The sequence below is a fragment of the Pseudomonas sp. LBUM1658 genome, assembly GCF_059716055.1.
The window spans coordinates 5955015-6185700 of record NZ_CP166798.1 but is presented as its reverse complement, the minus strand read 5'-3'; the positions used below and the strand labels follow the sequence as shown (position 1 = coordinate 6185700).

The following is a 230686-nucleotide window of genomic DNA, read 5'->3' as shown; positions in this document are numbered from 1 at the left end:
CGCTTGAAACTTGCCGCTTAAAGCTGAGCGAAGCTCAACATATCGGCATTGACCTTTTCCTTATGGGTATCCGTCAACCCATGGGGCGCACCAGGGTAGACGATCAGCTTGGCGTGTTTGATCAGCCTGGCGCTTTCCAGTCCGGCAGCCTGGATCGGCACGATCTGGTCATCGTCGCCGTGGATGATCAGGGTCGGGATGTCGAATTTCTTCAGATCTTCGCGAAAATCGGTTTCCGAAAAGGCCTTGATGCTGTCCAGGGTGTTCTTGTGTCCGCCCATCATGCCTTGCATCCAGAACGAGTCGATCAAGCCCTGGGAGACTTTGGCACCGGGGCGGTTGAAGCCGAAGAACGGGCCGCTGGCGATGTCTTTGTAGAGTTGCGATCGATCGGCGATGGAGCCGGCGCGGATGCCGTCGAAAACTTCGATGGGCAAGCCTTTGGGGTTGCTGTCGGTTTTCAGCATCAGCGGTGGCACGGCGCTAATCAATCCGGCCTTGGCCAGGCGTCCGGTACCGTGGCGACCGATGTAGCGGGCGACTTCGCCGCCGCCGGTGGAGAAGCCGAAGAGGATCACGTCCTTGAGGTCCAGGTGTTCGATCAGCTCGGCCAGATCATCGGCGTAATGATCCATGTCGTTGCCGTCCCACGGTTGGCTGGAGCGCCCGTGGCCGCGCCGGTCGTGGGCGATGGCCCGATAGCCGTTGTCCGCGAAGTGCAGCATTTGCGATTCCCAGCTGTCGGCGCTCAGCGGCCAGCCGTGGCTGAACACTACCGGTTGTCCGCTGCCCCAATCCTTGTAATAAAGAGTATTGCCTTCGCGAGTCGTAAGCGTTGCCATGTCAGTAGTCTCCAATGAATTTGCGTCAGTGGCTGGCAGTCAGGAAATCGTTGGTGGACACCACGCTGGCATAGGCAAAGCCCAAGGCCGACATGAAGGCGGCATGCACGTGAGCGGCCGGAACAACAACACCGTTGAACTCAAGATCGCGGGTGGCACAGGCGTCGTGGATCACCGTGACCTGATAGCCAAGGTCGGCCGCAGCGCGCGTGATGGCGTCGACGCACATGTGGCTCATGTTGCCGACAATCACCAGCTGCTCGATGCCCTGCTGGTCGAGAATTGACTGTAGTTCGGTTTCGCGGAACGAGTTGACGAAGTGTTTGAGCACTAGCGGTTCGTCGGCGCAGTTGATGACTTTAGGGTGCAGGTGCGCGCCCTCAGAACCAGGAGTGAAGAATGGGGCTGCGTCGGAGATGAATTCGTGACGAATGTGCACCACCGAGTCACCCGCCTCGCGAAATGCCTGAATCAGTCGTGCGGCGTTGCCGGCAGCGGCTTCGACGCCGACCAATGGCCACTTGCCTTGGGGGAAGTAGTCATTCTGGATATCGACTACGATGAGTGCTTGCTTGGCCATGTCCGGTTCCTCGAAGAGTGTCTGGGGTGGGCAGCAAGTATTGGGCCTGACAGGGCGTCCGAGGATTGGGCGCACCGACAATAGAGAGGGGAAAACTGACAATGGGCGTGGAACGCGCAGTCGCCGAACTCGGTGTGCTGATTTATCCCGGGGCGCAGATGGCGGCGGTGCATGGTTTGACCGACCTGTTCGGGGTGGCCAATCGCATCGCCGATGAGCATCGGGCGTCGCAGTTGCCGATACTGCGGGTTAGCCATTGGCGCGCCGAGGGCGATGAGGTGCCCGGGCGGGTGTTTGACAGCCATCCCGGTCCTGATAAAGCGCTGGTTGCGGTACTGATTCCGCCGTCGATCGGCGGATTTTCCGACGACCAGGCGCCGCGGGCGCTGATGCGCTGGATTCGCCAGCAACACGCCGTTGGCGCGACCCTTGGCGGAGTGTGCGTGGGCTCTATCCTGTTGGCGCAAAGCGGTCTACTCGATGGTCGCAGCGCGACCACTCACTGGACCTCGGTGAAAAAATTTGCAGAGCGTTATCCAGCGGTCAAGCTCAATGCCGACAAACCGGTAGTCGACGACGGCGACCTGATTACCACCGCCGGGCTCATGGCTTGGTCCGAGCTGGGTTTACGGCTGGTCGATCGGTTGCTCGGGCCGAGTATCGCCACCAGTACCGCGCGCTTTCTGGTGGTCGAGCACAGCGATAGCGCGAGTCAGTGCGGCAGCAATTTTTCACCGATTCTTGGTCATGGCGATGCCGCTATTCTGAAGGTTCAGCACTGGCTGCAGGCCAGCGGTGCGGTCGACGTGTCCCTGAGCAGCATGGCGCAGCGGGCCGGGCTGGAGGAGCGTACCTTCCTGCGCCGCTTTCGGACGGCGACTGGCCTGAAACCCACCGAGTACTGTCAGCATCTGCGGGTCGGCAAGGCCCGGGAAATGCTCGAATTCACCAACGACACCATCGACCATATTGCCTGGACCGTCGGCTATCAGGACCCGAGTGCTTTTCGCGCGATGTTCAAGAAGATCACCGGGCTTGCCCCGAGTGATTACCGGAGCCGTTTCGGTGTCAGTGCTCCGGCGATGGCCGCACGGGGATAAAGCCGCGGTCGTGCAAAATGCGTTGCCCCTGATCGCGGTCGTGCAAAATACGAGAGGCCAAATGCCAGTAGCTGTCGGCAGACCACTAATCAGCGGAGCCTGTTCCGGGATGGTCTGTTGGCCTGATCCCTGCACCTATCCCGGGACACCCATTACGCACAAGGCCAAGGGGGACACATGACCCCGGCACAACGGAAGAAACTGGTGGTTGCCCACTCGGTCCGCCCCCAGGCGCCGTTCCATGAAGTCGAAACCAACCGTGCACTGGCTCGATGGTTGGCGCACATCCTCGGACTCAAGTTCGGCGGCAGTTATGACGCCGAACGTCATGCCTCTCGCGATCTCTATCTGCTGCCCACGCAAACCATCGTCGGCGCAGAAGACGCACGGCAATTCGGCATCAAGGGCCCGGAAGACCTGTGGGGCGGCTACGTTGAGCACGACTTTATCTGCACCAAAGCCATCACCCATGGCCTGTTGAACAAAGACGCGGTGGCGCCTGAAGGCTGGGCGCCGTTGTTTTGCGAAAGAGTTCGCACGGTGGTGCTGGACGGCGTCAGCGTTTTTTCATTGAAAGATGCCCGGCCGGCGGCAATCCATTTGCTCTACAGCGGGCCGATCCGGATGAAACCGATTCACGGCTGTGCCGGTAGGGGGCAGAAAGTGATCAACAGCCTCGATCAGTTCGATGAAATCATTGCCCACCCGGAAGCCGCCAAGCTGTTCGCCGAAGGCGTGGTGCTCGAGCAGGATTTGCAAAACGTCATGACCCACAGCGTTGGCCAGACCGCTATCGCCGGCAAACACCTGAGCTACTGTGGCGAGCAGTACCTGACGGAAGACGGCCTTGGCGAAAAGGTCTACGGCGGCTCGGACCTGCTGGTAGTGCAGGGCGGCTACGACGAGTTGCTCGCCCTCGAGCTGCCGGATGACAAGCGTCTGGCCATCCGCCAGGCCCAGGTATTCGATGCCGCGGCGGATGAAGCCTATCCGGCATTCTTCGCCTCGCGGCGTAATTACGACATTGCCCAGGGTCTGGATGCCGATGGCCAGCGGCGCAGTGGCGTGCTGGAACAGTCGTGGCGCATGGGTGGCGCCAGCAGCGCGGAAGTGGCGGCGCTGCAGGCGTTCGTCAATGACCCGGGAATGCGCGCCATCCGCGTATCCTCGGTGGAAACCTATACTCAACAGGCGTTACCGGCGGATGCCATCGAAGTGTTCCGTGGCCCGGCTGAAAGCAGCGATTTTCTTCTCAAGTACGTAACGGTCAAATCCTATGACGGCTAGAAGCGAAACGATTCAGATCGAGATCGACCATGAGCAGATGACTGGGACCTTCCTCAGTCCCAAATCGAAAGTCCCTGGGGTGTTATTTGTGCACGGTTGGGGCGGCAGCCAGGAGCGTGACCTGGAACGGGCCAAAGGCATTGCCGGGCTGGGTTGCGTGTGCCTGACCTTCGACCTGCGCGGCCATGCAGGCAACGGCATAGCTTTGACGCAGGTGACCCGGGAAGACAACCTGCGGGACTTGCTTGCGGCCTATGACCGCTTGCTCGCTCATCCGGCCATCGACACCTCGGCGGTCGCCGTGGTGGGCACCAGCTATGGCGGGTACCTGGCAAGCATCCTGACCTCATTGCGCCCGGTGCGCTGGCTGGCGCTGAGAGTTCCAGCCCTGTACCGCGACGACCTGTGGCTCACACCCAAGCGTGACCTGGATAAAGCCGACTTGTTCGATTACCGCAGCAGCCGGGTACATGCCGGCAGCAACCGTGCGCTGCAATCCTGTGCCGAGTTTACCGGGGACGTGCTGATCGTTGAGTCCGAACATGATGAACATATACCCCACGCCACCATCATGAGTTATCGCGCGGCCTGTCAGCAGACCCACTCGCTGACCCACCGGATCATTGATGGCGCCGATCATGCATTGAGCGACCCGATTTCCCAGCAGGCCTACACCTCAATCCTGGTGGGCTGGATTACCGAAATGGTGGTGGGCGAGCGGTTGAGCCGTATTCAGTCGCAATGACGAGCGAGCTGGACGGCGCCACAATGACGGCCGCTTATTCACCACAAATCTCAGGTCACCTCGCAGGCTTCTTCTCCACCCGCAGCGCCTTGGCCTTGGCCTCGACCACCAGGTACATCACCAGCGCAATCAGCAGCGGCACAATGAAATAAACCGCGCGATAGGCGATCAGCCCGGCCAGCAGACTGCCCCGTGACACCTCATGTTGCAGCATCGCGATGAACACTGCTTCCAGCACCCCGAGCCCGGCCGGGATATGAGTAATCACCCCGGCAATGCTGCTGATCAGCAACACTCCCAGCACCACCGGGTAGTCGAGTTGCTTGGGCAGTAACGTGAAAATCACCGCGGCCATCAACGACCAGTTCAGCGCCCCGAGGAACAATTGCAACAAGGCCATGCGCAGCGAAGGCAGGTTGATTTCGATACCGCGCAGGGTCCAGGTGCGGCGCCGGGAAAAGCGGCAGGCCACCAGATAGCTCGCACTCAGCAGCAGCAACAGCAAGCCCACCCCCTGCAATGCATCGCTGCTGAGCTTCCAGCTGGGGGGCAGCCTGACCAGCCCGCTGCTGAACACCGATCCGGCCAGCAGCATGTAACCCAGCCAGTTGGTGGCCAGGCTCAGTCCGAGAATTTTTGCAATATTTCCGGTACTCACTCCCAGTCGTGAATACAGCCGATAGCGCATGGCAATACCGCCGACCCAGGCGCTGAGGTTGAGGTTGAAGGCATAGCTGATGATTCCCACCGGCAGAATCTGTCGCCAGCCCAGATTCTGCCGGATATAGGTGCGGCCGATCAGGTCAAAGCAGGCGTACACCAGGAAACTCACCAGCGTCAGGCCGGCAGCGATGATCAGCGTGCGCACCTTGAAGTCGGCCAGGGTGTCGATTACCTCGCTCCAGTCGATACGCCTTGCGAGCAAGGTGAACAGCACGATCAGCAGTAAAAAGAACAACATCGTCAGTGGCCGCTTCCAGCGTTTCCAGCCGTGTTTAGCCTGGGCCGCATCCTGTTGCTCCGGGTGTGAATCGGAGTGGCTCATGGCGCTTGCTCCCGGGTGGCTTTCGACGTTTGCAGCGGGTGGGCAAAGGGCTTGAGACGCGGTTTATGCGCCGGCAGCCAACCCGCCCAGGCCGGAAAGTGCCGCAGGCAGTGGAACACCAGAAAGCCTATCGTCATCCGCCATAGCAGTCCGCGCGGGGAGCGGTTTTGCGGCATGCACTTGCAGTGCTCGCGGCTCAGTTGGTCCAGGCGCTCGAACAGTTCGCGATTGAACTCGCGGTCGCGAATCAGCACGTTGGCTTCCAGATTCAGCGACAGGCTCAATGGGTCCAGGTTGCTCGAACCGACGGTGCTCCATTCCTCATCCACCAGCGCGACCTTGCCATGCAGCGGCCGGTCGCAGTACTCATAGATCGTCACGCCGTCCTTCAGCAGGTAGTCGTAGAGCATGCGCGCGGCGAGTTTGGCGACCAGCATGTCTGGCTGGCCTTGCAGAATCAGTCGTACCTCGACCCCCCGTCGTGCCGCGTTGCGGATTTCGCGCAGCAAGCGATAGCCCGGAAAGAAGTAGGCGTTGGCGATCACCACCCGACGCTTTGCTCTGCGCAAGGCCTGCCGGTAAACCTCTTCGATATCCGTCTTATGTTCGCGATTGTCGCGATAGACCAGTCGCACCTGACCATCATGTTCGGTGAAGGCCAATTCCGAGCGACGTCTGCGGCGGCGTTGCCACCAATATTTGGCATGGGCCGGCCGGCCACTTTGCAGCAGGGCAAAATGATGGATGTCGACCACCGCCGGCCCCTGCACCTCGACCGCGTAATCCTGCTTGGCTTCGGGGCCGAAGTCGGCGAGGTGATCAGCGGAAAAATTGATCCCGCCAAGGAAGGCGATTTCGCCGTCGACCACCACTATCTTGCGATGCAGGCGACGGAACCAGTTAGTCCGCAGCAAGCCAAGGGTCAGCGGCGCCGGATCGAATATTTGCAGGCGTACTCCGGCAGCGCTCAGGGCCGCCAGGAATTCAGTGCTCAGCTCGCCGCAGCCGAATCCGTCCAGGCTCATGGTGACCCGCACGCCTCGTTGTGCTGCTTCGATCAGGATGCTTTGCAGCTCATTGCCAACCTTGTCCTCGAACAGAATGAAGGTCTCGATGAGAATTTCGTTCTGCGCCTGGCGCAGGGCTTCAAACACTCTGGGAAAATACGCTTCGCCATTTTCCAGCAGCTCGACCCGGTTATTGCTCTGCCAACCGTATTCGATATCTTCAAACGCCCGGTCCCGCAGGGATTGGGTTGTGGATAAGTGGTCCAGCGGATTTTTTTCCATCGGCGTGCTGCTCATAGCTCGACCTCCGCCGACAGCGGTGCATGATCAGACAGATGCGACCAAGGGCGTGCCTTCAATACTTTTGGATGCTGCACCTTCAGATTGCGCACGTAAATCCGGTCGAGACGCAACGCCGGCAGCCGCGCCGGGAAACTGCGCGCCGGTTTACCCTGTAGCTCGGTGAACACTTCGCGCAAACCGCAGGGGTTGAGCAGCTCATCGGCACGCAGGCGCCAGTCGTTGAAATCACCGGCGACAATCAGCGGTGCGTCTGCCGGGATTTCTCCCAAGCGCTGCACCAAGAGCTGCAACTGCTGGCGGCGATGGGTTTCGCGCAACCCAAGGTGGACGCAAATCGCGTGTACTTCACGGCCGTCACCGGGCAAGCGTAATACGCAATGCAACAGCCCGCGGTTTTCCCGTCCGGAGATCGATACGTCGAGATTGTCATGGCGAATGATCTGGAACTTCGACAGCAGCGCATTGCCGTGGTCGCCGTCGGGGTACACCGCGTTACGCCCATAGGCGAACTGCGGCCAGATGCTGTCGGCGAGGAACTCGTACTGTGGCATCGTCGGCCAGTTGCTGTAGCGCCGTGGATGCCGCTCGTGGATGCCGTGCACTTCCTGGAGAAACACCACATCGGCGGACACGCTACGCACCGCTTCGCGCAGTTCCGGCAAGATAAAGCGTCGGTTCAGGGCGGTAAAACCCATGTGAATATTGACGGTCAGCACCGTGAAGCGGCAGACCGCCGTGGTACCTGGTGTGATATCGCAATGTTCGCTTGTCGGCTCCCGCAGGCTCATGGCAATACCCCGGGTTCCGGCGACTTGCCCGGCTCGGTCGCCAGTGCGGCATCCAGACCCAGGCGCTGCAGCAGGCTGCGGGCATCGAAGGGCGCGCGAACCTTGAGGTCATTGTCGAAATAACAGAACACCTCGCGGGTTTTTCGCGCCTTGGGCTTTTGCTGGTGGTCGATCAACTGTGCATCGGCCGGTTGTTTGCCGTGGCTCCAGGCGTCGATTCGATCGCCCCAGCGTTTCAGCGCCTCGCAGGTGTAACCGCTGGCGTAGAGCTGTTTGTCACCATGCAGGCGCATATAGACAAAGTCACTGGTCAGGTCTTCACGGTAGGGCCACTTGCCGGCCGTATCGGCGATGACCAGCGCAGCGTCATAACGCTTGAGCAAGCCGACAAACTCCGGGACCGCAAAACTTTCGTGACGGATCTCCACGGCGTGCCGTAGCGGCTTTTTTCCGTGGGCCTTCATGCTGGCTTTGCCGTTCAGGCGGGATTCATGCTGATGGGCGAGATCCGCTGCCTGTTGGGTATTCGTCGGGATCTGGGCGAGAAAGGCTTCGAATAATTCGGGGTCGAACTTGAAGCTCGGGGGGAATTGCCAAAGGATCGGCCCCAGTTTTTCTCTGAGCTCCAGTACCCCGGAGGCAAAAAAATTGGCCAAGGGTTTGTGAACGTCCCGCAGACGAAGAATGTGGGTGATGTAGCGGGGCGCCTTGACGCTGAAAACGAAATCGTTTGGGGTGTCGGCGTACCAGTCCGCATAGCGCTGAGGCGTTTGCAACGCATAGAACGAACCGTTGATTTCGATGCTGTTGACCGCCCGCGAAGCGAACTGTAACTCACGGTTCTGGGTCAATCCTTCGGGGTAGAAGCTGCCTCGCCAAGGCTTGTAGCGCCAGCCGGAAATACCGATATGAATCGCCGCCATGTGACCTCCCGTCGTGTTTCGCCGAATCACCTCCGTTCTTTTCATGACTGTGTTGTGAGCCGGAAAGTTTCGCCGGGATTACGGACGGGCTCTTGTAGGAGCGAGCTTGCTCGCGATGGACGTTAACGATAACGCGTGTTTCCTGAATAACCGCGTCGCCCTTGAGTCCATCGCGAGCAAGCCCGCTCCCACGCCGGCTGCGTTGATTCAGCGGCTGTGGATCAATGACCGGTCACCACCCGTGCCATACCTTCGGCAGGTTCACCGGCCCGAGACGATCAAGGCGACCGCTCCATGCGGTTAACGCCAGGGCGACCAGCACTACCAGGCCGCCGATCCATGCGGTATGAATCAGGCCCATGTGGGCGACGATCAGGCCGCCACCCCAGGCACCACCGGCAATGCCGAGGTTGAAGGCGGCGATATTGAGGCCGGAAGCCACGTCCACCGCATTCGGCGTGTGGTGTTCGGCCTGACGCACTACATAGACCTGCAGACCCGGTACATTGCCGAACGCCACCGCGCCCCAGACCAACACAGTGGCCAGTGCCAGCCAAGGGTTGCCGGCGGTGAAGGTCAATACAAAGAGCACGGCGGCGAGCAGGGCGAAGACGATTTTCAGGGCGCTGATCGGGCCGCGTTTGTCGGCCAGTTTGCCGCCCCAGATGTTACCGATAGCCACCGAGATACCGTAGACCAACAGCACCAGACTGACGGTGCCCGCGCTGAAGCCGGAGATGTCCTGAAGAATCGGCGCCAGGTAGGTAAAGGCGATGAACGAACCGCCGTAACCAATCGCGGTCATGGCATACACCAGCAGCAGTCGCGGTTGTTTCAGGACTTGCAACTGCTGCAGCAATGAAGCGGGTTTGCTGTGGGCGATGTTTTTCGGCACATAGAGCAGGCTGCCGATAAAGGCGATCAAACCCAGGGCCGAGACCGCAAGGAAGGTTTCACGCCAGCCGAAATGCTGACCAATGAAGGTGCCCAGCGGCACGCCAGTGACCAGGGCCACCGTCAGGCCGGTAAACATGATCGCAATCGCACTGGCGGCTTTTTCCTTGGGCACCAGGCTGGTGGCGATGATCGAGCCGATGGAGAAGAACACTCCGTGGGCGAGCCCGGTGACGATTCGCGCAATGACCAGCGATTCGTAGCTCGGCGCTTTCCAGGCCAGCAGGTTGCCGAGGGTGAATAACACCATCAGCGACAGCAGCAAGAGTTTGCGCGGTACCTTGCCGGTCAGCGCGGTGAGCACCGGTGCGCCAACGGCCACGCCCAGTGCATAAAGACTGACCAACAGGCCGGCGGATGGCAGGTCGACCCCGAGGTCGGCGCCGATGGTGGGTAACAGACCAACGATGACGAACTCGGTCGTCCCGATGGCGAATGCGCTTAGGGTCAGCGCGAGCAAGGCTATGGGCATGGCTGCAACTCCAGTGATTTCAATCAGGAGCGCAGTGTCGGTGTTTCACTCGTGCGGAAAAATAGCCTTATCCGAACAAGATATTTGACTCCAGATCAAAGGTTTGCCGGCCGGGCAAACCTTGCTGATGGGGTAGCCGCAAGCCAGCCCTTGGGTGGATTCAGTGCGACATCACTTCGCGAATATCGGCCGCCAGCTCTCGCACCCGGTCTTCCTCGGTGTCCCACGAGCACATAAAGCGCGCGCCGCCATTGCCGATGAAGGTGTAGAAGCGCCAGCCCTTGGCTGTCAGGGCGGCGATGGCCGGTTCCGAGAGTTGCAGGAACACCCCGTTGGCTTCCACCGGGAACATCAATTCCACGCCAGGGATGTCCAAGACCAGACTGCTTAGCAGTTGCGCGCAGTGGTTGGCGTGATGCGCGTGTTTGAGCCAGGCATCGTTCTCCAGGATGCCGACCCAGGGGGCGGAGAGGAAACGCATCTTTGAAGCAAGCTGCCCGGCCTGTTTGCAGCGGTAGTCGAAGTCTTCGGCCAGCTTGTGGTTGAAGAACAGAATCGCCTCACCCACCGCCATCCCGTTTTTCGTGCCGCCGAAACACAGCACGTCGACTCCGGCCTTCCAGGTCAGGTCTGCCGGCGAGCAGTCGAGGAACGCACAAGCGTTGGAGAAGCGCGCGCCGTCCATGTGCAGGTTCAGGCCCAGCTCCTTGCAAGTGGCGCTGATGGCGCGGATTTCTTCCGGGCGATAGACGCTGCCGACCTCGGTCGCCTGGGTCAGGGTCACTACCCGTGGTTTCGGGTAGTGGATGTCCTGGCGTTTGAGGGCGATCTCGCGGATCGATTCCGGGGTCAGCTTGCCGTTTTCGGTGTGGGCGGTCAGCAGCTTGGAGCCGTTGGAGAAAAACTCCGGTGCGCCGCATTCGTCGGTTTCGACGTGGGCGGTTTCCGAGCAGATCACGCTGTGGTAACTCTGGCACAACGACGACAGGGCCAGGGAGTTAGCCGCGGTGCCGTTGAAGGCGAAGAACACTTCGCAGTCGGTTTCGAACAGCTTGCGGAAATGATCGGCGGCGCGGGCGGTCCACTCATCGTCGCCATAAGCGCGTTGGTGGCCATGATTGGCCTGCTCCATGGCGGCCCAGGCTTCAGGGCAGATACCGGAATAGTTGTCGCTGGCGAATTGTTGGCTCTTGTCGGTCATGGCCGTCTTCCGTGGTTGAGAGCAGCGTGGTCGATGATGGTGGGCACTTTACCCAAGATTGGCGGGGTAGCACACGCCCAGTTTCTGTAGGAAAAATGCAAACTGCTTGAGGGATTATGCGCGACTCTTCCATGAAGCCTGCAACACCTGCCCGCGACGGTGCGCTGGATCTGCTCAAATGGCTGGCGCTGTTGAGCATGGTGCTCGATCACCTGCGGTACGTCGGTTTGAGCCTCGATGTGCTTTTCGTGCCCGGACGCCTGGCGTTTCCGTGGTTCTGCCTGGCGATCGCGTGCAATCTGGCCCGGGCTGTCCGACCGGGCGCCGGAGGGCAATGGCGTTACCTGGGCTGGCTCCTGCTGTTCAGCCTGCTGAGCGAGATTCCCTATCGGCTGTTCATTCCCGACCCGGACACCCTCAACGTGCTGCCGACCCTGATGCTGGGCTTGCTGGTTGCGCGAGGCTGGCAGCATCGGACGGCTCAGGCGCAGCTGCTGGCGGTGGCGGCGTTGCTGCTGGCTGCACTGTTCCCGGAGCGACTGATGTTCGGCTTTTTCGGAGTCTTGCTGCCGTTGGCAACCCTGCTGGTGCTGCGACGGCCTTGGTATTTCAGCCTGTTGCCGGGTCTGGTGTGCCTGGCGGCCAATCAGTGGCAAACGCTGTTGCCCGGCGTCGCTCATGGCAATAGCGTGGCGATCCTCGGCCTCACCGCCTGTCTGGTCGCGCCGTTGATCGGCCTGCTGCTGTTGCGGCATATGAGCCGTTGCTCGCCGCCGCCGATGGGTCGTTGGGCGTATGCGCTCTATCCCTTGCATTTCCTCGCGCTTTTGGCGCTTCGAGAAGTCTTGGCGTAATCCCCTGGGGAACACATCACCTGTGGCGAGGGGGCTTGCCCCCGCTGGACTGCGCAGCAGGCCCAAAGTCAGCGAATGCGGTCTGTCTGGACAATCCCACTAGCCGATTTTACGACTGCTTCGCAGCCGAACGGGGCGATGCGGCGTTCCGACAAGCCCCCTCACAAGCCCGCGGCCACACCCTATGTCGTAAACGCACCTTTGCGTGGCGTCCATAGGCATTTGGCCTGTCTGCGCCGGCCATACCATCGCATCCAAAGGGCACTGTCTTAGGGCAGAGGCCTCACCGAGACGAATGGCGCACCGCCGCCGCTGGGAGAGACGCGATGTTCAGCAAGCAAGACCAAATCCAGGGTTATGACGATGCACTGTTGGCAGCGATGAACGCCGAGGAGCAACGTCAGGAAGATCACATCGAGCTGATCGCGTCGGAGAACTACACCAGCAAACGCGTCATGGAAGCGCAAGGCAGCGGCCTGACCAACAAATACGCCGAAGGCTACCCGGGCAAACGCTACTACGGTGGTTGCGAGCACGTCGACAAGGTCGAGGCCCTGGCCATCGAACGCGCCAAGCAGCTGTTCGGTGCCGACTACGCCAACGTCCAGCCGCACTCCGGCAGCCAGGCCAACGCGGCGGTGTTCCTCGCCCTGTTGCAGGCCGGCGACACCGTACTGGGCATGAGCCTGGCCCACGGTGGTCACCTGACTCACGGCGCCAAGGTCAGCTTCTCCGGCAAGCTCTATAACGCCGTGCAGTACGGCATCGACACGGTCACCGGGCTGATCGATTACGACGAAGTCGAGCGCATGGCGGTCGAGCACAAGCCGAAAATGATCATCGCCGGTTTCTCGGCCTACTCGAAAACCCTGGATTTCCCACGCTTCCGTCAGATCGCCGACAAAGTGGGCGCTTACCTGTTCGTCGACATGGCCCACGTCGCCGGTCTGGTGGCCGCCGGTCTGTACCCGAACCCGCTGCCGTATGCCGACGTGGTCACCACCACCACTCACAAAACCCTGCGCGGTCCACGTGGCGGCCTGATCCTGGCCAAGGCCAACGAAGCGCTGGAAAAGAAACTCAACGCTGCGGTGTTCCCCGGCGGCCAGGGCGGCCCGTTGATGCACGTGATCGCCGGTAAGGCGGTGTGCTTCAAGGAAGCGCTGGAGCCCGGCTTCAAGGCCTATCAACAACAAGTGATCGACAACGCCCAGGCCATGGCCAGCGTGTTTATCAAACGCGGCTACGATGTAGTGTCCGGCGGCACCGACAACCACCTGTTCCTGGTCAGCCTGATTCGTCAGGGCCTCACCGGTAAAGAAGCCGACGCCGCCTTGGGTCGTGCTCACATCACCGTGAACAAGAACGCCGTGCCGAACGATCCACAGTCACCATTCGTCACCTCGGGTCTGCGGATCGGCACCCCGGCGGTCACCACCCGCGGCTTCAAGGTCGCTCAGTGTGTCGAGCTGGCCGGCTGGATCTGCGACATCCTCGATAACCTTGGCGATGCCGATGTCGAGGCCGATGTGGCGAAGAATGTGGCAGCCCTGTGCGCGGACTTCCCGGTTTACCGCTGAGAGCAGTTTTGGAGTAAATGACTATGCAACGCTACTCGGGCTTCGGCCTCTTCAAGCACTCCCTCAGCCACCATGAAAACTGGCAGAAGATGTGGCGCACGCCGACCCCGAAAAAGGTCTACGACGTGGTCATCGTCGGCGGTGGCGGGCATGGTCTGGCGACCGCTTACTACCTGGCCAAGGAACACGGCATCACCAACGTGGCCGTGGTCGAAAAAGGCTGGCTGGGTGGCGGTAACACCGCGCGCAACACCACCATCGTCCGCTCCAACTACCTGTGGGACGAATCGGCGCACCTGTACGAACACGCGATGAAATTGTGGGAAGGCCTGTCCCAGGACCTGAACTACAACGTGATGTTCTCCCAGCGTGGCGTCTACAACCTGTGCCACACCCTGCAGGACATTCGTGATTCCGAGCGTCGGGTCAGCGCCAACCGCCTCAACGGCGTAGACGGCGAACTGCTCAACGCCAAGCAGGTGGAGGACGAGATTCCGTACCTGGATTGCTCGAAGAACACCCGTTACCCGATCATGGGCGCAACCGTTCAGCGTCGCGGCGGCGTCGCCCGTCACGATGCCGTGGCCTGGGGCTTTGCCCGTGCTGCCGACGCCTTGGGCGTCGACCTGATTCAACAGACCGAAGTGATCGGTTTCCGCAAGGAAAACGGCGTGTGCATCGGCGTCGAAACCAACAAGGGCTTCATCGGCGCCAAGCGCGTCGGCGTGGTCACTGCCGGTAACTCCGGGCACATGGCCAAACTCGCCGGTTTCCGTCTGCCGATCGAATCCCACCCGCTGCAAGCGCTGGTGTCCGAGCCGATCAAGCCGATTATCGACAGCGTGATCATGTCCAACGCCGTACACGGATACATCAGCCAGTCCGACAAGGGCGACCTGGTGATCGGTGCCGGTATCGACGGCTACAACGGCTACGGCCAGCGTGGTTCGTACCCGGTGATCGAGCACACCATCCAGGCCATCGTCGAAATGTTCCCGGTGCTGTCGCGCGTACGCATGAACCGGCAGTGGGGCGGCATCGTCGACACCACGCCGGATGCGTGCCCGATCATCTCGAAAACCCCGGTGCCGAACATGTTCTTCAACTGCGGTTGGGGTACCGGTGGCTTCAAGGCAACACCTGGCTCGGGCAACGTGTTTGCCGCAAGCCTGGCCAAGGGTGAAATGCACCCATTGGCTGCACCTTTCTCCATCGACCGTTTCCACAACGGTGCGTTGATCGACGAACACGGCGCTGCTGCGGTTGCCCACTAACAGGAGAAATCCCCATGTTGCATATCTTCTGTCCTCACTGCGGCGAGTTGCGCTCCGAAGAGGAATTCCATGCATCCGGCCAGGCGCACATCCCGCGCCCACTGGACCCGAACGCCTGCACCGACGAGGAGTGGGGCGACTACATGTTCTTCCGTGACAACCCACGCGGGTTGCACCACGAACTGTGGGATCACGTCGCCGGTTGCCGTCAGTACTTCAACGCGACCCGTGACACCGTGACCTACGAGATTCTCGAAACCTACAAGATCGGCGCCAAGCCGCAATTCACCGGCAAGACAGAAACGGCGAAAGTCGCGACCGGTCTGGGAGAGAAGGTATGAGCCAGATCAATCGTCTGTCCAACGGCGGCCGGATCGACCGCAACAAAGTCTTGAGCTTCACCTTCAACGGCCAGAGCTACAAAGGCTTCGAAGGCGACACCCTGGCCGCAGCCTTGCTGGCCAACGGTGTCGACATCATTGGTCGCAGCTTCAAATACTCTCGGCCGCGCGGCATCTTCGCCGCCGGTGCCGAAGAGCCGAACGCGGTGCTGCAGATCGGCGCTACCGAAGCCACGCAAATTCCTAACGTGCGCGCTACTCAACAAGCGCTGTACCAGGGCCTGGTCGCCACCAGCACCAACGGCTGGCCGAGCGTCAACAACGACATGATGGGGATTCTCGGCAAGGTCGGCGGCAAGCTGATGCCGCCGGGCTTCTACTACAAAACCTTCATGTACCCGCAATCGTTCTGGATGACCTACGAGAAGTACATTCGTAAGGCCGCAGGTCTTGGCCGCTCGCCGACCGAGAACGATCCAGACACTTACGACTACATGAACCGTCACTGCGACGTGCTGATTGTCGGCGGTGGTCCCGCAGGTCTGGCAGCCGCTCTGGCAGCCGCGCGCAGCGGTGCCCGGGTGATTCTGGCGGATGAGCAGGAAGAGTTCGGCGGCAGCCTGCTCGACTCCCGCGAAAGCCTCGACGGCAAACCGGCCACCGAATGGGTCGCCAGCGTCATCGCTGAGCTCAAATCCCTGCCGGACGTGGTGCTGTTGCCTCGTGCCACGGTCAACGGTTACCACGACCATAACTTCCTGACCATTCACGAGCGCCTCACCGATCACCTCGGCGACCGTGCACCGATCGGTCAAGTGCGTCAGCGCATCCACCGGGTTCGCGCCAAACGCGTGGTGCTGGCCACCGGTACGCATGAGCGTCCATTGGTCTACGGCAACAACGACGTGCCGGGCAACATGCTCGCTGGCGCAGTCTCGACTTACGTGCGTCGGTACGGCGTAGCGCCGGGCAAAAAACTCGTGCTCTCGACCAACAACGATCACGCTTACCGCGTGGCGCTGGACTGGCTCGACGCCAGCCTGCAAGTGGTGGCCATCGCCGACGCACGGAGCAATCCTCGCGGCGCGCTGGTAGAAGAAGCGCGGGCCAAAGGCATCCGTATCCTGACCGGCAGCGCAGTGGTCGAAGCGCGCGGCAGCAAGCATGTGACCGCAGCTCGGGTTGCCGCCATCGATGTCAAAGCACATACCGTGACCAGCCCTGGCGAATGGCTGGACTGCGACCTGGTGGCCAGCTCCGGCGGTTACAGCCCGGTGGTTCACCTGGCTTCTCACCTCGGTGGCAAGCCGATCTGGCGTGAAGACATCCTCGGTTTCGTACCGGGCGAAGCTCCGCAGAAACGCGTGTGCGTCGGCGGCGTGAATGGCGTGTACAGCCTCGGCGACACCTTGGCCGACGGTTTTGAAGGTGGCGTGCGCGCTGCCAGCGAAGCCGGCTTCAAAGCGGTCGAAGGCGTGCTGCCAAAAGCCCTGAGCCGACTGGAAGAACCAACCCTGGCGCTGTTCCAGGTGCCCCACGAAAAAACCACCGCACGGGCGCCGAAGCAATTTGTCGACCTGCAGAACGACGTCACCGCCGCCGCCATCGAACTGGCGACCCGCGAAGGCTTCGAGTCGGTCGAACACGTCAAACGCTACACCGCACTGGGCTTCGGTACCGACCAGGGCAAACTCGGCAACGTCAACGGTCTGGCCATTGCGGCGCGTTCACTGAACGTGACCATCCCGCAAATGGGCACCACCATGTTCCGCCCGAACTACACGCCGGTGACCTTCGGTGCGATAGCCGGTCGTCACTGCGGCCACATCTTCGAGCCAGTGCGCTACACCGCCCTGCAAGCCTGGCACGTGAAGAACGGCGCCGAGTTCGAAGACGTCGGTCAGTGGAAGCGTCCATGGTACTTCCCGAAAAACGGTGAAGACCTGCACACCGCCGTCAAACGCGAATGCAAAGCCGTGCGCGACAGCGTCGGCCTGCTCGATGCGTCGACCCTGGGCAAGATCGATATCCAGGGCCCGGATGCGCGGGAGTTCCTCAACCGCGTCTACACCAACGCCTGGACCAAACTCGATGTGGGCAAGGCCCGTTATGGCCTGATGTGCAAAGAAGACGGCATGGTCTTCGACGACGGCGTAACGGCCTGTCTGGCGGACAACCACTTCGTGATGACCACCACCACCGGCGGCGCTGCACGCGTGCTGCAATGGCTGGAAATCTACCAGCAGACCGAATGGCCAGACCTCAAGGTGTACTTCACCTCGGTCACCGACCACTGGGCGACCATGACCCTGTCCGGGCCGAACAGCCGCAAGCTGCTCAGCGAAGTCACCGACATCGATCTGGACAAGGACGGCTTCCCGTTCATGACCTGGAAAGAAGGTCTGGTCGGCGGTGTGCCTGCCCGGGTGTTCCGGATCTCGTTTACCGGTGAGCTGTCGTACGAAGTCAACGTCCAGGCCGACTACGCCATGGGCGTGCTCGAGAAAATCGTCGAGGCCGGGAAAAAGTACAACCTGACCCCATACGGCACTGAAACCATGCACGTCCTGCGGGCCGAGAAGGGCTTCATCATCGTCGGCCAGGACACCGATAGCTCGATGACCCCGGACGACTTGAACATGGGCTGGTGCGTTGGCCGGACCAAACCGTTCTCGTGGATCGGCTGGCGCGGCATGAACCGTGAAGACTGCGTGCGTGATCAACGCAAACAGTTGGTGGGCCTCAAACCCATCGACCCGACCAAATGGCTGCCCGAAGGCGCGCAACTGGTGTTCAACACCAAGCAAGCGATTCCGATGACGATGGTTGGTCACGTGACCTCCAGCTACCTGCACAACTCCCTCGGCTATTCGTTTGCCATGGGTGTGGTGAAGGGCGGCTTGAAGCGTATCGGTGAGCGTGTGTTCGCACCGCTGGCCGACGGCAGCGTGATCGAAGCGGAAATCGTTTCTTCGGTGTTCTTCGATCCGAAAGGTGATCGCCAGAACATTTAATGGCCTCGGGTCCTGTGGGCGCGCAGCTAAACCGCGTCGTCTGCATCGCGAGCAAGCTCGCTCCCACAGGATTGAAGTCGCCAGGAAAGTTTGTGTCAGGCATCAATCCAATGTGGGAGCGAGCTTGCTCGCGATGACGGCAGTGCTGCCACCACAAGGGCCGGAACCAACAGAATTCAAGACAGGTGCTTTATGACCGCAGCCAATGTTTACCAACAACGCCCAACCACCGGGGCCAAGGCCGAGTCGCCGCTGCATCACGCCGACCTCGCCAGTCTGGTGGGCAAGGGCCGCAAAAACGCCGGTGTCACCGTGCGTGACAAGAAACTCCTCGGCCATCTGACCATCCGTGGCGACGGTCATGATCCAGCGTTCGCCGCTGGCGTGCACAAGGCCCTGGGCCTGGAATTGCCAGTGGCCCTGACCGTGGTCGCCAAGGGCGAAACCAGCCTGCAATGGATGGGGCCGGATGAATGGCTGCTGATCGTCCCGACCGGTGAAGAATTCGCTGCCGAGAAAAAACTCCGTGAAGCGCTGGGGGCTCTGCACATCTCCATCGTCAACGTCAGCGGTGGCCAACAGCTGATCGAACTGAGCGGCCCGAAAGTCCGCGAAGTACTGATGAAATCCACCAGCTACGACGTGCACCCCAACAACTTCCCGGTGGGCAAAGCCGTTGGCACGGTGTTCGCCAAGTCGCAACTGGTGATCCGCCACACCGCTGAAGACACCTGGGAGCTGGTGATTCGTCGCAGCTTCGCCGATTACTGGTGGCTGTGGTTGCAGGATGCCTCCGCTGAGTACGGTTTGAGCGTTCAGGCCTGATCAAAGCCATTCATGGAGGCGATCAACTGTAGGAGCGAGCTTGCTCGCGAAGGACTTGAGGGCGACGCGTTAATCCAGGAAGTACGCGTTATCGTTGACGTCCATCGCGAGCAAGCTCGCTCCTACAGGAGGCAGCTTCGTCTATCGATGTCTTAGGAGTCACCGCACTATGAGCCGCGCCCCAGACACATGGATTCTGACCGCCGATTGCCCAAGCGTCCTCGGCACGGTGGATGCGGTGACCCGTTTTCTGTTCGAACAGGGTTGCTACGTCACCGAGCACCATTCCTTCGATGATCGGCTTTCCGGCCGCTTCTTCATTCGTGTGGAATTCCGTCAGCCCGACGGCTTCGACGAGCAAGCATTCCGCGCCGGTCTCGCCGAGCGCGCTGACGCTTTCGGCATGATCTTCGAACTGACACCGCCGCACCACCGGCCAAAAGTAGTGATCATGGTCTCCAAGGCCGATCACTGCCTTAACGACTTGCTCTACCGCCAGCGCATCGGCCAGTTGTCCATGGACGTGGTCGCGGTGGTCTCCAACCACCCGGACCTCAAGCCGCTGGCCGATTGGCACCAGATTCCCTACTACCACTTCCCGCTGGACCCGAACGACAAGCCATCGCAAGAGCGTCAGGTCTGGCAAGTCATCGAAGAGTCCGGCGCCGAACTGGTGATCCTTGCGCGCTACATGCAAGTGCTGTCGCCGGAGTTGTGCCGCAAGCTCGACGGCAAGGCGATCAACATCCATCACTCCCTGTTGCCCGGGTTCAAAGGCGCCAAGCCTTATCACCAGGCCTACAACAAGGGCGTGAAACTGGTCGGCGCCACCGCGCACTACATCAACAACGACCTGGACGAAGGCCCAATCATCGCCCAGGGCGTGGAAGTAGTGGACCACAGTCATTACCCCGAAGATCTGATCGCCAAGGGGCGGGATATCGAAGGGCTGACGTTGGCGCGGGCTGTGGGTTATCACATTGAAAGACGCGTGTTTCTCAACGCAAACAGAACGGTTGTTCTTTAGATCGCGATGAGGCCCTCCCAAACAACACAAGAGCACACAGGCAATAACCCAAGCAATCAACGCGCTGCCGCTCCATGGCAACGCGACCGCTACATAAAAACAACAGCGAGGTGAAAGCATGTCTGGTAATCGTGGTGTCGTGTATCTCGGCAATGGCCAGGTCGAAGTACAGAGAATCGACTATCCCAAATTGCAGGACCCGCGCGGCAGGAAGATCGAACACGGTGTCATCCTGCGTGTGGTGTCTACCAACATCTGTGGTTCCGACCAGCACATGGTGCGCGGCCGCACCACCGCCCAGACCGGTCTGGTCCTGGGTCACGAGATCACCGGTGAAGTGATCGAGAAGGGCCGTGATGTCGAAAACCTGCAGATCGGCGACCTGGTATCGGTGCCGTTCAACGTTGCGTGTGGCCGTTGCCGTTCCTGCAAAGAGCAGCACACCGGTGTCTGCCTGAGCGTTAACCCGGCCCGTCCCGGCGGAGCCTATGGCTATGTCGACATGGGCGACTGGACCGGTGGCCAGGCCGAATACGCAATGGTGCCGTATGCCGACTTCAACCTGCTGAAACTCCCTGATCGCGACAAGGCCATGGAAAAAATCCGTGACCTGACCTGCCTCTCCGACATCCTGCCGACCGGTTACCACGGCGCAGTGACCGCTGGCGTTGGCCCGGGCAGCACCGTGTATATCGCTGGCGCTGGCCCAGTCGGTTTGGCGGCGGCTGCATCCGCTCGCCTGTTGGGCGCGGCAGTGGTGATCATTGGTGACGTCAACACTGTTCGCCTGGCCCACGCCAAGGCTCAGGGCTTCGAAATCGCCGACCTGTCCCTGGACACCCCGTTGCACGAACAGATCGCTGCGCTGCTGGGCGAGCCGGAAGTGGATTGCGCCGTCGATGCTGTGGGCTTCGAAGCTCGTGGTCACGGCCATGACGGCGTGAAACACGAAGCACCGGCCACCGTCCTCAACTCGTTGATGGGCGTAGTCCGCGTAGCCGGCAAAATCGGCATCCCCGGTCTCTATGTCACTGAAGATCCAGGTGCTGTCGACGCTGCTGCAAAAATGGGCAGCCTGAGCATCCGCTTCGGTCTGGGCTGGGCAAAATCCCACAGCTTCCATACCGGCCAGACCCCGGTCATGAAGTACAACCGCCAACTGATGCAGGCCATCATGTGGGACCGCATTCACATTGCCGACATCGTTGGGGTTGAAGTTATTAGCCTTGATGATGCGCCACGTGGTTACGGCGAGTTCGATGCGGGTGTGCCGAAGAAGTTTGTGATTGATCCGCATAAGTTGTTTAGTGCGGCGTAAGAAAATTTGAAGTGAGAGAAGGGCGACTAAGTGTCGCCCTTTTCTTATTTGTCATCTTTGAAATGTAACTGTTAACTTTCGCGGTTGAAGCTTGGGAGAGAATCTCGGTGGCCAGGCGGGTTTTCAGGTAGAAGCGCTGGGTACTCGCGTGTTCCGATTGTGTGCAAGCGGCCAGACGATCCAGTGGGTCGTAGTGGTAGCGGCAAAGCAGAATCACGCGGTTCGTCGGCATGGGGGTGGGCTCCCTGAAAGGTTCGAGGCGGTAGAGTTTCGTATGCTGTTATGGCTTTACTATTCTTCAGGAAATGTTTCAGGTCCAGCGTCGAGGAGCATGGATAGCTTCGTTATTATTGGATAGTTATAGAGGGTTTTGATTTTCGCTTCTGCTTCTTTGAAGGTGCTCGCTTCTACTTCGCCGTATTGGGTGTGGTGAATGTCGTCCTCCGCATAGGCGGTGTAGTCATAGATAGTCATTGTTATATCCTAATATTGATCAAGCAAAAAAGCAGAGCCTGTCGATAAAGTTATAAATTCCGGGCACTATTTCGTCTACTGTCAGAAATTACAGGTTGCATCGTTACATCAGGGTTTTCGGATAGACGGTTGTCTGTCGCAAAAAATAATTAGGGTCTGTGAAATAAAAAAGGCAAAGTTATCAACTGACTATCAGTCATCGGCTATAAAAAAGGGCGACCTTGATGTCGCCCGATTTTGTTTATGAGGACGCCTGTGCCTGCAATCGTCGGCCGATCACGTCCATCAAGTCGCAGCCGTCGCGCAAGGGGATGGCGAGGAGCCGGGCGAAGTCGTGGAGGACTACGGTGTCGGAGTGGATTTCTTCGCGCAGGGCGAGGTTTTCCAGCAGTTGGGTCACGGCGAGGATGCGATAGGCGGCGGTGTCGTGCAGGACGTCGAGCGGGGCTTGGGTGTCGATAAGCAGGGAGTGGAAGTCGTTGTCGATTCCGGTGATGGGCATGTATCGGTTCATGAATTGCTCTCTATTTTGTTTGCTTAATGCCGTCACTATTCGTCGCCAAACGAAGGGTGGCAGCTGTACGCGGGTTGGCGAACCGGCAACAGAGAAAACCGGCAGACTCGAAAGTCTCCCGCGCACAGCCGCCATAAAACAAGCGGCTTTGCGGGTGCTAAAGTACCTGCAAGCAGACACCTTTTGCATTCTCTCTGATGTCAGGTCGCCAAACCTGAATCGCCATATGGGCGACGAGCGGACTATAAGCTTCCTGCTCCAAACGGTGCAAGGCGCGAGCGTGAGGGGATTTCCGAGACTGACGTAAGACTCTGCACCGAGCGCAATTTCTTGTGGTGAGGGGGCTGCCGGTCAGTTATGAGAAATGCGCAGTGCTTCGACGTAAACTAAAGACTTTCGGGGCGTGCGAGATCGCCAAGATCGCAGCCTCGCTTCGCTCGACAGCTCCTACAAGGGGCTGAGTATCTCGCCGCTTCTGTAGGAGCTGCCGCAGGCTGCGATCTTTTAGGGACGCCCAGTGCTTAACTGACATTCACCTCCTCAAAGGTTTTACAACGCCGCCAATTGCCCCTGATACAACACCGGCCCGGTCGGTTGCCCGGTCGGCGATCCGCCTTGGGGCTCAAGGCTGACCGCCAGGGCAATCGGCGTGTCGAGCAAGGCTTGTTGTTCTTCACTCAGGCTGATCCGACCTTCGCCGCCGGCCGGTAGTACGCCGAGGGACACCGGTTTGCCGTCGGGCCTGATGGCCCACAGTTCCAGGCTGCGGTCCGGATCGATGGCGGTGAGGGTCAGCGGCTCGACTTGCAGGTAGTCGTCATGGGCCCGGATCCGCAACGCAGGTTGCTCGGTGGCGCTGAGCAGGGTGGCGCTGTAGCGGGTGTCGTCGCGGTTGTAGAGAATGCCCAGGGTCACGGCCACCAGCAGCGAACACAGCACAGCCGTAACGCGCAGCCAATGCCAGAACGAGCGTTTCTCAGGCACATGCAGCTGCTGCGGTTCGATCTGCGCGGTGATGGCTTGCCACACATGTTCCGGCACTGGCTCTTCAACCAACGGCTCGTTCAGGCTGGCCAGGCTTTCCTGCCACTGGGCCAGTTCACTGCGCAGGGCGGCATCCTCCAGCAACAGCTGTTCGAAACGCCGGCGGGCAGCGGCGGGCATCAGGCCAATGGCGTAATCGGCGGCCAGCGCGCGGCGCAGGCTGGGGGTCTGGTAGTTCATGATTCAAGGCACCTGCGCAGGCGCTCCATACCGCGGCGAATCCAGGATTTGACCGAGCCCAGCGGTGCGGCGAGCTGTTCGGCCAACTCAGCGCACGACAAGCCCTGAAAGTAGGCGATGGTGATCGATTGGCGCTGCATGCCTTCCAGGTGTTCCAGGCAGCGGTTCAAGGCACTGGTCTCACGGGTACGGTTCAACAGCTCATGGGCCGACGGGGCTTCATCGACGATGGCCTGTTCTTCCAGCTCGCTCAGAGGCCGTTCGCGATGTTTGCGCAGCTGGTCGATGGCCTGATTGCGGGTGATGTTGATCATCCAGGTCAGGGGCGCCGACAGGTGTGCCTGGTAGCGTGACGCATTGCTCCAGATCCGCACGAAGCTCTCTTGCAGCACGTCTTCGGCCAGATCACGACGCCCCATGAAACGCAGCGCCACGCCGTGCAAGCGCGGGGCAACGCTGCGGTAGAGGGCTTCAAACGCGCGACGGTCGCCCAGTGAGCACTGGGCCAGAAGCTGTTTGAGCTGATCAGCGTCGTCGGTGGAAATGACGGTTCTCCAGGCAATCGATGTAGCGGCGGCAGGACGCGTGCAGGGCCGGTTGCAGGCAGAGGTTAGTTCACGGCGCGCGGTTGTTCCATTCACCGGCAGGTCCCTCAAAGCAAACGCCGGCCTTGATGCGCAGGGCCGGCGTCAAGGCTTAGCTTTTTGGCATCAGCACTTTGTCGATCACCTGGATGACACCGTTGGACTGGTTGACGTCGTAGGTGGTGATGTCGGCGGTGACACCTTTTTCATCCTTGAGCACGATGTTGTGCGGACCGTTCATCATGACCCACAGCTTGCCGCCACTTACAGTAGCAAGCTCTGCCTTGCCGCCACCGGCCTTAATGCGTTTGCTCAACTCCGTCATGTCAAGCTTACCGGGCACCACGTGGTAGGTGAGGATATGGGTCAGGGTGGTTTTGTTTTCCGGTTTCAGCAGGCTGTCGACGGTGCCGGCGGGCAGGGCGGCGAACGCCGAATTGACCGGCGCGAACACGGTGAACGGACCTTTGCCTTTGAGGGTGTCGACCAGCCCGGCGGCTTTCACGGCGGCGACCAGGGTGGTGTGGTCGGCGGAGTTGACGGCGTTATCGATGATGTCTTTGCTCGGCATCATGCTCTGGCCGCCGACTATCACGCTGTCGTGCCACGGGTCCGCGGCTTGTGCGCTGGTCAGCGTCAGGCCGCAGGAAAGGGCCAGGGTCAACAGGCTGGCGATCAATGGGGTTTTAATCGAAGTGCGTTTCATGGTGATGATCCTCATGGGGAAGAATCGGCCAGGAGTGTCTGTCCGTGCTTGATATACGCAGGCGGGGGAATACTGGATGCAGTGCATAGGAAATATTTTTCGGCTAGTTGAGGCAGCGCACTGGACACTGGGAACAAACCCCATTCCCGCCAGTCCAACTGACTGTTTTGCACCACTCATTGCGCAGTGGTTTTCATGGCCCAAGAGGTTGTCTCGATGAAGATTTCACGCGGTGTTGCACTGGCTTCGCTCATGACCCTGGCGGCAAGCCCGGTCTTCGCGGCTTTCAACCTGAACGATGTGGCCAATGCAGTCTCCGGCGCACAAGGTAATAACAAAGGCGACGCGACAGTGGAGGCAGCGCCAAAAGCGGCTGGCTTGCTCAATACATTGGGTTCGCAGCTCGATATCACTCCAGAACAGGCGATCGGTGGCACCGGCGCCATGCTTGGGCTGGCGAAGAATCAGCTGAGCTCCACCGACTATTCGCAGCTGAGCAAAAGCGTACCGGGCCTGGATCAGATCTCGGGCAATAGCGCGCTAGGTGCGATGGGTGGCTTGGGCGCTTTGGGCGGATTGCTCGGCAAGTCCGGTGAGTCGTCGGCGCTGGACGGCTTGCTGGGCAACGTCAAAGACACCAACGACCTGAACAACGCCTTCAGCGCCCTGGGCATGGACAGCGGGATGATCGGCCAGTTTGCCCCAGTGATCCTGCAATACCTCGGTCAGCAGGGCGTGGGCGGCTCGCTACTGCAAAGCCTGGGCGGGATCTGGGGCACCGGTATCGGTAGCTGATTCAACGGCGCTCGGCGCGCCAACTGACGAATGTTTCACCTTTGGTAGGGTAGGGTGGTTTGTTATTGACGATGCAAATCCCTTGTGGCGAGGGAGCTTGCTCCCGCCGGCCGGTCCGCGTTCGGGCGCAGCAGTCGTAAACCGGCGGATGAGATCTGTCTGAGACACCGTGATTATCGGTTTTGGGGCCGCTACGCGCCCCAGCGGGAGCAAGCTCCCTCGCCACAGGATGTGTGCCACTCAGGTTATCTTTCCAACTTACCCTGTTTTCTGCGGTCTAGAATTCAGCGTCACTGCTCCATTTCCCACAAGGAACCCTCCCATCGTGAAATCCGTCCTTGCACTATTATCCCTCCTCGCCCTGCCGGTCATGGCCGCCGAGCCGACCCTTTACGGGCGCTACGAATACATTCAATTGCCGGAAATCGGCGGTGAAACCCTGAAGGCCAAAATGGACACTGGCGCCCTGACCGCCTCGTTGTCGGCCAAGGACATCGAAACCTTTACCCGTGATGGCGAAGACTGGGTGCGCTTCCGCCTGGCCACCAAGGGTGCGAGCAACAAGGTCTATGAGCACAAGGTCGCACGCATCAGCAAAATCAAAACCCGCACCGAAGAAGACGAGGATGACGAGGACACGGCCGCACCCACCAAGCGCCCGGTGGTCGATCTGGAGCTGTGCCTGGGCAACGTCAAACGCACCGTCGAGGTCAACCTGACCGACCGCAGCAGCTTCAACTACCCGCTGCTGATCGGCTCCAAGGCGTTGCGCGAGTTTGGTGCGGCGGTGAACCCGGCGCGACGGTATACGGCGGACAAACCCGACTGCTGATTGACGGCGATTGAACGATCCTGCACCTTTCGGTAACGAAATCTCTGTGCTCGGATGCCATGCCCCATATCCTGATTGTCGAAGACGAAGCCGCGATTGCCGATACCCTGATATTCGCCTTGCAGGGCGAGGGCTTTACCACCACCTGGGTGAGCCTGGGGCAAGCGGCGCTGGAGCATCAGCGCAGCACTCCGGCAGACCTGATCATTCTCGATATCGGCTTGCCGGACATCAGCGGTTTCGAGACCTGCAAGCAATTGCGGCGGTTCAGCGAAGTGCCGGTGATGTTCCTCAGCGCCCGCGACGGCGAAATCGACCGGGTGGTGGGGCTGGAAATCGGCGCTGACGATTATGTGGTCAAGCCGTTCAGCCCTCGCGAGGTCGCCGCACGAGCACGGGCGATTCTCAAGCGCGTGCTGCCACGGGCCACCGCCGCTGTGGCCACCGGGGTGTTTCAGATCGACCGCGAGCGCGTGCAGATCAGCTATCGCAGCCAGCTGCTGAGCCTGACCCGTCATGAATTCCGTCTGCTGCAATGCCTGCTGGAGCAACCCGAGCGAGTCTTCAGCCGCGAGCAGTTGCTTGATGCGCTGGGCGTCGCCGCCGATGCCGGTTACGAGCGCAGCATCGACAGCCATATCAAAAGTCTGCGAGCGAAATTGCGCCTGGTGGTTGCCGACGCCGAGCCAATCCAGACCCATCGCGGTCTCGGTTATAGCTACCGCCCGGGGCATAACTGATGCCGCTGGGGATCCGGATTTTCCTGGGGTATCTGCTGTTTATCAGCTTCACCGGTTTTTTCGTGCTCAGTACGGTGATGAAAGAAATCCGTCCCGGCGTGCGCCAGTCCACCGAGGAAACCCTGGTGGACACCGCCAACCTGATGGCCGAGATCCTGCGCGATGACCTCAAGTCCGGGACGCTCGCCCAAAGCCGCTGGCCGGAACTGCTCAAGGCCTACGGCGAACGGCAACCGGCGGCGACCATCTGGGGCTTGCCAAAGAATCAGGTCAATCACCGTATCTATGTCACCGATGCCAAGGGCACCGTTTTGCTGGACTCCAGCGGCGTGGCGGTGGGGCAGGATTATTCGCGCTGGAATGACGTGTACCTGACCCTGCGCGGCGAATATGGCGCCCGCTCGACCCGCAGCGATCCGGCAGATCCAGACTCGTCGGTGATGCACGTCGGCGCGCCGATCCGCGACAACGGCCAGATCATCGGCGCGGTCACCGTGGCCAAGCCCAATAGCTCATTGCAGCCCTACGTCGACCGCACCGAGCGGCGATTGCTGTGGTACGGCGCGGGGTTGATCGGCCTCGGTTTGCTGTTCGGCGCCGTGCTGTCCTGGTGGCTCAGCGCAGCGCTACGGCGCTTGACCGCCTATGCCCAGGCCGTCAGCGAGGGCCGCCGTGCCGAGTTGCCGCAGTATCGCGGTGGCGAGCTGGAGCAGTTGGCCACGGCGGTCGAACACATGCGCACTCAGCTTGAAGGCAAGGCTTACGTCGAACGTTATGTACACACCCTGACCCATGAATTGAAGAGCCCATTGGCGGCGATTCGTGGCGCCGCCGAATTGCTCCAGGACGAAATGCCACCAGCTCAACGGCAACGCTTCGTCAGCAATATCAATTGCGAAAGCGCGCGCATGCAGCAGTTGATCGAACGGCTGTTGAACCTGGCACTGGTCGAGCAGCGCCAGGGGTTGGAGGAGCGAGTTGCAGTACCCTTGGTACCGTTGCTGGAGGAATTGCTGAGCGCCCGAAGTGCGCGGATCGAGCGTAAGCATTTACAGGTCGAGCAGCAGATAGCGTCGAGATTGAGACTGTCGGGCGAGCCGTTTCTGTTGCGTCAGGCATTGGCCAATCTGCTGGAGAATGCGCTGGATTTCATCCCGTCTCATGGGGTGTTGCGATTCAGCGCCGAGCAGGTGGGTGAGCAAATCGAGCTCAAACTGTTCAACCAGGCCGACCCGATTCCCGATTACGCTTTGCCACGATTGAGCGAACGCTTCTACTCCCTGCCGCGCCCGGACAGCGGGCGCAAAAGCACCGGGCTTGGGTTGAATTTTGTTGAAGAAGTGGTGCAGTTGCACGGTGGCGAGTTGCACATCGCCAACGTACCGGGTGGGGTAGAGGTGACACTGCTCCTGCCCTGACTTGTGGCGAGGGGGCTTGCCCCCGCTCGGCTGCGCAGCAGTCGTAAAACCAGCACATTGGGTTTACCTGAAACATCGCGGTGACTGGTTTTGGGGCCGCTACGCGCCCCAGCGGGGGCAAGCCCCCTCGCCACAGGAGATCGGCTCCTTACTCTGCACACACTCTCCACATTCCCCCCATAAAACCGCCACACAGCCACCACAGACTCTCCCCATCCAAACAGGGAGAGACCCATGAATCGCAGCCTGACCTTAAAACTGGGGGCAATTGCCCTTTTGATTCTGCTGTTGCTGATCCCGTTGCTGATGATCAACGGCATCATCAATGACCGTCAGCAACTGCGCGACGGTGTCCTTGAAGACATCGCACGCAGTTCCAGCTACAGCCAGCAACTGAGCGGCCCGATCATGGTGGTGCCGTATCGCAAAGCGGTGCGTACCTGGAAAACCAACGTTCAGACCAGCAAGCGTTATCTGGAGACCACAGAAGAAAGCGGTCGCCTGTACTTTCTGCCGGAGCGTTTCGAGCTTGATGGCAAGGTTCGGACCGAGCTGCGCTCGCGAGGTATTTATCAGGCACGGCTTTACCATGCAGACAACCATATCAGCGGTCTGTTTTCGATCCCTGCGCAGTTGGGCATCCAGGAAAATTTTGCCGACTACCAATTTGACTCGCCGTTTCTGGCAATCGGTATCAGCGATATTCGCGGGATCGAAAATGCCCTGAAACTGGAGCTCAACGGTCAGAGCCTGGAGTTCGTGCCGGGCACGCGGATTGGTTGGCTGGGTGAAGGCGTGCACGTCACCTTGCCCACGCTGGACAAGCAAAAAGGCGCTGAACTGGCATTCGCCTTCGACCTGCGTCTACAAGGCACCGGCCAGTTGCAGATCACCCCGGTGGGTAAAGCCAGCAAGGTGCAATTGGCGGCCAACTGGCCTCATCCTAGCTTTATCGGCAACTACCTGCCGGGCCAGCGTGAAATCACCGCAGAGGGTTTTACCGCGTATTGGCAGACCTCGTTCTTCTCCACCAACCTCGAAGAAGCCCTGTCCAACTGCCTGACCAGTGACCGTTGCGAAGAATTCAAGAGCCGCAGCTTTGGGGTGAGCTTCATCGAACCAGTGGATCAGTACCTCAAGAGCGACCGGGCGATCAAATACGCGTTGTTGTTCATTGCCCTGACCTTCGCCGGATTCTTCCTGTTCGAAGTGCTCAAGAGCATGGCGGTGCACCCAATTCAATACGCCTTGGTGGGTGTCGCGCTGGCGTTTTTCTACCTGCTGCTGTTGTCACTGTCCGAGCACATTGGGTTTGCCCTGGCGTATTTATTGTCGGCCGGTGCCAGCGTGTTGTTGATCGGTTTTTATGTCAGCCATGTGCTGGGTAGTTTGCGTCACGGCTTGAGTTTTGCGCTTGGACTGGCGGCATTGTATGGCCTGCTTTATGGCTTGCTCAGCGCCGAGGATTACGCGTTGTTGATGGGCTCGTTGCTGCTGTTTGGGCTGCTGGGTGTGTTTATGGTGCTGACGCGCAAACTCGACTGGTATGGGATTGGGCAAAAAACGGCCAAACCGCTGGAGTTTGAGCTGGGAGCGGTGGAATGAGCCGGTCGTTAGGGTTGCGTGAGGATCAGCAGGTCGGGGCGATATTGGCGACGCGGATCGCCGGGTTGTTTCCCCGGGGACCAATGTGGTCCCTTCGTGGGCAAGCCCGCACCCACAGGTACGCTGGCTCTCTTGTGGGAATGGACTTGCCCGCGAAAACGTTGAATTAGTCATAGAGCTCGACCCGGCGGCTGCGTCCAGTATCTCGGCAGCTGACTGACCTCGGCATACCAAGCGCTGACGAGTTCAGCTTCGGGTGGCGAAAGTCCAGATAATCCAGGGTGGCCTCGATATACCTACTGTTGGTGACGCCATTCGTTAACATTTAGGGGCTGATCGCGAGGTAGAACCGCTGACGTATTGCGCGTTGGTGAAGACGTCCGCGACGATACTGCATCCGGAGGTGAAGATGTCAGGCGCCGGGGAAGGGGGATACGAGGTATGAGAGCTCTCTGAGTGTTCAGCGGTAATCCGTCATATGAAAGATTGATCGGACTTCGGCTTTGCATCTCTATGTTCTCCGGAGGAGTTTGGCGCGACCCAGCGCTAGAACTCTGCCTGGCCGGGATAGGCCGCGTAGTATTGTGTCTACCGTTATACCTTTTCACTATGAGCCCTCCGCCCCCAATTCCAAGAAGCAAACCTGAAGCAAATTCCACCCCTAAGCGTACATCTTCATCTTCTATGAACGGCGCAGCAATGAGTCCAACTCCACCTAGCATCCCGACACCGACAGAAAATTTTGTTGACCGCAAAAAGTTCATTATCAAAGCACCAATGGCATGCCCGGTCGGATCACTTTGAGTAACCGGATTTCCCCCACAATACCCATACGCATTCACCCCCCCTCCCCAAACGGACTCCAACTATCCGGGCTGTTAAATCGCATCAACACCGGGTTGAACTGCCGATAACCATTGCCCAAATGATAATGCCCGGTCACCGGATCTGGCCGTTCGCCGTTAAATCCGAGCAAACTAAGCAAGCCGTTTTCCGATGGGCGATGGCCGTAGGGTGTGTAGCCAAGGGGATGAGGTTGAGTCGCGTCGAGTGCGTTCAATACCGAACGTTGTTGGTCGGTCGCCAGCAGGGTGGTGTCGAGCTTGCCACTCTGGGACTGCTGTTGCGCCAGCAGCTGGTCGTCGTGCTGGAAGATGCTGAACTGCATCGCGCCTTGTATTTCAGTGGCCAGGCGGCTTTTGCAGTAAAAGCGCTGGATGCCGGCCTGCTCGTATGGCGTGTAATCAGCCAGGTGATCCAGCGGGTTATAGCGGTAGCGACACAGTACGGTTACGCGAGGGGAAGTAGGCATTTGGCTGAGCTCCGTGCAAGGTCCAAAAAGCTGGGCCTTTAGCATCGGAGTTTTTTCAAGTTGTGCCTACTAGCAGAACTGCTAGGGTTTTGGGCTCGGTGGTTTCAATTGAGGGATTGGCGACGTGGTGTTCCCCTTGACGTCAAAAGATCGCAGCCCGCGATCCTTTGAGGCCGGTATGCTCAGCCATTAATCAAGAGTCAAACCGGTGGCTGGGTCTCCAGCATCGACGGTCGCTGACTAACCTCTGCATACCAGCCGGCGAGCTTCGGATTGGCTGCGCGCCAGTTCAGGTCTGGATGACGGAAGTCCAGGTAGCCCAGAGCACAGGCGAGGCTGATGGCGGCGACGTCGAAATGGCAGGTGAGTTCGGCGATTGCATCGGCTTCGAATACGGCCAGGGCGCGGCGGATTTTGTCGCGTTGGGCTTCGAGCCATTCGGCCCAGTGTTTTTCCGGAGCGCGCAGGGCGACTTCGTATCGCACCAGCACTGCGGCGTCGAGGATTCCGTCGGCCATCGAGGCCAAAGTCAGGCGCCGCCAGCGGGCCGATCCGTCGCGGGGGATCAGCGGGTTGCCGACGTGCTGGTGGTCGAGGTAATCGAGTATCACTCGGCTGTCATGCAGTACGTTGCCGTCGGCCAGGCGCAGGGCCGGGATTTTGCCCAGGGGGTTGTCCTGATTGAGGGCTGCGTCCGGGCTGACCGGGCTCAGTTGGCTGTTTTGCAGCGCCACGCGGTTCAGTTGGCCGGTTTCGTGGAGCAGCACCATCACTTTGCGAACGTAGGGCGAGGCAGGGTTGTGGAACAACGTCATGGTGGGGGCGGACATGGTTTTTCTCACAGGATGGGCAGGGGGTCAGCCTATTAAGTTCTGTGGTGGCTGGCGAGGGGTTTGAATCTGGAAATGATTCGGTGGCTGTGAGGCAGCCATCGCGAGCAAGCTCGCTCCCACATTAGTTCTGGGTTGATCACACAATGGTGAAACGACGCAAATCAAATGTGGGAGCGAGCCTGCTCGCGATGGGGCCCTGTCAGACACCAAGAATTTCAGGCCCGGGCGCGCCCTTTGAACAATCCCCGCAACCCAATCATCGCCGGTACCCCCAAGCCAATCCAGCTCAATCCATCCCACACACCATCCCCGAGCAGTGCGGCGAACAGGCCGGCGGCAGTGAGCAGGCCGAGGATCATGGGCGTACCGAAGACCTTCCAGAAGTTCGATTGTCTGGGCTTCACGAGGCGGTTTCCACTTCAGCGATCACCGGTTTTGCCGCCTTGCGCCGCACTGCCCACAGATACACACCGCTGCCCAGAACGATGATGGTCAACACATCCAGCGCCGCCCAGAGGATTTTCATCGGCATGCCGCCGTAGTCACCGAAGTGCAGCGGTTGCGACATGCCCATGGCGTCCATGTACCACGGCCGTTCGGCGACGGCGGTGACCTGCAGGGTGCTGGCGTCGATCAATACCGGGGTCAGCAGGTGCGAGGTCAGGTGGGTGCTGCCTTTCATGAATACCGCATAGTGATGCTCGCTGGAAAACCGCGTGCCGGGGAAGGCGACGAAGTCCGGCTGCATGCCCGGCGCCACGCTTTTGGCAATCTCGAGCAAACGGCTGGCCGGTGCCAGTTGAGTCAGGGGTGGGGCGCCGCGATAAGGTTCGATCATTGCGCCGAGGCTTTCATTGCGCCAGGCGGCGATCAGCAGGTCGGCGCAGGCGCTGATCACCCCGGTCACACCGACCACCAAGGCCCAGGTCAGGGTGACCACGCCGATCAGGTTGTGCAGGTCGAGCCAGCGCAGCCGGGTGGATTTATTCTGACGGACGCTGGCGAATTTCAGCCGACGCATGAACGGCAGGTACAGCACCGTGCCGGAAATGATCGCCAGCACGAACAGTATCCCCATGAACGCCAGCAGCAACTTGCCCGGCAGACCGGCGAACATGTCCACATGCAGCCGCAGCATGACCATCATCAGGCCGCCGTTGGCCGAGGGAATTTCCAGCGCCTCACCGGTGCGGGCGTCGAGCATGAAGGTGTGGGACGAGTTGGGTTCGGTGCCGGCGGTGGGCGCCATGATCGCGATCACGCCGTTGGGGTCTTCTTCATCCCAACCGAAATACTGCATCACTTCGCCCGGCCGATGAGCCTCGGCGGCGCGCACCAGCTGCTGCAAGTCCAACTGCGGGGTGTCGGCCGGCAGCTGTTTGAGCTCGGGCGCGTCACCCAGCAGGTGATCGATCTCGTGATGAAAAATCAACGGCAAGCCGGTCAACGCCAGCATCAGCAGGAAGACGGTGCAGATCAGGCTGGTCCAGGTGTGGATAAAGGACCAGCGGCGGATGGTTTGGCTTTTCATGAATCATCCAGATGCAAAAGGGCCACGGTTATTTCGTGACCCTTGTTTTGCTGCGGTGGGGCTAGCGGATTACCACTTGTAGCTCACGCTGGCGACGACGTTACGTTCGTCGCCGTAGTAGCACCAGTAGCCGTCACAGGTCGACAAATAGTCCTTGTTGAAAATGTTCTTGGCATCCACCGCGAGCGACGCGCCTTTGAGGCTGTTGCTCAGGCGGCCCAGATCATAGTGAACCGACGCATCGTAGATGGTGTTGGAGCCGACATGGCCCAGCTCGGTGTTGGCCACATCGCCGTAAGTGTCGCCCACGTAGCGCACGCCGGCACCGACGCCGAAGCCGTCGAGCACGCCGTTATGCCAGGTATAGTCGCCCCACAGGGTCGCCTGGTTGCGTGGAATCTGCTGCATGCGGTTGCCTTTGCCGGCGCCTTCCAGGACTTCACTGTCGGTGTAGCTGTAAGAACCGATTACCTTAAGGTTGTCGGTTACATCGGCAGTGGCTTCCAGTTCAAGACCGCGAAGCTGGACCTCACCGGTCTGGCTGGTGACGTTGCCTTCAGTGACCTTCACATTCTTCTGGCGCAGATCGAATACGGCGGCAGTGAGCAACATCCTGCTCCCCGGAGGCTGATACTTGAGCCCCGCTTCGTATTGCCGGCCTTCTGTCGGTTTGAACGACTGCTCGGCACTGGCGGAAGCGCCGGTGGAGGGCTGGAACGACTCGGTGTAGGAGAGATAAGGCGTCAGGCCGCTGTCGAACACATAACTCAGGCCGGCATTGCCACTGAAGGCCTTGTCACGCTGGGTGTTGGTGGCATCGGTCTGGTTAAAGGTGGTACCGGTGTGTACCCAGTCCTCACGACCGCCGAGGGTCAGGCGCCATTTGTCCAGGGCGATCTGGTCTTGAACGTAGAGGCCGGTTTGTCGGGTCTTTTGCGCAAAGTCATTCATCGCAAAATAGGTGACGTTGGAGAAGTCCTGGCCATACACCGGCTTGTTCACATTGGTCGGCGGCACGCCCGAAAAGCCATAAAGCCATTGGTAGTTGGTGTTCGAGCGTTGATGATCCAGACCCAGCAGCAGGGTATGGCTCAGTTCACCGGTCTGGAAATCGGCCTGGAAGTTGTTATCCACCGCAAACTGGCTGATGTCTTCATTGACGATGCCGGTTTCACGGTTAAGGGTACCGTCGGCCTGTACCGTGTTGAACGTGGCGGCGTTGATGCCCTGGAACGACAGATCACTCTTGGTGTAACGCAGGTTCTGACGGAATTGCCAGACATCGTTCAGCCGATGATCGAAGGCGTAACCCAGCGCGTAGTAGGTGCGGTCGTAGAATTCCCAGTCCGGATCACCGAGGTTCTTGTGATGGGAAATCTTGCCGGCTGCCGACGGCAGTTTGGTGCCTTGCAGGGGCAGAAACTGCCCGGTAATACCGGTGTCGTCGCGGGTGTACTGCGAGATGAAGGTCAGGTGGGTATCGTCGTTGATATTCCAGGTCAGGCTGGGGGCGATGTTGTAGCGCTTGTCTGGAATGTGGTCGACCGGCGCATTGCTGTCGCGCACGGTGCCGCTGACACGGTAGAGAAACTGACCTTCATCATCGATCTTGCCGGTGCTGTCGAAGTTGATCTGTTTGTGTTCGTTGCTGCCGGCTTGCAGCTCGACTTGATGGCTGCTTTGCTCCTCCGGGCGACGGCTGACCATGTCCAGCATGCCGCCGGGTGGCGTCTGGCCGTAAACCGAAGAAGCCGGGCCGCGCAGTACCGTGATGCGCTCCAGGTTCCAGGGCTCGACCTTGGGATTGGAGAACGAGCCTTTGGGCAGTGGCAGGCCGTCGAGGAACTGGGTGGGCTCGAAGCCGCGAACCCTCAGCCAGTCGGCGCGGGAATCGGAGCCATAACCACTGCTGACGACTCCGGCGGTATAACGCAGTGCGTCATTGAGATTGAGGACCGAGCGATCGTCCATCTGCTCGCGAGTGATCACCGACATCGAGCGCGGCACTTCGACGATCGGGGTATCGGTCTTGGTACCGGCCGCGGTGCGGGTGGCGACGTAACCCTCTACCGGGCCCCAGGCGCTTTCGTAGCTTTCCTGGCCGGTGATGCTGGTTTCCGGCAGCGCCACAACGCCGTCCGGGATCGCCACCAGGCTGAACGTGCCGGCGCTGCTTTGTTCCAGTTGCAGGCCAGTGCCGCGCAAGGCTTCACGCAGGGCGCCGGCAGCGTCGAACTGGCCGTTGACCGGGGCCGAGGTTTTGCCCGAGGCCAGCGACGGATTCAGACTCAGGGCCAGGCCGGCTTGGCTGGCGATCTGGTTCAGGGTGCTGGCCAACGGCGCGGCCGGCAAGTTGTAGGCACGAACGCTGGACGCCTGTTCGGCGGCCATAACTTGGGTACCGGCCAACGGGGCGCAGAAGGCAATGGCGACGGCCAACAGACTGGGGCGCAACAAGGTGTCTAGCGAGCGGGACATACAGCGGCTCCTGAATGGAAATATTTCTCAATTGCCTATGTGCCGGACGAGATTCAAAAAGTGATAGGGCTGATTGAAAATAATTTAGATTCAGGAAACAGCTGGGTACAAATGGATGGAGTGTCGATCACCCTCTGTGGCGAGGGGGCTTGCCCCCGCTGGGGCGCGAAGCGGCCCTAAAACCGGCTACCACATTGGGTCAGGGCACACCGCATTCTCAGGTTTTACGCCTGCTGCGCAGGCGAGCGGGGGCAAGCCCCCTCGCCACAGCAAGCTCCCTCGCCACAAGGGGATCTGCGTTCAGGGTTTGGTCTCAGCCCTGGCCACCACTGTCACCCACCATGGCGTGTGCTGTTCGATCTGAACTGGCAGGGTCGGCAACAGGGCGGTCAGCGCCAGGTCGGTGTCGTGCAGCGGGAAGCTGCCGGTGATTCGCAGGTCCGCCACTTGCGGCGCGATGCCCAGATGGCCGCGGCGATAACGGCTGAGTTCGTTGACCAGATCCCCCAGCCGGGCGTTATCCACCACCAGCATGCCGCGGGTCCAGGCGTCGGCCCCCGGGTTCAGCGCCAGCAGCGGACCAAGGCCGTCGCGGCGCATCAACACTTGCTGGCCTTCACGCAGAATCTGTTCGGCCACACTGGATTGCGGATGCGCGGCCACGGCCGATTGCAACACGCTCAGCCGCGTGCCTTGCTCTTCGAGCTTGACCAGGAACCGCGTACCCAGCGCGCGCATCTTGCCTTCGCGGGTTTCGACGATAAATGGCCGGGCATCGTTGTGGCCGGTTTCGATGAGGATTTCACCTTCCAGCAGCACGATTCGCCGCTGTTTCTCATCGAAGCGCACATCCAGCGCGCTGTGGGTGTTGAGATTGATCAGCGTGCCATCGGCCAGCCGCAGGGTGCGTTGCTCGCCGGTAGCGGTGCGTTGGTCGGCCAGCCAGTAGTCGAGTGGTAGATAACGTTCACCGGCGAATAATGCCAGACCGCAGACCAGCGCCACACTGGCCAGGCTGCTGCCAAGCTTGCGTACTCGCCGGCGAATGCTTTCGCGTGATTGCAGCAAGGCCGTGCGGGCCGGGCCGCTGGCGACACTGAAACGTTGATCGAGCATGCCCAGCTGCCGCCAGGCGCGAGCGTGTTCCTCGGCGGCAGCGTGCCACTTGGCGAATTCTTCGCGCTCTATGGCGCTGCCGTCGCCGGAGTCCAGCGACAGTTGCCAGGCGATGGCCGCATCCAGGACCCGGGCCGAGACCGGTTTGGAGCTGACCGGGCTCATGCCGGTTCACCGTACAGTGCGATGTAGCACTGACGAATGCCCTGGGCCAGATACTGCCGCACTCGAGGCACGGACACCCCGAGGCGCTCGGCGATTTCGGCGTGGCCCAGGCCATCGATACGATTAAAGAGGAAGGCCGCACGGGCCTTGCTCGAGAGTTGGCCGAGCAGGCGATCGATGGCCTTGAGGTCTTCGAGGATCAGCTGCTGTTCTTCCAAAGAGGGTTGTTCGCCCACCGGGATCAGCATCAGTTCGGTGAGGTAGGCCTGTTCCAGCGCGGCGCGGCGGAAGTAGTCGAACAGCAGGCCTTTGGCGATGGCCACCAGAAACGCCCGCGGTTCGCGCGGGGTTTTCAGTTCGTCACGGCCCAGCAGGCGGACGAAGGTGTCCTGGCTAAGGTCTTCGGCCCGTTGCGGACAGGCCACATTGCGCCGCAGCCAGGCCAGCAGCCAGCCGCGATGGTCGCGGTATAACGCGCCGACAAGCTCACTGTGAGGACTTTGGGCTGACGACACGAAACATCACCAATCGAGAAGTTTAAACTAACGAGAATTATTCGCGATTGTGTCAGAGGTGGGAGATGTAAGCAATTGGCGCTGGTCGGGTGGGGGCTGGACTCAGGAGTGTGGCGAAATCCTGTGGCGAGGGAGCTTGCTCCCGCTGGGGCGCGAAGCGTCCCTAAAATCGGCCACCGCGTTTTATCAGGTGAATCGGATTGACCGGTTTTACGACTGCTGCGCAGCCGAGCGGGAGCAAACTCCCTCGCCACAGGGGTTCACGGTGTCTTCAGAACGAATGCGCCTGCTTGCGACGCTTCCACTGGATCAGGCGCTGTTGCAGGTTCAGCGGGCTGTGAATCTGCTGCTGCCGCGCGCGGCTGAACAGGATCAGTGCCAGCTCTGCAGTGGCCAGCGCATCGGCACTGGCGTGGTGGCGTTCGCCAACCTGCAGTTTGAAGTAGTCGATCCATTGATCCAGCCCCGCTTTGCTGACGTGCGCTCGGGGGCAGAGCAACGGCGCCATGTCTGCGACATCGAGAAACGTGTGCTGCAAGCGATAACCCAGGCTGTCCTTCAAAGCCCGCCCGAGCATGTGCTGATCGAACGGTGCATGAAAGGCCAGCAGCGGACTGTCGCCGACGAACTCCATGAAGTCGAGCAAGGCTTCGGCCGGATCGCTCCCGGCGGCAATCGCGCTGGGACCCAGACCATGGATCAATACGCTGGGGCTAAGCTTGTGGTCTTCGCGCTGCAAGGTTTGTTCGAATTGCTGGCTGAAGTCGATCGCCCCATCTTCGATCACGACCGCGCCGATGGACAGCACCACGTCCTTGTTCAGGTTAAGCCCGGTGGTTTCCAGATCCATTACCACCCAGCGCTGCTCGCGCAGACTGCATTCGCTCATTTCCGGGGCGGCTATCAAGTGCTCCAGGCGCTGTTGCTGCTCGAGCGTCAGTTTCGGGCCATCAGGCCGTAGCCAGGAGAACAGGCTCATAGTTGATACCGCAGCGCCAGGCTGCTTTGCAGTCGTTGGGCCTGGCGCAGGGATTCACGCAGGATTCGCCGATCCAGGTGATTGAGGCTGTCGGGGTCGACCCGGTTGGAGTAAGGCAGGTTCTCGCGGGTTTGCAGTTGATGCTGTTGCATGCGGGTTTGCTGAATGAAGTGGTAGGCCTCCTCGTACGCTGCACCGTCCAGCCGTTCGATGACATCTCGGGCGACCAATTGCTGCAAGCGTTCCAGCGTATTGTTGGCTTCGATGCCGTTGGCCAGGGCCAATAGCCGGGCGCCGTCGACGAAGGGGGTGAGGCCCTGCACTTTCAGGTCGAGGGTGGCTTTCTCGTTACCTTTGCGGGTCAAGACAAAGTCGCGGAAACGCCCCACCGGCGGACGCTGGCGCAAGGCGTTCTCGGCCATCATGCGCTGGAACAGGCGGTTGTCGGCGACCTGGTCGAGAATCTCGTGGCGCAATTGCTCGCAGCCTTGTTCATCGCCCCAGACTACCCGCAAGTCGAAATAGATGGTCGAACTCAGCAGATTTTCCGGCGTCGCTTCACGGATAAACGCCGCGAAACGTCGTGCCCATTCAGAGCGGGACAGGCACAGCTCGGGGTTGCCCGCCATGATGTTGCCCTTGCACAGGGTGAAACCGCACAGCGCCAGGCTCTGATTGATCTGCTGCGCCAATGGCAGCAACTTGCCGCGGATTTCGGCGGCGTGGGCGGCGTCTCTGGCCTCGAAGAGGATGCCGTTGTCCTGATCGGTATGCAGCGTCTGCTCGCGACGACCTTCGCTGCCGAAACACAGCCAGCTGAAGGGCACGCCGGGGTCGCCTTTCTCGGCCAGGGTCAGTTCGATGACCCGGCACACGGTATGGTCGTTGAGCAGAGTGATGATGTGGGTGATCTGGGTCGAGGACGCGCCATGGGCGAGCATGCGTTCCACCAATTGGCCGATTTCGCCGCGAATCGCCACCAGGTGGTCCACCCGAGGCGCGTTGCGGATGGTTCGCGCCAGGTGCACCAGGTCGACCCGTTGCAGGGAAAACAGATCGCGCTCCGAGACCACGCCGCAAAGGCGATGATCTTTGACCAGGCAGACATGGGCGATATGCCGTTCGGTCATGGCAATCGCCGCATCGAACGCACTGTGATCCGGTGTCAGGGAAAACGGCGCCTGGGTCATGTGCCGTTCGATGCCCTGGCTGAAATCACTGGTGCCATCGGCGACTACCTGGCGCAAGTCGCGCAGAGTGAATATGCCGACCGGGGCCTTGTCCTCGTCGACCACCACAATGCTGCCGACCTGTTGCTCGTGCATCAGGGTCACGGCTTCACGCAACGGTGTCGTCGGGCTGCAGGACACCGGATGACGCATGGCCAGTTCACCCAGACGGGTATTGAGCGAATACTGGGTGCCGAGGGTTTCCACGGCTTTTTGCTGAACTTGCTGGTTGACCTGATCGAGCAGGCTGCTGACCCCGCGCAGGGCGAAGTCACGGAACTCGCTGGACAGCGCGAACAGCTTGATAAAGGCCGGCTTGTTCAGTTGCAGGCAAAACGTGTCGTCGGCCGCCAGGTGTTCGGTACGGGTCGCGCGTTCGCCGAGCAGCGCGGCAAGCGGAAAACACTCGCCCGTGGCGATGTCGAAGGTGGTTTCGGTGCCGCCCTTGGCGGTATGTGGGCGCTCACCGACGACTCGCCCTTGTTTGACAATGTAGAAGTGCTCAACCGTCCCGTCAGCGGGCTTGATGATGCTGTCGCCCGGTGCATAGAAGCGCAGTTGGCATTGCTCGACCAGGTAGGCCAGGTGAGCATTTTCCATCTGATTGAAGGGCGGGAACCGTTGCAGAAACTGCATGGTGCCGTGGATGTTCTGCAACACCGCGGTTTTCCCTGCCTGGGTGAAGGCATCCGCTTTATTCATAACCATTACCGCAGCTTTTTTGGAGTTGTTGTCGAGTCATCAGTCATCCTCGGCCCCTCTGCGCCGGGTGCCCATTGGACGTAAGTCTAAGGGTCTGTTGACGTTTGGTGGCTCGCCACCAAACGTCAACAGACCCTAGGTAGCCAGCAAGTAAATCGAAGTTTCGGAGAAACCCTACAGAACAGATGCAAAAACTGTCATAAGCTCTAATTGAAGCTATCCGACGAAGTGCGCATTGAAGGTCTGTTTGGTGATGTCTGAGCCTTTGCCAAGGGACTGATTTGAAAACCCAGAGAAATGTATGTCCGACCACGATATTTTGACTGATGCCGAGCGCGAAGCGCTCAGCGCCGTCATGCTGGAGCCTGATCTGCCGCCGCAGCGGGTACTGATTGCCGATGACGATAAGGACGCGCGCGAGCTGCTGGCGCAGATCCTCGGCCTTGATGGCATTCGTTGCCTGACTGCGGCCAACGGCAAAGCGGCGCTGGCACTGTTGGACTCGAACAAATCGATTGGTCTGCTCATCACGGACCTGCGCATGGCTCCATGCGGTGGCCTGGACCTGATACGTCAGGTGCGGGAGTCGGAGCGGGCGGCGTTGCCGATCATTATCATTTCCGGGGACGCCGATGTCCGCGACGCCATCGCCGCCATGCATTTAAGCGTGGTGGATTTCCTGCTCAAGCCGATCGATACCGGCAAGTTGTTGGCGTTGGTCAAGCATGAGCTGGGGATCAATCCGTAGATATTCCCTATCAGATTGCTGTACTACCGAATGGCTCATAGTACTTGGCATGCTTTAGCCGTCAAATATGTTTGGCTGCATTAATGTTTTCTTTAAGTTTCGAGAAATAACAATTCACAAATAAGTAACTCCTCCGCTCATTCAGTTCGGTTATCTTTGTGAAACTTTAAAGGATGCCTTGCAGTCGCCGTCCATTGTTTTCCTGGGCAAACAAGCGGTATTCCAGTGCTTGATATTAATGCGCTACGCCAAGCAACTGTTTGTATTTTTTTATTTCCAGAACGGGGTGACTAACCTGCAGTTGGTTTTTCGTGGACGACTGACTGGGTGGTGTGCTTTTGCCTGGATCCTGAGCTTATAATAAAACCATTACAGGAAATGTCACGATGAAAATGGATTTTCGAGACCTGCTTCTGATTGTTGCTGTTACTGTTATGTGGGGTAGTAATTTCTCGGTAATTGATATCAGTCTCGATGGCATCGATCCATTCATGTTGACAGCATTACGTTTCACTTTCTGCGCATTCCCTCTGGTGTTTTTTATTGATAAGCCAAAGAATATAAGTTCCACCGTTATAGCACTGTACGGTTTGTTGTTTGGGGTCGGGATGTGCTGGCTTATGAATTACGGTATGTTTCTCGGTGTAAGTGCGGGGGTGACTTCTCTGCTCTTACAGTTCAGCGCCTTTTTTACCGTAATCTGGGGTGTGCTGCTGTTCGGGGAGAAAATGACGGCGATCCATGTCACTGGCATTCTTATGGCGTTGGTTGGGTTGCTGTTCATCTTTCATGTGACTGAGGGCGACACTCAGGACCTGGGCTTGTTTCTAGTGTTGCTGGCGGCGTTGTGCTGGAGCCTTTGTAATGTGCTGGTCAAAAAAAGCAACGTGGTCGATATGTTTTCCTTTGTCGTCTGGTCAAGTCTTTATGCAATGCCGCCGTTGTACCTGATGACTTACTGGGTCAAAGGGGTTGCGCCTTTTCAGGCGTTGCTGGTGGATATCAAGGGGGCGGTAGTTCTATCCATTTTGTTTCAAGCGTATGTGGCGACGATTTTCGGTTATTGGGTCTGGAACCGTCTGATGAGGAAATACCCGGCCAGTCAGGTTGCGCCACTGTCTGTGATAGTGCCGATTTCAGGCATCGTGACCTCATGGTATGTGCTTGATGAACCTATAGGCTCTGAGAAATTGTTCGCCCTGGTGCTTACAGTCATGGGCATTGCCTTGTTTATCAATGCGCAGCGGGTGGCGAATTACATCATGGCTAACGCCATACGCTACAAGAAGTAATCCGGCGTCTGCGTAGCGTCCTGAAAGAAAAATCCCCCGGGCTTTTACCTCCGGGGGATTTTTGTCGAGTTGACGGGGTTTACAGACCGTTCCTGGCCTTGAACTCGCGACGGCGACGGTGCAGGACCGGCTCGGTGTAGCCGTTTGGCTGTTTGGTGCCTTCGACCACCAGTTCGACGGCTGCCTGGAAGGCAATGTTGCTGTCGAAATCAGGAGCCAACGGACGGTACAACGGGTCGTTGGCGTTCTGCCGGTCGACCACTGGCGCCATGCGCTTGAGGCTTTCCAGCACTTGGGCTTGATTGACGATGCCGTGGCGCAACCAGTTGGCGATGTGCTGGCTGGAGATACGCAGCGTGGCACGGTCTTCCATCAGGCCGACGTCGTTGATATCCGGTACTTTTGAACAACCCACGCCCTGGTCGATCCAGCGCACCACGTAACCGAGGATGCCTTGGGCGTTGTTGTCCAGTTCGTTCTGGATTTCTTCGGCCGACCAGTTGGTGTTGCTCGCCAACGGGATGGTCAGGATATCGTCAACTGACGCGCGACCACGCTTGGTCAGTTCGGCCTGACGGGCGAATACATCGACCTTGTGGTAGTGCAGTGCGTGCAGTGCAGCAGCGGTCGGCGAAGGCACCCAGGCGGTGTTGGCGCCGGCCAGCGGGTGAGCGATTTTCTGCTCGAGCATCGCGGCCATCAGGTCGGGCATGGCCCACATGCCTTTACCGATCTGGGCCCGCCCTTGCAGACCGGTGCTCAGGCCGATATCGACGTTCCAGTCCTCGTAGGCGCTAATCCACTTCTCCGCCTTCATGGCTGCTTTACGCACCATCGGCCCAGCTTCCATGGAGGTATGGATTTCGTCGCCCGTACGGTCGAGGAAGCCGGTGTTGATGAACACCACGCGCTCGCTGGCCGCCTTGATGCAGGCCTTGAGGTTGACCGTGGTACGCCGCTCTTCGTCCATGATGCCGACTTTGAGGGTGTTGCGCGGTAACTCGAGGACTTCTTCAATGCGACCGAACAGCTCGTTGGTGAACGCCGCTTCTTCAGGGCCGTGCATTTTCGGTTTAACGATGTAGACCGAACCGGTGCGGCTGTTTTTGCGCGAGTTGTTGCCGTTGAGGCTGTGAATCGCCGCGAGACTGGTGATCAAGCCGTCGAGAATCCCTTCAGGGACTTCATTGCCGTCCTTGTCGAGGATCGCGTCGATGGTCATCAGATGGCCAACGTTACGCACGAACAACAGGGAACGGCCGTGCAGGCTCAGTTCGCTGCCGTCGAGCGCGGTGTAGCGGCGGTCGGCGTTCATGGTGCGGATAAAGGTCTTGCCGCCCTTGGACACTTCTTCCGACAGGTCGCCCTTCATCAGGCCGAGCCAGTTGCGGTAGATCACCACTTTGTCATCGGCATCGACCGCGGCGACCGAGTCTTCGCAGTCCATGATGGTGGTCAGCGCCGCTTCCATCAGCAGGTCTTTGATGCCGGCAGGGTCGGTCTGGCCGACCGGGGTGCTGGCGTCGATCTGGATTTCGAAATGCAGGCCGTTGTTTTTCAGCAGGATCGCGGTCGGTGCAGCGGCGTCGCCGTGGAAGGCGATCAGCTGTGCGTCGTTGCGCAAGCCAGTGTTGCTGCCGCCCTTGAGGCTGACCACCAGTTTGCCGTCAACGATCTTGTAGCCGGTGGAGTCGACGTGGGAGCCGACCGCCAACGGTACGGCTTCGTCGAGGAAGGCGCGGGCGAAGGCAATGACCTTATCGCCACGGAGCTTGTTGTAGCCTTTGCCTTTCTCTGCACCATCGGCTTCGCTGATGGCATCAGTACCGTACAACGCGTCGTACAGCGAACCCCAACGGGCGTTCGAGGCGTTGAGGGCGAAACGGGCATTCATCACCGGGACGACCAGTTGTGGACCGGCCATGCGGGCGATTTCGTCGTCGACGTTTTGCGTCGTTACCTGGAAATCCGCCGCTTCTGGCAGCAGATAACCGATGTCTTGCAGAAAGGCTTTGTAGGCCACGGCGTCATGCGCCTGATCGGCACGAGACTGGTGCCAGGCATCGATACGCGCCTGGATGTCGTCGCGTTTGGCGAGTAGGGCTTTGTTCTTCGGCGCCAGGTCATGAATGACCTTGTCGGCACCGCCCCAGAACTTATCGGCGGTGAGACCGGTACCGGGAATGGCTTCGTTGTTCACGAAGTCGAACAGGACTTTGGCGACCTGCAGGCCACCGACTTGAACGTGTTCAGTCATTGCTTGCCTCACTCTGCTCAGCTATTTCGCTTTTCAGCTCTTCAATTTAACAATGAAGCCTCTGGCCATTTAAACCACAAACCCCCGCACCAGTACATGCCATTGCTGGCGGCTGGGTGGGTCCAATCAACGGCTCGGAGCTTTGCTGACGGGGCTTTTCGGGGTTGTGATGGCGCCTGGGCAGACATCGATCCAACGTTATGTAGTGCGCGCTGCGGCATACTACATGATGAATAGCGGTTGTGAAAATTAGACTAATTACGTCGTTTAGCGACTTAAGCCAGCTGTATGGTCACACTGGGGAATGCGATGTTCTCAAAAAACTATTGGATTGTTCCAGAAAAATATAAAAACAGTACACGATTTGTTTTTCTGCAAATGAAATGGGGCGGTGCGTAAAACCCGCTTCTGTAGGAGCGAGCTTGCTCGCGATGATCGCTAACGGTAGCGAGGGGCGCCTGAATCACCGTAGCGCTCTCGGGTTCATCGCGAACAAGCTCGCTCCCACAGGGCATGCCGGTGAGGCTTGCCTATACTTCCCCTTCTATTACAAAAGTCACGACAAGAGGGCTATGCCATGGACCATCTCGTACTTACCGTATTCGCCCCGGATAAACCCGGCCAGGTCGAGCGCATTGCCCAATGCATTGCCGAGCACGGCGGCAACTGGCTGGAAAGTCGCATGTCACGCATGGCCGGACAATTTGCCGGAATCCTGCGGGTTGGCGTGCCGGCCGAGGCTTATGACGAACTGGTGGATGCGCTGCAAGGGCTGTCGGCGCAGGGTATCCGCGTGCTGATTGCCGAAAGCGGCATCGAGCAATCCTGCACCTGGAAGCCGATCGCCATGGAGTTGGTGGGTAATGACCGCCCGGGGATTGTGCGCGACATCACCCGCTTATTGAGCGAGCAGGGAGTAAACCTGGAGCGATTGGTGACCGATGTGCGTCCGGCGCCCATGAGCAGCGAGCCGCTGTTCCATGCCGAGGCAATTCTGGCGGTGCCACTAACCTTATCCCTCGACGTCTTGCAGGCGCGCCTGGAAACCCTTGCGGACGATTTAATGGTGGAATTGGTATTACGCAGCGAGGTGTAAAGCTGAGGTAACAGTTATCCAAGTAAAACCTGCGCCTGCCTGTGGATAACCTGTAGAGACGCGCCGCCAGCCCAGGCTGGCCGGGGCTCTTCAAGAATTGAGCAAAAAACGAACAGTTTCAAGGGCTTGTGCACAAACGGCGGGGATCAGTCTGTGGATAACCTTGGGGCGGATGCTTGCAGGCCACGTGGATCATGGCCTGCATAGCTTTGTGCATTTTTTGATCAGGCGCGGCGGCGCAGGCTGATCCAGGCGTCCACGCTGTATATCGCCAGTCCGGCCCAGATAAATATGAATGCAACCAGGGTACTTGAGGACAAGTGCTCGCCAAACAGCAGAACCGCCTGCAACAGTACCAGGGTAGGGGCCAGATATTGCAGGAAGCCCAAAGTGGTGTAGGGCAAGTGCCGCGCGGCGGCGTTGAAACAGACCAGTGGTACCAAGGTGATCGGGCCGGCAGCTACCAGCCACCAGGCTTCGGAGGTGGTCCAGAACTCGGCCTGGGCACTGCTTGCGCCGGGGTTGAGCAATAGCCAGCCAAGAGCAATCGGCACCAGCATCCAGGTTTCCACCACCAACCCGGGCAAGGCCTTGACCGGAGCCTGCTTGCGGATCAGCCCGTAGAAGCCAAACGTCAGCGCCAGCACCAGCGAGACCCAGGGCAGGCTGCCCACTTGCCAGACTTGCTGCGCCACGCCGACCGCAGCCAGCCCCACCGCCAGCCACTGCATGCGCCGCAGCCGCTCGCCGAGCAACAGCATGCCCAGCAGCACGTTCACCAAGGGGTTGATGTAATAACCGAGGCTGGCTTCGAGCATGCGACCGTTATTCACCGACCAGACATAGGTCAGCCAGTTGGCTGCGATCAGCGTGCCGCTCAAGGCCAGAATCGCCAGTCGCCGCGGGTTCTCCCGCAACTCGCGCCACCAGCCCGGATGTTTCCAGACCAGCAACAGCAAGGCGCCGAACAGCGCGGACCAGAGCACCCGGTGGATGATGATCTCTATGGCGGGCACATTGGCGATGGCTTTGAAGTAGAGCGGGAACAGGCCCCAGATGATGTAGGCGGTCAGGCCCAGAATGTACCCGCGACGCGGGTTGGCGGCTTGCATGCAGAGTCCTTGCTTAGGCAGCTAACGGTCAGAGCGGCCATTGTAAGGAGGTTGTATAGATGTGTCGTGCCTGAAAGCAAAGATCGCAGCCTGCGGCAGCTCCTACGCCGACCGGTACAACCGCGAAATGACGGATGTACGAGATTCTGTAGGAGCTGCCGCAGGCTGCGATCTTTTGCTCTTGAATCAGAACAACTTCAGCGGTTCTTCATTCAACGCGGAAAGCTGTTCACGCAACGCCAGCACCTGATCACCCCAATACCGCTCGGTACCAAACCACGGGAAGCTGCGCGGGAACGCCGGATCATCCCAGCGGCGGGCCAGCCAGGCGCTGTAGTGCATCAGACGCAGAGCGCGCAACGGTTCGATAAGTGCCAGTTCACGCGGGTCGAAGTCATGGAACTCGCGGTAGCCATCCATCAGTTCCGACAGCTGGCCCAGGCATTCGTGACGGTCACCGGCGAGCATCATCCACAGATCCTGCACTGCCGGGCCCATGCGGCAGTCGTCGAGGTCGACGATGTGGAACATTTCATCGCGGCACATCATGTTGCCGGGGTGACAGTCGCCATGCATGCGGATGTTCTGGTGTGGCGTGGCCTGGTAGACCTCTTCCACTCGCTTGAGCAGATCCCGGGCGACCGACTCGTAGGCCGGGAGCAAGCTGCGAGGCACGAAATTGCCTTCGAGCAGGGTATTGAGCGAGTCATGGCCGAAGTTCTTCACGCCGAGGGCTTCGCGGTGTTCGAACGGGCGGGTGGCGCCAACCGCATGCAAGCGGCCGAGCAATTGCCCGAGGCGATACAGCTGATCCAGGTTGCCGGGCTCTGGCGCGCGGCCGCCACGGCGAGGGAACAGGGTGAAACGAAAACCGGCGTGTTCGAACAGGCTTTCACCGTTGTGGATCATCGGCGCGACGACCGGCACATCGCACTCGGCGAGTTCGAAGGTGAAGCGGTGTTCTTCGAGGATCGCCTCGTTGGTCCAGCGTTGTGGGCGGTAGAACTTGGCAATCAGCGGCTCGGAGTCGTCGATGCCGACCTGATAAACACGGTTTTCGTAGCTGTTCAGCGCCAGAATGCGGGCATCGCTGAGAAACCCGATGCTTTCAACAGCATCGAGTACCAGATCGGGGGTAAGGGTTTCAAACGGATGGGCCATGCTGACTCCTGCGCGCAGCAGGCTGCCGCGTCCGGCCAGACATGGTAGCGCAAAGCAGGCTGAATTGATCGTTGCGGCTAAGTGCATTACCTGTGGCGAGGGAGCTTGCTCCCGCTCGGCCGCGAAGCGGTCGTACTACATTCAACTGCGTTCAGTCAGACAAACGGTATTTACCGGACTGTGACCGCTTCGCGCTCAAGCGGGAGCAAGCTCCCTCGCCACAGTAGAGTCAGGCGCCGACGATCCCGCCATCTTCACGGGTGATCGCCATCACCGACGACCTCGGCTTGCCGTTCGGCAAATGCTCGGGGAAGGTCGAACCGCCGTTCTCGCCTGGGTGCTGAATGCCGACGAACAGGGTTTTCTGATCCGGCGAAAAGCTGATGCCGGTCACTTCGCATCCTACCGGGCCGACCATGAACCGTCGGATTTCGCCGCTCACCGGATCGGCGCAAAGCATCTGATTGTTGCCCATCCCGGCGAAGTCGCCGCTGTTGCTGGCGTCGCCGTCGGTAAGGATCCACAGCCGGCCAGCGTCGTCGAAACCCAGGCCGTCGGGGCTGTTGAACATGTTCTGCGGGGTGATGTTCGACGAGCCGCCTTTCAGCGTACCGGCATGCACCGCAGGATTACCCGCGACCACAAACAGATCCCAGGAAAAACTTATCGCCCCATGGTCGTCACTGGATTCCTGCCAGCGCAGAATCTGTCCGTAGACGTTCTTCTCCCGCGGGTTCGGGCCGCCAACCGGCTGGCCGTCTTCGCCGCGCTTGGCGTTGTTGGTCAGGGTGCAGTAGACCTGGCCATCTTTCGGGCTGACGACTATCCATTCCGGGCGGTCCATGCGCGTGGCGTTGACCACGCTGGCAGCGAGCCGGGCGTGGATCAATATCTCGGCCTGATCGGCAAATCCACTGCTGGCGTCGATGCCGTTTTTACCATGGGTCATTTCGATCCACTGACCCTGACCTTTTGGATGGTCGGGGTTGCTGTCGCCAGCGTCGAAACGTGCGACGTACAGCGTGCCGTGATCCAGCAGGTCGCGGTTGGCTTGCGGATCCTGATGATTGATCTTGTCGCGGCTGATGAATTTGTAAATGAACTCACCGCGTTCATCGTCACCCATGTAGACCACGGCGCGCCCGTCGCCGGTCTCGGCCAGTGCGGCGTTTTCATGCTTGAAACGGCCCAGGGCGGTACGTTTTACCGGGGTCGATTGCGGGTCGAATGGGTCGATCTCGACGATCCAGCCATGGCGGTTGAGCTCATTGGGGTTTTTTGCCAGGTCGAAGCGTGGGTCGTGTTGGTGCCAGTTAATCTCTTTGCTGGTGGCCACCGCGCCATAGCGTTTTTGCGCAGCGTCGAATTTCAGCTCGGGGTTGTTGCTGCCAAAGCAGTCGGTGAAGTTCTCTTCACAGGTCAGATAAGTGCCCCACGGGGTTTTGCCGTTGGCGCAGTTCTGGAAAGTGCCGAGGACTGTATTGCCCTGCGGGTCGGCACTGGTTTTCAGCAACTCATGCCCGGCGGCCGGACCGCTCACACGCAATGGCGAGTTGCCGTGGATGCGGCGGTTGTAGTTCGAGCCCTGGACAAATTGCCAGTGGCCACTCTTGCGTTGCACCTCGATGACCGACACACCTTCGCAGGCCAGCGCCTTGTGCACATCCGCCGCCGACTGCGGCATACCACCATGGGGGTAAAGGTAGCGGTAGTTGGTGTATTCGTTGTTGATTGCTATCAGCGCCCGGTCATGATCGTCGGGGAAGGCGAACAGGCTCATGCCGTCGGTGTTATCGCCGAACTGGACTTCCTGGGCCTGGGCCGTGCCATTGCCGCTGGGGTCGAACGCCGGTCCGTCCTTTTGCAGAGGTTGCCCCCAGCTGATCAGCACCGACGATTTATAACCTGGCGGCAGGCTGATGGTGTCGCTGGTGGCGGCGGCAATGCTGTTGAAACCCAGCAGCTTGCTGGAGCCGGTACTGACACCGGCGGCCAGTACGCTGCGGCTCAGTAGGTTCCCGCCCAGAAACATGGCCGCGCCGCACAGGGCGCCGGCACTGATGAAGCCACGGCGGCTGAGGCCGACGATGTTTTCGAGGTCGGTGGGCTGGTTTTCTTCTAGTAATTTCACATCAAGCTCCCTGCAGGTTTTTGAAGACACCTTAAAGAGAGTCGATGACGGAAATGTTGCAGCGGGATTTCTACAGCGGGGTGCCCAGCAATACGTTGGACGCTGCGAACTGCACCAACACCGCTTTCCCGGCCGTCAGCGCCAAAGTTCTCAGATGTAACGGCTCGGCCAATGCGCACAAGGTCTGGCCATTAGGCAGGGCGATACGTACTTCGCTGGGCCCGTCTTCGGCGTCGAGAATCTCTACGATGCTGCCGCCCAGGCAATTGTGCCCGGCGGTTGCGGCTTGATCGATGGCCAGCAAGTCCAGCCAACCGGCCTTGATCAGCGCCACCACTTCAGTACCCATATCCAGCTCCAGACGCAGGGTGCTGTCATGGGTGATCTGCGCCTGGATCCTCAGCCCTTCGGCCAGTTCCAGGCTGATCAGGTCATTGCGCCCCTGACTGTCGATAGCCACGACCTTGCCGTGCAGTTGGTTGCGGGCGCTGGTTCTGAGCATCAAGCGGCCGAGCAGATCCAGGTCGCTGGCGTCTTCGGCGGCTTCCAGCACCTGGGCCTGCAACGTTTGCAGACGTTGATAGAGTCGCAACACCCGTTCACCTTCGCTGGATAACTTCGCTCCACCACCGCCCTTGCCGCCGACGCTGCGCTCGACCAAGGGCTTCTGCGCCAGGTTGTTCAACTCATCGATGGCGTCCCAGGCAGCCTTGTAGCTCAAGCCCGCACTTTTCGCGGCGCGGGTGATCGAGCCTTGCTCGGCAATGTGCTGCAGCAAGGCAATGCGCTGCGGGCGACGGACGATGTGTTGGGTCAAAAGCGTGGGCAAGGACATGGCGGCGCGCTACGAGCTGTGATGATGGGATCGGACGTTGGCGGCTTGGCGCTTGAGAGTCAAGTCAGGCCTGATCGCCAGGTTTTGGAGTTCTGGCCAGACAGTAGACGTCGACCTGTCTGGCTCCGCCATTCATCAACAAGCGGGCCAGGTATTCGGCAGTGGCGCCGGTGGTCAGCACGTCGTCGACCAGTGCCAGATGGCGGTCTGCAATCTGCGCATCAGGCGCCAGGGCAAAGGCCGTTCGCAGGTTGCGCCGGCGCGCCTCGGCGTTCAGTTCCTGTTGCGCGGTGGTGTCTTGAGTGCGCAGCAATACACGTTCTTCGCAGGGGATCTTCAAACTGTCGCTGAGCCAGTGGGCGAGCATCGCCGCCTGGTTGTAACCGCGCTCGCGCAGGCGCTTGTTCGATAAAGGAACAGGGATCAGGGCATCGGGCCGGGTGAGGTCTTCATCGAAGCGATGGTGCAGCGATTGGCCAAGAAGTTCGGCCAGCAAACGACCAATCGGCCACTTTGCCCGATGCTTGAAGCGGGTGATCAAACTGTCGATCGGAAAGCCGTAAGCCCAGGGCGCTACGACCTGGGCAAAGGCCGGCGGCTTTTTCAGGCATTGGCCGCAAGTCAAACCCGCCATGGGCAAGGGCAGGGCGCAAACCTGGCACTGATCACCGAGCCAGGGCAGCTCGCTTTCACAGGGGGTGCAGATCGGGTGAGGGGTATCGGTGGATTCGTCGCAGAGCAAACAGTGCTGGTTGTTTTTTAACCAGATGTAAACCGGTCCGATGTATCGTGGTTGACAGCGCATGACTCTTCCTTAAATATGCCGAACATCCGTGTCGCGCCTGTGGGTATTACTGACCGCAGCCGCTTGCCAAGCATAAAACAAGGGAATCAGCCGATGAGCGCCAGTATCACCGCCAAATTGCGTCACGATTGGTCGTTAGCCGAAGTCAAGGCGCTGTTCGTTCAGCCCTTCAATGACCTGTTGTTCCAGGCGCAGACGGTGCACCGCGCGCATTTCGACGCCAACCGGGTACAAGTCTCGACACTGCTGTCGATCAAGACCGGTGCCTGCCCGGAAGATTGCAAATATTGTCCGCAGTCCGGTCACTACAACACCGGCCTGGAAAAAGAAAAGCTGATGGAAGTGCAGAAGGTCCTCGAAGAGGCCGCTCGCGCCAAGGCCATTGGTTCAACCCGTTTCTGCATGGGCGCGGCCTGGAAACATCCGTCGGCCAAAGACATGCCCTACGTGCTGGAAATGGTCAAAGGCGTGAAAGCCATGGGCCTGGAAACCTGCATGACTCTGGGGCGTCTCGATCAGGACCAGACCGAAGCCCTGGCCCAGGCCGGCCTGGACTACTACAACCACAACCTCGACACCTCGCCTGAGTTCTACGGCAGCATCATCACCACCCGTACCTACAGCGAGCGCCTGCAAACCCTGGCTTACGTGCGTGATTCCGGGATGAAGATCTGCTCTGGCGGCATTCTCGGCATGGGCGAGTCCCTCGATGACCGCGCCAATCTGCTGATCCAGCTGGCCAACCTGCCGGAGCATCCGGAATCGGTGCCAATCAACATGCTGGTGAAAGTCGCCGGCACGCCTCTGGAAAACGCCGAAGACATCGATCCGTTCGACTTCATCCGCATGCTCGCGGTCGCGCGGATCCTGATGCCGCAATCCCACGTGCGTCTGTCTGCAGGTCGCGAAGCGATGAATGAGCAGATGCAGGCCCTGGCCTTCTTTGCCGGTGCCAACTCGATTTTCTACGGCGACAAACTGCTGACTACCGCCAACCCGCAGGCTGACAAGGACATGCAACTGTTCTCGCGCCTGGGCATCCTTCCGGAAGCCCGCGAAGAACACGCTGACGAAGTGCATCAGGCGGCCATTGAGCAAGCGCTGATTGAGCAGAAGAGCAGCGAGCAGTTCTATAACGCGGCTGTTTGACACGCACGCTTTCCTGTAGGAGCTGCCGCAGGCTGCGATCTTTTGGCATTAGTAAGGTCACCGAAAATCAAGATCAAAAGATCGCAGCCTTCGGCAGCTCCTACAGATGTTTCTGCCCCCTTCCTACTCGTGAGGCCTGCATGTCATTTGATCTCAGCGCGCGCCTTGCTGCCCGTCGTGCCGAAAACCTTTATCGCCATCGCCCTCTGCTCGAAAGCCCCCAGGGGCCGGAAGTGGTGGTCGACGGTCAGCCGTTACTGGCGTTCTGCAACAACGATTACCTCGGCCTGGCCAATCACCCACAAGTGATCGAAGCCTGGCGCGCCGGGGCGACCCGTTGGGGCGTGGGCGGTGGTGCTTCGCATCTGGTGATTGGTCACAGTTCCCCGCACCATGCGTTGGAAGAGGCCTTGGCCGACTTGACCGGCCGCCCTCGTGCGTTGCTGTTCACTACCGGTTACATGGCCAACCTCGGCGCGGTCACCGCGCTGGTCGGGCAGGGCGATACGGTGCTGGAAGATCGCCTCAATCACGCCTCTTTGCTGGATGCCGGGCTGTTGTCCGGAGCGCGCTTCAATCGCTATCTGCATAACGATGCGCTCAGCCTGGCCAAGCGTCTGGAAAAAGCCACGGGCAATACCCTGGTGGTCACCGATGGCGTGTTCAGCATGGACGGTGACCTTGCCGATCTGCCCGCGCTGGCTCGCGAGGCCAAGGCCAAAGGCGCCTGGTTGATGGTCGATGATGCCCATGGCTTTGGTCCGTTGGGCGCCAATGGTGGCGGGATCGTCGAGCACTTTGGAATGAGTCAGGAGGATGTGCCGGTGTTGGTCGGCACGCTGGGTAAAGCGTTTGGCACGGCCGGGGCGTTTGTCGCCGGAAGTGAAGAGCTGATCGAAAGCCTGATCCAGTTCGCCCGTCCGTACATTTACACCACCAGCCAACCGCCGGCCCTGGCCTGCGCAACACTCAAGAGCCTTGAGTTGCTGCGCAGCGAGCATTGGCGGCGCGATCATCTGAATCTGTTGATCCGCCAGTTCCGCCAGGGTGCCGAACAGATTGGCCTGCAACTGATGGACAGCTTCACACCGATCCAGCCGATCATGATCGGCGACGCCGGCCGTGCCGTTCGCTTGTCGCAGATGCTGCGCGAGCGCGGTTTGATGGTCACGGCGATCCGCCCGCCGACCGTGCCGGCTGGCAGTGCGCGGTTGCGCGTGACCTTGTCCGCGGCCCACAGCGAGGCGCAGGTCCAGCTATTGTTAAATGCACTGGCCGACTGTTTTAACGAACTGGTACCGGAGCCAAGCAATGCGTGATCGACTGATTCTGCTGCCCGGTTGGGGGCTCGGCATTTCGCCGCTGGAGCCTCTTGCGATCGCCTTGCAGGGCTTGGACGAACACCTGCGGGTCGAGATCGAGCCGTTGCCGGAACTGCAGTCGAGCGACCTGGAAGAGTGGCTCGACGAACTCGATGCGAGCGTGCCGGACAACACCTGGCTGGGTGGCTGGTCGTTGGGCGGCATGCTCGCTGCAGAGCTGGCCGCCCGCCGTGGCGACCGTTGCTGCGGTTTGCTGACCCTGGCCAGTAACCCGTGTTTTGTCGCCCATGCCGAGTGGCCGAGCGCGATGCCCAGTGAAACCTTCGATGCCTTCCTGGCCGGCTGCAGCGCCGAACCACGCGGGACCCTCAAACGCTTCGCGCTGCTCTGCGCCCAGGGTGCCGAGGACCCGCGCGGCATGGCCCGTTTGCTATTGGGCGGTGCACCCCATACAACACCTGCAGTCTTGATGAGCGGATTGGAGTTGCTGGCTCAGCTGGACACCCGCCAGGCCTTGCAGTCTTTCCGTGGCCCGCAACTGCATCTGTTTGCCGGGCTCGATGGTCTGATCCCGGCTGAAGCGGCAAGCGAGTTGCTGGTGTTGTTGCCGGATGTCGAAATTGGTTTGATTGAACAGGCCAGCCACGCGTTTCTTCTGGAGGACCCCCACGGAGTGGCGGGTGCGATCCAGGCCTTCTTGCATGAGTCCGGTGATGACTGATTTATCCTTCCCCAAACTGCCGGGCGGCTTGCCGGACAAACGTCAGGTTGCGGCGTCCTTTTCCCGTGCCGCGGCCAGTTACGACAGCGTGGCTGAATTGCAGCGGGCCGTCGGTAGCGAATTGCTGAGTCGTTTGCCCGGCGATTTTTCCCCTGGGCGTTGGCTGGACCTGGGCTGCGGCACGGGGTACTTCAGTCGTGTGCTGGGTCGGACCTTCCCCGAGAGCGAAGGGCTGGCGCTGGACATCGCCGAAGGGATGCTCAACCACGCCCGGCCATTGGGCGGTGCAGTGCACTTCATTGCCGGCGATGCCGAGCGCTTGCCGTTGCAGGCAAACAGCTGCGAGCTGATCTTCTCCAGCCTGGCGGTGCAGTGGTGTGCGGACTTCGCTTCGGTGTTGAGCGAGGCGCATCGCGTACTGAAACCTGGCGGCGTGATGGCGTTTGCCAGCCTGTGCGTCGGCACTCTGTATGAGTTGCGTGATAGCTGGGGTCAGGTCGACGGTATGGTTCACGTCAATCGCTTCCGCCCGTTCAGCACTTATCAGCAGCTATGCGCCGCCAGTGGCTTGGGTGTGCTCAGCCTGGAAACTCGCCCACATGTTCTGCATTATCCTGATGTGCGTAGCCTGACCCACGAGCTCAAAGCCTTGGGCGCGCACAATCTGAACCCCGGTCGGCCCGGGGGGTTGACGGGCCGGGCGCGGATACTAGGGTTGATCCAGGCCTATGAACAGTTTCGTCAGGGACAAGGGCTGCCTGCAACTTATCAGGTGGTCTACGGCGTATTGGAGAAACCGCTATGAGCGCAGCCTATTTCATCACTGGCACCGATACCGATGTCGGCAAGACCACCATCGCCGCAGGTTTGCTGCATGCCGCGCGGACAGCGGGGATGAGCACGGCAGCGGGCAAGCCGGTGGCCTCCGGCTGCGAAGTGACGCCCAAGGGCTTGCGCAACGCCGATGCGCTGGCGTTGCGGGCTGAATGTTCCTTGCCGCTGAGCTACGCCGAGGTCAATCCGGTGGCGTTCGAACCGGCCATCGCACCGCATCTGGCCGCTCGAGAGGCTGGCGTGGCGCTGACCGTTCAGTCGTTGCTGCTGCCGATGGAGGAGCTTCTGAACAAGCAAGCAGACTTTACCCTGATCGAAGGCGCGGGCGGCTGGCGAGTGCCATTGGCCGATCAGGACAATATGTCGGACCTGGCGATGGCTTTGCAGCTGCCGGTGATTCTGGTGGTGGGGGTGCGGCTAGGTTGCATCAATCATGCGTTGCTGACGGCCGAAGCGATTGCCCTGGACGGTTTGCAGTTGGCAGGTTGGGTGGCCAATATCATCGATCCGAAGACCTCACGTCTGGAAGAAAACCTCGCAACCCTGGCCGAGCGATTGCCTGCACCCTGCCTCGGTCGAGTGCCGAAACTCAAGGCACCCACTGCGGATGCAGTGGCCGAACATCTGCAACTGGAACTGCTGGACTAGAGTTTACCTATGACAAGGCACTCTGCCATTAGTGTTTTTGTCGGGTCTTTTCGAGGCGGGTCTGCTTCAATGGACCCCGATTATCCTTTTCAGGATCGAGTTCTCCCATGGAAATCTCAGGGAATACCGCTTTCTATGCCGGTCTGAGCAGCATTCAGACGGGGCAGAACCGTGTTGACCAGGCGGCCAGCCAGATCGCCAACACGACCATCGAGCGTTCCGTTACCAGCCAGTCATCCGAGACTCAAGTCGACCGTCTGCGCGCGGTAGATCGCAGCCAGCAATCGGATCTGGCCAGCAGCATGGTCGAGATGTCTCAGGGCAAGATACAGGCGGAACTGGGCGTCAGAATCGCCAAGGCTTCCGATGAAATGCTCGGTACCTTGATCGATACCTACGCTTGAAGTCCTGCCGCTCCTGCTGATTTTTGTCGTGACACCACGCCCTCTTCGGGGGCAAGCCCACTCCCACAGAGGAGTGTGTTCTCACGTGGGAGCGGCGGTGCGGCGATCCGACTTGCCCGCGAAGGCATCCGCCCTGTCAAAATAGCTTTCGCTTCATCCCTCAGAGCCTCTAGCTCAACTATTCTCTTCATCATCAGCCACTGCTGCCTTGATCGCTGCAGGCCTGTGCCTGCGTGGCACTCAGCCTGTCGATGACGAACGGCGCTTTATCGGCGCTTGACAAGGTTTCATGGTAAACGTATGTTTCAAACAACTGTTTGACCGCCATAACAAATCAACGCGGTTGTTCATTCCAGGATTCATCAGCAGAGGTTTATCGCTATGCCTGACTACAAGGCCCCCTTGCGTGATATTCGCTTCGTTCGTGACGAACTGCTCGGCTACGAAGCGCATTATCAGAGCCTGCCGGCTTGCCAGGACGCTACCCCGGACATGGTTGACGCCATTCTCGAGGAAGGCGCCAAGTTTTGTGAGCAGGTGTTGGCTCCGCTGAACCGCGTGGGCGACACCGAAGGCTGCACCTGGAGTGAATCCGGCGTTAAGACTCCGACCGGCTTCAAAGAAGCCTACAAACAATTCGTCGAAGGCGGCTGGCCAAGCCTGGCTCACGACGTAGAGCACGGCGGCCAGGGTCTGCCGGAGTCGCTGGGTCTGGCAGTCAGCGAAATGGTCGGCGAAGCCAACTGGTCGTGGGGCATGTACCCAGGCCTGTCCCATGGCGCGATGAACACCATTTCCGAACACGGTACGCCTGAGCAGCAAGAGGCCTACCTGACCAAACTGGTTTCCGGCGAATGGACCGGCACTATGTGCCTGACCGAACCGCACTGCGGCACCGACCTGGGCATGCTGCGCACCAAGGCCGAACCTCAGGCTGACGGTTCCTACAAAGTCACTGGCACCAAGATCTTCATCTCGGCCGGTGAACACGACATGGCCGACAACATCGTCCACATCGTACTGGCACGCCTGCCAGACGCACCGGCTGGCACCAAAGGCATTTCGCTGTTCATCGTTCCGAAGTTCATGCCGAACGCTGACGGCAGCGTCGGCGATCGCAACGCTGTGACCTGCGGTTCCCTGGAACACAAGATGGGCATCCACGGCAACGCGACCTGCGTGATGAACTTCGACGCGGCCACCGGTTTCCTGATCGGCCCGGCGAACAAAGGTCTGAACTGCATGTTCACCTTTATGAACACCGCACGTCTGGGTACTGCGCTGCAAGGTCTGGCGCATGCCGAGATCGGCTTCCAGGGCGGCCTGAAATACGCTCGCGATCGTCTGCAAATGCGCTCCCTGACTGGCCCGAAAGCGCCGGACAAAGCCGCTGACCCGATCATCGTGCACCCTGACGTACGCCGCATGCTGTTGACCATGAAGGCCTTCGCCGAAGGTAACCGTGCAATGGTTTACTTCACCGCCAAACAGGTTGACATCGTCAAGTACGGCGTGGATGAAGAAGAGAAGAAGAAGGCCGACGCACTGCTGGCGTTCATGACTCCAATCGCCAAAGCCTTCATGACTGAAGTCGGTTTCGAGTCCGCCAACCACGGCGTGCAGATCTACGGCGGCCACGGCTTCATCGCCGAGTGGGGCATGGAGCAGAACGTTCGCGACAGCCGCATTTCCATGCTGTACGAAGGCACCACCGGGATCCAGGCACTCGATCTGCTGGGTCGCAAAGTGCTGATGACTCAAGGCGAGGCGCTGAAAAGCTTCACCAAGATCGTTCACAAATTCTGTCAGACCAATGAAGGCAACGAAGCTGTCAAAGAGTTCGTCGAGCCTCTGGCTGCACTGAACAAAGAGTGGGGCGAGCTGACCATGAAGGTCGGTATGGCGGCCATGAAAGACCGTGAAGAAGTCGGTGCCGCTTCGGTGGATTACCTGATGTACTCCGGTTATGCCTGCCTGGCTTACTTCTGGGCCGACATGGCGCGTCTGGCTGCCGAAAAACTGGCTGCCGGCACCAGCGAAGAGGGGTTCTACACCGCCAAGCTGCAAACTGCGCGCTTCTACTTCCAGCGCATCCTGCCGCGTACCCGCACTCACGTTGTAACCATGCTGTCGGGCGCCAGCAACCTGATGGACATGAAAGAAGAAGACTTTGCCCTGGGTTACTAAACCTTAAGCAGTCTTTCAAAAAGCCGCTGCTCTCTCGGGAGTAGCGGTTTTTTTGTGCCCGGTAGGTCGCAACACTGGAGATCGAATGTGGGAGCGAGCTTGCTCGCGATGGCGGACTGTCGAGCGACACTAATGACCTGCATCACAATGTGCGTGCCTATTTGCGAGCAATGCAGGCACAATGCCATCTGTCGATATGCCGGGTCGGAGCTTTACCCTTGCCGCGTTCCAGCGCTGTACGTTTCAGTCATTTTTTCCCGTCATTGCTGTTGTTGCTTGCGGGGCTTGCGGCTGCCTACGTCAAGGATCTCAACGTCTTTTTCACCTCACTGTTCAATGTGCTGCCGACCCTGGTGCTGTTGCTCGGCGGTGCCTACTGCGCGGTTTACCGGCGTCAGCGTGAACTGTTCCTGATGCTCACGGTGTACATCGCCTATTACATGCTCGATACCCAGACCGACTACTACCGCGACAATGGCAAAGTCCGTGAAGACGCTGCGCTGGTGTTCCATCTCTGCTGCCTGTTGTTGCCCTTGCTCTATGGACTGTTCGCCGCCTGGCAGGAGCGCACTCATCTGTTTCAGGACATGCTGGCGCGCTTTGCCGTGTTACTGGCGTTCGGCAGCGTCGCGCTGAGTCTTGCGCAAAGTTATCCGCATGTACTGCTGAACTGGCTGGCCCAGATCCGCTGGCCAGCCTTGCATGGTTCGTGGATGAGTTTGATCCAGTTGTCCTATCCGGTTTTTTTTGCCGCGTTCGGGCTGCTGGCCGTGCAGTACTGGCGTCACCCACGACCTTTACACGCCGCGCAACTGGTGGGGGTGCTCGGGCTGTTCTGGATGTTGCCCAAGACCTTCATCCTGCCATTCACCCTGAACATCATGGCCAGCCAGGTGATGCTGATGATCGCCGCGGCGGTAGCCCACGAAGCCTATCAAATGGCCTTTCGCGACGAACTGACCGGCCTGCCCGGGCGCCGCGCATTAAACGAGCGCCTGCAGCGCCTGGGGCGCAATTACGTGCTGGCCATGAGCGACGTCGATCATTTCAAGAAATTCAACGATACCCACGGTCACGACGTCGGCGACCAGGTGTTGCGCCTGGTGGCCAGCAAATTGTCGAAGATCAGCGGCGGTGGTCGCGCTTATCGCTACGGCGGTGAGGAGTTCGCCCTGGTGTTCGCCGGCAAGACCCTGGAAGAGTGCATGCCACACCTTGAAGTCATCCGCGAATCCATTGCCACTTACAACATCCATTTGCGCAACCAGGCCAGCCGCCCGCAGGACGATCAGCAGGGCCGGCAACGTCGAGCCGATGTCGCCGCATCCAGCGTTTCGGTAACGGTCAGCATTGGGGTGGCCGAACGGGTGGAACAACGAACCCCGGAAGCAGTGCTCAAATCGGCAGACCAGGCGCTCTATAGCGCCAAGGGGGCGGGACGAAACTGCGTCATGGCCTTCGGTCAAAACCGCCGCGGCGCAGTGCGCATGGATGCCGCTGCGGGTTGAGTGATGATGGCGCATTCAGCGTCTGGACTGTGATTGTCCGGGGCAGGTCGGCGCAGTAGCTTGGGTTATCTGCTGCCGGAGAAAATCACCATGCCCGAGTACAAAGCTCCCCTGCGCGACATGCGCTTTCTGATCGACCACGTCTTTGACTTTCACAGCAACTACGCCGCGCTGGGTGCCACCGACGCCAGTCCGGATATGGTCAATGCGATCCTCGAAGAGGGTTCGAAATTCTGCGAAAACGTGCTGGCGCCGCTGAACCGGTCCGGCGATGAAGAAGGCTGCCATTTCGACAATGGGGTGGTCACTACACCGAAGGGTTTCAAACAGGCTTTCGCCCAATACGTCGAAGGAGGCTGGCATGGCCTCGCAGCGGATCCGACCTATGGCGGACAAGGTTTGCCGCACTCGCTGGGGTTGGTTATCAGCGAGATGGTCGGCTCCAGCAACACGTCCTGGGGCATGTACCCCGGTCTGACCCACGGCGCCATGTCGGCGATCCACGCCCACGGCACGCCAGAACAAAAACACACTTACCTGAGCAAGCTGACCGCCGGCCAGTGGACTGGCACCATGTGCCTGACCGAAGCCCATTGCGGCACCGATCTGGGTATTATCAAGACCCGCGCCGTGCCCCAGGCCGACGGCAGCTATGGGATCTGCGGCAGCAAGATTTTCATTTCGGCCGGCGAGCACGACATGAGTGACAACATCATTCATCTGGTGCTGGCAAAACTGCCGGACGCGCCAGCGGGGACCAAGGGGATTTCGCTGTTTATCGTGCCCAAATTCCTGCCTGACAGCGGCGGCGAGGCCGGTGCGCGCAATGGTGTGAGCTGCGGTTCCATCGAACACAAGATGGGCATCAAGGCATCGGCCACCTGCGTGTTGAACTTCGATGAGGCCAAGGGCTTTCTGATCGGTGAGGCCAACAAGGGGCTGAACTGCATGTTCACCATGATGAACCATGCGCGGCTCGGCACCGGGATGCAGGGCTTGTGTCTGGGCGAGGCGAGCTTCCAGGGCGCGATCAAATACGCCAACGAGCGTTTGCAAATGCGCGCCTTGACCGGCCCGAAAGCGCCAGAGAAAGTGGCTGACCCGATCATCGTCCACCCCGACGTGCGCCGCATGTTACTGACCATGAAAGCCTTCAACGAAGGCAACCGGGCGCTGACCTACTTCACCGCGCAATTGCTCGATGTCGCCCATCTGGGCGCCGAGCCGACTCAACGTCAGGACGCCGAAGACCTGCTGGCGTTCCTGACACCCATCTGTAAAGCCTTCATGACCGAAACCGGTCTGGAAGTGACCAACCACGGCATGCAAGTGTTCGGCGGCCATGGCTTCATTCGTGAGTGGGGTATGGAGCAGCTGGTCAGGGATTGTCGGATTGCGCCGATCTACGAAGGCACCAACGGCATTCAGGCACTGGACCTGCTCGGGCGTAAAGTCCTCGGCAGTCAAGGCAAGCTGCTGCGCGGTTTCACCAAGATCGTCCACAAGTTTTGCGCGGCGAATGCCGAGCATCCACAGCTCAAAGGCTATGTCGCGCAACTCGACGAGCTGAACCAGCAGTGGGGCGAGTTGACCACCAAAGTCGGCATGGCGGCGATGAAGAACCCTGATGAAGTTGGCGCAGCGGCCCTGGATTATCTGATGTACAGCGGTTACATCATCCTCGCCTACCTGTGGTTGCGCATGGCGCTGGTTGCTCAGGCGCAACTGGACGCGGGTAGCGGCGATGGGGATTATTGCCAGGGCAAGCTCGCGACCTGCGAGTTCTACTTCAAGCGCCTGTTGCCACGCACGACCGCTCATCGGGCCGCGGTGGAGGCTGGGAGCGATTGCCTGATGCGACTGCCTGCAGATCTGTTCGCGCTGTAGGAGCTGCCGAAGGCTGCGATCTTTTGATCTTGATCTTAAAAGCAAAGTCAAAAGATCGCAGCCTGCGGCAGCTCCTACGGTATTGAATTCACACGGAAATGATGGTGAGCGCGGTCAGGGTAGGAGCTGCCGCAGGCTGCGATCTTGGCGATCTCGCACGCGCCGAGACTTTCTGGTCCGCCTCATCACCGGAAACTCACGCCAAACTTCAGTGACTAAAAATTACATTTCAGTCACTAGCTGACCCTATGTGTCTTAAAAGTTGTTCGGGTACACTCAGGGTCTAGCATTAAATCGATCCTACGAATCACTTGTTAAGTTCTTACGAGGTTTGCCATGGCTGACTACAAAGCGCCCCTGCGCGATATGCGCTTCGTCCTCAATGAAGTTTTCGAGGTCGCCAAACTTTGGGCCGAGCTACCTGCCCTGGCTGACACAGTCGATGCTGAAACCGTCGAGGCGATTCTCGAGGAAGCCGGCAAAGTCACCAGTAAAAGCATTGCCCCGCTGAGCCGGAGCGCCGACGAAGAAGGCTGTCATTGGCACGATGGCGCCGTCACTACGCCGCAAGGTTTTCCACAGGCTTACCAGACTTACGCCGAAGGCGGCTGGGTGGGTGTCGGCGGTGATCCAGCGTATGGCGGCATGGGCATGCCCAAGGCTGTTTCGGCTCAGGTCGAAGAGATGGTCAACTCCTCCAGCCTGTCGTTCGGTCTGTACCCGATGCTGACCGCCGGGGCGTGCCTGTCGATCAACGCTCACGCCAGTGAAGAGCTCAAGGCGGCTTATCTGCCCAACATGTACGCCGGCGTCTGGGCCGGTTCCATGTGCCTGACCGAACCCCATGCCGGGACCGATCTGGGAATTATCCGCACCAAGGCCGAGCCGCAGGCCGACGGTTCCTACAAGGTCAGTGGGACCAAGATCTTTATCACCGGCGGTGAGCACGACCTGACCGAAAACATTATCCACCTGGTGCTGGCCAAACTGCCGGACGCACCGGCGGGGCCGAAAGGCATTTCGTTATTCCTGGTGCCGAAGTTCATGGTCAATGGCGACGGCAGCCTGGGCGCGCGCAACCCGGTGAACTGTGGCTCGATCGAACACAAGATGGGGATCCAGGCGTCCTCTACCTGCGTGATGAACTTCGACGAAGCCGTGGGTTACCTCGTCGGTGAACCGAACAAAGGCCTGGCGGCCATGTTCACCATGATGAACTACGAGCGTCTGGGCGTGGGTATTCAAGGCCTGGCATCTGGTGAGCGGTCTTATCAGAACGCCGTCGAATACGCCCGAGACCGCCTGCAAAGCCGTTCGCCAACCGGCCCGCAAGCCAAGGACAAGGTCGCCGATCCGATCATCGTCCACCCGGACGTGCGCCGCATGTTGCTGACCATGAAAGCTTCGAACGAAGGCGGCCGGGCGTTTTCCACCTACGTGGCCATGCAGCTGGACGCCGCCAAGTTCAGTGAAGATCCCGTCACCCGCAAACGCGGCGAAGACCTGGTGGCCTTGCTGACGCCGGTGGCCAAGGCATTCCTCACCGATCTGGGTCTGGAAACCACCATTCACGGCCAACAGGTATTCGGCGGCCACGGCTATATCCGCGAGTGGGGCCAGGAGCAATTGGTCCGTGACGTGCGGATTACCCAGATCTACGAAGGGACCAACGGCATTCAGGCGTTGGATCTGGTGGGTCGCAAGATTGTCGGTAACGGCGGTGCTTATTACTCGCTGTTCGCCGACGAGATTCGCCATTTCACCGCGACCGCCAGTGCTGATCTGGCCGAGTTCACCAAGCCGTTGAATGATGCCGTCGATACCCTCGACGAACTGACCTGCTGGTTACTCGATCGCGCGAAAAACAATCCCAATGAAATCGGTGCGGCATCAGTCGAGTACCTGCAGGCATTCGGCTATGTGGCCTACGCCTACATGTGGGCATTGATGGCCAAAGCGGCCTTTGGCAAAGAGGCGCAGGATGACTTCTACGCCAGCAAACTGGGCACTGCGCGTTTCTACTTTGCCCGCTTGTTGCCACGGATTCACTCGTTGAGCGCGTCGGTCAAGGCCGGCAGTGAATCGCTGTTTCTGTTGAATGCGGAGCAGTTCTGACACAAGTAACATCATGTAAGCATTCTCTTACGTGACGTACTGCTGTTCTCCCATAGCCCAGGATTGGATCCAGAGCTAATCTACTTCACATGGACGTCGCGCAGGAAGCGCAAAGCAACAACACGGACACGTAGGATTCTGCCCAGGATGGCGGAGTGAAATGGATGTCAGGGAAACAGTCTGCAAAGCCCCGCCTCGGCGGGGTTTTCTTTTGCCTGCGAAAAAGTTTGTGCTGGTGAGTGAGCTTTAATTGTTAGTTTTCATTCAGCCCAGCACATCCAGTGTTGCCGGGCTCGCCGGTCGCCCATCCGGGCCATTCATCACGTCTTCCAGCAGATTGCGCAGTAACGCCAGCGTAGCTTGTTGGCGCTGCACATCGCGACACACCAAGCCGACTTTCAGTGGCACCCGCGGTTCACTCAAGGGTTTCCATAGCAGTGCCTTGTTGCCGTGCTCCTGCTGCGAGCGACCGGGCAATACGGTCGCCAGCTTTGTGTGAGGCAGACTGTCGAGGATCCCGGCCATGTTGTTCAACTCCGCCTGGACCTGCGGGCGTCGTCCGAGATTGGCCAGTTGCGCCTGCCAGATCTGTCGCACCTGGAATTCCTCGCCAAGCAACAACATTGGCAACTCCGCGGCCTGGCTCATCGAGACTTTCTTGAATTCGCGCAGCGGATGTTCGGCCGGGATCACCAGGGTCAGTTCATCTTCATATAACAGCAGCCCATGCAGCCCCGGCTGGCGGGGCGGCAGATAGCTGATGCCGATGTCCAGCGAGCCATTGAGCAAGCGCTTTTCGATCTCCAGTCCGGTCAGCTCATAGATCTGCACCACCAGATGCGGCTGTGCTTTACGCACCCGTTCCAGCATCTGCGGCACCAGGCTGGTGTGTACGGTCTGCAGCACGCCGATGGCCAGGGTGCGCAGTGCCTGCCCCTTGAAATTACCCAGCGCTTCACGGGCCCGTTGCATGCCATCGAGCAAGGGCAGGGCGTGATTGTAGAGTGTATGAGCGGCCAGGGTCGGTAACAGGCGTTTGCTGCTGCGCTCGAACAAGCTGACATCGAGGTTCTGTTCCAGGTGGCGAATCTGTTGCGAGAGCGCAGGCTGGGAGATCGACAGGCGCTCGGCGGCCCTTCCGACATGACCTTCTTCATACACCGCGACGAAATAACGCAGTTGCTTGAAATCCATAAGTAATGCTTATCGAAAAAGCTGGAAAATCGAAATGGCCCACGGCCGCTCAGGCGCCTAGTCTAACCGCATTCACAAGGCTGGCAGGGCCATAGAGTGCGATGAATACCGTTTGCGTTGATGGAGTTTACATAGGCAAGGCAAAAAACCTCGGGCAGTGGTTGACCCGTGATCCCGATAAGCACCCGGTTGCAAATCGACTCTGGTTGTGGCTGCCACTTGAGGGCCTGGGTACATGAGCCTGTTCAACTTGCGTCGAAATTCCCTAAGCCTTGATGACCTGACGGCAGACCTGCGTCAGCCATCCAGGCGCGATAACCTCTCCAGCGAGTGCCTGATGCCCAGCGTAGAGCGGCCCCAGCAGATTTTTGTTCGTGGCCAGGGTTCCTGGCTATGGGACAGCGAAGACCGTGCGTATCTGGACTTCAATCAAGGTGGTGCGGCCAACAGCCTTGGCCATAGCCCTTCGGTGCTGGTCAAAGCTATTGCCGCTCAGGCCCAGGCGCTGCTCAATCCAGGCAACCGGCTGCAACATCGCGGTCTGCTCAATTTGGCCGAGCGTTTGTGCCATAGCACTGGCAGCGACCAGGCGTACTTGCTCAACAGCGGCAGCGAAGCCTGTGAAGCGGCGATCAAACTGGCCCGCAAGTGGGGGCAACTGCACCGCGGCGGAGCCTATCGGATCATTACCGTCAGCCACGCTTGCCACGGCCGCAGCTTCGCGGCGATGGCAGCGTCCGACGGCGTGAATATCGAGAACCGCTTTGATCCACTACTGCCAGGCTTCAGCCACGTCCCGTTCAATGATTTACCCGCGCTGCATGCCGCCGTTGATGCCCGGACCGTGGCGATCATGCTGGAACCGATCCAGGGCGAAGCCGGGGTGATTCCCGCCACCGAGCATTACCTCAAGGGCGTCGAACGTCTGTGCCGTGAACTGGGGATTCTGCTGATTCTCGATGAAGTGCAAACCGGCATCGGTCGCTGCGGCACCTTGCTCGCCGAACAGCTTTATGGTGTGCGCGCCGATATTGTCACCCTCGGCAAAGGCCTTGGCGGCGGCGTACCGCTGGCGGCGCTATTGGCACGCGGTACAGCCTGTTGTTTTGACCCCGGCGAGTTGGACGGCACTCATCACGGCAATGCCTTGATGACCGCGGCCGGGATAGCGGTGCTCGATACCCTGCTGGAAAACGGCTTCCTCGAGCATGTCCGGGACACCGGCCAATACCTGCGCGAGGGCCTGGCTCGTCTGGCTCACCGCTACGGGCAGGGTGAGTTGCGCGGGCAGGGACTGTTCTGGGGCCTGACCCTGGCGGATGATTCGGCCGACGCGGTGGTCAAGGCAGCGTTTTATGAAGGCTTGCTGTTGAATGCGCCACAAGCCGATTGCCTGCGCTTTACCCCCGCACTGACCGTCAGCAAAGCCAATATCGACGAAATGCTACTGCGACTGGCTCGGGCTTTTTCCCGGGTTCGCACCGCGAAACTCCACTGCCGTAAAGGTGTGGCGGTGTGAACGATCTGCGGCCTCTCTAATTCTCGAACCGTCTCGCGGTATAACGCATCGCCCCATGTCTGGTTCTTTTGGCATGGGGCGTTTTTTTGTCTGCGTGCTTTGAGAAGCACTTTTTAAGATGGGCAGACCCGCTGGCCGACAAATGAACCCTGCTGATCGCTACTGGTCGATTAGTAGTCTGGTTCATACGAGCCGATTTTCATCAGGAGCTGACCCATGGACTTTATCCGCATCATTATCGCCATCCTGTTGCCGCCGCTGGGAGTGTTCCTGCAGGTGGGCTTCGGCGGCGCGTTCTGGCTGAATATCCTGCTGACCTTGTGCGGCTACATCCCGGGAATCGTGCATGCGGTGTATATCATCGCCAAGCGTTGAGGCGCGTCGCTTACTCGGTACTGCCCAACCCTTGCCAGTGCTTGAGCCCGATAAAGATAAAACGCAGTTGCTGGGTGATTTTTGCCTGGGGCGTGAGGTGTTCGGGCAGCGCTGCGGCCGGTGGGTCGATGATGTCCGGCAAAGTGGCGAACACGCTTTTGACGATCAAGTCGGCCATGACTGTCAGGCCTGCGACATCCAGATGTTGCAGTTTCGGCATCAAGGCCAGATCCGCTGCCAGGTCCGAGCTGATGTCTTCCCGCAGGGCGCCGATCGCCTGACGCACCGGCAGCGAACCGCCATATTGTTCACGGGCGAGAAATAGAAACTGCGAACGATTGGCCGCCACAACGTCGAGAAAGATCCGCACCGAGGCATCGATGATCCCTCCCATGACGAACTCGTTGTGCCGCACCAGACGGATGGTGGCGCGGAAGGTCTGACCGACTTCGCTCACCAGTACCAGCCCAAGCTGGTCCATATCGGCAAAATGCCGATAAAAACCTGTAGGAACAATCCCGGCGGTTTTCGCCACTTCGCGCAGGCTCAGGCTGCCGAATCCTCGGCCGCTTTCCATCAAGTTGCGGGCAGCGTCCATCAAGGCGTTGCGGGTCTGTTGTTTCTGTTCGGCGCGGGGGAGCATCGGGTGGCTGATTTCTGGACAAGTACAGCGATGCACTCTAGCAAATCAACTTTGCCGGCGTCGAACTTGAGCAGAGGGGATATGAGGCGGGAGGGGCAACAGAGGGGCTATTTACACAAAAGCAAAGCCCGATCCAGGGATCGGGCTTTTTCTCAGGGCCGGCATGGGCTTAGCTCACGGTCTGATGACGTTCGGCCAGGCGATCAGCACCGCCTTCGGCAACAGTCTGACCTTGAGGAGTGCTGTCGTAGCCATCTTCGGCAACAGTCTGACCTTGAGGAGTGCTGTCGTAGCCATCTTCGGCAACAGTCTGACCTTGAGGAGTGCTGTCGTAGCCATCTTCGGCAACAGTCTGACCTTGAGGAGTGCTGTCGTAGCCATCTTCGGCAACAGTCTGACCTTGAGGAGTGCTGTCGTAGCCATCTTCGGCAACGGTTTGACCTTGAGGAGTACTGTCGTAGCCATCTTCAGCAACGGTTTGACCTTGTGGAGTACGCTCATAACCATCGGCAGCGATAGTCTGGCTGAATACCGAGTGGTCTTCTTTTGCTTGAGGAGTAGCTTGCTCGGCAGCAGGCAAGGCGAAAGCATTGGCGGCCAGTATCGAGAGTGTCAGGCTAAGCAGTAATTGGCGTTTCATGATCGGTGTGCTCCGTGGACGGGCTATAAAGTGGGTACGGAGCCAATGTTACTCGCGCCAAGTCGATATAGAAGTTCATAAGGGCAATGGTAATAATCAACGGAATTGATTGTCCTGCGAGAAGGCTCTAGACCGGTGTTTTCCGGCGAGTACTCTGGCATTTTGAGTGGGTATATTCGACCCACTGTCGCCCTCGCGATAGTGCGGGGGGCGGTAACACAGCCGGTCGGGCGATCGGGAAATCGCCGATGGTTGCATTTAAATTGCTCTTCTTGTTAAACCTGCGGGGCATTTACCAGTCGTAGTTTTCAAAGCGGGTCGCTTCCAAGCCTGCCGCTTCAAACGTGCGTCGCAGTTCGGACGCTCAGCCGTAATCAGGAGCCCCGTGCAATGACGCGCACTCGTAAAATTCTCGCCTGGACAGTCGCCAGCCTGGTTGCTCTGTTCGCCGTACTGGTTCTGGTCATCGCGTTCTTCGATTGGAACCGGATCAAGCCGCCACTCAACGCCAAAGTCTCTGAAGAACTACACCGACCTTTTGCCATCAACGGCGACCTGGCGGTGATCTGGCAGCGCCAGCCCGACGAGGGTGGTTGGCGGGCCTGGGTTCCGTGGCCGCATGTGGTGGCGCAAGACCTGAGCCTGGGCAATCCGGACTGGTCGAAGAACCCGCAGATGGTCAGCCTCAAGCGCGTCGAGTTGCGTATTTCACCTCTGGCATTGCTGGCACAACGGCTGGTGATCCCGCGTATTGATCTCACCGAGCCCAATGCCACCCTTGAACGCCTGGCTGATGGGCGTGCCAACTGGACGTTCCAGTTCGACCCGAAAGACCCGAATGCCGAGCCCTCCAGCTGGGTGCTGGACATTGGGGCCATCGGTTTCGACAAAGGCCGGGTCACCCTCAATGATCAAAGCCTGAAAACCCAACTCGAGTTGCTGGTTGATCCGTTGGGCAAGCCCATTCCGTTCAGCGACATCGTCGGTGACAAAGCGGCGAAAAAGGCCAGCGAGAAGGGTTCTGCGCCACAGGATTACGCGTTTGCCTTGCAGGCCAAAGGCAGCTATCGCCAGCAAAAACTCGTTGGCACCGGCAAGGTCGGCGGCCTGCTGGCGTTGCAGGACGCCTCCAGGCCATTCCCCTTGCAAGCCCAGGTCAGGATCGGCGATACCAGCGTCGAACTGGCCGGGACCCTGACCGATCCGCTCAATCTGGGTGCGCTGGATTTGCGCCTGAAACTGGCCGGCACCAGCCTGGGTAACCTCTACCCCCTGACCGGCGTGACGCTGCCGGATTCGTCGGCCTATGCCACCGATGGCCATCTGGTCGCCAAACTGCAGGAGCCCGAAGGTGCTTCGTTTCGTTATGAGCAATTCAACGGCAAGATCGGCGGCAGTGATATTCACGGTGATCTGGCCTATGTCGCCAGCAAGCCTCGGCCCAGACTCAGCGGGGCGCTGGTCTCAAACCAACTGTTGTTCGCCGACCTCGCGCCGCTGATCGGCGCCGATTCGAATGCCAAGCAAAAAGCCCGTGGCGGCGAAAGCAAGCAGCCGGCGGGCAAGGTGCTGCCAGTCGAGGAGTTTCGTACCGAGCGCTGGCGCGATATGGATGCGGATGTTGAATTCACCGGCAAGCGTATCGTCCACAGTACCCGATTGCCTTTTACCGATCTCTACACTCATCTGATTCTCAATGATGGCCAGCTCAGCCTTGAGCCGCTGCGTTTTGGCGTGGCCGGCGGCAAGCTGGACGCGCAGATTCGTCTCAATGGCCGCACGACACCCCTGGAAGGTCGGGCGAAGCTGACGGCGCGCAACTTCAAGCTCAAGCAACTGTTCCCGACCTTTGAACCGATGAAAACCAGTTTTGGCGAACTCAATGGTGATGCCGATATCGCCGGTCGCGGCAACTCGGTGGCGGCGTTGCTGGGGACCGCCAATGGTGATCTGAAAATGCTCATCAACGATGGCGCCATCAGCCGGGAGCTAATGGAACTGGCCGGGCTCAATGTCGGCAATTACGTGGTCAACAGGATATTTGGCGACAAAGAAGTGAAGATCAACTGCGCGGCGGCTGATTTTGATATCAAGACCGGTCTGGCCACCACCCGCTTGTTTGTTTTCGATACCGAGAACGCAATTGTTTACATCGATGGCACGGTGAACATGGCCACCGAGCAGTTGGACCTGACCATTACTCCCGAATCCAAGGGCCTGCGGCTGTTCTCCCTGCGTTCGCCGCTGTATGTGCGTGGCCCCTTCATCAAGCCGGCTGCCGGGGTGAAAGGCGTGCCATTGATGTTGCGGGGCGCGGGGATGGTCGCGCTGGGAGTGATTGCCGGGCCTGCGGCGGGATTGCTGGCGTTGGTTGCACCGAGCGGCGGGGAACCGAATCAATGTGTGCCATTGTTGGCGCAGATGAAGGAGGGCAAGGCGCCGATGACGGTAAAACCGACCAAGTGATCCATGGGCTGGAAGATGTGGCGTCTGGCATCACCCCTTCGCGGGCAAGTCGGATCGCCGCACCGCCGCTCCCACAGGTACTTATGGGAGTGGTGCGGGCAGGGCGTGCCCCGAGAGCAACGCCTCCTCGCGCAGCCACTGGAAGAACGCCCGCACCGGCGGATGGCGCTCACGCCCGGGCACACAGAGCGCGCTGTAGCCGGCGCCATCGACATGGATCTCGGGTCGATAAGCCTGGAGCAAGCCGCTGGCGACGCTTTCGGAAACCAGAATATTGCTCGCCAGCACCAGGCCTTGACCGGCGATCGCCGCTTGCAGGGCGTAATGCTCTTCGTCGTATTCGCGGATCATCGGCTGGCCCTCGAGCCAATTCTCCCCGGCCTGCCCGCACCAGGCTCCCCAGCCATGGGCGTAGAGCTTGGAATTGTGCCAGCGCACGCTGATCAGCGTCGGTTGCCGGGTGGCGGCTAGAGCGACTTGCTCCGGTGAACCGTAGACCGCAAAACACTCGTCGAACAGGCACAACCCATAGAGGTTGGGGTAGTCGTCGAGGCTATAGCGAATCACCAGATCGACGCTTGCATCCTGACGCAAATCGATCACCTCGCAGTTAGTGTCCAGGCGCAGGGTGATGTTTGGATGGCTGGCGTAGAAGCGTCCTAGTCGTGGCACCAGCCACAACGTCGCAAACGCCGCCGTGGTGGAAATCATCAGGTTCGCGCTGTTGCGTTGCGGACGCAGGGTATCAACGCTTTGCGCGACCTCCAGCAGTGCGCCATGCAGGCTGTGGAACAGCCGTTCGCCGCATTCGGTCAGGCGCACCTGGCGTGGCAGGCGTTCGAACAACGACACGCCAAGCCAGCTTTCCAGCGAGCGGATCTGATGAGACACCGCGGTTGGAGTAACCGACAGCTCTTCGGCGGCAGCCTTGAAACTCAACAGGCGTGAAGCGGATTCGAAGGCGCGCAGGGCGGTCAGCGGTAGCGAGGCAAACATCTGAGGGCTCCATGGATGAAATGAACTCATCCTGAATGACTTCTGATCATTTGAAGGGGGGCAGCTTCGAGCTTCAAGCTGCAAGCCACAAGCTTTGAAGCAGTTTGGTCTTTCGAGTTTAGCCTTTTCAAGGAGATTCAGATGAACAGAATTCTTGCCGTGCATGCCAGCCCCCGTGGCGAACGCTCTCACTCCCGGCGCTTGGCCGAGGTGTTTCTTTCGGCCTGGCAGGCCATTCACCCTGAGTCACAGCTGACTCGTCGCGAGGTTGGGCGGGCGTTGATCCCACCGGTTAATGAGGGATTCATCGCCGCTGCGTTCTACCCGGAACCCGACGCCCGGCCACTGTCGATGCAAGCCGATCTGGCATTCAGCGATGAGTTGGTGGCGGAGTTGCTGGGGCATGATTTGCTGGTGATCTCGACGCCAATGCACAACTTCAGCGTTCCGAGCGGTCTCAAAGCCTGGATCGACCAGATCGTGCGTCTGGGCCTGACCTTCAACCACAGCCTGGACAATGGCGTCGCGCAGTATGAGCCGCTGGTGCGGGGTAAAAAGGCCCTGGTCATTACCAGTCGCGGTGGACACGGCTTCGGCCCCGGTGGGGAGAACGAGGCACTGAATCATGCCGATCCTCTGCTGCGCACCGCACTGGGTTTTATCGGCATCGATGACATCACGGTAGTTGCAGCGGAGGGCGAAGAATCGGCAGAACGCACTTTCCTGGTCTCGTCCGCCGAGGCTGAACAGCGCTTGCTGGCACTGGCCAAGGTGTTTTGAGGAGGCGTCATGGCCTGGGTGTTTTTGCTGATCGCCGCCGGTTTCGAAGTCACCTTCGCCATGGGCATGAAGTACGCCGAAGGTTTCACCCGTCTCTGGCCATCGCTGCTCACGGTGGTGGCGGCGGTGGGCGGGATCTGGTTTCTGACCCTGGCCATGCGCGAACTGCCGGTGAGCATCGCCTACCCGATCTGGACCGCCATCGGTTCACTGGGCACGGTGTTTTTCGGTTTTGCGTTGTTGGGTGAGAGTCTGACGGTGATCAAACTGTTGTCAGTCGGATTGATCGTGGCAGGAGTGGTCGGGTTGAAATAGCGTTCATGGGCTTGTCATCCCGGTGGCCGATGCTGGCACATTCGCCATTCATTACGTCTAGGATGGCATGATCAGCTCAGTTCAGGGATGTACGCCTATGTCGCAAGAATCCGCCACCCGTTTTCCATTGGTGTTGGTCCCGGGGATGTTGGGGTTTATTCGACTGGTGCTATACCCGTACTGGTACGGGATCATTTCGGCCCTGCGCCGAGGCGGGGCAACAGTGATCGCCGTGCAGGTCTCGCCGCTCAATTCTTGTGAGGTGCGCGGTGAGCAGTTGTTGATGCGCATTGAAGAGATTTTGCGCGAGACCGGCGCCGCCAAAGTCAATTTGTTCGGCCACAGCCAAGGGGCGCTCACCGCGCGTTATGCCGCGGCCAAGCGCCCGGATTGGGTGGCCTCGGTGACCTCGGTCGCAGGGCCCAATCATGGATCGGAGCTGGCGGACTATCTGCACACCCATTACCCGGGCGACAGCCCGCTCGGGCGGGTACTGAAAGTGGTGATTCGACTGATCGCGGCCTTGATGAGTCTGCTGGAAACCGGCTATCGCGGTCCGAAATTGCCAGTGGATATCCATGCTTCACACCAATCGCTGACGTCCGAGGGCGTGGCGCTGTTCAACCGGCAATACCCGCAAGGTTTGCCCGACACCTGGGGCGGGCAGGGTGCCGAGGTGGTCAATGGTGTGCGTTATTACTCCTGGTCCGGGACGTTGCAACCAGGCAAGACCGATCGCGGGCGCAACCTGTTCGATGGCACCAACCGCAGTTGCCGGTTGTTCGCCAGAACCTTCATACGCGAAGCCGGGCACTGCGATGGGATGGTCGGGCGTTACAGCTCCCATCTGGGCACGGTGATCGGCGATGAGTATCCGCTGGACCACTTCGACATCGTCAATCAGTCCCTGGGGCTGGTAGGCAAGGGCGCCGAGCCGATTCGATTGTTTGTCGAGCATGCGCAGCGGTTGAAGGTGGCGGGTTTGTAATTGTGTTCCGCAGTCCTATTGTGGCGAGGGAGCTTGCTGTGGCGAGGGGGCTTGCCCCCGTTGGGTCGCACAGCGGCCCTAAAGCCTGCGATCACATTTTGTCCAGGCACACCGCATTCAAAGGTTTTGCGGCTGCTGCGCACCCGAGCGGGGGCAAGCCCCCTCGCCACAAGTCAGGCAACCCTAACCCTGCGCCCCAGCACGGTTCGCCAACGCTCCGACACAATCACCCCACCCAGGGTCAAAGCGCCACCGACCAGGTGATACAGCGCCAGTTGCTCCTGCAGCACCACGGCGGCAATCAGTGCGGTGATCAGCGGCAACAAGTTGAAGAACAACGTCGTGCGGCTCGGCCCCAGGCGTACCACCGCTTGCATCCAGGCCAGCGGAGCGATCATTGAGGCCAGCAGGCAGGCGTAGAGCACCAGTGGAATGTTCTGCAGGGTCAGACCGACTTTCGGTGAGGCGAGGAACATTGGAAACAGCACCACCACCGCCACCAGTACCTGCAAGTAGAGCAGCACCAGCGGCGGCAAACGCAGCTGCCATTTTTTCAGCAGCGTGCTGTATATCGCATAAGCCAGGGTGGCGATCAGCATCATCCCATCGCCCAGGTTCACGCCGTGTTCCAGTAGCGCACCGAGGCTGCCGGAGGACACCACCACCAGCACCCCGGCGAACGACAGCACGGCACCGGCCAGCGCGCCGGCGGTCAGGCGTTGACCCAGGCTGACAATCGCCATGGCCAGTGACATCAAAGGCATCAGCGACAGAATGATGCCCATGTTGGTGGCGGAGGTCAGGGTCGCAGCGAAGTAGGCCAGGCTCTGATAGACCGCCATGCCGAGCACACCGAGGATAAAAATCTTGCCCAGGTTCGGGCGGATCAATGGCCAATGGGCGATCACTGGCTTGAGCATGAAGGGCGTGAACAAAATCCCCGCCAGCAGCCAGCGATAGAAACCGATCTCGGCCGGGAAAATTGCCCCGACTGCCAGTTTGTTGATCACGGTATTGCCGGCCCAGATGAAAATGGCCAGCAGTGGATAAGCGTATTGCATGGGGGGAGAAAACCGGTACGTTAATGAAGGGTGATTATCCCTTGTCCGGATCAATGCCTATACTTCGATCCAGACAATCCGCCTCTGTATTCGGACAGCATGAACAAAAAGCACATCGACCTTCTGGATTTCAGCGGTTTGCCGACGCCGGTGTATTTCCGCTACGCCGATTTCCACGCCCATAGCCATGCTTCGGCTCACCGCCACCCGTGGGGCACCCTCGAGTACTCGGCCTTCGGGGTGATGCATATGGAAATTGCCGGACGCCGCTTTACCTCGCCACCGCAATACGCGGTGTGGGTGCCGCCGGATACCGAGCATAGTTTCTACAGCGCCCAACCGATCAACTATCGCGCGGTCTGTCTGGCTCCCGAACTGTGCCGCGACTTGCCACAGCAAGCCTGCACACTGGCCATCAGCGACATACTCAAGGCGATCCTCAAGGACTTCGCGGCTCGCGACGTGAAGATCCCGCAACACGAAACCGATGCTCGCCTGGCCCAGGTGCTGGTCGACCAATTGCAGCAAGCACCGGTGCATACCTGCTATTTACCTTATGCCAGCAGCCCCGTCTTGCTCAGTGTGCTCGAAGCCCTGCAGGCCGAGCCGGGGGATAACCATCCGCTGGCGCACTGGGCCGACCAGGTGCATGTCAGCGAGCGCACCCTGGCCCGGCAGTTTGTCCGCGAGTTGGGCATGAGTTTTGGCGAGTGGCGTCAGCGTCTGCGGTTTCTGGCGTCGATCGAGGCACTGGACAGTCAGCGCAGCATTCAAGAGGTGGCGTTCGACATGGGCTACAGCACCGGGTCGGCGTTTATCGCAATGTTCCAGCGCCACGCCGGCTGCACCCCCGAGCAATATCGGCGGACCAGTTTGCAGAACAGGTGAAGGTGTAACAGGGTTTGTCTTGGCGCCTGTCAGTTTAGGAAATGAGGTCTCTTGTAGGAGCGAGCTTGCTCGCGAAGGACTCAAGGGCAGCGCGTTTATTCAGAAAACACGCATTATCGTTAACGTCCATCCCGAGCAAGCTCGCTCCCACAGGTTATCCCCCCCAATCCCTAGTGTTGGCTCCCGAACGCTGGCAGACTGCCGATCCTCTATCGCAGTTCGTTTTGAGGCTTTATGCCAACGTTTTCGCAGCGTCATCTGTTGTACTTCAGTTGGGTAATCATTTTTGGTGGGTTGCTGCTGGTCTTGCCGCTACGGCTGTTGCCGAGCCTGCTCGCCGGTCTGTTGGTATTCGAGCTGGTCAACATGCTCACCCCGCAGCTGCAACGGCTGATCGAAGGGCGCCGGGCACGCTGGTTGGCGGTGGCGTTGCTGGGTACCCTGGTGGTCAGCGTACTGACGCTGATCTTTGCCGGTGCTATCAGTTTCCTGCTGCATGAAGCGGAGAATCCCGGCGCTTCCCTGGACAAGTTCATGCACGTCGTGGACAAGGCCCGCGGGCAGTTGCCACCGTTTATCGACGCTTATCTGCCGGCCAGTGCGGCGGAGTTCCGGGTGGCCATCGGCGATTGGATGAGCAAGCACCTGAGTGATCTGCAACTGGTGGGCAAGGATGCGGCGCACATGTTCGTCACGCTGCTGATCGGCATGGTGCTCGGTGCGATCATCGCCTTGCAGCGGATACCGGATCTCACCCAGCGCAAACCACTGGCCGCGGCGTTGTTTGATCGCTTGACCCTGCTGGTCAAAGCTTTTCGCAATATCGTCTTCGCGCAGATCAAGATTTCCCTGCTCAACACCATCTTCACCGGGATCTTCCTGGCAGTGATTCTGCCGATGTTCGGCATCAAGCTGCCGCTGACCAAAACCCTGATCGTGCTGACCTTCCTGCTCGGCCTGCTACCGGTTATCGGTAACCTGATGTCGAACACGCTGATCACCATCGTCGGCCTGTCGCTGTCGATCTGGGTAGCGATGGCGGCACTGGGTTATCTGATCTTTATCCACAAGCTGGAATACTTCCTCAACGCGCGGATCGTCGGCGGGCAGATCAGTGCCAAGTCCTGGGAGTTGCTGCTGGCGATGTTGGTGTTCGAAGCCGCGTTCGGTTTGCCCGGGGTGGTGGCGGGTCCGATTTATTACGCGTATCTGAAGAGTGAGCTGAAGCTGGCGGGGTTGGTTTAAAGGGGCGGTCTGTCTGTTGAAGATTTGTGTTGCCTGATCTGGCCCCATCGCGAGCAAGCCCGCTCCCACATCTAGATCTGTGTTGGACCACTATGCGGTGATCGACTCAGGTCATGTGGGAGCGAGCCTGCTCGCGATAGAGTTACCTCGGTCTCTCAGACAGTACTCAGCAGCCGTACCGCTTCATGGCCTCGATCGCCAGGCCACTGCCGATGCTGCCAAAGATATTCCCCTCCACATGCCGCGCGTTCGGCAGCATTGCCGAGACGCTCTGGCGCAGGGCCGGGATGCCGCTCGAGCCGCCGGTGAAGAACACCGTATCGACCTGATCGACGCGTACATCGGCATCGCTGAGCAGTTGGGTCACGCTATTGCGGATGCGTTCCAGCAGGTTGTCGATGGCCGACTCGAACAGCGCCCGGCTCAACTCCACACTCAGGCCCGGCTCGATGCGATCAAGCGGTACATGGCGGCTTTCGGCCTGGGTCAGCTGGATCTTGGTTTCTTCCACTTCCATCGCCAGCCAGTGCCCGGCGCGCTGTTCGATCAATTTGAACAGGCGGTCGATGCCACCGGTGTCTTCGATGTCGTAGCGCATGCTGCCCAGCGCCAACTGGGATTTCTGCGAGTACACCGAGTTGATGGTGTGCCAGGTCGCCAGGCTCATGTGCTGACTGGTGGGCATATAGGCGCCGCTCTTCATCCGGCTGCCGTAACCAAACAGCGGCATTACGCCCTGCAGGCTCAGCTGCTTGTCGAAGTCGGTACCGCCCACATGCACACCACCAGTGGCGAGGATGTCGTCGTGGCGGTGGTCGATGGCGCGGCGCTCGGGGGACAGGCGCACCAGCGAGAAGTCGGAAGTACCACCGCCGATGTCGACGATCAGCACCAGCTCTTCACGTTCGATGGTCGACTCATAGTCGAAAGCGGCGGCAATCGGCTCGTACTGGAAGGACACATCCTTGAAGCCAATGGCCCGTGCCACGTCCACCAGGGTATTTTCAGCTTCCTGGTCGGCCAGAGGATCATCGTCGACGAAAAACACCGGCCGGCCGAGTACCACTTCTTCGAACTCACGACCGGCGGTCACCTCGGCGCGCTTCTTCAGCTGGCCGATGAACAGCCCGAGCAGGTCCTTGAACGGCATGGCCGTGCCAAGCACGCTGGTATCGTGCTTGATCAGCTTGGAGCCCAGCAGGCTTTTGAGCGAGCGCATCAGCCGGCCTTCGTAACCTTCCAGGTACTCGTGCAACGCCAGCCGGCCGTAGACCGGGCGGCGTTCTTCGATGTTGAAGAAGACCACCGAGGGCAGGGTGATCTTGTCGTCCTCCAGCGCTATAAGCGTTTCCATGCCGGGGCGCAGCCAGCCGACAGTGGAGTTGGACGTGCCGAAGTCGATGCCGCAGGCACGGGCCGGAGATGCGTTTTTCATGTCTATCGAGTTCCGGTTAAAAAACGGCCGCGCAGTGTATGCCAGTGAGACGAAGATGCGTAGGCCGACTATCCACTAAATCGCAGCGACAAGCGCCTTTAAAGACTATCCTTCGCCCCAAACTTGCAGGCATGGCCCTGGCAACCTGCGCGCATTCAAGAGTTGGGCGCCGGTTGTCGATAAACTTCTGACGCGCTGGCGGGTCACAAGATTGAGATCAATCAATCCAAAGGGTGCCAAAGAGAGCATGCTGTGCCTGGCTGCGCGATATCGATAACGGATGGTGATCCTTAGATGGACTTCAAAGATTATTACAAGATTCTCGGCGTGGAGCCGACTGCGGACGACAAGGCGATCAAAGCCGCGTACCGCAAGCTGGCGCGCAAGTATCACCCCGACGTCAGCAAGGAAAAGGACGCCGAGGCTAAATTCAAGGACGCCTCGGAAGCCTATGAGGCGCTGAAAAGTGCCGACAAGCGCGCCGAATACGACGACCTGCGCAAATATGGCCAGCATGGCCAGCCGTTCCAGGGCCCGCCGGGCTGGCAGGGACGTGGCGGCTTCAGTGGCGGTCAGGACACGGGCGATTTCTCGGACTTCTTCAGTTCGATCTTTGGCTCGCGTGGCGGTGGTGGTTTCAGTGGTGGACAATCAGGTCGTAGCACCGCTCGTCGAGGACAAGATGTGGAAATGGAATTACCGGTTTTTCTAGAGGAAACCCTGTCGACCGAGTCGAAGAAGGTCAGCTTCCAGGTGCCGCAGTACGACGCCGCCGGCCGGCACGTCAGCAATACCAGCAAAAGCCTGAATGTGAAAATCCCTGCCGGCGTCGCCGACGGCGAGCGCATCCGCCTCAAAGGCCAGGGTGCACCTGGCGTGGGTGGCGGGCCCAATGGTGACCTGTATCTGATCATCCGCTTCGCGCCGCATCCGAAGTTCGATGTCGAGGGTGAAAATCTGATCATCACCCTGCCTCTGGCCCCTTGGGAGCTGGCGTTGGGCACTGAAGTCGCGGTGCCGACCCTGACCGGCAAGATCCATTTGAAGGTTCCGGCCGGCAGCCAGAACGGCCAGCGCATGCGCGCCAAAGGTCATGGCCTGCTGAGCAAGGCGGGGCACCGTGGTTATCTGTTCGTGCAATTGAAAGCGGTCATGCCCAAACACAGCGACGACGCGGTCAAGGCGTTGTGGCAGGAGCTGGCGGAAAAAGCCGCTTTTAACCCGAGAGAACACTGGAGTAGCTGATCATGAGCAGTCCCCTGATCGTTCAACTGGGCATGGAAGAATTCTGTGAGGTGACCGATTTGTCGGCTGCCTACGTGATCGAAATCGTCGAACACGGCATCCTCGAACCTCAGGGCAAGGTGCCCAAGGATTGGTTGTTTACCGACTACGAATTGGTCCTGGCCAAGCGCGCGGCCAAGCTGCGGCGCGATCTCGAGCTGGAATGGGAAGGGGTCGCCCTGGCCCTGGACCTGCTCGAGGAGGTCCAGCAATTGCGGGCCGAGAACCGGATGCTCAAGCAGCGGTTGGGGCGGTTGGTGGTTGAATAGCGCAATGGATGGATGAACATCCAATTCGTCACTCAACCCCAAACCTGTAGGAGCCTGGCTTGCCGGCGATGGCGGTCTCATGGGCTCCATCGCTTTTTAACGAGCCCTGATTGCAGAAGGAATTACCCCTTCCTTCTCTTTCCGCCTCTCAATTGCTCATTGGCTGCGTCCAGATCGAAATATGTTGAGCCATCAGCACGACGCATATTGAAATTTGGAAGCAGTCTGTCAGGAACAGGCGGAGGAGGAGGCGGACCCGGACGCAAAGTGACTCGGCTTACACCATGAGCATCACGACCAGCATCGTGCCATTGTAGCGGGCGTCTGGATGGACCAGGGTTTGAGGCGGGCATTACCGGGGCCGGCGTCGAGCTCCTTCCCGTGGGACCGCTAGGGTTCCTGGCGATTTCCTCAAAAAATTGGGACCAAGGTACTCTTTCCGGTTCTGGACTCGGCGTGGGCACCCAATCCCGGTAATTGTCAGGTAGGCCCCTTGACCTATTCCTTGCCACTGATCTGGATACCTGCGAGGACTGCGAGGGCGTCGCACCTCCAGTGGATACACCTCCAGTGGATATGGGTGTGGCCGTAGAAGACGAGGCCGTTGGGACTGCAGCATACTCATTACGGCTAACTGGTGCTAAACCGTTTCTTTCACGAGCTCTTCGGGCGTTGAGTGCGACAGCGGCATCGTTGAGGGCAGTTGGCGGATTGGGTGCACCAGTTGTACGAGCTCTCCAAAACCTCCATTTAATATGCCCAGTCGGATCCGAAAAATTCACCGGATCCCCCACGCAATACACATACGCATTCAACCCACCCTTCCCAAACGGGCTCCAACTGTCCGGGCTATGAAAACGCATCAATCGCGGGTTGTAAGCGCGGTAACCGTTGCCCAGCAAATACCAACCGATCCGCGCCTCGCGCAATTCACCGTTGAAACCCAATCGCGTCGCAACCTCCTGTTGCCCGGACTGCTGGCCGTAGGCGGAATAGGAGATGGGGTTGGGCTTGCCACCAACAATTTCAGCGAGTATTGAGTTCTTGTTGTCGGTTGCCAGCAGGACGGTACGTTGCTGGCGCGAGTTGTTTTGCTCATCGGCCATTGAGTGGGTCATGAGGGGGCTTCCTTGTTGAGCTCGTCGACTTTAATCAATGCTTCCAGTGTTACTCCTTCTGCGTAGCGCTGGGTACTAGCAGATCTGCTAGTGGGCGGTTGGTGGTGGAGTGTGCCGAGATCATGGTTGATATCGAGGCCGCTATCGCGAGCAAGCTCGCTCCCACAGGTTATGTGTCGATCACATAAGGTGGCCTGACATAAATCCACTGTGGGAGCGAGCTTGCTCGCGATGGTCTTCCATTCAGCCAATGCCTATCTGACAAACCACGCTCTATACCTTGGCCGAACAACCTCGCTGATCCACCTGCTCCAACGCCTGATCCACTAGCAACTTGCACAATTCGATCATCTGATAGATCCCCAGCGCCACACTGCGCCGTGAACCTTCGAGCTCGAAGGCCAGGTCGCCAGCGATGGCATTGACCGACGCCAGGGTCTCGGAGGCGTTGGCCAGCAGGCTTTCGGTGTCGATGTGGGTGGCGACGGTGAAGAGATTCGTCGTGGGGGTATCGGAACTATGGAGGTTGTCGAATGATGGATTGAGGCCGCATTCAGCCGCGTTGTTGGTTTTTTTGGAATCGAAAGGCGGATCGGGGGTGATCTTTTTCATCGTGAAGCTCCTTGATCAAATGGAGCTGCCACTACCTGCTGTCAAACAAGAATGGGTGGCAGCTGTACGCGGGTTGACAGACCGAGGATCAAGGAACCCGGCGCACACGAATGTGCCCCACGCACAGCCGCCATAATACGGAACGGCAGACACAAAAAAGTGCCGACTGTTCGCATAGCGGCACTTGCATGCCTTGATACTATTCGGTCTGTCAAAACCGGTCGCTGATTTTGCAGCGACCCGCGAAGATTATCCGCGCCCCTTAACCAACGCAACCCTCAAAACCTGTCAGAAAAAACCCAACCGCCCCTACAAAGATTGCGCTTGCCCCGAACGCTTGGGCAACACCACGGTAAAGGTCGTGCCGTCGGCCTCATTCGAGCTGACTTCGATCGTGCCCTGGTGAGCAATCACCACTTCCCGGGCAATGAAAAGCCCCAGGCCAAGGCTGGTGGAGCGGCCGGCGATTTCCTCGCTGGCGCTGCGTACCAATGGGTCGAAGATGGTGACCTGGGCGTCTTCGGGAATCGGCTCGCCATAGTTATGCATGGTCAGGATGACCTGCTGTTCGACGCCGGTGATGCTCAAGGTCACCGGGCGTTTATTGGCACCATGTTGCAGTGCGTTGCCGATCAGGTTTTGCAGCAACTGATCAAGCCGCCCCCGGTCCCATTCCCCTTGGGCGTCTCCCTGGACATTCAAAGTAGCAGTGCAGTCGGGCTGCCCGGCGCAGGCTTCATCGATGGCAGCCTGCGCAGCACTGGCCAGGTCCATGAGTGTGGGTTCGATGGGCAGGCTGTTGCCCAGCCGACTGCGCACGAACTCCAGCAAATCGTTGACCATCACGGCCATATGGCGGGCACCGTTCTTGATGAGTGAAACGTAGGACAGCGCATCGGTATCCAGTTTGGCTTTGCGCACCAGCATCTCGGTGGACATGCTCACGGCCTGCAAGGGCGCGCGAAGGTCATGGCCGAGAATGGCCAGGAAGATGTCCCGCGAACGATTGACCTGCTCGGCATAAGCCGCGGTGGACTCGGCCAGGGCTTCGTCGATGGCCTCGTTGAAGCGGATCATGTCCTGGAAATAAGCCATATCGGGCGACTCCAGGCAGTTGACCCACAAGCGGATCACGCAGGCGCGCAGATGGCGAAATTCGGAGGTCATCTGCACCAGATCAAACCCGGCGGTATGCCTGAGCTCGCCGTGGCTGGCCGCGGCTTGATCCAGGCTCGGGGTTTTTTCCGGACCTTCGCCCATGGCCTTGGCAGCTTGTTCGCTGGCGGTCTGTGCGGTCTTCATGTCCCGTGACGCGGCCAGCAGGATCGACTTGGCATGGTCGCGCAGCACCGCCCGATTCATTGAATCGCCGTCAGGTGCGATGGCTTTGGCGAATTGCTCCCACTCATCGACGATGCGATCCACGTGTTGCACGATGAATTCGGATAGGCGCATGGTCGGGGACCTTGCTGGGCAGAGATAGTCATGAAGTGTGGCGCATCCTGGCGCCTTTGTCGTGGCCCTGCTGCAAGCACCGACGAAGGTGCCTGCCTCGATGTGTTGACAAGGTAGTAATTAGTTGTTTTTTGCTGCGGTTATTTGAATCGTTATGCCGACTATCGGGCCGTTATCGGGCAAATTTTGATTTTTTGTTTTCGATCCGTAATGAGTAGATTGATTATTCAATCAATTGCATACGGATGTGCAAAATGTCTGAATCCTTAGAAGTAAACGCTACACTTGATGTGCCCGAAAGCAACGACAAGGGTATTCATTTCGACTTAATAAAAAGTGCCATTCCCGAGTGTCTCATTCAGGCTTCGCCGCAACGGCGTCAGGTGCTCAAAGACACCAAGCCCACCCTGCCGCAGTGGTATGAAAATAGCTCGGCAGGGCAGCAGACCATATTAAAGAGGTTAATGGAGGCCGATTGTCATGCCCAGAATGAGTGGGACAAGACCCTCTCGGCTGCGCAAAACATCATCACGTATGCCAAACCCCTACTAACCGCGGCCTTGGCCGAAGCGGGGGTTGAGCTGGACGTCGAGAAAACCTGGCTACGGCTCTATTACCCGGTGGAGTTCAAGTTTTTCGGCCTTCCGGTGGGCGTCAATACCGGCGACGTGCGTAGCAGAACTTTCTCGTTGCTACAGGCGGCCTTGCATAACTTCGAAGCCTTTGAAGCCGAGGAGGGCTACTTTGACAAAGACTCCTCCTTTGTTACTGAGCCCGATGCGCAGGGACACTTCGATGTTATTCGGCCCGCGCTGAAAATCCAGCAGTTCGTAACGATTTGTCGAAAACTGGATATCGGCGGTCAGTATGAAAAACATATCAAAGACTTTCTTTATGTGGGTGTAGCTGCGTACCAGCAAAAGAGTCTGGCCTTCATCAACAGTAAAAAGACCGCGATGAAGGCCGCCGCCTATGCGGCCCTGCTGAAAGACGATATCGAGCTCAAGCATTACGAGTTGTTAGTCGAGCTGATCAATGAGCAGGATATCGTCAAGGATAAAGACAGCAATCGGCGCATCAGCTATAGCCCGCTCCGGCTGATGGGGTACGAGATCGCCGAATGTGCCCTGTTCTTTCCAACGCACACCAATCGTTTCGACGGCAGTTATGTCATTGCCTACATTCCGGACGATCCCGAGCACCCGATAAAGAAATACGCCTCGTTCGCTGACTTCGAGCAAGAACTCACCCATCAACTGATGTACCGACCGCAGGGCAGCAGGATCGACAGTGGCAGGGATGTGCTCACCGATTATCAGCGGTTTTTCAGTCGCTTCCTTGCGCAAAAGGACCGGGCGCGGTTTTTTCTGCGCTTCACCCAGAAAGTCTTGGATGCGCCGTCCGGGTCCAATTGGAAAGACCAGGTGCGCGGTTATCTCAAGTACCTGAGCCCGGTTTCAAGGTTGGTTGGCCCCATCAATGATCGGCACTGGCGGCGAGATCCGCTGGAAAATATCCAGTTGCATATCGAAATCTCGTTGAATTTCCAGTGGATTGGCATGGCGGGTATCTGGACTGAAATGTTCGATCAGAAACGCCGGCATATGCTCGAGGATGCTCAGGTCCTGGCGGTTTCCACCGCTGCCGAAGACGACCTCACCCGCGAACGCCGTCTCTCAAATTACCTGAACATCGGCATGTTCGTCGTCGGTATCGCCGCGTTTGTTGTTCCGCCGGTAGGCGCCGCCATGCTGCTGGTCACTGCGAACCAGTTGCTGTTCGAGACCATCGAGGGTGCTCGCGAGTTGAGTCAGGGCGACAGGGAGGCAGGCTGGGCGCATATCACCGATGTGCTGGAGAACCTGGCGACGATGGTGGCGTTGGCACCGGTTTTCCACTACACGGTTTCGCCTTTTATCGAGGGGCTGAAATCCGTCACGCTACCCAGTGGCAAGACGCGTTTGTGGAAGCCGGACCTCAAGCCCTATCAGCTGAACATCAAGTTGCCGGAAAACTCCCGGCCCAACGAACTGGGCCTGCATCGCTACGATGGCCAGGATGTTTTGCCCCTGGAGGGCAAGCATTACGCATTGAAGAAAGAACCGTACCCCGGCAAATACAGAGTCCAGCACCCCACTCGATCGGATGCGTATCAGCCAGAGTTGAACCACAACGGTGTTGGCGCCTGGAACCATGAAGTGGACCCGCCGCTGGAATGGGGAAAAAAGTCCTTGTTACGCCGTCTAGGACACTCTGTGGATTCGTTCAGCGATGCCGAGCTTGAACAGATCCGCAGTGTCAGCGACACGGATGAAGATGTACTGCGCAGAATGCATGTCGAAAGTGAGTCAATGCCACCGCTGCTGGCCGAGACCATCATGCGGTTCAAGGCGTACGCAGACGCCGGGAACATCCGCCAACAGATCCTCGATGGGGCGCTCAGCAAGGATCTTTGTGGCTATGCCGTATCGTTGATGGTTGAACTGCCGGGATGGCCTGGCGATAAAGCCATTGAGGTCATGAATGAGGCAACCTCGGGTGAAATGTCGGTTTTGTATGGCTCCATCAAAGTCTCGGGCTCCGGTACCCTGCGGATAACCCGCACTGAGCTCATGGGAGGACAACTGCCAAAACGTGTTGTCGAGTCCCTGAATGAAACGCAAATCAAGGACGTCCTCGGTCAGCATGCACCGCAAGAGATGAACGCACGTATCGACGCGTTGCGAAAGCGGGTGACTAATCATGCAGAGGAAACCAGAAGCCGGATATTCAAGCGTCTGTATGGCGATCGAAGCCCGGTGGGCGATCGCAATGTTCAGGCTATTCAGCGCGATTTTGCGAGCCTGCCGACCCGCCTGGTCATGGAATTACTGGCTGACGCCACGCCGATCGAGCTGCAACAGATGAGCCGTACGCAACGAGTACCGTTGCGGTTGGCGCAGAAGGCTCGCCTGATGCAACAAGACGTGCGGTTGGCGCGAGCGTATGAAGGGCTTTATCTGGACGCTCTGATGAACGCTGATACTGAAAGTCTTGCTCTGCACACACTGAGAAAACTGCCGGGCTGGCAGAACGATTTGTGTATCGAAGTCCGAGACGGCGTATTCAATGGAAAGTTGCGCGCCAGAGTCGGTCCTGAGGATGTTGCCCGGCGTAAGGTATTGGTTCGTACAGGGGATGGACAATACGAAGCTCGCGATGCCAGTGGTAATCACCTGCACAGCAGGGATGACCTTTATGCGGCCATTCAGCACGCATTGCCGGATGAGGCGCGTATGGCGTTGGGTTTGCCCCATGTGGGTCAGGGTGGCGAGTTGGCCGCGCTGATCAAGCAACAGGCACTCGCACGTGATGAACTGCGCTCGGTCCTGAAAATGCAGCCGGTCAACACGCCTTTCTTCAAGCCTCTGACGGTATTGTCCGACGGCAGGCGCGGTTATCCATTGAGTGGCCGCGGCCAAGGTATTTGGGGCCGGGGTATCGAGAAAAGAGTCAGGACGCTGTACCCCGACTTCACCGTTGAAGAACTCGACAGCTTCGTCGAAACCCTGAATGCCGGAGAGGATTCGCCAGGCCGGCAGCTGAAAGCGCTTGAGCGCGAATACAAGAAACTGGATCACACCCTGCAAACATGGCTGAGAGCGCCGAACCCATGGGCTGGCGTAAGAGACAGCCCTGAGTATATGCGGGAGTGGGGCGCCAGGATCAAGATAGTCAAAGTGCTCAAACAAGCCTGGCAAAAAAGTGGTCCACGGGACTATGACGCCTATGGCAACTACCGTGGCCAGAAGATCGATCTGGGCCAAACGTCTTTGCAGCGACAACTGCTGAGCTTGCCTGCAATCGAGGCGAACTTCGACCATGTGACAAGGCTGAGATTGAATGGAACCGGATTCTCCAACGAGGTAGAGAGTTTCCTGGGTCACTTCCGCAAACTTCGCGCCCTGGACCTGGCAGATAATAATTTGATTCGAATTCCAGCAATACTGAGTGACATGCGTTATCTGCTCGAGTTGCATCTGGGTGGTAACCGAATAGTCCTGACCCCTGCGGCGGTAGCGCAGTTGAAACAACTGACCCGGCTGAAAGTCCTCGGGATGGAGCACAACCCACTGGCCTTGGCGCCGGATATCAGCCGCATGCCCGATCTGCACATCCTGAACATGTCGAACACCGGCATAGATACATGGCCAACCGGTATTTTTGCCGCGCCTCGGCCTCGTCATTTTGATTTGAGGCTACTGGATAACCCTATTACTCAAATACCTGTCGTTGCTCCCGGTTCTTTCAGAGCAGAGATCCTGGCGCGCACATTGATCAGTCGCGAGCCGCAATGGCTTTCGCCGCAGAACCTGGCGACTCTCAAGGGCTACATTGAGTCAGTCGGTCTTGATCCGGATCGGCGATTCCCTTCTGCGGTGATGGTTGAGAGCCGCTTCTGGATTCAGGCTCTGGCTCCCGAGCAGCGAGCGTCCCCGCAACTGCGTGCGATGAAGCGCGATACCTGGAGAGCGGTGGCAGATGAGTTTGGCTCCGAACCTTTTTTCAACGAAATCAGAAAGCTCCAGGAGACTGCCGATGCTTCGGCAGACTTCAGAACAGACCTTGCGGGCAAGGTCTGGCGAATGCTCGAGGCTGCAGTCGAGGATGCCGGATTACGAGAAAAGCTCTTTGTAATGGCGGCGGCGCCCACTACCTGCGTCGATGCGGGAGCCCAGCTCTTCAATGCGATGGGGGTCGAGGTACTTGTTCATGAAGCCTACGCGCTGGCCAGCAAGGATCTGGTAGAGGCCGAGCTCATCAGTTTGGCAAAGGGCAAGTCTCGTCTGGACGAACTGAGCAAGATTGCCCGAGGGAGAGTCAGAGAGCTGGAGGCTCAAGGCCGGCCACATCCTGAATATGATGATAATGGTGACCGGGTCCAGCACAGGGATGAGGAGGGCAACTTCATCAGGGATATCGATGAAGTAGAAATCCATCTTGAGTACGCAACGGATCTGGCTGAACGTCTGGACTTGCCTTGGCAATCGCAAGGCATGATATTCCTGGAGCCTGATGTCACACCCATAATAATCGAGGCGGCTTACCAGCGCGTATTGGCGTTGGAGGAAGGCGATTTGCTGAGAGATTCAATTATCGAACAGGACTTCTGGAGAGCTTATATTCAAGGCTCCAATCGCAAGACGTTCAACGGCTTCAGACGCAGAACCGACGCAGCGCTGGAGTTGCAGATGGCACAATTGGAATGGACGCAGAGCACTGACGTTGCCGAGCGCAACCGATTGCGCGAAAAGATAACAGCGCTTGCGACGGTGCTTGGCAAACCGCAAAGCGATGTGCCTCCGGGACGAGTGATGACCGATGCCGAGTACAGCGCGGAACTTGGGTCAATCGACCTCGAGAAGCAAAGCTTGCTCAAGAAGCTGACCCGGGAGGCGATGGATCGGGCAAAGCTGCAACGGGTAGACATCCCTTTTAAAGTTGAACCTGGCCATTAATCGAATTGTGTTGAATCAAGCCTTGAGTGCGAAATCATTAGTTCGTAGTCAGGGCTTGGTCTTGCCGGTTTGTGCCTGCAAGAAGGTGTTAATTAATTATTTTTCATGTCGGTTTATTTGATGGAAAAGGCCGTCAGTCAGTCGTTATTCGTCATATTTTGGTTTTTTTGTTTTTGATAAAAATGAGTAGATTGATCGCTCAATTGAATAGCATATGGATTGTGCGAAATGTCTGACACTATAAAAGTAGATACGGAAGTTGATGAGCCCGAAAACAACGACAAGGGTATTCATTTCGACTTGATAAAAAGTACCATTCCCGAGTGTCTTGTCCAGGCTTCGCCGCAACGGCGTCAGGTGCTCAAAGACACGAAGCCCGACCTGCCACAGTGGTATGACAACAGTTCGGAAGGGCAGCAGGCGGTATTGAAGAGGTTGATGGAGGCCGGTTGTCATGCCCAGAATGTTTGGGACAAGACCCTCGAGGCTGTGCAAGACGTCACCACCTTTGCCAAACCCCTGCTCACCGCGGCCTTGGCCGAAGCGGGGTTCGAGCTGGATGTCGAGAAAACCTGGCTTCGGCTCTATTACCCGGTGGAGTTCAAGTTTTTTGGCCTTCCGGTGGGCGTCAATACCGGCGACGTGCGTAGCAGAACCTTCTCCTTGCTGCAGGCGGCCCTGCATAACTTCGAAGCCTTTGAAGCCGCGCAGGGCTACTTTGATAAAGACTCCGCCTTTGTGACTGAGCCCGATGCCCAGGGACACTTCGATGTTATTCGTCCCGCGCTGACAATCCCGCAGTTCGTGACGATTTGTCGAAAGCTGGATATCGGTGGCCAGTATGAAAAACACCTCAAAGACTTTCTTTATGTCGGTGTGGCTGCGTACCAACAAAAGAGTCAGGCCTACATCAACAGCAAAAAAACCGCGATGAAGGCCGCCGCCTATGCGGCCCTGCTCAAAGGCGATATCGAACTCAAGCATTACGAAGTGTTGGTCGAGCTGATCAATGAACAGGATATTGTCAGGGATAGAGACACCCGGCAGCGCATCAGTTATAGCCCGCTGCGGGTCATGGGTTACGAGATTGCCGAATGTGCCCTGTTCTTTGCGACGCACGACAATCGTTACGACGGCAGTTATGTCATCGCCTACATTCCGGACGATCCTGTGCACCCGATTAAGAAATACGCCTCGTTCGCTGAATTCGAGCAGGAGCTCACCTATCAACTGATGCATCGATCGCGGGGCAGCAGAATCGATAGCAGCAGGGACGTGCTCACCGACTATCAGCGGTTTTTCAGCCGTTTTGTTTCGGAGAAGGACCGGGCCCGGTTCTTTATGCGCTTCACCCAGAAGGTCCTGGACTTGCCGGCCGATGCCTATTGGCTCGTTCAGGTGCGTGATCATCTCAAGTACCTTGAGCCGGCTTCACGATTGGCCGGTCCCATCATTGACCGGCACTGGCGGCGAGATCCGCGGGAAAATATCCAGTTGCATATCGAAATCTCGTTGAATTTCCAGTGGATTGGCATGGCCGGTATCTGGCCCGAAATGTTCAACCAGAAACGCCGGCACATGCTCGAGGATGCCCAGGTCCTGGCGGTTTCCACCGCTGCCGAAGACGACCTCACCCGCGAACGCCGACTCTCCAATTACCTGAACATCGGCATGTTCGTGGTCGGCATCGCCGCGTTCTTTGTTCCACCGGTCGGTGCCGCCATGCTGCTGGTCACCGCCAACCAGTTGTTGTTCGAGACGATCGAGGGCGTGCGCGAGTTGAGTCAGGGCGACAGGGAGGCAGGCTGGGCGCATATCACCGATGTGCTGGAAAACCTGGCGACGATGGCGGCGTTGGCACCGGTTTTCCACTACGCGGTTTCGCCTTTTATCGAGGAACTGAAGGCCGTCATATTGCCCAATGGCAATACGCGGTTGTGGAAGCCGGATCTCAAGCCCTATGCACAGAGTCTCAGCTTGCCGGAGAACTCCAAACCCAACGAATTGGGCCTTCATCGCTACGATGGCCAGGACATCTTGTCGCTGGACGGCAAGCACTATGCAGTGAAGGAGGATCCGGTCACAGGCAAGTACCGGATGCAGCATCCTGTCCGCCCGGATGCGTATGCACCTGAACTGAACACCAACGGCTCCGGCGCCTGGAATCATGAGCTGGAACAGCCACGGACCTGGGAGGGGCCCGAGCTGATGAGGCGCCTGGGTCACTCTGTAAGTGAGTTCAGCGATACTGAGCTTGCGCAGATACGCAGTGTCAGCGACACCTCTGAAGCCGTCTTGCGCAAAATGCATGTCGAGAGCGAACCACCGGCGCCAATGCTGGCCGATACGATCAGTCGATTTGACGCTTACAAGCAGGTCGAGGCGTTTATCGCCGACATGCAGAGCGACAGCTCAACGGGGTCTGCCAAGGATCATTCGATCAATCAACTGCATGTCATGACGCGTTATGGCACGTGGCCGGATACGGTATCGATACGGGTGATCGACGCACAGGCCAAGACGCTCTGGCAATACGTCAGCCCAAAGAGCGCGCAGGGCGAGATCCGTACCGTGCAGATACATGATGCACAGTTGCGCAACGGCGACTTGCTGAAAACGCTCCTGGAAGCCCTGGATGAGAACGAAACCAATACGCTACTGCAGCAACAGCCTGGAACCCCACGTGGTTCTCTGGAGGAGCGCATCGCGAAACTGCAAGGGAACATCGCCAAGGTTGCCGAAAGCCGTAAAGCCCCGCTATTCAATGATAACTACAAGGCCAGGGCCGCAGCCAATAGCAGCGACCCTCGGGCCAACTTGATTAAATTGCGCTTTCGCGGTGTGCCCATGAACGTTATCGAAGAGCTTCTGGCCGATGCCAGCAGTGCTGAACGACAGCAAATGGCCAAGTGGGACTTCGACGACGCGCTGCAAACCAAGCCCATACCGCTAGGATTGGCAGAGGCCTTGCGTTTGGCCCAGCGCGAAGCGCGTCTGGCGCGTGCCTACGAGGGGCTTTATCTGGACGCGTTGATCTACCCGGACGCAGAGAAGCTCGTGCTTAATACACTGAAGAAGCTACCAGGCTGGTCAAGTGATTTGCGTATTGAGGTTCGAGAGGGGTCGTTCAGTGGAGAGCTACGGGCCAGTGCCGGCGCCGAGGGGGCTGATAGCCGTAAGGTCCTTGTGCACAACAAAGATGGCCGGTACGAAGCCCGTGACCAGAATGATCTTGATTTGCACGAAGCCGACGATCTCTTTGCCGCCCTTCAGCATGCCTTGCCCGATACCCATCGCATTGCGTTAGGTCTGCCTGATGTGGGGCAGGGGGCGGAGCTGAAAACGTTGATCAAACAGCATTTGCTTTCACGAGAGGAGCTGCGCTCGGTGTTGAAGATGCAGCCGATCAAACCCAGGTTCAAGGCACCCAAGCGCTGGGCCAACGGGCGTCTGGGTTATCCACTGAGTGGGCGTGGAGCCGGCGCGCGCCAGCAGCAGGCAATGGATGAGCGCAGGCTTCTCAGACTTTTTCCCGATTTTACCGACGCAGAAGTTGACCGATTTCTGGGGTACTTCGAAAATCAGCGGGAGTTGTACCTGACCAATTTCGAGGCGGAACTTCAAGGCTTGCGCGATGAGTTGCGGCAATGGACGTCGACGCCTTCTACGCGCGTTCTGCCGGATGGAAGTGTGGTCGCTGTCGAGCAGTACGAAAAGGAAGTCGTCGCTCATTTGCTCGAGCGTTGCTGGCAAAGACGGACATTTAGATACTCGGAAAGTGGCCGTTCATTGGGTTATGAGCTCGATCTGCAAGGTCGAATAGTCGGAGAGCTTCCTGCTCTGACGGTGGAGTTCGGTCATGTAGAGTTTGTGAACTTAAGTGGCATGGAGCTTGCGACGGTACCCACTGAGTTCCTGCGCTCATTTCCCAAACTCCGGCAATTGCAGCTCCAGGGCAACAGGCTGGGTGCCTTCCCGACGCAGGTGGCAGAGCTGCCCGAACTGATCTACCTGGATGTTTCCCGCAGCAACATGACCCTGACGGACGAAGCCGCCGACACTCTGGCTGGAATGAGTCATCTCGAGTACTTGCAGCTCAGCCACAATCCGCTGGCGTGTCTCCCGGACTTCAGTCAGATGACGGAATTGGTCGACGTCCGACTGCAGGCCACTGGTATCAGTGAATGGCCGGTCGGGCTTCGTGACCAGCAAAATTTGGTCATGATCGATTTGCGTGATAACCAGCTTGCCTCGCTTCCTGAGTGGGCGGTGAATCCACCGCCGGAACTGGCGACAAACATCAACAACGTGTTGGAAATCACCGAGCTGAACGGCAATCCCCTTTCCGATCAAGGCATACAGCAGTATGCAGACATCCTGACACGCATCTACCTCGATGACGATCAGGCCGGATTGATGCCAGTTCCACCGGATGCTCCTGGTGAGCGGGGGGCTCAAGGTGGCACTTTAGCGCCTTCGACACAGCGAGTTGATCGATGGCTACGGGATACTCCTGCGGCTGAGCTCGGTGCAAGAAAGGCGCAGTGGGCGCTTCTCGATAGAGAGGCCCTCGATAGAGAAGCGTCTGGAGAAGAGGCGGGTAGAGCGGTCAGTGAAAGCGAGGAGTTTTTCAGATTATTGGAAAAACTGAGTGAAACGGCTGAGTACAGGAAGGCCTACCCGGATCTCAAAGCACGGGTTTGGGCGGTGCTGGATGCAGCTGAAGAAAATGAAGTGCTGCGTAGCGAACTGTTCAAAGCGGCGGGTGAACCGGAGACTTGTAGTGATCGTGCCGCGTTGGTGTTCAGTCAGCTGGAAATCAAGGTACAGATTCATAAGGCCTTGGCGCTTGTCGGCGACAAGGGCGCGGGTCTCGGATTGCTCGAATTGGCCAAAGGTCTTTTCCGTCTGGATGAGATTGAAGCGTTCGCGCTGAAAGACATAAAACAGCGCATTAAAGTGATTGTCGGGTCCGACAGATCTGTGCGGGAAAAGGGCAATCAGCTGTTGTTGATGGATCAAATCGAAGTGCGGCTGTCTTATCGGGTGAGCCTCAGGGAAAGGCTCGACTTGCCGGGGCAGCCCACGCAGGCTGAATACACCGGCATGAAATACGTGTCTCAAGCCAAGCTGCGGGCAGCAGAGGAACATGTAAACAGCCTGCGAGATTCGAAGGCAGAGATTGAGTCGATCGCTCGTCGTGACTTCTGGGGCGAGTATCTGAAAGATAAATACCGTTCCAGGTTCGATTTGGCTTACGAGCCAATCTATGAACGCATGGAGGAGCTGGAGATAACCAAGGAAACAATGACCAGTGCCGATTACAACGGCAAGTTCGGGGCGTTGTCCGCAGAGGTAAGGACGGCGGAGCGAAAGCTCATTGATCTACTGACTCCGCAAGAAATACTCGACCTGGAAGATGTCGACAGCGCTGTGTGACGACCCCATAGTGGATGAATCGAACCCCGAATGTTGCTCAGTGCAGCATTCGGGGTTTTTGCTGTGTCAGAACAGAAAATACCGCTGCGCCATCGGCAACACATCGGCCGGCTCACACCACAGCAATACACCATCAGCCTTGACCTGATAAGTCTGCGAATCGACCTCAATGTTTGGTAGATAGTCGTTGTGGATCAAATCGGTTTTCTGCACCTCACGACAGCCTTTGACTACGGCGATTTTCTTCTTCAAGCCCAGGGCTTCGGGAATCCCGGCGTCCTGCGCAGCCTGGCTGATGAAGGTCAGGCTGGTGGCGTGCAGGGAGCCGCCGAAACTTGCGAACATCGGTCGGTAATGCACCGGCTGCGGTGTCGGGATTGAGGCGTTGGCGTCGCCCATCAGGCTGGCGGCAATCGCCCCGCCCTTGAGGATCAGGGTCGGTTTGACGCCGAAGAACGCCGGGCGCCAGAGCACCAGATCGGCCCATTTACCCACTTCGATCGAGCCTACTTCATGGCTGATGCCGTGGGTGATTGCCGGGTTGATGGTGTACTTGGCGATGTAGCGTTTGGCGCGGAAATTGTCGTTGCCTTCGCCATCACCTGCTAGCTGCCCGCGCTGTTTTTTCATCTTGTCGGCAGTCTGCCAGGTGCGCGTGATGACCTCGCCGACACGGCCCATGGCCTGGCTGTCGGAGCTGATCATCGAGAACGCGCCGAGGTCGTGGAGAATGTCTTCGGCGGCGATGGTTTCGCGGCGGATGCGGCTTTCGGCGAAGGCCACGTCCTCGGCAATGCTCGGATCGAGGTGATGGCAGACCATCAGCATGTCCAGGTGTTCGTCGATGGTGTTGCGGGTGAACGGCCGGGTGGGGTTGGTCGAGCTGGGCAGCACGTTGGGGAAGCCGCAGGCCTTGATGATGTCCGGCGCATGACCGCCGCCCGCGCCTTCGGTGTGGTAGGTGTGGATGGTCCGGCCCTTGAATGCGGCAAGGGTGGTTTCGACGAAACCGGATTCATTCAGGGTGTCGGTGTGGATCGCCACCTGTACGTCGTACTGGTCGGCGACGCTCAGGCAGTTGTCGATGGCTGCCGGTGTGGTGCCCCAGTCTTCATGCAGCTTGAGGCCGATCGCCCCGGCCTTGACCTGTTCGATCAGCGGTTCCGGCAGGCTGGCGTTGCCCTTGCCGGTGAAGCCGATGTTCATCGGGAAGGCGTCGGCGGCCTGCAGCATGCGCGCCAGATGCCATGGCCCCGAGGTACAAGTGGTAGCGTTGGTCCCGGTGGCCGGGCCAGTGCCGCCGCCGATCATGGTGGTGACGCCGCTCATCAGCGCTTCTTCGATCTGTTGTGGGCAGATGAAGTGGATGTGGGTGTCGATGCCGCCAGCGGTGAGGATCATGCCTTCGCCGGCAATCACTTCAGTGCTGGCGCCGACGGCGATGGTCACGTCGGGCTGGATATCCGGATTGCCGGCCTTGCCGATGGCGGCGATGCGCCCATCCTTGAGGCCGACGTCGGCTTTGACGATGCCCCAGTGGTCGATGATCAGCGCGTTGGTGATCAGGGTGTCGACCACCTCGGCGGCGAGCAATTGGCCCTGACCCATGCCGTCGCGGATCACTTTGCCTCCGCCGAATTTCACTTCTTCGCCGTAGGTGGTGAAGTCTTTTTCCACTTCGATCCACAGTTCGGTGTCGGCCAGACGGACCTTGTCACCGACGGTGGGGCCGAACATGTCGGCGTAGGCTTGTCTTGAAATCTTCATGTGCTTGCCTTGGGATTCAATTGGGTTTGAGACCGCTCGCGTAGCTCGCTATCGCAGCCTCGCTGCGCTCGACAGCTCCTACGGGTGTTCACACAAACTCCCGGTGCCCGCGGTTCCTGTAGGAGCTGCCGAAGGCTGCGATCTGTTGGGCGCACCGCAGATATCAGTCGAGATTGCCCATGATCCTGCCGGTAAACCCGAACACCCGGCGCAATCCGGCCAGGTCCACCAGCTCGATGTCGCGGGTCTGTCCTGGCTCGAAGCGCACGGCGGTGCCCGCCGGGATGTTCAGGCGCATGCCGCGGCTGGCGGCGCGGTCGAAGGTCAGGGCGTCATTGGTTTCAAAAAAGTGATAGTGCGAACCGACCTGAATCGGCCGGTCGCCGCTATTGGCGACGCTCAGGCTCAAGGTGCGGCGTCCGGCGTTGAGTTCGATGTCACCGGGCTGGATCTGATATTCACCAGGGATCATTCAACGGCTCCGAGGATCTTGTAGTAGAGGGCAGTCGGGCGGTACTTGCCGCTCGGGTTGCAGGCGTAGTCGGGGATTTCACCGACACGGGTGTAGCCCTGAGCGCGATAGAAGTCCTCGGCCGCCGAACCGGCTTCGGTGTCGAGGTAGAGCATGCCGCATTTGTGCTGGCGGGCGGCAAGCTCCAGCGCGCTCATCAACTGCTGGCCCAGACCACGCCGCCGTGCGTGTTCACACACCAGCAGTTTTTGCACTTCGGCGCGATTACGCCCGTTGGCTTTCTGGCAGAGTACAAGCTGCACGCTGGCTTGTACCTGTTCATCCTTGACCACCACCCAGAGCAGCAGATTGCCTTGCTCAAGACTGGCCTGCACCTCATCGAAATAAGCACGAGCCTGAGTGGCATCCAGATCGGCCATGAAGCCGACGCTGGCGCCATAACCCACGGCGTCGAGCAGCAGATCAATCAAACCCTGACGGTAGTGCGCGAAGCTTTCAGCATGGACTCGTCGCAATTGAGCGGCGTTCATCGGCTATTACTCCTGGTTGGCGGCTGGCGGCTCCGCGCCTGGGTTGAGGGTCAGCTGCATAAAGGTCAGGTCGAGCCAGCGGCCGAACTTGGTACCCACTTGGGGCATCTGACCGGTGATGGTGAAACCGACTCGTTGGTGCAGGCGAATCGAGGCCGCGTTGCCGCTCTCGATGGCCGCGACCATCACGTGTTTGTCGCAGCCTTTGGCGCGCTCGATCAGTGCTTCCATCAGCCGTGGGCCGAGACCGTTGCCCCGTTGGTCGCTGCGCACGTAAACCGAGTGTTCGACGGTGTGGCGGAAGCCATCAAAAGGCCGCCAGTCACCAAACGAAGCGTAGCCCAGTACGCTGTTGTCGCCGTCGACAATTACCAGAATCGGATAACCCTGGGATTGCCGGGCGCTGAACCAGGCCTGACGGTTGCCGAGATCGACGGTTTGGTCGTTCCAGATCGCCGTGGTGTTGAGTACGGCATCGTTGTAGATGTCGAGGATCGCCGGCAGATCGGCCTGCTGCGCGTCACGAATGCTGTAAGTCATGGTGCGATCTCAGGCGATAGGTTGGTGGACGGTGACCAGTTTGGTGCCGTCGGGGAAGGTCGCTTCGACCTGGATTTCCGGGATCATTTCCGGGATGCCCTCCATCACCTGTTCGCGGCTTAGCAGGGTGGTGCCGTAATGCATCAGCTCGGCCACGGTCCGGCCGTCACGGGCGCCTTCGAGCAGGGCGGCGGAGATGTAGGCCATGGCTTCCGGGTAGTTGAGTTTCACGCCGCGGGCCAGCCGCCGCTCGGCCACGAGGCCGGCGGTGAAGATCAGCATCTTGTCTTTTTCGCGTGGTGTCAGGTCCATCGTTTGGAGTCCATCAGGGCAGATTAAAAGGTGTTGGATCTGTGAACGCGTCCCCTGTGGGAGCTACGGTGCGGCGATCCGACTTGCTCGCGATGAGGCCATCACATTCAGAATTGATGTCGCCTGTCAGACCGCTATCGTCGGAACGCCGCCCGGAGCAAGCTCGCTCCCACAAAAGGCACACATCAGGTACTCCATATTCTTGGGGGGACAGCTTCTCGGCCGAGCAATGCAGGCCTGAGCAACCGCCACAAATCGATCAGCCAGCCCCGTGCCTGCAAGGCTTCACTCGCTAGACAACGGGCGACCAATAGCCCCGGCAGTTGGGTCAGGTCACCGCGCACCGGATTGGGCAACGAGCGGCAGACTTCCAGCAATTCGCTATCAATTTCACCGGTTACCAGCAAGGTAGCAAACACCGGTTGCCCGTCGAGGCCGATCGGCGAGTCGAGCAAACCGTCATCACCGACGATGCGCTGGCGTTCGTGCCAGAGCAACTGCCCGTCGCGGCGGATATCCAGGTGTGCCTGGAAATGCCCCAGATCAAAGCGCTCGCCGCTGGCCGGGCGACCCAGCGCCACTACATCCCAATAGAACAAACGGGCGTCGCCTTCAAGTTCGACCGTCGTGCCGAGTTCGGCCTGGGCGGCGCTGAAGATGATGGTTTCCTGCGGCAGCCATTCCAGTGTCGCACCGGCCGCAACGTGCAAGTCCAGCTTCTGATAGGCCGGACCGGCGGCGCGATACCACTTGGCTGCTCCGGGGCTGGTCAATTGCGCCCAGGCATCGGTGCCGACATGAACGCTGATGTCCAGTCGGTCACCGCCGGCAATCCCGCCTGGCGGGTGAACAATGATGTGTTGGCAGACTTCAGGCCCTTCGGCATACAAATGCTTCTGCACGCGCAGCGGACCTTTGTGCCGGCGCTGGACCGGACGCGTGCTGTCACCGAAGCGGGCGTAAGCGAGTTCCAGCTCGGCGTGCCAGCTGGGGGTGAACAGTGCGGTATGGGCAGGAAGATTCATGATTTCCAGTTATCGTCAGGACGCTGCAGCTTAGATCGTAACCAATCCGCGTACACCTTCGGCCTCCATATTTTCGCCACGACCTTGCTGGACGATCTCGCCCCGGGACATCACCAGGTACTGATCGGCCAGTTCGGCAGCGAAATCGTAGAACTGCTCCACCAGCAGAATCGCCATGTCACCGCGTGCTGCAAGCTTTTTGATAACCACACCGATCTCCTTGATCACCGAGGGTTGAATCCCCTCGGTGGGCTCATCGAGAATCAGCAGGCGAGGGCGGCTGGCCAGTGCGCGGCCGATGGCCAGCTGTTGCTGCTGTCCGCCGGACAGATCGCCGCCACGGCGTTGCTTCATTTGCAGCAGCACCGGGAACAGCTCATAGATGAACGCTGGAACCTCTTTGGCTTCGGAGCCCGGGAAGCGGGACAGGCCCATCAGCAGATTCTCTTCCACCGTCAGCCGACCGAATATTTCCCGTCCCTGAGGTACATAAGCGATCCCCGCATGAACCCGTTGGTGCGGCTTGAACGTGGTGATCGGTTTACCATCCCAATTCACTGCGCCTTCTTTGGCTGGCAGCAGGCCCATCAGGCACTTGAGCAGGGTGGTCTTGCCCACACCGTTGCGCCCGAGCAGGCAAGTGACTTCACCGACCTTCACGTCAAACGTCAGGCCCCGCAGGATGTGGCTACCGCCGTAGTACTGGTGCAGCTTGTCGACTTGAAGCATGTTCGAATCCCTTGTGGTTCATGCGGACCCGCTCGGTAGGAGCTGCCGCAGGCTGCGATCTTTTGATCTTGTTTTTGATTTGCGGCGACGGGGGAAAGATCGCAGCCTCGCTTCGCTCGACAGCTCCTACACAGGGGAGGTCGGTTATCGGCCTAAATACACCTCGATCACCCGCTCATTGTCCTGCACCTGCTCCAGCGACCCTTCGGCCAGCACGCTGCCCTGGTGCAACACCGTGACGTGGTCGGCAATCGAGCCGACGAAGCCCATGTCGTGTTCCACCACCATCAGCGAGTGCTTGCCGGCGAGGCTCTTGAACAGTTCGGCGGTGAATTCGGTTTCGGCGTCGGTCATGCCAGCCACCGGTTCGTCGAGCAGCAGCAGTTGCGGGTCCTGCATCAGCAACATGCCGATCTCCAGGAACTGCTTCTGACCGTGGGACAACAAGCCCGCCGGGCGATTGACCGAGGTGGTCAGGCGAATGGTGTCCAGCACCTCGCTGATGCGATCCTTTTGTTCGCCGCTCAGACGAGCCCGCAAGCTGGCCCATACCGACTTGTCGGTTTTCTGTGCCAGCTCCAGGTTTTCAAATACGCTCAAGGCTTCGAACACCGTCGGCTTCTGAAACTTGCGACCGATGCCGGCCTGGGCGATCTGCACTTCGCTCATCTGCGTCAGGTCGAGGGTTTCGCCGAACCAGGCTTTGCCATGACTGGGGCGAGTCTTGCCGGTGATCACGTCCATCAGCGTGGTCTTGCCCGCGCCGTTGGGGCCGATGATGCAGCGCAGTTCGCCGACGCCGATGTACAGGTTCAGGTTGTTTAGCGCCTTGAAGCCATCGAAGCTGACGCTGATGTCTTCCAGGGTCAGGATGGTGCCGTGGCGGGTATCGAGGCCGGGGCCGACGCGTTGGCCGAGGCCGATCGCATCGCGGCTGCTGCCGGCGTCCTTGTTGGGCTCCGGTGGAAAAAAGACCGGTTCGAGCATGAATTCAGCCGTCGCAGTGACTCTCATTGTTCACCCCTTTTCTTCAGCAGACCGATCACGCCTTTAGGCAAGTACAGGGTCACGACGATGAACAAAGCACCCAGAAAGAACAGCCAGTATTCGGGGAACGCCACGGTGAACCAGCTCTTCATCCCGTTGACCACACCGGCACCGAGCAGCGGACCGATCAACGTGCCGCGACCGCCAAGCGCCACCCAGACTGCGGCTTCTATGGAGTTGGTCGGCGACATTTCGCTGGGGTTTATGATCCCCACTTGCGGTACATACAGGGCACCCGCCAGGCCACACAACACGGCGCTCAACACCCAGACGAACAGCTTGAACCCACGCGGGTCGTAGCCGCAGAACATCAGGCGGTTTTCCGCGTCACGCAGGGCCGTCAGCACCCGGCCGAACTTGCTTTGCGCCAGGCGCCAACCGATGAACAGACTGGCCACCAGCAACAGCACCGTGGCGACAAACAGTACCGCCCGGGTGCCTGGTTCGGTGATGCCGAAACCGAGAATGCTGCGGAAATTGGTGAAACCATTGTTGCCACCAAACCCGGTTTCGTTGCGAAAGAACAACAGCATCCCGGCAAAGGTCAGGGCCTGGGTCATGATCGAGAAGTACACGCCCTTGATCCGCGAACGGAAGGCGAAGAAGCCGAACACCAGCGCGAGCAGACCCGGCGCCAGCACCACCAGGCACATCGCCCAAAGAAAACTGCTGGTGCCGGCCCAGTACCAGGGCAATTCGGTCCACGACAAAAAAGTCATGAACGCCGGCAACCCGTCGCCCGCGGCCTGGCGCATCAAGTACATGCCCATCGCATAACCGCCGAGGGCGAAGAACAACCCGTGGCCGAGGGACAGCAACCCGGCGTAACCCCAGACCAGATCCAGTGCCAGCGCGACAATCGCGTAGCAGAGAATCTTGCCCACCAGGGTCAGGGTATAGGCCGAGACATGCAGCGGATGGTCCGCCGCCAACAGCGACAGCAGCGGCAAGGCCAGCAGTAGCGTGAGCACCACGCTGCCGACGATCAGGGTGACTTTGGTTCCGGCTTTTTGCGTAGCCGTGAGCATCAGGGGCTGGTTCATCAGTCGATCACCCGTCCTTTCAGTGCGAAGAGTCCTTGCGGGCGTTTCTGGATAAACAGAATGATCAGCGCGAGGATCAGGATCTTGCCGAGGACGGCACCGATCTGGGGTTCGAGGATCTTGTTGGCAATGCCCAGGCCGAAGGCTGCCAGCACGCTTCCGGCCAGTTGACCGACACCGCCGAGCACCACCACCAGGAACGAGTCGATGATGTAGCTCTGGCCCAGGTCCGGACCGACGTTGCCGACCTGACTCAAGGCCACGCCACCGAGCCCGGCGATGCCCGAGCCAAGGCCGAAGGCGAGCATGTCCACCCGCCCGGTGGGCACCCCGCAGCAGGCGGCCATGTTGCGATTCTGGGTCACGGCGCGCACGTTCAGGCCGAGACGGGTCTTGTTCAGCAACAACCAGGTCAGCACCACCACAAACAATGCAAAAGCGATGATTACGATGCGGTTGTATGGCAGCACCAGATTGGGCAGCACTTGAATGCCGCCCGACAGCCAGGCCGGGTTGGCGACTTCGACGTTCTGCGCACCGAACAGCAAGCGCACCAACTGGATCAGCATCAGACTGATGCCCCAGGTCGCCAGCAGGGTTTCCAGCGGTCGACCGTAGAGGTGGCGAATCACCGTACGCTCCAACGCCATGCCGATCCCTGCGGTGACAAAAAACGCCACCGGCAGCGCCACCAGCGGATAGAACTCGATGGCTTGCGGCGCGAAGCGCTGGAGCAGCAACTGCACCACATAGGTTGCGTAGGCCCCCAGCATCAGCATCTCGCCGTGGGCCATGTTGATCACGCCGAGCAAGCCGAAGGTGATCGCCAGCCCGAGTGCCGCCAGCAGCAGAATCGAACCAAGGGACATGCCGCTGAAGGCCTGTCCGAGCATCTCGCCGACCATCAGTTTGCGTTTGACCTGGGCCAGGCTGGTTTCGGCGGCGGTACGTACATTGGCGTCGGCTTCGACGCCAGGTTCCAGTAACCCTTCGAGGCGGGTGCGGGCCAGAGGATCACCGGTTTCGCCGAGCAGCCGCACGGCCGCCAGCCGCACCGCCGGGTCGCTATCCACCAGTTGCAGGTTGGCCAGGGCCAGGCTCAGAGCGGCGTGAACGCCTTCATCCAGTTCACCGGCGAGCTGCTGGTCGAGGAATTTCAGCTGTGCCGGCTTGGCGCTTTTTTGCAGTTGTTGTGCAGCGGCCAGGCGCACCTTGGCGTCAGCGGCAAGCAGTTGATGACTGGCCAGCGCGGTGTCGATAAGACCCCGCAGGCGGTTGTTCAGGCGCAGGGTTTTGGCTTGGCCATCGACGGTCAGCGCACCTTGTTGCAGGGCGTTGATCAGCTCGATTCGGGCCGGGTCGGGCTGCGCGGCCCAGGTTTCCAGCAGTTTGGCTTGCTGCACGGGATTGGCTGAGATGAAGTCTTCTGCGTCACCGGCATGGGCCGCAATTGGCAATAGCAGCGCGAAGGCGAGGATGAAGCGGTAAAGGGCAGTGGGCATGTCATTGGCCTTGCGCGGACTAAATGTGGGAGCGGGCTTGCTCGCGAAAGCGGTGTGTCAGTCACATGTATGTTGGATGTGCCGCCGTCTTCGCGAGCAAGCCCGCTCCCACAGGAGTTGTGTCGGCACCGAGCTTTGTGCTCGGGCCCGACATCCAGTGACTCAGTTACTCTTCACCGCATAATCCGGCTTCTTGTCGTTCCCCGGAATGAACGGGCTCCATGGCTCGGCGCGGATCGGGCCTTCGGTCTGCCAGACCACCGAGAACTGACCGTCAGCCTGGATCTCGCCGATCATCACTGGCTTGTGCAGGTGGTGGTTGGTCTTGTCCATGGTCAGGGTGTAACCCGACGGCGCGGCGAAAGTCTGGCCGGCCAGGGCTTCACGGACTTTGTTGACGTCAGTGGATTTGGCTTTCTCAGCTGCCTGCGCCCACATATGGATGCCGACGTAAGTGGCTTCCATCGGGTCGTTGGTCACGGCTTTATCCGCGCCCGGGAGGTTTTTCTTCTTGGCGTAGGCTCTCCAGTCGGCGACGAATTTCTGGTTGACCGGGTTCTCGACGGACTCGAAGTAGTTCCACGCCGCGAGGTTGCCCACCAGCGGTTTGGTGTCGATGCCACGCAGTTCTTCTTCACCCACCGAGAACGCCACGACCGGGACGTCGGTGGCTTTCAGGCCCTGGTTGGCCAGCTCTTTATAGAACGGTACGTTGGAGTCGCCGTTGACCGTGGAGATGACCGCCGTCTTGCCACCGGCCGAGAATTTTTTGATGTTGGCCACGATGGTCTGGTAATCGCTGTGGCCGAACGGGGTGTAAACCTCTTCGATGTCCTTGTCCGCGACTCCTTTGGCGTGCAGGAACGAGCGCAGGATTTTGTTGGTGGTGCGCGGGTAGACGTAGTCGGTACCGAGCAGGAAGTAGCGCTTGGCGCTGCCGCCTTCTTCGCTCATAAGGTACTCCACCGCCGGGATCGCTTGCTGGTTCGGTGCCGCCCCGGTGTAGAAAACATTCGGCGACATCTCTTCGCCTTCGTATTGCACCGGGTAGAACAGCAGGCCGTTGAGTTCTTCGAACACCGGCAATACCGATTTACGCGATACCGAGGTCCAGCAACCGAATACCACCGCGACCTTGTCCTGGGTCAGCAACTGTCGGCCCTTTTCGGCGAACAGCGGCCAGTTCGACGCCGGGTCGACGACCACCGGTTCGAGCATCTTGCCGTTGACGCCGCCCTTGGCGTTGATCTCGTCAATGGTCATTAGCGCCATGTCTTTAAGCGAAGTTTCAGAGATCGCCATGGTCCCCGACAAGGAGTGCAGGATCCCGACCTTGATGGTCTCGGCGGCCTGGATGCTCCAGGTCATGCCCATCGCGGCAATCGATGCCGACAGAGTGAAAGCCTTGATCAAGCTACGACGCTTCATTGTGCGATCTCCATGAACTCAAGTTTTTTTGGTTGGCAGATACGGACGCTGAAGGAGCTTTAGCAAGGGTTGTGCCTAAGGCGGCAGGGTCGTGTTTTTGGGGATGTCGTGAGTGTATTTCTGCCACAGTCGCACCGGGTTGGCGCTTGATGAGGGGGTGGTGCGCGGGCATGCACTTATTTAGTGCCCGGCAGTGCTGCTGTATCCAACGGGCACAGTACTTATATATCTATTGCCATTGGGTGCCCGGAAAAGTTGAAAGTACAGTTCATTCCTCCTGTGTGCGTGGCACAGGAGGCGTGAATTTATCTAATTGATTTTTTATGGAGCAACAATTGTTATGGATAATCCGGAACAACCCCTTCAAGAGTTCAGACCCAACACCACGGTTGCGTTTCCAGCCCTCGGCCCCGCCTTTATCAATCCGGACGATGCGGCTTATTGGGCCCATCTACAGATTGGCAACAAGCGGGATATGGAGTATGGCGGCGTGATAGTGAAGCGTCTCGCGGACGGCAGATATCTCGCTACTCAACCCCACCCGGGAGGATCCCGGAGTTTCAACGTGCGATCAATTCTGTCCACGGACTCACAGGATAGCCCCCTATTCCCTGATGGCTTTAGCTGTTGTGCCATTTATCACTCTCATGACAGAGCGTCGGAAGGGGAGAAACTGTATAAAAATGTATTCTCAAAACAGGATCAATATCTGATTCTCCGCTGGAGATTTTTTGCGCGCGCCCATTACTTGTCTGGACCGAGTGGCTCCTTGCTCAAATACACCTCGAGTGGAACGGCTGCTGAGGATGCTTACCTTGCACTCCTTCATGAGTCTGTGACCAAGGGCGTGCGAATTGAAGGTTCGAGGTTCGCCGAGGTGGGAGACTTGCGTTTGCTGGTGACCAGTCCCGTGTGGGGAGTTGCACGTGGGAAAATCATCATCACCGGGACCTCAGCCGACAGACCCTTTCCGACCACCGCGCTGACTGACCAGCAGCCGTTTTTTACACAGGTATTTGATCAGTCAGCCAAGGCCGTCGATGCCGTACTTGGCATTGCGGGTGCCAAATCCAACGGCGGCTGCATGGGGTTCATCCTCAAGGCAGTAGGCAAGGATGAATACGTCGCAACCCTTCCGGTTGCCGCCCTCGCACCGCTGTTTTCGCCGACGGAACTGTTTCCCTCACGCGCCAACGGCGGCCCGAAGCTGCCCTCTAACTTCCGGATTGACGGCATCTACTATCGGTCTCTACCGATGCCGGCTCAACAGCCAGCCAAACAAGCCTGGTTGTATGAGAACTTCTTTTCCCCGGCGGAACTTGCGGCGGCTATCGCTCAGTCGCGTAAAGACACCTATCTGCAGGATGGTCAGCGCGGGTTGACCCTCTATATGCAGGCCAGAGATAACGCACTTTTGAGTTACAAGTGCTCCGGATCCGAGAGTGAAACCGAACTGAGTGTTATCAGGTCAGACGGGATTGTTGAAGATGGCGGTACTCAGGCCAGGTTAATGGCGGGGACCCTGACTACACGTGACTTTGTTTTGCAGGTGGCGAAAGCTGGCGAGTTGTTAGTGGTGCAGCCCGGTAAGGTCTGGGACAGATTGGGAGTTGTGGGGTTGGACTCGGCACCTTTCGCCACCTTTCAATGGCCAGTGCTGAGCCCGGTATTTCTTTCGGCGGATGATGCCGCGCGTTATGTCCATGCAAGGATCGCAAACAAGCGCGATCGTGAATATGGCGGCTACATTTTTCAGCGTAAAGATCAACGGTTTGTTGCCTCTGAACCAATGGAAAGTGTTGCGAGTTCGCTGGCTTATGGTCTGTTCTATCCGACGGACAACAGGAAACTTTCAATTTTTCCCGAAGACCATGTCCTGCACGCGAGGTATGGATCTCATAAAGCACTCTCCATGATCGATTCGGCAAAAGTGGAGGCGTTGAACTGGTCGCGCCAAGAGGCCGATGTCAGTGCCCAAATGTTCCGCGACGAGGAAATAAAGGAAATAATCCTCAGGGATTTGCCTGTCTATCTCTCTGCCGCCGAACACAGTTTTATCATGTTCAAGCCCGGTTCCCCTCAGGCTCAAGAGCCATTGCGCCAGCGCTTGAGCACAAAAAACCGCACCGGGAAGATCGCTCTGGAGCTGGAAAACGGAACAATAAAACCCAGCGACGTCGTCAAAGAGCTGGCTGCGGCCGGTGATTTGCGCGTTGTGATAAGCAGTGACCTTTGGGGCGCAGTGGGTAACGTGTCAGCGCAATGGGCTCCTTTTCTCGCAAAAAAACCACGTGAGGTTCCCCGGCAGGTTGCTTTCGGAGCGATTTTTTCCAGTGCGGATGAAGCCGCCGAGGATATGGATTCCCGGGGAAGTGGCAGCTATGACACCGAGCAGACTTCCTTTGGTTTTATCCTGAAGCATAAGGACAAAGAGGAGTACATCGCGACGGAGCTCGTTCCTGTCAGTGGTGTCAGGGACAAGCTCTTCTCGTTAACGAGTTTGTTCGGTATTTCACGTCAAGGCTCGTATTCGTTTCCGCCGGGTTTTGAACTTGATGCCTACTTCTACTCGAAGCGTGGGATCGAGGGCTACCCGGCAGGCCCCAAAACCTGGTTGAAGCAGTACTTTATTGATCCCATGGATTTGTATGTCGTTGTCTATAACGCCCAGCGTAGGTCCGTGATCAGGCCCGACAGGGTGTGTCCTGTCTATATATCAACACTGGAGGGGGCGCTGCTGAAGTATCTGCCTCGTCCCTCGACCAAGCTGTTTGATAACGACACACCGAATATGGGGCTGGAGGTTATCCAGAGCAATCTGGCCAACGGTGCGTTGACCCCCACGGATTTCGTCAGGGTTGTTGCAAAAAGTGGCCAACTCAGCGTGCTGCGCAGCAGTCTGTGCTGGGACAGAAAGGGGGCGGTCGACACCCACTGGTTTCGTTATATGAACTTGCAACGTCGCCCACTCAGTCCGGCTTTTTTAACGGCGGATGACGCGGCCCGCTATGTTCGTGCACAACTGTTTGCTCGGCGTGACAACGCTTATGGCGGTTTGATTTTGCGGCGCCCGGACGGCTTCTATCTTGCGACCGAACCGGTCCCGGTTCCAAGAGAGGACTTTGACTTCAGCTGGATATTTCCGGACGAGAGTACCATCACCGGCCAATTTCCGGCAGGCTGCGAAATTGTTGCGCGTTATCGTTCCCGGACACAGAAAGAGCTGCCTTTTTTATTGTCTCAGACCGAGAAACAGGTATACCTCAACATGTTATCAACGAAGACGTTGAGGACTGCGTTTGGTCGAAGGCGCGATCGTATTAATGAGTATTTGATCGGTCCCGATGGTTCGTTGATTCGCTATCTGCCAGATGTCTTTACCATAGGTGTTTTCGATATGGAAAGAAACTTGGTCGACTACCACTTGCTGCCCGATACCCTCAAAGCCAACTCAATCAAATACCAGATTCATACGGGGGTGCTGAAACCCAGTGAGTGGATCAATCGCTTGGGGTCAATGGGTACTTTGCAGATTGTTGTGGGGAGCAAGTTGTGGGGGCCAGCCCGATGGGCAATAACCTGGACACCCAATCCCGAGCCTGTGCTGTCAGAAACCGGCTACTCCAAGGCAATTACCGAACCGGCCTACAGTCCGGTATTCGCTCAGGAGAAGGGCGCGGCGCGCTATGTCCATGAGCAGGTGGGGAGTCGTGACGCACTGGAGTTTGGGTTCATTTTGAAATACTCGCGGGGGGATATCTATACCGCGAGTATGCCTCTGGAGGCTGAGGGTTCGAACTTTGCGTATGACCGTGTATTTCTCGATGGTTGTTTACCTTACCGCTACGACGTGCAGAGCCTTTATTTGTGTGCAGAGAAATCGCCGGTCAACTTGCCGGACGAAGACCATCGGTACTTTTTCTCTCCGATGGATGTACAGCGTGCGCGTGTTCGCGCTGACACCCCCCAGGGATTCAAACCGATCTACTTCTCGTGTGCCGATGGCGCCTTGTTGAAATTCAAGCTTGATTCCTTTGACCCCGAGCTGTCGTTGGATAAATTTGGCCAAATCGAGTTCAGGCCTAATCCATTTGCTTCACTTGAACAGGCGCAGAACGATCAGCGGGATATAACGAGTGGAGTATTCAAACTCAGTAGTTACATTCAGCGCATGGCCAAGGCCGGCAATTTGGAAGTACTGATTACAAGTCCTTATTGGTCCCGCCAAGGTAACGTTTCACCGGACTGGAAGCCGCGTATGGCACCGGCTGCTCCTGCCGAACTAGAGACAGGCAGACCGGTGCTGGCCCTGGGACCGATTTTTCACCATGCCGATGATGCTGCTCGCTATGTCCAGCTGAGAGCGGGCGGCCTTGACTGTACTGAAACCGCGTATGAAAGTGCCATTCTGACTGACTCGGGCGGAACTTCTTTCGTCCCGCTGGAACCATTAGTGATACCGGTGAATACCGATCAGGTCCTTGAGCGTGTCTTTCGCACGACGCCTCCTGATAAAACTCCTCGGTTTCCCGAGGGCTATAAACTCGTGGCGACCCACCAACTGTATCAGTCAGGAAACTCCCTGAATGCTGATGACCCTGAGTCGGTACACAACAACTTTATTTCGTCGTCTCTCCTGCATGCTCATACGTACGGCCCAAAAGCCAAAGGGTTTGCTATCAGTGACCACTATTATTCGTCACCGTATGGGGCATTGCTCAGGTACACACCTGTCTATTCGACAGCTGAAGAAGCGTTGCTCTTGACGAAACAGATCAGCTTTTCCGACGGTCATTGGGTCACGCACCTCTCGGCAGGGGAGTTCATCTCCAGCCTGGCTAGCTTTGGCCATTTGCGGGTGTTGGCTGCTGGTGGCTATTGGCAGCAGATCGGGCGTGTCGGTGCTGACTGGAGGATTAGCCGTCAGCACAAATCCGAAGAATCAACAGTACGAACCCGGGACGAATTATGAGGTGATGAAAAGCTGCTCTTGAGCGCAATGACTGAAGTTCGGTCAACGTTAAACCGCCCCCTTGGATATCACCTCCAAAGGGGCTTTTTAACGCGCGGCGACTGTTTCCGCTGTCTTCAGCTTGAAGATGAAGCGGCCTCAGCTTTCCCGATCAGCCGCGACAGCAGCACCCGATCGAGAATCCACACCACGATCAACGACGCGCCCACCAACGGAAATGCCACCGCCAACGCAAACATGATGACCATCGCGGTTTTCCACTTCGGCAGGTCATGGCGCAGTGGCGGAACACCGAGCCGACCTTGCGGGCGACGTTTCCACCAGATCACCACACCGCTGACCGCACTGAGCAGAATCATCAGGCATACCAGCAGCACGGCTATCTGATTGACCGTGCCGAACATCTTGCCTTCGTGCAGCATCACGCCGACTTCCGTGGCGCGGGCGACGGTGTTGTAGTGCTGCCAGCGCACATCGGCGAGCACCTTGCCGGTGTATTGATCGACATGCAGGGTGGCGTCGTTGCGCGGGTCGTCGGCGAACACGGCGATGGTGAACACACCGCTGGCGGTGGTCGGGAAAGTGATGCTGTAGCCGGGTTCGACCTGGCGCTGTATGGCGATGTTCTGCACGTCTTGCAAGGCGATGGTCGGTGCGGCCGGAGCGCTGCTGGCTCCCCCGTGAGCCATGTGTTCGGCATGGTCGCCGGACACTGGCATCGGCGTGTTCTCCATCGCCCATGGCACGGTCTGACGTGTCGCGGTATTGAGGCTGCGGGCCTCTTGATCGGACTTGGGCACCTCGTTCCACATGGCTGCCGGGAAGCGATTCCAGAGGTCGGCGTATTGCTTGCCCCAGACGCCGGTCCAGGTCATGCCGCTGAGCAGCATCACCAGCAGCAACGCCGCGCCCCAGAAACCGGTCACCGCATGCAGGTCACGCCAGAACAGGCGGCCGCGATTGCTCAAGCGTGGCCACAACACACCAGCCGACGACGTGCCGCGCGGCCACCACAGGTACAGGCCGGAAATGACCAGCATGATGCCCCAGCCGGCAGCCAGTTCGACCAGTCGATCACCGACGGTGCCGATCATCAACTCACCATGGATGGCACGGGCGATGGCTTGCAGATTGCTCTTGGCGTCTTGGTCGCCGAGGATTTCCCCGCGATACGGATCGATGAATACGTTCAGTTCATTACCGTCGTTTTGCATCACGAACTGCGCGCTGCGCGCGGCATTGACCGGCGGCAGGTATTGGGTGACCTGCCCCTGTGGATAAGCGACCTGTACACGCCTTAATTGCTCATCGGCACTGAGGGTGTGATGACCGGCGGGGACGTTCAGCAGGTTGCCGTACATCAACGGGTCGAGTTGGGGTTTGAACAGGTAGATGATCCCGGTCAGGGCCAGCATCACCATGAACGGCGCGACGAACAGCCCGGCATAGAAATGCCAACGCCAGGCCAGGTTGTAAAAAGACACTTTAGGTGGGTTCATCAGACGCGCTCCGCGTTGGCGTGGATCTGTTTTTAGTTGTCTGGTTTTTGACCGCTTCGCAGTCATTTGCTTAAACAACACGGCCAGCAGCTTATGGCTGTTTTTTCTACAGTCGGCCGGGTGATGTGAGGTGCGGGGGTTTACCTGACGATGGGCGGGGCGCGGGTGCGGGCGCCGGGGAAGACCGTCTGCCGGGCATGACCCAGGCGCGGGGAAGGGCTGATGACAGTTGATGTTGGCGGTATGTCGAACGCCGCGAACGACAAGCCGCCGGGCAGCGCCGGGCAGTTGTACAACAGGCCGCAATACCCGCACTTCTCCCAGAGCATCTGCTGCTCGGCGGACGCCTTGGCGGGTTTGCAGTGGTGTTGCGAAGTGTCGTGGCAGCCGGGCTCGTCGATGCGCATGTCCATCGACATGTTCATCGGCATGGCGTGATCCATCGGCATCGCCTGGGAAATCAGCGGACCGATAAAGATCATCAGCATGGCGAACAGACTGATCCAGCTGCCACGCTTTAATCGCAATGAGCGATGGCGCGGTGCTGATCGCCTGACGCTTGGCGAACGCAGAGTGTTCACAGGCGCTTCAGGCTGTGATTACTGGACGTGCGCGTGCTTTTCGGAGCCGGCGGGTGCCTGCTTCTGCACCGCGACTTCAACCGTCACGTCGCCGGACTTCTCGAAATGCAGGGTCAGCGGGAAGCGCTTGCCGTCACTCAGCAGGCTGCGGTCTTTGAGTTCCAGCAGCATCACGTGGTACGCCATTGGGGCGAAGGTGACTGCACCGCCGGCAGGGATTTCCACGCTCGGTACCTGCTGCATTTTCATCAGCTCGCCTTGCTTCACATGTTCGTGCAACTGGGCGATGCCTGCGATCGGCGAGTCCACGCTGAGCAGGCGATCGGCGGTTTTGCCGTTGTTGTGAATGACGAAATAGGCCGCGACAGTCGGGGCATTCGGCGGCAGTTCCTGCGACCAGGGGTGAGCGATCTGCAACTCGCCGGCAACGTATTCGTGAGCATTGGCAAAGCAGGCAGGCAACAGCAACGCGGCTAGAAGCAGTGTTTGTTTCAACATGACAGTTCTCCAGAACGATTCAAAACGCAGATCAATTGCGAGAAGAAATCAGACCAGAGGCGAGGCGCGGGGATTGAGACTCGGCCATTGCTGGCGCGGAGTGGGCGTTTCGACGGTGGGTGGTGGCAGGCTTCTATTGGATTCCAAACGCGCGAAATACAGCAGCGGCACATGCCCCGGCAACGCCACCAACGGCGCCGAACCTGAACAACACCAGCAATGCTGCATGTTGGAGTGGTCGTCGTTTTGCGGGGCCTTTTGCTCGAGCGTGCCCAAGGAAATCGCCACCAGCCGGGTGCCGTTCGAGGAACAGAAGCTGCCCCATAACAACTGCTCGGCCGGCGACTGATTCGCCGCCTGGGCCATCGTCCCGGAAATAGGCATGGCGAGCATGTTGAACAGCACTGCGAAGCAGGCGATCCAGGCAAATGCAAGCCGTTGTCGGGACATGGTCAAATCCGGTTGTGGACGATCAAGTGGGGTATTTAGCCTGATCAGGGTCGATAAGTAAAAAGCCCGCGTGCGGTCTGGTGTCGCAACGTCTTGGTCAGCAGGTGCAAAAGCCTGTGTGCGACTTCCGGTTCGCCATTTTGAAAGAGTGTAGCGGCTTCGATTCGTAATGCCTGGGCGAATCTCGGGTCTTGCTGGATTCGTGTGTCGATGGTGTGCATGACGTCCTTCAATCCAAGCGAGTCAAGCTTCCATCGCCCGAATCTTCTTCCTTGCAAGCCTTCAGATAGGCGGACATCTCTAAAGGTGTCTGGAGATAATCGGTGACATTGAAGCGGGTAAATTTTTCAGTCATACCGAACCTCTGAACACGAGTCTTGAGGCACCTGTTTTTTACAGGTGCTGATGCTCAGAAATATTGGGCTAGGGCTTCTGGCTTAACAACTCGGTCATTTCGGGTAAGGCTGTCTGTAAATTCTGCCTGGTTTGCAAGGTTCAAGCTTTGCATTGCTCGCAAGGCAGTATTCGCGGGCAAGTCGGATCGCCGCACCGCCGCTCCCACAGGGGTTTGTGTTTGGCACAAATTCATTGATCGACGCGGACCAATGTGGGAGCTGGCTTGCCTGCGATCGAGTGCGCAGCGCTCGCAACTGCCGCGCAGAAGTTCACTGGGGTAGAAGATAACCTTGTTGCATAAGCGCCTCGAGCGTACTGGCGACAGTCCCAAACTCCCGCTCAACCCCCACCAACTCCGGCCGCTTCAAAATCAACACCGGCACCCCACGTTCCCGCGCCACTTCCAGCTTGGGCTCGGTGGCGGTGCTGCCGCTGTTTTTGCTGATCAGCACATCTATCTGTCGCCGTTCAAACAGCTCTCGTTCATCGTCCAGCAGAAACGGTCCACGGGCGCCGATGACTTCGCAGCGCTCATTGCCGGGATACTGATCGAGCGCGCGCAAGGTCCAGAACTGCCCATCCGGAATTTCATCCAGATGCTGCAGCGGCTCGCGACCAAGGGTGAACAGTGGGCGTTTGAAGGGTATGAGCGCTTCAACCAGTTCGGCCCATTCACTGACTTCCCGCCAGTCATCACCCACCTGCGCTTGCCATGCCGGACGCCGCAATGCCCAGCAGGGGATGTTGCTCAGTTGCGCGGCGGTCGCGGCGTTCTGGCTGATTTGCGCGGCGTAGGGGTGGGTGGCGTCCAGCAGCAAATCGATGCCCTGGTGCTGGATGAACTGCGCCAGGCCCTCCGCGCCGCCATAACCGCCGACCCGGACCTGACAAGGCAAATCCGTTGGCACTCGACCGACGCCGGCCAGGCTATAGATATGCTGCGGGCCAAGGGTGCGGGCGATCGCCAAGGCTTCAGTCACACCCCCCAGCAATAACAAACGTTTCATTGAAAAGCTCCTGCATGACCGACGATGCCACCCTGACGATCGATGGCAAACACCTCGACCTGAACCCGCGGCGGGACAACGCTACGGGCAAAGTCCAGGGCGTGCTGGCACACGGCATCACCGAGGGCGATCCCCGCAGCGCTGGCCATGGCCAGTGCCTGTTGGCTGGTATTGGCCTGCGTGATGTTGTGCTGCAATACGTCATCAGCGCCGACGTCTGCAGCCCACTGCGCCAGTTGCGGCAGGTCGATGCTCGAATGACGGCTATGCAAATCCATATGCCCGGCGGCGAGTTTGCTGATCTTGCCGAAACCGCCGCAAATGCTGAGTTTATCCACCGGCACTTTGCGCAGGTGCTTGAGTACTGCGCCGACGAAGTCGCCCATCTCGATCAACGCGATTTCCGGCAGGTCGTAGACCCGGCGCATGGTGTCTTCGCTGGCGTTGCCGGTGCAGGCGGCGATATGCATAAAACCATTGGTCCTGGCGACGTCGATGCCTTGATGAATCGATGCGATATACGCCGCGCAGGAAAACGGCCGGACAATGCCGCTGGTGCCGAGAATCGACAGCCCGCCGAGAATGCCCAGTCGAGGGTTCATGGTTTTCAGAGCCAGGGCTTCGCCGCCCTCGACATTCACCGTGACCTCGAAGCCGCCGTCGTAATTGCGCTCTTGCGCCAGTTGCAGCAGGTGATCGCTGATCATCTTGCGCGGCACCGGGTTGATCGCCGGTTCGCCGACGCCCAGGACCAGGCCCGGCCGAGTGACCGTGCCGACCCCAAGTCCCGCGTTGAAGCGGATACCCGGTTCGGCATGCAAGCGCACGTGGGAATAGAGCAACGCGCCATGGGTGACGTCGGGATCGTCACCGGCATCCTTGATCGTCCCGGCCTCGGCTCCTCCCGCGGCGAGGCGGCAAAACTCCAGGCGCATCTGGACCTGCTTGCCTTTGGGCAGGACGATTTGCACCGCGTCGTGGCTGATACCGCTGAGCAATAAGCGGGCGGCAGCGAGGCTGGTGGCAGTGGCGCAGCTGCCAGTGGTCAGGCCGCTGCGCAGGGGCGCGGGTTGTTCGGCGGTTTCGTCACGCATCGAAGGGCTTCGCCACTTCCAGCAAGGTAATCGGCAATGTCTGGCGCCAGGTATCGAAGTCCCCCAAGGGCTGCGCCTGAGCGATATGAATGCGGGTCAGCTCGCCGCCATGCTGTTCGCGCCAGGTGATCAGGGTCATTTCGCTTTGCAGGGTAACAGCGTTGGCCACCAGCCGGCCGCCGGGCTTGAGTTGCTCCCAGCAGGTGTCGAGCACCCCCTCGCAGGTGACGCCACCGCCGATAAAGATCGCATCCGGTCGCTCCAGGCCGGCCAGCGCTTGCGGAGCGCTGCCGCGAATCAACTGCAAACCGGGCACGCCGAGGGCATCGCGATTGTGTTCGATCAATTGTTGGCGACCGTCATCGGCCTCGATGGCCAGAGCGCGACAGCCGGGATGAGCGCGCATCCATTCAATCCCGATCGAGCCGCTGCCGGCACCGACGTCCCACAACAACTCACCGGGTACCGGAGCCAGGCGGGCGAGGGTGATGGCCCGCACATCACGCTTGGTCAATTGCCCATCGTGCTGGAAGGCCGAGTCCGGCAGCCCGGCCAGTCGCGATAGGCGCGGTGCATCGGGTTCGGCGATGCACTCGATGGCGAGCAGATTCAGATCGGCGACGCTCGACTCGTTCCATTCGCGGGCAATCCCCTCGATACGTCGTTCCGCGGGGCCGCCCAGATGCTCCAGCACCGTGAGCCGGCTCGGCCCGAAACCCCGTTCACGCAACAGGGTGGCGATGGCGGCGGGACTCTGGCCATCGTTACTCAGCACCAGCAAACGAACTCCGCTGAACAATTGCGCACTCAGGGCCGCCACAGGGCGGGCGACCACCGAAAGCGTCACCACCTCTTGCAACGGCCAGCCCAATCGAGCCGCCGCCAGCGAATAAGAGGACGGAGCGGACAACACCTGCATCTCATCGCTCGCCACCCGTCGCGCCAGGCTGGCGCCGACGCCAAACAGCATCGGATCGCCGCTGGCCAGCACGCACACCGGTTCACCGCGTTGCGCCAGCAGCGGTTCCAGGGAGAATGGGTTGGGCCATAGTTGACGCTCACCGCGGATGCAGACCGGCAACAAATCCAGTTGTCGCTGGCCGCCAAAAATCCGTGAAGCGCCCAGCAGTGCGCGTCGAGCGTTCTTGCCCAGACCGCTGAAGCCGTCTTCACCGATACCTACTACCGTTAGCCAAGGGGGCATACCAATCCTCTACTCCAAAAAAAGTGTCGCAGGCTTGTCAGGTGACCCCAGCTGAGGCGACATGATACTCCGGCTTGAATGGGTTTACCTTTTTCGCGTACAGCCCTGAGGTACGCCAGCCCAAAAGTTGTTAGCAACACTGAGCGATCAAGACCGAATACACAGTTCTGGACGGGCAATGCTGTTGTCAGGCCATATTTTAATGGGATATAAGTGTTCTGGGAGGAGGGGGTGAACGTTTACGTCTTGATATAAAGATAGCGGTGGTGGAGTTGAGAGCTGTGGGAGAAGAGACTACTCTGCGAAGATGAGTTTTTAATTGGTGTTTCTGCATGGTAAGAAATAAAGAATGGAGAAGTACCTGACGGAGAAATGTGTATGAAGTTTGTTGATGAGGAAGACGGTGTTCAGTCCTCTCGTGAAAGCGACAAGCGTAGCTCGTTAATGGGGCTCTCTGCGCAAGATGCTGACGAGTCCACGCCAAACAATAAATCGCAAGGCGCCGTGGTACTGGGTGATAACCTGCTGTCTTATGTGGCTGGTTTGTCCCGAGACGACAAACGGAATGTTCATCGCTGTATAAGGTTTGCGAGGTACAGCGCTGATAAGAAATTCAAAGGCGACAGCCTGTCAGGCGAGTGGTTTGTCTATTATGCGTCGGTTCTTCAGTTTCTGGGCTGGGAGCCAAAGCAGAAGAGTGTTGTTGAAATTGTTTATTCTGATTTTTCCGGGAGCGTAAGGCAGGCATATTTAAACGCACTACGTGTCAGTGAAAAATCGTCAGTTGCGGATGTGACTGTTCGGACTTTCAGTGCGTTAAGTGATGACAGGATTGCTCTTGCTACGTTTGCTAGAGAAACTCGAGAGGGTGAGAACTTCCATATTGTACCGATTCAATATAATGCTCAGGGGAGTCTCGAGTTGAGAGCGAATCATTTCAGATTGTTCGCCTTGTCCAAGAGGGAGGACTTCCTGTTTTTCAACTGGGAGGAGGAAACGGCCAAATTGTCTCAACATTATGGGCGATTCACGCTCGACAAAAAAGCTTTCGCAGAGAAGAAAGACTTTCTGGACAGAAGAATCCGAGAGATCGCGCTCGGCACGTTCTGTGCGCTAAACCTGTAGAGCACCAACTGGTTTACAGAGGTCGCCAGCCATAGCTGGTTTCGACGTCAAGCATTCACCACTAGCCGATCGGCCAATAATGCATGCTATGAAGAACCGGGTCATTCTGACCGGCAGCCTTTTCATCACGATGGCCAAAGCAGGCATAATACGTCGCCTTCGATAGCGAAGGGCTTCTTCACAGGCTGAGTCTTGAACACACCACTGCCTTCAAATACGCTCATAACGAGCCTGCGTCCCTCTGCTTGTCCGGGGTTATTACGTATCGTCCAGGCTTTGGACGGCGGTATCTGCCGGATTAAATTGGCCGGCGGCTCGATCAGCGCTGCGCAAGCCTGCGCGGTGGCCGACGCGGCCGAGCGTTACGCCAGTGGCGTGATCGAGGCAACCAACCGCGCCAATCTGCAGATTCGCGGGATTGGCAGCGAACAGTCGGCGCTGATCGACAGCCTGCTCGCCACTGGACTCGGTCCGACCACTGCGGCTGGTGACGATGTGCGCAATCTGATGCTCAGCCCCAGCGCAGGGATCGACCGGCACCTGCTGATTAACACTCGACCGCTCGCCGAGCAGATCCTCGGCACTCTGCAAAATCACCCACGCTTCCACGACCTTTCGGCCAAATTCGCCGTGCAACTGGATGGTGGTGAGGCGCTGGCGATGCTCGAACATCCCCATGACCTGTGGCTGTCGGCGCTGGAATTGAACGGTGAATTGCTGCTGGCCTTCGGTTTGGCCGGCTGTCCGACAGACCCGCCATTGGCCGCCGTGACGTTGGCAGAGGGGCATGCACTGGTGGTCGCGGTGCTGGAGTTGTTTCTTGAACTGGCACGCCCGGATCAAACGCGCATGCGCCATCTATTGGCGGAACTACCGGTGGATAACTTTTTGCAGTCGTTGGCCGAGCGCGTGCCTCTAGTCGCAATCTGTGATTGGCAGCGCTCACAGGCACCGAAACTATTGCATATAGGCACTTATCCACAGCGTGAAACCGATCTGGTTTATGTCGGCGCCGCCACCCCCTTGGGTCGTCTCGATCCAGTGATGCTGCGCAGCGTGGCGCAACTGGCCAACGAACTTGGCGACGGCTGCCTGCGTTTTACCCCTTGGCAAAGCCTGTTGCTGCCCAATATCCGTCTACAAGATGCTCCGAGCGTGACGCAACGCCTGCAACACCTTGGCTTGCTGTGTTCGCTCGAGCAGGCCCTGGCGCAGTTGCTCGCCTGCACCGGCTCAAGCGGCTGCGGCAAAGGCCTGGCCGACACCAAGGGTGATGCACTGCAACTGGCCGCGCTGCTGCAGCGTCAGGGTAATGCCCTGAGTGTGCATCTGTCTGGCTGCCAGCGATCCTGCGCCGCCGCGCACAGTGCGCCAGTCACCTTGCTGGCCGTTGGCCCCGGTCTTTACGACCTCTATTTTCGCGATGCAGGGCAGCCGGGTTTCGGCACCCTGCACGCGCGCAACCTCACAATTGAAGCGGTTGGCGCATTGCTTGACGCCCGCCCACGGAGCCACCTTGATGCTTGATTACATCCGCGACGGTCAGGAGATCTATCGCAACTCCTTCGCGATCATTCGTGCCGAGGCTCGTCTCGACCGAATTCCTGCCGATCTGGAAAAGCTTGCGGTGCGGGTAATCCACGCCTGCGGCATGGTCGACGCGATCGACGGGCTGCAATTCTCGCCTGGAGCGGGCAAGGCCGGGCGCGATGCGCTGGCGGCCGGCGCACCGATTCTCTGCGATGCACGAATGGTCTCCGAGGGCGTGACCCGCGCGCGTTTGCCCGCCAACAATCAGGTGATCTGCACCCTGCGCGACGAGAGCGTGCCGGACCTGGCGCGGGAGTTGGGCAACACTCGCTCGGCCGCTGCACTGGAGCTGTGGCGCCCGCATCTGGAGGGCAGCGTGGTGGTGATCGGCAATGCGCCGACCGCGCTGTTCTACCTGTTGGAAATGCTCGACGCCGGCGCACCGAAACCCGCACTGATTCTCGGCTTTCCGGTGGGCTTCGTCGGTGCCGCCGAGTCCAAGGCGATGCTCGCTGCCGACAGTCGTGGCGTGCCCTTTGTGATCATGCAAGGCCGGTTGGGCGGTAGTGCCATGGCCGCAGCCGCCGTCAACGCCCTCGCCACGGAGATTGAATGATGCAGCAACCTGGACGTTTGATTGGCCTGGGCGTCGGCCCGGGTGATCCGGAACTGATTACTGTCAAAGCCCTGCGCCTGCTGCGCGAATCGCCGGTGGTGGCGTACTTTGTCGCCAAGGGCAAAAAGGGCAATGCGTTCGGCATTATCGAAGCCCATCTGCAAGACGCGCAAACCTTGATGCCGCTGGTGTACCCCGTGACCACTGAAGCACTGCCGGCACCGTTGTCCTACGAGCAAGTGATCAGCGATTTCTATGACGGCGCCAGCGAAGATATCGCCGGGCATTTGAATGCCGGCCGAAATGTAGCAGTGATCTGTGAGGGCGACCCGTTCTTCTACGGTTCCTATATGTACCTGCATGACCGTCTGGCCGAACGCTATGAAGCCGAAGTAATACCGGGCGTGTGCTCGATGCTCGGCGGCGCTTCGGTGCTGGGGGCGCCGCTGGTGTATCGCAATCAGAGCCTGTCGGTGTTGTCCGGCGTGCTGCCTGCCGAAGACCTCAAGCGCCGTCTGGCCGATGCTGACGCAGCGGTGATAATGAAACTGGGGCGCAACTTCCCCAAGGTTCGCCAGGTCCTGGAAGAACTCGGGCTGGCGCATCGGGCGCTGTATGTCGAGCGTGCGACCATGGCCAACCAGAAGATCGTGCCGCTGGATCAAGTCGAACCCATGTCCTCGCCGTACTTCTCGCTGATCATCGTTCCCGGTGAAAGGTGGCAAGGTTGATGACTCGTTCTGCCCCGGCCATTGTCATTCTGGGCAATGGCAGCCTCGCCACGGCGCGCAAGATCCAGCAGCTGTACCCGGACGCATTGATCCACGGCCTGGCCGAACGGGTTGAAGGCGCCGACCGCAGCTATCACGAGTTCGGTGCGACCCTGCGCCAGCTCTATCAGCAGGACTCACCGATCATAGCCTTGTGCGCTGCCGGGATTGTGATCCGGACCCTGGCTCCGCTGCTGCTGGAAAAAGGCGCGGAACCCGCGGTATTGGCTGTCGCTGAAGACGGTAGTGCGGTGGTGCCGTTACTCGGGGGCTTGAGCGGGGTTAATGTCCTGGCTCGGGAAATTGGTGCCGGATTGGGCGTCGCTCCCGCCATCACCACCAGCGGTGAACTGCGCTTCGGCACCTGCTTGCTCAATCCTCCGAGTGGCTATGCCTTGGGCGATCTGGAGCTGGGCAAACGCTTTGTCTCGGACTTGCTCGCTGGCGAAAGCGTGCGTATTGAAGGCGCAGCCCCCTGGCTGGCTGGCGCACAGTTAGCGGAAGATCAACAAGCGCGGTTGGCGATCCATGTCGGCTGTGCCGAGCGTGAGCCTGTGGCCAATGAGCTGCTGATCTATCCGCGCAGTGTGCTGGTGGCGGTGAGTGCCAGTGTGGCGGACCTTGCGCCAGCGATCCGCGCGGCCTTGCACGAAGCAAAGATCGCCATCCAATCGATCGCGTGCCTGTTGGCGGCCGACACGGAAATGGCCAGCCCTCGGTTGCGTGAAGCTGCGCTCGAGTTGGGTGTGCCTCTGCGTTTCGCGGCCGCTGCCGCGAATGTCAGCGAGCTGGCGCAACACGCAGTGCCGCAATTGTTGCCACCGCTGTGTGTGGGCGATGGCATTGCCATTAGCGTCGCCCAACAGCCGCTGGACCCTTTGCAGATCGGTCGCCCGCGTGGCCGCCTGGCAGTGATCGGCCTGGGCCCTGGCGCTGCTGAATTGATGGTCCCGGCGGTGAAAGCTGAACTGGCTAAAGCCAACGATGTGCTTGGCTACGAAACCTACGTGCGCATGGCCGGGCCGTTCCGTGCCGATCAAATACTGCACTGCACCGACAACCGCGAAGAAATGCAGCGTGCCCGACATGCCTTCAAATTGGCCGCCCAAGGGCGTTCGGTCGTTGTCGTTTCGTCCGGTGACCCTGGCGTGTTCGCCATGGCCGCGGCGGTACTTGAAGCGTTGCACGAGTCGACGGAGCCGAGTTGGCACAACGTCGACCTGGAAATCCTCCCGGGCGTTTCCGCCTCCCTGGCCACCGCGGCTCAGGCCGGTGCCCCACTGGGCCACGACTTCTGCGTGCTGTCGCTGTCGGACAACCTCAAGCCTTGGGACATCATCGAGAAGCGACTGGACCTGGCTTGCCAAGCTGACCTGGCGCTGGCCTTTTACAACCCGATCTCCCGTTCGCGGCCGTGGCAGTTGGGTCGAGCCCTGGAAATCGTCGCGCAGCACCGCACGCCGGAAACGCCGGTGGTATTGGGGCGAGATATTGGCCGTCCCGGGCAGACCTTGCGGGTGACCACGCTTGGGCTTTTGACCCCGGACCAGGTGGATATGCGCACCATGGTGCTCATAGGCTCTTCCACTACGTGCGTGTTTCCTCGTGCCGAGGGTGGTGAATGGGTATATACGCCGCGTTGGTATGGTCTGAAACCCTAGTCCTCTGTGTGGCTGGTTCTGATAGCCAACTTCTGGCATCCGGATTTGAATTGACGAACTGGCCGTGCAGACCGCTTGAGCATGACAGTGGCAGGTGCAAAGCCGCTCTGCTTGTCTTGCCATGAACATATATTGAATTTAATTCGAGTTTGAGTGCGGCAGAAAACAGCGCTAATTTTATTCTTGAGTCCAGATGGGCTTGCCGCTATCTAAAAAGGAATTTGGAAATGAAAGATATTATGGTTCCAACGTTCAGTGTTGCTGAACGCGTTGCATTTGTCGAAGCGTGCATCAGTAAAGAACGGGCCTTGCGTAAAGCCTCGGGTTACGTACAAGGGAGAGGTTTTTCAACTGAGCAAGTAATAGGTTCTGACGCATTGAATGCGGCTATATTAGGCGCCGACATAGTCGGTTTTGCCGAGGGTATATCCAAGGAGAATATGCGGATCTTCAAGAACTGCCACAAGTTCGCATCGCACAAGTCCGAACGCGAGTTCCCAAAGCTGGGTCAGGGAAAACAGCGATACAAACGGTACCTGGAGGCGATGGAGGCAGTTGGCTGGACGGTGTATCACCATGCTTATACAAACTACAAGAAGGAGAGTGTTCGGGTAACGATGGATAATATTGTTCTAAATATCCTCGATACCGCCTTGTCGGCGGTAGTCAGCAAAATACCTGGCGTGGCGGCACTCAACGCAGTGGCCAGTACTACCCTGGCCGAGTTGAAAAAAAACCCCGAAGCGTTAAGGCTATTTGAATCCTCGTCGAAAGAACCCGAGGGGGTCAAGTTCACCGTTTTACCCTGCGGGCAGACGGTTCATGGAGATATCATGGCCTCAGTGGCCTCTGTCGATATTTTAGGCAGTCAACCTAAAGGCGGAGTTCTATTTATCGATTGGGATGTTTCGCAGCAGAATACGTTTAACGGCGAGGGAGCCATGGTTTATGACCCTGGGGAATATGATGAGGTCAAAGATCTTGTGATGGAATATTTGAGTCTGTTCAAGAGAGAAATGTTAGAAAAAGAGTTTGGCAAGCGCATCTAAGTATTCAAGAAAAACTGGAGACGTTGCGTCTCCGGTTTCAGGACCGTACAGGTCGGTAGACATGTGGTGCAGGCTTGGGTATAGGCTCTCCTAGGGGACTAAATAACCCCTCACCCCGGTAAAAATAATCTGCGCCGCCAGTGCACACACGAACAACCCCATCAACCGGCTGACAATCTGCAGACCCTGATCGCCAAGAATGCGTTCGATGCGGTTCGACAGATAGAGCACCACGCCGACGGTAAGGCTGGCCAGAGCGATACTGAGGATGGCGGTGAGTTTGTCGTCCCAGTGTGGCTGGCTGACGCCCATGACCAGAAGGGCACCGATAGTCCCGGGGCCGACGGTCAGGGGAATGGTCAGCGGGACAATGGTCACGTCCTGCTGCACGTTATCGGTCTGCACCGCCAGCTTGCCTTGAGCCATGCCCAATGCCGAGATGAACAGCACGCTCCCGGCGCCGATGCGAAAGGCGTCCACCGTGATGCCGAATACGCTGAAAATCACCCGTCCGAACAGATATAGCAAGACGCTGGAGACCAGAGTCGCGAGGGCGACTTTCCAGGCCAGGCGCCGACGCTCCTTGCTGGAATAACCGCGGGTCAGGCTGATGAAGCAGGACAGGACGAAGAACGGGCTATAGAGCACCAGCATCTTCAGGTAAACGCTGAACAGCACGTGGAGCATGGTTGGAGCTCGCAACGAAGGGAGGGCGATGGGGAGTCTATCAGGCGTTGCGCAGTCTGTCGGCTCAGGAGGTTTGAACAGCCAGCTGATTCTGCAAATCCCGTTGGGCAACCCAGTGTTCGATCAACTCGCGCAGTTGCGATAGCTCGACCGGTTTGGCCATGTGCCCGTCCATGCCGGCCTGACGCGCGCGCTCCTTGTGTTCGGTGAGGATGTGCGCGGTGAGCGCTACCACCGGAGTGCGCATGCGCTGGTTGCCGACTTCCCAGGCGCGCAGTTGCTGAGTGGCGGAAAAACCGTCGAGGATTGGCATTTCACAATCCATCAGCACCAGATCGTAACGCTGGGCTTTCATCGCCTGCAGGGCTTCTTCGCCGTTGCTGGCGGTGTCCGGTTGCAGATTGAGCTTGCCGAGCATGCCGCGAATCACTTTGGTCGAGATGCTGTTGTCTTCGGCGACCAGGATGCGGAAATCGCTGGGCACCTTGACCGATACAGGCACACCCGATGGCAGGTGATAGGGCACGACCAGGCCTTTGTTGCGTCGGGTCAGTTCGTCAGCCAGGGTGGTCTTGAGGGTGTAGCCGGCAACCGGTTTGGCCAGGATGCGCTTGACTCCCGAATTGCGCGCGATGATCTTGCTCGGCGCATTGCTGATGCCGGTGAGCATGATCAGCAGGATGTCGTGGTTCAGGCTTGGGTCTTCCTTGATCTTCGCCGCCAATTGCATGCCGGTCATGCCGGGCATGTTCTGGTCGAGTAGAACCACGTCGAAGTAGTCGCGCAGGTGCGCTTTGGTCCGCAGCAGGGCCAGCGCTTCCTTGCCGGAAGGCACGGCACTGACATTCAGGCCCCAGGCGCTGCATTGCTGCACCAGGACTTTGCGGCAGGTGTCGTTGTCATCCACCACCAGTACTCGGGCACCTTGCAGCGGGCCATCGAGGTCTGAGGTCGGATGTTCCAGGCGTTCCGGATCCAGCGGCAAGGTCAGCCACAGGGTGCTGCCGCTGTTGTTACCGCTTTTGATTCCGAATTCACCGTGCATCAGCAGGATCAGCTGGCGGGCGATGACCAGCCCCAGATTGCCACCCAGGCGCGTCGCCGAGAGGAAATTCTTGCTGTGCAGTTCGGCGTGCAGCAGGGCATCGCGTTCGCTGGCGTCCATCGGTATGCCGCTGTCCTGGACGGCGATGCGTAGCCGCGGTTTGGCGCTGCGTTCGTCAAGGGCGACGACGATCAGGATTTCGCCTTCGTCGGTTTTCTTCAGGGCATTTTCCAGCAGGCTCAGCAATGTCTGGCGCAGGCGAGTAGGGTCGCCGCTGATCACCCGTGGTACTTGCGGCTGAATAAAACTGATCAGTTCGACATTCTGCTGCTCGGCCTTGGCCCGGAAAATACTCAGGCAGTCTTCGATCAGGGCGTTGAGGTCGAACTGCACATCATCCAGCTCGATTTGCCCGGACTCGAGCTTGGAGATGTCGAGAATCTCGTTGATCAAGGTCAGCAATTCGTTGCCGGCGCTGTGGATGGTTTGCACGTAGTCCCGCTGTTTGACTGACAAGGGGGTGCCCAGCAGCAACTCGGTCATGCCCAGCACACCATTCATCGGGGTGCGGATCTCGTGGCTGATCTTCGCCAGGAACTCGGCCTTGGCGTTGATCTCGGCGTTGCTGGCTGCCAGGTCGCAGCTGACGCTGAAGCGGTTTTCGGTGATGCTGCGCTGACGTTCGCCCAAGGCAATACTCATCAACAGGCCGCTGAGGCAGATGAACCCGAGCAGCGTCATGATCAGACCTTGCGGCGCCACCAGGGTCAGTCCAAGCAGTGCTGGCAGAATGATCAGGGTACCGATGTTGAAGATCACCATGGCGACCACGAACAGTCGAGCGGGGCGATAGCCTTTTTGCCAGTGGTAAGCGGCGACGAACAGCATGCTCAGGCCGGCGAGCGCCACCAGTGCGTAGGTAATGATGTTCAGCGGCAGGGTGTCGACAAACAGCAGCAACAGGCTGCACAAGGTGGTCAGCAGAATATCGCCCAGCAACAGCCGGTTCAGCGGATGGGGGCCCAGTGGAGCGAAGAATCGGTAGGCGAACATCAGGCCGCAAGGTGCTGTCAGCAGCAAGGCCAGATAGGCGCCAGGGGTTTGCAGGGCGTGCCAGTCCGGCAGCCAGGGGCCAGGCAGATTCAACAGCAGGAGCAGGCTGAGCAGCAACAGGCCTTCGCAGGCGGCCAGCCATATGCAGCTTCTGGAGCGGGTGTAGGCGTAGCGCGTCAGATTATGCAGGATCAGCATAGCCAGGCAGCCGAACAGCAAGCCATAGATCAATGTCTGGCCTTGATCTGCCGCAGTCATGACCGCCGATTGCAAGGTGATGTAAGGACGTAGCTGGTGCTCGGAAACCAGCCGCACATACACCTCAAGGGCATTTGGGCTTTGCGGCAGCGCCAGCATGAAGTCGCTGCTCGGCAACGGCCTCTGGGATTGGGGCTGATCGTTACCGGTGTTCAATTGCTCGATCAACTTGTCGTCGTCGAGCACGTATAGATTCAGTTGAGCCAGATCTGGCGCGAAAATGCGCAGCAGTTGCTCGTGTTTGCCCGGCTGGAGTTTGAAGCGCAGCCATAAGGCGCAATCGGGCTCGGCGGCGGTCAGCTGGTTCAGGTCGATCGGGCTGAATTGATTGGTGTAGCGGGCAGAGCGGATGTCGCTCAATTGCAAGTCGGCCGTTTCGTCGAGCAATACCGCCCAGCCACTGCCTTGCGCGGCCTGGGCCGGTAGCAAACAGAGCAGAGTCAGCAGGCTGACGGTAAGACCTATGGCAATCCTGAGCCAGCGCACGGCGAAATCCCTTCGTAGGTTGATGCCAGATTACAACTATGCGCGGGGCTGGAACAGCACGGCAAGGGTCCGGGACCCTTGCCTGGCCGAACGGATAGCTTATTCCAGATTTTCGCCACGCTCGCGGGCAATGGCACGGTAGCCAATGTCCTTGCGGTAGAAGCAGCCTTGCCAATCGATTTTAGCCGCCAATTGGTAAGCCTGCTGTTGAGCCGCATCGACACTTTGGCCCAGCGCGGTGGCGCAGAGCACTCGGCCGCCAGCGGTAACCACCTGACCGTCTTTCAATGCAGTGCCAGCGTGAAAGACTTTGCCTTCCAGTGCGGCCGCTGCATCCAGACCTTCAATGACCGCGCCTTTGGCGTAATCACCAGGATAGCCACCGGCTGCCAGCACGATGCCTACGCTTGGGCGCGGATCCCATTGCGCTTCGACCTTGTCCAGGGCCTGGGCCAGGGCAGCTTCGATCAGCAATACCAGGCTCGACTGCAGGCGCAGCATCACCGGTTGGGTTTCCGGGTCACCGAAGCGGCAGTTGAACTCGATGACTTTCGGATTGCCGGCCTTGTCGATCATCAGACCGGCGTAGAGGAAACCGGTGTAGACATTGCCTTCCTCGGCCATACCGCGCACGGTCGGCCAGATCACCAGATCCATTACGCGCTGATGCACCTCGGCGGTGACCACCGGGGCAGGGGAGTAGGCACCCATGCCGCCCGTGTTCGGGCCGGTGTCGCCGTCGCCGACGCGTTTGTGGTCCTGGCTGGTGGCCATGGGCAGAACATTCTTGCCATCGACCATGACGATGAAGCTGGCTTCTTCGCCGTCGAGGAACTCCTCGATCACCACCCGGGAACCGGCTTCGCCGAACGCATTGCCGGCGAGCATGTCGCGCACGGCGTCTTCGGCTTCGGTCAGGGTCATGGCGACGATCACGCCTTTACCAGCGGCCAGGCCGTCGGCCTTGATCACGATGGGGGCGCCTTTTTCACGCAAGTAAGCCAGGGCCGGCTCGATCTCGGTGAAGTTCTGGTAGTCGGCCGTCGGGATCTTGTGGCGAGCCAGGAAGTCCTTGGTGAACGCCTTGGAACCTTCCAGCTGGGCGGCGCCGGAGGTCGGACCGAAGCAATCCAGGCCGCGGGAGCGGAACAGATCGACGACGCCGGCCACCAGTGGCACTTCCGGACCGACGATGGTCAGGGAAACGTTCTTCTCGGCGAAGTCGGCCAGCTGCTCAAGGGCCAGCACGTCGATAGCGACGTTCTCGCACTTGGCTTCAATGGCGGTGCCGGCGTTGCCCGGAGCGACAAATACTTTTTCGACACGCGGATCCTGAGCCACTTTCCAGGCCAGGGCGTGTTCACGGCCACCGCTGCCAATGATCAAAACATTCATTTCAAAAACCTCGATGACGCTGAATTCTGTGGAAGCGCTGAATGCCCTCGTAGGAGCTGCCGAAGGCTGCGATCTTTTGATCTTGATCTTCAATCGGTGTCGAACCCGAAAAGATCGCAGCCTGCGGCAGCTCCTACAGGGGGAACTGCGTTATCAGTGACGGAAGTGGCGCATGCCAGTAAAGACCATGGCGATGCCGGCCTCGTCTGCAGCGGCAATTACTTCATTGTCACGCATCGAGCCGCCTGGCTGGATCACCGCAGTGATGCCGACCTTGGCTGCGTTGTCGATGCCGTCGCGGAACGGGAAGAACGCGTCGGAGGCCATGACTGCACCCTGCACCTGCAGGCCGGCGTGTTCAGCCTTGATCGCGGCGATGCGCGCGGAGTTGACGCGGCTCATCTGGCCGGCGCCGACGCCGATGGTCTGGCGGTTTTTGGCGTAGACAATGGCGTTGGACTTGACGTACTTGGCGACTTTCCAGGCGAAGATCAGGTCGTTGATCTCCTGCTCGGTCGGAGCGCGTTTGGTCACCACTTTCAGGTCTTCGCTGCCGATCATGCCAATGTCGCGGCTCTGAACCAGCAAGCCGCCGTTGACGCGTTTGTAGTCCCAGGCTGCGGCGCGATCGGCCGACCATTGGCCGCAGGCCAGCAGGCGTACGTTGGCTTTGGCAGCCACGATGGCACGGGCTTCTTCGGTGACGCTTGGCGCGATGATCACTTCGACGAACTGACGCTCGACGATGGCTTTGGCGGTTTCAGCATCCAGTTCGCGGTTGAAGGCGATGATGCCGCCGAACGCCGATTCGGTATCAGTGGCGTAGGCCAGTTCGTAAGCCTGACGGATGCCGCCTTCGGCGTCCGGGCTGACGGCAACGCCGCACGGGTTGGCGTGCTTGACGATGACGCAGGCCGGTTTGACGAAGCTCTTCACGCATTCCAGCGCGGCGTCGGTGTCGGCCACGTTGTTGTACGACAGCTCTTTGCCTTGCAGCTGGGTCGCGGTGGCGATACCGACTTCGGCAGGTTTGGCTTCAACGTAGAATGCCGCGCTCTGGTGCGGGTTCTCGCCGTAACGCATTTCCTGAGCCTTGATGAACTGGCTGTTGAAGGTGCGCGGGAACTGGCTGCGAGCTTCGGTGCTGAGGGTTTCAGCGGTCTGGTTCACGGTGCCGAAGTAATTGGCGATCATGCCGTCGTAGGCGGCCGTGTGTTCGAAGGCCTTGAGCATCAGGTCGAAGCGCTGAGCGTAAGTCAGGCCGCCGGCCTTGAGGCTTTCCAGGACGCTGGCGTAGTCGCTGGCGTTGACCACGATGGCCACGTCTTTGTGGTTCTTGGCCGCGGAGCGAACCATGGTCGGGCCGCCGATATCGATGTTCTCGATAGCGGTCGGCAGGTCGCAACCTGGCTTGGAAATGGTGGCTTCGAAGGGGTAGAGGTTGACCGCTACCAAGTCGATCGGCTTGATGCCGTGTTCATTCATGATGGCGTCGTCGATACCGCGACGACCGAGAATCCCGCCGTGGATTTTCGGGTGCAGGGTCTTGACCCGACCGTCCATCATTTCTGCGAAGCCGGTGTAGTCCGCGACTTCCACTGCGGCCACGCCGTTGTCCTGCAGCAGCTTGAAGGTCCCGCCGGTGGAAAGGATCTCGACGCCCAGAGCTGAAAGCTCCTTGGCGAACTCGAGAATCCCGGTCTTGTCGGAAACGCTGATCAAGGCGCGGCGGATCGGCAGGCGGGTAGTCTGGTCGGTCATTTCAATTTCCATCAAAAGCAAATGAGTCAGCAAAAAAGGCGACCGGTTTTACACGGACGCCTTTCTGGTTTGATTGAATGCTTACAGCAGATCGTACTGCTTGAGTTTCTTGCGCAAGGTGCCGCGGTTCAGACCGAGCAGCTCACTGGCCTTGGTCTGGTTACCCTTGACGTAGTTCATCACGCTTTCGAGCAATGGCGCCTCGACTTCGGACAGCACAAGGTTGTACACGTCCGTGACGGCAGCGCCCTCAAGGTGGGCGAAATAATTGTGCAGCGCTTTCTCGACACTCCCGCGAAGGGTCTGACCCTCTTCGCTCGGTGTATTGAGGTGCTGTTTCAAATTCACATTGTCGCTCACGGGTGCTGTTCCACTCACTAAAGTCTCGGTCATCATCGTCATGCGGCCACCCCTTCTCCGTCCCCTGTCACCAGGCTCTTGTAGCGTTCGGCAAAGAACTCACGAACGTTGGCGCACTGTGCTTCCGTTTCATCCAAACGATTGAACTGGGCGCGAAACTCCCTGGCGCCCGGCAGGGTTGCGAGATACCAGCCCACATGCTTGCGAGCAATGCGTACGCCCATGACATCCCCATAGAAGGCATGCAGCGCGGCCAGATGCTCCAGCAGAATACGTTCCACCTCGAACAGCTCCGGTGCCGGGAGTGTTTCGCCGGTACGCAGAAAGTGCTCGATCTCACGAAAAATCCATGGTCGCCCCTGGGCAGCCCGGCCAATCAACAGACCATCGGCGCCGGTCGCTTGCAGCACGTACCGGGCTTTCTCGGCCGAGTCGATATCGCCGTTGGCGAAGACCGGAATCGACACCGCCTGCTTGATTGCGGCAATGGTGTCGTACTCGGCTTCACCGGTGTACAGATCGGCACGGGTCCGGCCATGGACCGCCAGCGCGGTGATACCTGCCTGCTCGGCGATCTTCGCCACCGTCAGGCCGTTCTTGTTCGACCGGTCCCAGCCGGTGCGTATTTTCAAGGTGACCGGCACATCGACTGCCGCCACGACGGCATGCAGGATCTCGCTCACCAGGTCTTCGTCTTTCAGCAACGCGGAACCGGCAGCCTTGTTGCAGACTTTTTTCGCCGGACAACCCATGTTGATATCAATAATTTGTGCGCCCAGCTCGACGTTGGCGCGGGCTGCATCCGCCAGCATCTGTGCATCACCGCCGGCGATCTGTACCGAGCGCGGCTCGGGATCACCTTCGTGGATCATGCGCAGACGCGATTTGCGGCTGTTCCACAAGCTCATGTCGCTGGTGACCATTTCCGAGACTACAAGGCCTGCGCCCAACCGTTTGCACAGCTGACGAAAGGGCTGGTCAGTGACCCCCGCCATAGGGGCGAGAATCAAGCCGTTGGGCAATGTATATGGACCGATGCGTACCGCCGACATAGGACTTCCCTGGTGTGGGGCCGGATCATTAGAGTTCGAAAAAGGGTTGGCATGATACCCGCTCTCGATGACCGGATAAAGGCTGAATTGGATAAAATCTGAACAGTTATTCTGTTATCGCCAGCAGTTTGGTTCGAGACGAGGAAGTCAGAAAAACGCCGTCAATCCAAAGCCGCGGCGCTTGACTGAAGCGTTTCACTCGGGCGAATGAAAGCTCAGGCTGTAATTAACGGCTTTAGGACCGGGGTCGAGGATGTCCAGGGCGATATGGATTGGTGTTTGTGATGGCATTTCCGCCAGGCCTTCAAGATCGCCGCTGAGGTACTCGCTCGGCTTGAAGCGCCGACTGGCGATCAGTTGCCCATTGATATCGGCAAAGCGCAGTTCCAGCAGCGGGAAGGGTTGAGAGAACGGTGCGCGATTGTAGATGATCGCATCGACTATCAGTGCGCCGCTGAAGTTCGGGTGGCTGCGTACCACCAGGTTGCTGCTCTTTATACGGGCAATGTCGACCTTGGACGGCACCGCGCAGCCGATTTCCGGGCACAGTTGCTGGAACCACGGGCGGTACTGGTCCTGGCGGGCCAGTTCCTCGAAGTGATAGGCAATGTATTGACCGGCCAAAGCGGCGGCGGCGAGAAGAATCAGCAGTCCCCAGAGAATGCGTCGACCCCAGGGGGAACGGCGCTTTTGCCAATCAAGGTGCACCGGTTCGTCGATCAGGTCCTGTAGCACTTCGTCATGCAGGCCTGGCTCGTTGCGTCCGCGCTTCTTGCGCGCAGGCTCGGGTTCCAGCAGATCTTCGTCAGCGACATCCGTCGCGCTCAGGCGCTCGAAATGTTCTGGCGTTGGCGGCTCCTGCTCCAGGCGTATCACTGGTGCCTCGGGCTCGTCCCGCAGATCGTCAAGCTCGAAGGACAGTGAGGGTTCGGTACGGCTGGGGCTGTCCGGCTCGACGATCGGGGCTATCGGCTGGCTGTCTGTATTGGCCAGAGGCTCAATAGGTTCGAGCACTTCCGCGCGTTCCGCCGTCGGTTCGCTGAACAGGCTGCCAGTCCACTGTTCTTCCTCGCCGCCGGTGATTTCCCGGCGTGCGCTCAGCGACTCTGCTCTGGGCTTGCGTTCCTGGCCGAGGTCCATGATCGGCTGGATTTCCCGCTGTTCGAGCCTGGCGAGTTCTTCGTCGAGGTCGTCCAGGTCGAGTTCGGCGGCCGTCCACTGCTTCTGGCTGATCGCCCGGGGCGCGGCGGGCAATGGCGCGGCGGGTTCCTTGCCAGCGCCTTGCTCCAGCAACTGGCGTGCGGCGTTGAACACCTGCAGACATGAGCCGCAACGAACCACTCCGCGGGCCACGCTTAATTGGGCGTGGTTCACGCGAAAGCTGGTTTGGCAATGCGGGCACTGGGTGACGAAGCTGTCGGTCATGCGGCAATCCGGATTATGCAGGCGTCCATTCTAGCGCCGACGGCCGGTGATGCGCACCCAACCTTCGCGATTTGCAATCGGGTCCAGCTCGAAGTCCTGGGCGTAAGCCGCTGCGACCTCATCGCCTTGCTCGGCGAGAATGCCCGACAGTGCCAGGCGCCCGCCGGGCTTGACCAGGCTGGACAGTTGCGGGGCCAGTGAAACCAGCGGACCGGCGAGGATATTGGCGACCAGTACGTCGGCCTGAACCTGCGGCAAATCTTGCGGCAGATACAGCGGGAACAGCTCTTCGGCGATGTTGTTGCGCCCGGCATTGTCGCGGGAAGCTTCCAGCGCCTGCACGTCGATGTCGGTGCCGACCGCTTCTTTGGCACCCAGCAGCAAGGCGGCAATCGCCAGGATCCCCGAGCCGCAACCGAAGTCCAGCACGTTGCACCCCTTCAGGTCCTGGCCGTCGAGCCATTCCAGGCACAGGGCCGTGGTCGGGTGAGTGCCAGTACCGAACGCCAGCCCCGGATCGAGCAGCAGGTTGACGGCGTCCGGCTCCGGCGCGGCGTGCCAGCTTGGAACGATCCACAGACGCTGGCCGAAGCGCATTGGCTGGAAGTTGTCCATCCAGCTGCGTTCCCAGTCCTGGTCTTCGATGATTTCGCTGTGATGCTCAGGCAGTGGGCCGCCGGCCAGCAGCTCCATATGGGCCAGCACGCTGGCGGCTTCGGTGCCGTCTTCGAACAGCGCCAATAGATGGGTGTGGGACCACAGCGGAGTGGTGTTGAGCTCCGGCTCGAAGATCGGCTGATCCTCTGCGTCCATGAACGTCACCGAAACGGCGCCGACTTCCAGGAAAGCGTCTTCGTAGGTTTCGGCTTGTTCTGGGCTGATGGCGAGACGGACTTGCAGCCAAGGCATGGCGGGCACCTTTGAAAAATATTGATTGCAACCTGGTGGGCTGCTGGAAGCCCGCCAGTTTACGCGAGCGCGGAGCTTTTGTGGGGGTGGGCAAGGGCTCTTGTAGGAGCGAGCTTGCTCGCGATGGGCTCCAGGGCGGCGCGTTTATTCAGAAAGCACGCGTTATCGTTAACGACCATCGCGAGCAAGCTCGCTCCCACAGGGGCATTGGGGCAAGCCCGCTCCCACAGGGAATGTGTATTCCTGCAGATTGAATGAAACCTTCAGAAACAACAAAGCCGCTCGAGAGCGGCCTTGTTGGTCTGGATCACATCTTAATGCTGGGCAGCCAGCTTGTGTTCCAGGTAGTGGATGTTCACGCCACCTTCGCAGAAGCCTTCATCACGGACCAGGTCGCGGTGCAGCGGGATATTGGTCTTGATCCCGTCGACAACGATTTCATCCAGCGCATTGCGCATGCGCGCCAGGGCTTCTTCACGGGTTGCACCGTAAGTGATCAGTTTGCCGATCAACGAATCGTAGTTCGGCGGTACTGCGTAGCCACTGTACAGGTGCGAATCAACACGCACGCCATTGCCGCCCGGGGCATGGAAATGCTTGACCGTGCCAGGGCTTGGCATGAAGGTTTTCGGGTCTTCGGCATTGATCCGGCATTCCAGCGCGTGACCACGAATGACTACGTCATCCTGTGTGAACGACAGCTTGTTGCCGGCGGCGATGCTGAGCATCTCCTTGACGATATCGATCCCTGTGACCATTTCCGATACCGGGTGTTCTACCTGAACTCGAGTGTTCATTTCGATGAAGTAGAACGCGCCGTTCTCGTAAAGGAACTCAAAGGTGCCCGCGCCGCGGTAGTTGATGTCGATGCAGGCCTTGACGCAGCGTGCGAGGACTTCCTGGCGTGCTTTCTCGTCGATGCCCGGTGCCGGGGCTTCTTCGAGAACCTTCTGGTGGCGACGTTGCAGTGAGCAATCGCGGTCACCCAGATGGATGGCATGACCCTGGCCATCGGAAAGCACCTGGATTTCCACATGACGTGGGTTGGTCAGGAACTTTTCCAGATAGACCATCGGGTTGCCGAACGCTGCGCCAGCTTCGGAGCGGGTCAGTTTCGCCGAGGAGATCAGGTCTTCTTCTGTGTGCACAACGCGCATGCCACGACCACCACCGCCGCCAGCGGCTTTGATGATCACTGGGTAACCGACTTCGCGACCAATGCGCAGAGCGGTTTCTTCGTCTTCAGGCAGTGGGCCGTCGGAACCCGGAACGGTTGGAACCCCGGCAGCGATCATGGCGTGCTTGGCGGAAACCTTGTCGCCCATCAGGCGGATGGTTTCGGCTTTCGGGCCGATGAAGGCGAAGCCGGATTTCTCGACCTGTTCGGCGAAATCGGCGTTTTCCGCGAGGAAACCGTAGCCTGGGTGAATGGCGGTGGCGCCAGTCACTTCAGCGGCCGCGATGATCGCCGGGATGTGCAGGTAAGACTTTGCGGCGGATGCCGGACCGATGCAGACGGATTCGTCCGCCAGGCCCAGGTGCATCAGCTCTTTGTCGGCCGTGGAATAAACGGCGACGGTCTTGATGCCCATCTCTTTACAGGCGCGCAGGATCCGCAGGGCAATTTCACCGCGGTTGGCGATCAGGACTTTTTCCAACTTCGCAGGTTTCAACATCGTTGGCTCTCCGCGGTTCAAACGATGGTGAACAGCGGTTGGTCGTACTCAACCGGCTGGCCGTCTTCAGCGAGGATGGATTCGATCACTCCGCTGGTTTCAGCTTCGATGTGGTTCATCATCTTCATGGCTTCGACGATGCACAGGGTGTCGCCTTTCTTCACGCTCTGCCCGACTTCAACGAAGGACGGCGAGCCAGGGGAAGATTTGCGGTAGAACGTACCTACCATCGGCGAGCGGGCAACGGTGCCATTGAGCACTGGAGCAGCCGGTGCGGCAGGTGCTGCGGCAACCGGTGCGGCGGCTGCGACAGGCGCGGCAGCCGGAGCGGGCATAGGAGCAGGCGCGTAGTATTGCTGAGCCGGGGTTTTGCTGTGGCGGCTGATCCGTACGGACTCTTCGCCTTCCTTGATCTCGAGCTCGTCGATGCCGGATTCTTCCAGCAGTTCGATCAGTTTCTTAACTTTACGGATATCCATGAATCATCAACTCCCAAGGGTCGGTCAGGGGCGTTTAGCTTGTTGTTCAAGCTGTTCCAGGGCGGCCTCCAGGGCCAGTCGATAACCGCTGGCGCCAAGGCCGCAGATCACTCCCACCGCTACGTCGGAGAAGTAAGAGTGATGGCGGAAAGGTTCGCGTTTGTGCACGTTTGACAAATGCACTTCGATGAATGGGATGCTCACTGCCAGCAGCGCGTCACGTAATGCGACGCTTGTATGCGTAAAAGCTGCCGGATTGATCAAAATGAAGTCCACACCCTCGCCAGGCGCGGCATGGATGCGATCGATCAATTCGTACTCGGCATTGCTTTGCAGGTAGAGCAAATGGTGGCCGGCATTACGCGCCCGCTGTTCCAGATCCTGATTGATCTGAGCCAGGGTTACCGCACCGTAGACGCCCGGTTCGCGGGTGCCGAGCAAGTTCAGGTTGGGGCCGTGCAAAACCAGTAGGGTCGCCATCTGCAGTTCCTTGTTATCTGTGTGCAGTTGTCAGAACCCGGCGACTATGCCGCAAACCCTTTGTGACTGTCCAGTTCTCTGCAATAGCCAGCACGATGCCCGATGTTTGCGCGAAATATATAACCGACTGATTAAATCCGGTCATTCGCCTTGGCGACACGTTCGGCGAAGTCCGCTGCATTGATCTCGCCGATCACCCTCAGGTCGCTGTGCTCGAGACCCTCTTTGCCGAAAAACATCAGCGCTGGCGGTCCGAACAGTTTGTAACGATCGAGCAGGGCGCGTTGTTCGCGATTACTGGCGGTCATGTCAAAGCGCACCAGGCGATAGCCTTTGAGGCGTTCGACGACGTTGTCGTCGTTAAGCACTTCATGTTCGATGACTTTGCAGCTGATGCACCAGTCGGCGTACCAGTCGACCAGCACTGGTACGCCGCCAGCCTTGGCCTCGACGAGGGCACGCTGCAGTTCAGCAGGGGCGCTGATGGTCTGCCATTGGCTGGTGCCTTGAGCCGGGACGCCAGTCGCCGAATTGATGGCCAGTGAGCGGCCGATCGGACTCAGCGGGTCGGTCTGGCCGCTGAATGCGCCGTACCAGCAGGCCAGCGCATAGAACAATAGAAACATCCCCAGCAGTTGCGCCAGGCGCTGTCTCGGAGGCTTGTAGATGAATTCGAGGGCGCCGAGAAACAGCCCGACACCCGCTGCCAGCAGGCCGAGCAGCAGTAGGGTGGCCTGGCCGGGCAACACTCGGCTGAGCAAGCCGATCGCCAGCCCAAGCAGCAGAACACCAATGGCATTTTTAACGTAGAGCAGCCAAGGGCCGCTTTTCGGCAACCAGGCCGCGCCACCAGTGGCAACGAGCAGCAACGGCGCGCCCATGCCCAGACCCAGCAGCAGGAGCTTCAATGCCCCGCCCAGCGCATCACCGCTGGCACTGATATAAAGCAGCGCGCCGGCCAATGGCGCCGAAACGCAGGGCGAAACCAGCAGGCTGGAAACCACCCCCAGCACTGCGGCGCCCCACAAGGAACCGCCTTCGGTGCGATTGGCCACGCGATCCAGGCGGCTGCTGATGGCATGGGGTAGTTTCAGTTCGAAGATGCCGAACATGGCCAAGGCAAACACCGAGAAAAACAGCGCGAACGGCACCAGTACCCAAGCTGATTGCAGACGTGCCTGGAGATTCAACTGCGCGCCGAACATACCCATCAATGCCCCGAGCAGGGCAAAGCAAACCGCCATCGGCAGTACATAGGCGAGCGACAGGTTGAAACCGCGCCAGCCGCCGACCTGACCGCGCAACACCACGCCGGAGAGGATCGGCAGCATGGGCAGCACGCAAGGGGTGAAAGTCAGGCCCACTCCCGCGAGAAAGAACAGCGCCAGTTCACGCCAGTTCCAGCGTGTCTGAAGGTCGCTGGACGGGGTTTCGACACTGGTTGTTGCAGAAGGCTTGCCGGCGATGTTCAGGCGCTCGGTTTCGGGCGGATAGCACAGGCCTTTATCGGCACAACCCTGGTAAGTCACTGCCAGGCTGAAGGGGCGATGATCGCCGGCCGGGCGTGGCAGCTCTACGTCGAGAATCCCGTGGTAGACCTCGACGTCGCCGAAATACTCATCGTGTTTCTGCTCGCCTTGAGGCAGCTGTGCGGCGCCCAGCGTGACGTCTGCGGGCTCGGTCCGGAACTGAAAGCGATGGCGGTAAAGGTAATAGCCTTCACTGGCGACGATGCGCAGCTTGATCGATTGCGCCGTGCTTTCTACCAGACTCAGTTGAAAGGCTTCGCGTACCGGCAGGAAATCGGAGCTGTTATTGACCGAGCCCAGGGTCGAGCTGGGACGACTGTCTAGCAACCCGGCGGCGGTCACCGGCAGGGCGAGCAATAACAGCATCAGGCAGAGCAAGCGGCGCATAGCGATCTCGCGTATCGGAAGTGTGCGCATGATAGCGGAGTGGGGCGGGGAGTGCAGGGAGAGGGGATCGTCCTTGAGGTGATCGGGCTTTTGTGGCGAGGGGGCTTGCCCCCGCTGGACCGCGAAGCGGTCCCAAAATCGGGCAATGGGATCCTTCAGTTAGAACCCGAACGCCAGTATTGCGACTGCTTCGCAGCCGAACGGGGGCAAGCCCCCTCGCCACAGGGGTCCCTTTCAGACGCGAAATGCCTGCACGGCCGTATGCAGCTGTCCGCCCAACGCCAACAAATGTTCTCCCTGGCTGCGACCCTCACCGATTCTCAGCAGGTTATCCCCGCCCAGTTGGTGGATCCGCTCGCTGTGATCGCGGATTTCGCTGACGGCACCGCTCTGTTGGGCGGTGACATCGGCGATGCGCACCGCAGTGTCGGAAATGGTCTGGATCGCCCCGACGATTTCATCCAGCGCACCGTCAGCCGCTTGGGCCTGATTGGCTGTGGCTTCAGCATGTTCGACCTGCGCGCGCATGCCTTCTACCGATTGGCGGGCGGCCAGCTGCAGACCTGCGATCAGCGTCTGGATCTCGGCGGTGGCGCCAGCGGTGCGTTGCGCCAACGTACGGACTTCTTCGGCAACTACTGCAAAACCACGGCCCATTTCCCCGGCGCGAGCGGCTTCGATGGCGGCGTTGAGAGCCAGCAAATTGGTCTGGTCGGCGATCGAACGGATCACCGTGAGCACGCCGCCAATGGTCGCCGACTCTTCGGCCAGGTGTTCGATCATCTGCGCATTGCCTTGCACCTCGCCGACCAATGCATGCAACCCCGTGAGGCTCAGGCCGATCACTTTCTGCCCGTGTTCGACAGCAAGCCCAGCCTGACGGCTGGCGTCCGCGGCCTGGCTGGCATCGCCGGCTACCTGCTGGATAGTGGCTTCCAGCTCACCCAATGAGTCGCGAATTTGCGCGGTATCCCCCGCCTGGCGTTCGGCGCCGCTGTGCAGGCTACTGCTCAACTCGGCCAGAGCGCGACTGCTGCCGGCGACCTGTTCGGCGTTCTGCCGGATGGTTCCCACCAGATCGGCCAGATACGCCCGCAGTCGATTCAGTGACGCCTCAATGTCGTGCAGCTCGCGGTTGGTGGCGCCCAACTGGATTTCCCGACTGAAGTCGCCCTCGGCCCAGGTCGACAAGGCCGGCGCGAGGTTGGTCAGCACTCGCGCCAGGCGCCGTTGCAAGGTATCGATGAGCAACGCGATCAGCAGGATCAGGCCGATCATCAAGCCCTGGATGATCCGCACTTCACTCTGAATCTGCCCGTGTTGGGCGCGCACGGCGGGTTCCAGGCCGGCAATCGCCTGGGCAACAGCGGTGATCTTCAGGTGCGTCGCAGCGCTGAGCTCGGCCCGTTGCTGTATCTGCTGGCGAGTGCGGGCAAGCTCGGCCGGGTAGCGCGTCAACAGGCTGTTGAGTTCGCGCTTGAGGCCGATGCCAGTATCTTCGGCGAGGCTTTTTTCGGTGTTCTCCAGTCCCATCATGGCGGCGAAGTTTTCGCTGTTCGATTCGCTGCTGGCGCTGATGCCTAACAATGCCAAGGCCCCCAATTGCTCGGCCTGGCTGCGGATGTTGCTGACTTCACGCTCGACATCCGCCGCCAGCTCGCTACGGCCACTGCTGACCAGTTTGTCGCGGGCCAGGGACAGCTTGGCCAAGTGCTGTGACGCCGTCAGCAACAACGGCAAATAGCCTGTGGCATTCGGGTTATTGGCGCCTGTGGCGTATTGGCTGAGTTGTTCCAGATTGGCACCCAGCTCGCGTTCGGCCTGGAGCAGCAAGGCTTGCGGATCGCCGGCGAGTTTGCCCGCGGCCAGCAGCTCGGTCTTGCTGAACTCGCCCAGGCTGGAAAGGCTTGGGCGCAAGCTCTGGGCCAGCTCGCTTGGCAGCTCGTCCAGCTCCTGTTGCAGGGTTTCAATGGCTTGGCTGGCGCTGCTCAGGCGCAGCGCATCGCCACTGGCCAGGTAATCCTGGATGTTGCGCGCTACCTGATTCTGGAACTGCTGGGACAGGCCCAGGTAACGTTCCATCAGCAGATAGGGTCGTTCCAGCGCGCGTTGCGACCACCAGAGCGTGGCACCCAGGGCGACGCAAACGGCGACTAAGAGGAGGGTGTTGAGATTGGTCAGCAGCTTCAGGCGCATCGAGGGTCTACCAACGACGGAATGGTAAGCACCTGAAGTTATTGCGTTTCTGTTACAGGGTTATGACCGACTCGGTGGATTCCGATTAAAAGGTGGCACTTTGCTTTGATTGCAGAGCGGCTTGCACACAGTTGCGTCCAGCGTGCTTGGCGCGATACAGCGCTTCATCTGCCTGGCTGGCCATCATCACACTGTCGGAGCCCTCGCGCAGCTCTACGACGCCAGCACTGAAGGTGCACCAAAGATCCTGAGGTTTTGCCGGATAATGAATTTCGGCAAAACGCTGGCGGATTTCATTGAGCACTTTATAGGCCGATTCGACATCGGTGTCGGGCATGACGATGGCGAATTCTTCACCGCCATAACGCCCGATGTAGTCGGTCTTGCGCAGGCGTTGTTTGAGGAACAGCGCCAGGCTCTTGATCACACGGTCGCCCATGGGGTGGCCGTGGCTGTCATTGACCCGTTTGAAATGGTCAATGTCGAGCATCGCAAAGCTCAGCGGCTTGCTTTCGCGACGAGCGCGGAAGCTGCAGTCTTCGAGCAATTGCAGGATATGGGTGTGGTTATACAGGCCAGTCAAGCTGTCGCGAACCATCCGCGCCTTGAGATTGCGTGCCCGAGCCGCGCGGTTGCGCACCGTAGTGATCAGGTGGCGGGGCTTGATCGGCTTGGTCAGAAAGTCGTCACCACCTTCGCTCATGGCATCGAGCTGCTTGTCCAGGTCGTCTTCGGCCGACAGGTAGATGATCGGCACGCTGACGTAGCGGTCGTTGTGGCGGATCACCTTGGCCAGTTCGGTACCGGTACAGGCCGGCATATACATATCGAGGATGATCAGGTCCGGCTGGAAGTCCGCCAGCTCGGCCATCGCCTGGATCGGTTCGATCAGGGTCCGGGTGACGATTCCGGCGCTATTGAGCAAGCGTTCGGTGTGCAAGGCCTGGGCTCGGGAGTCATCGATGATCAGCACTTTGTACGGTTCGTACTGAGCGACGCAGGTCAGCACTTCGATTTTTTCCAGCAGGCTCGAAGCTTCGAGGGTACCGGTCAGAAATTCCTGACCGCCGGCGCGCACGGCAGCGAGGCGGGTCGGGGTGTCAGTTTCGTGCAGGCTGAAGAACAGCAGGGGCAACTTGTGCTCCAGGCCTTCCTGGGCTTCGGCCGCCAGTTTCAGGCCCATGCCGGTGCCGCAAAAGTCGACATCCATGACAATCGCAGCGGGCAGCCGCTCCACCAGCGAGGAGCGAAACGCCGCGACACTGTCCAGCGATTGAGCGCTGAGCCCGAAGAACTCAAGCTGCTTGGCCAGTCGCTCGGCGCGGCCGTGATCCTGCAGCATCACATAGATCGGCTTGCGCAGCGGTGGCAGGAAGGTTTGTTCGAACTGGTCGCCATGCCGCAGGCCGGTGCGCGACAAACGTTGCATCAAACGATTGAGATCGGTGATCAGCCCGCTGCTCAGACGCCCGCGGTTGGCATCCACCGCGTGCAGCGAATCGCCGATACTGCGCGCCAATTGAGCGTGTTCAGGTTGTTCGAATCGTTCGGCGAACCGCAGCAGGCGCAAGTTGGCCTCGGCCAGTTCCGACAGGTCGACGCTAGACCATTCGCTTCGCTGCAGGCGTTGCCATATCTCAAGAATCTGACGTGCCTGATGAATTACCCGCTGGGCAAAGTGGTGCTTGAGGCGCTCACGGCTGGGGTCTTCTGGCTCGGTCATATCCTGACAACTAGTTAGGGGGCATGCTGAGATTGAGTGGTGGCTCTATGCTAGCACCTCTTTTCAATTGGATGAGTGTCATACGTCAATAAACTGTGCAGGGGCGTTATTCATTTGTTGACCGGCTGATCGCATAGGCTCTCGACTGTGCTTCATTTATAGTGGGGCGGTAAGCTGCGACGATTGTGCGACTGGTATCTGAGCGATAAATCCGCTCAGGCTGAGGCACGATGGGGTAGGGTTACTGTCGAACCTATGAATTCCGAGATCGAAAGGATATAGCCATGCTGGACTGGAAGAACCGCGCGGGCAGCGCGCCTGAACGCGCCGCTGAACCGAAATCGGCAACCCGCAGCTATTTCGGTGGTCTGCTGTTCAGCCGTGCCCTGGCTACCTTGCTTGGCCTGTACCTGCTGGTGACCATTGTCCTGGGCTGGTACTGGAGCCAGGAACCGGCACTGTTTCCGGTTCAGCAAAACGCCCAGATGGAGGCCGAGAGACAAGGCAAGCAGATGGTCATCGGTTACACCACGGTGGAAACTTTGAAGACCGTTGCCGGTACGCTGCTGACCAAGCAGGGTGGCTATATTTCCAACGACCGTTTTCCGCCGGGCCTGTGGATGGACAACATGCCGAGCTGGGAATACGGCGTGCTGGTGCAGGTCCGTGACCTGAGCCGTGCTCTGCGCAAGGATTTCGCCCGTTCCCAGTCGCAGTCTACCGAGGACGCTGATCTGGCCAAGGCCGAACCGCGTTTCAACTTCGACAACAAAAGCTGGGTGCTGCCTTCCAGCGAGTCCGAGTACGAGGAAGGGATGAACTCCCTGACCCGTTACCAGACCCGCTTGTCCGATCCGAACCAGAAGAGTGCGCTGTTTTATTCCCGTGCCGATAACCTGAACAATTGGCTGGGTGACGTAGGCACCCGTCTGGGTTCGCTGTCGCAACGGCTGTCGGCCAGCGTCGGTCGAGTCAAGCTCAATACTGCGCTGAAAACCGAAGTCGTGGCCCCGGGCCAGGTGCCGCAGGTGGACGAAGAGGTGGTGGAAACCCCTTGGATGCAGATCGACAACGTGTTCTACGAAGCCCGCGGTCAAGCATGGGCGTTGTCCCACCTGCTGCGCGCCATCGAAGTCGACTTTGCCGATGTCCTGGCCAAGAAGAATGCTACGGTCAGCGTGCGCCAGATCATTCGTGAGCTGGAAGCTTCTCAGGAACCGGTGTGGAGCCCAATGATCCTCAACGGCAGCGGCTTCGGTGTATTGGCTAACCACTCGCTGGTTATGGCCAACTACATCTCGCGGGCCAACGCTGCGGTCATCGATTTGCGTCAACTGCTTTCCCAGGGCTGAGTCATGGTCGCTACCTCTAATGAGGCCGCACATCGCGCGGCCTCGGATGCCGAACAGATCGCCTGGGTCGATGAGCAGGACAAGCTGCTCGGCGCCCTGGTCCGCTCCGATCTGCGCGAGCGCGGGCTGATCGGCCGCGGTACCTACATCATGCTGTTCAATTCTGCCGGTGAGCTGTGCGTGCATCGACGCACTTTGAGCAAAGCCATCTATCCGGGTTTCTGGGATGTGGCAGCCGGTGGCATGGTGCTGGCGAGTGAGACCTACGCCGAGTCGGCGGCCCGTGAGCTGGAAGAAGAGCTGGGGGTGAGTGGTGTCGAGTTGACCGCCCATGATCACTTTTTCTTTGAAGACACCGGCAACCGGCTCTGGTGTTCGGCGTTTTCGGCGGTCTGGGACGGGCCTTTGTGTCTGCAGCCTGAAGAAGTTCTGGAAGCGCGCTTTATGCCGATAGATCAGGTAATGCAGGATATTGCGCAAAAGCCTTATTGCCCGGATTCTCTGGCGGCCTTGAAACGTTATCTGCGCGCACAAGGCGCAGACGTCGCAAAAGATGCATAAATTGGCGCCGATTGGCTCTTAGCAAGTCGGCTATTTGCCGTTACACTGCGCGACCTTTTTCAAGCTGGACCGGTTTTGCTTTTTGTAGGAGCTGCCGCAGGCTGCGATCTTTTGACTTTGTTTCTGAGTCAAAATCAAAAGATCGCAGCGTCGTTGCACTCGTCAGCTCCTACACAGGGTTACCCGGTTCAGTAGCGCTGCCCCTGCCTGAGTGGGGCTTCGCGGTCGATGGCACTTGCCAAAGTGCAGCGACCAGTCTTTGTCCTCCCAAGAGGATTGCCGGTGGCCAAAAAAGCCGCATCCTTCGCCGCCCTTGGTGGCCTGGTATTTTCCACCGACGCAGGTCGACATTGCCCGGACTGTAGTCAGCCGGTGGATGCCTGTATCTGCAAACAAACCGTTATCCCTGCCGGCGACGGCATTGCTCGCGTGCGTCGCGAAAACAAGGGCCGTGGCGGCAAGACGGTGACGACCATCACCGGCGTGCCGTTGGCGGAAGACGCGCTGGGTGCGCTTGCCACAACGCTGAAAAAGCGTTGCGGCACCGGTGGCACGTTGAAAGACGGGGTCATCGAGATCCAGGGCGAGCATGTCGAACTACTCTTGGCAGAGCTGATCAAACTCGGCTTCAAAGCGAAGAAGTCCGGCGGTTAGCAGCTTCTGTGAAGACCACCCCCGACTTGATGCAGTCCTGATCCGATTCAGGTTTGCCGTCGTCTCCATGGTTTTCACAGAACCTGTTCATGACCGGTTTCTAAACTCCGCGCTGTATGCGAGGTCTATCCCCCTCGAATGCAGACTAATCGTCATTTTTATTCTTTAGACTGCGCCAGCCTGATCTCAGGTGACGCTCTATGACTTCATTTATAGGGGACTTCGATGTCCGTACGACGCACACGCAAAGACGATGGCAGCCAATGGACAGTTGCGGACAGCCGCAGTGTTTACGGGATTCGCCATTGGGGGGCCGGGTATTTCGCGATCAATGACGCCGGTCGCGTCGAAGTTCGTCCGAACGGCCCGAACAGCTCGCCTATCGATCTGTACGAGCAAGTCGAGGAACTGCGTAAAAGCGGCCTGTCCTTGCCGCTGCTGGTGCGCTTCCCGGATATCCTGCAAGACCGCGTACGCCAGCTGACCGGCGCGTTCGACGCCAATATCGAGCGTCTGGAATACCAGAGCAAGTACACCGCGCTGTACCCGATCAAGGTCAACCAGCAGGAAGCGGTGATCGAGAGCATCATCGCCACCCAGAATGTTTCCATCGGTCTGGAAGCCGGCTCCAAGCCGGAATTGCTGGCGGTACTGGCCCTGGCGCCCAAGGGCGGGACTATCGTCTGCAACGGTTACAAGGACCGCGAATTCATTCGCCTGGCGCTGATGGGCCAGAAGCTCGGTCACAACGTGTTCATCGTGATCGAGAAAGAATCCGAAGTCGGACTGGTAATCGAAGAAGCCGCTTCGCTGAAGGTCAAGCCTCAGGTCGGCCTGCGGGTGCGTCTGTCTTCCCTGGCTTCGAGCAAGTGGGCGGACACCGGTGGTGAAAAATCCAAATTCGGCTTGTCCGCCGCGCAGTTGCTGTCGGTGGTCGAGCGTTTCCGCGCGGCCGGTCTGGACCAGGGTATTCGCTTGCTGCACTTCCACATGGGCTCGCAGATCGCCAACCTGGATGACTACCGGCACGGCTTCAAGGAGGCGATCCGTTACTACGGCGAGTTGCGCAACCTCGGCCTGCCAGTCGATCACATCGACGTTGGCGGCGGCCTGGGTGTCGACTACGACGGTACCCACTCGCGCAATGCCAGCTCGATCAACTACGACATGGACGACTACGCCGGTGTTGTGGTCGGCATGCTCAAGGAATTCTGCGACGCGCAGAACCTGCCGCATCCGAACATCTTCTCTGAAAGCGGCCGCTCGCTGACCGCCCACCACGCCATGCTGGTGGTCCAGGTGACCGACGTCGAGAAGCACAACGATGACGTGCCAGTCATCGAAAACAAGGAAAACCTGCCGGAAACCGTGCAATGGCTGGTGGACCTGCTGGGCCCGACCGACATTGAAATGGTCACCGAGACCTACTGGCGCGCCACGCACTACATGAGCGACATCGCCACCCAGTATGCCGATGGCAAACTGAGCCTGGCCGAGAAAGCCCTGGGCGAACAGTGCTATTTCGCCGTCTGCCGTCGCCTGCACAACTCATTGAAGGCCCGTCAGCGTTCCCACCGTCAGGTGCTCGACGAACTCAACGACAAGCTCGCCGACAAGTACATCTGCAACTTCTCGGTATTCCAGAGCCTGCCGGACACCTGGGCGATCGGCCAGGTGCTGCCGATCCTGCCGCTGCACCGTCTCGACGAAGAGCCGCTGCGCCGTGCCGTGCTGCAAGACCTGACCTGCGACTCCGATGGCAAGATCAAGCAGTACGTCGATGAGCAGAGCATCGAGACCAGCCTGCCGGTGCATGCGTTGAACGACGGTGAAGATTACCTGCTGGGGGTTTTCCTGGTAGGCGCCTATCAGGAAATCCTCGGGGATATGCACAACCTGTTTGGGGATACCGACTCGGTGAACCTCTACCAGAACCAGGATGGCTCGGTGTACAGCGCCGGTATCGAAACCCACGACACCATCGAAGACATGTTGCGCTATGTGCATTTGTCCCCGGAGGAGTTGATGACTCACTACCGCGACAAAGTCGCCAGCGCGAAGATCACCGCCGCTGAGCGTACCCAGTACCTCGATGCCCTGCGTCTGGGTTTGACTCGTTCGTCCTACCTGTCGTCCTGAGGTAATAAACGGCTGCTTCAGGCTGTCTGAAAATTCACTGCAACTTGCGTGTTTTTTCAGATGGCTTGGTGCGGCCGTTCTTTATTTTTCAGAGGCTAACGGCTCAGGCTATTAGCTTTTGAAGGATCAAAGAGATCCAGTCTGCATTTCATGTAGGCCGCTTCCTAACTTGTACTCTTGCCCTCTACTCGGCCATGTCTCTCAGCGAGAATCCCCGGCCGCCCTCCTGTAGAGAAACCTCGATGTCCAATCCAGCCAACGAACCGTTCTTTCGTCTGGACATAGCGGGCCTGCCCCATCCCCTTGACGTTTTGGCCTTTACCGGCACTGAATCCATCAGTGAACCGTTTGTGTTCGAATTGCAGCTAATCATCGATGACCCGCAACTGGACCTGGGCGGGCTTATGTATCGCTGCGCCTACCTTCAATTCTTCGAAGGCCAAGGCGGTATTCATGGACAGATTCATGGGCTCAGCCAAGACAATCATTACGCCTCGCAAAGGCGTTGTCGCGTTCGGCTGGGGCCGAAGCTGGCGTGCCTGGCGCAACGTTACAGCCAGCGCATTTTCACCCGGCTCACGGTGCCTGAAATCATCCGCCGGGTGCTGCATGAGCACGGTATACGGGAAGAGGGATATTGCCTTGAACTCACTGGCGACTATCGGGTACGCGATTACTGCACCCAATATCGAGAGTCGGATCTGCAGTTTCTCCAGCGCCTGTGTGCGCAAGAAAGGATTCATTACCATTTTCAGCATCGCCAGTTCGGCCATTGCGTGGTGTTTGCCGATACCCAGCGCAGCTTTCGCCAAAGTGACAGCGGTGTTTTTTTACCCGAAGGGCAGGTACCTGCAATCCGCCAGTTCAGTTTGCGCGCACAGTTCGGGGTAGATGAATCCGGTGCTCGGGTCGAGCACGTTGCCGAGGGCCAAAGCGATCTTGCATGGCTGGGCAGCGGTTCATTCATGGTCTTGTCCGGGCATCCATTTACCGATTGGAACCGCTTCTGGCTGCTGACCAGCGTCCAGCACCAGGGGTATCAGGCGCCGGTTTTGGGGCCAGACGAGGCGTTTTCCGGTGAGTTGCCATCGGTGTGTCGGTATCGCAATCATTTTCGCGCTACGCCCCGGGAAGTCTCCTTCGTGCCTGCCCGGTCGTTGCCAGAACCGCGAATGAGCGATATCCAGCGAGCCTGGGTAGTGGATCCCGCGCCAGTGCTTGAAGCCCCACCAGGGATGATCGCGGTGCAGTTTGATTGGCTGTATCAGGGACAGGGCTCCAATCAAGGCATCTGTTGGGTGCCCGTATCGAATGAGCTTGCAGGCGAAGCGATTCAAGGGGTAAAGGCCGGCATGCAAGTACTCGTCAGTTTTGCCCAGGGTGATCCGGACCAGCCGCTGATCATTGGTTGCCTGCCGCAATCGGTGGGCGGGGCGCAGACTCCGTCGACAAATGAGCCCAGCTCTGTTGCCACTGAGCCGTGCGAGGAGCTGACATTACTGCATGTCGATCTCGAACCTGCGAGGTTTGTCGGGGCCGAGCAAAGCATCCAGCTGTCAGGCGAGATTGAGCTTTGGTTCGACACCGGCAGTGAAATGCACTTCAAGGTCGGCAACAGTGCGATCAAGCTCGGTGCAACGGGTCTCAGGCTGTCCAGTGCGCAGATCATTCTCGAAGCGCGGCCGCCATCGCCCGCCAGCGTCCCGATAATCCAGGCTCCGCCACCCGAATCTGATCCGCAGGGCTTGCTGGCGATGGTGCAGGCTAGCCATCCTCTGGTGTTACTGTGCTTGCTGCCGGAAGGCGGCAGCTTCACCCACTGCAAACAAAGTGTCTGCACCTGTCGTTTGCTGGCCAGGCCCGGTAAAAGTGGTGGGGTATGAGCGTGGCCGAAATGCCAAGGCATGCAGCGCAATGGTTGTTGCTCGACCTGCCGGGCTCTCCGGAGTCAGGCCTGATGTTGCGCCAACGCTTTGCCGCAATCCACTGCCGGGCGCTGTTCGAGAGTACCGACCTGCATTCGCTGAGCGGTCATGGGCCGTTATTGGTCGCGCTGGATCAACACTCGCCTCTGGTTGCGCTCAGTCAGTCCGAACCACAGGCCTGGCCGGGATTGTTCCTGGTCAGCGCGGCACCGTTACAGGAGCTGTTGACGCATCTGCGACGGATGCTCACCGTCACCTTGGGGCTGCACCACAAAGGTCTCTTGAGCTACTACAACCCACAGACCGCGAGCTATTTTTTCGATGCCTGTGACGCCCGCGAACTGAGCGGCTGGCTGGGGCCGATCAGCAAGCTGTATTGGTACGGAGGCACCTGGGCCGACAAGGCCGTGGGTAGCCTGGGCTGGCAGCACCTGGTGAATCCACGGCTGCCGGGCAGCAAGCTGGTAATCGAGCCCGGCCTGAGCCGCCGCCAGCAAGACAAGCTGCAAACATGCCTGCTGGAGCGCCACGCCTATCATTGGAGTCGTTCGACGGGGAGTGACTACAGCACTATCTGGTGCCATCTGGAGGAGGGGCTCAAGCACGGCTTTCGTGACAATGCTGTACTCGATGATTGGTTGCGACTGCGTCTGTGTTACCCGGCGGCCAGTGTTCCCGAGCGATTGAGTGGCAGCACCCCGCGTGAGCGCCTCGAGCACCTGCGTCAGACCTGGGAGCGTCATCGACCCTGAGCAGGGTGACTCATCGGCTCAATGGCGGCTGGTGCTGAACCAGCCGTCATTCTTGCGCAGGTACCAGGCAAAAGCGCCGAGGGTCAGGCTTCGTAGCAGCATGAACAACAGAAACGTCAACCACAGGCCATGGTTGCCGAAGCCCTGTAGCGCCCAGGCAAACGGCAGCGACAGGATGACGCTCAGCAACATGCCGTTGCGCATTTCCCGGGCCCGGGTCGCACCGATGAACAGACCATCGAGCACGTAACTCCAGACCGCAATCAGTGGCAGCATGGCGAGGTAGGGCAGATAACTGAAGGCTGTTTCGCGCACACTCTGGATGTCGGTCTGCATCTCGATGAACAGATGACCGGCCACCAGGAACAACACGGCGAAGCCCAGGCTGATCAGCAACGACCAACCACAAGCCACCACCAGCGAACGGCGCAAGGCCTGCCGGTCATGGGCGCCGATGGCGTGCCCGCACAGGGCTTCCACGGCATGGGCCAGGCCGTCAAGTGCATGGGCGGTCAGCAGCAAGCCGTTGAGCAATAACGCATTGGCCGCGACCGTCGCGTCGCCCAGTCGGGCACCCTGCACGGTGATCAGGAAAAACACCGATTGCAGCGCCAGGCTGCGAATGAAAATGTCCCGATTCACCGCCAGCAACGGTCGCCAGCTTTGCCACAGCCCCAGCGCGGCCCAGGCGATGTGCCCCGGGTAATCGCGCAAGGCGTTGCGGGTCATGGCCAGACCGATCAGGGCGCCGGTCCATTCGGCGATGACCGAGGCCCGTGCCGAGCCGACCACACCCCAGTCCAGACCGAGGACGAACCACAGGTTCAGGGCGATGTTTACCAGGTTGGTACTGAGCAGAATCGCTAGCGGCGCGCGCGCATTCTGGGTGCCGAGGAACCAGCCCACCAGGGCAAAACTGGCCAGCGCCGCCGGCAGGCCAAATAGCCGGGTATGGAAGAAATCCCGGGTCATCTGGTCGAGTTCGGCGGAAGGCTGCATCAGCTGCAAGGCGACGCCACTCAGCGGCACACCAATGATCCCGAGCAGCAGCGCCAGACCCATGGCCAACAGCAACCCCTGCAGCAGGATTTGCCGAAGCGCCGCACCGTCTGCCCGCCCGGCCGCCTGGGCGGCGAACCCGGTGGAGCCCATGCGCAGGAAACCCATGGACCAGGCCAGGAACAGATACAGATTGGCGCCGATCGCCACCGCGCCAAGTTGGTGGGCGTGGGGCAGGTGGCCGATCACCGTACTGTCGACCAGCGCCACCAGCGGAACGGAGATGTTCGACAGAATCATCGGCGCAGCGAGAGCCCAGACGCGGTGATGGGTCAGGCGATGGCGCCAGTCGGTGATCAGGGTGGACATGCAGGCTCCTTGCAAGAGGGGGCATTGTAGCGGCAGAAGCAGGATTGGCACCGAGCCTTTGTGGCGAGGGAACTTGCTGTGGCGAGGGGGCTTGCCCCCGTTGGGTCGCGTAGCGGCCCCAATGAATGCAACTCGGTTTCTTCAGGCAGATCACATGCGCTGGCTTTACGACTGCTGCGCAGCCGAGCGGGGGCAAGCCCCCTCGCCACAGTTGAACTCAGTGCTGCGAGTAACCCCCCCCTCCGTCACTCAATGTTACCAGCGCCTCAGCCGGTTTCGCGCCAGTGATATATAGTTCAACCCTTCGATACCCCTGCCAACGAGTGCCTCATGCTTAACAAAGGATTGTTCCTGGCCTGTGCGCTGGTGCTGCTGAGCGCTTGCGATTCGTCGACCTCGGATAAGGCACCGACCGCCGCCGCGCCCCCAGCGGTAGTCAGCGTGCTGAAGGTCAATGCATTGCCGGATGTCGCTGTGCTGAAGCAGCGCTACGTCGGTCGTGAGTTAAGCGTGGTGGACGTTTCCGAGGTTCAGCTCGATGGCGCCAGCACCCTGTCAGTGAGTTTCTCGGTGCCGCTGGACCCGGAGCAGAAGTTCGCCGAAAAACTGCACCTGGTGGACAGCAAAACCGGCAAGCTCGATGGTGCCTGGGAACTCTCCGACAACCTGATGGAACTGCGTCTGCGTCACCTCGAGCCGCAGCGCAAACTGGTGCTGACCGTCGATGCCGGGCTGCGCGGGGTCAACGACGCCACGCTCGCCGCCGAGTACGTCAGCCGCCTGGAAACCCGCGACCTGCAACCTACCGTAGGCTTCGCCAGCCGTGGCACCTTGCTGCCGACCCGTCTGGCCGAAGGTCTGCCGGTGATCGCGCTGAACGTCGACAAGATTGATGTCGAATTCTTCCGCATCAAACCCGAGGCACTCCCGGCATTTCTCAGTCAGTGGGGCCGCAGCACCAGCCTGCAAAGTTATGAATCGCGCGAACTGCTGCCGATGGCCGAGCTGGTCTACGGCGGTCGTTTCGACCTCAACCCGGCGCGCAACACCCGGGAAACCCTGTTGCTGCCGATCGCCGGTCTCAAACAGTTGCAACAGCCCGGGGTTTACCTGGCGGTGATGCGTGCTTCCGGCACCTACAACTACTCGCAACCGGCAACCCTGTTCACCCTGAGTGATATCGGCCTGTCGGTGCACCGTTACCAGAATCGTCTGGATGTCTTCACGCAAGCGCTGGAGGGCGGCAAAGCCCTGGCTGACGTCAGTCTCGAACTGCTCGACAGCAACGGTCGAGTCGTGGGCCAGGGCAAGACCGAGAAGGGCGGCCACGCCGAGTTGCTGCTACCGAAAAAGGCCGAAGTGCTGTTGGCTCATCAGGGTGAGCAGACCAGCATGCTGCGTCTGAACAGTGCTGCCCTGGACCTGGCCGAATTCGATATCGGCGGGCCGCAGGCCCACCCGCTGCAATTCTTCGTGTTTGGCCCGCGTGACCTGTATCGCCCAGGGGAAACCGTGCTGCTCAATGCCTTGCTGCGGGACAAGGATGGCAACGCGGTCAAACCGCAGCCGGTGAGCGTCGAAGTGCGTCGGCCGGATGAGCAGGTCAGCCGCAAGTTCGTCTGGGATGCCGATGCGTCCGGCCTCTATCAATACCAGTTGCAGCTGGCCGGCGAAGCGCCGACCGGGCGCTGGCAACTGGTGTTCGATCTGGGCGACGGCAAGCCGCAACTCTATGAGTTCCTCGTCGAGGACTTCCTGCCCGAGCGTCTGGCTCTTGAACTCAAAGGCCGGGATGAACCGATCAAACCAGCTGACACCGCCGAAATCAGTGTCAACGGCCGCTATCTCTACGGCGCCCCGGCCTCGGGCAATCGCCTGAGTGGCCAGGTCTATGTGCGTCCGCTGCGAGAGGCGGTCAAAGCCTTGCCCGGTTATCAGTTCGGCTCGGTGACCGAAGAAGAGTTGAGTCAGGATCTGGAGCTGGACGAAACCGCGCTGGACGCCAGTGGCGAAGCGCTTATCTCCCTTGAAAGCAAATGGGCCGAAGCCCGGTCGCCCCTGCAACTGATCGTGCAGGCCAGCCTGCAAGAATCCGGTGGCCGTCCGATCACCCGTCGAGTGGTCCAGCCGGTATGGCCGGCGGATCGTCTGCCGGGGCTGCGCGCATTGTTCGAAGGAGAAGAAACCGATGGCGACGGCCCTGTCGAGTTCGAGTTACTGGTGGCTAACAATCAGGGCCAGAAACTGGCAGCGGACAACCTCAAGGTGCGCCTGGTGCGCGAGCGCCGTGACTATTACTGGAACTACTCGGAGAACGATGGCTGGAGCTATCACTTCAACGAAAAATTCCTCAACCTTGACGAAGAAACCCTCAGCATCAAAGCCGGAGACACCGCGAAAGTCAGCTTTCCGGTGGAGTGGGGCCCGTACCGCGTTGAAGTCGAAGACCCGCAGACCGGTCTGGTCAGCAGCTTGCGCTTCTGGGCCGGCTATCGCTCCCAGGACAACGCCGAAGGCGGCGCAGTGCGTCCGGATCAAGTGAAGCTGGCGCTGGATAAACCCGCCTACGGCGATGGCGATACGGCCAATGTGACCGTCACTCCACCGGCTGCCGGCCAGGGCTATCTGCTGGTGGAGTCCGCCGATGGCCCGTTGTGGTGGCAGGAAATCGACGTGCCGGCCGAAGGCAAAAGCTTCGCTGTCAAGCTCGACCCAAAATGGTCGCGGCATGACCTGTATGTCAGCGCGCTGGTGATTCGTCCCGGTGAGCGCAAGGCCAACATCACCCCGAAACGTGCGGTCGGCGTATTGCATCTGCCTTTGGATCGGACCCAGCGCAAACTCGGCCTGACCTTGAGCGCAACGGAAAAAATGCGTCCGAAACAACCGCTGACGGTGAAAATCCAGGCGAAAAATGCCGACGGCAGCGTGCCGAAACAGGTGCATGTGCTGCTGGCCGCAGTGGATGTGGGCATCCTCAATATCACCGAATATCCGACCCCGGATCCGTACTCCAGCCTGTTTGGTCGTAAAGCCTATGGTGCTGACCAGCTTGATATCTATGGGCAGCTGATCGAAGCCGGTCAGGGTCGATTGGCCAGCCTGGCTTTCGGTGGTGACGCGGCGCTGGCCAAGGGCGGCAAGCGTCCGGACACCAGCGTGACCATCGTTGCTCTGCAAAGCGCGCCGGTGACCTTGAACGAACAGGGTGAGGGCGAAGTCAGCGTCGACATCCCGGATTTCAACGGCGAACTGCGCTTGATGGCCCAGGCCTGGACCGATGATCGTTATGGTATGGCCGAAGGCAAAACAGTCATTGCCGCGCCGCTGATTGCTGAACTCTCGGCTCCGCGGTTCCTCGCCGGTGGTGACCAGACGACGCTGGCTCTGGACCTGTCGAACCTCTCGGGCAAAGCGCAGAAACTGACCGTGCAACTGAGTGCCGAGGGCCAGTTGGGCCTGCTCGGTGAAGCGAGCCACAGCGTGCAACTGATCGAAGGTCAACGCACTACCCTGCAAATTCCGGTGCAGGCCCTCGGTGGTTTGGGCCAAGGGAAGGTCAAAGTGCTGGTCAATGGCCTCGACCTGCCGGGTGAGAGCCTGCCGCCGTTTACCCGCGAATGGACACTGGGTGTGCGGCCGGCTTATCCGGCGATGCTCAAACACTACCGCGCGGTGCTCAAGGATCAGCCTTGGGAATTGCCGGAAGCTGAACTGAAGGCCTTCGAACCCGCCGGGCGTGAAGCCCTGCTCAGCCTGTCGAGCCGACCGCCGCTGAACCTGGGCGAGCAGATACGCGCACTCAAGGCCTACCCCTATGGTTGTCTGGAGCAAACCGCCAGTGGCTTGTACCCATCGCTTTATGCTGATGCCGCGAGCCTGAAGCGCCTGGGTCTGGAAGGCGAGCCGGATGCCGAGCGCAAGCGCAAGATCGAGTTGGGTATCGAGCGCCTGCTGGGTATGCAGCGCTATAACGGCAGCTTCGGTCTGTGGGGCGCTGACGGGGAAGAGGAGTACTGGCTGACGGCCTATGTCACCGACTTCCTGCTGCGGGCTCGCGAGCAAGGTTTCGCGGTGCCGCCCGAGGCGCTGAAAAAAGCCAGCGAGCGGCTGCTGCGTTATCTGCAGGAGCGCAACCTGATCGAAGTGAACTACAGCGAAAACGCCGAGCACACACGCTTTGCGGTGCAAGCCTATGCCGGACTGGTATTGGCCCGCAGCCAGCAGGCGCCGCTGGGCGCGCTGCGCAGTCTGTTCGAGCGTCGCACCGACGCCCGTTCCGGCCTGCCGCTGGTGCAACTGTCCATCGCCTTGCAGAAAATGGGCGACCAGCCGCGTGCCAATCAGGCGCTGATCGCGGGTCTCGCGGCGTCACGCAACAGCAAGGGCTGGCTCGCCGACTACGGCAGCCCGCTGCGCGATCAGGCGCTGATCCTGGCACTGCTCGAAGAAAACGATCTGGCCAAGGGCAAGCGTGAGGAGCGTCTGTTCGAGTTGTCCGATCAACTGGCCGCCAGCCAATACCTGTCGACTCAGGAGCGCAACTCGTTGTTCCTCGCCGGCCGTGGCTTACTGGGCAAGCCGGAAGCCAGCTGGACTGCGCAATTGCACAGTGGCAATGAAACCCGTGAGCTGAGCAATAACCAGCCAGGTCTGAAACTCGAAGGTGCGTTGCTGGCTTCGCCGCTGTCTTTGCGCAACGAAGGCGGCGAGCCGGTGTATCAGCAACTGACCCTTTCCGGTTATCCATTACAGGCGCCGGTCGCCGGTGGCGAGAACCTGAGCATTCGTCGCGAGTATCTGGGCATGAACGGTCAGCCGTTGAACCTCAAGGCCCTGGCCAGCGGTGATCTGGTGCTGGTGCACCTGGCGGTCAGCGCCAAACAGCGAGTGCCGGACGCCCTGGTGGTGGACTTGCTGCCGGCCGGCCTGGAGCTGGAAAACCAGAATCTGGCCCAGAGTGCCGCGAGCCTGGAAAACGCCAGCAGCAAGGTCAAGGAATGGCGCGAGTCGATGCAGAACGCCAGCCTCAAGCATCAGGAATTCCGTGATGATCGCTACGTCGCGGCGATGAATCTGGACGGCTACGGCACCACGCACCTGCTGTACCTGGCGCGAGCCGTCACACCCGGCACCTACCGGGTACCGCCGCCACAAGTGGAGTCGATGTACCGGCCGAACTGGCAGGCAGTAGGTGAGACTCCACCGCAGATGGTGATCAAGGGACGGTAGGGGTGGCCAGTGGGGCTGCTACGGGGATCGTGTCGTTAGTGAGAAATGTGCTGGCTCAATGAATAATCCAGCTCAACAACCACAACCCCAACATCAGCCAGATAATCCCCATGATGATCGAAGCCCGCATAAAGGCGCGGATGGCCGAGTACAACAGCATCAGACCGACGATCAGCGCGATGATGCTGATGATCGAGGCATCCATGCCAAGCGTGCGGGATAGCCCATCGACAAAATTGCTGCCAGCGTTAGCCAGGATATTGAACAACCCGCTGAGCCCATCGACGATAAACCGGATGACTGAACCGAGTGCCTGGCCGAGCCATTCGAAAAAGCTTTCTACCTGCATGTGTGCGTCCCGATGAGAGAGTTGGCGTTGATGCCAGATCTGAAACTTGGGCCATTATGTGCGCTGGCGAGTTCCCTGAAGCATAGAGGTTTGCCGGTTTGAATTTGCGATTAGTTACTCGATCTCTCTGGCAGCTGGCTTGCAAGCGATTGGGACTGCAGGGTATGTCAGGCAGGACTCGATCCCTGTGGGAGCTGGCTTGCCTGCGATTGGGACGACTCGGTGTGTCAGGCAGAACGCCTTCGCGGGCAAGTCGGAGAGCCGCACCTGCGCTCCCACAGAGTTCTCGCTGGATGAAGTGGGCGCGTCGATCCTTGGCTGGGTTGTTGCTGTTGATCGCGCTGCTCTGGCTCGCCGACCGCCTCTGGCCGCTGCCCTTGCCCCAAGACGACCTGGCGCGGGTAGTGCTGGCCGAAGACGGTACCCCGTTGTGGCGCTTTGCCGATGCCAATGGCGTATGGCGCTATCCGGTGGAGACCAGCCAGGTCTCGGCGTATTACCTCGATGCCTTGCTGACCTACGAAGATCGCTGGTTCTACCAACACCCCGGCGTGAACCCCTTGGCGCTCGGCCGTGCCACATGGCAGAACCTTACCGGTGGCCGTGTCCTGTCGGGAGGCAGCACGTTGTCGATGCAGGTCGCGCGATTGCTTGATCCGCACTCACGCACGTTGTTTGGCAAGCTGCGGCAACTCTGGCGCACCGCGCAACTGGAATGGCACCTGTCCAAGGATCAGATCCTCAACCTGTACCTCAATCGCGCGCCGTTCGGTGGCACGTTGCAAGGCGTGGCAGCGGCCAGTTGGGCCTATCTGGGTAAATCACCGCAGCAGCTGACCCACGCCGAAGCGGCGCTGCTGGCGGTTCTGCCCCAGGCGCCGAGCCGCTTGCGCCCAGACCGTCACCCGGCGCGAGCGCAAGTGGCCCGGGACAAGGTCTTGCGGCGCCTGGCGCAGTTCCAGGTCTGGCCGCAGTCAGCGGTCGACGAAGCGCTGGAAGAACCCCTGCTGCTGGCGCCGCGCCTGGAACCAAGCCTCGCGCCGTTACTGGCGCGCCGCCTGAATCGTGCGGACAGCCCACCACTGATCCGCACCACCCTCGACGCGACCTTGCAGCGACGTCTTGAAGACTTGCTGCTGGGTTGGCGCGCGCGCTTGCCGGAGCATACGTCTGCAGCGATTCTGGTGGTCGAAGAAGAGAGCATGGCGGTACGCGCCTACCTCGGTTCGGTGGACATCAACGACGCCAGGCGTTTTGGTCATGTGGACATGATCAGTGCCCTGCGCTCGCCCGGATCGACCCTCAAACCCTTTCTCTACGGCATGGCCATGGACGCCGGACTGATCCATTCCGAATCACTGCTGCAGGACGTGCCGCGCCGCTACGGCGACTATCGACCGGGCAATTTCTCCATGGGCTTCAGCGGTGCTGTGCCGGCCAGTACCGCGCTGGCTACATCGCTGAATCTGCCAGCAGTGCAACTGCTCGAAGCCTACGGGCCAAAACGCTTTGCTGCCGAGATGCGCATTGGCGGAGTACCGCTGACACTGCCAGCATTGGCCGAGCCGAATCTGTCGCTGATTCTCGGCGGTGCCGGCAGCCGCCTGGAGGACCTGGTCAGTGGCTATAGCGCTTTCGCCCGTGGCGGCAAGAGCGCCAACATTCGTTTGCAACCGGACGATGTACTGCATGAGCGACCCTTGCTGTCACCGGGCTCGGCGTGGATCGTGCGGCGGATTCTCAGCGGGCAGGCGCGACCCGATCGCGACCCCCGTGCCGAGCTGGTGCAGCGCCCGGTGCTGGCCTGGAAGACCGGCACCAGTTACGGTTTTCGTGATGCCTGGGCGATAGGCGTGGGTCCGCGCTACCTGATCGGCATCTGGATCGGCCGCCCGGACGGCACCCCGGTGCCCGGGCAGTTCGGCCTGGCCTCGGCAGCGCCGCTGATGCTGCAAGTCCACGATGTATTGATCAACCGCGACAGCCAGCGTGGAATCAGCGCCCCGGTACAACCGGTGCCGATGAACGTCGGCGTGGCGGCGATCTGTTGGCCGTTGGGCCAGCCCATGAGCCGTAGCGACCCCAATTGCCGGCGCCAGCGCTTCGCCTGGACCCTGGACGGCACCACGCCACCGACCTTGCAGGCGTTGGACCAGCCCCTGGGTGTCGGCTTGCTGGAAAAAATCCGAGTCAACGCCAAGGGCTTGCGGGTCGATGCCAAATGCCCGGGTGCCATGGCTCGTGACATCGCCTTATGGCCCGCACCCCTGGAGCCCTGGTTGCCAAGGGTGGAGCGTCGTGAAGCACGCTTGCCGGCCAATGATCCAGAGTGCCCGGGGCCGATGCTGTCGGCCGCGTCACCCTTATCGATTGTCGGCGTGCGCGAAGGCGACCAGCTGCGCCGCCCGGCTGCCAGTCAGGAACTGTTGCACTTGAAGCTCTCGGCCCTGGGCGGCAGCGGTCGGCGCTGGTGGTTCGTCAATGGCGCACCGCTGGGCGACAGCGCCCACCAGGACAGCATCAATGCGACCTTCGATCAGCTGGGGCGCTATCAGCTCAGTGTGCTGGATGAAGGCGGGCAGACGGCACGGGTTGAGTTCAGTGTTGTTGATTAGTCCGCTATCGCGAAGCGACAGCAATAATGGTCGGCGCTTGCCTTCATTCGCCATCCACCCGAAGCTATACGCCTTCAGGAGAGCCCGATGAACCTTGACGAACTGACCGAACGCCTGCACGCCATCCGCGACCGTAACGACTGGCGCCAATTTCACAGCCCGAAAAACCTGGCCATGGCCGCCAGCGTGGAAATGGCCGAACTGGTAGAAATATTCCAATGGCTCAGCGAGGACCAGTCGCGGCAATTGCCAGCGGAAAAACTCGCCCATGCCGGTCAGGAAGTTGGCGACATCGTGCTCTATCTATTGTTGCTGTGCAGCGAACTGGGGCTGGACCTGGAACAGGTGGTTCGCAGCAAGCTGGCAGACAGTGAACGGAGGTTCTGTTGATGGCTGACCGTCATTTCGATCAATTAGCGACCCGTTTCGCTGAGAAAATCTACGGTGGCGCCAAAGGCGCGATTCGCCTCGCGGTGCTCCAGGCCGATCTGGCCGAAACCTTGCCGGATCGACCGTTGCGGGTGCTGGATATCGGCGCAGGGCTTGGCCATATGTCGTTGTGGCTGGCCCAGCGCGGGCATCAGGTGACGCTGGCCGAGCCTGCCGAACCGATGCTCGAAGGCGCACGCCAGCGTTTCGCCGAGGCCGGGCAGACCGCGACCTTCATTCAGGCGCCCTGGCAGGAGCTGCTCGGGCAGCTCACAGAACCTTACGATCTGGTGCTATGCCATGCAGTGCTGGAATGGCTGGCTGAACCCCACGCCATCTTGCCGGTGCTGCATCAGCTGACGACCAAGGACGGTTGGCTGTCGCTGGCGTTCTACAACCGTGATGCGCTGATTTATCGCAACCTGCTCAAGGGCCACTTCCGCAAGATGCGCAAGAACGATATGGCCGGTGAAAAGCAGAGCCTGACGCCGCAGCGACCGCTTGATCCGCGTGAATTGGCGACGCAACTTGAGGGCCTGTGGACGGTCGAAATCCAGAGTGGGGTACGGGTTTTCCACGACTATATGCCGGTGGAATTCCAGGCCCGCGCCGAGTTGCTGGATTTGCTGGAAATGGAACTGGCTCATCGTCGTCACCCAAGCTTTATCGGGCTTGGGCGTTATTTGCACTGGATCTGCCGTCCGGTTTAAGCGGTCCAGTCGGAGAGCGAAATGAAACGCCATCTCGGATTAGTCTTAGTGTGTCTGGGTCTGGTCGCTTGCCAGGGCAGCAATCCGTATGTCGCCAGCTCCAACCCGATTCCGCCAGCGCCGCCGCAAGCGGCCAACACCTTCGACCGCAGCGCCTACCCGGCGGCGCCAAGAGACTACGGTCGCTACCGCAGTTGGGCGTGGCTCAATGGGCACTTGCCTGCGGGCTCGGCCTGGGCCGATTCGGCGCAGATCGCTGAAGCGGTCAGCAATGGCCTCGATCAACGTGGTTTGCGCCCGCTGCGTGACAACCGCCCGGCGGACTTGTGGGTCAGCGCCGATGTGCGCCTGGAAACCCGTCTGCGTCAGGTGCGAGACGATTACGGTTATGGCGGTTATGGCTATGGCGGTTACAACCGCTACGGCAGCGGTTACGGGATGTACAACACAGTGCCGATCGTGCGCACCTATCAGGTGCAAGTGGTGGTGGTGCGGGTCGACCTGTTCGACGCCGCGAGTGGCCAGCCAGTATGGAGCTCCAGCGCCGAAACCAGCAGCCAGGGCAGCATGAGCGCGCGCGCCGATGCGTTACGCGAAGCTGTGGAAAAGGCTATGTCGGCGTATCCTCCTAATTGAGGCCATCCCCCTCAGGTTCATGTCTTCAACCGGAGAATAATCATGTTCCGCCATCTTTCCTTACTGGCTATCGCCGTGCTGCTCGGCGCCTGCCAGAGCCAGGTCAACCAAGACTTCGATGCCAGTCGTGACTTCGCTGCCTACCGCAGTTGGAGCTGGAAAGAACCCGCGCTGCAATATCGCCCGGACGATCCACGGATCAAGAGCGACCTGACCGAACAGCGGATCCGCCAGGCGGTCAGCGATCAGCTCGATCAACGCGGTTTGCGCCCGGCGTCCGGCGCCAAAGGCGACCTCAATGTACAGACCTACCTGATCGTCGAAAATCGTCAGCAACAAGTCACCACCAACTACGGTGGTGGGGGCTACTGGGGTAGTCCATGGAACGGTTACTGGGGAGCGCCGATGTACGAAACCCGCAATATCACCTACAAGGTCGCGACCATTCAGATCGACCTGCTGGATGCCAAGGACGGCAAGCTGGTCTGGCGAGGCAGTGACGAGCAAACGCTCAGCAGCACACCAAACCCGGCAGACCGCAGCACCGCCGTGCGTGCGACCGTGGCCAGGATATTGGCCAATTACCCGCCAAGGTAAGGACCTTTTTCTGCCGAAGTCTGGTGTCGTCTGACACCAGACCTGTGGCAAGAGGTTTCTTCCCCCTGGGCCGCGAAGCAGTCCTGAAATCAGACAGCGGGTTCCGTTCAGTTAGAACCGCCATGGCGCCTTTTTGCTTTCTTGGGCGGCCTACCTTCGTCAGGGCGTCTACCCTGACATGTACTACGTCACAGCTGCATAGAATCATTCAGCCAAAAGGGACGCTTTTTACCTGATGCAGAGCTTAATGCTATTTATCTGGTTGGTTCTCTGTGCTGCGCAGGATATTCAGCAACGCCAAATTGCCAATGGTTTGACCCTTGGGGCGACGGTCATTGCCCTGGTGTACTTGCTGTGGAACGGGACTACCTGGATGGGAGCAAGTGCAGAGCAGGGGGTTGGGGCCTTCCTGCTGGCGCTGGCCTTCACCTTGCCCGGCTACACAATGGGGCGCCTGGGGGCGGATGATGTGAAACTGATGGCGGCGCTGGGATTAGCGAGCGATTACCTGCATCTGTTGGGAACCTTCATTGGGGCAGGCATCGCCAGTGTTGCCTGGCTGCTGATGGCTCCCAGGCTTTGGCCGCTGATAAATAAGAAGCTCAGAGCCCATCTGCAATTGCTCGATCCGAAAGAATCGACACAACAACCTTTTGCTCCCTTCGTTCTGGTCGGGATGCTGCTGGCCGTCACCTGGATCAATTAGCCGTTTGAGCTGCAAGCATTATGTACTTAACGGGACGGTTTCCCCGTAATCCGCTAATCTGGATCCAACTCGATTGCCTATTCAACCACAGGTATTGCCCATGAATTCCTCTTCATCCCCACGGCAACAGCTTCTCCTGGTGGACGACGAAGAGGACGAGCTTCTGGAGTTGGCGCAATTGCTCGAGGGCGAAGGCTTTTGTTGCTTTACCGCGACCTCGGTCAAACTCGCCTTGCAGCACTTGACCCGCAACCCGGATATCGCGCTGGTGATCACCGATCTACGCATGCCGGAAGAAAGCGGCATGTCGCTGATCAAGCGCTTGCGTGAACACACTTCGCGTCAACACCTGCCGGTGATCGTGACCTCGGGCCATGCCGACTTGGACGACGTCAGCGACATGTTGCGGCTGCAGGTGCTGGACCTGTTCCGCAAGCCAATCTATCACGTGCGCCTGCTGGAAACCCTGAACAACCTGTTTCCGCAGCCGATGGTGTATCAGGTCAATTCTTAGGGTTGTGCATTCCTCCTGTGATATCACAACACGGCTCAAAAGATCGCAGGCTGCGCCAGCTCCTACAGGGGACTCGCGTACACCGGTAATGTCATCTATAGGCATTGTCGTATACTGCGGCGCCTCATTCCCCCGCTGGAGAACACTATGCCTGCCCCTGTCTGGTGGCTGCTTTGCCTGCCCTTTGTTGCTGGTGCTTTTTTGCCGTTGCAGGCGGGGATCAATGGTCAGCTAGCCAAGCAGGTTTCCAGCGTTCTGGCGGCGGCATTGATTTCGTTTTTTGTCGGGAGCGTGGCGCTGTTACTGCTGGTCATGATTCAACGTGAAGCGCCGACACTGAGTGCGCTGAAAAGCCTGACCTGGTGGCACTGGAGCGGTGGGTTGCTGGGTGCGTTCTTCATCACTACCGCCGCGTTCGCCGGGCCGCGCATCGGCGCCATGTTGTTCATGGCGCTGGTGTTGGCCGGTCAGTTGGGCATGGCCCTGGCGCTGGACCATTTCGGTTGGGCGGGCTTTCGCGAAGCGCCGATCAGCGCCGGCAAGATTGCCGGGCTGGTGTTGATCCTCGCCGGGGTGTTCCTGATCCGGCGCGGTTGAGTGGCGGTCTCAGGTAATCGGCCGCCAATTGCCGGTCATGTGCTGCAGGTCGCCGATCCCCACCAATTGCAAGTCTCCACTGGAGCCCGGTGCACTAGTCAGCAGTGTCACCTCGCTGGGCAGACGCACCGGTTTCTTGAACTCCACCGCAATCTCCACCTTGGAGGCGGGCAGGTGCTCGCTCAGGGCTGCCAGGGTGCGCGCCTTGTTCCACAAACCATGGGCGATGGCCTGGGGAAAGCCGAACAGTTTGGCGCTGGCGGCGCTCAGGTGAATCGGGTTGTAGTCGCCGGAAACTTTGGCGTAGCGCCGGCCGATGTCGGCAGGAGCCCACCAGCGTGTCAGTTCGCTCAAGACCAGTGTCGGATTTTCCTCTTCGATGATCGGCTCGCCCGGCAGCACGACGCCTTTGCACAGCATGCGGCTTTCGGCTTCCCATAGCGGCCCGAGGGGATCTTCGAGGGTGGTAATCAGGTCGAACACCGCACCTTTGGCGTGAGGCTGCAGGTTCTGCACATGGACGCTCACCCGCACGCTGGCGACGCCGCCCATGGGCCGCAAGACGCGGATGCGGTTGGCCAGATGGATCAATCCCAGCAGTGGAAAAGGAAAGTCTTTGGCAGTGAGCAGTTGCATCTGCAAGGCAAACGCCAGCACATGGGGATAGGTCGGGGGCAGCAAGCCGTTGCCAACAAAACCGCAGACCTTTCGATAAGCCTCCAGCCGTTTGTGGTCGACATCGACCCAGCAATGTAGCCCGTCTTCCGGCAGCGTGGTGCCGGTAATCTTGCGCCGCGTGGCCGCTCGTACATACAGTTCGGGCAAGTGTGGGGCGTGGATCAAGGGGTGCCAGTTGATTGCCATGGTTATGCTCCCAATACGCTTTGCCCGCAGACGCGCAATACCTGCCCGCTGACCGCGCCGCTACCTGGCTGGCTGAGCCAGGCCACGGCTTCGGCGACGTCTTGCGGCAAACCGCCCTGGCCCAGAGAACTCATGCGTCGCCCGATTTCGCGCAGGGCGAACGGAAGGTGTGCGGTCATCTGGGTTTCGATAAAGCCCGGCGCCACCGCATTGATGCTGATGCCGCGTTCCTGCAGCGGCGGGGCCCAGGCCTGGGCGAGCCCGATCAGCCCGGCTTTGCTCGCGGCGTAGTTGGTTTGCCCGCGGTTGCCGGCAATGCCGCTGATGGAGGCCAGCAGAATCACTCGACCGTTGTCGCGCAGGGTGCCGCTGTCCAGCAGCGCCTTGGTCAGCACTTGCGGCGCATTGAGATTGACCGCGAGCACCGCGTCCCAGAATTCCGGGGTCATGTTGGCCAGGGTTTTGTCCCGGGTAATGCCGGCGTTGTGCACGACGATATCGATGCCGTCCGGCAAATTTTCGATCAACTGGGTGGCGGCGTCTTCGGCGCATATATCCAGCGCGATACTACGCCCGCCCAAGCGTGCGGCGAGGGCATCGAGATCGGCTTTGGCCGGTGGCACGTCGAGCAGGATGACTTCGGCGCCATCCCGGGCCAGGGTCTCCGCGATCGAAGCACCGATACCCCGTGCCGAACCCGTGACCAAGGCCTTGCGCCCGGCCAGCGGGCGACTCCAGTCCTGCACCTGGCTGTCGCAGACATTCAGACGCAGCACTTGTCCGGAGACAAAGGCACTTTTCGGCGAGAGGAAAAACCGTAGGGCGCCTTCGAGCTGATCTTCGGCGCCTTCGCCGACATAGAGCAATTGCAAGGTGCCGCCGCTGCGCAATTCCTTGGCCAACGAACGACTGAAACCTTCCAGCGCCCGTTGGGCACTGGCAGCGAACGGATCGCTGAGCGTTTCCGGTGCGCGCCCGAGAATCACCACATGGGGGCTGTGATCGAGGTTTCTCAGCAGCGGCTGGAAGAATTCACGCAGTTGCTTGAGTTGATCAGTCTGGACGATAGCGCTGGCATCGAACACCACGGCCTTGAGTTTCGGACCGTGGCCAGGAATCCAGGCCGGTGCTGCCAGTGGCTCGGGACCATAGCTGTAAATTCCATCGGTCAGCTTGTTGGCGAACGCATTGATGTTCTGCACCAGCGGGCCGCCGCCAATCAGCAACGCCCCTTCGATAGGGCGCAGGCGCCCGGCTTCCCAGCGCTCCAGACGTACCGGTGACGGCAGGCCAAGGGCCCCGACCAGGCGGTGACCGATGGCCGAGTTGGCAAAGTCGATATAGCGGTCAGACATGGAACGCTCTCCAGCAGCTGGGGTTCAAAGTGTGGACCGTGAATGATCATCAGTCGTTCGATCACCAGATACGGCCTACGCTTGTGGGGTGTATCACTCACAGAGCAGGGTAGTTCGAGCCAGGGCTCACTGCCTGCGAATAGATAACCTTGGGGAGCTTTTGATGACTGAACTGCGCCGCGTCGCAATTATCGGCGGTAACCGTATTCCGTTTGCCCGCTCCAACGGCCCTTATGCCACTGCGAGTAACCAGGCGATGCTGACGGCAGCGCTCGAAGGTTTGATCGAACGCTATAACCTGCACGGCCTGCGCATGGGCGAAATGGTGGCTGGTGCGGTGCTCAAGCACTCGCGGGATTTCAACCTGAGCCGTGAATGCGTGCTCGGCTCGCGGCTGTCACCGACTACCCCGGCCTACGATATTCAGCAAGCCTGTGGCACCGGCCTGGAAGCGACGCTGCTGGTGGCGAATAAAATTGCCCTGGGGCAGATCGAGTGCGGAATCGCCGGCGGCGTCGATACCACTTCCGATGCGCCGATTGGCGTGAATGAAGGGCTGCGCAGGATTTTACTGCAGGTCAATCGCAGCAAGACCACCGGCGAAAAGCTGAAAACCCTGTTGCAGCTGCGGCCCCATCATCTCAAGCCCGAACTGCCGCGCAATGGCGAGCCGCGCACTGGTCTGTCCATGGGCGAGCATTGCGAGTTGATGGCGCAGACCTGGAACATACCCCGCGCCGAGCAGGATCAGCTGGCGCTGGAAAGTCATCAGAAAATGAATGCGGCTTATGCCGAGGGTTGGCAGAACGATTTGATGACACCGTTTCTTGGCCTGACCCGCGATAACAACTTGCGCCCGGATCTGACCCTGGAAAAACTCGCATCGCTCAAACCAGTATTTGAACGCAGCGCGAATGGCACGCTGACCGCGGGCAACTCGACGCCGTTAACCGATGGTGCGGCACTGGTCCTGCTGGGCAGTGAGGCGTGGGCCAAGGAGCGTGGCTTGCCGGTCCTCGCCTATCTGCGTGATGGCGAAGCGGCGGCGGTGGATTTCGTCAAAGGCGCGGAGGGGCTGTTGATGGCGCCGGTGTATGCGGTGCCGCGCCTGCTGGCGCGCAATGGGCTGACGCTGCAGGACTTCGATTACTACGAAATCCACGAAGCCTTCGCGGCACAGGTGTTATGCACTCTCAAGGCCTGGGAAGATCCAGAGTATTGCAAGACCCGCCTCGGCCTGGACACGCCCTTGGGTTCCATCGATCGCACACGGTTGAATGTCAAAGGCAGTTCATTGGCCGCCGGGCATCCGTTTGCCGCCACCGGCGGGCGCCTTGTCGCCAATCTCGCCAAGCTGCTGGACGCCGCGGGGCAGGGCCGAGGTTTGATCTCGATCTGCGCCGCCGGCGGTCAGGGAGTGACGGCGATTATTGAGCGCTGACCGCGGCTGCTCCTTGCTGCTCGGCGATCGACCGATTGCAATTGGCATAACGCTCGGCCAGCACCGAACAGACGATCAACTGCAACGGGTGATAGAGCATGATCGGCAGCAGGATCAGTCCCAGGCCCGGGTTGGCACCGAAGATCAGCGCCGCCATCGGTGCGCCGGCGGCCAGGGGTTTTTTGCTGGCGCAGAACACTGCGGCGATCTCGTCGGCCGGGCTGAATCTCAAGGCGCGGGCGGTGCGGGTGGTCATCCAGAGGATGATGGCCAGCAGGATCGCGCTGCCCACCAGGGCGCTGAGAATCACCGAGTTGCCCTGCTGCTGCCACATCCCTGAAACCATCGAGTTGCAGAACGCCGCGTAGACCAACAAAAGAATGACGAGCTTGTCGACGATGTTGGTGTAGCGCTTGTGTCGGGCGAAAAACCGGCCCAAGGCTGGACGCAACAGTTGGCCCAACACCAGCGGCAACAACAACATGGCGCACAGATCGAGCAGGGTCGATCCCAGATCAATCCCGCCCGCGCCGCTGCCCATCACCCAGCTCACCAGCAGCGGCGTAAGGAAAATCCCCAACACGCTGGACAGGCTGGCATTGAGAATCGCTGCCGGTACATTGCCACCGGCGCTGCCGGTCAGTGCCACTGACGAGGAGATGGTCGAGGGCAGGGCGCACAGGTAAAAGAAGCCGAGCATCAACAGCGACGGGACGTGAGACCCCAGCAGTTTGTCGCTGAGCAGCCAGCCACGCATGCTTGGGCTGTGCAACGAGTTGATCGCCAACCCCGAACGAAACGTCACCTTGGGCGAATGGGCGCAGCGTCTGGGGACTTCGGAGAAACCCTTGATGCGTTTGTTCCAGCGCGATACCGGCTTGAGTTTTCGTGGCTGGCGGCAGCGTATGCGCCTGTTGTCGTCACTCAGCACGCTGGAGGAGGGCGACAGTGTGACCAGTGCCGCGTTGTCCTGTGGTTATGACTCGACCTCGGCGTTTATCGCGGCGTTCAAGGGGTTGTTCGGGTTTACCCCGGGGGAGTTGTTCAAACAATGACACCGCTAAAAGATCGCAGCCTGCGGCAGCTCCACAGGAGAGCGCGATCGGCGTAGGAGCTGCCGAAGGTTCGGGCCGCGTTCGGACGATCCTTTGATCTTTGCCTTACGTACGGAACCTTCTCACCAGAACATCCAGCTCATTGGACAACCCCGCCAAACTCCGGGAGTCCAGCTGCGCCGAGTTGGCCAGTTCGGCTACCAACTGCGCATCGCCATGGATCTGGCTGATGTGGCGGTTGATGTCTTCAGCCACCTGATGTTGTTGTTCGGCGGCGGTGGCGATCTGGGTGTTCATGTCGCGGATCACGTCCACCGACTCGCGGATCTGCCCAAAACTGCTGCGTGCCAGACCAATGCGGCTGACCGACTGTTGCGACACTTCGAGGCTGGCGTGCATTTGCTGCGCGACCTGACTGGTGCGCCTGGCCAGATTGCCGAGCAGCCCATCGATCTCCGCCGTGGAGTCGGCAGTACGTTTAGCCAGGGCTCGCACTTCATCGGCCACCACCGCAAAACCGCGACCTTGCTCGCCGGCACGAGCGGCTTCAATGGCGGCGTTCAAGGCCAGCAGGTTGGTCTGCTCGGCAATGGAACGGATGGTGCCCAGAATCGATTGGATGTCATTGCTGTCGCGCTCCAGTTGCTGCATCGACTGCGCCGACTGCTCGATCTCCTGGCTCAACTGGTCGACGCTGCTGACCGCGGCATCGATCTGCTGCTGGCCTTCGCGGGCCTGGCGCTGGCCGCTGTCTGCCGATTCGGCGGCCTGGCTGCAGGAACGCGCAACTTCGTTGGCGGTGGCGACCATTTCGTGGAAGGCAGTGGAGACCATGTCCACTGCTTCACGCTGGCGCCCGGCGGCTTCGGCCATGTCGCTGGAGACCCGGGTCGAGCTCTGGGAGGTGGCGAGGATCTTGGTCGCGGCCTGGCCGATGTGTTGAATCAGGCTGCGGATCGCCGCCAGGAACTGGTTGAACCAGCTAGCCAGTTGCGCGGTTTCATCGCTGCCACGGATCTGCAGGTTCTGCGTCAGGTCGCCTTCACCTTGGGCGATCCCTTCCAGGCCGCTGGCAACACTGCGGATCGGCCGCACGATCAGACTGGCGAAACTGGCACCGACCACTGCGAAAATCAGCGCCAACACCGCGGCGATGACTGCGATCAGCCAGGTCAGCTGGGTCGCCGAGCTCATCACTTCGGTGTGTTTGATCAGGCCGATAAAGGTCCAGCCCAATTGTTCCGACGGCCAGACATTGGCCATGTAGCGCTCACCGTTCAGCTCGACCTCAACCAGGCCTTTGCCGGCCTTGGCCAGTTGTGCGTAACCTTCGCCCAGACTGCCAAGCGCCTTGAAGTTGTGCTCCGGTTGCTTGGGATCGACCAACACCGTGCCGGTGTTTTCCATCAGCATCAGGTAACCGGTTTCGCCGAGTTTGATCTGTTTGACGATCTCGGTGAGCTGCTTGAGCGTCACGTCGATACTCACCACGCCGCCCGGGCTGCCGAGTTTGTTGCTGATTGTGCGAACGGTGCTGACATAGGTCGCGTCATCCGTTGCCCAGTAATAAGCCTCGGTGCGAAACGGTTTGCCTGGATTGGCCATGGCAGCCTTGTACCAGGGGCGCTGGCGCGGGTCGTAGTTGTTCAGCTTGGCATCGTCTGGCCAGGAGACGTAGCCGCCGGCATTGGTTCCGACTATCGCATAGGCGTAGGACGGATGGCTGGTGCCGAGGCTCTCGAGCAGGGTGAAGATCTTTTTGTCCATTTCCCCCTGTGGAATATCCGCCGCATTGGCACTCATGTAGGTCTTGAGGCTGTCATCGGTATTCTTGACCAACGGCTGGGCAGCCAGATAGTCGACGTTCTGGCTGATGCCATCGAAGAATATTTGCATGGCGTTGCTGACCTGACGAATCTCGCGGCCACTGCCATCGACGAAATCGTCCCTGGCTTCACTGCGCAGATTCAGCACCACCAGGGTGGCGACCAGTATCACGGGCAAGCAGGCGATAACCGCAAAAGCCCACGTCAGTTTTTGTTTGATGTTCATCCGCGCTCCAGATTTTTTTCTTATAAGCCCACGAAGTGCTGATGACTCGCGGATTAACGGCAGTCGTAAAAGCCTGGCGGTGTTGCTTGCAGTCCCTTTCACCCTGCAAGGTGGGCGGTCTCCATCAGGAGCACCCCTTTGATGAGCTGGCGTCTTTATTCTAACTGTCGAACAAAATCCCTTTGCCTCTGATGACTTCGGCTGGCGCCAGGGAAAATTGAGGCTGTTCGGAAAAAATCCTACGGATGGCATGGCTCCGCGGCGTTGGCTACGTCGGAAATATCCTGATGTCCTGTCGCCAACAAGGGCAGGACTCTCGGCTATGATTCTGAGCGGTCGATCGATGTCGGCGGGTTTTGTCTGATTTATCTGGCACATTGAGTGCTTCTGAGGTGTTCATAGGTCGGCAACCTCTCCCCCCTGTGAGAGGATTGCCGTATAACGAGTGACATTCGCGTGTTTGGTAATAAAGGACCCACAATAAAAGCTGATGAAGACTCCAAAACGCATTGAACCCCTGATCGAGGACGGTCTGGTCGACGAGGTGCTGCGCCCACTCATGAGTGGTAAAGAAGCAGCTGTTTATGTGGTGCGCTGCGGCAACGAGTTACGTTGCGCGAAGGTTTACAAGGAGGCGAATAAACGAAGTTTCCGTCAGGCAGCCGAGTATCAGGAAGGCCGCAAGGTGCGCAACAGCCGGCAGGCTCGAGCGATGGCCAAGGGCTCCAAGTTCGGCAAGAAAGAAACCGAAGACGCCTGGCAGAATGCCGAAGTGGCGGCTTTGTTCCGTCTGGCCGGTGCTGGCGTGCGAGTCCCCAAGCCGTACGACTTCCTTGAAGGCGTGCTGCTGATGGAACTGATCGCCGATGAATACGGCGACGCGGCGCCGCGTCTGAACGACGTGGTGCTGGATCAGGAGCAGGCGCTGGAGTACCACGCGTTCCTGATTCAGCAGATCGTGCTGATGCTGTGTACCGGTCTGGTGCACGGTGACTTGTCCGAGTTCAACGTGCTACTGACGCCGACCGGTCCGGTGATCATCGATCTGCCGCAAGCGGTGGACGCTGCGGGCAACAACCACGCGTTCAACATGCTGGAGCGGGATGTCGGCAACATGGCGTCTTATTTCGGGCGTTTTGCCCCGGAGTTGCGCTATACCAAGTACGCCAAGGAAATGTGGGCTTTGTACGAAGCTGGCACCTTGCATCCGGCCAGCGTATTGACTGGTGAGTTCGACGAGCCGGAAGAGCTGGCGGACGTCGGTGGCATCATGCGCGAGATCGAAGCCGCACGCCTCGATGAAGAGCGTCGGCAAGCGGTGCGCGCCGCTGACGATGCGCCACCCAGCAAAGCCGAAGAGCCGCCTCCACCCTGGATGCAGTGATCGGCTAAACAAAAATCCGGCCTCGGCCGGATTTTTTGTGGGTGGCGCAGATTTCAGGTCCGGCGTGCATTTTGTGGCGAGGGGGCTTGCCCCCGCTGGGTCGCGAAGCGGCCCTAAAACCGGCAATTGCGGTTTTCCAGGTAGAACGCATCCGTCGGTTTACGACTGCTTCGCAGCCGAACGGGGCGATGCGGCGTTCCGACAAGCCCCCTCGCCACAGGTTTGCATTTAGTTCTTAAGGTCTGCTCAGGCAACACCCTTCTCGCAACATCCCCCCGAGGCCAGCTCCTTGAGAATCGGGCAGTCGGGCCGATGGTCGCCATGACAGTGTTCGACCAGGTCCTGCAAGGTGTCACGCAGCTGCCCCAGTTCGCGGATCTTCAGGTTCAACTCCTCGATATGCTGGCGCGCCAGGGCCTTGACGTCGGCGCTGGCGCGCTGGCGATCCTGCCAGAGGGTCAGCAGTTTGCCGACCTCTTCCAGGGAGAACCCCAGATCCCGTGAACGTTTGATAAAGGCCAGGGTGTGCAGGTTGGCTTCGCTGTACACCCGGTAGCCGCTGTCGCTGCGCTGGGCCGCCTTGAGCAGACCGATCGATTCGTAATAACGGATCATCTTCGCGCTCAGGCCGCTCTGCCGGGCTGCTTGGCCGATGTTCATTGAGGTTTCTCCAGGTCTTTGGGTTTCCAGGTTTTCAACAGTAGCGCATTGCTCACCACGCTAACGCTGGACAAGGCCATGGCGGCGCCAGCCAATACCGGGTTGAGCAGGCCGAACGCCGCCAGCGGAATCCCGATCAGGTTGTAGACGAAGGCCCAGAACAGGTTCTGACGAATCTTCGCGTAGGTCTTGCGGCTGATCTCCAGGGCCGCCGGTACCAGCCGCGGATCGCCACGCATCAGGGTGATCCCGGCGGCCTGCATGGCGACATCGGTGCCGCCGCCCATGGCGATGCCGATATCGGCTGCGGCGAGGGCCGGGGCGTCGTTGATACCGTCGCCGACCATGGCCACCACCCCAGTCTTTTTCAGTTCGGCGACGGTGGCAGCTTTATCGGCCGGCAGCACTTCGGCGTGCACGTCGGTAATACCCAATGCCTGGGCGACGACCCGGGCGCTGCCACGATTATCGCCGGTCAACAGGTGACTGCTGATGTGCCGCGCGTTGAGCGCTTGCACCGCTTGCAGGGCGCCGGGCTTGAGCGTGTCGCCAAATGCAAACAGGCCGAGCACGCGAGGTTGCGGGCTTTGTTCGATCAGCCAGGAGAGTGTCCGGCCTTCGGTCTCCCAGTCTTCAGCGGATGCTTTCATGGGGCCGGCATTCAAGCCGCTTTCTTCCAGCAGGCGTCGATTGCCCAACGCCAGTTGGCGACCGTCCAGCGTACCGGCGATGCCGCGACCGGTCAGGGACTGGCTGGCACTGACCTCGGCCACCGCTAGATCGCGTGCCGTGCAGGCGTCCAGAACGGCTTTGGCCAGGGGATGTTCGCTGCCGCGTTGCAGGGCGCCGGCCAGTTGCAGCAAGGTATTTTCGTCGCCGTCGATGGCACTCAGGTGGGCGATTTGCGGAGTACCGGAGGTCAGGGTGCCGGTCTTGTCGAAGACCACTGCGCTGACTTCATGGGCGCGCTCCAGGGCTTCGGCGTCCTTGATCAAAATACCGTGGCGGGCCGCAACGCCGGTCCCGGCCATGATCGCGGTAGGCGTTGCCAGGCCCAGTGCGCAAGGGCAGGCGATCACCAATACCGCGACCGCATTGATTACCGCGGTTTCCAGGGGTGCGCCATACAGCCACCAGCCGATCAGGGTCGCCAGTGCCAGCAGCAGGACGACGGGCACGAATACCTGGCTGACTTTATCCACCAGCTTCTGGATCGGCGCCTTGCCGGCCTGGGCGTCTTCGACCAGACGGATGATCCGCGCCAGCACGGTTTCCGCGCCCAGGGCCAGGGTGCGTACCAATAGACGGCCTTCGCCATTGATCGCACCGCCGGTGACTTTGTCGCCGGGCTGTTTCGGCACTGGCAGGCTTTCGCCGCTGATCAGTGCTTCATCAGCATGGCTCTGGCCTTCGAGCACTTCGCCGTCCACCGGGAAGCGTTCTCCGGGTTTGACCATGACCAGATCATTGAGGCACAAATCGCTGATGGCGACGTCTTGCTCGCGGCCGTCGATAACTTGTATCGCCCGTTCCGGGCGCAAGGCTTCAAGAGCGCGGATGGCGCTGGCGGTCTGGCGCTTGGCGCGGCTTTCCAGGTATTTACCGAGCAGCACCAGGGCGATGACCACCGCCGACGCTTCGAAATACAGATGCGGCATGCTGCCAGCCGTTGCAGTGGCCCATTGATAAAGACTCAAGCCATAACCGGCGCTGGTGCCCAGCGCCACCAGCAGGTCCATGTTCCCGGCACCGGCCCGGACAGCCTTCCAGGCAGCGACATAAAAACGTGCACCGAAGATGAACTGCACGGGCGTCGCCAAGGCAAATTGCGCCCAGGCGGGAAGCATCCAGTGCAGACCGAAGGGTTGCACCAGCATCGGCAACACCAGCGGCAGCGCCAGGATGATCGCCAGCACCAAGGCCCAGCGCTCACGACGCAAACGCTGTTCTTGATCGGTTGCAGTCGATTGTTCGCTTTGCCACAGGCTGACGGAATATCCGGCTTTGCTGACGGCGGCGATGAGGGTCGCGGGATCGATCTGGCCCAGCAACTGGAGGTGTGCACGCTCGTTGGCCAGGTTGACGCTGACGCTTTCCACTCCGGCGACTTTACCCAGTGCACGCTCGACCCGACCGACGCAGGAGGCGCAGGTCATGCCGCCGATGCTCAATTCCAGGCTCTGGGCCGGAACGCTGTAACCGGCTTGCTGCACGGCTTGCATCAGGGCCGACAGGCTACCGCTCGGCGCCTGGACGCGAGCTTGTTCAGTGGCCAGATTGACGCTGACGGCGCTGGCACCGGTGACCTTGCTCAAGGCGCGCTCGACACGCCCGGCACAACTGGCGCAGGTCATGCCGGCAATCGGCAGATCGAAGGTGGTTGATTCGGGCATGGGTGAAACTCCCTGTAGAAATTACCTACAGGATCAACCTTGCCATGCGGGCAAGGTCAAGAGGGTTTTTTGTCGACGCCTGTGGCGAGGGGGCTTGCCCTAAGCTGCATCTCTGTAGGAGCGAGCTTGCTCGCGATGGACCCAAGGTCGGCGCGTTTTTTCAGAAAACACGCGTTATCGTTAACGTCCATCGCGAGCAAGCTCGCTCCTACAATAGATCAATATCCCAACGCCGCCCGTTTCAGGTACAGCCCATCCTGAGTCATGGCAATTCGGTATTTCTGAACTTCGCCGGCCTTGAGAGTGATGGTCTGCGAACCCGCAGGCAATATACCCGGCTGGCAGCCCGGCGCCTGGCCCGGCAATAGTTTGAGCCGTAGCGAGACATTGCCCGGTGGCAAATTGAACGAGGTGCTCTGCTCCTGGAACAATCGGGCAGACAACTGATCGTGGATGTACACGCCAATTTCGCAAGAGGTCGCGACCTCCAGGCGCTCGCGGGAAATAATCAGCACGCCATAATCTTCTCCGGCGGCGCTGACGGTTTGCGCGGCACCGAAAAGGCTGAGGATGCTCAATAGGCTAAAGGCTGACCAGCGCATGGGCTGCTCTCCTACGATGGTGGCATGGATGACGCAGCTTGTCCGAGCATGACGCCGAATACCAGCCCGGCAGATATCTTCAGAACTTGACCTTGCCATGGTGACAAGGTCGAGGATGACCACATCCCTCATTCAAGGAGCAGCATCAATGCAAGTATTCAACGTTCAAGGCATGTCTTGTGGCCACTGCGTTCGGGCCATTACTCAGGCGGTACAGGCCAAGGATCCGGCGGCCAGCGTCCAGGTCGATCTCGGCGCCAAAGAAGTGGGCATCGAGAGCCGGTTGTCGGCAGATGAAGTGATTAGTCTGATCAGCGAAGAAGGCTATGGGGTGACGCTCGCCTGAGACTTTTTATTAGTTAGCGAGCTATCGGAATGTTCAAGGCATCCAAGCGCGGCTAGACTGTCGGGCTGACGCGCAACCTGGATGCCAGATGAACCTCCGCACAATCATGATTCTCGGCGCCTTGAGCGCCTTCGGTCCGCTGGCGATCGACTTCTATCTGCCGGCCTTTCCGGCGATGGCCCTAGCCTTTGGCACCGATGAAAAACACATCCAGCTGACCCTTGCGGCTTATTTTCTTGGCTTGTCCATCGGGCAACTGGCCTATGGACCGGTGGCGGATCGCTTCGGGCGACGGATACCGCTGCTGGTCGGAGTCGCGTTGTTCACCCTGGCGTCCCTGGCCTGTGCCTTTGCACCTAGTCTCGATTGGCTGATCGGCGCGCGCTTCGTCCAGGCCTTGGGTGGCTGTGCGGGGATGGTGATCTCCCGGGCGGTGGTCAGTGACAAGTGCGATGCGGTGGCGTCGGCGAAAGTCTTCTCGCAATTGATGTTGGTGATGGGCCTGGCGCCGATCCTCGCGCCAATGCTCGGCGGGCTGTTGGTCAATCTCTACGGCTGGCAGTCGATCTTTATCATGCTGACCCTCTTCAGTGCTCTGTCGGCATTGGCAGTGGCCCTGGGGCTGCCGGAAAGCCTGCCGGCCTATCAGCCGCGTCAACCATTGTCGGGTGCCTTGCGCCAATATGGTCGGTTGCTGGCAGACAAGGTCTTTCTCGGGCATGCCTTGACCGGCGGCATCGCGATTGCCGGGATGTTTGCCTATATCGCCGGTTCTCCCTTTGTCTTCATCAAACTCTACGGGGTGCCGGCCGAGCACTTCGGCTGGCTGTTCGGCATAAACGCGGCGGGTTTTATTCTGGTGGCACAGATTAATGCGCGAATGCTCTCCAAACGCGGGCCGGCCTATTTGCTGGCGCGTACGGTATGGATTTATCTGGCCGCCGGATTGACGCTGCTGGGCGTCAGCGCGTTGCATACCCCGCAGTTGTGGCCATTGTTGGTGCCGCTGTTTATCTGCATTGCGAGTCTGGGCTGCATCATCCCCAATGCCTCTGCCTGCGCGATGAGCGGTCAAGGTGCACGGGCGGGCAGTGCTTCTGCAATGCTGGGTTGTCTGCAATTCAGTGTCGCCGCCGGGGCGGCGTCACTGCTCGGTGTTCTGCATGACGGCAGCGCCATGCCGATGGCCATGGTGATCAGCCTGTGCGGGGTATTTGCGGTGAGCGTGGCAATGGTCACCCGGCGCTTGCAAAACGCGCGGATCGCAGCGCAAACGGCGGCCTGACTCAGCCAGCGGCTTGCTGCTGACGGTTGGGGAATCGATGGGGGGCTTGCAGTCGGGTTTCCAGGGTATGGGCAAAGAGGAGGGCTTCGGCTTCACTGCGGAACGTGACCACGTGTTGATCGAGCTGGACTTGCCACCGATGGCCTCGAGATGTTGCCAGTTCTTTTATCAGGATCTCCATTGCTGACCTCCTCATGTAAAAGACACTATTGCAAAGGCCTCGAGTGTAGACCCCGAACGCGCTCGGAAATATGACAAGAGTCAACTCTCTGACTGACGGTGTCATTCGCATCCCACAGGGGTTGCGGATGACTCCCGTACTACTGCGGTTTAGAACCCTTCGAGTACTATTTTACCTTTGGATTTGCCGCTTTCCAGCAGCTCGTGGGCACGTCGCAGGTTGGCCGCATTGATGCTGCCGAAGTGTTCGCCGACGGTGGTTTTCAAGGTGCCGGCATCAATCAGCTCGGCCACGCGGTTGAGCAGTTTGTGTTGTTCGAGCATATCGGCGGTTTCGAACAACGAACGGGTGTACATGAACTCCCAATGCAGCGACAGGCTTTTGCGCTTGAGTTTGGTGACGTCCAGCGCCTTCGGATCATCGATCAATGCCAGTTTGCCTTGGGGCGCCAACGCTTCGACCAGTTGATCGAGGTGTTGGTCGGTCTGGGTCAGGCTGGCGACATGGGTGACGTGAGTCTGGCCGGCTCGCTTGAGTTCTTCGCTTAGGGGCTGGCTGTGATCGATCACCAGATCAGCCCCCAATTCACGCACCCAACTCTGGGTTTCGGGGCGTGAGGCGGTGCCGATGACTTTCAGGGCGGTGAGTTGGCTGGCCAGTTGGGTCAGGATTGAACCCACGCCACCGGCGGCACCAACGATCAGCAGGCTTTGGCCCTGGTCGGTTTTGCCTTCAGCCACTTGCAGCCGTTCGAACAGCAGTTCCCAGGCGGTGATCGCGGTCAGTGGCAAGGCGGCGGCTTCTGCGAAACCGAGGGTTTTCGGCATGTGGCCGACGATGCGCTCGTCAACCACGTGCAGTTCGCTGTTGCCGCCAGCACGGGCGATGGAGCCGGCGTAGTAGACCTTGTCACCAGCCTTGAACAGGCTGACTTCGCTACCAACGGCCATGACCACGCCAGCCACGTCCCAGCCCAGCACCTTGGCCGCGCCAGCTTCAGGCTGGACGTTCTGGCGGACTTTGGTGTCCACCGGGTTAACCGAGATGGCTTTGACTTCAACGAGCAGATCCCGAGGACCGGCCACGGGCTCCGGCAGTTCGATATCTTGCAGGGATTTCGGGTCGTTGATGGGCAAGGACGTGTAGTAGGCAATGGCTTTCATGGGAGCTCCTGGAGGCAATAGGTCGATGGGCAAGATCATTGGTTATTTCTCTTGAAGATAAAACCCGCTAAAACAGCAGGCTCTTTCAATATTTTTTTGATAATCGATCGGTGATAAACGATGTTGCGATTCGATGACTTGCAGTTGTTCGTGCGTGCCGCGGACCTGGGCAGTTTGTCTGCGGCGGCGCGGGTGATGGATATGTCGGCGGCGGTGGCCAGTGCCGCGTTGAAGCGTATCGAGCAGCAATTGGGTGCCCGGCTGCTGGCGCGTTCGACCCGCAGCCTGCGACTGACGGCCGAGGGCGAGGGTTTTCTCGAGTACGCCAGGGCTGCGTTGAGCAATCTCGATGAGGGTCGGCGGCTGTTGGCCAGCGGGCAAGATCAGGTGAGCGGGGTGCTGCAGCTGTCGGCACCTTCGGATTTCGGTCGCAACTTGTTACTGCCCTGGCTTGACGAGTTTCAGCGCGAACACCCGAAACTCACGGTGCGCTTGCTGTTGGGTGACCGGATTGCCGACTTGTTCCGTCAACCGGTGGATATCGCACTGCGTTACGGCGAGCCGGAAGACTCTAGCCTGGTGGCGTTGCCGATAGCACCGCAGAACCGTCGGGTGTTGTGTGCGGCGCCCGGTTACCTGGCCCGCTATGGCGAGCCCAGGCAACTGGAGCAATTGGCCCAGCATAATTGCCTGTTGTTCATGCTTGGCAGCCGGGTTCACGATCACTGGAGTTTTCATGATGGCAAACGCGAGGTGGGCCTGACGGTCAGCGGCGATCGATTCAGTGATGATGCCGATGTGGTGCGCTTATGGGCTGTGGCAGGTGCGGGGATTGCCTACAAGTCCTGGCTTGATGTGGCCGCCGATGTGTTGGCTGGACGATTGCGGGTGCTGATGCCTGAGTTGCTCTGTGAGCGCGCGCCGCTGAATTTGTTGTGTGCACATCGTGCGCAACTAAGTAAACCGGTGAACTTGTTGCGTGAAATGATCAAGTTACGTTGTGAGAAATTATCCAGTCAGAGTCCCGTCTTATTTGTTGCAGATCATTAACCGCCTCTAAATAGAGACAATTCTCTCAGGAACTATCACCCTCAAAGGTTTCCCTCTGGCGGGAGTCCTTGGTTTTCGCGTTTATACTAGCGCTGGCTTATTTCTACATCGTTAATTTCGGGCATGTGAATTGGTGTTTATATCGGTTGCACGGCACGTTGTCGGCGTTGAACCTAATGGATGGTTTCGAAGGAGTTGATCGCTTTAGTTTGTAACATCGCCCGGTTTTTGGCGGTTTTCACATCTTGGCCGGTGATACATTACTGGCCATTATGTCTCAGCGCTATAGACGAATGATTCAACAGGGAGTGAACACATGGAATATGCACCTTGCATCAGCCAGATTGCCACGCTGCTGGCGGACCCGAAGCGCAGTGCGATGATGTGGGCTTTGATGGATGGAACAGCCCGGCAATCCGAAGAGTTGGCGTTACTGGCAGGTTTGTCACCGTCTTCGGCCAGCGCGCATTTGGCGCGCTTGTCTGCCGGCGGGCTGTTGAAAGTCGAAGCGCGGGGACGAAAGCGTTTTTTTCGCCTTGCCGCTCCCGAAATAGGTGCTGCAGTCGAAGCCCTGGCTAACGCTTCTATCGCCAGTGCGCCACGGGTCATGCCGGACATATTCAAGCGCAACCTCTCCCCGACGAGAGCCCATACCCCGCCGTCCTCATTGCTCAAGGCGCGGATCTGTCATGACCATCTGGGCGGCGAGCTGGCGGCTGATCTGTATCAGCGATTGCTGGATGCCGGCTGGATCGAGCAGACGCATCAACGCATCGATGTCACTAACAAGGGCGCAAGCCAGTTGGCGACCCGAGGTATTTTTATCCAGGCGCTCGCCCAGCGAGATGCCCGGATTGCCTGTTCCTGCCCGGACTGGAGCGAGCGTCGACCGCATTTAGGCGGAGCGCTGGGGGCCGGGTTGCTGCAGCTATTCATGCAGTCGGGCTGGCTGAACATACCGGGCGAATCGCGTGCCCTGCAGGTCACCGCGCTTGGGCAACGTGAAATCGCCAGATTCGCCAAGGTGACCGAGCTGGAAATGGTCACCTGATGACTGTCTGCAACAACGTCTGTGCCTTCGGGTTTCAAGCGTCGTTCACAGGTGCAGGCAGGTCGCATCCAGCAATAACCCCGGTAAACGATCCCGCACACTCGATTCGAAGACTATCGAATCGGGGGAGAAGGTATGGGGATTCAAGGATATAGCGCTGCTGAACGTCTGGAGCGGTTACCCATCAGTGGGTACCATCGAATCATTTTCATCATCATTGCCCTCGCGTTTTTCTTCGACTCCATGGATCTGGCGATGATGACTTTCCTGCTCGGCTCGATCAAAGCCGAGTTTGGTCTGAGCACGGCGCAGGCGGGGTTGCTGGCCAGCTCGAGCTTTTTCGGCATGGTCCTGGGCGCCTCGCTGTCCGGCATGCTGGCCGATCGTTTCGGTCGCAAACCGGTGTTCCAGTGGAGCATTGTGTTGTGGGGCATCGCCAGCTACCTGTGCTCCACGGCGCAGACGATCGAGATGCTGACACTGTTCCGGATCTTGCTGGGAATCGGCATGGGCATGGAATTTCCGATTGCCCAGTCGATGCTCTCCGAGTTGATTCCGGCCAAGGGGCGGGGACGTTACATCGCCTTGATGGATGGCTTCTGGCCGATCGGCTTCGTCGCCGCAGGGGTACTTTCCTATTTTTTGCTGCCGCTGATTGGTTGGCGCGATATCTTCCTGGTACTGGCCGTACCGGCGGTGTTTGTTCTGGCCATTCGTTTCTTTATTCCCGAGTCGCCGCGCTGGCTGGAACAGGCCGGGCATCATGACACTGCGGATAAGGTGTTGCGGCGTATCGAAGAGCGGGTTCGTGTCTCGCTGAAACGGACCGAGCTGCCTGAACCGATTCGATTGCCACGCCATGCCATCCGGCCAGTGACCTTCTTTTCGGCATTCCGCGAGCTGTGGTCGCCGCTCTATCGCCAGCGCACGATGATGATCTGGAGCGTCTGGTTCTTTGCCTTGCTCGGTTTTTACGGACTCACTTCCTGGCTCAGCGCATTGCTTCAACAGTCAGGTTTTGCCGTGACTCAGTCGGTGTATTACACCGTGCTGATTTCCCTTGGCGGGATTCCCGGATTTTTGATGGCCGCCTGGCTGGTAGAGCGTTGGGGTCGCAAACCGGTGTGTATCGTCACCCTGCTCGGTGGCGGGATCATGGCGTTCTTTTACGGGCAGAGCGCGGTGTTTGGCGGCAATGTCAGCTTGCTGGTTGGCTCGGGTCTGCTGATGCAGTTCTTTCTGTTCGGCATGTGGGCGGTGCTTTATACCTACACCCCAGAGTTGTATCCGACTTCGGCGCGGGCCACCGGATCGGGCTTTGCCTCGGCGATCGGCCGGATCGGCTCGCTGCTCGGGCCTTTGGTGACCGGGCTGGTGTTCCCTATAACCGGGCAGGGCGGGGTGTTTGCCTTGGGCGCGATGTGCTTTGCGATCGCCGCGGTGGTGGTCTGGCTGTTCGGAATGGAGACCCGGGGCAAGACGCTGGAGGAGTTGAGCGAGGCAGTGACAGTCAGTTGAACACCGATCTTGTGGGAGCGAGCTTGCTCGCGATAGCGGTCTGCCAGGCAACATATTTGTTGAATGTGAAGCCGTCATCGCGAGCAAGCTCGCTCCTACATTATTGGATCTGCGGTGAGTCTTACGGCTTGACCAAGCGTGCATCCAGACTGTTCTGGGCCAGGCGTTTGGCCTGGTCCTGAGTCATGCCCAGATGAGTATGCAAGGCGTGGAAGTTTTCGGTGACGTAACCGCCGAAATATGCCGGATCATCCGAGTTCACCGTGACCTTCACTCCACGCTCGAGCATGTCGAGGATGTTGTGCTGTGACATGTCATCGAATACGCAAAGCTTGGTATTGGACAGCGGGCAGACGGTCAGCGGAATCTGTTCGTCGATAATCCGCTGCATCAGCCGCTCATCTTCGATGGCGCGTACGCCATGGTCGATTCGCTGGATCTTCAGCAGGTCGAGGGCTTCCCAGATGTACTCGGGCGGGCCTTCCTCACCGGCGTGGGCGACGGTCAGGAAACCTTCGTGACGGGCGCGATCGAACACGCGCTGGAACTTGCTCGGCGGGTGACCCATCTCGGAACTGTCGAGGCCGACGGCAACAAACGCATCGCGAAATGGCAGGGCCTGATCAAGGGTTTTCTCGGCTTGCGCTTCGCTCAAATGCCGCAGGAAGCTGAGAATCAGGCCGCTGGTGATGCCCAGTTGCTGCTCGCCATCTTTCAGCGCACTGGCGATACCGTTGAGCACGACTTCAAAGGGCACTCCACGATCGGTATGGGTCTGTGGATCGAAGAACGGTTCGGTGTGAATCACGTTCTGCGCCTTGCAGCGCAGCAGGTAAGCCCAGGTCAGATCATAAAAGTCCTGAGAGGTGCGCAGCACATCCGCGCCCCGGTAATACAAGTCGAGAAACTCTTGCAGATTGTTGAAGGCGTAAGCCTTGCGCAGGGTTTCGACGTCGTCCCACGGCAGGGCGATCTTGTTGCGTTCCGCCAGGGCGAACAACAGTTCGGGCTCCAGAGAGCCTTCCAGGTGCAGGTGCAGTTCGGCCTTGGGCAAGGCGTTCAACCAATCGTACATTTTATTGAATTCTCATCAGGTGCAATGGCGGCATTCTACAGGTCGACGCTGAGATTTTTGGCAAAACCTGACCAGCCGGTTCATTACACAGCCTCCAGTTCTCGCCGGTAAGCATAGGTGGGGCAAAGCGCGACAGCAGAAATTCTGCGCAGGTGATGGTCGGATATTTCGCCGGGTGCTGCCTGCCAGGGGCTAAGGTGTAACGAAACGTTAGCGATTCACCGCAGTCTGTAGCTCATCGTTTCCGGTTCGCTTCATTCGGCAAAAGGCCCGCAATGCTCACCTCACTCAAGCAAGAGAAATTCCTGCTGCTGGCGCTGCTCGCAGCATGTGCGGCTTTCCCGCTGGAGCACTGGTTGCTGCACAGCGGTCAGCTGACGGCGCTGATTGGCGGGTTGGTGCTGGTGGCGTTTGTCGTCTGCGCCTCGATGCGCGTGGCCCATCACGCGGAACTGTTGGCGGAAAAAGTCGGCGACCCCTACGGCACGATGATCCTGACCCTGGCCGCGGTGCTGGTCGAAGTGGTGATCCTGGCGATCATGATGAGCAATGAAGCCTCGGCGACCCTGGTGCGCGACACCATTTACTCCGCGGTGATGCTCGACATCAACGGCATCCTCGGCCTGGCGGCATTGATGGGCGGGATCAAGCATGGCGAACAGTCCTACAACGATGACTCGGCGCGCACCTACAGCGTGATGATCCTTACCGCCATGGGTGTTTCCATGGTGGTCCCGGAGTTCATCCCCGAAGCGGATTGGAAGATTTATTCGGCCTTCACCATCGGCGCGATGATCGTGCTCTATACGCTGTTTCTGCGGATGCAAGTCGGCCCTCACAGCTACTTCTTCAGCTATAGCTATCCGCAAAAGCGCAGCAAAAAGGAACCACAGGAGGACGAGCCGCAGATTAACCTCGGGTTGAGCATTGGGACTCTGGTGTTCGGCGTGGTGGTGATTGGCGCACTGGCTGAAGTGATGTCGAAAACCCTCGACCTGGGCCTTGAAGGCACAGGTGCGCCGCCGGTGATGACGGCGATTCTGGTGGCGGCGATTTCCGCCGCGCCAGAGATCCTTACCGCATTGCGCGCGGCCCTGGCCAACCGCATGCAGTCGGTGGTGAACATCGCTTTGGGCGCTTCACTGTCGACGGTGATCCTCACTGTGCCGGTGATGGAAGCCATGGCGCTCTATACCGGCCAGCCGTTCCAGATGGCCATGACCCCGGTGCAGACGGTCATGGTGTTTATCACCCTGATTGTCAGCGCGATCAACCTCAACGATGGCGAAACCAACGCCATCGAAGGGATGACCCACTTTGTGCTGTTTGCCACCTTCATTATGTTGTCGCTGCTGGGGCTTTAAGAACTGCACAAAACCATTGTGGGAGCGTGTCGTGTCAGATGCCTGCGATCAATTGCCTTGCCGCCTGGCTGTGATCGGCGATCAACCCCTTCAGATCCAGCCCTTCGACCTGGCCGTCGATCACCCGCCACTTGCCGCCAATCATCACCCGATCCGCCCGATCCGCACCACACAACAACAGCGCCGACAACGGATCATGGCTACCGGAAAAACGCAGCTCATCGAGTTTGAACAGCGCCAGATCCGCTTGCTTGCCCACTGCCAGTTCGCCGATATCGCTGCGTCCGAGTAGTTGCGCCGAACCGCGGGTGGCCCAGCCGAGCACCAACTCCGGAGTGATTTTTTCCGCGCCATAACGCAGGCGCTGCAAGTACAGCGCCTGGCGGGTTTCGAGGATCATGTTCGACGCATCGTTGGAGGCCGAGCCATCCACACCCAAGCCCAACGGCGCGCCCGCTGCGATCAAGTCCAGGGTCGGGCAGATGCCCGAAGCCAGGCGCATATTCGAGCTCGGGCAATGGCAGATGCCGGTGCCGGCCGCGCCCAGGCGAGCGATTTCATCCGGGTTGAAATGAATGCCATGGGCCAGCCAGGTACGTGGTCCGAGCCAACCCACGCTGTCCAGATAATCCACGGTGCGCAGGCCGAAGCGTTGCAGGCAGAAATCCTCTTCGTCGAGGGTTTCGGCAAGGTGAGTGTGCAGGCGCACGTCGAGTGTATTGGCCAGCTCCGCACTGGCCGACATGATTTGCGGGGTGACGGAAAAAGGCGAGCAGGGTGCCAGGGCAATCTGAATTTGCGCGCCGTCGCCGCGTTCGTGGTATTCGGCGATCAGTCGCTGGCTGTCGGCGAGAATCACTTCACCTTGCTGCACGGTTTGTTGTGGCGGCAGACCGCCGTCGGCTTCGCCCAGGCTCATCGAGCCGCGGGTGAGCATCGCGCGCATGCCCAGTTCGCGCACGCTCGCGACCTGCACATCAATGGCATTTTCCAGGCCTTCGGGGAATAGGTAATGGTGATCGGCCGCCGTGGTGCAGCCAGACAGCAGCAACTCGGCCAGAGCTACTTTGCTCGCCAATGCCAGTTTCTCCGGGGTCAATCGAGCCCAGACCGGATACAGGGTTTTCAGCCAGGGGAACAGTGGCTGATTGACCACCGGCGCCCAAGCACGGGTCAGGGTTTGGTAGAAGTGGTGGTGGGTATTGATCAGCCCGGGAAGGATCACATGCTCGCGAGCATCGAAAACTTGTCCACAGGGTGCGGCGGGTTGTTGCCCGGCACCGAGCACTTCGACGATCAAACCGTCTTGCAGCACCAGGCCGCCACGGGCATCGAGCGCGTTGGCAGTGAAAATGGCCAAGGGATTTTTTAACCAGATACGGGTCGCAGGCATTGGCCGGCTCCTCTGAAATTGGGTTCAGGTTCGCCAGCTCAGTGTTGCCCTGTCTGCTGATCCAGGGTCGCCGGGAAGGGCGAGGTTTGGAGTTTACCCGGGTTCAAAGTTGCTTGCGAGAAATTCGCGGGCTTGCCTCTGTAGGAGCGAGCTTGCTCGCGATGGACGTTAACGATAACGCGTGTTGTCTGAATAAACGCGCCGCCCTTGAGTCCATCGCGAGCAAGCTCGCTCCTACCAGTCACCCCTTACCAAGGAATCGTCTCGCCTCGGTAGTTCACAAAATGATGCCCACCCTTACCGGCATAAGCATTCACCTGCTCGATCAACCCTTGGGTGCTGGTATCGACATCGATGTCCGCACCTTCGCCGCCCATGTCGGTTTTCACCCAGCCCGGGTGCAGCGACAGCACAGTCAGTTTCTGCTCGCCCAATTGCGTGACGAAGCTGTTGGTCATGGAGTTCAACGCCGCCTTGCTGGCCTTGTACAACGCCAGCTCCGGGGCGTCGGGCATGGTCACGCTGCCGAGCACCGAACTCATGAACGCCAGTACGCCGCTGTCCGGACGTATCTGCCCGGCGAAGCGCTGGGCCAGATTGATCGGGGCTACGGCGTTGGTGAAGAACAATTGGCCGACTTCGGCGAGGGTGGTGTTGCCGGGTGACTGATCATCCGGACCTTTGACTCCGGCGTTGACGAACAGCAAGTCGAAGACCTGGTCTTTAAGGCGTTGGCTCAGAGCGATCACGGCGTGCTGGTCATCCATGTCCAGTTGTTCGATCCGGACCTTGCCCAGTGCCTGCAAGGCTTCGGCCTTCTGCGGGTTGCGCACGGTAGCGGTGACTTGCCAGCCTTCAGCCAGCAAGCGCTTCACCAGCCCGAGGCCCAAGCCACGGGAGGCGCCGATGACGAGTGCGTTTTTTGCTGTGCTCATAAACGGGTTCCTTGAGAAAAGAGGATCACGGTCTTAATGGACAACTCTGGCTGAGCCGTAGTTGCAACTCCTGGCGCAGCTCGCCGAGTTCGGCAATGCGGGTTTCGATCAGGGTTAATTTGTCTTGCAGCAATTGAGTGACGGCGCTGTCCGGGTCGACGGCATTCCACAGGCTGGCCACGCTGCTGCCGATTTCACCGAGGCTGAATCCCAGGCGTTGGGCGGTCTTGATGTAGAGCACCAGTTGCACCATCTCGGCCGGATAGTCGCGGTAACCGTTGGCGCTGCGTTGGGCGGCGATCAATCCGCGCTGCTCGTAGAAGCGCAGCGTGTCGCGGCTGACGGCGCTGGCCCGGGCTAATTCACCGATACGCATCTTGAAGACTCTTTGGGGCTTGACCCTGGAGCATACTCCAGGCTTTAGCCTGTGTGCTCCTTGAATAGTTGGAGCCACCTCAATGTGGACTGCACAGCAATACCGCCGACTGGTCCGCGCGAGCGGCTGGTACGACTTGATCGTCACCATCGCTTTCGTCACGCCCTGGAGTTTCATGGCGTTACACGGGCTGCTGCAAAGCCTGTCCCAGGCGTTCAATCTGCCCGGCGAACTGCCCCCCTTCGAACCTATGCATATGTTGATGGCCAATCTGTTGGGCTCGATTGTCTGTGTCTGGTCGGTGCTGCGTATTCGCGATCCACAGCAAGTGTTCGGCCGCTATGATGCGGTCGGGCGGTTGTTGTTTGCGACCTGGCAGACCTATGCCTTGGTCCATGGCAGCAGCTCGTTGCTGGCGGTTTTCCTGTTCTTTGAGTTGGCGTGGGGCATTGCTCAATTGTTGCCTGTTCGGCAGTCATCGCGAGCAAGCTCGGATCTGCGTACATCCTGTGGGAGCGGCGGTGCGGCGATCCGACTTTCCCGCGAACACATCAGCTCAGACGCTGCATAAGTTTCGCCCTGTAGAACGGCTCGCGGCATATTTTGGTCCCTTTCCAGGCACCACTTCAGGGCAAACCTGTTGATAAGGTTCCAGCTTTAGTCATATCTGCTGGTCAAAAAATGAGCAGGCGGCTGCGAGCTATGCCGCCTATGCAACTGGGCCAGCCTTGCACGGCTTATCCACAGGTTGCTCCACAGTATTTGTGCGCAAGCCAAAAGGCCGGGTATAAGCAATCGTGCGCTTTCTTCTAAAGGTGATATACCGCTCTAACTGATTGTTTTGCCGCGGGATTAGCCCTGGCGACTAGCAATTGGACAAAAAATGAACAGTGCCCGCAAAGCCACGTTGCAGAAGGGTTGCAGGGGGATGTACTCAGGTTATCCACAGTCAGGTGCACAGTAGATGTGGGCAAGTTCAGAGAGCACCGGACAGGTGGATGTGCACCAAAAAATCGCGGCGCAATCCAATGTTGGAGCCTGCAATCTTTGATCGTGTTTTTGCCCTGATTGGGACTCTAACGCTGCAACAGAATGCGTCCGCGACTCAGGTCGGCCAATTGGCTTTGTAGAATATCAATCTGCGCTTCACCGACCGCCAGCTGCAACTCCACGCCATTGGCGGTGAAGCCTTCCTCCAGCACCAAGCCGCCAAGTTCGGCCAGCCGCAGTTTGACCAGCGCCAATTCATTGAAACCACAGGCGCAACGCAGCGGCACACGGCTGATCAGCGCAACGCGTTCGGCACCTTGCAGGCATTTGTTGGCACTGCCGCCGTAGGCCCGGGCGAGGCCGCCGGTGCCTAACTGGATGCCGCCGTACCAACGAATCACCACTACCGCGACCTGGTCGAAGTCCTGGGCTTCAATGGCCGCCAGAATCGGTCGTCCGGCAGTGCCGCCCGGCTCGCCGTCGTCACTGCTGCGGTATTGATCGGCAAGCTTCCAGGCCCAGCAATTGTGCGAGGCGTTCAGGTCGCTGTATTGCTCGATGAACGCTTGAGCTTCGGTTGCGCTGCTGATCGGGGCTGCGAGGGCGATGAAGCGGCTTTTGCGAATTTCTTCGCGGTATTCGCAAAGGCCGGTGAGGGTAAAAGGCATGAGCGGGAATCTTTTAAAGGGTTGGCTTGAGGCCGCAGCCTTTGAGAATGATGTGGATCAGATTGTTGCTGGCATCGTCCATGTCCTGCCTGGTCAGTTTGCCGCGGCCGGTCACGCGGCAGATCTGCGTGGCGAAGTCGGCGTAGTGCTGGGTACTGCCCCACAACAGGAAGATCAGGTGCACCGGATCGACTGGGTCCATCTTGCCGGCATCGATCCAGGCCTGGAACACGCCCGCCCGACCCTGGAACCAGGTGCGATAGTCCTGGTTGAAATGCTCGCTCAGGCACTCACCGCCGCTGATGATTTCCATGGCGAAGATCCGCGAGGCTTGTGGCTGGCGGCGGGAGAATTCCATCTTGGCGCGGATGTAGCGGCTGAGCGCTTCGGCTGGATCGTCTTCGGCGGTCAGGGTGTTGAAGGTGCTGTCCCACAACTCGAGGATGTTGCTCAGCACCGCCACATACAACCCGAGCTTGTTGGTGAAGTAATAATGCAAATTGGCCTTGGGCAACCCGGCATTCTGCGCAATGGTGTTCATGCTGGTGCCTTTGAACCCGTGACGAGCGAACTCGTCTTCAGCGGCCTTGAGGATCGCCTCTTCGTTCTTTTGACGAATTCGGCTGGCAGGCTTGCCGGTGTGAGCTCCGGCGTGGGCTGGGACTTCAAGGGTCATGGAGGTTTCCGAGTAGTTCTGTGGGTGTGACCAATGGTTTGATAGCGCACCCACACGCATCAGACAAGCCTTGTCACTGTAAAAGATCGGCTTTTATCGGGTGGCCGCGAGGCTTTCGAGAAAGCTTTCCAGCACTAAATGGGGGCGCCGGCCTTTGCGGGTTACCGACGCCAGGCTCAGGTCATAGAAACGCACCTTGGGTTTCAGGGCGCGCAGGCGACCTTGTTGCACCCAGAGGCTGGCGTAATGATCCGGCAGATAACCGATGTAGCGCCCGGTCAGAATCAGAAACGCCATGCCTTCGCGGTCCGACGCGCTGGCGGTGCAATTGAGCGCCTGGTAATGCGCCTGGATCTCGGCCGGCAAACGGAAGGTCGGCGCGATGGCGTCCTGACTGTTGAGGCGCTCATCGTCCAGTTGTTTGTCATCGACATAAAACAGCGGATGCCCGACCGCGCAGTAGAGCAGCGAACGCTCGCTATACAGCGGTTGGTATTCCAGGCCCGAGAGTGCGCTGGCCTGTGGCACCACGCCGACATGCAGGCGGCCATCGAGTACCCCTTGCTCCACCTCGTTGGGGGCGATCATGCGGATTTGAATCTGCACGTCCGGCCCACGCTCCTTCAATTGTGCGAGGGCATGGGTGATACGCATGTGGGGCAGGGTGACCAGGTTGTCGGTCAGGCCAATGGTCAACTCGCCACGCAGGTGCTGGTGCAGGCCGTTGACTTCGGTGCGAAAACTTTCCAGCGCACTTAATAGCTGCAAGGCCGACTGATAGACCTCGCGGCCTTCCTCGGTCACGGAGAATCCGGCGCGGCCGCGCTGGCACAGGCGCAACCCGAGACGCTGCTCAAGGTCGCTCATCTGCTGGCTGATGGCCGAGCGGCCGATCCCCAATACGCTTTCCGCTGCGGAGAAGCCGCCACATTCGACTACGCTGCGAAATATGCGCAGCAGGCGGATATCAAAGTCACTGACTTGTGCCAGCGGATCGGGGCGACGACTGCTCATAGTTTAGTGGCGGCCTGACTGAAGGTTAGAAGAGTTGGATTTCACAGACTTTATCCCCGTGGCAATTTAGCTGCAAGAACGCTTTTAGTCCCTACGCTGCCTTTTGCCTTGCGAGGTTTTGCTCATGAACTTGCCTGAAAACGCTCCGGTCTCCCTGGCCAGTCAACTCAAGCTCGATGCCCACTGGATGCCGTACACCGCCAACCGCAATTTCCAGCGCGATCCGCGTCTGATCGTTGCTGCCGAAGGCAGCTACCTGATCGATGACAAAGGTCGCAAGGTCTATGACTCGCTGTCCGGTCTATGGACCTGTGGCGCCGGGCATACCCGCAAGGAAATCCAGGAAGCGGTTTCCAGACAATTGGGCACCCTCGATTACTCGCCGGGCTTCCAGTACGGTCACCCGCTGTCGTTCCAGCTGGCGGAAAAAATCACCGAGCTGACGCCGGGTAACCTGAATCACGTGTTCTTCACTGACTCCGGTTCCGAGTGTGCGGACACCGCGGTGAAAATGGTGCGTGCCTACTGGCGCCTGAAAGGTCAGTCGACCAAGACCAAAATGATCGGTCGGGCCCGTGGTTACCACGGCGTGAACATCGCCGGCACCAGCCTGGGCGGCGTCAACGGCAACCGCAAAATGTTCGGTCAGGCGATGATGGATGTCGACCATCTGCCGCACACCTTGCTGGCCAGCAATGCCTACTCCCGTGGCATGCCGGAGCAGGGCGGTATCGCCCTGGCCGATGAACTGCTCAAACTGATTGAATTGCACGATGCGTCGAACATCGCTGCGGTGTTCGTCGAGCCGATGGCGGGTTCCGCCGGTGTGCTGGTTCCGCCTCAGGGTTACCTCAAGCGCCTTCGGGAAATCTGCGATCAGCACAGCATCCTGCTGGTGTTCGACGAAGTGATCACCGGCTTTGGTCGTACCGGCTCGATGTTCGGTGCCGACAGCTTCGGCGTGACCCCGGACCTGATGTGCATCGCCAAGCAAGTCACCAACGGCGCGATTCCGATGGGCGCGGTGATTGCCAGCTCCGAGATCTATCAGACCTTCATGAATCAAGCGACGCCGGAATATGCGGTGGAATTCCCCCACGGCTACACCTACTCGGCTCACCCGGTGGCCTGCGCGGCCGGCCTGGCGGCACTGGATCTGCTGCAGAAGGAAAACCTGGTGCAGAGCGTGGCTGAAGTCGCGCCGCATTTTGAGAATGCCTTGCATGGCTTGAAGGGTACCAAGAACGTCATCGACATCCGCAACTACGGCCTGGCCGGCGCGATCCAGATCGCCGGACGTGACGGCGACGCCATCGTGCGTCCTTTCGAAGCCGGGATGGCCTTGTGGAAAGCCGGTTTCTACGTGCGCTTCGGCGGCGACACCCTGCAGTTCGGCCCAACCTTCAACAGCAAGCCGCAGGATCTTGATCGCCTGTTCGACGCAGTCGGCGAAGTGCTGAACAAGATCGATTGATTTGCCCTTCTACATAGAACGAACAACAGGTGCGCAGCGATGCGCGCCTGTGGACAACTTTTCAGGAGCCATGCATGAGCCTTATCCCGCATTTGATCAACGGTGAACTGGTGACCGACAACGGTCGCAGCGCTGACGTGTACAACCCGTCCACCGGCCAGCCGATTCATAAAGTCCCTTTGGCCAGCCGCGAAACCGTGCAAAAAGCCATCGACTCGGCCAAGGCGGCATTCCCGGCCTGGCGCAATACACCACCGGCCAAGCGTGCCCAGGTAATGTTCCGCTTCAAGCAGCTGCTTGAGCAGAGCGAAGCACGTATCGCTCAGTTGATCAGCGAAGAACACGGCAAGACCCTCGAAGACGCCACCGGCGAATTGAAGCGCGGTATCGAGAACGTCGAGTACGCGTGCTCGGCTCCGGAAATCCTCAAGGGCGAGTACAGCCGTAACGTCGGTCCGAACATCGATGCCTGGTCCGACTTCCAGCCGTTGGGCGTGGTTGCCGGTATTACTCCGTTCAACTTCCCGGCCATGGTGCCGCTGTGGATGTATCCACTGGCGATCGTCTGCGGCAACTGCTTCATCCTCAAGCCTTCGGAGCGTGATCCGAGCTCGACCTTGCTGATCGCCCAACTGCTGCAAGAAGCCGGATTGCCGAAAGGTGTTCTGAGCGTGGTGCACGGCGACAAGGGCGCAGTCGATGCGCTGATCGAAGCACCGGAAGTCAAAGCCTTGAGCTTTGTCGGTTCGACGCCGATTGCCGAATACATCTATTCCGAAGCGACCAAACGCGGCAAGCGTGTGCAGGCCTTGGGTGGCGCGAAGAACCATGCGGTGCTGATGCCGGATGCGGATCTGGATAACGCGGTCAGTGCCTTGATGGGCGCGGCTTACGGTTCGTGCGGCGAGCGCTGCATGGCGATCTCGGTGGCGGTGTGTGTCGGCGACCAGGTGGCGGATGCACTGATCAGCAAACTGGTGCCACAGATCAAGGCGCTGAAAATTGGTGCCGGGACTACCTGCGGCCTGGACATGGGGCCATTGGTTTCCGGTCAGGCTCGTGACAAAGTCAGTGGCTATATAGAAGACGGCGTTTCTTCAGGTGCCGAGCTGGTGGTGGATGGTCGTGGCTTGAGCGTAGCGGGTCATGAAGAAGGCTTCTTCCTCGGCGGCTGCCTGTTCGATCGCGTCACCCCGCAAATGCGCATCTATAAAGAAGAGATCTTCGGCCCGGTGCTGTGCATCGTGCGAGTCAACAGCCTGGAAGAGGCCATGCAACTGATCAACGATCACGAGTACGGCAACGGCACCTGCATCTTTACCCGTGACGGCGAAGCGGCGCGGCTGTTCTGCGACGAGATTGAAGTCGGCATGGTCGGCGTCAACGTGCCGCTGCCGGTTCCGGTTGCGTACCACAGCTTTGGCGGCTGGAAGCGTTCACTGTTTGGTGACCTGCATGCCTACGGCCCGGACGGTGTGCGCTTCTATACCCGGCGCAAGGCAATTACCCAGCGCTGGCCGCAACGTGCCAGCCACGAAGCTTCGCAGTTCGCATTCCCTAGCTTGTAAGTAGAGGGGCAAAAGGCCGGCCGTTAGGGCCGGCCTTTTGCATTTCGGGGCTTTTTTGGTCTATATGACAGAATTGTGAAATTAGTGGTTGACGGCAGATTCTGGAAGTCTATAATTCGCCCCACTTCCGGCGCAGTCGAAACGGAAAACTCCTTGGTAAACAAAGAGTTACGCAGTTTTCGGCAGCGAGTTGCTTCAGTTCATCGAAGCCCAGAAGGAGTTGATAAGGTCGGTTGGTTTGACGTTATCAACGGTTCGATCCACTCGGTCGAAAGCGGTGTAAAACAGGTGTTGACAGCAGCGAGTAACGCTGTAGAATTCGCCTCCCGCTAACGAGTGATCGGAAGCGCCAAGTGGTTGAAGTTACAAAGGAAACTTTGAAAACTTCTGAAAATAACCGCTTGACAGCAGCAGAGGAAAGCGTAGAATGCGCGCCTCGGTTGAGACGAAAGATCTTAACCAACCGCTCTTTAACAACTGAATCAAGCAATTCGTGTGGGTGCTTGTGGAGTCAGACTGATAGTCAACAAGATTATCAGCATCACAAGTTACTCCGCGAGAAATCAAAGATGTAACCAACGATTGCTGAGCTAAATTTAGGGTTTTCTAAAAACCCAAAGATGTTTGAACTGAAGAGTTTGATCATGGCTCAGATTGAACGCTGGCGGCAGGCCTAACACATGCAAGTCGAGCGGCAGCACGGGTACTTGTACCTGGTGGCGAGCGGCGGACGGGTGAGTAATGCCTAGGAATCTGCCTGGTAGTGGGGGATAACGTTCGGAAACGGACGCTAATACCGCATACGTCCTACGGGAGAAAGCAGGGGACCTTCGGGCCTTGCGCTATCAGATGAGCCTAGGTCGGATTAGCTAGTTGGTGGGGTAATGGCTCACCAAGGCGACGATCCGTAACTGGTCTGAGAGGATGATCAGTCACACTGGAACTGAGACACGGTCCAGACTCCTACGGGAGGCAGCAGTGGGGAATATTGGACAATGGGCGAAAGCCTGATCCAGCCATGCCGCGTGTGTGAAGAAGGTCTTCGGATTGTAAAGCACTTTAAGTTGGGAGGAAGGGCCGTTACCTAATACGTGATGGTCTTGACGTTACCGACAGAATAAGCACCGGCTAACTCTGTGCCAGCAGCCGCGGTAATACAGAGGGTGCAAGCGTTAATCGGAATTACTGGGCGTAAAGCGCGCGTAGGTGGTTCGTTAAGTTGGATGTGAAATCCCCGGGCTCAACCTGGGAACTGCATTCAAAACTGTCGAGCTAGAGTATGGTAGAGGGTGGTGGAATTTCCTGTGTAGCGGTGAAATGCGTAGATATAGGAAGGAACACCAGTGGCGAAGGCGACCACCTGGACTGATACTGACACTGAGGTGCGAAAGCGTGGGGAGCAAACAGGATTAGATACCCTGGTAGTCCACGCCGTAAACGATGTCAACTAGCCGTTGGGAGCCTTGAGCTCTTAGTGGCGCAGCTAACGCATTAAGTTGACCGCCTGGGGAGTACGGCCGCAAGGTTAAAACTCAAATGAATTGACGGGGGCCCGCACAAGCGGTGGAGCATGTGGTTTAATTCGAAGCAACGCGAAGAACCTTACCAGGCCTTGACATCCAATGAATCTGCCAGAGATGGCGGAGTGCCTTCGGGAACATTGAGACAGGTGCTGCATGGCTGTCGTCAGCTCGTGTCGTGAGATGTTGGGTTAAGTCCCGTAACGAGCGCAACCCTTGTCCTTAGTTACCAGCACGTAATGGTGGGCACTCTAAGGAGACTGCCGGTGACAAACCGGAGGAAGGTGGGGATGACGTCAAGTCATCATGGCCCTTACGGCCTGGGCTACACACGTGCTACAATGGTCGGTACAGAGGGTTGCCAAGCCGCGAGGTGGAGCTAATCCCAGAAAACCGATCGTAGTCCGGATCGCAGTCTGCAACTCGACTGCGTGAAGTCGGAATCGCTAGTAATCGCGAATCAGAATGTCGCGGTGAATACGTTCCCGGGCCTTGTACACACCGCCCGTCACACCATGGGAGTGGGTTGCACCAGAAGTAGCTAGTCTAACCTTCGGGAGGACGGTTACCACGGTGTGATTCATGACTGGGGTGAAGTCGTAACAAGGTAGCCGTAGGGGAACCTGCGGCTGGATCACCTCCTTAATCGACGACATCAGCTGCTCCATAAGTTCCCACACGAATTGCTTGATTCATTGAAGAAGACGATAGAAGCAGCCCGAAATTGGGTCTGTAGCTCAGTTGGTTAGAGCGCACCCCTGATAAGGGTGAGGTCGGCAGTTCGAATCTGCCCAGACCCACCAATTTTGTGTGGGACACGCCTGTAGAAATACGGGGCCATAGCTCAGCTGGGAGAGCGCCTGCCTTGCACGCAGGAGGTCAACGGTTCGATCCCGTTTGGCTCCACCACTTACTGCTTCGTACCGTTAGAGTTTAGAAATGAATATTCCAATGTGAATATTGATTTCTAGTCTTTGATTAGATCGTTCTTTAAAAATTTGGGTATGTGATAGAAAGATAGACTGGACAACACTTTCACTGGTGTTGTTACAGGCTAAGGTAAAATTTGTGAGTTAAATTGCGAATTTTCGGCGAATGTCGTCTTCACAGTATAACCAGATTGCTTGGGGTTATATGGTCAAGTGAAGAAGCGCATACGGTGGATGCCTTGGCAGTCAGAGGCGATGAAAGACGTGGTAGCCTGCGAAAAGCTTCGGGGAGTCGGCAAACAGACTTTGATCCGGAGATGTCTGAATGGGGGAACCCACCTAACATAAGTTAGGTATCTTACGCTGAATACATAGGCGTAAGAAGCGAACCAGGGGAACTGAAACATCTAAGTACCCTGAGGAAAAGAAATCAACCGAGATTCCCTTAGTAGTGGCGAGCGAACGGGGACTAGCCCTTAAGTGGCTTTGAGATTAGCGGAACGCTCTGGAAAGTGCGGCCATAGTGGGTGATAGCCCTGTACGCGAAAATCTCTTGGTCATGAAATCGAGTAGGACGGGGCACGAGAAACCTTGTCTGAATATGGGGGGACCATCCTCCAAGGCTAAATACTACTGACTGACCGATAGTGAACTAGTACCGTGAGGGAAAGGCGAAAAGAACCCCGGAGAGGGGAGTGAAATAGATCCTGAAACCGTATGCGTACAAGCAGTGGGAGCCCACTTTGTTGGGTGACTGCGTACCTTTTGTATAATGGGTCAGCGACTTATTTTCAGTGGCGAGCTTAACCGAATAGGGGAGGCGTAGCGAAAGCGAGTCTTAATAGGGCGTCTAGTCGCTGGGAATAGACCCGAAACCGGGCGATCTATCCATGGGCAGGTTGAAGGTTGGGTAACACTAACTGGAGGACCGAACCGACTACCGTTGAAAAGTTAGCGGATGACCTGTGGATCGGAGTGAAAGGCTAATCAAGCTCGGAGATAGCTGGTTCTCCTCGAAAGCTATTTAGGTAGCGCCTCATGTATCACTGTAGGGGGTAGAGCACTGTTTCGGCTAGGGGGTCATCCCGACTTACCAAACCGATGCAAACTCCGAATACCTACAAGTGCCGAGCATGGGAGACACACGGCGGGTGCTAACGTCCGTCGTGAAAAGGGAAACAACCCAGACCGTCAGCTAAGGTCCCAAAGTTATGGTTAAGTGGGAAACGATGTGGGAAGGCTTAGACAGCTAGGAGGTTGGCTTAGAAGCAGCCACCCTTTAAAGAAAGCGTAATAGCTCACTAGTCGAGTCGGCCTGCGCGGAAGATTTAACGGGGCTCAAACCATACACCGAAGCTACGGGTATCACTTAGGTGATGCGGTAGAGGAGCGTTCTGTAAGCCTGTGAAGGTGAGTTGAGAAGCTTGCTGGAGGTATCAGAAGTGCGAATGCTGACATGAGTAACGATAATGGGTGTGAAAAACACCCACGCCGAAAGACCAAGGTTTCCTGCGCAACGTTAATCGACGCAGGGTTAGTCGGTCCCTAAGGCGAGGCTGAAAAGCGTAGTCGATGGAAAACAGGTTAATATTCCTGTACTTCTGGTTATTGCGATGGAGGGACGGAGAAGGCTAGGCCAGCTTGGCGTTGGTTGTCCAAGTTTAAGGTGGTAGGCTGAGATCTTAGGTAAATCCGGGATCTTAAGGCCGAGAGCTGATGACGAGTGTTCCTTTTGGAACACGAAGTGGTTGATGCCATGCTTCCAAGAAAAGCTTCTAAGCTTCAGGTAACCAGGAACCGTACCCCAAACCGACACAGGTGGTTGGGTAGAGAATACCAAGGCGCTTGAGAGAACTCGGGTGAAGGAACTAGGCAAAATGGCACCGTAACTTCGGGAGAAGGTGCGCCGGTGAGGGTGAAGCATTTACTGCGTAAGCCCATGCCGGTCGAAGATACCAGGCCGCTGCGACTGTTTATTAAAAACACAGCACTCTGCAAACACGAAAGTGGACGTATAGGGTGTGACGCCTGCCCGGTGCCGGAAGGTTAATTGATGGGGTTAGCTAACGCGAAGCTCTTGATCGAAGCCCCGGTAAACGGCGGCCGTAACTATAACGGTCCTAAGGTAGCGAAATTCCTTGTCGGGTAAGTTCCGACCTGCACGAATGGCGTAACGATGGCGGCGCTGTCTCCACCCGAGACTCAGTGAAATTGAAATCGCTGTGAAGATGCAGTGTATCCGCGGCTAGACGGAAAGACCCCGTGAACCTTTACTATAGCTTTGCACTGGACTTTGAATTTGCTTGTGTAGGATAGGTGGGAGGCTTTGAAGCGTGGACGCCAGTTCGCGTGGAGCCAACCTTGAAATACCACCCTGGCAACTTTGAGGTTCTAACTCAGGTCCGTTATCCGGATCGAGGACAGTGTATGGTGGGTAGTTTGACTGGGGCGGTCTCCTCCTAAAGAGTAACGGAGGAGTACGAAGGTGCGCTCAGACCGGTCGGAAATCGGTCGTAGAGTATAAAGGCAAAAGCGCGCTTGACTGCGAGACAGACACGTCGAGCAGGTACGAAAGTAGGTCTTAGTGATCCGGTGGTTCTGTATGGAAGGGCCATCGCTCAACGGATAAAAGGTACTCCGGGGATAACAGGCTGATACCGCCCAAGAGTTCATATCGACGGCGGTGTTTGGCACCTCGATGTCGGCTCATCACATCCTGGGGCTGAAGCCGGTCCCAAGGGTATGGCTGTTCGCCATTTAAAGTGGTACGCGAGCTGGGTTTAGAACGTCGTGAGACAGTTCGGTCCCTATCTGCCGTGGACGTTTGAGATTTGAGAGGGGCTGCTCCTAGTACGAGAGGACCGGAGTGGACGAACCTCTGGTGTTCCGGTTGTCACGCCAGTGGCATTGCCGGGTAGCTATGTTCGGAATAGATAACCGCTGAAAGCATCTAAGCGGGAAACTAGCCTCAAGATGAGATCTCACTGGGACCTTGAGTCCCCTGAAGGGCCGTCGAAGACTACGACGTTGATAGGTTGGGTGTGTAAGCGCTGTGAGGCGTTGAGCTAACCAATACTAATTGCCCGTGAGGCTTGACCATATAACACCCAAGCAATTTGCTGACTCGAAAGAGCACCAGATTGCGGTGTGTGAAGACGAAACGAACCGAAAGTTCGAGATACTCACAAAACACCAAGCTATCGCATACCCATTCGCTGGAGCGTGAACCTGAAAAGGCCCACGACCCGGCTACCGAATTTCTTGACGACCATAGAGCATTGGAACCACCTGATCCCATCCCGAACTCAGCAGTGAAACGATGCATCGCCGATGGTAGTGTGGGGTTTCCCCATGTGAGAGTAGGTCATCGTCAAGATTAAATTCCAAAACCCCTATCTGCGTATGCAGGTAGGGGTTTTGTTTTTGTGGCTGGAAAAGCAGCAGCAAGCGAGAAGCGGTTTTGTACCCGACGCGAACTTCGCTTGCGGCTTGAAGCTTGCAGCTTGCAGCTGCTTCTTTCGCTAGAATAGCCTCAACATTTTCCGAACCAGAGCCTTTTATGCCAGATCCGGTTGATACCCTGGAGGTGTCAGATTTACCGCTGGACGACTTGGTGGCGTGCCATGAGTGTGATTTGCTGATGCGCAAGCCAGACCTCGCTCACGGTGAAAAAGCCCAATGTCCGCGTTGTGGTTATGAGTTGTATGCTCATCGGCACAACGTCGTGGAACGCAGTCTGGCTTTGGTCATCGCCGCCTTGCTGTTGTATATCCCCGCGAACTTTTTACCCATCATGCAGCTCAATCTACTCGGACAGTCATCGCAAGACACTGTCTGGAGCGGTGTAGTCGGCTTGTTCAATACCGGCATGCAAGGTGTGGCGGTCGTGGTGTTTCTCTGCAGCATGGCGATCCCGCTGCTCAAGCTGATCTGCCAACTGGTGGTGTTGCTGAGTATTCGCTGGAATCTGGGTCGCAGCTACGGCTTGTTGCTCTATCGCATTTATCACCATCTACGGGATTGGGGGATGCTCGAGGTCTATTTGATGGGGGTCCTGGTTGCCATCGTCAAATTGGCGGACACGGCCGCGGTCACCGTCGGTCTCGGCCTGGCGTGCTTTGTCAGCTTGCTATTGGTGCAGGTCTGGTTGGAGGTGGTGATGTCGCCCCATCAAATCTGGCAGGCATTGTCAGGAGAAGATGCTCATGCGGGCGATTGATGCGGGCATTCTGATTTGTATGGAGTGCCACGAGTTAAACAGGCAGGAGCCGGACAGCGATGAGCAGACCTGTACGCGCTGTGGCGCGCTGGTTCATGCGCGGCGCCCGAACAGCGTGTTGCGCACCTGGGCGTTGCTGGTAACTGCCGCGATTCTCTATATCCCGGCGAACCTGTTGCCGATCATGACGGTCAGTTCTTTAGGCCAGGGCGCTCCCAGCACCATTATGTCGGGGGTGATCGAGCTGGTTCAGCACGGTATGTTTCCGATCGCCGCGGTAGTGTTTATCGCGAGCATTCTGGTGCCCACCTTCAAGTTGGTAGGTATCGCTTTACTGTTGTTCTCGGTGCAGCGCCATCAGCCGCTATCGGCCCGCCAGCGCATCATCATGTATCGATTCATCGAGTTCATTGGCCGCTGGTCAATGCTGGATATCTTCGTGATCGCCATTCTGGTGGCATTGGTGAGTTTTGGCCGGCTCGCCAGCATCGAGGCGAATCTCGGTGCGGTGGCTTTTTCCAGTGTGGTGATTTTGACAATGCTTGCTGCAGTAACTTTCGATCCCCGACTGATTTGGGATAACACGGAGTCGGACGACGACTATGACTGATTTGCCTACAGCTAAAACTCGACCGGCTTCCAATTGGTCGGCCATTTGGGTACTGCCCCTGATCGCCCTGGTGATCGGCGGCTGGCTGGGCTGGCGTGCCTACAACGAGACCGGAATAGAAATCCAGGTTCGCTTTGAAAGCGGCGAAGGCATTCAGGCAAACAAGACTGAGGTGGTCTACAAAGGCATGCCGGTCGGCAAGGTCAAAGCCCTGGCCCTCGATGATGAGGGCAACAATAAGGGCGTGATCGCTACGGTCGAAATGAACAAGGATGTCGAACCCTACTTGAGGACCAGCACGCGCTTTTGGCTAGTCAAGCCGAGCGTGACCCTGGCCGGGATCACCGGGCTCGAAACCCTGGTGTCGGGTAACTACATCGCGGTCAGCCCGGGCGAAGGCGAGTCGACCCGCAAGTTCAAGGCCCTGGCGCAAGAGCCGCCGTTGTCGGACTCCCTGCCGGGTTTGCACCTGACCGTCAAGGCGGATCGCCTGGGCTCGCTGAATCGCGGCAGTCCGGTGTTCTACAAGCAGATCCAGGTTGGCCAGGTGAAAAGCTACCTGTTGTCCGAAGATCAGAACACTGTCGAAATCAAGGTATATATCGAGCCGACCTACGCCAAACTGGTGCGCAAACATACGCGTTTCTGGAACGCCAGCGGGATCAGCATCGATGCCAACCTGTCCGGTGTGAAAGTGCGTAGCGAGTCTCTGGCGAGCATCGTGGGCGGTGGTATTGCGTTCGCCACTCCGGAAAACCGCAAGGACAGCCCGCCTACTGATCCGAGTCTGCCGTTTCGCCTCTATGAAGATTTTGACGCGGCCCAGGCCGGTATCCGGATCAAGGTCAAGCTCAGTGACTTCGAAGGCTTGCAGGCTGGTCGCACGCCGGTGATGTACAAGGGGATTCAGGTCGGTAGCCTGAAAGCCATGAAGATCGATCCCGATCTTTCCAGCGCCAGCGCCGAGTTGACGCTTGATCCGTTGGCCGAGGATTACCTGGTAGACGGTACCCAGTTCTGGGTGGTCAAGCCGTCGATCTCGCTGGCCGGTATCACCGGCCTGGAAGCCTTGGTCAAAGGTAACTACATTGCGATCCGGCCGGGCGACAAGGGCGGTGCACCGCAACGCGAATTCGAGGCCCGGGCCAAGGCGCCGCCGCTGGACTTGCGCTCCCCTGGGCTGCACATGGTGCTGCTCACCGAAAACCTGGGTTCGCTGGAGGTTGGCAGTCCGGTTCTCTACAAGCAGGTCAAAGTCGGTTCGGTGCAGAGTTATCAATTCTCGCGCACTCGCAAGCAATTGGTCATCGGTGTGCACATCGAGAAAGAATACGAAGGACTGGTCAACGGCTCGTCGCGCTTCTGGAATGCCAGTGGTGTCACCTTGTCGGGTGGATTGACGGGCGGTATTCAGGTCAAGAGTGAATCGCTGCAAAGCCTGATGGCCGGAGGCATTGCCTTCGAAACCCCGGAAGCGAAAGTACCGTTGAGCAAGCGTATTCCGCGCTTCCGTCTGTTCGCCAACCATGAAGAGGCGCAGCAGAAGGGGGCAGTGATCACGATCAAGGTCGATCGCGCCGACGGCTTGCGCACTGGCACGCCGATTCGCTTCAAGGGTCTGGATGTCGGCAAGGTCGAGGACGTCGATCTCAGCGATGACTTGCAGTCGGTGCTGTTGAAGGCGCGTATCACTGAAGTGCCTGAGCGCATTGCCCGTGCGGGTAGCCAGTTCTGGGTGGTCAAGCCGGAACTGGGTCTGATCAAGACCTCCAACCTTGAAACACTGGTCACCGGGCAATACCTGGAAGTTCAGCCAGCAGCGAAAAATCTCGGCCCGCAAAAGAACTTTGTCGCGCTGAACCAGCCACCGGAATCGGCAGTCTCCGAGGCTGGCTTGAGCCTGGTGTTGAGTGCCGCTCGCCGGGGGTCGTTGAAGGCCGGTGTGCCGGTGACCTACCGGGAAGTTACTGTGGGTAAGGTCACCGCTTATGAGTTGGGTCAGACTGCGGATCGGGTGCTGATTCATATCCTGATCGAGCCGAAGTACGCGCCATTGGTCCGTAGCGGTAGCCGATTCTGGAACACCAGCGGTTTTGGTCTGGATATCGGTCTGTTCAAGGGCGCGACGGTGCGCACCGAGTCCCTGGAGACGCTGATCCAGGGCGGTATCGCCTTCGCCACGCCGGATGGCGAGCGTATGGGTACCCCGGTTCGAGCGGAGCAGACATTTCCTTTGTTCGACAAGTTCGAAGAGGAATGGCTGGGTTGGGCGCCGAAGATCTCCCTGGGTAAGTGAGCGCGCCCCTGTAGGAGCGAGCTTGCTCGCGATGGACGTTAACGATAACGCGTGTTGTCTGAATAAACGCGCCGCCCTTGAGTCCATCGCGAGCAAGCTCGCTCCTACAGGCATCAGGGCAAGCCCCCGCTCACAAAAAAGGCCGCAATCCAATGGATCGCGGCCTTTTCATTCCTGCAGCAGTGAGCGCTTAAACCTCGTCCAGTTCCGGCTCGGTCGATTCAACCTTGACCGTGGTTTTCACCTCGTCATGCCGACGGATGTATTTCCAGTCCGCCTCATCGATGTAGATCCCGTTCGGCCCGCTGCCGCCTTCCAGGTCGATGGCGACATGGGCGCAGACCTGCGGTTTCACACTGGCCAGGATCGGCACGAAGCCCAGTTGCAGGCTGGTTTCCAGTAACGCGGCCTGGTTCTTCTCGTCGATGTCTGCCGCCTCGTCGAGGTAGTACGGCAGACGTACGCGCCCGGCCTGATCGCGATCCATCAAGTGCAGCAACAAATACATGTTGGTCAGCGCCTTGATGGTCATGGTCGTACCGTTGGACGCGGCGCCATCGATGTCGGTGTGGATAACCGGCTGGCCGTTGACCTTGGTGATCTCGAACGCCAGTTCGAACAGGTCCTTGAGCCCCAGCTGGTTATGGTTTGCCGCCACCAGGCGCGCCAGGTACTCCTTGGCTTCTTCGTTCTTGTTGTCCTGATCGGCGCTCTGGCTCAGGTCGAACACCGAGAGGGTTTCGCCTTCTTCATACTGACCGGCGCTGTGGATGATCTGGTCGATATGCTTGAGGGCTTCCTTGTTCGGCGCCAGAACAATGCGGAAGCTTTGCAGGTTGGATACCTGGCGCTTGTTGATCTCGCGGTTGAACAAGGCCAGCTGGTGTTCAAGGCTGTCGTAGTCGCTACGGATGTTGCGCAGGGTCCGGGCGATATCGGTGACCGCCGCGCGGCGCGCCTTGCCCAGAGTCAGGGCTTCGTCGGTACGGTGCGCGTAGGCATTGATCAGCAGCTGCAGGCGACGCTCCATATCGTCTTCGCTGTCGAACTTGGCCACACCCTTGAGGCGAACCTGAGCATACAGGGCTTCGATCTGCCCATCGCTGCGCAGCAAACCTTGCCAGCTGTCCTGATAGTCATTGAGCAGCGGCAGCAGGTTGTCCATGGAGTCGTCGACCGGGTCCATGAACGGCGTACCGAACGGCAAATCGGCTGGCAGCAGCTGACGGCGACGCAGGGCATCGTCGAGGGTACGTTGCTTGGCTTCCATGTCGCCGAGCTGCCGACCGACCAGTTGCAGTTTGGCCGAGAGTTGCTGGACCCGCTCGGTGAAGGCATCGCTGGAGCGTTTCAGTTCATCCTGAGCGCCTTCCATCTGCGCCAGTTGCTCGAGCTTGTCGCCTTCCTCGGCGCTCAGGGTTTGCGAGCGGCGGAAGTCTTCCAGGGCTTTCTGCGCATCCAGCACCTGCTGATACAGCGCTTCGGTCTGGGTCTTGCTGGCCGCGCGGTCTGCAGCGACGGCTTGCTGTGTCTTAAGCTGCTTGAGTTCTTTTTCCAGACGCTCTTTCTGATCCCGCAACGCAGCGCGGTCGGCCAGGGCTTGCAGCGCCGGCGGCTCGATGTTCGACAGATCGATGGACAGGCCCGGCACTTCGAAGCGCTCGCCCTTGAAGCCATCGAGAATCAGCTCCATGGATTTGACCCAATCGCCATTCTCGTCCAGCGCGATGCCGTGCTCGCCCAGCGGCAAGCTGAACAGCGCGCTGTTGAACAGGCGCATCAGGCGTTCGACGTCCTGTTGCGAGAATTCTTCGCGCAGACGGGCGTAGCTGTTGTTGTCGGCGTGATCGAGTTGCTGCTTGACCGACTTCAGGCGTTTTTCCAGATCCCGCAGACGCTCTTCCAGGTCTTCGGCGCTGAACTGCCGAGACTGTGCGAGGGCGCCGGCCAGTTCATCGTGAGCATCCTTGGCAGCCAACAGTTGCTGTTCCAGCACCTTTACGTCATCGACCAGCGCAAAGCGATGCTTGAGCACCGACAGCTCACCGAGCCAGCGCTGGATACCGCTGATTTCCCGTTCCAGACGCATCAGTTCCTGAGTGCTGCTGCGTTGGTCGTTTTGCAGTGAGTCCTGCTCGTTACGATAATGCTCGGATTGAATCAGCAACTCTTCCTTGCGCGCACCGGCGTAGTCCGACCAGGTACCGAGCAAGGAGTCGAGCAGCGGCGACAGGCGATGCAGCTTGCCACGCAGAATATTGCGCTGGGTGACCCCGGCGGCGAGGGCTTCGACCAGGGGACCGGCTGTAACCAGCGAGTTGTAGTCCTGCTCCATCCGCCGGACATCACGGAAAGCTTCCTCACAAGCGGCGATGTAGTCGACGCTGCCGGAGCGCAGGCTGTGTTCGAAAGCGTCGAGGAACAGCTGCTTGAGCTTGGCCGCGGTGATTTCGCGCATGTGCAGCAAGTTGATGAACAATGCGCGGAAGGTCTTCAAGCTCTGTTCGCTGGTGGAGCGCAGCGGAATCAGGGTCAGGTCCAGTGGAATCGATGTGTGACCGCCGACCAGCAATCGTCGCAGTTCTTCGGGCTTGAGCTCATAGGCTTTCAGGCCCTGGCGCTCGAGATTGTTGAACAGTTCTTTCTGCCGCAGGCAGGTGTCGTCTTTCTGGTAATGCGCCAGGTCGAGTTTGCCGGCATAGGCAAAGAACTGGTGACCGAAGCCGCCCCCCGGGCCGCGACCGACTACGCCGATCACGTGGGTACCGTGGGGCAGGCAGACTTCGACCAGGATGTAGCTGGTGTCCGAGGCAAAGTAAAAGCGCCGCGATTGTTCCAGGCTGTATTTGCCGAAGCTCATGTCCGACATGCGCGCCAGGATCGGGAACTGCAAGGCATTGATCGAGGCGGATTTACCGAGGTTGTTCGCGCCGTATACCGACAACGGGTGCTCCAGCGGAAACAGACCGAGGCTGTAACCGGCGGTGTTCAGCAGGGCGAAGCGGCGAATGCCGTAGCGTTCCTGGCTCATGCGTCGATCTCCTGTTCAGCGGCAATGGCGCGGGCCAGAGCGTCTTCTTCGCTCTCTTCCTCGAAGTCACTAAGGTCCAGCGGATCATCGGTTTCCAGCAGTTTTTCGTCGCTGTCGTCATCGATCAGCACCGGCGCCGGCAACGGCAATGCGCTGTGCAGACTCGCAGCCAGATCACGGTCCTGCTGGACCGACAGGCAAACATCGAGGAAACGGTGCATCGGTGGCAGGAACCGATAGATGCCGTTTTCCTCGCTGGCGAAGCCCAGCTGGGTCATGCGCCGCATGATTTTTTCTTCCAGCTCTTCCTGGGTCTGTACTTCAGCCTGAATGAACAGGTCGCGGTATTTCTCCAGCAATGACGGCAGCTCATCGCGACCAAGGCTGCCACCGTCGAGCACCGCCACCGGGTCGCGCCCCTGATCTGCCAGATGCTCGACGATGATGAAGGTGAACAGCGCCAGACGTTGGGCGGTTTTGTTCACCGCCGCGGCGGCCAGGTCCGGAACGAAGTAGTAGAAACCACGGGTATCGCAGACCAGCTCATAGCCCAGCGCCTTGAACAGCGTGCGGTACTGGTCCTGGAAGTTCGACAATTGCGTGTACAGCTCCGGGTCGCGGCGGCTGACATGATAACCCTTGAACAGCTCGCGAAAGATCGGCGCGAGCTGGGACAATTCGGAAAGATCAAGATGCATTTGCAGTGCTCGCAGAATTCTCGGGCGCGTCATCGCGGGCCGAGAGCAGGGCGAAGGAGCGCAGGCTGACCTGGTGCTCATGAGTGTGGTAGTCGCGGCGTTCGAGACGCTCGCGTTTGAAGCGTTTCTCCCGTGAGAGGCGCGAGAACCAGTAGAGCAATTCGTCGGTGGCGCCGTCCGGTTCCTGTTCCAGCAGCCAGGTCATCAGATCCGGCATCGGCAGGGCGTCTTCGCAGCGCTCGAGCATTTCCCGAACGGTGCGCGGCGCGCGTGGGGCTTCGCCCTTTTCAATCTTGTGGGCCTTGGGGAAGAGCGCCGGTTTTGGCTCGAAACGCGCCAGGGCATAAACATAGGCTTCAACCTGACTGGCACTGCCGAGGAAGGTGCTTTGCGGCCGGGTGAACATGGGCATTGCCGCTTGCGGCACCGCATCGATGCCCTTGCGCCGGATGGTTGCCAGCGCCAGTGCTGCACCCCGGGTCACGGCGTTATGGCGGCGGGCTTCTTCGCGCAGTGGCAGCAGCAGTTCCCGGGCGTGGCGCAGGGTCAACTGGGCGCTGGTCTGCATTTCGAGGATGCGTGCATGAGTGCGCAGCAGCATGTCGTCATCGACCAGGTGGCCGAGGCGCTGCTGTTCGCTGAGCATGCGCAGCAGCACGTTCTCGACTTTACGCACGCCTTGCTCGAACGCACCGTCAGCGTTGACCAGCTGGATCATGGGTTCGACGTATTCGTCCCAGGTCGCCAGCACCTCGGCGTAGCGCTGACGCAGCGGGATCTGCCGGTCACTGGTCTTGGCCCGCTCGGCGACCGCCACCAGGGCCTGCTCGTCGTTGGCGAGTTTTTTCAGGACATCCCTTACGCGCATATCCAGCAATCGCAACTGGCGTGCCAGATCACTGCCGTCGCGGATGTCGAAGGCGTCCTGGATATAACCGGCCAGCCGCTCCAGATGGCGCAGATAGGCTTCGATTTCCAGGCACAGGCCCAGACGGTGCTCACGCCGCAAGTACGCGAGGAAGTCGTGGATCTGTGCGTTCAGCTCGAAACGGTTCGGACTTTTTGCCACCGGGACCAGAATATCCAGGCGGATCCACACGTCCAGCAGGCTGGTGATGTCCTGTGGCGTGCTGTCCAATTGCTGGGCGCCCAGCTGTGAACGCAGTTCGTTGAGGCTCAAAGTGCCTTGGTCGAAGTGCTCGCACAGTGGCTCCAGGAGTGCCCAGTGTTCGGCGAGGGCGCGCAAGACGCGCTTGGGTTCGATCATCGAAGAGGCCGGCTGGTTGACGATTTAAGGCGGCGATTGTACTGCATCGCAGGGTCTGCGATTCACCCCCGGTCCTTTGATGAGACGTACTGGGGATTTTCTATCGATCAACGGCGGGCGATCTTGGACGAAGGGCGGTAGAATCCCCCATCTTTAGTTATCCACAAGTGGCCGACCTTTGCTTATCGAGTCCCGTCGCCGCGCTTATTTGACCGCCATGCAGGTGGTCAACTGGCTGCCGCGCACCGAATTGCCGTTTGCCGCGCCGTCGCGCCCCGAGCTGCTGGTGATGCCTGAGCCGCTGGTCGAGGTGGTTGCGCCTGCACCGGTTGCGAAAGTAGCAGTAGAGCCTGTGGCCAGGCCTGTCGAGCGGGCGAAGATCGAAGTGCCACGGCCGACCAGCGTGAGCAAGCCCGCGGTCCAGGCCCAGCAGGCGCCTGCCCCGGTAGCCAGGGCGCCGCAAGTGCCGCCACCACGTTTCGCCTTGCAACTGCTGCGCGCGGGTGCTTGTCTGCTGCTGGTGGAGTTACCCACAGGCGAAGCCTTCCAGACCCGCGATCCGGCCTATTTGCTGCTCAAAGACATGCTTCGCGCCGCCGGCCTGCCGGACAGCCCGCAAATCGTCGGCGAGCCGGTGCGCTGGCCGTTGCTGGCGCGCGGCACTATGGACCAGGGTCCGGACGCGGCTCGTGATTTTGTGCAAGGATTTGTTTCGGCGCGCCTTGAGGACGCACCCTGCGTCTGTCTGTGGCTGATCGGCCTGCCGGCGGTGCGTTTTGCCGGTGAGGCGAACGCCGAATCCTACAACCGTGAACTGCAGGTCGAAGGTCTGGGCTCGGTCTGGGCGCTGCCGGGCCTGGAATTATTAATGGAAGAGCCACAGCGTAAGGCTGATATCTGGCAAGCCATGCGTCGGCTGATGGCGCGCTGGAAAAGCAAAGATGAGTGATGCTGTATCGTTCCGCCCAATGATCGAGGCGGATCTCGACGCTGTACTGAAAATCGAATACGCGGCGTTCAGCCATCCCTGGACCCGTGGGATTTTTCTCGATGGGCTGGGCAAGTATCAGATCTGGTTGATGTTCGAAGGCGAGCAACAGGTGGGGCACGGTGTCGTCCAGATCATCCTGGATGAAGCGCATTTGCTGAACATCACGGTCAAACCGGAAAACCAGGGGCGCGGTCTTGGCTTGCAGTTGCTTGAGCACTTGATGTCACGCGCTTACGAAGCGAAGGCCCGGGAATGCTTCCTGGAACTTCGCGACAGCAATCGCGCGGCTTTCAAGCTGTATGAGCGTTACGGCTTCAACGAAATCGGTCGTCGACGCGATTATTATCCGGCAGTGGGCGGGCGTGAAGATGCGGTCGTGATGGCCTGCACCCTGGTTGACTAGATTACCTCCCGTAGGAGCTGCCGCAGGCTGCGATCTTTTGACGTTATAACGGCTGTCCGCTAAAGATCGCAGCCTGCGGCAGCTCCTACAGGTTGGGCGCGTTTCCAGTGATACCGTGGGCTACCGGTTGCCATCCACAGGCTCGCGTTCCGCCATTTCAGCTTCATCCAGGCCATTGCCTCCGCCGATGTCATCTTCATCGACGATGCTCAGGTCCCAGTCGGCTGGTTCGTCTTCGCCAGCTTCATCGGCGTCGCGCGCGCCGTCTTCCAGGATCATGGTTTCGGCGTTGAGGTCGTCATCAGTCGATTCATGATCTGGCGTCGTGGCCCCGGTCATACCGGCTTCATGGCCGCGCTTGGGCGCATGGGCCTGTTGACGTTCGCTTTCAGGCGTCAGCTCGGCGATGCGGTCGCGTGTTTCGTCTTCATCGAAATGTAGCTCCTGCATCGAACCCATGCGATCTTCGGTGTCGTCGATCTCCTCCGGCTGTGGCGCGCCGTAGGGACGTCGTGATTCGGTCATGACAACTCCTCATAATAAAGGTCCTATAGGGTGGACAGGCGTTACCCTTTAAGATTCCACGGTATTATCCTCTCTCCGCTATCTGCACCCAGCGCGTGACCCCGACCGGCGGTCGTATGTCAAAGTAGCGCATCATTCTTGAGGCTTCATAGCATGAACGAACTGCAAGATCTGATTGATAACAACGAGCGCTGGGCCGATGCGATCAAGCAGGAGGATCCTGAATTCTTCGCCAAACTGGCCCGCCAACAAACCCCGGAATACCTGTGGATCGGCTGTTCGGACGCGCGCGTACCGGCTAACGAGATCGTGGGCATGCTGCCTGGCGACTTGTTCGTCCACCGTAACGTGGCCAACGTGGTGCTGCATACCGACCTCAATTGCCTGTCGGTCATCCAGTACGCGGTGGATGTGCTCAAGGTCAAACATATCCTGGTCACCGGCCACTACGGCTGTGGCGGAGTGCGCGCCTCGATGCAGGATCGTCAGCTGGGGCTGATCGACGGCTGGCTGCGCTCGATTCGCGACCTTTACTACGAGCACCGTGAAGCGCTGGCCCTGTTGGCCACGGAAGAAGAGCGCGTCGACCGTCTGTGTGAACTGAACGTGATTCAGCAAGTGGCCAATGTCGGCCACACCAGCATCGTGCAAAACGCCTGGCATCGTGGGCAGGCCCTATCGATCCACGGCTGCATCTATGGCATCAAGGACGGTCGCTGGAAAAGCCTGAACGCGACTATCAGCGGTTTTGAACAGCTGCCGCCGCAGTATCGCTTGCGCCCGGTGGGAGCGATTTGACCATTGCCGTTCAACAGAGGCTGTGTCGGTGCCAGTGCTGCAAAAACAGCTGTCCGTCGGCATTCGGCGGTTCGTTGTAGCCGGTGATCCAGCCTCGACATTCGTCTGAACCGCAGCAGCAGGCGAATTGATGGAACAGTTGGTCTTCGGTGCTGGCGTAGTCCATGCACAGCACCGTGCCGTTGGTAATATCCTTCAACGACCATAACCACAGATCGCTCATGTCGAGAAAGACGTTGGGATCGCAGGAGTGTGGCAACAAGCCGCTGAAATAGGGATCGTGGGCATGGATGCCGGGCATCAACTGCCGGGTATGCGGGCCGCGAGCGGATAGCAGCTGTCCGGATACCTTGCAGATCCGGCGTCTGCGTTGCAGGTCCAGCAATGCAACGACGGCGCTGCCGTGTTCGCTGTGGGTAATCTTGAAGCTGTGCTTCGAGGGATAGCCCTGCAAGGTGGATAGCTCATCCCATGGATAAAGGCCATCGGTGGGTGCTTTACGGTTTTTTTCCAACGCCTGGATTTTCATAACGGTCCTTGTCGGTTCGGTGCTGCAACCGCGCAGCGCAGGCTTTCCTGCCAGTCCTGCAGCAAATGGGCTTACCTCAAGGGTCTCGCAAATGAATGAGAGGGTCTACTGTCAGATCTGACAGTAGATGTTGGCTCCTGCCTGCGTCATCCAAGGCCGACGCAGGCCTGGGCGGTTGGTTTTATAGTCGTGGTGCGACGATCGAGGCTACCGGTGCGGGGGCCTTGAGCTGGCTCAGCTGAGACTTGATCGGAGTTGTCGAGCACTTGGTTTGAGCTTGCGCCGCTGTCAGATTGCGGATCGAGGTGTAGAACAGCTCGCAGGTTTGCTCTTTCTGGGTTACTTGCCAGGTTTGCATACAGCTTTTCAGCTGCACATTCGGATCGCTTCCAGGCTTGCTGCCCATCCCGGCCTGCCAGCACGCGGCACTCAAATCCTGGCCCATGACGATCAAACCGGCGGCATCGGCCTTGGCTTGATCACCGTCATAACTCGCAGGGTCGGCGGCATACCAGATATAGCTTGGGTGATTGGAGCCCAGAACCGGCACTGTCACTTCTTTAGTCGGGCTGATCTCCGCCAGGCCCAGCACAGTGACAGTTGCCCCATATTGCTGCTTGATCCAGTTACGCACCGGCGCACCGAAGGCGACCATCGGCAAGGCCGCGCCGCTGGCATTCTGGCTGACTTCCTTGACCATGGTGGTCTGGTAATCCTTGAAGTAGTCGTAGACACCCTCCAGATCCTTACCCGCGCTGGACGGCGCGGCAATTGGCGCGATGTCGATGATGGTCTGGTAGGCCGGTGTCTGCTCTGCCGGAATGCCATTGGCTGTCAATAAAGTGGCCCAGCGGTCGGTAGTGGCGGACTCCAGATAGTCCTGGGCACGGGTCAGTGAGTAATCCGGCGGGAAGTGCAGCAACTCGACACTCTTGCGATTCTCCAGCGCCATCCCCAACGGTAGAAACAGGTACCAGCTGTAAGCCCACTTGCCATCGGCATTCAGTTTGCTTGCGCCGTTATAGGCCAGGTCACCGGCATTCAGTAGCGCCGCCAGTGGCTTCTCATAAGTCTTGGGTACACCGCTGATTGCCGCGTAAAGCTGGTCATTGTCGGTTTTGACGCTGACTTTCGCCGCACTGTAACCATCGCGTTGCACGCTTTGGGTCAGGTAATGCTCGACGGTTTGTTCAAGCGTCCAGTCGCGGTAACAAATCACCTCACAGTTATTGGGATAGGCAAACAGCCGGGTCACACGCTCGGTGCTGCCCAACTTCAGATCGACATCGGCGTACGCGGATGCACTCAGGGTGAGGGCAGCGAGGGTTAAGGGCAGTCCAGTGAGTTTCATCATGCTTGGCTCCTTGTCAGGATCCCGGTTGTCCGGGATTTGTCCGTGCAGGGAGAGTAGCGGGTGACACCGAATTGGGCGGGGAGATTCTTTTCAGGAGATAAAAACAGGCTGAGCCAGGATCGCAGCCTGCGGCAGCTCACCAATCACCTACACCTGCAAATCATCGGGTGTACGCAAAATCTGTAGGAACTGCCGCAGGCTGCGATCTTTTGGCGGCCAAAAGAGCTATGGAATCATCGGCGCCACATACACCAGCGTCGTCCCCAGCGCCCACAGCAGGAACAGCACCAGCGGTGTATGCACCAGCAATTGCACGAAGGAAAAGCCGATCAAGTCCCGCGCTTTCAGCCCCAGGACGCCCAGCAGCGGCAGCATGTAGAACGGGTTGATCAGGTTGGGCAAGGCCTCGGCGGCGTTGTAGATCTGTACGGCCCAGCCAAGGTGGTATTGCAGGTCATTGGCGACTTGCATCACGTAGGGCGCTTCGATGATCCACTTGCCGCCGCCCGATGGGATGAAGAACCCCAGAATTGCCGAGTACACGCCCATCAGCAGGGCATAGGTGTCGTGGGAGGCGATCTGGACGAAGAAGGTCGAGATGTGGTGCGCCAGGGACTGGCCATCGGTGCCTTTGACCACCGTCATCAGCGCCGCGATGGAGCCGTAGAGCGGGAACTGGATCAGCACCCCGGTGGTGGTGGGCACCGCGCGGGCGACGGCGTCGAGGAAGCTGCGCGGACGCCAGTGCAGCAGTGCGCCGAGCATCAGGAACAGAAAGTTGTAAGTGTTCAGCCCGGAGATCGCGCTGATCGCCGGTTTGGTCGAGAACTCATGGAACAACCAGCCTGCCGCCAACAGCACCAGCATAATCGTCAGCAGCGGGCTGTATTCCAGCCATTCGCCCGGGCGGGTGCGCGGTTGCGGCGCCGGCATGCTGAAACTCGGGTCAATACCGCAGGCTTTGGCGTCACGGGCGGAACCCGGACCGGGGGCCGTAGCGTAGGCGATGATCAGCGAGACCACGATCAACGCCAGCAACAGCACGCCGGACTGCCAGAGAAAGATGGTTTCGGTAAAGGGAATCATGCCGGTGATCGCCAGAATCGACGGCGGCAGGCTGGCCGGGTTGGCCTGCAACTGCGCGGCGGACGACGAGAGTCCCAGCGCCCAGACCGCACCCAGCCCGAGGTAAGCGGCGGCACCGGCGGCGCGGTAGTCCATGCGCAAATCGGTGCGCCGGGCCAGAGCACGTACCAGCAAGCCACCGAACACCAGCGACAGGCCCCAGTTCAGCAGCGACGCGACCATGGAAATCAGTGCCACCCAGGCCACCGCGGAACGACCGTTTTTCGGGATCCGCGCCAGACGGTCGATCAGCTTCACCGCAGGCGGCGAACTGGCGACCACATAGCCGCCGATTACCACAAAGGCCATTTGCATGGTGAATGGGATCAGGCTCCAGAAGCCGTCACCGAAGGCCTTGGCGGCATCGGTGGGTTTCGCGCCCATGAACAGGGTCGCCACGGTGACTATCATGATCGCCAGTGCGGCAAACACCCAGGAGTCGGGGAACCAGCGTTCGGCAAAACTGGCGCAACGCAGGGCAAAGCGGGCGGAGCGGCTATCTTCGATATCAGCGGCCACGGAAATACCTCAAGATTTTTTATGTTTGTTGTGGTGTCCACAGAGCCGCAATGGCTCTTTTGGTCAGGCGCCAACAGTAAAACAATCCGTCTGATGTTGCCGGAGCTGTTTCGCGGTTTTGCATCGACCATTGTCTGATTGACGGGCTCTAACACAGGGACGCTGGCTTTGGCATTCATCCGTCACTACCCAAAACCCACCTGAAAACCAACCCACAGACCTGATCGGGTTGTCCCTGCGAGCATTTGCGTAGACCATTGGCGCCGTGGTTCTGCCTACTCAGAGTTTGTATATGACTGCCATTATCGATTCGCGACCGGCGCCATTCTCCCGGTCTGACTACAAGACGCTGGGGCTGGCGGCCTTGGGTGGTGCGCTTGAAATCTACGATTTCATCATTTTCGTATTTTTCGCGCTGACCCTCAGCCAGCTGTTCTTCCCGCCGGAAATGCCCGAATGGCTGCGCTTGCTGCAAAGTTTCGGAATATTTGTCACCGGCTACCTGGCACGGCCGCTGGGCGGGATCTTGATGGCGCATTTCGCCGATCAGTTGGGGCGCAAGCAGGTCTTCAGCCTGAGTATCCTGATGATGGCTCTGCCGTGTCTGCTGATCGGGATCATGCCGACCTATGCCCAGATCGGTTATTTCGCGCCATTGCTGTTGCTGGTGCTGCGGGTGCTGCAAGGCGCCGCGGTGGGCGGTGAAGTGCCGAGCGCCTGGGTGTTCGTCGCCGAGCATGCACCGCGAGGCCATCGCGGTTATGCCCTGGGTTTTCTGCAGGCAGGGCTGACTTTCGGCTACCTGATCGGCGCATTGACCGCGACCGTGCTGGCGCAGGTCTATACACCAGCGCAAATCCTCGATTACGCCTGGCGCTATCCGTTTCTGCTGGGCGGGGTGTTCGGCGTGATTGGCGTCTGGTTGCGCCGCTGGCTGAGCGAGACTCCAGTGTTCATGGCCATGCAGGCGCGCCGCGAAACCGATGCCGAACTGCCCCTGCGTACGGTGCTGCGTGACCATCGTCCGGCCATGTGGCCGGCAATGATCCTCACCTGCGTGTTGACCTCGGCGGTAGTGGTGTTTGTGGTGATCACCCCGACCATGATGCAAAAAACCTTCGGCATGAGCGCCAGCCATACCTTCGCGCTGAGCAGCCTGGGCATCGTATTCCTGAACATCGGCTGCGTACTCGCCGGGCTGATCGTCGACCGGATCGGTGCTTGGCGCACGGTCATGCTCTACAGTCTGCTGCTGCCACTGGGCATTGCTGTGCTCTATGGCTGCCTGATCGCTGGCGGCAGCTGGGTTGGCCTGGCCTATGCCATAGCAGGCCTGAGCTGTGGCGTGGTCGGTGCAGTGCCGTCGGTGATGGTCAGCCTGTTCCCGGCGCGAATCCGCGTCTCCGGGATCTCCTTCACTTACAACATCGCGTACGCCCTATGGGCCAGCATCACCCCCTTGCTGTTGATCGGGTTGATGCCCTGGAGCCCATGGATCTGCGTGATCTACTGCGCAGTCATGGGCGCGGTCGGGGTCGCCAGCGCCGGGTATTTTGGTTCGCGTGTGCCCAGGGTCGGATGTGAGGCGGTGGCATCCGGGCTTAGTCATGTGCGAGCCTTGTAGGAGCGAGCTTGCTCGCGATGGACGTTAACGATAACGCGTGTTTTCTGAGTAAACGCGCCGCCTTTGAGTCCATCGCGAGCAAACGGAACGCCGCCCGGCTGCTCCTACATAGAGACCCCAGCAACACCTCAAGGATCTATGCCCGGATTCCTAGTCTTCGGTTTCCTCATGAGGGGCTGGCGCCGGCTCGAGCGCGACAATCATGTCGACTTCCACCGAGGCATTTTTCGGCAATTGATAAACGCCCACAGACGTTCGGGTGTGGACGCCGGCGTCGGCAAAAATCGAATAGAGGACTTCGGACGCAGCATCCGCCACCTCGCTTTGCTGAGTGAAGTCGGCAGCACTCTGGACATAGACATTGATGCGCAAGACCTGCTTGATCCGCTCCAGGTCGCCGAGTAACTGCCCGAGGATGGCCAGCGCGCGCATAGTGCAGATTTTCGCCCCATGTCGGGCCCGTTCCACAGAGACTTCCGCGCCCACCCGGCCGACCACTATCACAGTGTTGTCGATGCGCGGGATCTGTCCGCTGACGTACACCTCATCACCGTTTTGCAGCGCCGGCACATAGTTGCCACCGATGCGCATTTCGCCGTCGAAGCTGTGGCCGAGAGTCTTGGCGACCCCATCGAATAGCGCCTTGCGTGAACCATCCATTGCATAACTCCCTGATAGCCGCCGAATGTTGTCCGTCCAACTATAGCGCTTCGGGCGTCACCTACCCCGCAGTCCCGGCGTCAGATCCACACATCATTCACCGCAGTCCGCTCGCCACCCTCATGACCTGTGTTCAAGACACCCTTGGGCTCGATCAGCAGCAGCTTGACCTCATGCTCGGCAAAGGGTTTGTGCTCGACGCCCTTGGGTACGACATACATTTCGCCCTGGGACACCAACACCTGGCCATCTCGAAAGTCGATGCGCAGCTGACCTTCGAGGACGATGAAAGTCTCGTCCGTATCGGCATGGTCATGCCAGATGAAATCCCCTTGCAGCTTCACCACCTTGAACTGGTAATCGTTCATTTCGGCGATGACCTTCGGTGTCCAGTGCTCATTGAAAAGGCTGAGTTTTTGCGCGAAGTTCAGGCTTTGATAGTGACTCATGAGGTTCATCCGCTGGGTGATCTTGAGTCGACAATAGCCAAGGCAGCAGGGTGTTTCTTGAACGATTGTGCAGGCTTCAACACCCGTGCATCTTCAACCAGCGCGCCGGCGACAGACCGTAGGTTTTGCTGAACTGTCGGGTCATATGGGCTTGATCGGTGAAGCCAGCGATCAACGCAGCGTTGACCAGCGGCTGGCCTTGTATCAGCAACGAACGGACCAGATCCAGGCGGCGCATGGTCAGGTAACGGTAAGGACTGGTGCCGAACAGCAGACGAAAATCCCGTGACAGCCCCCAGCGATCCCGACCGCTATGCTCGGCCAGTTCATCGAGGGTCACGGTGCGATCCAGCGCGCTGTGGATGAACTCCCGAGCCCGTTCCGCCGCCTGGTAATCGAAACTCTGGCGAGTTGCAGTCGCGCCGGACACGGCATTCAGGGCATTGGCCAGGTCGAACAGCGCGTCCTGTTCTTCCAGCGGATCAAGCGGGCAGTCCAGGCTCTGCAGCAACACATGGGTAGCCGCATACAGCCGTGGATCAGCAGACAGGCCAGTCTGGATAAAGGGTAAAGGCTTGCCACCGAGTATCTGCTGAATCAGCGCCGGTTCGATGTACATCATCCGATACTTGAAGCCCTCCTCGGTGCCGGCCTCACCGTCGTGGACTTCATCGGGATGCAACACCATGGTCCCGCCCGGCAGGCTGTGTCGCCACTCGCCGCGATACTGAAAGCTCTGCACGCCCGTCAGCGTTCGGCCAATGGCGTAGGTATCGTGGCGGTGCAGGTCATAACCGTGACCGGAAAAAAATGCCTCGATGCGCTCCATACCGCTGGCGCGCGGCGCGCGGTGAAGCCAGTCGGTCTGGCTGCGATGTTTGCCCATGGGAGCGGCCCTGCTCTGTGCTCAATGGAAAATACGTTAACGCAATGCTGGTCGACTGTCTTCATCGGGGCCGAGGTGTTGATCCCCGCACGTGAGGTCGGGTAGAACTACCCAATAAAGCACCCTGTCAGGAGACAGAAGATGAAGCTTGGCTACCGGCCAGTAGAGGAACAGGACATTCCCCGGATCTGCAGTTTTGCCCGCAACGAGGACGAGTTGTTTTTCTTCTTCCCCGCGGCTTCCTGGCCATTGACCCACGAGCAATTGCGTCACTCCATCGCCCAGCGTTCGGATTCGACGGTTATCGAACTGGATGGGCGAGTGGTCGGTTTCGCCAACTTCTACCAGTGGCAAACCGAGGGAACCTGCACCATCGGCAACGTCATCATTGATCCCGAAGCACGAGCGGGAGGGATAGGTGGGCATCTCATCAGGCACATGATCGACACCGCCCTGGGCAAACATCGCGCCGGCCAGGTGACCTTGTCCTGCTTCAATTCGAACGTAGCAGGGCTGCTGCTCTATCCCAAACTCGGTTTTACGCCTTACGCCATAGAAGAGCGCAAAGATAAAAAGGACCAGCGGGTGGCGTTGATTCATCTGCGTTATGCGCAGGCCTGAGTCCTTCGCTGGTCGTATCAAGAAACAGTACTTTCACCAAGAGGCCGGATGATGAGCAAATTGCGGGTTGGGATTATTTTTGGTGGTCGTTCAGCGGAGCATGAAGTCTCGTTGCAGTCAGCGAAGAACATCGTCGATGCGCTGGACCGCTCGCGTTTCGAGCCGATGCTGATCGGTATCGACAAGCAAGGGCGCTGGCATCTGAATGACAGCTCGAACTTCCTGATCAACCAGGAAAACCCGGCACTGATTGCCCTCAATCAATCGAACCGCGAGCTGGCGGTGGTGCCCGGCAAGTCCAGCCAGCAACTGGTTGAGACGTCCAGCCAGGAGCTGCTGGGGCATATCGACGTGATCTTTCCCATCGTCCACGGCACCCTCGGCGAGGATGGTTGCCTGCAGGGCTTGTTGCGCATGGCAGACCTGCCCTTCGTCGGTTCCGATGTGCTCGGCTCGGCGGTCTGCATGGACAAGGACGTCAGCAAACGCTTGCTACGCGATGCCGGCCTGGCAATCACACCGTTCATCAGCCTGACCCGCGCCAATGCCGCGCGCACCGATTTTGCTCAGGCGCAACGCAAGCTCGGCCTGCCGATGTTCGTCAAACCGGCGAACCAGGGCTCCTCGGTGGGCGTCAGCAAGGTCAGCAATGAGGCCGAGTACGTGGCGGCTGTAGCGCTGGCGCTGAACTTCGACGAAAAAATCCTCATCGAGTCTGCCGTCAACGGCCGCGAAATCGAATGCGCGGTGCTTGGCAATGACCAGCCGATCGCCAGCGGTTGCGGCGAGATCGTGGTGCGCAGCGGTTTCTACTCCTATGACAGCAAATACATCGATGACCAGGCCGCAGAAGTCGTGGTTCCGGCAAACATCAGCCCGCAGAGCAGCGAACGCATCCGCGCCCTCGCCATCGAGGCGTTCCAGGTACTCGGCTGCTGCGGCCTGGCCCGCGTCGACATGTTCCTCACCGATACCGGTGAAGTGCTGATCAATGAAGTCAATTCGCTGCCGGGCTTCACCCGCATCAGCATGTACCCCAAGCTCTGGCAGGCTGCGGGCATGAGCTACAGTGAGCTGGTCAGTCGGCTGATCGATCTGGCGCTGGAACGCCATGCGTCGCGCCAGGGCTTGAAATACAGCCGCTAGGCGAGGGGTGAGCGCCTGAGGTGAGATTGAACAGGGTGGTTGAGTCCCGCGGGGCCATGTCCAATGACGGGCGAGGCGGTTCTCAAAAATTATTATTCGAGGGTACATACCCATGAAAGTCAGTGCGCGCAACGTCTTCAAAGGCAACATCAGCAGGCTGCAGGAAGGCGCCGTCAATGCCGAAGTGTCCTTGAAGCTATCGGGTGGCAATGAGCTGGTCGCCGTAGTGACCATGGAAAGCGTCAAGAACCTCGGTCTGGCTGTCGGTAAAGAAGCCATCGCCTTGGTGAAAGCGCCATGGGTCATGTTGATGACCGAATCCAGCGATATCCGCCTCTCGGCACGCAACTGCCTGGAAGGCAAAGTCACCAGCGTCACCGATGGTGCGGTCAATGCCGAAGTGGTTATCCAGCTGGACGGTGGTGCCGAAGTCTATTCGATCGTCACTCGTCAGGCCGTGGCAGAACTGGGCCTGGCACCTGGGGTAAGCGCTACGGCGGTGATCAAGGCATCACATATTATACTGGGTGTGTCGGCCTGATTTGCGGGGGGGGGGCATCAAAAGCATCTTGATCAAGCCATTTTCACTGGTTTGATCAGGCTCTCTGCCGGGATCCCGAACAACTCATGCAGCTTCCAGATCATTGGAAGCGTCAATGCGCGTTTGCCATTGAGCACTTCATAGACCCGGTTGGTCCGGCCAATGGCGGGTGCCAGGTCAGCTGCGGATAAGCCGGACTGCTCCATGCGAAATTTGATCGCATCGACAGGGTTGGGCAAATCGACCGGGAATTGCTTCGACTCATAGGCTTCGATGAGGGTGATCATGATGTCGAAGTAGTCACCTTCAGCGGTGCCTGGCTCTGGTTCGTTGTCGAATAGCGCGGACACTTCCTTGAGTGCAGCACGGTAGTCTTGATCGGTGTGAATCGGGCGAATATTCATGGTGGTTACTCCATTTCAACGGTGTCGGCGTTGATCGCGTCGTACTGCCTGTGGGTGCCGACAAACTTTATGTAAATGGCACCGAAGCGGTAGGCCACAGCAGCAACGAGCCGATAGTCATTTCCTTTGATGTTGAACACGACTCGGCTGCTTTTGAGAATACTGGCGCTACGGAAGTGCGCCTTAATATCCGCAGGGTTTGACCAGTTAGCGTTCTTGGCTTCGTCAATCCAGGCCAGTAAGGATTGTTCTGAGTCAGGATGTTTTTCCCAGAACCCTTTCAGGTGACTGATGGCGATAATTCTCATGGCATAATCCTAGTCCCGTCCTGGGACTGTTGCAAGTCGACAAGCGGGAGACTCCGATGTGCGGGCAGGCCAACTTGGTGACCTCCCTCGGGCTCCCTTGATATCAGCGGCTTACAGGCAGCGCTGAAACGGCTTTGTGCACGTCATCCAGCAGCGCTTTGCCCATCTCACCCAAATAATGCGAAGCCCAAGCATAGCGGTCAGCGTCTGCTCTATCGCAGCATCCAGTGCGAGTTTCTTTGCAAGATGTAGCAAGTTGGAGGCGTGCCCCAGGGCGTCGCCAATAGGGACGTTCGCAATGACGCGAAAGAGCTGATGTTTTTTTTCATATCCCCGGCCCCGATCAATCCCCCAGCGCTGCACCCTCACGCCGTGGATCGGCACCGCCGGCCCATGAGGCTTTGCCCTGGGCATCGCGGACGCGGACGATGGCTTGGGTGCCACTGGTCATGTCGATCTGCTTCACCTCATGTCCTTTGTCCTTGAGCGCCTGCATCAGCGCCGGGCTGAATTGTCCTTGCTCGAGTTCGGTCGGGCCGTTGCGGCTGCCGAAGTTGGGCAGGCTGATGGCGGCTTGCGGGTCCATGTTCCAGTCGAGCAGGGCCACCACGGACTTGGCGACGTATTCGATGATTTGCGAGCCGCCCGGAGAGCCGAGCGTGGCGACCAGTTCGCCGCTCTGGCGGTCGAAGATCAGCGTCGGGGCCATGGAAGAGCGCGGACGTTTGCCGGGCTCGACGCGGTTGGCGACCGGCAGGCCGTTTTCCTCCGGGATGAAGGAGAAGTCGGTCATCTGGTTATTGAGCAAAAAGCCCTGAACCATCAGGTGAGAACCGAAGGCTGCTTCCACGGTGGTGGTCATCGACACGGCGCCGCCCTGATCATCTACTGCGACCACCTGTGAGGTGGAAATCCGCATCGGCGAGCGGTCTGCAGCGTAAGCCAGCTGGACGCCGGCCGGGTTGCCGGGTTTGGCCGGACCCATGCTGCGTTCACCGATCAAGGCGGCTCGAGCGGCCAGGTAGTCGGGGGCGACCAGGCCTGCGAGCGGCACCGGGACGAAGTCCGAATCAGCCACATAGAGCCCGCGGTCGGCATAGGCCAGGCGCTCGGCCTCGGCAATCAGGTGGACGGCTTCTGGCGCCGGCTCCATGCCGGCCGTGGTACTGGTCGGGACTGGCTTGAGGGGCGGCAGGGCGAAGCGGCTATCGCGGCTTTCCAGGGCCTGTAGGGTGCCGAGGATTTGCGCGACGGCTATCCCTCCGGAAGACGGCGGCGGCATGCCGCAGACTTGCCAGCGTTTGTAGTCGATGCACAGTGGTGTGCGTTCTTTGGCGGTATAGCCTTGCAGATCGTTCATCGACAGGCTGCCGGCGTTGGTGTGTCGCTGAACCTTGGCGACGATCTCCTTAGCGACCGAGCCTTGATAAAGGGCCGCGGGACCTTCTTTGCCGATTCGTTGCAGTACAGCGGCCAACGCCGGATTTTTCAGCAGGGTGCCGGTGGCTTTCGGGCTGCCATCGGCATTCAGGAAATAGCTGGCCATGTCCGGCGAGTGGGGCAGGGCGCGATCGGCTGCAATCAGCGCGTGCAGTCGCGGCGAGATCGGGAAGCCTTGCTCCGCCAGGCGGATGGCCGGTTCGAACAACTGTGCCCAAGGCAAGCGACCGTGCTTGTTATGGGCTAACTCAAGGGCACGCAACACCCCCGGGGTCCCGACCGAACGACCGCCGATCTGAGCCTGGGGGAACGGCATCGGTTGGCCGTCAGCTTGCAAGAAGAGCTTTTCGGTCGCTCCCGCCGGCGCAGTTTCGCGACCGTCATAGGCCTGCGCGGTTTTACCGTCCCAGAGCATGATCAGCGCACCGCCACCAATGCCCGAGGATTGCGGTTCCACCAGGGTCAGCACCGCTTGCATCGCAATCGCCGCATCGATCGCCGAGCCGCCCTGACGCAACATTTCACGCCCGGCCTCGGCTGCCAACGGGTTGGCCGCGGCCGCCATGTGGCGAGAAGCGTATTGGGTGTGCAAATCGCTGCGATAACCCGAAGCATGTTCCGGGGCCAGCGCCAGGGCGCTGCCGGAGGGCGCGGAAGGCGGGGCAGTGCAGGCGACGAGGGTGAATGCGACGGCTATCAGCGAAAGAGCTGGTAAGCGGCAGTGGCTCAAGTTGAAGGCTGAGAACACGCGGGGCACTCCGTCCGTTGGAAAAAGAGGTGTCGAGCGCAGCCGACAGTTGGGGAATGTATCGGCCAACAGAAACAGGTGCAACGTGCGAGGCGACTTTCCTGGTCTGCGGGATTGTCAGCGAGCACCCCTTGCTGTGCATCGTTGAGTCAGTCAGTCAGTTAGTGATAACGCTCATGTTTCTTCCACTGGCTTTGGCGACGTAGAGTGCCTTGTCGGAGGCGCCGATCAAATCATCGGGCAGTTCTTGCAATGTCGGGCTGCAGGCGCTGACACCAAGGCTGACCGTCACTGTGCCTTCGCTGCTTTCGTCGTGCTCGATTCCTGCCAGCTGAACAGCGTGGCGGATTTTCTCTGCAATCAGAAATGCCCCGACATAGTCAGTGCCGGGTAATACCACGGCAAACTCCTCGCCACCATAACGCGCAGCGAGATCACCGGGGCGTTTGATGTTCTGCCGGATGATCGAGCTGATGGTGCGCAAACATTCGTCGCCGGCCAAATGCCCGTATTTGTCGTTGAAGCTTTTGAAGTGATCGACGTCGATCATCAGCAGTGCAACACTCCCATGGCTGCGCCTGGCGCGGCTCATTTCCGCACGCATGAACAGGTCGAACTGACGTCGGTTCGCCAGTCCTGTCAGTGCATCCTCCAACGCTAATAACTCCAGCGTCCGATTGGCCTCGATCAGTTTGTCCTGAGCACCCAGCAATTCGTTCTGGATGTGATTTTGCTGCTTCATGAGCCTGATCAATCGATAGCCGAGCAGCCCCAGAATCATCAGCAGAAAAGCAACGATCGACGCGCTCAGCAACGATGCCTGTCGCCAGCCTGCGAGGGCTTCGTCCTTGTTGAGCGCGACAAATATGACCAACGGATACTGATCGAGTCGCCGATAACCCACCACTCGCTCGGCACCGTCCACATGGGATTTGACGGTTGCGGAACCAAAAGGGCCCTTGGGCAGGAGTTCAGTGAAGAGAGGAGCGCCCGCCAGGCTGGTGCCGATTTCAGCTTCCTTGAAGGGGCGGCGAATGGTGATTCTGGCGTCGGCTGAGATCAGATTGATGACACCGTTAGCGCCGATATCAATGCTGTTGTATAGCTGAAGAAAATGGTCGAGATACAGGGTCGCCAGTACCACCCCGGCAAAACTGCCATCAGGGTGATTGATCCGGCGCGACACGGGCATGATCCATTCGCCGGTGGAGCGACTTCGTATCGAAGGCCCGATATGCGGGCCGCGGTCCGGATGCTCTTGATGGAAGATAAAATATTCGCGATCGGAGTTGTTGGCGTTGGCCGGGATGAACCCGTTCGAGTTCGCTACCCATTGGCCTTTTTCGTCATAGATGAACAGGCCGTGCAATTGTCGCAACTCGTTGCGCTGGGAACTGAGCAACCGTTGCAGCCTGGGAATCTGCTCGTGGCCCATGCCATCGATTTCGAGACGGTCTACCAGGCCGAACAATACGGTATCGGCTTGCTTGATTGACGCCTGCGCTTGCGATGACAGGGTCTGCGCAAGGTTTGACATCGCGACTTCTTTGTCGCGCAAATGGTACTGGCGCGAGCTCCATATCTCCCAGATAGCCACGACCACCAGGGACAGACATACCGTCAGCAGAAAAAGGATTGCAGATTGAACCTTGAGTCTGGTCTCAAGCTTTTCAATGGCTGGAATTTCGGCGATACGGGTTTTCAAAGACTGTTGTGGCATGACACTCCCTTGAACCTGATGAAATGGCAATTCATTCCCTGTGCCATTTTTTAGCGGCTTACCTGGCCACTGATTGCGTCGTATTGATTGCGACTATGCCTCATCAACGCTGACGCAGGGCGCTTTACCTTTCTCCAGACATAAAAAAACGGCCTACCTTTCGGTAAGCCGTTTTTAGTACTTGGTGGCTACACAGGGACTTGAACCCCGGACCCCAGCATTATGAATGCTATGCTCTAACCAACTGAGCTATGTAGCCAAGTGGCGCGCATTATTCGCCGATAACGGAAATGCGTCAAGCGTTTTTATTGAAAATTTATCTACACTATCAACTGTTTATCGAAAACCTCGGTCTGCAGTGGTAGGGGAGGGCGTTGGAAGCACTGGTAGGCCTCGGTCCGGCGCTTTCTCAACTCAGGCGAAACCTTCCGGTATTCTCACTCAGCGCCTTGCTGCCCTGGCTCAAGGTGTCCGCTGCGCAGTTCACCGCTCGCGCGCCTTCGAGCAGGCGCACGGCCGCTTGATCGACCTGTTGAATATTACCGCTGACTTCATCGGCGGTGCAGGCCTGTTCTTCAACGGCCGTAGCGATCTGCGCCAGGGTGTCGGTGACGCTTTGCACCGCGCTGGCAATTTCCCCCAGGCGTTCGCCAAGCCCGGTTACGGCCTGAGCATCGGTATGCGCCTGGCCGCAAGCGGCTTCCATCAAGGTCACCGCTTCGTTCACCGTGGCCCGCAGGCTGTCGACGGTGCCGGCGATCTGCGCGGTAGAAATTTGGGTGCGCTGCGACAAGCTGCGCACTTCATCGGCGACTACGGCAAACCCCCGGCCTTGTTCGCCGGCCCGGGCCGCTTCGATGGCAGCGTTCAGCGCCAGTAGATTGGTCTGCTCGGCGACCCCGCGAATGGTATCGACCACTAGCTGGATCTGCTGGCCCTGAGCGCTGACCCGACCCAGCGCTGCGGCAGTGTCGTTCAGACGCTGGTTGAGTTGCTGAATGCTGGCGGTGGTCCGCTGGCTGTCACGGCTGCTGTCAGAGGCGATGCGTTGGGTGTGCTGGGCGCTGCTGGAGGCCTGTTCGCAACTCTGCGCAACGCCTTGTGAGGTGGCGGCCAATTGGGTCGCCGCCGCAGCGATTTGACTGATCTGCAATTGCTGCGCTTCGACTTCGCCCAAGGCGCCGCTGGAGTGATCGTTGAGGGCCTGTACTGCATTACTCAGCTGCAGGGTTTCGTGATCGACCCCGAGCAGGCTGGTGCGCAGTTGCACCACGGCAACATTAAGCGCGGTGCTGATGGCGGCCAGTTCGTCGCGCCCGTGCACCGGCACTTGCAGGGACAGATTGCCGTCACGCAGGGCTTCGGCCAGCAGGGTGATGCCGCTGGCGCTGCGGCGGATCGAGGCCTGCAAGCAGACAAACAGGTACAGCGCGGCCAGCAGCAAACAGCCGAAGATCGTCGCCACCAGGATCAGTTGGCCGATGGCTGAGCTATGGTAGTAATCCAGGCGGCTGTCCAGCGACTGCAGAGACTGCTGGCGCAGCGACGCCAGGTCGCTGAGGAGGGCGTCGAGGTTGTGCTCGAAGTCTTCCGGCTTGAGCTTGATGCTGCCGCCGAAGACCCCGTCATCCAGTACTTTGAGGCCCTCGTCCAGACGCTTCAGACTGTCGTGGTATTGCCCGGCCCAGGACTGCAAAGCGCTGGGCAGTCGGGCCTCAAGCAGGCTGCCGGTCTTCACCAGCTGCTCGCGGGCATCGCCGATGCGGCTGCGCAGATCCCGCAGTTGCAGGCGGCTCTGCAGGGTGAATTGCCCGGACACCACTGAAGCCTGACCGACGCTGGCGAGGCGACCAACCCGTTCGATCAGGTCCGGCGCGTGTTGAGTAGAGATCTGCGTCAGCAGGTAGGTTTCCAGCCAAGGGGCGAGGATCAGCCGGTTATCCATGGCGATTTGCTCGCGCAAGGCCTGCAGCGCGCTCAACGCAGCGGTGAAACGCTCGTAGCCGTCCGGCCACCAGCCGACGCTGCTCAGACTCTTCGAATCCAGGCCATTGAGCGCCGCATGGAGCGCTTGATAGCGACTCAAGGTGTCGCCAGTGGCACCTTCGATTCGCAGGGCCGTACCGAGGTCCGTAGCAGCTTGGTCAAGGGCGGGTTGAACCACGTCGAACGCAGCCATGGCGGCGAGGGTTGCGGGTGTTGGCTGTCGATTGGTTTCCGTGGCTCGCCAGCGGGCGGCGCGGTCACGCTGGGCGGCGAGCAGGTTGTCGAGGGCGTCGAGGGCCAGCAACTGACGAACCCCGGCACGCTCGCCGGAAATCAGACTCAGCTTGTCGCGGTAATCCTGGCCGATCATCCACAGGCTGCCCATCAGCGGCAGAATGAACAGCAGAAACAACAGCTGAAACTTGCGGGCAAAGCCGAAGCGCCCAAGCAGTCTGATTCCTGGTGATAAAAAAGCCTGCATGCCCGACTACTCCTCTGAGCACAACGCACCAATGGTGCAGTCCTGGCGCTATGGCCGGGACCTGTGCCCCTCGTTAAAGGCCTCGGAAAGTTTGCCATCGTGGGCCCTGTGAGGTGAGCCCTGTAGCGAAACTTCCCATTCTCGGCCCCTTTGTAAGGGGCCGCGCTGAAGCGGATAAGCAAGGCAAGATTCAGACCATGGCGTTCGGCTATCACCTTGGTGGGGCAAAATACGAAGTCGTTAGCAGGCTAAGGGGATGGCTTTGCTGCACTGAAAAATGGCACATTGTCGCACCTGCAAGTGCGCATCCATCTGTTGTACGGAAACTCTTATGGCTATCAGTAACCTTCAGACCACCGCGACCCCGGCTTCTGCCACCGCACAAACCAGCCCGCTGGTCATGCGCATCATAGGTGCCGTGGCCCTCGCACATTTGATCAATGATTTGATTCAGTCGGTGCTGCCGTCGATCTATCCGATGCTCAAGGCCAACTATGGGCTGAGCTTCACTCAGGTCGGCCTGATTACGCTGACCTTTCAGCTCACCGCTTCGCTGTTGCAGCCATGGGTCGGGTATTACACCGATCGCCATCCCAAGCCGTTTCTGTTGCCAGCCGGCATGGTCTGCACGCTGATCGGAATCCTGATGATGTCCCAGGTGGGCAGTTTTCCATTGATTCTGTTGGCGGCAGGATTGATTGGCATCGGCTCCTCGACCTTTCATCCGGAGGCTTCGCGGGTGGCTCGACTGGCTTCCGGCGGGCGCTATGGTTTGGCGCAGTCGAGCTTCCAGGTCGGCGGTAATGCCGGGTCGGCGTTCGGGCCGTTACTGGCTGCGGCTATCATCATTCCGTTCGGTCAAGGTAACGTGGCCTGGTTCGGGCTGTTCGCGGTCTTTGCCTTGTTCGTGCTCTATCGCATCAGCTGCTGGTACGCCAGCCACCTGAGCCTGTTCAAGCTCAAGCAAGGCCAGGCGGCGACCCATGGACTGTCCAAGGGGCGGGTGTTGAGTGCCTTGGTGGTGCTCGGGTTGCTGGTGTTCTCCAAGTACTTCTACATGTCCAGCCTTACCAGCTATTTCACGTTCTACCTGATCGAGAAGTTCGACCTGTCGGTGGCCAGCTCGCAGCTGCATCTGTTCCTGTTTCTGGGGGCGGTAGCGGCGGGGACCTTCTTCGGCGGGCCGATTGGCGACAGGATCGGTCGCAAGGCGGTGATCTGGTTCTCGATCCTCGGCGTAGCGCCGTTCACCCTGTTGCTGCCGCACGTGGACCTGTTCTGGACCAGTGTGCTGAGCGTGGTGATCGGCTTCATCCTGGCTTCGGCATTCTCGGCCATCGTGGTCTACGCCCAGGAGTTGGTGCCGGGTAACGTCGGGATGATCGCCGGAGTGTTCTTTGGCTTGATGTTCGGTTTCGGCGGGATTGGTGCTGCGCTGCTGGGGCATCTGGCGGATGTTCACGGGATTGAGTACGTGTACTTCCTGTGTTCGTTCTTGCCGCTGTTCGGGCTGTTGGCGATCTTTCTGCCGAGAACCAGGAAGGCTTGACCTACACCAATCCACTGTGGGAGCAACTGTCTTGATGACTTCTATTTTGAAGATATATCAAAAGACAGCTGCACTCCCACAGCTTTAGGCCATACGATTTTCTACAGGAACAACCGTAGCCCGTTTAGGCGACGGGTTCTTTCCACTCGGTTTCGTCCCGGATCATGGCGTTCAGCCGTATCAACATCACTCGCATACAGACGATGGCGCAACTGTCGATCCTGTTGGAAGGTATTGACTGGCGTAGGGCGATTCGCACAGCACCTGTCCTCGCGGTCCGACTGACGACGCAATATTAAGTCGTTAATATCAGCTCATGACTTTCGCGATCGACATTCATCCCGGATGATCGTCAGTCCTATGCACTACTTGATGGATGATTGATGATTACGGCTTCCTCTGGCGCACGAAGTCGCACACTTGAAGTGCTTTTTTGTCATGTTAGGTGCTCTCTGCTTGAAGTATTCCATTTTATGTCGGCCCGGAGGCTGTGCGGATTAGTAAGCTGATAGGTTTAAATTGTCTCATGAAGATATATAAATATTTGTTTTTCGGGTTGTTATTAATAAGTTCGGTCTTAGCTGTTTATTATGGGTTGCAAGGAGATTGCTCCAATGCATCTAAAGGGCTGCAGAGCGCCATCGTATTTTCTTTTTTTCTCTGGGTGGGCGTAAATATTCGCACTATAGAGTCAATGCTTACTCCAAAAAAATAGTTGGTCGAGTGTGGGAGGTATCGGACCTCATAAAATGCTAACTGTCTCGATCGAGTGATATTTTGCTTTGGCTGTTTGGGTGACTCCTTTTGTGAGCTAAAATAACAATATAT

185 protein-coding genes, 3 tRNA genes, 3 rRNA genes and 6 pseudogenes are annotated in these 230686 nt (G+C 59.2%); 91 read left to right on the top strand and 106 right to left on the bottom strand.

Annotated elements, in window-relative coordinates; all coding sequences use genetic code 11:
- Positions 1-17: 17 nt before the first annotated feature.
- The gene (locus ACA064_RS28545) at positions 18-842 is read right to left on the bottom strand and encodes an alpha/beta fold hydrolase (protein ID WP_497671116.1); all 825 of its coding nucleotides are present in this window, start codon (positions 840-842) and stop codon (positions 18-20) included.
- A gap of 25 nt (positions 843-867) precedes the next feature.
- Positions 868-1422, bottom strand: a complete 555-nt coding sequence (locus ACA064_RS28540; protein ID WP_497671115.1) for a cysteine hydrolase family protein — start codon at positions 1420-1422, stop codon at positions 868-870.
- A gap of 101 nt (positions 1423-1523) precedes the next feature.
- Between ACA064_RS28540 and ACA064_RS28535 the strand changes: the two genes are divergently transcribed.
- The 3 genes from ACA064_RS28535 to ACA064_RS28525 all read left to right on the top strand — a co-directional run bounded on the left by ACA064_RS28535 (position 1524) and on the right by ACA064_RS28525 (position 4554).
- Positions 1524-2522 carry a GlxA family transcriptional regulator gene (locus ACA064_RS28535; protein ID WP_497671114.1) on the top strand — a complete coding sequence of 333 codons (999 nt, stop codon included), beginning with the start codon at positions 1524-1526 and terminating at the stop codon, positions 2520-2522.
- A 177-nt stretch (positions 2523-2699) separates the two neighbouring features.
- On the top strand, positions 2700-3809 hold the full coding sequence (locus ACA064_RS28530; RefSeq protein ID WP_497671113.1) for a DUF3182 family protein: 1110 nt from the start codon (positions 2700-2702) through the stop codon (positions 3807-3809).
- Positions 3799-4554 carry an alpha/beta hydrolase family protein gene (locus ACA064_RS28525; protein WP_497671112.1) on the top strand — a complete coding sequence of 252 codons (756 nt, stop codon included), beginning with the start codon at positions 3799-3801 and terminating at the stop codon, positions 4552-4554. Before ACA064_RS28530 ends, ACA064_RS28525 begins: the two co-directional genes overlap by 11 nt.
- Positions 4555-4609: 55 nt before the next feature.
- Here ACA064_RS28525 and ACA064_RS28520 read toward each other — a convergent pair whose 3' ends face one another.
- The 6 genes and pseudogenes from ACA064_RS28520 to ACA064_RS28495 all read right to left on the bottom strand — a co-directional run bounded on the left by ACA064_RS28520 (position 4610) and on the right by ACA064_RS28495 (position 11247).
- Entirely contained in the window at positions 4610-5599 is a 990-nt protein-coding gene (locus ACA064_RS28520) for a lysylphosphatidylglycerol synthase domain-containing protein (RefSeq protein WP_497671111.1), read from the bottom strand.
- A complete protein-coding gene (gene clsB, locus ACA064_RS28515) occupies positions 5596-6903 on the bottom strand; it encodes a cardiolipin synthase ClsB (protein ID WP_497671110.1) in 1308 nt (435 codons plus the stop codon). Before clsB ends, ACA064_RS28520 begins: the two co-directional genes overlap by 4 nt.
- Positions 6900-7697: an endonuclease/exonuclease/phosphatase family protein gene (locus tag ACA064_RS28510; protein ID WP_497671109.1), complete on the bottom strand. Its 798-nt coding sequence runs from the start codon at positions 7695-7697 to the stop codon at positions 6900-6902. Before ACA064_RS28510 ends, clsB begins: the two co-directional genes overlap by 4 nt.
- On the bottom strand, positions 7694-8620 hold the full coding sequence (locus ACA064_RS28505; RefSeq protein ID WP_497671108.1) for a DUF72 domain-containing protein: 927 nt from the start codon (positions 8618-8620) through the stop codon (positions 7694-7696). Before ACA064_RS28505 ends, ACA064_RS28510 begins: the two co-directional genes overlap by 4 nt.
- Positions 8621-8841: 221 nt before the next feature.
- Positions 8842-10046, bottom strand: a pseudogene (locus ACA064_RS28500) (MFS transporter).
- Between the two features lie 160 nt (positions 10047-10206).
- A complete protein-coding gene (locus tag ACA064_RS28495; RefSeq protein ID WP_497671107.1) occupies positions 10207-11247 on the bottom strand; it encodes a threonine aldolase family protein in 1041 nt (346 codons plus the stop codon).
- A gap of 116 nt (positions 11248-11363) precedes the next feature.
- On the opposite strand from ACA064_RS28495, the gene ACA064_RS28490 reads away from it, so the two are divergent.
- The 8 genes from ACA064_RS28490 (at position 11364) to fdhA (ending at position 21480) form a co-directional block, all read left to right on the top strand.
- On the top strand, positions 11364-12101 hold the full coding sequence (locus tag ACA064_RS28490; protein ID WP_497671106.1) for a TraX family protein: 738 nt from the start codon (positions 11364-11366) through the stop codon (positions 12099-12101).
- 326 nt (positions 12102-12427) lie between these two features.
- Complete coding sequence (gene glyA, locus ACA064_RS28485) at positions 12428-13681, top strand: serine hydroxymethyltransferase (protein WP_497671105.1); 1254 nt, start codon at positions 12428-12430, stop codon at positions 13679-13681.
- Between the two features lie 23 nt (positions 13682-13704).
- On the top strand, positions 13705-14955 hold the full coding sequence (locus tag ACA064_RS28480) for a sarcosine oxidase subunit beta (RefSeq protein WP_497671104.1): 1251 nt from the start codon (positions 13705-13707) through the stop codon (positions 14953-14955).
- A 14-nt stretch (positions 14956-14969) separates the two neighbouring features.
- Complete coding sequence (locus ACA064_RS28475) at positions 14970-15296, top strand: sarcosine oxidase subunit delta (protein ID WP_489357952.1); 327 nt, start codon at positions 14970-14972, stop codon at positions 15294-15296.
- On the top strand, positions 15293-18310 hold the full coding sequence (locus ACA064_RS28470) for a sarcosine oxidase subunit alpha (RefSeq protein WP_497671103.1): 3018 nt from the start codon (positions 15293-15295) through the stop codon (positions 18308-18310). Before ACA064_RS28475 ends, ACA064_RS28470 begins: the two co-directional genes overlap by 4 nt.
- 192 nt (positions 18311-18502) lie before the next feature.
- Complete coding sequence (locus tag ACA064_RS28465) at positions 18503-19135, top strand: sarcosine oxidase subunit gamma (RefSeq protein ID WP_497671102.1); 633 nt, start codon at positions 18503-18505, stop codon at positions 19133-19135.
- Between the two features lie 169 nt (positions 19136-19304).
- On the top strand, positions 19305-20162 hold the full coding sequence (purU, locus tag ACA064_RS28460) for a formyltetrahydrofolate deformylase (RefSeq protein WP_497671101.1): 858 nt from the start codon (positions 19305-19307) through the stop codon (positions 20160-20162).
- A 118-nt stretch (positions 20163-20280) separates the two neighbouring features.
- Positions 20281-21480 (top strand): formaldehyde dehydrogenase, glutathione-independent, encoded by a 1200-nt coding sequence (gene fdhA, locus ACA064_RS28455; protein WP_150642914.1) that lies wholly within the window; start codon positions 20281-20283, stop codon positions 21478-21480.
- Positions 21481-21771: 291 nt separating this feature from the next.
- On the opposite strand, the gene ACA064_RS28450 is transcribed toward fdhA, so the two are convergent.
- The 5 genes from ACA064_RS28450 to ACA064_RS28430 all read right to left on the bottom strand — a co-directional run bounded on the left by ACA064_RS28450 (position 21772) and on the right by ACA064_RS28430 (position 24982).
- Positions 21772-21954 (bottom strand): hypothetical protein, encoded by a 183-nt coding sequence (locus ACA064_RS28450; protein WP_497671100.1) that lies wholly within the window; start codon positions 21952-21954, stop codon positions 21772-21774.
- A gap of 241 nt (positions 21955-22195) precedes the next feature.
- Positions 22196-22468, bottom strand: coding sequence for a hypothetical protein (locus ACA064_RS28445; protein ID WP_497671099.1), 273 nt, complete (start codon positions 22466-22468; stop codon positions 22196-22198).
- A gap of 549 nt (positions 22469-23017) precedes the next feature.
- Positions 23018-23692 carry an anti-sigma factor gene (locus ACA064_RS28440; RefSeq protein WP_497671098.1) on the bottom strand — a complete coding sequence of 225 codons (675 nt, stop codon included), beginning with the start codon at positions 23690-23692 and terminating at the stop codon, positions 23018-23020.
- A complete protein-coding gene (locus ACA064_RS28435; protein ID WP_497671097.1) occupies positions 23689-24333 on the bottom strand; it encodes an RNA polymerase sigma factor in 645 nt (214 codons plus the stop codon). Before ACA064_RS28435 ends, ACA064_RS28440 begins: the two co-directional genes overlap by 4 nt.
- A gap of 55 nt (positions 24334-24388) precedes the next feature.
- Entirely contained in the window at positions 24389-24982 is a 594-nt protein-coding gene (locus tag ACA064_RS28430; protein ID WP_497671096.1) for a fasciclin domain-containing protein, read from the bottom strand.
- Positions 24983-25198: 216 nt separating this feature from the next.
- Here ACA064_RS28430 and ACA064_RS28425 point away from each other — a divergent pair, with 216 nt between their 5' ends.
- The 5 genes from ACA064_RS28425 to creD all read left to right on the top strand — a co-directional run bounded on the left by ACA064_RS28425 (position 25199) and on the right by creD (position 30372).
- Complete coding sequence (locus ACA064_RS28425) at positions 25199-25777, top strand: DUF2780 domain-containing protein (protein WP_497671095.1); 579 nt, start codon at positions 25199-25201, stop codon at positions 25775-25777.
- 325 nt (positions 25778-26102) lie between these two features.
- Positions 26103-26609: a retropepsin-like aspartic peptidase RloA2 gene (gene rloA2 / locus ACA064_RS28420; protein WP_497671094.1), complete on the top strand. Its 507-nt coding sequence runs from the start codon at positions 26103-26105 to the stop codon at positions 26607-26609.
- Between the two features lie 59 nt (positions 26610-26668).
- Positions 26669-27349 (top strand): two-component system response regulator CreB, encoded by a 681-nt coding sequence (gene creB / locus ACA064_RS28415; RefSeq protein ID WP_497671093.1) that lies wholly within the window; start codon positions 26669-26671, stop codon positions 27347-27349.
- Positions 27349-28767 carry a two-component system sensor histidine kinase CreC gene (creC, locus tag ACA064_RS28410; protein ID WP_497671092.1) on the top strand — a complete coding sequence of 473 codons (1419 nt, stop codon included), beginning with the start codon at positions 27349-27351 and terminating at the stop codon, positions 28765-28767. The genes creB and creC overlap by 1 nt, the downstream gene beginning before the upstream one ends.
- 234 nt (positions 28768-29001) lie before the next feature.
- A complete protein-coding gene (gene creD, locus ACA064_RS28405) occupies positions 29002-30372 on the top strand; it encodes a cell envelope integrity protein CreD (RefSeq protein ID WP_497671091.1) in 1371 nt (456 codons plus the stop codon).
- A 782-nt stretch (positions 30373-31154) separates the two neighbouring features.
- Here the strand turns inward: creD and ACA064_RS28400 are convergent.
- The 9 genes and pseudogenes from ACA064_RS28400 to ACA064_RS28360 form a co-directional block, all read right to left on the bottom strand.
- Positions 31155-31684: pseudogene (locus ACA064_RS28400) on the bottom strand (RHS repeat-associated core domain-containing protein); the annotation flags it as partial.
- A gap of 200 nt (positions 31685-31884) precedes the next feature.
- Positions 31885-32514, bottom strand: a complete 630-nt coding sequence (locus tag ACA064_RS28395) for a glutathione S-transferase (protein WP_497671090.1) — start codon at positions 32512-32514, stop codon at positions 31885-31887.
- Between the two features lie 218 nt (positions 32515-32732).
- On the bottom strand, positions 32733-32921 hold the full coding sequence (locus ACA064_RS28390) for a hypothetical protein (protein WP_497671089.1): 189 nt from the start codon (positions 32919-32921) through the stop codon (positions 32733-32735).
- Positions 32918-34048 carry a PepSY-associated TM helix domain-containing protein gene (locus tag ACA064_RS28385; RefSeq protein WP_497671088.1) on the bottom strand — a complete coding sequence of 377 codons (1131 nt, stop codon included), beginning with the start codon at positions 34046-34048 and terminating at the stop codon, positions 32918-32920. The genes ACA064_RS28390 and ACA064_RS28385 overlap by 4 nt, the downstream gene beginning before the upstream one ends.
- Positions 34049-34117: 69 nt before the next feature.
- Positions 34118-36526 carry a TonB-dependent siderophore receptor gene (locus tag ACA064_RS28380; RefSeq protein ID WP_497671087.1) on the bottom strand — a complete coding sequence of 803 codons (2409 nt, stop codon included), beginning with the start codon at positions 36524-36526 and terminating at the stop codon, positions 34118-34120.
- A gap of 300 nt (positions 36527-36826) precedes the next feature.
- A complete protein-coding gene (locus ACA064_RS28375) occupies positions 36827-37807 on the bottom strand; it encodes a FecR family protein (protein ID WP_497671086.1) in 981 nt (326 codons plus the stop codon).
- On the bottom strand, positions 37804-38322 hold the full coding sequence (locus tag ACA064_RS28370) for an RNA polymerase sigma factor (RefSeq protein WP_497671085.1): 519 nt from the start codon (positions 38320-38322) through the stop codon (positions 37804-37806). The genes ACA064_RS28375 and ACA064_RS28370 overlap by 4 nt, the downstream gene beginning before the upstream one ends.
- 271 nt (positions 38323-38593) lie before the next feature.
- Positions 38594-39301: a 3'-5' exonuclease gene (locus ACA064_RS28365; protein ID WP_497671084.1), complete on the bottom strand. Its 708-nt coding sequence runs from the start codon at positions 39299-39301 to the stop codon at positions 38594-38596.
- Positions 39298-41238: a putative nucleotidyltransferase substrate binding domain-containing protein gene (locus ACA064_RS28360; protein WP_497671083.1), complete on the bottom strand. Its 1941-nt coding sequence runs from the start codon at positions 41236-41238 to the stop codon at positions 39298-39300. Before ACA064_RS28360 ends, ACA064_RS28365 begins: the two co-directional genes overlap by 4 nt.
- Positions 41239-41533: 295 nt before the next feature.
- On the opposite strand from ACA064_RS28360, the gene ACA064_RS28355 reads away from it, so the two are divergent.
- The gene (locus tag ACA064_RS28355; protein ID WP_497671082.1) at positions 41534-41980 is read left to right on the top strand and encodes a response regulator; all 447 of its coding nucleotides are present in this window, start codon (positions 41534-41536) and stop codon (positions 41978-41980) included.
- Positions 41981-42366: 386 nt separating this feature from the next.
- Positions 42367-43272: an EamA family transporter gene (locus tag ACA064_RS28350; protein WP_497671081.1), complete on the top strand. Its 906-nt coding sequence runs from the start codon at positions 42367-42369 to the stop codon at positions 43270-43272.
- A gap of 79 nt (positions 43273-43351) precedes the next feature.
- On the opposite strand, the gene ACA064_RS28345 is transcribed toward ACA064_RS28350, so the two are convergent.
- On the bottom strand, positions 43352-45529 hold the full coding sequence (locus tag ACA064_RS28345) for a malate synthase G (protein WP_497671080.1): 2178 nt from the start codon (positions 45527-45529) through the stop codon (positions 43352-43354).
- A gap of 577 nt (positions 45530-46106) precedes the next feature.
- On the opposite strand from ACA064_RS28345, the gene ACA064_RS28340 reads away from it, so the two are divergent.
- Complete coding sequence (locus tag ACA064_RS28340) at positions 46107-46625, top strand: glycine cleavage system transcriptional repressor (protein ID WP_497671079.1); 519 nt, start codon at positions 46107-46109, stop codon at positions 46623-46625.
- 224 nt (positions 46626-46849) lie between these two features.
- Here the strand turns inward: ACA064_RS28340 and rarD are convergent, their stop codons facing one another.
- The 5 genes from rarD to ACA064_RS28315 form a co-directional block, all read right to left on the bottom strand.
- Complete coding sequence (gene rarD, locus ACA064_RS28335) at positions 46850-47737, bottom strand: EamA family transporter RarD (protein WP_497671078.1); 888 nt, start codon at positions 47735-47737, stop codon at positions 46850-46852.
- A gap of 186 nt (positions 47738-47923) precedes the next feature.
- Entirely contained in the window at positions 47924-48898 is a 975-nt protein-coding gene (locus ACA064_RS28330) for a serine/threonine protein kinase (RefSeq protein ID WP_497671077.1), read from the bottom strand.
- Between the two features lie 229 nt (positions 48899-49127).
- Positions 49128-51029 (bottom strand): PhoX family protein, encoded by a 1902-nt coding sequence (locus tag ACA064_RS28325; protein WP_497671076.1) that lies wholly within the window; start codon positions 51027-51029, stop codon positions 49128-49130.
- 70 nt (positions 51030-51099) lie between these two features.
- Positions 51100-51864, bottom strand: a complete 765-nt coding sequence (locus ACA064_RS28320; RefSeq protein WP_497671075.1) for a TOBE domain-containing protein — start codon at positions 51862-51864, stop codon at positions 51100-51102.
- A 64-nt stretch (positions 51865-51928) separates the two neighbouring features.
- On the bottom strand, positions 51929-52669 hold the full coding sequence (locus tag ACA064_RS28315) for a double zinc ribbon domain-containing protein (RefSeq protein ID WP_497671074.1): 741 nt from the start codon (positions 52667-52669) through the stop codon (positions 51929-51931).
- A gap of 93 nt (positions 52670-52762) precedes the next feature.
- Here ACA064_RS28315 and bioB point away from each other — a divergent pair, with 93 nt between their 5' ends.
- The 10 genes from bioB (at position 52763) to ACA064_RS28265 (ending at position 65444) form a co-directional block, all read left to right on the top strand.
- Entirely contained in the window at positions 52763-53818 is a 1056-nt protein-coding gene (gene bioB / locus ACA064_RS28310) for a biotin synthase BioB (protein WP_497671073.1), read from the top strand.
- A gap of 140 nt (positions 53819-53958) precedes the next feature.
- Positions 53959-55137: an 8-amino-7-oxononanoate synthase gene (gene bioF, locus ACA064_RS28305; RefSeq protein WP_497671072.1), complete on the top strand. Its 1179-nt coding sequence runs from the start codon at positions 53959-53961 to the stop codon at positions 55135-55137.
- A complete protein-coding gene (locus ACA064_RS28300) occupies positions 55130-55861 on the top strand; it encodes an alpha/beta fold hydrolase (RefSeq protein ID WP_497671071.1) in 732 nt (243 codons plus the stop codon). The genes bioF and ACA064_RS28300 overlap by 8 nt, the downstream gene beginning before the upstream one ends.
- The gene (bioC, locus tag ACA064_RS28295; protein ID WP_497671070.1) at positions 55854-56666 is read left to right on the top strand and encodes a malonyl-ACP O-methyltransferase BioC; all 813 of its coding nucleotides are present in this window, start codon (positions 55854-55856) and stop codon (positions 56664-56666) included. Before ACA064_RS28300 ends, bioC begins: the two co-directional genes overlap by 8 nt.
- Complete coding sequence (gene bioD, locus ACA064_RS28290) at positions 56663-57343, top strand: dethiobiotin synthase (protein WP_497671069.1); 681 nt, start codon at positions 56663-56665, stop codon at positions 57341-57343. The genes bioC and bioD overlap by 4 nt, the downstream gene beginning before the upstream one ends.
- 107 nt (positions 57344-57450) lie before the next feature.
- Positions 57451-57747, top strand: coding sequence for a pyrroloquinoline quinone biosynthesis protein PqqE (locus ACA064_RS28285; RefSeq protein WP_497671068.1), 297 nt, complete (start codon positions 57451-57453; stop codon positions 57745-57747).
- A 381-nt stretch (positions 57748-58128) separates the two neighbouring features.
- Positions 58129-59934, top strand: a complete 1806-nt coding sequence (locus tag ACA064_RS28280) for a phenylacyl-CoA dehydrogenase (protein WP_497671067.1) — start codon at positions 58129-58131, stop codon at positions 59932-59934.
- A gap of 218 nt (positions 59935-60152) precedes the next feature.
- Positions 60153-61442 (top strand): GGDEF domain-containing protein, encoded by a 1290-nt coding sequence (locus tag ACA064_RS28275; RefSeq protein WP_497671066.1) that lies wholly within the window; start codon positions 60153-60155, stop codon positions 61440-61442.
- Positions 61443-61532: 90 nt separating this feature from the next.
- Positions 61533-63329 carry an acyl-CoA dehydrogenase C-terminal domain-containing protein gene (locus tag ACA064_RS28270; protein ID WP_497671065.1) on the top strand — a complete coding sequence of 599 codons (1797 nt, stop codon included), beginning with the start codon at positions 61533-61535 and terminating at the stop codon, positions 63327-63329.
- Positions 63330-63665: 336 nt separating this feature from the next.
- On the top strand, positions 63666-65444 hold the full coding sequence (locus ACA064_RS28265) for an acyl-CoA dehydrogenase C-terminal domain-containing protein (RefSeq protein ID WP_497671064.1): 1779 nt from the start codon (positions 63666-63668) through the stop codon (positions 65442-65444).
- A 264-nt stretch (positions 65445-65708) separates the two neighbouring features.
- On the opposite strand, the gene ACA064_RS28260 is transcribed toward ACA064_RS28265, so the two are convergent.
- Complete coding sequence (locus ACA064_RS28260; RefSeq protein WP_497671063.1) at positions 65709-66638, bottom strand: LysR family transcriptional regulator; 930 nt, start codon at positions 66636-66638, stop codon at positions 65709-65711.
- Between the two features lie 235 nt (positions 66639-66873).
- Between ACA064_RS28260 and ACA064_RS28255 the strand changes: the two genes are divergently transcribed.
- Both ACA064_RS28255 and ACA064_RS28250 read left to right on the top strand, forming a co-directional pair.
- Complete coding sequence (locus ACA064_RS28255) at positions 66874-68157, top strand: aspartate aminotransferase family protein (protein WP_497671062.1); 1284 nt, start codon at positions 66874-66876, stop codon at positions 68155-68157.
- A 216-nt stretch (positions 68158-68373) separates the two neighbouring features.
- Positions 68374-68532, top strand: coding sequence for a YqaE/Pmp3 family membrane protein (locus tag ACA064_RS28250; protein WP_003228885.1), 159 nt, complete (start codon positions 68374-68376; stop codon positions 68530-68532).
- Between the two features lie 10 nt (positions 68533-68542).
- Here the strand turns inward: ACA064_RS28250 and ACA064_RS28245 are convergent, their stop codons facing one another.
- Both ACA064_RS28245 and ACA064_RS28240 read right to left on the bottom strand, forming a co-directional pair.
- The gene (locus ACA064_RS28245) at positions 68543-69175 is read right to left on the bottom strand and encodes a TetR family transcriptional regulator (RefSeq protein WP_497671061.1); all 633 of its coding nucleotides are present in this window, start codon (positions 69173-69175) and stop codon (positions 68543-68545) included.
- Positions 69176-69344: 169 nt separating this feature from the next.
- Complete coding sequence (locus ACA064_RS28240; RefSeq protein ID WP_497671060.1) at positions 69345-69815, bottom strand: hypothetical protein; 471 nt, start codon at positions 69813-69815, stop codon at positions 69345-69347.
- 390 nt (positions 69816-70205) lie between these two features.
- Between ACA064_RS28240 and ACA064_RS28235 the strand changes: the two genes are divergently transcribed.
- Complete coding sequence (locus tag ACA064_RS28235) at positions 70206-72281, top strand: AsmA family protein (protein WP_497671059.1); 2076 nt, start codon at positions 70206-70208, stop codon at positions 72279-72281.
- Positions 72282-72362: 81 nt separating this feature from the next.
- Here the strand turns inward: ACA064_RS28235 and ACA064_RS28230 are convergent, their stop codons facing one another.
- Positions 72363-73277 carry a LysR substrate-binding domain-containing protein gene (locus ACA064_RS28230; protein WP_497671058.1) on the bottom strand — a complete coding sequence of 305 codons (915 nt, stop codon included), beginning with the start codon at positions 73275-73277 and terminating at the stop codon, positions 72363-72365.
- A gap of 141 nt (positions 73278-73418) precedes the next feature.
- Between ACA064_RS28230 and ACA064_RS28225 the strand changes: the two genes are divergently transcribed.
- The 3 genes from ACA064_RS28225 (at position 73419) to ACA064_RS28215 (ending at position 75360) form a co-directional block, all read left to right on the top strand.
- Complete coding sequence (locus tag ACA064_RS28225) at positions 73419-74057, top strand: FMN-dependent NADH-azoreductase (protein ID WP_497671057.1); 639 nt, start codon at positions 73419-73421, stop codon at positions 74055-74057.
- 9 nt (positions 74058-74066) lie between these two features.
- Positions 74067-74372, top strand: a complete 306-nt coding sequence (locus ACA064_RS28220) for a DMT family transporter (RefSeq protein WP_497671056.1) — start codon at positions 74067-74069, stop codon at positions 74370-74372.
- A 97-nt stretch (positions 74373-74469) separates the two neighbouring features.
- Positions 74470-75360, top strand: a complete 891-nt coding sequence (locus ACA064_RS28215) for an esterase/lipase family protein (protein ID WP_497671055.1) — start codon at positions 74470-74472, stop codon at positions 75358-75360.
- A 173-nt stretch (positions 75361-75533) separates the two neighbouring features.
- On the opposite strand, the gene ACA064_RS28210 is transcribed toward ACA064_RS28215, so the two are convergent.
- Entirely contained in the window at positions 75534-76421 is an 888-nt protein-coding gene (locus ACA064_RS28210) for a DMT family transporter (RefSeq protein ID WP_497671054.1), read from the bottom strand.
- Between the two features lie 99 nt (positions 76422-76520).
- Between ACA064_RS28210 and ACA064_RS28205 the strand changes: the two genes are divergently transcribed.
- Positions 76521-77309 carry an AraC family transcriptional regulator gene (locus tag ACA064_RS28205; RefSeq protein WP_497671053.1) on the top strand — a complete coding sequence of 263 codons (789 nt, stop codon included), beginning with the start codon at positions 76521-76523 and terminating at the stop codon, positions 77307-77309.
- 234 nt (positions 77310-77543) lie between these two features.
- The gene (locus tag ACA064_RS28200) at positions 77544-78554 is read left to right on the top strand and encodes an AI-2E family transporter (protein ID WP_497671052.1); all 1011 of its coding nucleotides are present in this window, start codon (positions 77544-77546) and stop codon (positions 78552-78554) included.
- A 166-nt stretch (positions 78555-78720) separates the two neighbouring features.
- Here ACA064_RS28200 and ACA064_RS28195 read toward each other — a convergent pair whose 3' ends face one another.
- Entirely contained in the window at positions 78721-79989 is a 1269-nt protein-coding gene (locus tag ACA064_RS28195; RefSeq protein ID WP_497671051.1) for an Hsp70 family protein, read from the bottom strand.
- 294 nt (positions 79990-80283) lie between these two features.
- Here ACA064_RS28195 and cbpA point away from each other — a divergent pair, with 294 nt between their 5' ends.
- Positions 80284-81234 carry a curved DNA-binding protein gene (cbpA, locus tag ACA064_RS28190; RefSeq protein WP_497671050.1) on the top strand — a complete coding sequence of 317 codons (951 nt, stop codon included), beginning with the start codon at positions 80284-80286 and terminating at the stop codon, positions 81232-81234.
- 2 nt (positions 81235-81236) lie between these two features.
- Positions 81237-81542 (top strand): chaperone modulator CbpM, encoded by a 306-nt coding sequence (locus ACA064_RS28185; RefSeq protein ID WP_150804160.1) that lies wholly within the window; start codon positions 81237-81239, stop codon positions 81540-81542.
- Positions 81543-81664: 122 nt separating this feature from the next.
- Here the strand turns inward: ACA064_RS28185 and ACA064_RS28180 are convergent, their stop codons facing one another.
- The 3 genes from ACA064_RS28180 to ACA064_RS28170 form a co-directional block, all read right to left on the bottom strand.
- Positions 81665-82648, bottom strand: a complete 984-nt coding sequence (locus ACA064_RS28180) for an RHS repeat-associated core domain-containing protein (RefSeq protein ID WP_497674350.1) — start codon at positions 82646-82648, stop codon at positions 81665-81667.
- Positions 82649-82933: 285 nt separating this feature from the next.
- Positions 82934-83272 carry a DUF6124 family protein gene (locus ACA064_RS28175; RefSeq protein ID WP_497671049.1) on the bottom strand — a complete coding sequence of 113 codons (339 nt, stop codon included), beginning with the start codon at positions 83270-83272 and terminating at the stop codon, positions 82934-82936.
- Positions 83273-83581: 309 nt separating this feature from the next.
- Complete coding sequence (locus ACA064_RS28170; protein WP_497671048.1) at positions 83582-84727, bottom strand: sensor histidine kinase; 1146 nt, start codon at positions 84725-84727, stop codon at positions 83582-83584.
- A gap of 254 nt (positions 84728-84981) precedes the next feature.
- Here ACA064_RS28170 and ACA064_RS28165 point away from each other — a divergent pair, with 254 nt between their 5' ends.
- Complete coding sequence (locus ACA064_RS28165) at positions 84982-90225, top strand: NEL-type E3 ubiquitin ligase domain-containing protein (RefSeq protein ID WP_497671047.1); 5244 nt, start codon at positions 84982-84984, stop codon at positions 90223-90225.
- A 228-nt stretch (positions 90226-90453) separates the two neighbouring features.
- Positions 90454-95664, top strand: coding sequence for an NEL-type E3 ubiquitin ligase domain-containing protein (locus ACA064_RS28160; RefSeq protein WP_497671046.1), 5211 nt, complete (start codon positions 90454-90456; stop codon positions 95662-95664).
- A gap of 66 nt (positions 95665-95730) precedes the next feature.
- On the opposite strand, the gene ureC is transcribed toward ACA064_RS28160, so the two are convergent.
- The 11 genes from ureC to urtA all read right to left on the bottom strand — a co-directional run bounded on the left by ureC (position 95731) and on the right by urtA (position 106059).
- A complete protein-coding gene (gene ureC, locus ACA064_RS28155; RefSeq protein ID WP_497671045.1) occupies positions 95731-97431 on the bottom strand; it encodes an urease subunit alpha in 1701 nt (566 codons plus the stop codon).
- Between the two features lie 163 nt (positions 97432-97594).
- Positions 97595-97903 carry an urease subunit beta gene (locus ACA064_RS28150; protein WP_497671044.1) on the bottom strand — a complete coding sequence of 103 codons (309 nt, stop codon included), beginning with the start codon at positions 97901-97903 and terminating at the stop codon, positions 97595-97597.
- A complete protein-coding gene (locus ACA064_RS28145) occupies positions 97900-98433 on the bottom strand; it encodes a GNAT family N-acetyltransferase (protein ID WP_497671043.1) in 534 nt (177 codons plus the stop codon). Before ACA064_RS28145 ends, ACA064_RS28150 begins: the two co-directional genes overlap by 4 nt.
- A 6-nt stretch (positions 98434-98439) precedes the next feature.
- Positions 98440-98973 (bottom strand): GNAT family N-acetyltransferase, encoded by a 534-nt coding sequence (locus ACA064_RS28140; RefSeq protein ID WP_497671042.1) that lies wholly within the window; start codon positions 98971-98973, stop codon positions 98440-98442.
- A 9-nt stretch (positions 98974-98982) separates the two neighbouring features.
- Complete coding sequence (ureA, locus tag ACA064_RS28135) at positions 98983-99285, bottom strand: urease subunit gamma (RefSeq protein WP_150643692.1); 303 nt, start codon at positions 99283-99285, stop codon at positions 98983-98985.
- Between the two features lie 185 nt (positions 99286-99470).
- Positions 99471-100310 (bottom strand): urease accessory protein UreD, encoded by an 840-nt coding sequence (locus ACA064_RS28130; RefSeq protein WP_497671041.1) that lies wholly within the window; start codon positions 100308-100310, stop codon positions 99471-99473.
- Between the two features lie 30 nt (positions 100311-100340).
- Positions 100341-101039, bottom strand: coding sequence for an urea ABC transporter ATP-binding subunit UrtE (gene urtE, locus ACA064_RS28125; RefSeq protein WP_497671040.1), 699 nt, complete (start codon positions 101037-101039; stop codon positions 100341-100343).
- Between the two features lie 144 nt (positions 101040-101183).
- Positions 101184-102053 (bottom strand): urea ABC transporter ATP-binding protein UrtD, encoded by an 870-nt coding sequence (gene urtD, locus ACA064_RS28120; protein WP_497671039.1) that lies wholly within the window; start codon positions 102051-102053, stop codon positions 101184-101186.
- A complete protein-coding gene (gene urtC / locus ACA064_RS28115) occupies positions 102050-103129 on the bottom strand; it encodes an urea ABC transporter permease subunit UrtC (protein WP_497671038.1) in 1080 nt (359 codons plus the stop codon). Before urtC ends, urtD begins: the two co-directional genes overlap by 4 nt.
- On the bottom strand, positions 103129-104631 hold the full coding sequence (gene urtB / locus ACA064_RS28110; protein WP_497671037.1) for an urea ABC transporter permease subunit UrtB: 1503 nt from the start codon (positions 104629-104631) through the stop codon (positions 103129-103131). The genes urtC and urtB overlap by 1 nt, the downstream gene beginning before the upstream one ends.
- A 162-nt stretch (positions 104632-104793) precedes the next feature.
- Positions 104794-106059, bottom strand: coding sequence for an urea ABC transporter substrate-binding protein (gene urtA / locus ACA064_RS28105; protein WP_497671036.1), 1266 nt, complete (start codon positions 106057-106059; stop codon positions 104794-104796).
- Positions 106060-106399: 340 nt separating this feature from the next.
- On the opposite strand from urtA, the gene ACA064_RS28100 reads away from it, so the two are divergent.
- Positions 106400-111031 carry a DUF4329 domain-containing protein gene (locus ACA064_RS28100; RefSeq protein WP_497671035.1) on the top strand — a complete coding sequence of 1544 codons (4632 nt, stop codon included), beginning with the start codon at positions 106400-106402 and terminating at the stop codon, positions 111029-111031.
- 116 nt (positions 111032-111147) lie between these two features.
- Here ACA064_RS28100 and ACA064_RS28095 read toward each other — a convergent pair whose 3' ends face one another.
- The 8 genes from ACA064_RS28095 to cbiE form a co-directional block, all read right to left on the bottom strand.
- Complete coding sequence (locus tag ACA064_RS28095; RefSeq protein WP_497671034.1) at positions 111148-112530, bottom strand: PepSY-associated TM helix domain-containing protein; 1383 nt, start codon at positions 112528-112530, stop codon at positions 111148-111150.
- Positions 112531-112670: 140 nt separating this feature from the next.
- On the bottom strand, positions 112671-113102 hold the full coding sequence (locus tag ACA064_RS28090) for a DUF2946 domain-containing protein (protein ID WP_497674349.1): 432 nt from the start codon (positions 113100-113102) through the stop codon (positions 112671-112673).
- A 27-nt stretch (positions 113103-113129) separates the two neighbouring features.
- Positions 113130-113609, bottom strand: coding sequence for a copper chaperone PCu(A)C (locus tag ACA064_RS28085; protein WP_497671033.1), 480 nt, complete (start codon positions 113607-113609; stop codon positions 113130-113132).
- Between the two features lie 48 nt (positions 113610-113657).
- Positions 113658-114059: a DUF2946 domain-containing protein gene (locus tag ACA064_RS28080; RefSeq protein WP_497671032.1), complete on the bottom strand. Its 402-nt coding sequence runs from the start codon at positions 114057-114059 to the stop codon at positions 113658-113660.
- Positions 114060-114288: 229 nt separating this feature from the next.
- Positions 114289-114414 (bottom strand): hypothetical protein, encoded by a 126-nt coding sequence (locus ACA064_RS28075; RefSeq protein WP_497671031.1) that lies wholly within the window; start codon positions 114412-114414, stop codon positions 114289-114291.
- A 310-nt stretch (positions 114415-114724) separates the two neighbouring features.
- Positions 114725-115462: a cobalt-precorrin-6A reductase gene (locus ACA064_RS28070; protein ID WP_497671030.1), complete on the bottom strand. Its 738-nt coding sequence runs from the start codon at positions 115460-115462 to the stop codon at positions 114725-114727.
- Complete coding sequence (locus ACA064_RS28065) at positions 115459-116556, bottom strand: cobalt-precorrin-5B (C(1))-methyltransferase (RefSeq protein ID WP_497671029.1); 1098 nt, start codon at positions 116554-116556, stop codon at positions 115459-115461. The genes ACA064_RS28070 and ACA064_RS28065 overlap by 4 nt, the downstream gene beginning before the upstream one ends.
- The gene (gene cbiE / locus ACA064_RS28060) at positions 116549-117760 is read right to left on the bottom strand and encodes a precorrin-6y C5,15-methyltransferase (decarboxylating) subunit CbiE (protein ID WP_497671028.1); all 1212 of its coding nucleotides are present in this window, start codon (positions 117758-117760) and stop codon (positions 116549-116551) included. Before cbiE ends, ACA064_RS28065 begins: the two co-directional genes overlap by 8 nt.
- A gap of 378 nt (positions 117761-118138) precedes the next feature.
- Between cbiE and ACA064_RS28055 the strand changes: the two genes are divergently transcribed.
- The 6 genes from ACA064_RS28055 (at position 118139) to ACA064_RS28030 (ending at position 124511) form a co-directional block, all read left to right on the top strand.
- Complete coding sequence (locus ACA064_RS28055) at positions 118139-118885, top strand: hypothetical protein (RefSeq protein ID WP_497671027.1); 747 nt, start codon at positions 118139-118141, stop codon at positions 118883-118885.
- Between the two features lie 192 nt (positions 118886-119077).
- Positions 119078-120412 carry a precorrin-3B synthase gene (cobG, locus tag ACA064_RS28050; RefSeq protein ID WP_497671026.1) on the top strand — a complete coding sequence of 445 codons (1335 nt, stop codon included), beginning with the start codon at positions 119078-119080 and terminating at the stop codon, positions 120410-120412.
- Positions 120405-121031 (top strand): precorrin-8X methylmutase, encoded by a 627-nt coding sequence (locus ACA064_RS28045; RefSeq protein ID WP_419116965.1) that lies wholly within the window; start codon positions 120405-120407, stop codon positions 121029-121031. The genes cobG and ACA064_RS28045 overlap by 8 nt, the downstream gene beginning before the upstream one ends.
- Positions 121031-121762, top strand: a complete 732-nt coding sequence (locus tag ACA064_RS28040; RefSeq protein ID WP_497674348.1) for a precorrin-2 C(20)-methyltransferase — start codon at positions 121031-121033, stop codon at positions 121760-121762. Before ACA064_RS28045 ends, ACA064_RS28040 begins: the two co-directional genes overlap by 1 nt.
- Complete coding sequence (cobJ, locus tag ACA064_RS28035; protein WP_497671025.1) at positions 121762-123462, top strand: precorrin-3B C(17)-methyltransferase; 1701 nt, start codon at positions 121762-121764, stop codon at positions 123460-123462. Before ACA064_RS28040 ends, cobJ begins: the two co-directional genes overlap by 1 nt.
- A gap of 227 nt (positions 123463-123689) precedes the next feature.
- Positions 123690-124511: a hypothetical protein gene (locus ACA064_RS28030; RefSeq protein ID WP_497671024.1), complete on the top strand. Its 822-nt coding sequence runs from the start codon at positions 123690-123692 to the stop codon at positions 124509-124511.
- Positions 124512-124601: 90 nt separating this feature from the next.
- Here the strand turns inward: ACA064_RS28030 and ACA064_RS28025 are convergent, their stop codons facing one another.
- From ACA064_RS28025 to ACA064_RS27960, 14 genes are all read right to left on the bottom strand, one after another.
- On the bottom strand, positions 124602-125198 hold the full coding sequence (locus ACA064_RS28025) for a MarC family protein (protein ID WP_497671023.1): 597 nt from the start codon (positions 125196-125198) through the stop codon (positions 124602-124604).
- A gap of 64 nt (positions 125199-125262) precedes the next feature.
- Positions 125263-128040, bottom strand: coding sequence for a hybrid sensor histidine kinase/response regulator (locus ACA064_RS28020; RefSeq protein WP_497671022.1), 2778 nt, complete (start codon positions 128038-128040; stop codon positions 125263-125265).
- Between the two features lie 99 nt (positions 128041-128139).
- Positions 128140-129435, bottom strand: coding sequence for a phosphoribosylamine--glycine ligase (purD, locus tag ACA064_RS28015; protein ID WP_497671021.1), 1296 nt, complete (start codon positions 129433-129435; stop codon positions 128140-128142).
- A 153-nt stretch (positions 129436-129588) separates the two neighbouring features.
- Positions 129589-131196 carry a bifunctional phosphoribosylaminoimidazolecarboxamide formyltransferase/IMP cyclohydrolase gene (purH, locus tag ACA064_RS28010; RefSeq protein WP_497671020.1) on the bottom strand — a complete coding sequence of 536 codons (1608 nt, stop codon included), beginning with the start codon at positions 131194-131196 and terminating at the stop codon, positions 129589-129591.
- 81 nt (positions 131197-131277) lie between these two features.
- Positions 131278-131598: a DNA-binding transcriptional regulator Fis gene (fis, locus tag ACA064_RS28005; RefSeq protein ID WP_007921650.1), complete on the bottom strand. Its 321-nt coding sequence runs from the start codon at positions 131596-131598 to the stop codon at positions 131278-131280.
- On the bottom strand, positions 131595-132608 hold the full coding sequence (gene dusB / locus ACA064_RS28000) for a tRNA dihydrouridine synthase DusB (protein WP_497671019.1): 1014 nt from the start codon (positions 132606-132608) through the stop codon (positions 131595-131597). Before dusB ends, fis begins: the two co-directional genes overlap by 4 nt.
- 195 nt (positions 132609-132803) lie before the next feature.
- Positions 132804-134033 carry a DUF3426 domain-containing protein gene (locus ACA064_RS27995; RefSeq protein WP_497671018.1) on the bottom strand — a complete coding sequence of 410 codons (1230 nt, stop codon included), beginning with the start codon at positions 134031-134033 and terminating at the stop codon, positions 132804-132806.
- Between the two features lie 30 nt (positions 134034-134063).
- Positions 134064-134942 carry a 50S ribosomal protein L11 methyltransferase gene (gene prmA, locus ACA064_RS27990; RefSeq protein ID WP_497671017.1) on the bottom strand — a complete coding sequence of 293 codons (879 nt, stop codon included), beginning with the start codon at positions 134940-134942 and terminating at the stop codon, positions 134064-134066.
- A 314-nt stretch (positions 134943-135256) separates the two neighbouring features.
- Positions 135257-136618, bottom strand: coding sequence for an acetyl-CoA carboxylase biotin carboxylase subunit (gene accC, locus ACA064_RS27985; RefSeq protein WP_497671016.1), 1362 nt, complete (start codon positions 136616-136618; stop codon positions 135257-135259).
- A 17-nt stretch (positions 136619-136635) separates the two neighbouring features.
- Positions 136636-137097 (bottom strand): acetyl-CoA carboxylase biotin carboxyl carrier protein, encoded by a 462-nt coding sequence (gene accB / locus ACA064_RS27980; protein WP_497671015.1) that lies wholly within the window; start codon positions 137095-137097, stop codon positions 136636-136638.
- A 24-nt stretch (positions 137098-137121) separates the two neighbouring features.
- Positions 137122-137577 carry a type II 3-dehydroquinate dehydratase gene (gene aroQ, locus ACA064_RS27975; RefSeq protein WP_150644101.1) on the bottom strand — a complete coding sequence of 152 codons (456 nt, stop codon included), beginning with the start codon at positions 137575-137577 and terminating at the stop codon, positions 137122-137124.
- 131 nt (positions 137578-137708) lie between these two features.
- On the bottom strand, positions 137709-139493 hold the full coding sequence (locus tag ACA064_RS27970; RefSeq protein ID WP_497671014.1) for a protein-disulfide reductase DsbD: 1785 nt from the start codon (positions 139491-139493) through the stop codon (positions 137709-137711).
- A gap of 234 nt (positions 139494-139727) precedes the next feature.
- Positions 139728-140771: a methyl-accepting chemotaxis protein gene (locus ACA064_RS27965; protein ID WP_497674347.1), complete on the bottom strand. Its 1044-nt coding sequence runs from the start codon at positions 140769-140771 to the stop codon at positions 139728-139730.
- A 1003-nt stretch (positions 140772-141774) separates the two neighbouring features.
- Complete coding sequence (locus ACA064_RS27960) at positions 141775-143412, bottom strand: diguanylate cyclase (RefSeq protein WP_497671013.1); 1638 nt, start codon at positions 143410-143412, stop codon at positions 141775-141777.
- Between the two features lie 284 nt (positions 143413-143696).
- On the opposite strand from ACA064_RS27960, the gene ACA064_RS27955 reads away from it, so the two are divergent.
- The 6 genes from ACA064_RS27955 to ACA064_RS27930 all read left to right on the top strand — a co-directional run bounded on the left by ACA064_RS27955 (position 143697) and on the right by ACA064_RS27930 (position 150795).
- Positions 143697-144764: a DUF2333 family protein gene (locus ACA064_RS27955; RefSeq protein ID WP_497671012.1), complete on the top strand. Its 1068-nt coding sequence runs from the start codon at positions 143697-143699 to the stop codon at positions 144762-144764.
- Positions 144765-144767: 3 nt separating this feature from the next.
- Positions 144768-145325: an NUDIX hydrolase gene (locus tag ACA064_RS27950; protein WP_497671011.1), complete on the top strand. Its 558-nt coding sequence runs from the start codon at positions 144768-144770 to the stop codon at positions 145323-145325.
- Positions 145326-145607: 282 nt separating this feature from the next.
- Entirely contained in the window at positions 145608-145979 is a 372-nt protein-coding gene (locus ACA064_RS27945; RefSeq protein WP_150644107.1) for a translation initiation factor Sui1, read from the top strand.
- 225 nt (positions 145980-146204) lie between these two features.
- A complete protein-coding gene (gene speA, locus ACA064_RS27940; protein ID WP_497671010.1) occupies positions 146205-148118 on the top strand; it encodes an arginine decarboxylase in 1914 nt (637 codons plus the stop codon).
- 242 nt (positions 148119-148360) lie between these two features.
- Positions 148361-150001, top strand: coding sequence for a contractile injection system protein, VgrG/Pvc8 family (locus ACA064_RS27935; protein WP_497671009.1), 1641 nt, complete (start codon positions 148361-148363; stop codon positions 149999-150001).
- On the top strand, positions 149998-150795 hold the full coding sequence (locus tag ACA064_RS27930; RefSeq protein WP_497671008.1) for a DUF4123 domain-containing protein: 798 nt from the start codon (positions 149998-150000) through the stop codon (positions 150793-150795). The genes ACA064_RS27935 and ACA064_RS27930 overlap by 4 nt, the downstream gene beginning before the upstream one ends.
- A gap of 18 nt (positions 150796-150813) precedes the next feature.
- On the opposite strand, the gene ACA064_RS27925 is transcribed toward ACA064_RS27930, so the two are convergent.
- Complete coding sequence (locus ACA064_RS27925) at positions 150814-152163, bottom strand: MATE family efflux transporter (RefSeq protein WP_497671007.1); 1350 nt, start codon at positions 152161-152163, stop codon at positions 150814-150816.
- 330 nt (positions 152164-152493) lie between these two features.
- On the opposite strand from ACA064_RS27925, the gene ACA064_RS27920 reads away from it, so the two are divergent.
- Positions 152494-157395, top strand: a complete 4902-nt coding sequence (locus ACA064_RS27920) for an alpha-2-macroglobulin family protein (RefSeq protein WP_497671006.1) — start codon at positions 152494-152496, stop codon at positions 157393-157395.
- 55 nt (positions 157396-157450) lie between these two features.
- Here the strand turns inward: ACA064_RS27920 and ACA064_RS27915 are convergent, their stop codons facing one another.
- Positions 157451-157744: a hypothetical protein gene (locus tag ACA064_RS27915; protein WP_497671005.1), complete on the bottom strand. Its 294-nt coding sequence runs from the start codon at positions 157742-157744 to the stop codon at positions 157451-157453.
- A gap of 293 nt (positions 157745-158037) precedes the next feature.
- Between ACA064_RS27915 and pbpC the strand changes: the two genes are divergently transcribed.
- The 8 genes from pbpC to ACA064_RS27875 all read left to right on the top strand — a co-directional run bounded on the left by pbpC (position 158038) and on the right by ACA064_RS27875 (position 164548).
- Positions 158038-160359 carry a peptidoglycan glycosyltransferase PbpC gene (gene pbpC / locus ACA064_RS27910; RefSeq protein WP_497671004.1) on the top strand — a complete coding sequence of 774 codons (2322 nt, stop codon included), beginning with the start codon at positions 158038-158040 and terminating at the stop codon, positions 160357-160359.
- Between the two features lie 87 nt (positions 160360-160446).
- Positions 160447-160749 (top strand): MazG-like family protein, encoded by a 303-nt coding sequence (locus ACA064_RS27905; protein ID WP_497671003.1) that lies wholly within the window; start codon positions 160447-160449, stop codon positions 160747-160749.
- Positions 160749-161498, top strand: a complete 750-nt coding sequence (locus ACA064_RS27900) for a methyltransferase domain-containing protein (RefSeq protein WP_497671002.1) — start codon at positions 160749-160751, stop codon at positions 161496-161498. The genes ACA064_RS27905 and ACA064_RS27900 overlap by 1 nt, the downstream gene beginning before the upstream one ends.
- A gap of 21 nt (positions 161499-161519) precedes the next feature.
- Positions 161520-162134: a DUF4136 domain-containing protein gene (locus tag ACA064_RS27895; RefSeq protein ID WP_497671001.1), complete on the top strand. Its 615-nt coding sequence runs from the start codon at positions 161520-161522 to the stop codon at positions 162132-162134.
- 42 nt (positions 162135-162176) lie between these two features.
- The gene (locus tag ACA064_RS27890; RefSeq protein WP_497671000.1) at positions 162177-162731 is read left to right on the top strand and encodes a DUF4136 domain-containing protein; all 555 of its coding nucleotides are present in this window, start codon (positions 162177-162179) and stop codon (positions 162729-162731) included.
- 235 nt (positions 162732-162966) lie between these two features.
- Positions 162967-163437: a prepilin peptidase gene (locus tag ACA064_RS27885; protein ID WP_497670999.1), complete on the top strand. Its 471-nt coding sequence runs from the start codon at positions 162967-162969 to the stop codon at positions 163435-163437.
- A 100-nt stretch (positions 163438-163537) separates the two neighbouring features.
- Positions 163538-163951, top strand: a complete 414-nt coding sequence (locus ACA064_RS27880; protein WP_497670998.1) for a response regulator — start codon at positions 163538-163540, stop codon at positions 163949-163951.
- A 147-nt stretch (positions 163952-164098) separates the two neighbouring features.
- Positions 164099-164548 carry a DMT family transporter gene (locus ACA064_RS27875; RefSeq protein ID WP_497670997.1) on the top strand — a complete coding sequence of 150 codons (450 nt, stop codon included), beginning with the start codon at positions 164099-164101 and terminating at the stop codon, positions 164546-164548.
- Between the two features lie 9 nt (positions 164549-164557).
- Here the strand turns inward: ACA064_RS27875 and ACA064_RS27870 are convergent, their stop codons facing one another.
- Positions 164558-165412, bottom strand: coding sequence for a MaoC family dehydratase (locus ACA064_RS27870; protein ID WP_497670996.1), 855 nt, complete (start codon positions 165410-165412; stop codon positions 164558-164560).
- Positions 165413-165414: 2 nt separating this feature from the next.
- A complete protein-coding gene (locus ACA064_RS27865; protein ID WP_497670995.1) occupies positions 165415-166767 on the bottom strand; it encodes a 3-oxoacyl-ACP reductase in 1353 nt (450 codons plus the stop codon).
- A gap of 163 nt (positions 166768-166930) precedes the next feature.
- On the opposite strand from ACA064_RS27865, the gene ACA064_RS27860 reads away from it, so the two are divergent.
- Positions 166931-168208, top strand: coding sequence for an acetyl-CoA C-acetyltransferase (locus ACA064_RS27860; RefSeq protein WP_497670994.1), 1278 nt, complete (start codon positions 166931-166933; stop codon positions 168206-168208).
- Here the strand turns inward: ACA064_RS27860 and ACA064_RS27855 are convergent.
- Positions 168195-168956, bottom strand: a pseudogene (locus tag ACA064_RS27855) (bile acid:sodium symporter family protein); the annotation flags it as partial. The gene ACA064_RS27860 and the pseudogene ACA064_RS27855 overlap by 14 nt on opposite strands.
- Positions 168957-168960: 4 nt before the next feature.
- On the opposite strand from ACA064_RS27855, the pseudogene ACA064_RS27850 reads away from it, so the two are divergent.
- Positions 168961-169263, top strand: a pseudogene (locus ACA064_RS27850) (helix-turn-helix transcriptional regulator); the annotation flags it as partial.
- 105 nt (positions 169264-169368) lie between these two features.
- On the opposite strand, the gene ACA064_RS27845 reads toward ACA064_RS27850, so the two are convergent.
- A complete protein-coding gene (locus ACA064_RS27845) occupies positions 169369-170097 on the bottom strand; it encodes a methyl-accepting chemotaxis protein (protein WP_497674346.1) in 729 nt (242 codons plus the stop codon).
- 129 nt (positions 170098-170226) lie between these two features.
- A pseudogene (locus ACA064_RS27840) lies at positions 170227-171159 on the bottom strand (cache domain-containing protein); the annotation flags it as partial.
- 646 nt (positions 171160-171805) lie between these two features.
- Here ACA064_RS27840 and ACA064_RS27835 point away from each other — a divergent pair.
- The gene (locus ACA064_RS27835; protein WP_150644804.1) at positions 171806-172699 is read left to right on the top strand and encodes a PA4780 family RIO1-like protein kinase; all 894 of its coding nucleotides are present in this window, start codon (positions 171806-171808) and stop codon (positions 172697-172699) included.
- 246 nt (positions 172700-172945) lie between these two features.
- Here ACA064_RS27835 and cueR read toward each other — a convergent pair whose 3' ends face one another.
- From cueR to ACA064_RS27820, 3 genes are all read right to left on the bottom strand, one after another.
- Complete coding sequence (gene cueR / locus ACA064_RS27830) at positions 172946-173359, bottom strand: Cu(I)-responsive transcriptional regulator (RefSeq protein ID WP_497670993.1); 414 nt, start codon at positions 173357-173359, stop codon at positions 172946-172948.
- The gene (locus ACA064_RS27825) at positions 173356-175752 is read right to left on the bottom strand and encodes a heavy metal translocating P-type ATPase (RefSeq protein ID WP_497670992.1); all 2397 of its coding nucleotides are present in this window, start codon (positions 175750-175752) and stop codon (positions 173356-173358) included. The genes cueR and ACA064_RS27825 overlap by 4 nt, the downstream gene beginning before the upstream one ends.
- Positions 175753-175970: 218 nt before the next feature.
- Entirely contained in the window at positions 175971-176354 is a 384-nt protein-coding gene (locus ACA064_RS27820) for a hypothetical protein (RefSeq protein ID WP_497670991.1), read from the bottom strand.
- A 148-nt stretch (positions 176355-176502) separates the two neighbouring features.
- Between ACA064_RS27820 and ACA064_RS27815 the strand changes: the two genes are divergently transcribed.
- Entirely contained in the window at positions 176503-176700 is a 198-nt protein-coding gene (locus ACA064_RS27815) for a heavy-metal-associated domain-containing protein (protein ID WP_497670990.1), read from the top strand.
- Between the two features lie 88 nt (positions 176701-176788).
- Positions 176789-177985 carry a multidrug effflux MFS transporter gene (locus tag ACA064_RS27810; RefSeq protein ID WP_497670989.1) on the top strand — a complete coding sequence of 399 codons (1197 nt, stop codon included), beginning with the start codon at positions 176789-176791 and terminating at the stop codon, positions 177983-177985.
- Position 177986: 1 nt separating this feature from the next.
- Here ACA064_RS27810 and ACA064_RS27805 read toward each other — a convergent pair whose 3' ends face one another.
- Both ACA064_RS27805 and ACA064_RS27800 read right to left on the bottom strand, forming a co-directional pair.
- A complete protein-coding gene (locus tag ACA064_RS27805; RefSeq protein ID WP_497670988.1) occupies positions 177987-178166 on the bottom strand; it encodes a hypothetical protein in 180 nt (59 codons plus the stop codon).
- Between the two features lie 149 nt (positions 178167-178315).
- On the bottom strand, positions 178316-179329 hold the full coding sequence (locus tag ACA064_RS27800) for a zinc-binding alcohol dehydrogenase family protein (RefSeq protein WP_497670987.1): 1014 nt from the start codon (positions 179327-179329) through the stop codon (positions 178316-178318).
- 120 nt (positions 179330-179449) lie between these two features.
- Between ACA064_RS27800 and vimR the strand changes: the two genes are divergently transcribed.
- The 3 genes from vimR to ACA064_RS27785 all read left to right on the top strand — a co-directional run bounded on the left by vimR (position 179450) and on the right by ACA064_RS27785 (position 182948).
- Entirely contained in the window at positions 179450-180379 is a 930-nt protein-coding gene (gene vimR, locus ACA064_RS27795) for a transcription regulator VimR (protein ID WP_497670986.1), read from the top strand.
- Positions 180380-180695: 316 nt separating this feature from the next.
- On the top strand, positions 180696-181430 hold the full coding sequence (locus ACA064_RS27790; RefSeq protein WP_497670985.1) for an ArsR/SmtB family transcription factor: 735 nt from the start codon (positions 180696-180698) through the stop codon (positions 181428-181430).
- A 135-nt stretch (positions 181431-181565) separates the two neighbouring features.
- Positions 181566-182948, top strand: a complete 1383-nt coding sequence (locus ACA064_RS27785) for an MFS transporter (protein WP_497670984.1) — start codon at positions 181566-181568, stop codon at positions 182946-182948.
- 121 nt (positions 182949-183069) lie between these two features.
- Here the strand turns inward: ACA064_RS27785 and ACA064_RS27780 are convergent, their stop codons facing one another.
- Entirely contained in the window at positions 183070-184023 is a 954-nt protein-coding gene (locus ACA064_RS27780; protein WP_497670983.1) for an adenosine deaminase, read from the bottom strand.
- Between the two features lie 275 nt (positions 184024-184298).
- Here ACA064_RS27780 and ACA064_RS27775 point away from each other — a divergent pair, with 275 nt between their 5' ends.
- The gene (locus ACA064_RS27775; RefSeq protein WP_497670982.1) at positions 184299-185387 is read left to right on the top strand and encodes a calcium:cation antiporter; all 1089 of its coding nucleotides are present in this window, start codon (positions 184299-184301) and stop codon (positions 185385-185387) included.
- Positions 185388-185421: 34 nt separating this feature from the next.
- Here the strand turns inward: ACA064_RS27775 and ACA064_RS27770 are convergent, their stop codons facing one another.
- The 3 genes from ACA064_RS27770 to ACA064_RS27760 all read right to left on the bottom strand — a co-directional run bounded on the left by ACA064_RS27770 (position 185422) and on the right by ACA064_RS27760 (position 188091).
- Positions 185422-186780 carry an 8-oxoguanine deaminase gene (locus tag ACA064_RS27770; protein ID WP_497670981.1) on the bottom strand — a complete coding sequence of 453 codons (1359 nt, stop codon included), beginning with the start codon at positions 186778-186780 and terminating at the stop codon, positions 185422-185424.
- A gap of 248 nt (positions 186781-187028) precedes the next feature.
- Positions 187029-187715, bottom strand: coding sequence for an SDR family oxidoreductase (locus tag ACA064_RS27765; RefSeq protein WP_497670980.1), 687 nt, complete (start codon positions 187713-187715; stop codon positions 187029-187031).
- Positions 187716-187740: 25 nt separating this feature from the next.
- Positions 187741-188091, bottom strand: coding sequence for a MerR family transcriptional regulator (locus ACA064_RS27760; protein ID WP_497670979.1), 351 nt, complete (start codon positions 188089-188091; stop codon positions 187741-187743).
- Between the two features lie 82 nt (positions 188092-188173).
- Here ACA064_RS27760 and ACA064_RS27755 point away from each other — a divergent pair, with 82 nt between their 5' ends.
- Positions 188174-188662: a hypothetical protein gene (locus ACA064_RS27755; RefSeq protein WP_497670978.1), complete on the top strand. Its 489-nt coding sequence runs from the start codon at positions 188174-188176 to the stop codon at positions 188660-188662.
- Between the two features lie 505 nt (positions 188663-189167).
- Here ACA064_RS27755 and ACA064_RS27750 read toward each other — a convergent pair.
- From ACA064_RS27750 to ACA064_RS27740, 3 genes are all read right to left on the bottom strand, one after another.
- Entirely contained in the window at positions 189168-189749 is a 582-nt protein-coding gene (locus ACA064_RS27750) for an IMPACT family protein (protein ID WP_497670977.1), read from the bottom strand.
- A 13-nt stretch (positions 189750-189762) separates the two neighbouring features.
- Positions 189763-190425, bottom strand: coding sequence for a TetR/AcrR family transcriptional regulator (locus ACA064_RS27745; protein ID WP_497670976.1), 663 nt, complete (start codon positions 190423-190425; stop codon positions 189763-189765).
- A gap of 93 nt (positions 190426-190518) precedes the next feature.
- Positions 190519-191439 (bottom strand): LysR family transcriptional regulator, encoded by a 921-nt coding sequence (locus tag ACA064_RS27740; protein WP_497670975.1) that lies wholly within the window; start codon positions 191437-191439, stop codon positions 190519-190521.
- Between the two features lie 124 nt (positions 191440-191563).
- On the opposite strand from ACA064_RS27740, the gene aptA reads away from it, so the two are divergent.
- From aptA to ACA064_RS27690, 10 genes are all read left to right on the top strand, one after another.
- Positions 191564-192913, top strand: a complete 1350-nt coding sequence (aptA, locus tag ACA064_RS27735; RefSeq protein ID WP_497670974.1) for an omega-aminotransferase AptA — start codon at positions 191564-191566, stop codon at positions 192911-192913.
- A 74-nt stretch (positions 192914-192987) separates the two neighbouring features.
- Complete coding sequence (locus tag ACA064_RS27730) at positions 192988-194481, top strand: CoA-acylating methylmalonate-semialdehyde dehydrogenase (protein ID WP_497670973.1); 1494 nt, start codon at positions 192988-192990, stop codon at positions 194479-194481.
- A 626-nt stretch (positions 194482-195107) separates the two neighbouring features.
- A 16S ribosomal RNA gene (locus ACA064_RS27725) occupies positions 195108-196646 on the top strand.
- An 81-nt stretch (positions 196647-196727) separates the two neighbouring features.
- A tRNA-Ile gene (locus ACA064_RS27720) sits at positions 196728-196804 on the top strand.
- A gap of 30 nt (positions 196805-196834) precedes the next feature.
- Positions 196835-196910, top strand: a tRNA-Ala gene (locus tag ACA064_RS27715).
- 227 nt (positions 196911-197137) lie between these two features.
- Positions 197138-200030, top strand: a 23S ribosomal RNA gene (locus ACA064_RS27710).
- A 160-nt stretch (positions 200031-200190) separates the two neighbouring features.
- Positions 200191-200306: ribosomal RNA gene (gene rrf / locus ACA064_RS27705) — 5S ribosomal RNA — on the top strand.
- The 16S, 23S and 5S rRNA genes sit together here with 2 tRNA genes alongside, the layout of an rRNA operon.
- A 183-nt stretch (positions 200307-200489) precedes the next feature.
- Positions 200490-201149, top strand: a complete 660-nt coding sequence (locus ACA064_RS27700) for a paraquat-inducible protein A (RefSeq protein WP_497670972.1) — start codon at positions 200490-200492, stop codon at positions 201147-201149.
- A complete protein-coding gene (locus ACA064_RS27695) occupies positions 201136-201759 on the top strand; it encodes a paraquat-inducible protein A (protein ID WP_497670971.1) in 624 nt (207 codons plus the stop codon). Before ACA064_RS27700 ends, ACA064_RS27695 begins: the two co-directional genes overlap by 14 nt.
- Positions 201752-204055 (top strand): PqiB family protein, encoded by a 2304-nt coding sequence (locus tag ACA064_RS27690; protein ID WP_497670970.1) that lies wholly within the window; start codon positions 201752-201754, stop codon positions 204053-204055. Before ACA064_RS27695 ends, ACA064_RS27690 begins: the two co-directional genes overlap by 8 nt.
- 190 nt (positions 204056-204245) lie before the next feature.
- Here the strand turns inward: ACA064_RS27690 and mksF are convergent, their stop codons facing one another.
- Genes mksF through mksB form a run of 3 tightly spaced genes read right to left on the bottom strand, consistent with a single transcriptional unit; the run spans position 204246 to position 209051 of the window.
- Complete coding sequence (mksF, locus tag ACA064_RS27685) at positions 204246-207086, bottom strand: Mks condensin complex protein MksF (RefSeq protein ID WP_497670969.1); 2841 nt, start codon at positions 207084-207086, stop codon at positions 204246-204248.
- Positions 207083-207784 (bottom strand): Mks condensin complex protein MksE, encoded by a 702-nt coding sequence (gene mksE / locus ACA064_RS27680; RefSeq protein ID WP_497670968.1) that lies wholly within the window; start codon positions 207782-207784, stop codon positions 207083-207085. Before mksE ends, mksF begins: the two co-directional genes overlap by 4 nt.
- A complete protein-coding gene (gene mksB, locus ACA064_RS27675) occupies positions 207774-209051 on the bottom strand; it encodes an Mks condensin complex protein MksB (protein WP_497670967.1) in 1278 nt (425 codons plus the stop codon). Before mksB ends, mksE begins: the two co-directional genes overlap by 11 nt.
- A 178-nt stretch (positions 209052-209229) precedes the next feature.
- Here mksB and ACA064_RS27670 point away from each other — a divergent pair, with 178 nt between their 5' ends.
- Together ACA064_RS27670 and rimI are read left to right on the top strand one after the other, a co-directional pair.
- The gene (locus tag ACA064_RS27670) at positions 209230-210000 is read left to right on the top strand and encodes an energy transducer TonB (protein ID WP_497670966.1); all 771 of its coding nucleotides are present in this window, start codon (positions 209230-209232) and stop codon (positions 209998-210000) included.
- A complete protein-coding gene (gene rimI / locus ACA064_RS27665) occupies positions 209993-210445 on the top strand; it encodes a ribosomal protein S18-alanine N-acetyltransferase (RefSeq protein WP_497670965.1) in 453 nt (150 codons plus the stop codon). Before ACA064_RS27670 ends, rimI begins: the two co-directional genes overlap by 8 nt.
- Positions 210446-210565: 120 nt before the next feature.
- Here rimI and ACA064_RS27660 read toward each other — a convergent pair whose 3' ends face one another.
- Positions 210566-210970 (bottom strand): serine kinase/phosphatase, encoded by a 405-nt coding sequence (locus tag ACA064_RS27660; protein ID WP_497670964.1) that lies wholly within the window; start codon positions 210968-210970, stop codon positions 210566-210568.
- 153 nt (positions 210971-211123) lie between these two features.
- Between ACA064_RS27660 and can the strand changes: the two genes are divergently transcribed.
- On the top strand, positions 211124-211768 hold the full coding sequence (can, locus tag ACA064_RS27655; protein WP_497670963.1) for a carbonate dehydratase: 645 nt from the start codon (positions 211124-211126) through the stop codon (positions 211766-211768).
- A 10-nt stretch (positions 211769-211778) separates the two neighbouring features.
- Here the strand turns inward: can and ACA064_RS27650 are convergent, their stop codons facing one another.
- From ACA064_RS27650 to ACA064_RS27640, 3 genes are all read right to left on the bottom strand, one after another.
- A complete protein-coding gene (locus ACA064_RS27650; protein WP_497670962.1) occupies positions 211779-212297 on the bottom strand; it encodes a lysine methyltransferase in 519 nt (172 codons plus the stop codon).
- 181 nt (positions 212298-212478) lie between these two features.
- On the bottom strand, positions 212479-213651 hold the full coding sequence (locus ACA064_RS27645) for a hypothetical protein (protein ID WP_497670961.1): 1173 nt from the start codon (positions 213649-213651) through the stop codon (positions 212479-212481).
- 225 nt (positions 213652-213876) lie between these two features.
- Positions 213877-215295: a short-chain fatty acid transporter gene (locus tag ACA064_RS27640; protein WP_497670960.1), complete on the bottom strand. Its 1419-nt coding sequence runs from the start codon at positions 215293-215295 to the stop codon at positions 213877-213879.
- A 292-nt stretch (positions 215296-215587) separates the two neighbouring features.
- On the opposite strand from ACA064_RS27640, the gene ACA064_RS27635 reads away from it, so the two are divergent.
- Positions 215588-216919, top strand: a complete 1332-nt coding sequence (locus ACA064_RS27635; protein ID WP_497670959.1) for an MFS transporter — start codon at positions 215588-215590, stop codon at positions 216917-216919.
- 150 nt (positions 216920-217069) lie between these two features.
- Here ACA064_RS27635 and ACA064_RS27630 read toward each other — a convergent pair whose 3' ends face one another.
- The 3 genes from ACA064_RS27630 to ACA064_RS27620 form a co-directional block, all read right to left on the bottom strand.
- Entirely contained in the window at positions 217070-217579 is a 510-nt protein-coding gene (locus ACA064_RS27630; RefSeq protein ID WP_497670958.1) for a RidA family protein, read from the bottom strand.
- 80 nt (positions 217580-217659) lie between these two features.
- On the bottom strand, positions 217660-218028 hold the full coding sequence (locus tag ACA064_RS27625) for a cupin domain-containing protein (RefSeq protein ID WP_497670957.1): 369 nt from the start codon (positions 218026-218028) through the stop codon (positions 217660-217662).
- Positions 218029-218104: 76 nt separating this feature from the next.
- The gene (locus tag ACA064_RS27620; RefSeq protein ID WP_497670956.1) at positions 218105-218914 is read right to left on the bottom strand and encodes an AraC family transcriptional regulator; all 810 of its coding nucleotides are present in this window, start codon (positions 218912-218914) and stop codon (positions 218105-218107) included.
- 141 nt (positions 218915-219055) lie between these two features.
- Here ACA064_RS27620 and ACA064_RS27615 point away from each other — a divergent pair, with 141 nt between their 5' ends.
- The 3 genes from ACA064_RS27615 to ACA064_RS27605 all read left to right on the top strand — a co-directional run bounded on the left by ACA064_RS27615 (position 219056) and on the right by ACA064_RS27605 (position 221222).
- A complete protein-coding gene (locus tag ACA064_RS27615) occupies positions 219056-219535 on the top strand; it encodes a GNAT family N-acetyltransferase (RefSeq protein WP_497670955.1) in 480 nt (159 codons plus the stop codon).
- Positions 219536-219586: 51 nt separating this feature from the next.
- Positions 219587-220681, top strand: coding sequence for a D-alanine--D-alanine ligase (gene ddlA / locus ACA064_RS27610; RefSeq protein WP_497674345.1), 1095 nt, complete (start codon positions 219587-219589; stop codon positions 220679-220681).
- A gap of 112 nt (positions 220682-220793) precedes the next feature.
- Complete coding sequence (locus ACA064_RS27605; RefSeq protein WP_497670954.1) at positions 220794-221222, top strand: TOBE domain-containing protein; 429 nt, start codon at positions 220794-220796, stop codon at positions 221220-221222.
- Between the two features lie 32 nt (positions 221223-221254).
- Here the strand turns inward: ACA064_RS27605 and ACA064_RS27600 are convergent, their stop codons facing one another.
- The 7 genes and pseudogenes from ACA064_RS27600 to ACA064_RS27570 all read right to left on the bottom strand — a co-directional run bounded on the left by ACA064_RS27600 (position 221255) and on the right by ACA064_RS27570 (position 228309).
- Entirely contained in the window at positions 221255-221626 is a 372-nt protein-coding gene (locus ACA064_RS27600; RefSeq protein WP_497670953.1) for a helix-turn-helix domain-containing protein, read from the bottom strand.
- 5 nt (positions 221627-221631) lie between these two features.
- Complete coding sequence (locus tag ACA064_RS27595; RefSeq protein ID WP_497670952.1) at positions 221632-221934, bottom strand: type II toxin-antitoxin system HigB family toxin; 303 nt, start codon at positions 221932-221934, stop codon at positions 221632-221634.
- Positions 221935-222037: 103 nt separating this feature from the next.
- A pseudogene (locus ACA064_RS27590) lies at positions 222038-222303 on the bottom strand (DUF3077 domain-containing protein).
- The gene (ggt, locus tag ACA064_RS27585) at positions 222278-224122 is read right to left on the bottom strand and encodes a gamma-glutamyltransferase (protein ID WP_497670951.1); all 1845 of its coding nucleotides are present in this window, start codon (positions 224120-224122) and stop codon (positions 222278-222280) included. The pseudogene ACA064_RS27590 and the gene ggt overlap by 26 nt, the downstream one beginning before the upstream one ends.
- 157 nt (positions 224123-224279) lie before the next feature.
- Positions 224280-225842 (bottom strand): sensor domain-containing diguanylate cyclase, encoded by a 1563-nt coding sequence (locus tag ACA064_RS27580; protein ID WP_497670950.1) that lies wholly within the window; start codon positions 225840-225842, stop codon positions 224280-224282.
- A gap of 182 nt (positions 225843-226024) precedes the next feature.
- Positions 226025-226101: transfer RNA gene (locus ACA064_RS27575), tRNA-Met, on the bottom strand.
- 150 nt (positions 226102-226251) lie between these two features.
- Positions 226252-228309 carry a methyl-accepting chemotaxis protein gene (locus ACA064_RS27570; RefSeq protein WP_497670949.1) on the bottom strand — a complete coding sequence of 686 codons (2058 nt, stop codon included), beginning with the start codon at positions 228307-228309 and terminating at the stop codon, positions 226252-226254.
- 331 nt (positions 228310-228640) lie between these two features.
- On the opposite strand from ACA064_RS27570, the gene ACA064_RS27565 reads away from it, so the two are divergent.
- A complete protein-coding gene (locus ACA064_RS27565) occupies positions 228641-229858 on the top strand; it encodes an MFS transporter (protein ID WP_497670948.1) in 1218 nt (405 codons plus the stop codon).
- Positions 229859-230686: the final 828 nt, after the last annotated feature.

What these genes read in the sequence shown, in the direction of transcription:
- ACA064_RS28085 (WP_497671033.1), bottom strand. Translation starts at nt 113,609, where the DNA reads ATGTTGAAACAAACACTGCTTCTAGCCGCGTTGCTGTTGCCTGCCTGC.
- dusB (WP_497671019.1), bottom strand. Translation starts at nt 132,608, where the DNA reads ATGTCGGCGGTACGCATCGGTCCATATACATTGCCCAACGGCTTGATT.
- ACA064_RS27570 (WP_497670949.1), bottom strand. Translation starts at nt 228,309, where the DNA reads ATGCAGGCTTTTTTATCACCAGGAATCAGACTGCTTGGGCGCTTCGGC.
- ACA064_RS28360 (WP_497671083.1), bottom strand. Translation starts at nt 41,238, where the DNA reads ATGGTTATGAATAAAGCGGATGCCTTCACCCAGGCAGGGAAAACCGCG.
- ACA064_RS27815 (WP_497670990.1), top strand. Translation starts at nt 176,503, where the DNA reads ATGCAAGTATTCAACGTTCAAGGCATGTCTTGTGGCCACTGCGTTCGG.
- ACA064_RS28175 (WP_497671049.1), bottom strand. Translation starts at nt 83,272, where the DNA reads ATGAAAAAGATCACCCCCGATCCGCCTTTCGATTCCAAAAAAACCAAC.
- ACA064_RS28505 (WP_497671108.1), bottom strand. Translation starts at nt 8,620, where the DNA reads ATGGCGGCGATTCATATCGGTATTTCCGGCTGGCGCTACAAGCCTTGG.
- ACA064_RS28255 (WP_497671062.1), top strand. Translation starts at nt 66,874, where the DNA reads ATGAGCCTGTTCAACTTGCGTCGAAATTCCCTAAGCCTTGATGACCTG.
- ACA064_RS27825 (WP_497670992.1), bottom strand. Translation starts at nt 175,752, where the DNA reads ATGCCCGAATCAACCACCTTCGATCTGCCGATTGCCGGCATGACCTGC.
- ACA064_RS28345 (WP_497671080.1), bottom strand. Translation starts at nt 45,529, where the DNA reads ATGACTGAACACGTTCAAGTCGGTGGCCTGCAGGTCGCCAAAGTCCTG.
- ACA064_RS28475 (WP_489357952.1), top strand. Translation starts at nt 14,970, where the DNA reads ATGTTGCATATCTTCTGTCCTCACTGCGGCGAGTTGCGCTCCGAAGAG.
- ACA064_RS28350 (WP_497671081.1), top strand. Translation starts at nt 42,367, where the DNA reads ATGAAAATGGATTTTCGAGACCTGCTTCTGATTGTTGCTGTTACTGTT.
- cobJ (WP_497671025.1), top strand. Translation starts at nt 121,762, where the DNA reads ATGACTCGTTCTGCCCCGGCCATTGTCATTCTGGGCAATGGCAGCCTC.
- ACA064_RS27870 (WP_497670996.1), bottom strand. Translation starts at nt 165,412, where the DNA reads ATGGCAATCAACTGGCACCCCTTGATCCACGCCCCACACTTGCCCGAA.
- ACA064_RS28540 (WP_497671115.1), bottom strand. Translation starts at nt 1,422, where the DNA reads ATGGCCAAGCAAGCACTCATCGTAGTCGATATCCAGAATGACTACTTC.
- ACA064_RS28025 (WP_497671023.1), bottom strand. Translation starts at nt 125,198, where the DNA reads ATGCTCCACGTGCTGTTCAGCGTTTACCTGAAGATGCTGGTGCTCTAT.
- ACA064_RS27930 (WP_497671008.1), top strand. Translation starts at nt 149,998, where the DNA reads ATGAGCGTGGCCGAAATGCCAAGGCATGCAGCGCAATGGTTGTTGCTC.
- ACA064_RS27660 (WP_497670964.1), bottom strand. Translation starts at nt 210,970, where the DNA reads ATGACCGAATCACGACGTCCCTACGGCGCGCCACAGCCGGAGGAGATC.
- ACA064_RS27860 (WP_497670994.1), top strand. Translation starts at nt 166,931, where the DNA reads ATGACTGAACTGCGCCGCGTCGCAATTATCGGCGGTAACCGTATTCCG.
- ACA064_RS28030 (WP_497671024.1), top strand. Translation starts at nt 123,690, where the DNA reads ATGAAAGATATTATGGTTCCAACGTTCAGTGTTGCTGAACGCGTTGCA.
- ACA064_RS28530 (WP_497671113.1), top strand. Translation starts at nt 2,700, where the DNA reads ATGACCCCGGCACAACGGAAGAAACTGGTGGTTGCCCACTCGGTCCGC.
- ureC (WP_497671045.1), bottom strand. Translation starts at nt 97,431, where the DNA reads ATGAAGATTTCAAGACAAGCCTACGCCGACATGTTCGGCCCCACCGTC.
- ACA064_RS28355 (WP_497671082.1), top strand. Translation starts at nt 41,534, where the DNA reads ATGTCCGACCACGATATTTTGACTGATGCCGAGCGCGAAGCGCTCAGC.
- ACA064_RS28250 (WP_003228885.1), top strand. Translation starts at nt 68,374, where the DNA reads ATGGACTTTATCCGCATCATTATCGCCATCCTGTTGCCGCCGCTGGGA.
- ACA064_RS28140 (WP_497671042.1), bottom strand. Translation starts at nt 98,973, where the DNA reads ATGACTTACAGCATTCGTGACGCGCAGCAGGCCGATCTGCCGGCGATC.
- ACA064_RS28300 (WP_497671071.1), top strand. Translation starts at nt 55,130, where the DNA reads ATGCGTGATCGACTGATTCTGCTGCCCGGTTGGGGGCTCGGCATTTCG.
- ACA064_RS28465 (WP_497671102.1), top strand. Translation starts at nt 18,503, where the DNA reads ATGACCGCAGCCAATGTTTACCAACAACGCCCAACCACCGGGGCCAAG.
- ACA064_RS28195 (WP_497671051.1), bottom strand. Translation starts at nt 79,989, where the DNA reads ATGAAAAACGCATCTCCGGCCCGTGCCTGCGGCATCGACTTCGGCACG.
- ACA064_RS28230 (WP_497671058.1), bottom strand. Translation starts at nt 73,277, where the DNA reads ATGTTTGCCTCGCTACCGCTGACCGCCCTGCGCGCCTTCGAATCCGCT.
- ACA064_RS28320 (WP_497671075.1), bottom strand. Translation starts at nt 51,864, where the DNA reads ATGTCCTTGCCCACGCTTTTGACCCAACACATCGTCCGTCGCCCGCAG.
- ACA064_RS27915 (WP_497671005.1), bottom strand. Translation starts at nt 157,744, where the DNA reads ATGCAGGTAGAAAGCTTTTTCGAATGGCTCGGCCAGGCACTCGGTTCA.
- ACA064_RS28185 (WP_150804160.1), top strand. Translation starts at nt 81,237, where the DNA reads ATGAGCAGTCCCCTGATCGTTCAACTGGGCATGGAAGAATTCTGTGAG.
- ACA064_RS28395 (WP_497671090.1), bottom strand. Translation starts at nt 32,514, where the DNA reads ATGTCCGCCCCCACCATGACGTTGTTCCACAACCCTGCCTCGCCCTAC.
- ACA064_RS27835 (WP_150644804.1), top strand. Translation starts at nt 171,806, where the DNA reads ATGAAGACTCCAAAACGCATTGAACCCCTGATCGAGGACGGTCTGGTC.
- ACA064_RS28445 (WP_497671099.1), bottom strand. Translation starts at nt 22,468, where the DNA reads ATGAACCGATACATGCCCATCACCGGAATCGACAACGACTTCCACTCC.
- mksB (WP_497670967.1), bottom strand. Translation starts at nt 209,051, where the DNA reads ATGATCGAACCCAAGCGCGTCTTGCGCGCCCTCGCCGAACACTGGGCA.
- ACA064_RS28065 (WP_497671029.1), bottom strand. Translation starts at nt 116,556, where the DNA reads ATGCGTGACGAAACCGCCGAACAACCCGCGCCCCTGCGCAGCGGCCTG.
- ACA064_RS27900 (WP_497671002.1), top strand. Translation starts at nt 160,749, where the DNA reads ATGGCTGACCGTCATTTCGATCAATTAGCGACCCGTTTCGCTGAGAAA.
- ACA064_RS28080 (WP_497671032.1), bottom strand. Translation starts at nt 114,059, where the DNA reads ATGTCCCGACAACGGCTTGCATTTGCCTGGATCGCCTGCTTCGCAGTG.
- ACA064_RS28200 (WP_497671052.1), top strand. Translation starts at nt 77,544, where the DNA reads ATGCCAACGTTTTCGCAGCGTCATCTGTTGTACTTCAGTTGGGTAATC.
- ureA (WP_150643692.1), bottom strand. Translation starts at nt 99,285, where the DNA reads ATGGACCTGACACCACGCGAAAAAGACAAGATGCTGATCTTCACCGCC.
- ACA064_RS28045 (WP_419116965.1), top strand. Translation starts at nt 120,405, where the DNA reads ATGCTTGATTACATCCGCGACGGTCAGGAGATCTATCGCAACTCCTTC.
- ACA064_RS27760 (WP_497670979.1), bottom strand. Translation starts at nt 188,091, where the DNA reads ATGCGTATCGGTGAATTAGCCCGGGCCAGCGCCGTCAGCCGCGACACG.
- ACA064_RS27740 (WP_497670975.1), bottom strand. Translation starts at nt 191,439, where the DNA reads ATGAGCAGTCGTCGCCCCGATCCGCTGGCACAAGTCAGTGACTTTGAT.
- ACA064_RS28160 (WP_497671046.1), top strand. Translation starts at nt 90,454, where the DNA reads ATGTCTGACACTATAAAAGTAGATACGGAAGTTGATGAGCCCGAAAAC.
- ACA064_RS27580 (WP_497670950.1), bottom strand. Translation starts at nt 225,842, where the DNA reads ATGCCACAACAGTCTTTGAAAACCCGTATCGCCGAAATTCCAGCCATT.
- purU (WP_497671101.1), top strand. Translation starts at nt 19,305, where the DNA reads ATGAGCCGCGCCCCAGACACATGGATTCTGACCGCCGATTGCCCAAGC.
- ACA064_RS28075 (WP_497671031.1), bottom strand. Translation starts at nt 114,414, where the DNA reads ATGACTGAAAAATTTACCCGCTTCAATGTCACCGATTATCTCCAGACA.
- speA (WP_497671010.1), top strand. Translation starts at nt 146,205, where the DNA reads ATGTCCGTACGACGCACACGCAAAGACGATGGCAGCCAATGGACAGTT.
- glyA (WP_497671105.1), top strand. Translation starts at nt 12,428, where the DNA reads ATGTTCAGCAAGCAAGACCAAATCCAGGGTTATGACGATGCACTGTTG.
- ACA064_RS27595 (WP_497670952.1), bottom strand. Translation starts at nt 221,934, where the DNA reads ATGAGAATTATCGCCATCAGTCACCTGAAAGGGTTCTGGGAAAAACAT.
- ACA064_RS28385 (WP_497671088.1), bottom strand. Translation starts at nt 34,048, where the DNA reads ATGAAAAGCCAAACCATCCGCCGCTGGTCCTTTATCCACACCTGGACC.
- bioD (WP_497671069.1), top strand. Translation starts at nt 56,663, where the DNA reads ATGAGCGCAGCCTATTTCATCACTGGCACCGATACCGATGTCGGCAAG.
- ACA064_RS27565 (WP_497670948.1), top strand. Translation starts at nt 228,641, where the DNA reads ATGGCTATCAGTAACCTTCAGACCACCGCGACCCCGGCTTCTGCCACC.
- ACA064_RS27845 (WP_497674346.1), bottom strand. Translation starts at nt 170,097, where the DNA reads ATGGTCTCCACTGCCTTCCACGAAATGGTCGCCACCGCCAACGAAGTT.
- ACA064_RS27755 (WP_497670978.1), top strand. Translation starts at nt 188,174, where the DNA reads ATGTGGACTGCACAGCAATACCGCCGACTGGTCCGCGCGAGCGGCTGG.
- accC (WP_497671016.1), bottom strand. Translation starts at nt 136,618, where the DNA reads ATGTTGAAACCTGCGAAGTTGGAAAAAGTCCTGATCGCCAACCGCGGT.
- ACA064_RS28170 (WP_497671048.1), bottom strand. Translation starts at nt 84,727, where the DNA reads ATGCGCCTATCCGAATTCATCGTGCAACACGTGGATCGCATCGTCGAT.
- ACA064_RS27880 (WP_497670998.1), top strand. Translation starts at nt 163,538, where the DNA reads ATGAATTCCTCTTCATCCCCACGGCAACAGCTTCTCCTGGTGGACGAC.
- ACA064_RS27905 (WP_497671003.1), top strand. Translation starts at nt 160,447, where the DNA reads ATGAACCTTGACGAACTGACCGAACGCCTGCACGCCATCCGCGACCGT.
- ACA064_RS27950 (WP_497671011.1), top strand. Translation starts at nt 144,768, where the DNA reads ATGGTCGCTACCTCTAATGAGGCCGCACATCGCGCGGCCTCGGATGCC.
- ACA064_RS27700 (WP_497670972.1), top strand. Translation starts at nt 200,490, where the DNA reads ATGCCAGATCCGGTTGATACCCTGGAGGTGTCAGATTTACCGCTGGAC.
- ACA064_RS28040 (WP_497674348.1), top strand. Translation starts at nt 121,031, where the DNA reads ATGCAGCAACCTGGACGTTTGATTGGCCTGGGCGTCGGCCCGGGTGAT.
- ACA064_RS27750 (WP_497670977.1), bottom strand. Translation starts at nt 189,749, where the DNA reads ATGCCTTTTACCCTCACCGGCCTTTGCGAATACCGCGAAGAAATTCGC.
- ACA064_RS28525 (WP_497671112.1), top strand. Translation starts at nt 3,799, where the DNA reads ATGACGGCTAGAAGCGAAACGATTCAGATCGAGATCGACCATGAGCAG.
- ACA064_RS27615 (WP_497670955.1), top strand. Translation starts at nt 219,056, where the DNA reads ATGAAGCTTGGCTACCGGCCAGTAGAGGAACAGGACATTCCCCGGATC.
- prmA (WP_497671017.1), bottom strand. Translation starts at nt 134,942, where the DNA reads ATGCCTTGGCTGCAAGTCCGTCTCGCCATCAGCCCAGAACAAGCCGAA.
- ACA064_RS27820 (WP_497670991.1), bottom strand. Translation starts at nt 176,354, where the DNA reads ATGCGCTGGTCAGCCTTTAGCCTATTGAGCATCCTCAGCCTTTTCGGT.
- ACA064_RS28245 (WP_497671061.1), bottom strand. Translation starts at nt 69,175, where the DNA reads ATGCTCCCCCGCGCCGAACAGAAACAACAGACCCGCAACGCCTTGATG.
- ACA064_RS27790 (WP_497670985.1), top strand. Translation starts at nt 180,696, where the DNA reads ATGGAATATGCACCTTGCATCAGCCAGATTGCCACGCTGCTGGCGGAC.
- rarD (WP_497671078.1), bottom strand. Translation starts at nt 47,737, where the DNA reads ATGCAAGCCGCCAACCCGCGTCGCGGGTACATTCTGGGCCTGACCGCC.
- ACA064_RS28210 (WP_497671054.1), bottom strand. Translation starts at nt 76,421, where the DNA reads ATGCAATACGCTTATCCACTGCTGGCCATTTTCATCTGGGCCGGCAAT.
- ACA064_RS28315 (WP_497671074.1), bottom strand. Translation starts at nt 52,669, where the DNA reads ATGCGCTGTCAACCACGATACATCGGACCGGTTTACATCTGGTTAAAA.
- cbiE (WP_497671028.1), bottom strand. Translation starts at nt 117,760, where the DNA reads ATGCCCCCTTGGCTAACGGTAGTAGGTATCGGTGAAGACGGCTTCAGC.
- ACA064_RS27925 (WP_497671007.1), bottom strand. Translation starts at nt 152,163, where the DNA reads ATGTCCACCCTGATCACCGACTGGCGCCATCGCCTGACCCATCACCGC.
- ACA064_RS27995 (WP_497671018.1), bottom strand. Translation starts at nt 134,033, where the DNA reads ATGACCGACAGCTTCGTCACCCAGTGCCCGCATTGCCAAACCAGCTTT.
- ACA064_RS28470 (WP_497671103.1), top strand. Translation starts at nt 15,293, where the DNA reads ATGAGCCAGATCAATCGTCTGTCCAACGGCGGCCGGATCGACCGCAAC.
- ACA064_RS28375 (WP_497671086.1), bottom strand. Translation starts at nt 37,807, where the DNA reads ATGAGCCCGGTCAGCTCCAAACCGGTCTCGGCCCGGGTCCTGGATGCG.
- rimI (WP_497670965.1), top strand. Translation starts at nt 209,993, where the DNA reads ATGAGTGATGCTGTATCGTTCCGCCCAATGATCGAGGCGGATCTCGAC.
- ACA064_RS27745 (WP_497670976.1), bottom strand. Translation starts at nt 190,425, where the DNA reads ATGACCCTTGAAGTCCCAGCCCACGCCGGAGCTCACACCGGCAAGCCT.
- urtA (WP_497671036.1), bottom strand. Translation starts at nt 106,059, where the DNA reads ATGAAGCGTCGTAGCTTGATCAAGGCTTTCACTCTGTCGGCATCGATT.
- ACA064_RS28240 (WP_497671060.1), bottom strand. Translation starts at nt 69,815, where the DNA reads ATGAAACGCCAATTACTGCTTAGCCTGACACTCTCGATACTGGCCGCC.
- aroQ (WP_150644101.1), bottom strand. Translation starts at nt 137,577, where the DNA reads ATGGCGACCCTACTGGTTTTGCACGGCCCCAACCTGAACTTGCTCGGC.
- urtD (WP_497671039.1), bottom strand. Translation starts at nt 102,053, where the DNA reads ATGAGAGTCACTGCGACGGCTGAATTCATGCTCGAACCGGTCTTTTTT.
- urtE (WP_497671040.1), bottom strand. Translation starts at nt 101,039, where the DNA reads ATGCTTCAAGTCGACAAGCTGCACCAGTACTACGGCGGTAGCCACATC.
- ACA064_RS28545 (WP_497671116.1), bottom strand. Translation starts at nt 842, where the DNA reads ATGGCAACGCTTACGACTCGCGAAGGCAATACTCTTTATTACAAGGAT.
- ACA064_RS27605 (WP_497670954.1), top strand. Translation starts at nt 220,794, where the DNA reads ATGAAAGTCAGTGCGCGCAACGTCTTCAAAGGCAACATCAGCAGGCTG.
- ACA064_RS27920 (WP_497671006.1), top strand. Translation starts at nt 152,494, where the DNA reads ATGCTTAACAAAGGATTGTTCCTGGCCTGTGCGCTGGTGCTGCTGAGC.
- ACA064_RS28205 (WP_497671053.1), top strand. Translation starts at nt 76,521, where the DNA reads ATGAACAAAAAGCACATCGACCTTCTGGATTTCAGCGGTTTGCCGACG.
- ACA064_RS27620 (WP_497670956.1), bottom strand. Translation starts at nt 218,914, where the DNA reads ATGGGCAAACATCGCAGCCAGACCGACTGGCTTCACCGCGCGCCGCGC.
- ACA064_RS27885 (WP_497670999.1), top strand. Translation starts at nt 162,967, where the DNA reads ATGCAGAGCTTAATGCTATTTATCTGGTTGGTTCTCTGTGCTGCGCAG.
- ACA064_RS28265 (WP_497671064.1), top strand. Translation starts at nt 63,666, where the DNA reads ATGGCTGACTACAAAGCGCCCCTGCGCGATATGCGCTTCGTCCTCAAT.
- ACA064_RS28365 (WP_497671084.1), bottom strand. Translation starts at nt 39,301, where the DNA reads ATGAGCCTGTTCTCCTGGCTACGGCCTGATGGCCCGAAACTGACGCTC.
- ACA064_RS28490 (WP_497671106.1), top strand. Translation starts at nt 11,364, where the DNA reads ATGCGCGACTCTTCCATGAAGCCTGCAACACCTGCCCGCGACGGTGCG.
- ACA064_RS27690 (WP_497670970.1), top strand. Translation starts at nt 201,752, where the DNA reads ATGACTGATTTGCCTACAGCTAAAACTCGACCGGCTTCCAATTGGTCG.
- ACA064_RS27965 (WP_497674347.1), bottom strand. Translation starts at nt 140,771, where the DNA reads ATGATCGGCCTGATCCTGCTGATCGCGTTGCTCATCGATACCTTGCAA.
- ACA064_RS28095 (WP_497671034.1), bottom strand. Translation starts at nt 112,530, where the DNA reads ATGAACCCACCTAAAGTGTCTTTTTACAACCTGGCCTGGCGTTGGCAT.
- ACA064_RS27650 (WP_497670962.1), bottom strand. Translation starts at nt 212,297, where the DNA reads ATGAAAATCCAGGCGTTGGAAAAAAACCGTAAAGCACCCACCGATGGC.
- ACA064_RS28425 (WP_497671095.1), top strand. Translation starts at nt 25,199, where the DNA reads ATGAAGATTTCACGCGGTGTTGCACTGGCTTCGCTCATGACCCTGGCG.
- accB (WP_497671015.1), bottom strand. Translation starts at nt 137,097, where the DNA reads ATGGATATCCGTAAAGTTAAGAAACTGATCGAACTGCTGGAAGAATCC.
- ACA064_RS28215 (WP_497671055.1), top strand. Translation starts at nt 74,470, where the DNA reads ATGTCGCAAGAATCCGCCACCCGTTTTCCATTGGTGTTGGTCCCGGGG.
- ACA064_RS28280 (WP_497671067.1), top strand. Translation starts at nt 58,129, where the DNA reads ATGCCTGACTACAAGGCCCCCTTGCGTGATATTCGCTTCGTTCGTGAC.
- ACA064_RS28145 (WP_497671043.1), bottom strand. Translation starts at nt 98,433, where the DNA reads ATGAACGCCGCTCAATTGCGACGAGTCCATGCTGAAAGCTTCGCGCAC.
- creD (WP_497671091.1), top strand. Translation starts at nt 29,002, where the DNA reads ATGAATCGCAGCCTGACCTTAAAACTGGGGGCAATTGCCCTTTTGATT.
- ACA064_RS27730 (WP_497670973.1), top strand. Translation starts at nt 192,988, where the DNA reads ATGAGCCTTATCCCGCATTTGATCAACGGTGAACTGGTGACCGACAAC.
- ACA064_RS28480 (WP_497671104.1), top strand. Translation starts at nt 13,705, where the DNA reads ATGCAACGCTACTCGGGCTTCGGCCTCTTCAAGCACTCCCTCAGCCAC.
- ACA064_RS28520 (WP_497671111.1), bottom strand. Translation starts at nt 5,599, where the DNA reads ATGAGCCACTCCGATTCACACCCGGAGCAACAGGATGCGGCCCAGGCT.
- ACA064_RS27625 (WP_497670957.1), bottom strand. Translation starts at nt 218,028, where the DNA reads ATGAGTCACTATCAAAGCCTGAACTTCGCGCAAAAACTCAGCCTTTTC.
- ACA064_RS28070 (WP_497671030.1), bottom strand. Translation starts at nt 115,462, where the DNA reads ATGAAACGTTTGTTATTGCTGGGGGGTGTGACTGAAGCCTTGGCGATC.
- ACA064_RS27800 (WP_497670987.1), bottom strand. Translation starts at nt 179,329, where the DNA reads ATGAAAGCCATTGCCTACTACACGTCCTTGCCCATCAACGACCCGAAA.
- ACA064_RS28180 (WP_497674350.1), bottom strand. Translation starts at nt 82,648, where the DNA reads ATGGCCGATGAGCAAAACAACTCGCGCCAGCAACGTACCGTCCTGCTG.
- ACA064_RS27775 (WP_497670982.1), top strand. Translation starts at nt 184,299, where the DNA reads ATGCTCACCTCACTCAAGCAAGAGAAATTCCTGCTGCTGGCGCTGCTC.
- mksE (WP_497670968.1), bottom strand. Translation starts at nt 207,784, where the DNA reads ATGCATCTTGATCTTTCCGAATTGTCCCAGCTCGCGCCGATCTTTCGC.
- fdhA (WP_150642914.1), top strand. Translation starts at nt 20,281, where the DNA reads ATGTCTGGTAATCGTGGTGTCGTGTATCTCGGCAATGGCCAGGTCGAA.
- pbpC (WP_497671004.1), top strand. Translation starts at nt 158,038, where the DNA reads ATGAAGTGGGCGCGTCGATCCTTGGCTGGGTTGTTGCTGTTGATCGCG.
- ACA064_RS27600 (WP_497670953.1), bottom strand. Translation starts at nt 221,626, where the DNA reads ATGAATATTCGCCCGATTCACACCGATCAAGACTACCGTGCTGCACTC.
- ACA064_RS28380 (WP_497671087.1), bottom strand. Translation starts at nt 36,526, where the DNA reads ATGTCCCGCTCGCTAGACACCTTGTTGCGCCCCAGTCTGTTGGCCGTC.
- ACA064_RS28165 (WP_497671047.1), top strand. Translation starts at nt 84,982, where the DNA reads ATGTCTGAATCCTTAGAAGTAAACGCTACACTTGATGTGCCCGAAAGC.
- mksF (WP_497670969.1), bottom strand. Translation starts at nt 207,086, where the DNA reads ATGAGCCAGGAACGCTACGGCATTCGCCGCTTCGCCCTGCTGAACACC.
- ACA064_RS28430 (WP_497671096.1), bottom strand. Translation starts at nt 24,982, where the DNA reads ATGAAACGCACTTCGATTAAAACCCCATTGATCGCCAGCCTGTTGACC.
- urtB (WP_497671037.1), bottom strand. Translation starts at nt 104,631, where the DNA reads ATGCCCACTGCCCTTTACCGCTTCATCCTCGCCTTCGCGCTGCTATTG.
- ACA064_RS27785 (WP_497670984.1), top strand. Translation starts at nt 181,566, where the DNA reads ATGGGGATTCAAGGATATAGCGCTGCTGAACGTCTGGAGCGGTTACCC.
- ACA064_RS28285 (WP_497671068.1), top strand. Translation starts at nt 57,451, where the DNA reads ATGGAAATCTCAGGGAATACCGCTTTCTATGCCGGTCTGAGCAGCATT.
- clsB (WP_497671110.1), bottom strand. Translation starts at nt 6,903, where the DNA reads ATGAGCAGCACGCCGATGGAAAAAAATCCGCTGGACCACTTATCCACA.
- ACA064_RS27635 (WP_497670959.1), top strand. Translation starts at nt 215,588, where the DNA reads ATGACTGCCATTATCGATTCGCGACCGGCGCCATTCTCCCGGTCTGAC.
- aptA (WP_497670974.1), top strand. Translation starts at nt 191,564, where the DNA reads ATGAACTTGCCTGAAAACGCTCCGGTCTCCCTGGCCAGTCAACTCAAG.
- ACA064_RS27645 (WP_497670961.1), bottom strand. Translation starts at nt 213,651, where the DNA reads ATGATGAAACTCACTGGACTGCCCTTAACCCTCGCTGCCCTCACCCTG.
- ACA064_RS27865 (WP_497670995.1), bottom strand. Translation starts at nt 166,767, where the DNA reads ATGTCTGACCGCTATATCGACTTTGCCAACTCGGCCATCGGTCACCGC.
- vimR (WP_497670986.1), top strand. Translation starts at nt 179,450, where the DNA reads ATGTTGCGATTCGATGACTTGCAGTTGTTCGTGCGTGCCGCGGACCTG.
- ACA064_RS28510 (WP_497671109.1), bottom strand. Translation starts at nt 7,697, where the DNA reads ATGAGCCTGCGGGAGCCGACAAGCGAACATTGCGATATCACACCAGGT.
- ACA064_RS28495 (WP_497671107.1), bottom strand. Translation starts at nt 11,247, where the DNA reads ATGACCGACAAGAGCCAACAATTCGCCAGCGACAACTATTCCGGTATC.
- ACA064_RS27770 (WP_497670981.1), bottom strand. Translation starts at nt 186,780, where the DNA reads ATGCCTGCGACCCGTATCTGGTTAAAAAATCCCTTGGCCATTTTCACT.
- fis (WP_007921650.1), bottom strand. Translation starts at nt 131,598, where the DNA reads ATGACGATGATGACCGAGACTTTAGTGAGTGGAACAGCACCCGTGAGC.
- ACA064_RS27810 (WP_497670989.1), top strand. Translation starts at nt 176,789, where the DNA reads ATGAACCTCCGCACAATCATGATTCTCGGCGCCTTGAGCGCCTTCGGT.
- ACA064_RS27955 (WP_497671012.1), top strand. Translation starts at nt 143,697, where the DNA reads ATGCTGGACTGGAAGAACCGCGCGGGCAGCGCGCCTGAACGCGCCGCT.
- ACA064_RS28330 (WP_497671077.1), bottom strand. Translation starts at nt 48,898, where the DNA reads ATGGCCCATCCGTTTGAAACCCTTACCCCCGATCTGGTACTCGATGCT.
- cbpA (WP_497671050.1), top strand. Translation starts at nt 80,284, where the DNA reads ATGGACTTCAAAGATTATTACAAGATTCTCGGCGTGGAGCCGACTGCG.
- ACA064_RS27780 (WP_497670983.1), bottom strand. Translation starts at nt 184,023, where the DNA reads ATGTACGATTGGTTGAACGCCTTGCCCAAGGCCGAACTGCACCTGCAC.
- creB (WP_497671093.1), top strand. Translation starts at nt 26,669, where the DNA reads ATGCCCCATATCCTGATTGTCGAAGACGAAGCCGCGATTGCCGATACC.
- ACA064_RS28100 (WP_497671035.1), top strand. Translation starts at nt 106,400, where the DNA reads ATGGATAATCCGGAACAACCCCTTCAAGAGTTCAGACCCAACACCACG.
- purD (WP_497671021.1), bottom strand. Translation starts at nt 129,435, where the DNA reads ATGAATGTTTTGATCATTGGCAGCGGTGGCCGTGAACACGCCCTGGCC.
- cueR (WP_497670993.1), bottom strand. Translation starts at nt 173,359, where the DNA reads ATGAACATCGGCCAAGCAGCCCGGCAGAGCGGCCTGAGCGCGAAGATG.
- ddlA (WP_497674345.1), top strand. Translation starts at nt 219,587, where the DNA reads ATGAGCAAATTGCGGGTTGGGATTATTTTTGGTGGTCGTTCAGCGGAG.
- ACA064_RS28270 (WP_497671065.1), top strand. Translation starts at nt 61,533, where the DNA reads ATGCCCGAGTACAAAGCTCCCCTGCGCGACATGCGCTTTCTGATCGAC.
- ACA064_RS27805 (WP_497670988.1), bottom strand. Translation starts at nt 178,166, where the DNA reads ATGGAGATCCTGATAAAAGAACTGGCAACATCTCGAGGCCATCGGTGG.
- ACA064_RS28260 (WP_497671063.1), bottom strand. Translation starts at nt 66,638, where the DNA reads ATGGATTTCAAGCAACTGCGTTATTTCGTCGCGGTGTATGAAGAAGGT.
- bioC (WP_497671070.1), top strand. Translation starts at nt 55,854, where the DNA reads ATGACTGATTTATCCTTCCCCAAACTGCCGGGCGGCTTGCCGGACAAA.
- ACA064_RS28150 (WP_497671044.1), bottom strand. Translation starts at nt 97,903, where the DNA reads ATGATCCCTGGTGAATATCAGATCCAGCCCGGTGACATCGAACTCAAC.
- urtC (WP_497671038.1), bottom strand. Translation starts at nt 103,129, where the DNA reads ATGAACCAGCCCCTGATGCTCACGGCTACGCAAAAAGCCGGAACCAAA.
- ACA064_RS27875 (WP_497670997.1), top strand. Translation starts at nt 164,099, where the DNA reads ATGCCTGCCCCTGTCTGGTGGCTGCTTTGCCTGCCCTTTGTTGCTGGT.
- ACA064_RS28055 (WP_497671027.1), top strand. Translation starts at nt 118,139, where the DNA reads ATGAAGTTTGTTGATGAGGAAGACGGTGTTCAGTCCTCTCGTGAAAGC.
- ACA064_RS27695 (WP_497670971.1), top strand. Translation starts at nt 201,136, where the DNA reads ATGCGGGCGATTGATGCGGGCATTCTGATTTGTATGGAGTGCCACGAG.
- purH (WP_497671020.1), bottom strand. Translation starts at nt 131,196, where the DNA reads ATGACCGACCAGACTACCCGCCTGCCGATCCGCCGCGCCTTGATCAGC.
- ACA064_RS28235 (WP_497671059.1), top strand. Translation starts at nt 70,206, where the DNA reads ATGACGCGCACTCGTAAAATTCTCGCCTGGACAGTCGCCAGCCTGGTT.
- ACA064_RS28440 (WP_497671098.1), bottom strand. Translation starts at nt 23,692, where the DNA reads ATGAACTACCAGACCCCCAGCCTGCGCCGCGCGCTGGCCGCCGATTAC.
- ACA064_RS28220 (WP_497671056.1), top strand. Translation starts at nt 74,067, where the DNA reads ATGGCCTGGGTGTTTTTGCTGATCGCCGCCGGTTTCGAAGTCACCTTC.
- bioF (WP_497671072.1), top strand. Translation starts at nt 53,959, where the DNA reads ATGTCATTTGATCTCAGCGCGCGCCTTGCTGCCCGTCGTGCCGAAAAC.
- ACA064_RS27935 (WP_497671009.1), top strand. Translation starts at nt 148,361, where the DNA reads ATGTCCAATCCAGCCAACGAACCGTTCTTTCGTCTGGACATAGCGGGC.
- ACA064_RS27895 (WP_497671001.1), top strand. Translation starts at nt 161,520, where the DNA reads ATGAAACGCCATCTCGGATTAGTCTTAGTGTGTCTGGGTCTGGTCGCT.
- ACA064_RS27765 (WP_497670980.1), bottom strand. Translation starts at nt 187,715, where the DNA reads ATGAGCACAGCAAAAAACGCACTCGTCATCGGCGCCTCCCGTGGCTTG.
- ACA064_RS27630 (WP_497670958.1), bottom strand. Translation starts at nt 217,579, where the DNA reads ATGGATGGTTCACGCAAGGCGCTATTCGATGGGGTCGCCAAGACTCTC.
- ACA064_RS28535 (WP_497671114.1), top strand. Translation starts at nt 1,524, where the DNA reads ATGGGCGTGGAACGCGCAGTCGCCGAACTCGGTGTGCTGATTTATCCC.
- ACA064_RS28450 (WP_497671100.1), bottom strand. Translation starts at nt 21,954, where the DNA reads ATGACTATCTATGACTACACCGCCTATGCGGAGGACGACATTCACCAC.
- ACA064_RS27970 (WP_497671014.1), bottom strand. Translation starts at nt 139,493, where the DNA reads ATGCGCCGCTTGCTCTGCCTGATGCTGTTATTGCTCGCCCTGCCGGTG.
- bioB (WP_497671073.1), top strand. Translation starts at nt 52,763, where the DNA reads ATGAGCGCCAGTATCACCGCCAAATTGCGTCACGATTGGTCGTTAGCC.
- can (WP_497670963.1), top strand. Translation starts at nt 211,124, where the DNA reads ATGAACGAACTGCAAGATCTGATTGATAACAACGAGCGCTGGGCCGAT.
- ACA064_RS27890 (WP_497671000.1), top strand. Translation starts at nt 162,177, where the DNA reads ATGTTCCGCCATCTTTCCTTACTGGCTATCGCCGTGCTGCTCGGCGCC.
- ACA064_RS27960 (WP_497671013.1), bottom strand. Translation starts at nt 143,412, where the DNA reads ATGACCGAGCCAGAAGACCCCAGCCGTGAGCGCCTCAAGCACCACTTT.
- creC (WP_497671092.1), top strand. Translation starts at nt 27,349, where the DNA reads ATGCCGCTGGGGATCCGGATTTTCCTGGGGTATCTGCTGTTTATCAGC.
- ACA064_RS28340 (WP_497671079.1), top strand. Translation starts at nt 46,107, where the DNA reads ATGGACCATCTCGTACTTACCGTATTCGCCCCGGATAAACCCGGCCAG.
- ACA064_RS28130 (WP_497671041.1), bottom strand. Translation starts at nt 100,310, where the DNA reads ATGAATCTTCCTGCCCATACCGCACTGTTCACCCCCAGCTGGCACGCC.
- ACA064_RS28225 (WP_497671057.1), top strand. Translation starts at nt 73,419, where the DNA reads ATGAACAGAATTCTTGCCGTGCATGCCAGCCCCCGTGGCGAACGCTCT.